Below are 216,805 nucleotides of genomic sequence, written 5' to 3'. Positions count from 1 at the left end.
AAGCGACTTTTTCAACAGAATTCTTACTAAAGCAGACAGACAAGGCGGCAATTGATCTCTGTTTGAATAGAACTCTTCACGATGGCCTTTCGACTGAGTGCTGACAGAGAGAAATCAATATCACGTTAAACTGCTCTGCCGATATACCAAGCGGCAGGATATGGCCTCTTCCTGTTGTCCGTATCCGGTCTGCAACAGCTCCCAGGTCGAAAGCCGCAGCATTCAGCCCCGCCCGCCATGTCACGCCCAGAGCGAAACACCATGTTTCAGGCCATATCGACGGAATAAGCCCATAATCCGGTTGCTGTGCCCGAATCAGCGCAGTCGCTTCCTCTTCACGATAACAGCCTGTGACATAGACATGGCCGGTTTCCATCAGGGCCGCGTCGTCGGGTGTGTGCCCGACAATCACGTATTCTATTGGACGCCCCTGCTCACGCGCCTCCCGTGCGGCAGCCAGCAGGACATCATAGCCTTTTTCCTTGCCGATCGCCCCGACCACGCAGACCCGGAAGCGCCCGGGCGTACGCGGCAGACCCATGATGGAGCCCTGAGAGGACGATGACGGAAAAAGTCGACAGTACTGCGCCAGCGACAGATCAGGACGGTCATCCTCAAGAGGAGCAATAACCGGCTCAAGCGCGGGGAAATGGCGGCGCATCCGCTGAGCCGTATCGTCGGAGGGAACGATCACCGACCGTGCCGCTTCCAGTTCCTTGGCCGACCGCAAGACATAATCGGCAACCGGCATGTCGTCATCCACACTCCGGCCCTGCGTCGTCACGCATGCCTCGCAGGTGGCGACATCCGGTTCGCCACAGTAACGACGTGTCCTGCCTACAAGAGAGATACGGGGGCAGAACCAGATATAATCATGCACATACACATCGTAGGGAACACCAAGCACGGACGCGATTTCCCGCATGGCCATGTGATGGCCGCTGGCATGGTGCCATTCGATATGATCGACAGGATCTGCCGTCAGCAGGCGAAGCAGGCGCGGCCATTCGGTCGGCAGACTGAAACGCAGATTCGGAAAGGAAGCGGACAGAATATCATCCTCGTCCACTCCGCCCTCAATGCGACAGCCCTTTTTGACCGGCCGGATCAACACGGCACGAACCCCCGCGGCTTTCAACATGGCCGCACGCTGACGCACTACCCGCTCGACACCGCCGCCATAATCATGCGTCACCATCAGCACGACCGGGCATGGCTCACCGGAAGAATTTTCCCGGGAATACAGACGCGCCGCCCGACGCCAGCGCAGAAGATCAATCTTCCGTCGCGTCTCGAATAACGGATCGGCAGCCACATGCTCGGCGATCAGCACGTTGTAATCGGGATACATCCGATTGAGCAGGGCCAGATTGCGCCGGAGCAGGCCGGTGCGGGTGGCTCCGAACGAGACCGACCCCACATGCGCAACATACGCTCCGGGAGCCGCGACATTCCGCCATCCCGCCTGAGAGGCGCGCAGGCAGAAATCATTTTCCTCACCATAGCCCTGCGCAAACAGATCGGCGCGCAACAGGCCTGTCTGTTCCAGACAGTTATGACGGATATAGAGGCAGAACCCGTGCCCCGTCGGAATATCGATGGCCACGCCCTTGTTGGCGGAGCGGGCCAGCTTCATCAAAATGGCCGTCTGGTCGAGCGTGGGTGTCGGGTTTGTCTCGACCACATTCGGATAGGACAGAATGGTCGCATCGTTCGACAGCGGCGTGACCGTGCCGATCTCAGGCGCACTCCAGGCAACCATCTGCAACTCTTCAAGCCAGTCACCGGCGACAAGCGTGTCGCTGTTCAGCAGCACGATATCACGGGCGCGAGCCTGACCGGACAGGGCCGCCTCCAGACCAAGATTGGCCGTCGCGACAAACCCAAGATTGACCGTATTGTCTTTCACGGCGACTCGTGGGTCTTTCGCAAAACCACGCAACATCAGCGCCATCTCCGGCTCCGGCGATGCATCATTGATGACCAGAACACGGGGGCTATTGCGGGATGCGGTCGGTAGCGACGCCAGCACGCTTTCAAGACAGGCCTTTGTGCCTGCCACGTCGCGATAGACCGGAATGACAATCAGCACGGCGGCACTGGAGCTTCGGGTTTTTGTCGAGGCCGGCGTCAAACGTGATTTCTTGCGAGAGGCCTGTTTTTTGCTTCTGGACGTTGAGGATACACGCCCCGGCTCGAGAGGGCTGCCTGTCAGATCCCGCCCCGTTTCATCAACAATTCGAATCGAGCCCGCAGGCAAATCTTCGCCTGACAGGGCAATCTGCCGAAAGCGGGACAAGGGAATGTCGGAGTTGGCGTCCGGTGAAAGCTCTTCCGCCGTAAACGTCATGATCTCACGGTCTGTAGAGGCTTCAAGAACCCGCAGCAAAGGAGCTCGATCCGGATTGGCCGGATGCCACACCCATCCGACAACACCCTCATCCGCCGCTTCAACCAGCCCTTCGACCCGCATGGCCACGGAAGGATAAAGCGGGCTGCCCGGAAGCGGATAACCATCCCACAGAACTTCCAGATGGTCCGTGCTCCAGAAATCATCCGGCGTGTCTGGATGCAGCAGGCCGATTTCGTCCCGCAGGATAGGACAGACCTCACCATCAACAAGGACAGTCAGTCGATCGGATACCGAAGAGAGCCGCTTTTTACGCCGGGCTGGACGGCGATCCGCATCAACCGCAAGCAGACGACTGATGTCACCGCCTACCCTGATCGCGCCCAGATCATCCAGCCCACACCAGCCGGGACAGCCCGCCGCCGCTATGATCCGATCAGCCAGAAGAGCCATGTCTTCTGTGCAGACATGACACGAAAGCGCCCGCTTCAATGCACCGACCGCCGCTTCCACCTGGCCTTGCCTGAGACAGGCGGCCGCGAGCATGCACCAGAGTCGGGCCACGTCATGGCGGGCTGTCAGTGTTTCAAGAAGAGCGATCGCTCCGGTGCCGTTTCCGCAGGCCTGTCGGACCACGGCGAGAAGCAGCATCACATTCGGACTGTCGGAGGTCATCCGGTGAGCACGCTCCAACCACCCGAGCGCGCCGACAGTATCCCCTGCCTTCCAGCAGGCTTCCCCATTATCGAATGAATTCTGGGCCTGCTCACAGGCCCATTTTTCCCAGTTTTCCCGGTCCTGCGGCGTTATGAGGCCCGCTATGGCCGAATCGTTGTCATCTGCAATCTCTGCGCTCAGAGCTTCCGCCACTGCCGTTCCGGAAGAGGATCGGGAGCGACCTCGGGCTGTCGAACGTCTGGCCAACGATCCCTAACCAACGGCCGGGTGAGAGTCTGCGGACTGGGCCTCCTCTGTGGAAGTGGCAGGTTTTTCAGCGCTGCTGTCCGCTTCCGGTTTCGCCTCCCGCAAGGGGAATTTCAGCTGCGCCATGTCCGCACTGGCCTGCGCCAGTCCGGCGGCCTCGGCCTTGCGATACCAGATCAGCCCTTCTTCCATGTCGGGCTCTCCGACAAGACCACGCGTCAGATAACGGCCCATCATCAACTGCGCCCCAACATGTCCGCGTTCAGCTGCCTGTCGGAACCATTCAAGAGCCTGCTGCCGGTCTTCAGGAACATCATGCCCACCGCCCAGCATGGCGCCCAGCGCAAACATGCTGTTGGCATTTCCCTGCTTCGCAGCACGTTCAAACATGACGAACGCTTCTGCATGATCCGCAGGACCACCCTCTCCCGCGACCAGAAGCTGCGCGTAATGATGTTCAGCGTCCACCATGCCTTCGACAGCCGCCTTGCGAATCCACTCGCGTCCCTCTTCGGGATTGGCAGGCACACCACGCCCGTCGATCAGCATCCGGCCGTACCAGTACTGGGCATTGATGATGCCATCGGCCGCCTTGCGCATCCAGTGCGCCGCCTGCTCCTCATCCCGTTCCGTGCCAACGCCCTCAGCGAGACAGACACCGAAATTGAAAGCTGCGATCAGATCACCCGAGTGGGCAGCCTTTTCATACAAGGCCTTGGTCGCCAGCCTGTCCTCGGCTGTGCCGCCCCCCATCAGAAGCAGATTGCCCAGATCGGCGGAGCTGGCGGTATCTCCCTTTTCAGAAGCATAGCGGAACCACTTCGCCGCCTCGTCCTCATCACGGGTAACACCTGCGCCCGTGAGATACAGCATCCCGAGTGCGCGGGCGGAAGCGGCATGACCGCCTTCCGCAGCGCGGCGATACCAGTTCGCGGCTTCGAGATAATTGGGGGATAGATCACCGCCTCGCGCATGGATGTCACCCAGCAGGGCGCAGGCTTCCGTGTCCCCGGCAAGAGCCGCCTTGCGCAGCCACGTCTCGCCTTTCGAGGGATTCTTTTCAATGCCGCGGCCTTCAAGAAGGGCCAGTCCATAACGGGCCTGCGCCGACCGGACATTATGGGCAGCTGCCTTGCCGTAGCACTCTGTGGCTGCAACCGGATCATGAGGTGCGCCCGCCCCCCGCTCATAGGCGATACCCATGAGATAAAGAGCCGAACCGACATCGGCATCGGCCGCAATCTTGAGATGCTCGATCGCCTTGGCGAGTTCCTCATCGGACCGGGCGGAATGCAGCCCTGCCAGACCCAGTCCGAGGTGCCCCTGCGGACTGCCACCCTTGGCCGCCCGCTCATACCAGACGAGGGATTCCTCAGGATTGCGCAGATCCTCCGGCCCCGCATTCAGCACATAGCCGTAGAGCGCCTGAGCATCCGGATTCTCGGCATCTGCCGCAAGTTTTGACCAATGCGCCGCCCGATGAAAGTTGGGCTGACCCGTCACATTCTGCGCGACATCCGTCAGATTGAAGGAATCGCTTTCGACGGCTTCCGGCAGACCAACCAGATACAGCGTCGCCAGCACGAACTGCGCCTCGATCCACTCGGCTTCCGCCGCCCTGCGGAGCCACCGGCCGCCCTCAACCAGGTCACGTGGAATACCGATGCCGTCGAGATAAAGACGGGCGAGACGGAACTGCGCCTCCGGCCTGCCGGTCTGGGCAGCGGCGCTGATTTCGGCAAAGCCCCCCGCGAAATCCTCGGCTTCAATAAGCTGGAGGCCGTACTGAAGCCGCTTCTCGGGTGAGCGACGGGTAAACAGGCGTGAAAGCAGACTCAAGAGCAGTCCTCCCCGGGCATGGCTGGATCGGCAGAATACCGCTGGATGATCATCATGTGTGACAGCCTGCGCAGACTGTCAGATAAGGCCGCTCCGGATAGACAGGCTCCGGTCGTGAGCGGTGAGACGACCGGAGCTAGACGATAAGAACTCTGTTTCCGTTATGGCTCTCTCATGCCGTCGGTGACCAGAGGCATAATGCTGTTGAGCAGGAACTGCATCACGGTGCGCTTGCCCACCTGAATGTCTGCTGTCACAGGCATACCCGGATGCGGATGGAAGAAGGACGGCACACCATGCAGTGTATAGCGATCCACACGCAGACGCACACGATAGTAGGCCTGCTGTGCAGCACTCGGGTCGGAAGACTGTGAAGCTGATCCACCGCCACCGCCGCCAGCACCGCCGCCGCCCTGCGCACTGAAGGAGTCCGCACTGATTTCACGCACGGTCGCTTCGGCCCCGCCATACTGGGCGAAGGGGAAGGTCGCGAATTTCAGGAGAGCCTTGTCGCCCAGCTGAACGAAGCCCGCTTCCGAACCGTTAAGATGCGCTTCAACTTCCAGACCACTGCCGACCGGCACCAGAGTCATGAGCTCATTACCGGTGGTAATGACCGACCCGATCGACAGTTTGGCGATTGTCAGGACGATGGAGTCCTCACCGGCCACCAGCGTCGTCATGCTCTTGCGCAGCTTGGCCTTGCGATAATTGCTTTCCGCCTCGGAGAGATGGCGCTGTCCATCACTGAGATCGTGATAGATCTGGGCTTTCCACGTCTCGATATAATTCTGCCGCTCGGAAACCAGCGCGCGAATCTTGCTGCGGGCGCTGGCGGCCTGCTGCTGCGCACCAATCTGCGACCGCTCATTCTCCATCAGGTCACTCTGCGCGCCCAATGTGGAAAGACGGCTGCCGACCTGATCCTGCTGCAAACGCAGACGCATGGTGTGAACATCGCGGGAGACCTTGGCCTTGGCGCCGAACATAGCCGCGTTGGCCAGAAAACCCTGAAGGTCACTGGTCTGCGAAGCAATCTGCTCCTGATAATTATTTACCTTCGCGTCGAACTCGGCCTTACGGCGCAGGAAGGTCGCCGCCTCCTGCGTTGTCGCCGGGTTGCTCGGATCAGGCACATAATCACGGCCCTCCGCTTCGGCACTCAGACGATCCACTTCGGCGGAATAGCTCTGGCTCAAAGCCAGCATGTTTTCGATATCGGCGTCACTGATGGTCGGGTCGAGATGGGAAAGCACCTGTCCTTTATGGACGAAGTCACCCTCATGCACGTCGATGCTGCGGATAATCGATGTTTCCAGCGGCTGGACCACAAGGGTCTGCTGGGTCGAAACGATCTTGCCCGGCGTCGTCACCACGCGGTTGAGCGGGAAGACGCTCATGACGACCACACTGGCGAGCGTAAGACCGCCGATCAGCCAAGTAATATACTGAGCGGTCGCCGTGGGCGGCATGTTGACCAGCGCAGCACTGGGCGAATGAAATTCAAGCAGCGCTGGCGGCAGATCATTCGGGGCAAATGGGTCAGTCGCTTCCGGAAGAAAGTCCGGGGATTTCTCTTCATCACCGGAAGCGGGCACAACGTCCTGTTGGGTCATCGGTCACTCTCCTTCCGCGATCAGCGGAGCATCGGCGGCGGCACTGGGACCAGGCCGCCCTTCCGTGTGGCGGTTCTGCTGCATCCAAAGCGTCCGGTAAATCGAGCAGCGCTCGAGAAGAATCTCATGGGGGGCAACATCAACCACGCGACCGCGATCCATGACCAGAATCATGTCACAGTTCACCAGCGAAGACAGACGGTGCGAGACGATCACCATCGTACGCCCCTTGCCGATCCGCTCCAGATTGGCGTTCACCAACGCCTCACTCTCGGGATCGAGCGCCGAGGTCGCCTCGTCGAGAATCATCAGCTTCGGATCACAGATCACGGCACGCGCAATAGCGAGACGCTGACGCTGACCACCGGAAATGTTGGTCGAGCCTTCTTCGATCCACGTATCATATCCCGCAGGCATACGCTCGATGAACTCTTCTGCACCAGCAAGGCGGGCGGCGCGCACGACGTCATCAATGGTGAGGCCGGGACGACCTGCCGTGATGTTGTCACGGATCGTGCCGCGGAACAGGAAGTTGTCCTGAAGCACCACACCAAACGAACGACGGAGATGGGTCAGATTGATTTCACGCAGATCGACGCCGTCCAGCTTCAGGTAACCGGTATAGGACCGGCTCACACCCTGAAGCAGTCGGGTGATGGTTGATTTACCAGATCCCGAACGGCCCACCAGCCCCAGCATCGTTCCGGCCGGAACCTCGAAGCTGACATCGTTCAGGGCCTTTGCCGTGGAGCCCGGATAAACGAAGTTCACATCAATGAAGGACAGGGCACCCTTGATGCGCGGGCGCATACCGGTGGTCAGGGCTTTGGTCTCTGTCGGCTGGTTCAGCACCGTGCCCGCTTCCGCGAGTGAGGCAGTCACCTCATTCAGGTCATCGAGCAGCTTGGCGAGATTCGTCAGCGGGGACGCGACACGTCCACCGAGCATCATGAAGGCGACCAGTGCACCCGCACCCACGGAGGCGGCATCCGTCAGCACGAGGTAAGCGCCGACAAGGATCACGCCACGGTTGATGAACATTTCCAGCGGCATACTGAGGCTGGTCGGCCAGTTGGACATTCGTCCGACATCCAGCTTGGCCTGCACCACGCCAGCCGTGCACTCATCCCACTCTTCCTTACGGGACGTCTCAAGGGCGAGCGTCTTGATGGTCCGGATACCGGCGACGGTTTCATACATCACACCGGAACGCTTCATTTCCGCCTTGATGAGCTTACCGATCTGGCGACCGACAGGCCCCATGAAGACAACGACCAGAAGGCCGATGAGGCCCGAAGCCGCGATCGTCATCCAGGCCAGTGTCGAGCTCAGATAGAACAGGAACGGCAGGATAACGACCAAGGTGAACATATCGAGGAAGGTCGACATGAGACGGCCGGTCATGAAGTCACGGACCTTGTAGATGGCCATGACACGACCGATGACATTACCGGCCTGCTCACGCTCGAAGAACTCGAGGGGCAAAGCCAGCAGACGGTTGAACAGATGTAGCGAGATCCGGGTGTCGATACGTGTCGTCAGAACAAGGGTCAGTTCGCGCCGACCGTAGGACAGCAGGACTTCATAAAAGGACAAAACCAGCACGATGGCGGTGATCGAGACCAGCGTCGCCATGGAGCGGTTGTTCACCACGCGGTCAATGACCTGCATGACGATGAGCGGCGGGAAGATCTGCAGGATACTGAGCGTCATCGAGGCGATGGCGATATCACGCAGCGACTTCTTCTCGCGCAGCACCATCTTGGCGAGCCACGCCGCATTGATCGGCGCGTCGGCTTCCGACTGGTCCTTCCGACGCTTGATCAGAAGGATGTCGCCCGTCCAGACCTGATTGAGCCGCATCTCGTCGACCGGCACGGGCGCAACGCCCTCCCCGGCCATCGGATCGCGCAGCCAGACGATACCGCGAGCGGCATCAGCATTCACCATCAGGGCGGCAGAGCCGTCACGGAACATCAGGACGATCGGCGGGGAGTTGCTCATCTTGACGAGATATCGCCACTTGATGTTCATCCCCTTCGCCACGGCGCCCTGATCGGTCAGCCAACGGACGAGGGTTGCCGGAGATGGGCTGCTTTCACCCGGCTCACCGGCAAAATCCCGCATATCCAGTTCGAGACCGTGAAAGCGGGCTGCGGCGATGGTGGCTTGCAACCGGATAATGGAAGGCGTCGGTCTGGGGATTGGGTGTGCCGTTCGCGTTATCGACTGAAGCCACAGATCGTCCTCTATAAAACGTGCCCGCGTTTCACTGTGCAGGAAACGCTGAACGGCCTCTACCACACAAAACGTGTGACCGCTGCCCTCGATATGCCGTGCGGATGATTTCCTGTCTCCCGGAAATTTTACTTCCGGAAATTAAATCGCATTGTTCCACAAAGTCATTGAGGCCGTATTACCGCAAGAAAGAATGATTTTTGGTTACCGTTCTACCTCAGTACTGAACATGTTTGCCAGCAACGGGCTGGCTTTCAGTTCTTCGGCGACAACATGCTGCTGTTCGGGAGAAACAACGAGAGCAATGTGGCGAAAGAATGTACAATGTCCTCGTGCACGCTCCTGAATGAGGGACAATAGTCGGTCAACCAGCACCGGTCGCCCCACGCAACAGAGGCATGAACTGTCATGGCGCAGCGTCTCTTCCGCTGTGGCCCCACTGACCATGACAGAAGCCGTCACAGGAGAAAACGCTGTTTTTTTGACCGATAGCCCAGAAAAAGGTGGGGTTGCAGGAGCAAGCTGCTCAATCTGCCCCCATCCGTCTTCGGACACTTTCTCTTCCGTCGTGTTCAGAAGAAAAGCCGTGCGACGGCGATCTCCTGTCCACAATGCTGATTCGGCAGGACTAATGATGGTCAGGGGAATCAAAGACGGATCATTCTGTAAGATATTAAAGTATAGCCTCTCAGATTAAGGTAAAGTATTCCGCTGTCCGTTTCAAACGCACTCAAACATCGGCTTGGACAGGACAATACGCTGTCCGATTTTTGTCACAGGCTGGAACCGGCCTGTCTCACCAGACGGTCGTTTCTCTGGACAGGACAGGCCCCCTCTGGAATAACCGCCGTCCTCTCCCGTCTCATACGGGTTGCATCCTCCGAATATCCGGTAGTCCATAAATGACCTCCTCAAGCTCTTCCCGTCCCCCGCTGCTCGAAGCCCTGCAGGAACAGGTGTTGCTGTGTGACGGCGGCATGGGTTCGCGTGTGCAGGCACTCGATCTCGAGACTGAGCGGGACTACTGGGGGCAGGAGAACTGCACCGAGATCCTGAACCTGTCGCGGCCGGAACTGGTGCGCGAGATCCATCGCGGCTACTTCGAGGCCGGGGCGGACATGGTGGAGACCAACAGCTTCGGCGGGTCGCCAATCACGCTGTCTGAGTTCGATCTTCAGAACCGCGCCCGCGAGATCAACCGTATTGCCGGAACGCTGGCGCGTGAGGCCGCTGACCAGTTCGATGACGGGCGTCATCGTTACGTGCTCGGCTCCATCGGCCCCGGCACCAAGCTGCCGTCTCTCGGCAACATCGATTACGACACGCTGGAAGCCGGTCTGGCCGAGCAGGGACGCGGGCTGATCGAGGGTGGCGTCGATGCCTTCCTGATCGAGACCTGCCAGGACACGCTCCAGATCAAGGCGGCCGTTAACGGCATGAAGATCGCCCGCGCCGAGATGGGCGTGAACACGCCGATCTTCGTGCAGGTCACAGTCGAGACCACCGGCACGCTGCTGGTCGGCCCGGACATTGCCGCCGCCGCGACGGTGGTGGAGAGCCTCGATGTCGATCTAATCGGCCTGAACTGCGCCACGGGTCCGCAGGAGATGGCCGAGCATGTCCGCTGGCTGTCCGAGAACTGGCCGCGTCTGATCTCCGTGCTGCCGAACGCCGGTCTGCCGGAACTGGTCAACGGCCAGACGCACTATCCGCTGAGCCCGGAAGAGATGGCGCTGTGGATGGAGCGCTTCATCATTGAGGACGGGCTGAACATGATCGGCGGCTGCTGTGGTACGTCCACGCCGCATATCGCCGCCCTCGACGCCATGCTTCGGAGCCGCGCGCCGTCCGGCAAGCATCGTCCCGCGCCGACGAAGCGCAACCCGACATGGGTGCCGTCCGTCGCCAGTCTCTACAGCCAGACGCCGCTGCGTCAGGAAAACGCCTATTTCTCCATCGGCGAGCGCTGCAACGCCAACGGATCGAAGAAGTGGCGCGAGCTTCAGGAAGCGCATGACTGGGATGGCTGTGTCGCCGTCGGGCGTGAGCAGGTTGCGGAAGGGTCGAACTCGCTGGATGTCTGCACGGCTTTCGTCGGACGTGACGAGAAGGCGGAGATGGACGAGGTCATCCGCCGCTTCACTTCCTCGGTGAACGCCCCGCTGGTGATCGACTCCACGGAAACGCCGGTCATCGAATCGGCGCTGAAGCTGCATGGCGGCAAGCCGATCATCAACTCGATCAACTTCGAGGATGGCGAGGTGATCGCCCACGACCGCATGAAGCTGGCCCGCAAGTTCGGTGCGGCGGTCGTGGCGCTGACCATCGATGAAGTTGGCATGGCGAAGACGGCGGAGGACAAGCTCCGCATCGCTTCGCGGCTGGTGGAATTCGCGTGTGACCAGTACGGTCTGCCGCAGTCGGATCTGCTGATCGACCCGCTGACCTTCACCATCGCGACGGGTGTTGAGGATGACCGCAAGCTGGGTCAGTGGACGTTGGAAGGCATCCGCATGATCCGGGAGAAGTTCCCGGACATCCAGATCATCCTCGGCCTGTCGAACATCTCTTTCGGTCTGAATCCGGCGGCACGCGCGGTGCTGAACTCGGTGTTCCTTGATCATGCCGTGAAGGCGGGCATGACGGGCGCGATCGTGCATGTGTCCAAGATCCGACCGCTGCACCTGATTCCCGCCGAGGAAGTGAAGGTCGCGGAGGATCTGATCTTCGACCGTCGCGGCGAGGACTATGATCCGCTCCAGAAGTTCCTGTCGCTCTTTGAGGGGCGGAAGGCGGCGGATGTTGCGAAGAAGGCGAAGGCCGAGACCGCGCCGGAGCGACTGAAGGATCGGATTGTCGATGGTGACCGCAAGGGGCTTGAGGCCGACCTTGAGGAAGCCATGAAGGAGATGCCGCCGATCGACATCATCAACAACGTGCTGCTGGACGGCATGAAAGTGGTGGGCGAACTGTTCGGCTCCGGCAAGATGCAGCTTCCGTTCGTGCTTCAGTCCGCCGAGACGATGAAGGCCGCTGTTGCGTGGCTTGAGCCGCATATGGAGCGTGTCGAAGGACAGGCGCGCGGCACGATCGTGCTGGCGACCGTGAAGGGCGACGTGCATGATATCGGCAAGAATCTCGTGGACATCATCCTGACCAACAACGGTTATCGGGTGGTCAATCTCGGCATCAAGGTGCCGGTGGCGGACATGATCGAATCCGCCCGAGCCGAGAAGGCCGATGCGATCGGCATGTCCGGGCTTCTGGTGAAGTCCACGGTCATCATGCGCGAGAATCTTCAGGAGATTGACCGACAGGGGATCGAGCTTCCGGTCATTCTCGGAGGCGCGGCGCTGACCCGCAACTATGTCGAGGATGACTGCGCCGCCGCCTATGGCACGCATGGTCGTGTGGCCTATGCCCGCGATGCGTTCGACGGTCTCTCGCTGATGGATGTGGTCGCGCAGGGCAAGTTCGACGATTACGCCGCCGCCATCGCCAAGCGGCGTGAGGGCAAGGCGAAGCGCGCCACGCCGCGCACGCCGGAAGCCGCCGAGGAGCGCGGGTTCGGGCCGGTGGATGTGGCCGCCGCGCAGGCGCGTCGTCATCGGATCACAAAGGATGAGCCGGTCATCAAGCCGCCGTTCTGGGGGCCGCGCGTGGTCGAGGCCGAGACCAACGCGGTGCTGCCGTTCCTCAATGAGCGCTCGCTCTATCAGTTCCAGTGGGGCTTCAAGAAGCAGGGCCGCACGCTGGAGGACTTCCTGAGCTGGGCGCGTCAGGAACTGCGTCCCGTGCTCCGCCGGATGTTGACGCTGTGCGAGGCGGAGGACATTCTCAAGCCGCGTGCTGCTTATGGTTACTGGAAGGCCGCCGGACAGGGGAACGACCTGATCCTGTTCGCAGAGGACGGGCAGACCGAAGTGGCCCGCTTCACTATGCCGCGTCAGCCGCGTGAGGACGGTGAGTGCATCGCCGATTTCGTGCGTGACGTGGATGACGCCGAGCGTGACGTCATCGGGTTGCAGGTGGTGACGGTCGGGCAGAAAGCCTCCGACATGGCCCGCGAGTGGTTCGAGGAAAACCGTTATCAGGACTACCTCTATCTGCACGGCCTGTCTGTCGAGGTAGCCGAGGCGATGGCGGAATACACGCACAAGCGCATCCGTGCCGAACTTGGCTTCTCCGGCGAGGATGACCGCGACATGGATAAACTCCTGTCGCAGGGTTATCGCGGCTCGCGCTATTCGTTCGGCTATCCTGCTTGCCCGCGTCTGGAAGATCAGGAACCGATCCTGAAGCTGCTGGATGCGGAGAAGATCGGTGTATCGCTGTCGGACGGCTATCAGCTGCATCCGGAGCAGTCGACTTCGGCGCTGGTTATTCTGAATCCGCGGGCGAAATACTTCACGGTGTGAGTGTTTCGTCCAGCTTTTTCCTGAAAGCTGCCGATAAACAGTAAAAGTTTTTGGGCGTCGCCTTTTTTCAAAAAGGCGATATTCTTCGAAGCTTTTTGAAAAAAGCTTCACCAAAAACTGTTCTGTGATTCACACGTGGCTTTTCCAATAAACGCGTATGTCATCAGAACATCATCGAACTGTCACTCTGCGTCACAAACGATGGAATTAAACCCGCTTCCGGAAATCACCTTTAACTATCAAGGTGATGAAATCGCTGCGGGTTTCTCATGTCGTTGCAAAAACTCTACTGTGCCGGGGTGCTGGCCGGTTCCGCCCTCCTCTGTTTCTCAACTGCGTCCATTCACGCGCAGACCCTGTTTCCTGAAGTAAAAGACAGGGATTTTCCTGCTTTCAACCACGCTTTCAAGGAGCCATCACATCCGGGTTTCTGGTCATCGCGTCTACGGGAAACACAGTCGACCTGCGGAGCTGACACGGTCAGGCGTTCCGGCAAGACGGTCACGGCTGATCTGACACTGGCCTATTCGCACAATCACATCTGGAATCCACAGGAAAACGCAAACGACCCAGTACGGCTGCGTTCCTATAACGGCTGCCTCGCCGCACCGACGATCGTGGTCTCACCCGGCGATGAACTAAAGATCAACCTTCAGAACAATCTTCCCGTTGATCCAGCCTCAGATTGCCCAAAAACACTGAACACACCGGCATGTTTCAACCGACAAAACCTGCATCTTCACGGCATGCACGTCTCTCCGGAAGGTCATGCCGACAATGTCATGCATACCGTGATGCCCGCTGGTGGCACATGGGATTATCGTTACGCGATCCCTGCAACACATGCAGCCGGCACATTCTGGTATCACGCGCACCAACACGGTGCGACGTCCATCGGCGTGGCGAGCGGTGAAGAAGGTGCGCTGATTGTTCGCGGACGTCGCCGCTATGCAGACCGTACCCGAAATGGCGGTGTCGTGGATATCGACACGATCCTTCATGATCGTTCCGGCATACCAATTGCCGAACGTATCATGCTGTTCGAGCAGATTCCGTATGGCTGCTTTAGTGATGCAACACACAGCACCCTGCTTCAGGACAGTGCAACCGGAGCCTGGACCTGCCCGAAAGGCGCAGAAGGCGGCGTCGAGAACTTCCGCAGCCAGTTTATCAGCAGTCGTAAAAATGCAGACGGCACCAGTCGGGATGCGTGGATACTCTCCGGACGCTATACTCTTGTAAACGGGGAGACGCAGCCTGTCCTGCATGTCAGAGCAGGCGAGGTTGAACGGTGGCGCATGATTGCCGGTGGCGTGCATGACACACTGAACATCCAGATTGTGAAAGCACGTTCCGGAGACAGCGAGAAACGCCTTCGACTTCCCCGTTACGCCCGACAGTCCAGTTCAGAAATGACCTGCGACGGAGAAACCGTGGGACAGTATGAAATCGCTGCGGACGGACTGACCCGTCAGAATATCTCTCACAAGGACATCAATTATCTCTATCCCGGCCAACGCAGCGATGCGCTGGTGACTTTCCGTCAGCCCGGCCTGTACTGCATCATCGATCAGGGCGGCGACACTTTAAACACGGTTATCCCTCGCAGATCTCGCCCGCAGGGCAAGTCTCCGTCCGTGATTGCCGCGGTATCCGTTGAGGATAACGACACGCCCCATGCGGAGCAGCAGAGCGAGACAACGCAGATTCATCGCCTGCTTCAGGAAGGATCAGAAGGACTACCTGCTTTTGTGCGGGCTCGCCTCGCCCGTTTCGATCTGTCCGATTTCGCCTATTTTCCGGAAGGCATGATGCCGGGGCAGGATCTTTCCGATCTCTCCATAACCCACCATCCCACGGCCTTCTTTGGCTCCCTGACGATGCCGCTTGTCTCCGGCGCCGTGCTGCCGCCGGGTCAGGCCATGCCGGACACGAGCATCAACGGCATGATCGGCCTTGTCCAGAATGAACTGGTGACGGTCGATGGCACCAGCGCGTTACCATTCAGCATGGACCCAACCCATATTTACCATGTACATCTTGGGGACGTGGATGAATGGCGGATTGGCGCTCGCACCATGGGAACCGGCACCGCCGCCGGGCAGCATGTCTTCCACATTCACGTCAATCCGGTGGAGATCATGGATATCATCGACGACAATACCGGTGAATCGATCTTCATGTCGGGTGGGCGTTGCAAGCTGAAATATCGCCTGAAGAATGACAGCGACACAGATGACGCAGATTACAGTCCGGAATTCTGCGATCAGTATCACGTCTTTCGGGATTCACTCTTTGTGAAACCCGGCTTCACAACAGTCGTGCGCACGCGCTACGAGGATTTTACCGGTGACGCGATGCTGCATTGCCACATTCTTGATCATGAGGATCAGGGCATGATGACTTATGTGTCGATTGATGGGGATCAGCAAAACCAGATGAGTTCCATGTCCGGGGCAGACATGTCCGCCATGGAGCATGAACACTCCGGAGCAATGTAAGAGCGCATCGAATCAGAAAGGACCGGCGCCAACCGGTCCTCCCCTGTTTTGCCTTGCGGGCCGCGACGATGGTGGTTTCGCATCCGCGTCTTTCACACCACAGGACCAGACGGTCCTGTGGTCATTCGGTCAGACGAAAAAGACTGACCGAATCCAGAAACTGCCTCCGCAAAAGCGAAGAAAAGAAAAACTCAGGTTCTGGCGCTCAGTTCCTCGGCAATCTCTTCCTCCAGCATGCTGTCCGTTGCTGTCGGAGCAAGCCCTCCCAGAGGCGGGCCTTTGAACCGTTTCTTCTCGACGAGGAACCATCCGGCCAGCAGCACGACGACAATACCCACCACGTAGCTGATCAGAATATCGTTTGGCGGCTGGATACCGATCCAGACCAGCATCAGCGACCCCAGAACCGTGATGACCGCGAACGGTGTGGACAGCGATCCCAGACGGAACGGCCCCGTCATCACATCACGCTTGCGCTGCGCCAGAATCCCCGCGCCGATCGGCATGGCGTAGGAGACATACAGGAAGATGGCGCAACCTGCCGCCAATGCCGCGAAGGCGGAAGAATAGAGCGTCACGGCGCAGGACAGGACCGCCACCAGCCAGATGGCCGGAACCGGCGTGCGGTAGGTCGGGCTGACATAGCGCCACAGCTTGGAGCCCGGCAGTCCGCCGTCACGACCGAAGGCGAACACCATGCGGGACGTGGAGGTCATGCCAGCCAGCGCGCAGAGATAGTTGGCGACGACAATCATCACATACATCAGACTACGCAGCCAGCTCGGCACGGGAAGCTGTGCAAGCAGGTTGAAGAACACATCGCCGCCCTGAGAGGCGGACGCTGTCGGATCAGGCATGGCGAGCACGAAGGAGCAGACCATGATGAAACCGAACAGACCTGAAATCAGAACGGCGTTGATCATGCCACGCGGCACGACATTACGTGCGTCGATCGTCTCTTCCGCCACATGAGCCGAGGCGTCAAAGCCTGTGATGGTATAGGCCGGAAGAATCAGCGACAGGCAGAACGCATAGATCAGGCTGTCGGAATGAGGGAAGACGTCGCCACCCGCAGCACCCGTGTTGTTCACGATGGTGAGCAGCCGCTCCCAGTGGAAACCCGGTGCGCAATACAGCATCATGACGGTCAGCAGCACGGCTGCGAACAGGATCAGATAACCGGAGAAATCCGTCAGGATTTTCGTGATCCTGATGCCGACATGATTGAACAGCGCCTGTGAGGCCGCAATCAGGGAAACACCCACGATCTGGTGCCCGTAGCCCCAGCCCGAGACATCCACACCGAAAATATTGCCCAAGATCAGCTGTGTGAACAGCGTGTAGGCGCCGACATTCACAGACGCCAGCACGAAGATCAGGCCAAGCAGGTTCACCCACGCCGTAGCCCAGCCCCAGCCGCGCCCCCCGAGGATGGACGACCAGTGATACAGACCGCCCGCAGTCGGATAGGCCGAGGCAATCTGCCCCATGGAACAGGCGACGATGGTGGCGAATATCGTTCCCACAATCCAGCCCACGGCGACGCCAAAGCCACCAAGCGATGAAAAACCAAGCTGGAAGGAAGTGATGCCGCCAGCAAGAATACAGATGATGGAAAAGGAAATGGCGAAGTTGGAGAAGCCTTTCATGCTTCGTGAAAGTTCCTGGGCATAACCCATGGAGGCGAGTACGCCAGCGTCCTCGTCACTATGGTTGTTGGTCTCCATTGAGAGATCCTCTGCTGTTCATGTCCCGGCATGCTGGCCGTCGTCGGGGCATGATGACCCTGATTACCGCATTATCATGACGATATCGCAATGATGCAATCAGCTTTTTGCACAGCGTTCGATCGCCTGCCGGGTCATGCAATCAAAGGCGTCCTGCCAGCGCCTTTCGGCTCCATTCGGACGGGGCGTGACCACACGCCAGCCAGCCTCGCTCGCCCGCGCTGGCTGAGTGGCCTCGTCATCCAGCCAGAAACGTCCCAGCCCCGCCGCCGTCACATCGACCTGCTCCGGCACATGCACTGTCGCATCCAGACAGTTCGCCAGAAACTGGATGAACCAGCGATTGCTGACCAAGCCACCATCAACAGAAATCCGTTTAGCAACCTGACCGGTTGCCGCAGCGAAAGTCTTCACAAGCTGAACGGAACGAAACGCGATGCCTTCCAGAACGGCGCGGGCCATGTCCGCCGGACGCGTATCCAGCCCAAGCCCAACCCAGCTGCCGCGCGCGTCTCTTTGCCACCATGGGCATCCAAGCCCCTGCAACGCCGGCAGAAAAAAAACACCCTTTTCCGCCGCCTGCGCCGCTTCGAGCGTTTTCTCATCCGCGCAGGAGAAACCCGGACCGAGACCTTCCACCCAGTTGACCGCCGCCCCCGCCGTCAGGATGCCGCCTTCCAGCGCGTAGACAGCAGACCGCCCTGCAAACCGCCATGCCACGGTGGGAAGCACGCCTCCCTCACCGCCTCCACATGATCCTTTGCCCCCCAGCGCCAATGCGAAAGCGCCAGTCCCGAACGTGATCTTCACATCACCGGGATGCTGAAGTCCGTGCCCATACAGGGCCGCCTGCTGATCCACGGCGCTGACCCGGACAGGGATATTCCGGTCACGCAGCAGCCCGAACGCGCCGACCGTGGGTCGGATGGACGGCAGACACTCTATGGGAACGTCAAACAGACGGCAGAGCGTCTCATCCCACTCACATGTCCGCAGATTCATAAGCGAAGTGCGCGAGGCCGTGGAGACGTCAGTGACGAAAACACCGCACAGACGATCGAGAAAGAAGGCGTCACTGGTGCCGAAACGCAGCCGTCCCTGCTCACGCAGAAGGCGGGCCTGCGGCACGTGATCCAGATACCAGCGCAGCCGGGAAGCCGAGAAATAGCAGTCCAGCGGCAGACCGGAACGCGCTTTGATTTCCGGCTCAAGCCCCTCTTCTTTCATGCGCGCTACAACATCAGCGGTCCGCGTATCCTGCCACACGATGGCGGGACCGATGGGCACGCCGGTTTCGGCATCCCACGCCACAACGGTCTCGCCCTGATTAGTCAGAGCCAGCGCATCAATCGGTCCGGCCTCGGCGATCAGCTCCTCAATGTGACGCAGGATCTCTTCCGCATCATGCTCGACCAGTCCCGGTGCCGGCAGGAACTGCTGGTGCGAACGTCGTCCCACCAGTTCCATCCGCCCGTCACTCCAGACCCGATAAGCCTTGGTGCCAGTCGTTCCCTGATCGATGGCGAGGCAGCTTTTCATTTTTCCACATCCAGCCGGAGTGTGGACACGCCCACCAGCATGGCGGCGGAGACAGCCAGTTCTACCCGTCGTTCAGGCAGGACGCTTACACGCCGACGCGCCACGGTGCGGCCGTGCTCATCCGAAAGACGAAGCACGCCTCGCTGCAGCATCTCCATCCTCGCATGCAGTACGATCCTGCCCCGTGGTGCGGCATAAAGACGCTGTGGCCAGACGCTGGCCACACCCTTTCCACATGCCACCGGCACTGCGGAACCAAGGTCCGGCAGTTTCCCCTCCAGCGCCCGCAGGATCATCCGCGCGGCGGCGCGGCCTTCCAGCGCGGCCTGACCGGAATGTTCCACCGCCCGCAGTACATTACCCGCAGCAAACACCTGCAGATCCTGCGTGCGGAAGGTGGAATCAATTGCCGGGCCACGCGTGCCCCTGTCCAAAGACAGACCGGATGTCCGGGCCAGAATGGCATCTGGCACGAATTTTCCTGTGAACACCACGCCATCGCAGGCCAGCGTCCGCTGCTCGCCATCCTGCTCGATTTCCACGCCTTCAACCCGCTCGCCACCAAGAATCGAGACCAGCCTGGTGCTCAGAAGAATGGGCGTGCCGTACACCATCGCCGCCAGAACATCTGCCGGACGCTGGGCGGTGATGTGTGCGTTTTCCTCGATCATGGCGACAGGGTTCACCTGCCCGTGCCGCGCCGTCATCAGGGCGGAAAACGACACCAGCTCACTGCCTATGATGACCGGATTCTGGAATGGGCGTATTCCCTTCATCACCATTTCCTGAAACGCGCCGGTTGTGGTCACGCCCCAGGGCCGCGTGCCGGAGACAAGCCGTGGCCCACGCGGAGTCTCCCGCGTGCCGGTCGCCAGCAGAATGGCGCGCGCGCACCATGTTTCCAGCCCGCGCTCCGTGGACACATGCGCAACCCCGCCGGGCTCGATGCCCGTTACGGTCGTATCGGTGAGGATCGGCACGCCTGCCGCCTCCGTCAGCGCTCGGGCGTAGCGCGGTCCTTTCCACAGCCGACCGAAGTCCAGCATGCCGAACCCCGGATGGCCGCAATAACGCGGCAGACCGCCCGGCTCACGCGTGCGCTCCAGCACGGCAATCCTCTCGACCCCCGCACGCTTTAGGACACGGGCCGCGCTGAGCCCAGCAGGCCCTGCGCCGACGATCAGCACATCATACATCGCGCCCATCTCCCCTCTGGTCCTCCCCGATCGGTGTGACCAGTCCCGGCAGATGCGCCTCCGCAAGTTCCATAACCCGACGCGTGCAGTAAAAACCCTGACAGCGACCCATCATGCAGCGTGTCCGCCGTCGCAGGCCACCAAGTGTTCCGGCCGGAAGCACCTCGTCCTTCAGCGCGATCTCGATTTCCTTCTCTGTGACACGCTCACAGTGGCAGGCGATTGGCCCGCGCTCCGGCTGCATCCATGGACGCGGCCGCTCCTCCACCAGATTGGGCATCTGCGGCAGAGCCACATCCTTCAGCGGCGCAGGGTCCGCGAAGTTGTCGCGATACAGCGTCACGACATGCTCGGCGATCCCCAGCGCGCCGGTCAGGCCGGTCGAACGGATACCGCCCACGGTGATCCAGCCTTCGGTTTTCAGGGCTTCGATCTGATAGTCACTGAACTGCGTGGCAGGGCGCAGGCCCGCATAGGTGGTCGTAACATCATGCTCGCGCAGGGCCGGGATGATCCGGAAAGCGGCTTTACGAAGCGCTTCAAGATTATCGTGGTCGACTGTCGGAAATTCGCGTGCCTGCTGCGGTTCTGCTGTCGGTCCGACAAGAACGTTTCCGAACACTGTGCGCGTGACGACCACGCCTTTCGTGAGAGCTGTCGGCACCGGCAGGATGATCGTGCGAAACAGATCATGAGCCGTCTTGTCGAAGACCACGAATTGCCCCTTACGGGGCGTGATTTGGAACGGCGAAGGTCGGGCAATGGCTTCGACCAGATCGCCATAATTCCCGGCGCAGTTGATGACCGTTCGGGCCTGAACGACTGGTTTGCCCGCGATGTCCAGATGCCAGACGCCATCCTGCCGCATGCCGCCTTCAACCAGTGCCCGCCGCAACAGCGTGCCGCCATTGAGGAGCGCCTGTCTCGCATAGGCCAAAGGTGCGGACCACGGGTCGATCAGATGCTCGCCTTCGACCAGCACTGCGCCACGCACATCGTGTGCCAGCGCGGGTTCCCGCTCCCTCGCCTCTCGTGCATCCAGAAGCCTCACTGTCACGCCGTTGCGTGCCGCCTTCTCGATGATTTTCGGAAACTGCGCGAGATCCTCGTCTGTCCACGCCACGACCATGGCGCCGGTTTTCACCACCGACAGGTTCATGTCGGCACAGATTTCACGATACAAGGCGTACCCCCGCCTCACGCAGGCCGCTTCCAGCGTGTCCGGCGTGGCGTCGAAACCGGTATGCAGAATGGCGCTGTTGGCCTTGCTCGCACCCTCCAGCAGATCGCCGCCCTTTTCCAGCAACACGGTGCGCGCGCCAGCCAGCACGCAGGCGCGGAAGATAGCGCAGCCGACGACACCTCCGCCGATGATCGCTATGTCATAAAGGCTGTCATCAGCCATTGTCTCCGTCATACATCTGTCCAGAAAAGCTGTGCGATCGTCATGCGTAGATTATGTTTCTCTACCGCAACAAGATCAAGGCTGGTTGAGCAGTGTCCGGGACAGCTTCCCTCAGCACCTTATCTGACAGGTGCTGCAAGGCAGAAAAATTTTCAGACTGAGGAACAGTCTGCCCTACTTTCGAGCATCGCTGTCAGAAAGCTGAAATATGACTGGAGCAGTGCGATCCAGCTCTGGAACAGGCTGGCTTTGACCAGAGAAATGGGACCGTCATGAAATCCGGTCCCATGCGGATTATTTCGCTTTTCGCGCCGCCGCGATGGCGGCCTTCAGGTCGGCTTCCGAAACCGCGCCCGGGATGACTGTCTTCTCGCCAATGATGAAGGTCGGTGTGCCATCGACACCGACCTTGCGGGCCAGCTCGAGGTTTTCGTTGAGCAGGCTGGTGACCTCTGCCCCCTTCATGTCCTTCTCAAGCGTCGCCACATCAAGACCCACTGATTTCGCGATGGAGCGGATACGGTCGATGGACGGCGGCTGGCTGTCCAGCATCAGGGCATGCTGGAACTTGAGGTAGGCGTTCTGACGAGCCGCGGCCAGCAGAGCCTGCGCTTCCAGCTGACTGTTCGGCCCCAGCACAGGGATTACCTTCTCGACGAAGCGAAGGTCAGGATCTTCGGCCACCAGTCGGTCGATCACCGGCAGCACCTTGCGGCAGTAAGGGCAGCGTGGATCGTAGAACTCAACGACCGTCACGGAGCCCTGCGGGTTGCCCAGCACGACATCCGTGGTGGTAGCGCTGAACTTGCCAGCATTTTCATGCACGGCCTTCAGGCTGGCGGCCTGCTGCGCCGCTTCACCCTGAGCGCGCATCGCCGCCACGGCGTCGGCAAGGATGGAAGGATCCTGTTTCAGGGCTTCGCGCACGATATCGACGATCTCTTTGCGCTGGGTAGGCGTAAAGCCGCTATCTGCACGGGCAGACAGGCTGCTGAACAGAGAGGTGGAGGCCAGCACGGCGAGCAATGCGGTGCGGACCCGGGAGCGTTGGTTGCGTATCATGCTCCAGAGTGTAGCGGAGAGGCGGGATAGTGTGAACGGTTGCCCTCGGGAGTACTTTTCGATGAGACTGGACGACACTGGATTCTGCTGATTGAATCTGCTTTGTTTATATCAAAGTTTTTCCGGTCCAAATTATGAATTTTCGATCTAATTTAAAAGTTTAAATATATAACAAAGATCTTTTTCAATATAGTTTTTTGTTTATCCTGCACATTCAGAAAAATCATTATTTTTTCGGGATTATTTTTACAGGAACCGCAGTGGAATTCACACGCTAAATACAACGAAAATAAAATATAAAATCAAATAGTAATTTAATGAATTATTTTTAACATTATAAGTATATTTGTAAAAATATTATACATTTAAGTAGATATAACGATCTATATTTGTAAAAAATATATTGAAAATCAGCCTCTGTTTCTTTAAAAGAGTCTGATGGAACGTTGAATGTACTTACAGGGAATTTCTCTGGTCCGTACGTTAACATCAATTGCGGCGTCAGTTCATACTCACGCCTGCGTCCAGGGGTTCAATACGGCTGCGCCCTTTAAACCCTGGCATTGAAAACTTCATAGGAGAAAGCGTTTTGTCAGGGACAGTCCCTCAGACATCGACGGAACCGCGTGGCATCGCCGCGCGTCTTGGTATCCCCCAACCTCTGCTGTTCGGTTTCATCGGCCTGCTGCTTTTCATGGTCGGTGATGGCGTGGAGGCAGGATATCTCGATACCTACATGCTTCACCACGGCCATACGCAGGGCGATGTGAACCTCATGTTCACCACCTACGGCGTGACCGTCATGATTTCGGCATGGCTGGCAGGTCCCCTTTCCGATCTGTATGGACCGCGCCGCACCATGTGGGCCGGACTTGTCATGTGGGCCGCTCTGGAAGTCGGTTTTCTGTCGCTGGGGCTCGGACCTGACAATCTGAACATGACGCTGCTGTTCTACACGCTGCGTGGCTTCGCCTACCCGCTGTTCGCCTACGGCTTCCTTGTGTGGATCGCCGCTGCGACACCAGCTCGTATGCTCGGCTCCGCTGCTGGCTGGTTCTGGTTCTCCTTCTCGGCTGGTCTCCCGACGCTTGGTTCCCAGTTCGCGCGTTACACCATCCCTTATATCGGAGAGCTGGCGACATTCTGGTGCTCGCTGGGTCTGGTCATTCTGGGTGGTTTGACCGCTCTGCTGTTCGTGCGTGAGCCCACAGGTTCCAAGTCCCTGCTGCCGGCAGGCGCAGACAAGAAGAAAGCCTTCTTCGGCTCGATCAGCATCACATGGCGCGAGCCCAAGACGCTGGCCGCTGGTGTCATCCGTACGATCAACACCTCGTCCGAATATGCGTTTCTGGCCATCATGCCAGCCTTCTTTGTCGATGAGCTGCATTTCTCGCAGGCCCAGTGGCTTGATCTGCTGTCCCTGATCTTCCTCGGCAACATCCTGTTCAACCTTGCCGCAGGCATGCTGGCTGACAAGCTCGGCCATCGCTTTGTCGTGGCTGTTGGTGGCTGTGTCGGCTGCTGCCTCACCATTCCGCTCTTCTACTATGTGCCGCTCTGGTTCCCGGGCAATTTCCCGCTCGCCGCGCTCGCTGGCTTCATCTATGGCGGTACCGTCGCAGCCTTCGTGCCGATGTCCGGCCTGATGCCGCTGATCTGCCCGAAAGAGAAAGCCGCTGCCCTGTCCATCCTCGGCCTTGGCGCAGGCGCCAGCACATGGGTTGGTCCGGCTGTTGTCGGGATCTGCGAATCCTGGTTCGGCATGGGTCTTGAAGGCGTGATCTGGAGCTTCTCCGGTCTGTATTTGGCCGCTGGCGCGTTGACGCTCTGCCTCCGCGTTTCACCGGAAGCCCGTCGTCATACCGAGATGCTGGAAAAGAAGCAGAGCCTTCGTGACCGCGAAGCCTATGCGATGGAACACGCCATCTGAACCGGCATGTTCAAAATGACTGACTGAGGGTACTCAAGACCATCAGTCAGCGCTGACATGGAAAACGGCATCGACCCCACGGGATCGATGCCGTTTTTTGTTCTGCAACACTTTCAAAACACTGACGGATGAAGCGGATGCTCCACCCATCAGAGCCTTGTAATCAGAATCTGTGGCGGCCCATCATGGGGTCTTCTTCCCGGAAATCAGGCCACATGTCCTCATGATGGTGATGGGATGACTGCGGACGATTGCCTGCATGACCGCCCCCCATCGCCGGATCGGAAATGGAATCCTCACCGGTTTCAATACGGCCAGCGATGCGACGCTTGAAGGATGCCGACGCACTGCATGTGATCGTGAAATCATACCAGTTGCCGTTATCCTCAACCGGCCAGCGCAGTTCGTTGGAACCGCCCGGCGCAACACGCACGCCATTCGGACCATCAACCCTGTAGGCTTCTGATTCCGCCATGAAGGAACAGGCGTGGCGACCGTGGTTGTGCAGCTTCACAACAATTTCAGCCCTGCCACGGGTTTTGTAGGAGACCTCGATTTCCGGATTACTGCCGTTGCTCAGCTCGGTGATATTGCCGATGAACTCGCGATGATAGCCATTGGGGCCGAGCACCCAGAGATTGTAGCTACCCTTGTCATCTGCCGTGGGTGTCCAGACACCGCTGAGTGACTTCTGGGCTTCCACCACATAACGACGCGGCACCAGATCAAGGTGATTGCGATCATAGACGTGGAAAACAGCGCCAGCGCCATCACAGCTTGTATTGGTAAATTGCAGCGTGACCGTGCCTCCGCTCACGTCAACCTGTGACGCGACATGCAGTTCGTAAGGAAGAGCACGAGACGGACGCGTGCCGGTTGCCTGCTTCGGCAGCGTGGAAGTCGTCGTGGCGGCCGGAACAGCAATCGCCGCTTCTGCCTTCTGGGCAACAGCCAGACTGTCCGCGTCATCCTTGGTGCTGCGACCAGACAGTGTCGGGATCGCCCGCTTGTTCGGATTTACGAAGTCAAAGCATGAGGTCAGATCACCGCAGATGGCACGACGATAATCGCTGATCTGGGGCTCCGTCACACCGAAACGCTTCTCAAGGAACATCAGTGTCGAAGTATGATCGAAGACCTGCGAATTCACAAAACCGCCGCGGCTCCAAGGGGAGATCGCCCACAGGGCGACGCGTGGGCCGGGTCCGTAAGGACGACCATCGATCGCTGGCTGGCTGGAGGTGGCGGGCGTGAAGTTATGATATTCCACCGCCATGGCGTCATCGCTGAGCGTGCTGCCACCAGCGAGGGTGCCGTCAGCGTTGTGGGATGGTGCTGACGGAGGCGGCAGATGATCAAAGAAGCCGTCGTTCTCATCGTAGTTCACGAGCAGAACGGTCTTGCTCCAGACTTCCGGATTGGATGTAAGGGCGTCGAGCACTTCCTGAATATACCAGCCACCCTGAGTAGGACAGGAAGGTGACGGATGCTCACTGTAGGCTGACGGCGGAATGATCCATGAGACTTCCGGCAGTGTTCCATTCTGGATATCATCACGGAACGTCTCAAGGAAACCATAAGGCATCGTGTTGCCAAAGCCCTTGGCGAGCGGGCTGAGCGCATCGTCAATGCTGGCATCGTAGAACGGACCCGCTGCTGTCACATCCTGAGTGATGTTTTCGGAAGCGACATACAAAGGACGTCTTTCGGCAGGCATTTTTTCGATGGCGGCGCGCCAGTGGCGGAAACCCATCATCTCGTTACAACCAAAATTATCGATCAGGCTCTGGTAAACCTTCCAGCTGACGCCAGCCGATTCCAGACGATCAGCATAGGTGGTCCATGTCCAGCCCGTCGTCGACGCACCGATATCGTTGCCACCGTTGAACTGATTGTTCAGGCCCGCCACTTCAACCCGGCTGCCATCAATGGGGCTGATGCCGTTCGGGCCGTTGGTGCCCGTCCAGTAGAACAGACGATTGGCGATTGTTCCCGTGTGCATACCGCAATGATAGGAATCGCAGATCGTGAAGGCGTCGGCCAGCGCACGATGAAACGGCACTTCCGATGTTTCGTAATAACCCATCGACAGCGGCGTCTTGGCCGTCGGCCAGGAGCTCATGCGTCCATTGTCCCACGCTGCCTGTGCGTCCGACCATGTATGCGGCGTCCCGCCGGCCCGCAGCGCGTTGCCCTTCGTCTCATCGAGATGATACGGAATCAGCGTGCTTGTGACACTGCTTTTCGTATAGTTCTGATAGAAGATGTTGGCGCCATTGGGAGTAGGAATAGGGAAGCGGTCACCATACCCACGCACACCTTTGAACGTGCCAAAGTAACTGTCGAAGGACCGGTTTTCCAGCATCAGCATCACGACGTGTTTTACGTCCTTGATGGTGCCCGTTCTGTTATGCGCATCAATGGCGAGCGCACGACGAATGGCAGGCGGAAAGGTGGAAAGGGTCGCCATGGCAGCAGCCGAGCCGAGCGAAGAGCGCAGGAAATTCCGCTTTGATATGTTGATTGTCATGATGGAAGAGGAACCTCGAGTCCGAGTAAAGCATCGCTGCTTGTTGAATCGACAGGAGCCACGGAAATAAATCATTCAAAAGAATGCAATAAAACTGTAAATATCTTGCCATACCTTGCTGAATTACCATTTCCTCAAGCCGTCCTGCGCGCCTTTTAGAAACTATTCCAAACAATACTCAACTTGTTTTTAATGACGTTTTAAGGACAAAGACAGTTAGTCCACGCAGAGTGTGTTTTATTTTATGGACAGTTTTATTGTCGATATTCTTTTGCTGAAAACAGTTCCATCTTACGATTTTTGAACTGCATCACCCAACAGAGCCACTATAGGCGCACCAGCATGTCGCGATGACACAATAGAGACGTAGCCAATATGTTGAGCTTCTCACCGGCAATTTATAATCCTGTGAGACTGACGCCGCCTTGCTACTACAGAAAATGACAAGATCAGTGATGCGCCCAGATACCACGGCAGATCATAGGCAAAAAGGAAACCGGGAAGGCCCTTTAATCTGCGCATTCAAAGCAGTTCTGTAAAATGCGTGATCCTAAAACACGTTGATAGAAACATACGATGGTGGACACGCATCCCGGATTGTCTCGATCAGTCCGGATGCCTCTCACGAAAACAGCAGTAGGACGCGTCATATCTGCCGTTTTCGCTTCCTTGCCCTGAACACTCTTATGCTGTCAGCCTATTATTTTACGTTTCTCACGCCAATTTCTACGTCCAGTCCGACCTCATTGAGACATTTCCACTTCCGGCGTCATCACCAGAGTCTGTGCGGCAATAAAATCAGGCTTTCCCGAGCCAAGCAGAGGAAGTTTGCGAACAACCCTGATTTCCGTCGGGATCATGATGTCCGCAGCGCCGATTTCCTTGGCCACTTTCACAAGTGCTGATCGTGCGGCGTCAGGCTGCTCGGTCAGAAGAATGACCCGCTCTCCCTTGCGCGGATCGGGCACAGCAACCACCACCGACAGCGCCTCTGGCCAGGCCCGCATGGCGAGGTCCTCGACCGCCGCGAGAGACACCATCTCGCCACCCGGTTTGGCGATCCGCGAGGCTCGCCCGACAATGGTGATGTGACCATCGGCTCCGACCGAAACAATGTCGCCCGTGTCATACTCCCCACCCTCAGGCGGCTGAAGGATGCCGGGCTGATCGGTCAGAAGGTAGCCCGCCATGATATTCGGTCCCGAGAGGATGAGCCGGCCAGCGTCGGGCATACCGTCCACAGTCTCCAGCATCGCCGTCATTCCCGGCACCAGTCGTCCCACCGTACCTGAACGACTGGACTCCGGCGTATTCAGCGCCACGACAGGCGAACATTCCGTCACGCCATACCCTTCGAAAATGCGTAGTCCGAACTGCTCCATCCAGAGCTCTCGCACGGACTGCTGCACACGCTCCGCCCCCGCGACCACCAGCCTGAGCGAACGGAAATCCGTCGGAGCGGCCTTGCGTGCATAGCCCCTGAGAAAGGTTGATGTGCCGAACAGGACAGTGGCGTTCCAGAAATAGGCGAGTTTCGGGATGACGGCATAATGCAGCGGCGAAGGATAAAGAAAGGTTGGGATGCCTGACAGAAGCGGCAGGAGGAAACTGCCGGTCAGTCCGAACGCGTGGAAAAGAGGTAACGTGCAAAGCACACGATCTGCCGGACTGAATCCGATACGCCCAGTCACCTGCGCAATGTTTGCAAGAATATTACGATGCGTCAGCACAACGCCCTTCGGTGTGCCTGATGAACCGGACGTAAAAAGAACCACTGCCGGATCATCCGCTTCACGCTGAATATGAGCCTTCGCTGGAGCAAGTCTAGCCCGCAAGACACCACGCAGTTTCTGCGCCAGCCCGATTGTTCCTCGTAAATCTTCAAGAAACAAGATGTCAGGCATTGGATTGAGCGCTTCAAGCACGGGGGCAAGCCGGGCTTTTTCAACGAACGTGCGGGATGTCACGATTGTGGTGATCCCGGCTGACAGCAGTGCTGCACGCAAACCCGCCGCACCCGCTGTCGCATTCAGCAGAGCGGGTGTAAAACCACGTGACCACAAACCGAACAGACAGACAGCCGTCGCATTGGACGTCGGCAGCAACAGCCCAACCGGACGGGCGGGGTCAAGACGAGTAGACAGCGCCTCTCCGAGAACCTCTGATGCAGTCAGAAGCTTTCTCCACGTCATTGCACCTGAAATCGGATCTTCAATGGCTAGACGTTGCATGCCGTAGGTTCTGGCCGCACGACCCGCCGCCTGCAGAATTGTCCCGTCGGCCGGTGTCGTCCGATAAACCGCCTCTTCCATCATATCGCGCAGCGCAGCAGTCAGGGCATTACGACGAGTCCGACCAAAGATGTCGTCTGTAACAGCAAGTTTACGAGGCGGGAAAAGCGTAATACGAATTTTGGGAAAACGGGCTTTCGGTGTCTGCGTGCGCGTAAGACGACTGAAACCGGTGCGCTCGGCACCCTGAATACGCACGGCGACTACCGGTGCATCAGCGCGATCTGCGATCGAGGCCGCTCCACTCTGAATACCCATCAGAGACCCTGTGACGGTGATACGCCCTTCTGGAAAGATAACCAGTGCAGCACCATGTTCCACAACCTGCGCCATCGTGCGGATTCCAAAGGGATTGCCACTTTCTACAGCAACCGTCGGCACGAAGTGCAGGAGCATCCTGACCCACCATAGTCTGGAAATGCGCACGTCAATTGCAAAAGTCGGTTTGCGGGGCGCGATGGCGACAATCAGCGCCGCATCAAGCCAACTGACATGGTTGGGCGTGATCACAGCCGGCTCGCCGGGGAGAGGATAATTTTCCTCTCCATGCACCTCCAACCGATAAACGACGCGAAAGAGACACCAGAGAAGCTCACCCGGCAGATTTCGCGTCAGGGTCCGGGCAAAAACAGGCGCGAGCAGAAGTGTGAGCGCACCGATCACAAAAAACGGGATGATTTCGCTGCCATGTGCGACGGATTCACCGTCGAGGCGCTGAGTGATGGACAGCATCAGGCTCGCAACGGTCATACCGATGGCGGCCAGCATGTTCATGCCAGCAACCACGCGCGCGCGATGTTGCGGATTGGCCCACGTCTGAACGGCGGTCTGGGTTGGCACGGCGATCAGACCTCCACCCAAGGCGACCAGAAAAAAGCACACCGGCACGATAGCAAACGGCAGACCGACTGGATGGGACAGGAAGAATCCCAACACGATCATCGCCAGCCCTGAGAGGGCCGCGCCGAACGAGACCGGCAACAGGATGGCGCGGCCGCCACAGAGAAAGGCTGCAAGAGCAGAACCGGAAGCAATTCCGACAGCAAAAAGTGCCAGAAACACGGCATTCCATGTCGGGGTCAGCTTCAGCACATCGCGTGTCACAGGAGACAGCAGCGACAGCATGGTCACACCCATGATCCAGAACCACGCGGCGGCCAATGCTGCATACCATGAGCGACGGTCCGCACGCAGTTCACGCAGCAGGGCCGCGCCCGAGGCCAGAATATTCCACTGCACGCGCAGATCCGGAACCGCCGCCGATGACGCAGGAATGGCCCGCGCACTCAGCCACGACACACAGGCCAGTCCGATGATGCAGAAACCCGCTTCTGTCGCACCGATCTTTCCGGTCAGCACCGTGCCAACAACAGAACCGATCAGGATGGCGGCGAAAACAGCCCCCTCAACCAGCGCATTGGCGACAGGCAGACGCTCGGCCTCGATCTGATCCGGAAGAATGCCGTATTTCACCGGCGCGAAAAGCGAGGCAACCACGCCGAACGCTGCCAGAGCACAGAGAACAACGGGGATATTCTCCGTCATCAGTCCGGCCGCTGCCAGAAAAGCTATGGGGATTTCGACCAGTTTCAGGATACGGATCAGTCGGGCCTTGTCCATCCGGTCCGCAAGCTCTCCCCCCAGACCGGACAGAAACGCGGCGGGCAGAACAAACGCCGCCGCCGCGAAAGCCACGATCCACGGCGCTCCACCCGCCACCGTCCAGAGAACGAGTGCCGCCAGGGCGTTACGCAGAAGCGTATCACCAAGCGACGAGGCAAACAGACTGATGAAAAGCGGAAGAAAGCGGCGTTCGGTCAGAAGAGAAGCGGTCATATACCGGCTCCGGAGAGAGTTGATCTGTTCATGAGTGGGTTAATGAACATTGTTCATTTTTGATATCACCCACCACAATCGCCGGCAACATATTTTTGAACAACGTTCATAAAAGACCCCGTCTCTTTTGCTGCAAACGCACCGTAAGCGCATCCGTTCCGCTCAAAACTGTTCCTTAGCCGCAACGGTGAACCTGCGCCGTTCAGGTGCAAACGCTTTGGAGCGATAGCAATGAAAAGAGTATCGAGGCCGGGAGCATCATATCCGCTTGACGGCCTATGATGGAGTGCACTCCTGTTTCCTCACCGCAAAACGGCCATGCGTGAATGAAACAAGGAGCATTACGCCCTACCCGGCAGATGTGTGACCCGCATTGAGAGCCTGTCCGGCGAAATACCCTGCCGAGACTGACATCATGCACAGCACCACAGACAATCCGATATTCAGAAGCGCCCGCTCAGGTGCGCCATTGCGCAGAAGATCCAGCGTCTGAAGGCTGAATGACGAGAAAGTGGTGTATCCTCCGCAGATCCCCACCATGAACACCAGTCGGGCCGTATCAGAGACCTGAAGACGCCCGCCACCTGCGGTCAGTGCGGCGAAAAAGGCGATGGCGAAGGAACCGGTCACATTGATCAGAATGGTTCCCCAGGGAAGAGCCTGACTCCAGCGCGTCGTAGCAAGTCCGACCCAGTATCTCAGCAGGGTTCCAGCGGCTCCGCCCAGCGCAATCAGGATCGTTGGCAGTATGGTTGTGGGCATATCCTGTTCTGTCTCCTGTCTGGAAAATTTGCTTCAGTGGTGGGTAAGAATGGGAAGTGTGTCGTGCGCAAGAATATCCCGCGTTGCACCGCCAAAAAGCCATTCGAGAAAATGCGAGTGGGTATAAGCCCCCATGATCAGAAGATCACCTCCTGCGGAGAGCGCCCGTTTCCTGATCTCCTCACCGACACCGGCAGGAAGAATGATAAAACGGTCTACAAAAACAGGAATGTTTGCAGAATGAAGCTCCTGAACGATATCAGGTATTTTCTCTTCATTCTCCCGCTCTTCACCAATAATGACCGTGATCTGGGACGCCTGCTCCAGCAGAAAACGTGCCTCAGCGATGAGTTGTTCCAGACTGGATGACGGATGCCACGCAATCACCGGATGAGTCGCCAAGGTCTGTCTGCACTGCAGGGGCGTGATGAGAACGGTCGCCCGTGCGTCATAAAGGACGCCGTCGAACGCCTGCCTCACATAATCAGGATCGTCGGCAAGAGGTCGTCCCAGAATTGTCAGATCAGCCTGCCCTGCCTGTTCAGCGGCAATCGTGCGTGGAACGCCGGACATTTCGCACCACTCAGCAGATTTCATAAGTTGTGAGGAAGCCAACCATTCTTCAAAAATCCCGTGCAGGGCAACGGAGCGGTCCGTTTCATCATGCTCGAAACGCTCCCGGTCATCGGCGCTGGGCATACCTTCATCCGGCGACTGAAACCTGGGATCAGCCGCCAGTCGCGGATGAAGAACCCTGATGGCAGGATCAGGAACTTTTTCAGACAGAAGCCTTACAGTTGCCAGTATGAAGGGCGCTGTCTCAGGGCGATCAAGAATGACGAGAATGTGCATGGCCACTTTCCCTGTGAATAAGAAAACCATCCGGACATACGATCATCTTCCGGGTCTGCATTTCAGAATACGGACCGGGTTTTCTTGAATGGAAGACACAACAACGCGCACCCTGTTCGGGCAGATCTTGTGCATGACGGTTTCTGGAAGAAAAACGACACATGATTCTGAACAGACTCCCCCCTCGGTGCTTTTTTAGCGAGGTAGGAATCATCAGCCCTGACGGCGGTTCGACTTCCAGGGAAGTCCGGCAGAATCCATTGCCTGATCGATCAAGTGTGCGGACATGACCGTATTTCGTCAAGCATGCTGTCTTTATGTGAACGAACGCGCACAACAGAACAAACGGACAGTGCCCCTAGAATTCGGGCAAGGCCCTAAAAAACCACACCCTCTTTACCTGAACACCACAAAAAAAAACCGCCCCAGAGAGGCGGTGTTCCCGATATCAACACATCGAAACGCTGAAAAATCAGTTATTCATTGCTTCAAAGAAGTCATTGTTCGACTTGCTGTATTTCAGCTTGTCGAGCAGGAACTCCATGGCGTCCATCGTGCCCATCGGCGCAAGGATACGACGCAGCACCCACATCTTGGAGAGCGTGGCGCGATCGACCAGCATCTCTTCCTTACGCGTGCCGCTCTTGGTGATGTCGATGGCCGGGAAGACGCGCTTGTCAGCCAGCTTGCGGTCAAGGATGAGTTCGGAGTTACCCGTTCCCTTGAACTCTTCGAAGATGACTTCGTCCATACGCGAGCCGGTGTCGATCAGTGCCGTTGCGATGATCGTCAGCGAGCCGCCTTCCTCGATGTTACGCGCAGCACCGAAGAAGCGCTTCGGACGCTGGAGCGCATTGGCGTCCACACCACCGGTCAGCACCTTGCCCGATGAAGGCACAACGGTGTTGTAGGCGCGAGCCAGACGGGTAATCGAGTCGAGCAGGATGACCACATCGCGCTTGTGCTCGACGAGGCGCTTGGCCTTCTCAAGCACCATCTCCGTGACCTGCACATGGCGCTGTGCGGGCTCATCGAAGGTGGACGCCACGACTTCACCCCGTACGGAGCGGGCCATGTCGGTGACTTCTTCCGGACGCTCGTCAATCAGCAGAACGATCAGGAAGACTTCCGGATGATTGGCGGAGATCGAGCTGGCGATGCTCTGAAGCATCACGGTCTTACCGGTGCGCGGCGGTGCAACGATTAGTGCGCGCTGGCCCATACCAATCGGTGCGACAAGATCGATGACGCGGGACGTAAAGTCGCGCTGCGTGCCTTTCTTGCCTTTGGTCGTGGGAGGCTCGACTTCGCCCTGCCCTTCGACTTCCATCTGCAGGCGGCGCTCAGGATAGAGCGGCGTCAGATTGTCGAAGTTGATGCGATGACGGACCGCTTCAGGCGGCTCGAAGTTGATCGTGTTGACCTTCAGCAGCGAGAAGTAACGCTCGCCATCACGTGGGGCGCGAATCTGGCCCTCGACCGTGTCGCCTGTACGCAGACCGAAGCGGCGCACCTGAAGTGGGGAAATATAGATGTCGTCCGGACCGGGTAGGTAATTGGCTTCCGGAGAGCGGAGATAGCCAAAACCGTCGGGCAGGATTTCAAGAGTGCCTTCGCCGTAAATCGCCTGGTCATTATCGGCCAGCGTCTTGAGAATGGCGAAAAGAAGCTCCTGCTTGCGGAGAGAGGAGGCATTCTCCACACCGAGTTCTTCGGCATAGGAAAGAAGATCGGCCGCAGATTTGGCCTTCAGTTCAGCGAGATGCATACAGAGTGCGCCTTGATGTGGCAGGCATAATACCGGGAGGGTCAAGGTTTTCGCAGACTTACGACCATTCGGCGTAGCCCCGGAACATCACGACGTTTATCGTGTCCGATGGCGAAATCCTGATTTTGAGGAACGCACCGGCAAGAAACTTGCCAGCGGTGGTTTTCGAGTAGACGCGTGTTTTTATTCTGTCAAGGGAATTGTTCTGACCCGCGTCATTTCTGCGGACGGACTGTGTGCCGTAGATTTTAACGCTGCCCGGAAGCCAGTTTTTGTTAACCAATACTGCCCCACCGACACATCAGGAGACAGCGCGTTCAACAACTGCGCATTCAGTGGAATGGGGGTCAGACGGGTTGTGATACTGCCGGACAGTGTCTCCGGTTCACACGCTCCGTTGAAGGTCATGACACGATCGGGAAAAACAACCCGGAAAGAGCAGGAGGCGCTGCGCTCAGGCGTGGCTGGCGAGAGACTCCCATAAAGCGTCCCCACTCTGATTGGACGCAGGGACTCATCAAGCTGACCGAACTCACCCGTGAAGGTGTGGGCGTCCGTGTAATGAAATCCGACCAGAAGACGTTTTGGCTCTCTGCCTGACAGACCACCATACTGCTGCGGTTCGGTTGTCATCCGGTCGAGAAGGACCGTCGCCTCTGGCGGCTTTTCCGACCCGGCGGCGAATGCTGGTGCGCAGACAAAACCGCAGAGAACAAGAGAAGAGAAGCAAAAGGAGCGCAGCATATCGAGGAGCCTCCGGCTCATCTATTGTCTGTCTTGAGCCAGCCAATCCGCCAGAACCAGAGAAGCGGCAGGATAACAGAAACAAGCATGGCGGCCAGTGAATACCAGTATCCGTAGGCCCAGTTTAACTCGGGAATATCCTTGAAGTTCATCCCGTAAATACCGGCAATCAGTGTCGGCGCGACACCGATGAAGCTGACCACTGTCAGGATCTTCATGCCGTCATTCTGCTCGATACTGATAAAACCCAGAGCCGCATCAAGCAGAAACTGAATCTTGTTGGAAAGCTGGGAGACAAAATCCGTCAGGGACGTGACGTCGCGACTGACCGTCGACAGACGAGCGGCAAGACCGTGCGGGAGCGTGTGCTTGCGGTTCTCGCTGATGAAGATCGAGATTCGGTCAAGACCAAGCAGACTGTCACGGATCAGCGAACTGAAATCCTCCGCATGTCCCACACGCCGCAGAATAGTGCGCTGCCAGGAGGCCAGCCGGGTGGTGCCCTTGGGGTCATATCCGGCGAACACATCCCGGGAGAGCTGATTCAGGTTTAGTCCCACATGCTCAAGCACGTCAGCCAGCCGATCCACAATACATTCGAGAATCATGACCAGACTGTCGTCGCTACTGAAACTGGTCTTGGATTCCGCAACCTGACGCGCCGCATTGTCGAAAGAGGCATAGTCGGAAAACCGGACTGTGACGAGCCAGTTGGGAGTCAGCACAAAACCGATGGGGGAAGAAGAGAGGTCCGCCTCCGTCCGCTGCACAAGCGGAAGCGACATATAGACGGCGTCATCGTCAGTATGCAGTCTGGAAGAGCTTTCAATCTCCTCCAGATCGCTCCGCTGCGGAATGATTTTGCCAGTCAGATGAGCCGCCAGATCACGCTCGGTATCTGTTGGATCCACCAGATCGAGCCAGACGGCGCCATGCGTATCCGACTCAGTCACGACGGCGCAGGCAGGTTGGCCGCTCCTGTGAGCCAGAAACATGAAAGCGCTCCTTTGGTTGATCCTGTCTTTGTGCGTTCTGGCAAAAAGCAGCGGCCGGAGCAAATATCCGGGCAGGTAAAGAGAGGAACAGTGACCGTCATCGCCTCTGCCGGGAGGACGGAAATCTGTCATATTGTGTCTGCCGCAACAGTTTCAGGACAAAGAAGCGGCTGCGGGAGATTGTTTATATCTTGTTGATATTGTTTATAAAAACCATCAAAGACTCCATCGCAGCCTTTCACGACAGGAGAGGATGAAGGTCGATGCTGTCATGGTTTGCAAAAATGTTTCGATGTTCGTCGACAGATGGTCTGTCTGCCCATTCCCACCAAAACGGATGCGGTTGTTCATAACTAAATCACTATCCGTTTTGGGAGACCTGAAGGAACTGCGCGTTCGAACCGATGGCTTTCCCGTGCTCTGCTTCACCCCACAAAGCGACCCCGCTTTGTAAAATAAATAGCTGAACAGATTTCGCTTCTGAAATCATGACACATGAAAGCCAGCCAGAAAATTGTCACAAAAACTACATATCCGCCACGAAGCGAGCGGCTAACCCGAAAGTCTGCCTGAATATTTACCACCGCGTCCCAGCAGTCCGTCAAAAAGACCTCGCAGCATCAGAGAACATCTGAGACGACGCTGATCGGCAAACAGGGAAAAGCCGAGAAGGAAAACCGGCACGCGCCTGATAAAATAAATCCGCCATGCAACATCAATATAGCGACGCTTGGCGACGAGTATCGAATTGCGAATGACGTAATAATCTCTCATCGGACTGTGAATGGTGATGTTCTTCCAGAGCATCTTCTGCCGTCCTGACCCAATCGTATGAGTCATGATGTTCCGGTTGTGCAGAAAATGCCGGAATCCTTGCGACTTTGCGCGCAATCCCCATTCAACATCGACCAGATCAATAAAAAGCCCTGCGTCCATCAGACCGGTGTGACGCAACGTGGAGACAGGAATCAGCGAACCGGAAGCGATAATGAAATCAGCTTCGGCAACAACAGATTTTCCTGCACTGGCTCGTGTCTGCCGCAAACGAAGCCCGTGGCTGCGCCAGATGCTACCGAGACAATCATCATGCGAATCACGGAAGAAATTTCCGACCGCGCCCACCCGTATGCCGCGTTCCTCAAGACTTTGGCATAGAGTGACCAGATTACGGGCGGTCCCAGCAGTCAGAATGGTATCCTGATCAAGGAGCAGGATATAGCGGGCCTCAGCGTCCATACCGTGCCTGATGCCTGCATTCTGAGCAGCGGCCAGTCCAATATTTTCGTGAAGAGCAACAAAGGAGAGGCCATGCTGTGCGGCCAGCGCCTGAACAGCATCCGCATTTCCTGAGCCGTTATCGATGATAACGCCGCCGTCGACCTGCCCCGTAAGCGCGGTCAATCCGGCATCCAGAAGCGGGATATCCGGATTGTACGTGACGATGACCGCCCAGATCTCACAGCTCATGAAGACTTCCGGATCATTTCCAGCTCCGGAGAACCAGACAAAAACCGGTCACTGTCAGGCTTTTTCAGTGACCGGCGTTAAACAACTAATAAAGCAGGATGTTTCAGGCCGGAGTCTGCGAAAACAGCGTATCCACCGTGCGCGTAACGCTCTGACGCCAGTCCGGCATCTTCACGCCGAACACGGTATTCAGCTTGCTGTTGTCCATACGTGAATCCGCAGGACGTTTGGCGGGTGTCGGCCAGTCTTCAGTGCGGATGGCCGCAACTTCCGGCATTTTCTGACCATGCCGCGCAGCGTTTTCCAGCGCCGCCACAGCCAGTTCGTGCCACGTGGCTTCGCCCGTTCCGCAGGCGTGATAGATCCCGGCATACTGATCTTTCCAGCCATCACGTTCGATAAGCGCAATGATGGACAGGATCGCAGCAGCCAGATCATCCGAGCTGGTCGGATTGCCGCGCTGATCGCCAACGACTTTCAGTGCCGGATTCTTTGCACCGGCATTGATCATCGTGCGAACGAAGTTCTTGCCGTGGGCAGAATAAACCCATGAAGTGCGCAGGATGATGGCTTTCGGATCAGCCGCCAGAACCTTCTGCTCACCCTCGGCCTTCGTGCGCCCATAGACCGTTTCCGGGGAAACCGGGTCACTCTCCAGATATGGAGAACCCTTGTCGCCAGAAAACACATAGTCCGTGGAAACATGAATGAAGGGAATGTTGCGCTTGGCGCAGGCTGCGGCCAGCAGAGCCGGTCCCGTGCAGTTGGCGGCTTCCGCACCGGCGACTTCCGTCTCGGCGAGGTCAACAGCCGTCCATGCAGCAGCGTTCACCACAGCAACAGGCTTGTGCGCGTCGAGCACGGCTTCGATGGTTTCCGGCTTGGCGAAATCGAACTCGGGGCGTCCCACGCGATCAATACGTGGACCACCAAGATTGGCCAGAGAGGTCGCGAGCTGTCCGTTACCACCCGTAACGAGGATCGGACCTTTGCTTGAGGTGTCGGTCATTTGTATTCGAACCACCCTTTGGCTGCGGAAAACTCGGGAGCTTCCAGATCCTTGTCGGACAGCACGGCTTCTTCCGGCTTGATGGGCCAGTCGATCGCCAGTTCCTTGCTGTTCCAGATCACCGCACGCTCAGACGCCTTGTCATACAGGCCAGTGCATTTGTACTGCACTTCCGCATTTTCCGTCAGAGTGCAGAAGCCGTGCAGGAAGCCGGGCGGAATCCAGAGCTGTGACCAGTTTTCCTCGGACAGCTCAGCGGCAACCCATTTGCCATAGGTCGGGGAGCCTGTGCGGGCGTCGATGGCGACATCCCAGATCGCGCCCTTGGTGCAGCGCACGAGCTTACCCTGTGCGTGCGGGTCGAGCTGACAGTGCAGACCACGCACGACGCCTTTCTGGCGCGACAGGCTCTGGTTATCCTGCACGAACGGAAGCGTGATCCCGGCATCCTTCATGCGGTCGATATTATAGGTTTCGGAGAAGAACCCGCGATTGTCAGAGAATCGCGGCGGGGTGACGAGAATGACGTCAGGGATAGCCAGACGCTCGACCTTCATAGACTCTACTCCATAAAAAACAGGCCATGACGGCCCCTTGCAACAGGTATGGTGCCGCAGCGGTGAACCCTTCCCCCCTGTCCGTCTGTCGGACAAGGGGGACATAGGAATTCAGTCTTACTGACCGTGGTCGGCCAGTTCCTTCAGCAGACGACCAAGTTCGGTCTTGCCCATTTTCGCTGCGTGGGTGCGAAGCTGGTCCGCATCGATATAGCCCATACGGAACGCCACTTCGCCCGGCGAGCCGACAAGCATGCCCTGACGTGCCTGAATGGTGTGGACGAACTGTCCGGCCTGCATGAGGCTTTCCGGCAGCCCGGCGTCCAGCCACGCACAGCCGCGACCCAGACGGTCGACCCGCAGCGTGCCTTCCTCAAGGTAGAAACGGTTGAGGTCGGTGATTTCCAGCTCGCCACGAGCGGACGGCTTCACCTTGCGGGCAAAGTCATACACGCGGTCATCGTAGAAATAGAGACCGGTGATCGCCCAGTTCGATTTCGGCTCGGCAGGCTTTTCCTCAACAGAAAGAGCCTTGCCGGTTTCATCAAAGCTGACCACGCCATAACGTTCCGGATCACGGACCTGATAGGCGAAGACGGTTGCACCTTTTTCAATCTTTCCGGCCTCCCGCAGCAGGGCGGACAGGTGATCGGCAAAGATCAGGTTATCACCGAGGACGAGAGCGCAGGGGCTGCCTTTCAGCCACTCACCCGCGATCAGGAAAGCCTGTGCGATGCCATCCGGAGTCGGCTGCTCACGATATTCGAAGCGAACGCCAAACTGCGAGCCGTCGCCGAGCAGACGTTTGAACTGCGGCAGATCGGCGGGCGTGGAAATGATCATGATATCCCGGATACCGGCGAGCATGAGCGTCGTCAGCGGGTAATAGATCATCGGTTTGTCGTAGACCGGCAGCAGCTGCTTGCTGGCGGCGAGTGTCATCGGATACAGGCGCGTGCCTGAACCTCCGGCCAACAGAATACCCTTCATGTTGGTCTCGACGGGTGGTGCTTTACTCATGATTATGCGCTTCCGGAGGGTTATTTCTTGGCCTGACCGAGACGTTCGCCGGTGTAACGACGCGAACGAATCGCTTCCCACCAGTCACGGTTGTCGAGATACCACTGGATGGTACGACGGATACCGGATTCGAAGTTGTGCTTCGCTTTCCAGCCCAGTTCGGTCTCCGCATGCGTCGGATCGATTTCGTATTTGAAATCGTGTCCGGGACGATCGGTGACGAAGCGGATGAGGCGTTCACGCGGTCCTGCCGGATCGGGGACGAGCTCATCCAGAACGGCGCAGATTGTTTTCACGACTTCAAGGTTCGTGCGCGGCTGACGGGCGCCAATGGCGTAGGTCTCGCCCGGCTTGCCGACTTCGACAGCCTTGACCAGCGCTTCCGCGTGATCTTCCACGAACAGCCAGTCACGAACGTTCTCGCCCTTGCCGTAAACCGGCAACTCCTTGCCCTCGATGGCGTTGATTGTCACCAACGGGATCAGCTTTTCCGGGAAGTGCCAAATGCCGTAATTGTTGGTCGTGTTGGTCACGAAGGTCGGCAGACCATAGGTGTGATACCAGGCGCGAACCAGATGATCAGACGACGCCTTGGAGGCGGAATACGGGCTGCGCGGATCGTAGGGTGTGGTCTCGGTGAACGGAGGATCATCCAGTTCCAGCGCACCAAAGACTTCGTCAGTGGAGATATGGTGGAAGCGGAAAGCCTTGCGGGCCGTCTCATCCAGCGTCTGCCAGTAACCACGCGCTGCTTCGAGCAGCGTATAGGTTCCGACCACGTTGGTCTGGATGAATACGCCGGGACCGTCGATGGAGCGGTCCACATGGCTTTCAGCAGCCAGATGCATGACAGCGTCGGGACGGAAGTCCTCGAACAGCTTCGCCAGCGCCGGGCCATCGGTAATGTTGACCTGAGCGAACTGATAGCGATCTGACGAAGCGACAGCCGCCACCGTTTCCGGTGACGCAGCGTAAGTCATGCAGTCCACATTGAGTACCGAATGTTCGGTAGCGCCGATAATATGGCGCACGACAGCGGACCCGATAAAGCCACATCCGCCAGTGAGAAGAATACGCATCAAATCATCCCGTTTCGAGTGCCTTACAGGGGCACTACAACCTATAGCGAAGGCTGGCCGGTACTGCCAGCACGACACGTCACGCATCTGTTACAACATACAATACGTCTGAGTATCGGATTAACCATAGTTATGGCACTCTTGATGTTCATTTAACGGCAACAGGATGCTCTCATATTGGCACGCTCGTCCGCCATCGCAGTATTTGATTTCCTTAAACGACCAGATCTTCGTTGTGTGGCGGAAGAAACGTGCGTCGAAATTGTGGCAGGAAATTGCACTTCCTTCTTCGAGATCAGCGGAAACACACCAGACCGAATGCGCCTCACCTTTCCGGACAGAACTCTCCGGACGGGACCGGCGTGGATCATCCGTCACGGCCTGGAACTGGCTCTTCTTTTTGAAGACATTCAGTGCAGGGAAGAAACGCAGCCTTCTGTCCCGCTCCTGCTGAAAGCCAGTTTTGCCGCAGCCCGAACAGCGGCGCTGTTCGAGGCTCTTGATGAAGGGGCAGGAAAAAGTGCTTCGCCTCCGACCTGGGTCAGTCTTATGGGGGGTGGCCAGCCGCCCTCCCCGGCCACTCTCATGGAAATATGGGAAACGCTGAAAACCTACCTCCCATCAGAGAAGACACGTTCTGCGACACCCTCTCTCCCACTTTTTGAATCACTTTACTCATGGCTGACCAAGACATGGCCCCTCATCGGACCGCTGGAAGTGCTGATGGCGGCCGGAGGGGACGCGCGACTCCAGCTTGATCCCCGCAATGGCCTCAACCATTACGGCTGTTCGCATCGGCCACGTCCCTGGGCCGCGACTTTCGCCTCATCCACAGCCTCCTCCGTTTCAGAACGCGGTTTTGCCGCAGCAGAGCAAGTCCGGATTCGGCTGCAACGGGCGTTGCTATACGATTGTAGCCATTCAATGCTTCTTGAAGCTGCCGGGAACGTGCGCCACAGGCTGGCGCAGTATTATGGCCTGCCCGATGGCCAGCGCGTCATCCTCGCGCCCTCCGGGACCGACTGCGAACTGGCCGCGCTGGCCATCGCGGAAATGAATCCGGCGCGAAAACCGGTCACCAATATTCTCATTGCGCCGGAAGAAACCGGACGAGGCGTTCCTCTGGCTGCGGCCGGTCGGCATTTTGCAGCCGATACGGCCCGCAGTCCGCATGTTCCGCGTGGTCAGTCCATCGAAGGCTTCGGGCCAATCGCTGAAGATGCCGTCGAGGACGTCCGCCTGCGGACTCCGGACGGAAGCGAAGTGGATGAAGCCATTCTGACGCAAGAATGCCGGGCCCATATGGAGCGGGCGATTCGGGCAGGTCGTCATGTGCTGCTGCATCAACTGGACCTGTCCAAGACTGGGCTTCTGGCTCCCAATGAAACGGTGCTGGAGACTTTCTCTCGTGAGTTTAGACAGGATTGCGACATTGTCGTGGATGCCTGTCAGGCCCGTCTGATGCCGTCACGGATCGGCGGCTGGATTCAGGCCGGACGCGCCGTGATGATCACAGGATCAAAATTCTTCACGGGACCGCCCTTCTGCGGCGCACTGTTGCTGCCTGAAGAATGGAGAACGCGTCTCGATCACGATCCTCTCCCTATCGGTCTGAAAGCCTATGCAGGCTGCGGCGAATGGCCTGAATGCAAGGCCACCCGAGGTCTCTCGGACGTGGTGAATCACGGCCTTATTCTGCGCTGGGCTGCAGCTCTGGCCGAAATGGAAGCGCTGACCAGTATTCCGTCGCTGGAAGTGCGCTGGCGTCTTGAGCGTTTCCTGTCCGGCGTCAGAGAAGCCATGGCGCAGTGTCCCGACGTGCTGCTGCTGGAGGCACCGATTCCCGTGCGGGCTTCCCTGCCGGACTCGTGGGATGACATGACCACTATCCTGAGTTTTCTGGCCCGTGCTCCGGGTCAGGGCGCAGCAGATGAGTTCATTCCGCTTGAGCTTGAAAAGGCCCGCCAGCTCTATCATTGGCTGAACGCTGACCTCAGACCTGTTTTCGGTCCTGATGAACTGGAGCGTGAAAGCGAAGTGGCTGGCCTGCTCTGTCACATCGGCCAGCCAGTCGGGGTGCCCAGCACGGCGCTGGGTGGTGAAAAGGCTGGCGCCCTGAGAATTTCAGCTGGAGCCCGCCTTGTATCCGGCGAGCCGATTCACGCCAATCTGAGCACGGAAGTCCGACTGGCGCGGGAAATTGCCGATGCCCGCATGATTCTCGCAAAAATTTCCCTGATTTGTCATCACTGGGAACGGATTGCGCGCTATGACCCGCTGCCGACCTACGCGCCCGCCACCCTGTCCGTTCCGGCTCCGGCGCGCAGCCTGTCACAACAGAATGGAGAAAAATGATGGCTTCAGCCGTCCTGGACGCATGCCCTGAAGAGCAGAAAAATCAGGGCAATTTTCTCGACGCGCCCCGGCTTGAAAAAGGCGTCACCCGCTTCTGGCTGATCCGTCACGCTCTCGTGGAACAGAATGCCCGCGCCATGATGTATGGCACGATGGATGTTCCGCTCTGCCCGGAAAGTCTCGTGGCGCAGCAGCCAATGTATGAGGCGCTGGCCCGACGCCTGCCTTCCGATGCGCTCTGGTTTGTAACACCCTTGTCCCGCACCCAGCGCACGGCGCAAGCCATCCAGAATGCGGGTTATGGCGAACGTCCCCTGACGGTCGAACCGGGGTTTCTTGAGCAGGAACTGGGCGAATGGCAGGGTCTGCCACACGCCGAATTCCCGAAAAAACTTGAGCATGAGCCTCACTATTTCTGGCCGCTTTCAGGCGAAGAACGTCCGCCGGGCGGAGAGAACATGGTCGATGTCTGCCAACGGGTCGGACATACGCTGAGCACACTTGCTGCGCATCATGCGAAACGGGACATGGTCGTTGTAAGTCATGGCGGGCCATCCGCGCGGCACTGGCGCATGCGCTGAAGATTGACGCGGATACAGCGCTGCATTTCTCGATTCAGAATCTTTCGCTGACGATTCTGGAATGTCACGACGGAGTCTGGAGAGTCGTGACGGCTAACGAACTTCCCGGAATCTGAGGATTTTTGCGGGTCTTCCGTTGCTGGTGTTTCGGTGCAGAAAATTTTGTGAAAAATCTGTGCTGAAGGGCTTGCACAGTGCGGAAACCTGCTTTAAATCACCGCTCATCGCAGACGAAGCGGGCGTAGCTCAGGGGTAGAGCACAACCTTGCCAAGGTTGGGGTCGTGGGTTCGAATCCCATCGCCCGCTCCAGATTTTCTCAGAAAAATCAAGCGGATACAAAAGGCCACCGCAAGGTGGCCTTTGTCATTTCCGGATGTGGTTTCACACGACAGCTTCATCAGTTAGCACACCTCGCTGAGGGCGCGCTGACTCTGAGCGATGGAGCGCACATGCTCTCACATCGCAGAGATCAACGGTCCGAACAGAAACCGCTGGAACTTGTTCTAAAAACTTCCGTCACCCAGCCAACAAAGCGACATCTGTCGATCGCGCGGATAAAGCAGCGAGGCATGACTGCGGGGTCTCTCACGTCAGTCCCCGCAATCAGACCAAGGCCCGTTTTCACTCCGGGGCTGTCAGATCCACGACACCAACGCGCCCGTCTTCCGTTCCGTATCCAAGAATGCAACCATCCGCACTGAAAGCCAGCGCCGTGACGGAGCCGCCTCCGGCGGAACAGACCGGCAGCACACGCTCGGACACCTGATCCATCATCAAAACCGTGCCGTCAGCGAACCCCGCTACGACAATGTCCTGCTGCGGATGGGTCGCCACCCGTGTGCACAGCACGCCCGGAATGCCCGGCAGCTCAGACGGTGGCTTGCCCATCGGACCACCATTGAAGAATGGCCACAGGATCACACTGTCCGCCCCGCTGGTCGCCAACCACTTACCGTTTCTGGTGAAGGCCAGCGACATCACCTTGGTCGGGTAGCCGCTCATGCGCATGTTGTGCCCATCCGACAGACGCCAGCCATGCAGATCATTTTCCTGCATGGACGTAATCAGCGCCTCGCCGCCGGGATGGATCGCAATGCCGATATGGCTACCTTTCCACTCATAGACTTTCGCTGCGCTGTCTTTCGAATTCACGAACCACAGGGACGCGCCATTGTAGTGGGAGGCAGCAATCCGCTTGCCTTTGGCGTCGAACACAATGCCGGAGACCGTCGAAGGGTGTTCCAGCGTGCGTAGAGCGGTCGTGCCATCCGCGTCACGAAGATGGACTTCCTTGCCAGAGACAAACGCGATGGTTCCCTTGCGACCGTCACTCCAGCAGGCGACATGCTCGATCCAGCGACGACTTTTCGCCAGTTCCTCGGAAGCAGCACCAACTGTCCGCTTCAGACGACAGTCTTCACCACCGGACAGAAAACCTGAACCCGTCACATCCGGGGAAAGACCCAGAACCGGCCCGTCATGCGCCTGAACGGTTGTCCACGTCGCCGTATCGCGGATCGTTGCACGAGGCGCGATCAGCAGATCACCCTCCCCTGTGGCGAATGCGAAATGGCTATTGTCGCGTGACGCGCAGCAGGCGGTGATATGCCCTTCGACAGTCTGTTCCGCTCCCCGTTCTCCAACAATTCCGGGGAGTGTCGTCTTGTCGCTCATCCTGACCTCTTCCATCAATTTCTATATGAAAAGGCCAATCAGGCCCGGCAGCTTTCAAAACCACGACGCAGCCGCGGACGGTTCAGGTTGCGACCAATAAACACCAGTCGGGATTCCTTCTTTTCACCGTCTTTCCACGGCCCGATGAAATCACCATCCGCCATCATGTGGACAGCCTGAAATGCATAACGGTCGTTATGACCAGCAAAGTTCAGAATCCCTTTTGAGCGCAGAATGTCCGCACCCTGCTCCTGCAACAGGGCGCTGATCCAGGCATGGAAGCGGGCCTCATCAATCGGTTCGCTCACGGAGAAGGACATGCTGGTCACGTCTTCTTCGTGGGAGTGCTCGGTGTTTTCCAGAAAGTCCGGCTCATATTCCAGCGCACGCTGAAGATCGAACCCGCCCTGATCAAGCACGTCCGTAAGCGGAACATTGCCGCGCACGGCAGGATGAATCTTCACATAGGCGTTGATCTGACGGATGTTCGCCTCGATTTCAGTAAGCTTCGCTTCATCCACAAGATCGGTCTTGTTGAGGATAATCACATCCGCAAAAGCGATCTGGTGCACGGCTTCCGGGCTTTCTTCCAGCGTCTGAAGCACGTTGTAGGCGTCTACCACGGTCACAACGGCGTCGAGACGGGTCTTGTCCCGCACTTCCTCATCCACAAAGAAGGTCTGCGCAACCGGAGCAGGGTCGGCCAGTCCGGTGGTCTCGACAATAATGCCGTCGAATTTCGTACGACGCTTCATCAGACTGCCAAGAATACGGATCAGATCGCCGCGCACCGTGCAGCAGATGCAGCCGTTGTTCATCTCGAACACTTCCTCATCGGCATCCACGACGAGATCGTTATCAACACCGAGCTCTCCGAACTCGTTGATGACGACGGCATATTTCCGGCCATGTTCCGCCGTGAGAATATGGTTGAGCAGCGTGGTCTTTCCCGCACCGAGAAAGCCCGTCAGCACCGTGACCGGCACCTGATTCTTCGATCTGTCCTGTGTTTCCGACATGATCTGCTCCTTCTCCTGCATGCGAACCGGCGTGTCTGTCCGCACCGTTATCATTCACTGTGGGGACATATAGGCACGCCGACCCGACAGGGCAAAGAGACCCTCTCATGAAGAATGCTCACCGCAAACCGTTTCTCTCAAACGCATCCAGAAGAATCAGCAAATGTTTCTGGGTGCCGCCTTTTTTCAAAAAGGCGGCTTTCTAAAACAGATTCCGCAGCACGCCGGGCAGCAGGATGGTCAGAGGACTGACAGAAAAATCCGGTTTGTCGATCTTGCCGTCCAGCGAGAATTTCACCGCCAGCAATCCGCCCCCTTTTTCCGGCGACAGGAGCTTGCCCAAAGCCGGTATCTCTCCGGGAATGGCGTTGATCGCGAAAGCGGGCACGATGGTGCCCGACAGATTGAGCGTCCCTTTGTCGAGATTGACCGGCCCTTCCAGCGTCGCTCCGAGCGCACCGTTTCCAGCCCGGCCATCGTGGATATGCATCACGCCATCCGCGAACGTCACCGGCATCTCGAAACGCGTCACCTCAAATCTGGAGGTATCCTTGGAGTTGAGCCAGCCATAAATCGACAGGCTTCTCGCCACGAGAAGCGCGCCCGGCGCATGCTGGATGGTGAAGGGAGACAGCTTCAGATGCCCCCGGAAGGGAGCCGTCGCCTTTGTATCGTCAAACCGGCCTTCAAACTGCGCGTGCCCTCCCACCACCATATCCGTGACGGCGAGACGACTCAGCAGCGCACCAAAATCAGGCACATTCACCGTCATCCGGCGACTGTCGCCAAGCGGCAGAATTTCCGCCTGCGCAGCTGTAGGCTCCGTAATGGAAACCTTCATCCTGTCCACACGCACGCCGTTATGGTCGATAAACGCCTTCACGCCTCCGAGCGTGCGGTCATGGCGGTAATAGAGCTGATCCGCCGTCACATCGATCAGCCAGGGACGTCCCGGAGGCCCCTGGATACGTCCGCTCGCCGCTTCCGGCACATGCAGGGTCGTCTCCTTCACAGGCGAAGCCGGTCTGTCTGGATCGCCTTCCACAAGCGGACTGAGATCGAGCGTCTTGGCCCGCACCTTCACGGAAACAGGTTTTGCAGGACGCGTGGGCATCGTCAGCAGGGCCGAGCCGGTTGAGCGTCCAATCTGAAAGGAGGGAATCACCAGTTCTGGCGACTGTCCCGTCGGCAGATGCGCCTCCCCGGTGATATTCAGATCAGGCCCCTTGGCCCGGATATCTGTCGCCGCAACGATATTGCTTCCATCCAGAAGCAAGTCGGCATGCACTGTCGCAGCGCGACCCGGCACCTTGTGCCAGAGCGGAATATGCACGCTGGCATTGAGCAGATCGAGATCAAGAGCCAGCCGGTCATCCGCCTCTTTTATGGCGGCATAATCCACCTTCATCTCGCCCCGCCCCGTCATGTAGTCCGCGACAGGAATTCCGGCGGCGACCAGATTGTCAGGCGTCAGATGCAGATTGGTCACGATATGATCGATCACCTGCCCTTTCGACGCCTGATCGAACAGAATGTCTCCCTTGACGTCTGCCGGAATGTGACTGAACGCGCCTTTGCCCACGAGCTTCATGCCATGCATGGTCACATCCGTGTCCAGCGTGCCGTCGCTTACACCTCTTCCCATTGCGACATGGTCAAGGCTGATGTGGTTCATGTGCGCGTGGCCATCGAGGGTCATATCGTCCGTCGAAACCTTGGCGACCAGTGGCAAGGTGAGTGTGAAACGCACCACCGCATAGCCCCGGGGATTTGTGAACGGCAGAGGGTGACGCGACAGCACATGCAGGCGGGGCTCGGACAGCAACGCCACATGATCACGCAGATCGCCCGCCAGCCCGACCATGATGGTGCCGGTCTGATCCTTCTGGTCGAGACCGCTGATGATCATGCCGCCGGGCAACGCGGTCAGGCGACCGCTTCCCGTCGTTCCGACGCTCTTCATCGTCCGGGTCGTGGGCTGCCAGCCATGTTTGAAAGACAGCGTCAGCGTGCTCAGACTGGTTGCGTCCAGATGCGCGTCCACATCATGCAAGGGCGCAATCGGCCGCAGCCAGTGAATGTCCATCCCTTCGCCATCGAGTCCGCCCGAGATACCGGTCACCGTCGATGAACCACCGGTATCATCCGAACCGATCTTCAGATGGACCTGCGTGTTCCTGACCGTGCCAGCCGTGATGTTACGCCCAACCCACCGCCGCGCACCCTTCGCAGCCAATGCGGGCCAGTATTTGCCGAGTTCCGTGAAGGGCACGGGGGTCATGGCAAGATTGACGCCACCGTTCATGAGACCGGCATTCTCGATATTTCCCCAGTCGACGGCTCCGTTGGCCGTCAGCAGAGGGGGCGGAAGCGGCTCGACAACCTTCGGTGGTGGCGCCTCTCTGACCGTGTCCTTGGCCCTGCTCTTTGAGGAAGTCGTTTTTTTAGCCTTGGTTTTTTTCGCAGCGCCTTTTTGAACGACCGGCATGCTGGCGGGGACAACAGCTTCCGGTGGCGGCGCAGTCACGCTGCCAGCCGGAGCGGGTGGCGCACGCAGCTGCACGGACAGGGCCTGCAAGTCCAGATGCGCCGGCCAGCCTGCTGCGGTCTGTTTCCCGAATATCATATGCAACACCGCATCGCCTTCGGCGGGATACAGCGTGGACCCGGCGGCATCGATCTCACCGGTGCCGAGAGTCACATTCACCAGCGCATCGCTCGGCAGCATGTACCATGCCCGCCCCGCCGAGGTCATCGTGATGTCTCCGGCCAGCCCCACGGGCACCCTGACGGTCGCCAGCCCGGGCGCGAAGCTGGCGAAACCGGACGGTGTCAGCGGGGCAAGCGCGATATGCCAGCGCAACGTCCCTTCCGGCGTCACTGCCCCCTGCGCGACCAGATGCGCCGTGACCGGAGCGCCACCATCCTCGCTCGCCGCACCGACCGTGACAGAACCCACCAGCCCATGACGGTGCTTCACCACGACCGGCGTCAGCGCAGCATCCAGAGGATCGACGGTCCATGTTCTGTGGTCATGGTCGTCCGTCAAAACCACATGCGTCCCGGCAAGCGTCAACCGCCGAAGGTGGCGAACGTCGATATCGGGAAAGCCGCCCTTGCCGCCGGACGATGCACCGGGAAGATCGAGATCGACATCACCCTGGGCGTCCCGTCGCAGGGCGATGTGTGCGCCGGTCACGCGGAAATCGGTGACGGAGAGACTCCCGTGAAACAGCGGGAAGGCGTCCAGCGCAATGGCCCCGGCGTCGATCCGGTCAGCCACTTTCCCGGTTGAATCGAGAATGGTCACGTCGCGGAGTTCCAGCAGCACTGGCGAGCCGAACCCGTCCCGCAGTCCGGTCCAGCGCAGGGAGGCATGGCCTATATCCAGACGTCCTCTGGCAGGCTGCCCCTTGCCGCCTCCGACAATCTTGACCGGCAGGACGAGCCTGAGCAGCGGGGAGATATTGACCGGCCCCACCATCATGGCCGCCATGAGACCACCTGCGGCCAGCAGCGACACGCCCACCAGAGCGGTGGCGGTCCACATCGCGCCCTTCAGGAAACGCCTGCCCATAGTGGGCTTTCGGGACGGCTTGGAAGGCTCTCCCTGATCGGGTGAAGGTCCTTCGCGCATCGTCTCGCTCTTCGCCTTGTCTTGAGCTTCGTCTTGACCGGACCCGTCCATCACCGCCACCCTGTCCGTCCGATCATTCCGTAAAGCTCATGTCGCGACGCACCTCTTCTTCCCAGACCCGTTCCCTGACGGACCGCAAGCCCCCAGAAAAAGGGGCAATGCGTCCAAACGATGGCATGCCGCAAGAGGTTCCGCCCTCCGCTGCCGCCAAATCCGCCGAACGCTCCGGAGGGGCAGGCTGGCGGGGACGCAGACGCACGGCCTCCTGGCCTGATCTTGCCTGGCCGAAGCCTGCCGACCCGGACGCGCTGGCGCGGTTTCTGGAAGACCTCGCCGAGCGCTGGCAGGAGGCCGGCCTCGACCCTGCCCTGCTGGAAACATCCGGTGTCCCGTGCCTGCTGGCGACTATAGGCGGCAACAGCCCGTATCTGACCGAACTCGCGTTGCGCAGTCCCGCCGACTTCGCAGCCCTGCTGCTTGAGGGGCCGGACCGTTTTGCCGAATCCATCTTCGCCGGAATCGACGCCCTGCCACCGGACGTCGATCATGACACGCTGGCCCGCGCCATGCGCGACGCCAAGAACCGGATCGCGCTCACCTGTGCGCTGGCGGACATCGGCGATTTCTGGTCGCTGGAAACCGTCACGCAGACTTTGTCGCGTCTGGCCGAAAGCACGCTGGACGCCGCCGTCAGACATCTGCTGCGCTCCGCATATGACAGGGGGCGGCTGTCCCTGAAAGATCCGACCCGCCCCACGCGCGGCAGTGGTTACGTCGTTCTGGCAATGGGGAAACTCGGAGCGCGGGAACTGAACTTCTCCTCGGACATCGACCTCGTCGTGCTGTTCGACGCGGACCTTCACGCGGACCCCGATACGGCCCGGCAGACTTTCATCCGCATGACTAGCGACCTTGTCCGCCTCATGGAAGCGCGTGACGCGAATGGCTACGTTTTCCGCACCGATCTGCGCCTGCGCCCCGATCCCTCCGCGACGCCCCTCGCCGTCTCGCTGCCAGCCGCCATCGCCTATTACGAAAGTCTTGGCCAGACATGGGAACGCGCCGCCATGACCAAGGCGCGGCCGGTGGCAGGAAACATTCGGCTTGGGCGTGAATTTCTGACGGCCATTCATCCCTTTGTATGGCGGCGTCATCTCGATTTCGCCCTGATCGACGACATTCACGTCATGAAGGCCAAGATCGACCAGCATCGCAAACCCGGTCGCTCCGGGCTGGCGAAGATGGCAGATTCGACGCTCACCAACCCGGAGGAAGGCGTTCACTGGCTGCTCGGCCATAACGTCAAGCTGGGCGAAGGCGGCATCCGCGAGATCGAGTTCGTCGCACAGGCGATGCAGCTTGTCTGGGGTGGGCGCACACCCAGCCTGCGCGATCCGACCACGCTCGGTGCGCTGCGCACGCTGACGCGCTCCGGCCATATGCCGCGCGAGGAAGCTGAAACCCTCGCCCGCGCCTATCGCCTGCTCCGGATTGTCGAGCATCGGGTGCAGATGCGCGCCGATCAGCAGACGCATCAGCTTCCGGACACGGAAGAGCGTTTCAACGCGCTGGCGATCTTTCTCGGCTATAGCAGCGCGGGCGACTTCGCGCTGGACCTGCTGCCGCAGATGCGTGCGGCGCGGCGCATCTTCGAGAAGCATTTCAGCACACCGACCCGCGAGATCCGCCCCGAAGAAGCGCTGCTCGACCTCGGCTCGGATGAACTGCCCGCCCGTCTCGGGGAGATTGGTTTTCCGCAGGATGACTGCGATGACGCCGCGACGATTCTCAGTCACTGGGCTGGTAACAGCCGCCGGGCGCTGCGCTCGGACCGCGCCCATGCACTGCTGCGCGGGCTGATGTCGGATCTGCTCGCCAGCTTCATCGCCCGGCGTGATCCGCTTACCTGTCTGCGTCACTTCGACACACTTCTCTCGCGGCAACGCGCCGGAGTGCAGTTGCTCTCCCTGCTGGAGCGTAATCCCGCGCTGATCGACCGGATCGCGGCGATTTTCGACGCCTCGCCTTTCCTCGCCAATCATCTGGCGGACAGTCCGTCCGCGCTGGAGGGTCTGCTGGAGCTTCAGGAGGAAGAAGAGGACAATCTTCCCCCCGCAGCCACCTTCGCGCCGGAACAGATTCGCCTGCTGGCGGCGGAAAAGCCTGATTCCGAGCTGCTGGTCACTCGGCTGCGCCCTGTCGTTCGCGCCGAGGAGTTCCGTTTATCCGTTGCCCGGCTGGAAGGGCGTCTGGACGAAGACACGGCGGCGCAGGAGCGCACAGACGTAGCGGATGCTGTCATGACGGCGCTACTCGACAGCGTGTTCCGGGCGCATCGGGCGCGTCATGGCAAGGTCGAAGGCGGCGGGATCGCGGTCATTGCACTGGGCAAGGCCGGATCGCGGGAAATGATGGCCGGGTCCGATCTCGACCTAATGATGATCTTTGATCACCCGGAGCATGTGACCGAAAGCACCGCGCTCCCCAAAGGGGGCGGTCGCACCCTGACTGTCTCGCAATATTATCTCCGGCTGGCGCACAGCTTTATCGGCGCTCTGACCGCGCCGGATTCCGAGGGACCGCTTTACCCGGTGGACATGCGCCTGCGCCCGTCGGGTGCGGCGGGGCCGGTGGCTGTGTCGCTCTCCGCTTTCCGTCGCTATCACGCGGAAGAGTCATGGACATGGGAACGCATGGCGCTGACACGGGCGCGACTTGTCACCACCACAGGGGAAAGCGGTGTCCGGACCCGTCTGAAAAAATCCCTGCGCGAAGACATTGAAACGGCGCTGTCGCCGGACGCCCGACGCACAGCGGAGAAAGTCAGGGAGGACGCTGCCGCCATGCGAAGCCGCCTCGCCCGTGACCTGCCTCCTTCCAGCCCGTGGGACGTCAAGCGGCGACCGGGCGGACTGATGGAGGTGGAGTTCATCGCTCAGGCGCTTCAGCTGACTTCGGACTCGGCCAAGGTCCGGTCTCCCGTGACCTCACAGGCCTTTGAACGGCTGGCCAAAGCGCGGCTGCTGTCGGCGGAACAGGCGGACATTCTGATTGAGGCTGATGAGCGGTGGAGAAGCCTGCAAAGTGTCCTGCGGTTGCTGTGCGGGCCGAAGCCGCCGGTTGATCCGGCGCAGGAGCTTCCCGCCGCCACGCTGGATCTTCTCTGCCGGACGATGGATGTGCCGGGAGTCTCGACCCTGCGGGAGGAAATCGAAGGGCTGGCGGACATCGTGCGCGGGTTGTTCACACAGTTGATCGGCCCTGTGACGGAGCCAAACTGACGCCACCGCCTCGGTGAATCAGGTTGCGGCCAAAAGCCCTCTGAGGCAGGCTTGCCGCATGAGCACAGATTCCATCAAGGTGGGCGACAAAGCCCCTGATTTCACTCTTGAAGCCAGCAAGGGCCGTACGGTTTCGAGCGCCGATCTTTCGGGCAAGCCGTATGTGCTCTACTTCTACCCGAAAGCGGATACGCCCGGCTGCACCACGCAGGCCTGTGGCATTCAGGAAGCGCTCCCTGCGCTTGGAAAGCTGGATCTCACGGTGATTGGCGTTAGCCCCGACCCTGTCGCAAAGATCGACAAGTTCGCGGACAAATATGGTCTGGAATTTCCTCTGGCCAGCGACCCTGAGCACAAGCTGGCCGACCAGTACGGCACATGGGTTGAAAAATCGATGTATGGGCGGACCTATTTCGGCATGGAGCGCAGCTCTTTCCTTATCGGTGCTGATGGCCGGATCAAGGCGCTGTGGCGCAAGGTGAAGCCGGCCGAACATGTCGCGCTGGTGGAAGCCGCGGCGAAGGATCTGCACAAATAAGGAAGGCCGCGCCATTACACGGTTTTCATGTCAGCGTGTGGCAATGGCAATGAATTCGCCCACAATTCGCCATGAAAACCCGTTTTCATGTGTCTCATAAAAGGACAACGAGCCTGGCTTTCGCCCCGCTCATGATCCGGGACACATGACATGAACAAGTATCTTCGCTCTCTCGTTGCTATCCCTGCCCTGATCGGCCTTGTCGGCGGATCCGTGGCGCTTCCAGCCTATGCACATGCCCAGCCCTGGGGTGGTGGTGGGCCTCGCGGTGGATGGGCCGGCGGCCCCCGCGGTGGTGGAGGCTGGGGCGGTGGTCCCGGCCGGGACTGGCATCATCACGGTGGTAGATGGGGTGAAGGCGCTCTCGCAGGTGGAATTATAGGCGGCATGGCGCTGGGTGCTGTCGCCGGAATGGCGATGGCGAACTCGCCGCCAGCGCGTGTGGTCTACGCGCCGCCTCCACCACCGCCGGTCTATGTCGCCCCGGCTCCGTACGCAGTCGTTCCTGCCGCACCGGTCTATGGTTCCTATTACGGCGGCTGGTGAGCGCATCCACACTCGACACGATTTCCGGCCCGAGGCTTTACAGCCCGGGCCTTTTTTATGTCTGGATGTAGAGAAATTTCATACGAGCCTGATAATGCAGGCATCGCTTCTATGAGAAACCGAAGTTCTTCAGATGTTGCTTACAATTTCAATCACAAGCGTCCCCACTTCGCTCCGTGAAAAATGTGGTTCTGCACTATCTCTGAGCCATAACTCTGAACATCAGTCATACCGGATCATTACTTGCGATTACACTGCCCGGGTTCGGCCAACCCCGCCCTCGCCGCCTTTAGATAAGCATCGATAGTGATAGAATGACGCAAGTAATAGTCTCTATAAGCTTCGGAAACACACGGGTGTAATCCTCGCATAAAAGCAAACGCATCGAATGACAGCAAGATGATGAGCAGGACTATTCGTTTCATCGTCACATGACCCAGTTGATTTGGCTATACCACAGGATAGTCGTGACAATATGGAGCATGGCTATAATCATCAGCGAAATCATGATGAACCGTTGAGAACGAGATAGCAGGGTGCAGGCAAGGAATTGTATGGCCAGTGGATTGCCAAAAACGTAGCGCTCGATTGAGGCAACGCCGGTTGAAGAAGCCAGAAACGCAGTCGAACCGACAAGAAAAGCATTGAGCACCCATTGGCGCGAACACATCTTCCATATCATTACGATAGCCAGCAGGGCGAATACACCAAACTGAATCTTGTTTAGGTGGCTAAACGCATGAATCATGTGGAAGAGGAAAAAACGGAACCTTTTATGCCAGGCAATCTCGACATGAGCAAAGGCGAAACCATCGCCGGTTACATGAAAGAGATATAACACAAAGAGCGATAGTCCGACGCCTCCCGCCGCTATCAGCAGAAGACTGTCAGATAAACGGTGTCGGGCCGTGTCGAGCGTAAACCTGGTGGTGCCAGCAGGCCCTCCAAGCAACCACCAGACCGAAAGACACACCGTCATCATGAAGCCGGTCGGGCGGGCAAGCGCCATCAGGGCGCAACTCAGAGCGGCCATCCCGATCCGCCCGCTGCGCAGCGCCACGATCGCCGCCATAAGCATAACGCCATACACGGCTTCGGAATACTGCACAGTATACCAGATATTAAAAGGATACAGCACGAAGAAGAGGACGAATAACAGTCTGTCCGCTCGAATACCGCGCAATTCAATGTCACGATAGCAAAGAAAAATAAGAAGTGGCCAGAGAACGATATTAATCAGCAAACCTGCCGATTGTGTACCGAGAGTAAAAAGATGCTGCAGCGCACCGACAAGAGAAGGATATAACGGAAAAAACGCCCAGTTTGCCTCAGCAAGTCGCTTCTCATCATAAAGCAGCGGAAGACGTGAATAACCATTTGAAACAATATCGCTATACCAGAAACAGTCCCACCGACAGGAAGCAGAAGCAAGGCCGCCCCAAGGCAAAGACAGCAACGCTGACAGCGACAGACCGGCACCGCAGGCTGCAAGAATGACAATGACAAAAACTTTAAGGCTACTGTTCGTCTTTTTCTGAAGATCCAGAAAGCTATCGCGCATCATGGTCACTGGTTTTCCCACGTCGCATTTTCAATGTGATAGCGTGGGCGTCTTTTCGTCTCCAGATAGATCTTCCCGATATATTCACCGATAATGCCAAGCGAGAGCATCTGCACGCCCCCCATGAAGAAGATGGCAATCGTGACGGATGTCCAGCCGGGAACCGTATGACCTGTTTCTTTGCCGACAAGAGCATAACAGATCGCCAGAATAGCAATGCTGGAGATCAGGATACCTGTGAAAGCGATAATCCGCAGAGGCGTTACGCTCAGAGAGGTAACTCCCTCCACTGCCAGACTGACCATGCGTGACAGGGGATATTTGGACTCACCGGCGGTACGTTCAAGGCGCGAATAGTAGACAGATGTAGATGGAAAACCGATAAGGGGAACCAGTCCGCGAAGAAAGAGATTCCGCTCTTCATATTCAAGAAGAGCGTCACACGCCCGACGATCCATCAAACGAAAATCGGCATGATTTGGAATCAGATTAACGCCCATAAACAGCATGAGCCGATAAAACATTTGGGCTGTTTCCCGCTTGAACAGCGTGTCCGTCTTTCGTTCACTCCGCACGCCGTACACAATGTCATAACCGTTCTGCCACGCAGCAATCATATCGCGGATGGCAAAAAGATCATCCTGAAGGTCTGCATCAATACTGACGACAACATCGAAATTGGTCACAGTAGAAAGACCTGCAACAAGAGCCGTCTGGTGACCCATATTCCGCGAAAGCTTCATTCCACGAACCTGTGGATCAGTCCGCGAAGCCTTTTCAATCAGACCCCATGTATCGTCCCGACTGCCATCATCCACGCAGAGCACGAAACTGTCAGGAGCGATGACCCCATCCCTTACGCAGTCAGAAAAAAATTCTGTCACACTTGCAAGCGTGCGCGGAAGCACTGCTTCTTCATTAAAGCAAGGCATCACAACGGCAAGGCAGGGCAAGGCACAACGCCGGGATCTTGTGTAGTTAACGGGTTTCATTTCTAGGTGTCATCTGGGTTATAATTACGCAATCGATGAGTATTTATCCTACAATCGCTCAGGAAGCCATATTCACCACAGAACATAATGATGTAATTTAAAAAACATATTTAAGTCTGGCGTTGAATTTATATCGGTATTTTTATATAAAATGGAAGAAATACCCCATTTTTACGTGCAGAAGTATTGAGATAGACGATAACGGGCAATCACCGAGTAATTTCCAGCCCAACCCTTCCTGACAAACTCTGCAAGACAGCACCTTGAAGCAACATCATCCCTCATTCACCGTCACCTCGAACCTGAGACGACAAAAAGGGATGGAATCAGGCAGTACGCAGCGTGTCAGAACCCGGATGACTGCGCTCGGCCCAATGAAGTAAAAAAGACCATTCCCCTTTTTCTATGGCACATAGAATCCATCAATATTTTCATAGACAGATTGCCTCTGAATCCTGAAATCATTGCCGATTTAAAAATGATGCATTTCAAAATCTCTTTTTTATAAAGAATGTTTTTTCAATATATTATATTTTCAAAAATTAAATGTTCACAAAACCATGATTTTGTCGTAATGTTGCTGCCGTGCAGAGGAATATATAGAACGAAAAACTAAAAAATATCTGAAGTGAAACAGGGTTTCATACTGCAATACTGTCTGCACGTTCCGAGAAGTAGGTGAAGGTATTCTGAAATACGGTCGCCACGGTATTTTACCAGATCCGACTTCAGGAGAGAACTTCGGCCACACAGGATTACAAAAGTGAGGCCGGACTGCTCACTGAGGGAACTTTTCCCCTCCGAAAAGTTTTTCCTCTTTCCAGCAATGTCATCATGGAGACCACACGCTTGACCACGACAAAAAGCACAGGGCCATCCCTGTCATCTGTCTTGAAATCGATCGAGATTTCACCAAATGCCGACAAGACCCTATGGATCGCAACCATCGTGGCCGCCATCTGCGGCGGCCTCTATGGATACGATACAGGCATCATTTCCGGTGCGCTTCTGCTGATCAAGCAGGACTTCCATCTTTCCATCACCCAGCAGGAATGGGTGGCGTCCGCCATTCTCGCTGGTGCGGCTGTCGGGGCCATCGGTTTCGGCTGGTCCTCCGAAAAATTCGGGCGCCGGGCTACCGTCATTTTTGTGACGGCGATCTTTGTCATGGGCTCAATCGCCTGCGCTCTCGCACCCAGCATAAACCTGCTGATTACAGCACGGTTTTTCCTTGGTCTGGCTGTCGGTGGTTCCACTCAGGTCGTGCCGACCTACATCTCCGAGCTCGCTCCTCCTGCAAGACGCGGCAATCTCGTCACACTATTCAACGTGGCGATCGGCGTCGGCATTCTGCTCGCCAACATTGCCGGATTGATGATGCGCGACGAGTGGGGCTGGCGTCCGATGGTGGCAGCCGCGGCAATCCCGGCGGCCTTTGTTTTCATCGTGATGTTCTTCCTGCCGAAGAGCCCGCGCTGGGCCGCCCGCAATGAGGGGCTGGATGTCGCAGCCGAACAGCTTGGACGCATCCGCAGCACGCGTGAGAGCGTCCAGAAGGAAGTTCGGGAAATTCACTCGAACATGCAGAAAATCGACACCACGGAGCGTGGCTGGAAAGGCCTGATGCTTCCTTGGGTGCGGCCTGCGGTCATCGCGGCGCTCGGTGTCGCCTTCTTCACACAGGCCGGCGGTCTGGAGATGATGATCTACTATACCCCGACCTTTCTGACTGATGCCGGTTTCGGCCCGCAGTGGTCGCTCTGGGCCAGTCTTGGTGTGGCGATCGTCTACTGCATCATGACCTTGCTGGGCTGCCTGTTCGTGGACCGGATTGGCCGTCGTCGCCTGATGCTGATCATGGGACCGGGCGCTGTGCTTAGCCTTGTTGGACTGGGTATCTGCTTCGCCATGCATCCGGCTCCCGGCAGCATCGGCAGCTTTGCTATTCTGGCCTTCCTGCTGCTGTTCATGCTGTTCAACTCCGGCGGCATTCAGGTTGTCGGCTGGCTGACGGGTGCTGAAATGTTCCCGCTCCCGATGCGTGGCGCTGCGACCAGTGCTCATGCGGCGGTCCTGTGGGGCAGCAATCTCGTTGTCACGGCCACCACGCTGGAACTGGTGCAGACCCTGACACTCGGCGGCACCATGTGGTTCTATGCGGCCGTCAATCTTGTCAGCGTGATGTTCGTCTTCCTGCTGGTTCCTGAAACGGCAGGCGCTTCGCTTGAAGATATTGAGACGACTCTTCGTCAGGGCACGTTCCGTCCCCGGATTGGCCACAGCCCGAAGATCATCGACAATCTCTGATCTCTTCTTTCCGGCCTGAGCCGGGAAAAAACAGAACCTTAGTTCTTTTCATGACGCTGCTTCGGCCAACCGCTGGAGCAGCGTTTTTTTGGCTCTGTGGCATCAGCGTAACGCCTTCGGCTTTATCGTTCATTTCGGACATTTTAGGTATTGTTATATTATAACATAACATCGTATGGAGGGCTGAAATCAGCCAGTACGGATGCTCAATGAATCGCCCTGTCCATCCCGTTACCTTTCTGCTCGTCGCCAGTCCGTTGCTGTTCTCCCGGCACGTTCTCACACCTGCCCATGCCGCTGAGACAGGAACGACCACAGCTACGCCAGTAACAGCACAGCCTTCAGCCAAAACAGAACCGGTCAAAGCGGTGACGGCGACCCGTGACGAGCACATCATCGTCACGGCGCATCTGGACAAGCAGCGCGCCAGCCTCCAGCCGTCAACGGGTGCGAGCGTCTATCACTTCACACGTGCGGATATCGAAAGAATCCCTGGCGGTGACAACGCGCCTCTGAATGGAGTTCTTCTGCAGGCTCCGGGCGTAGCGCAGGACAGTTATGGGCAGATTCATATTCGTGGTGATCATAACGAAGTGCAGTTCCGCCTTGATGGTATCGCACTTCCAGAAGGGCTGAGCGTCTTCGGGCAGACACTCATGACCCGCTTCGCGCATTCGATGTCCCTGACGACAGGTGCGTTGCCCAGCGAATACGGTTTTCTGCAGGCAGGCGTGATTGATATCACGACCAAGAACGGTACGTCTGACAGTGGAGGCAATGCTTCCATTTATGGGGGCGCCCGTGATTATTTCTTCCCATCCCTCCAGTATGGTGGCCACAATGGGAAATGGGATTACTTCGCGACCGCAGACTTTGTGCATAATCGCGTCGGCATCGAAAATCCTACACCGGATTTCAACGCGATCCATGATCTGAGCAATCAGTATCACTTCCTTGGACATCTGCGTTACACGGCTGACGAAAACACACGCATCAGCTTCATCGCCGGTGTATCAAACGCCCAGTATGAGCTTCCGAACAATCCCGGCCAGCAGAGGCAGTTTGCCAATCCGTCCTTCCTGAACAGCGCCCTTTCGCAGCAGGTTTACGGCAGCGTGGACAGCGCCTCCCTGCATGAGCAGCAGAAGGAAATCACTGATTTCGGGATGCTGTCCCTTCAGAAGGAAATGGGAAAAGTCAGCCTGCAGACTTCAGCGATCGCCCGGTACAGTTCTCTGGGATACTCACCTGACCCGCTCGGTGATCTTGTTTATAACGGCATTGCCCAGCACGCCCAGCGCTCTGTCTTTTCGTCCGGCAATCAGACTGATCTTACATGGCGCGCAGCCCCGAAGCACACAGTCAGATTTGGTTTTCAGGCTTATGTAGAAAGAACCATTTCAAAATCTGACGCTACTGTTTACACGCAGAGCGGCACAGATGAAGACGGCAACGCCGAATTCGATGGCCAGACACAGTCCATTCATGACGGAACAGGCCGCACTGGCTGGATCTACGGATTGTATGCACAGGATGAATGGCGTCCTTTCAAGAACCTGACCATCAATTACGGTCTGCGTTTTGACGGCGTGGATGAATACACACACTCCAAACAGGTCAGCCCGCGTATCAATATTGTCTGGACACCGTGGAGAGGCGGCACATTCCACGCAGGCTATTCCCGCTACTTCACGCCACCACCGTTTGAGCTGGTTGGTGGAACGCAGCTGGATAAATACGCCAACACATCCGGAACGCCGCCCAGCTTTCAGAACACGATGGTCAAGTCTGAGCGCGATCACTATTTCGACGCCGGTTTCGCACAGGAAATCCTGCCGCACTGGCACGCGTCTTTCGATGCCTATGTCAAACTGGCCCGCAACATGATCGACGAGGGGCAGTTCGGCTCTCCCATCATTCTGTCGGCGTTCAATTACAAGCGGGGTCAGGTCAACGGCTATGAAGTGACCACCGACTACTCGCACGGTCCCTTCACTGTTTACGGCAACTTCTCATGGTCACGCGCCATTGGAAAAAACATTGTTTCCGCCCAGTGGAATATGGAGCCCGATGACCTCGCCTATATCAGCAATCACTGGGTGCATGTGGATCATGACCAGCGCTGGACGGCGTCCGCCGGGGGTAGCTACACAGCATTCCGCAAGACCGATCATCCCACGCGCCTGTCCGCAACAATGGTTTATGGCAGTGGTCTTCGCGAAGATTCAGTGATCCCGAACGGAGCATCCGTGCCGCAGTATGTCACCTTCAACCTTGGCATTGTTCAGTCGTTCGACAACCTGTTCCATACGCCGTTCCTGAAACGGACCGAACTGCGGCTGGATGTGACCAACCTCTTCGATCGCCGCTACATGCTTCGCAGCGGCTCGGGCATCGGTGTCGGAGCGCCTCAATACGGACTGAGACGAACGATCCTGACAGGTATTTCGCAGAGGTTCTGAGAAAGAAGAAGGCAGGGCTCTATCACTTCACCAAAAATCATAAAGAAGTTTTTGGTGAAGCTTTTTTCAAAAAGCTTCAGAGAACGCCGCCTTTTTGAAAAAAGGCAGCACCCAAAAACTTTTATTATGAAATGGTTTCTGACTTTCTTCAGTGATAAGTGCGCAATAAGCCGACCAAACGACCCTGAATTTTCAGACGTTCAGCCGGAACAATCCGTGTTTCATAAGCTGAGTTGGCAGCTTCAAGGGCGACCGTGTTGCCCTTTTTACGTAGCCGCTTGAGCGTCACTTCCGCATCATCAATAAGCGCGACAACAATCTGACCGTTCTCGGCATTGTCTTCCCGACGGATGATGACCGTGTCACCGTCCAGGATGCCAGCCTCGATCATGGAATCACCGGCAACTTCCAGAGCGTAATGTTCGCCCTGCCCTAGAAGCGCCATCGGCACTTCCACCTGCTCACTGTGATCGTGCAGAGCTTCTATCGGCAGACCGGCGGCAATCCGCCCATAGAGCGGCAAGCTCATAGAAGCTGCCGCCTCCCCGGTCTTTACACCAGCAAGGCGCTGCGAAAAATCACCCTTGATGACATTCAGGGAATTGGGGGATGCTGTCGGTGACAATTGAGCGGGTTCTGGCAGACGCAACACTTCCAGCGCCCGCGCCCGATTATGCCGACGCTGGATAAAACCGCGTTCCTCGAGAGCCGAAATCAGACGGTGGATGCCGGACTTGGATTTCAGTCCCAGAGCATCCTTCATTTCATCGAAGGAAGGAGAGAATCCTGTCTGACCAAGATAGGAATCGATGAACAGCAGCAGTTCATGCTGTTTGCGTGTGAGCATCGCGTCCAGTCCTCTGCTAATGTCTCATCTGTATGCGGAATCTGGTTTGTTCTACATTGGTTCCCTTTTCCGGTCAATCCTGCATCCAGTTCTCTCCGTCACAAACGGGAGAAGCCGCTCTCCAGATCGGCAATCAGATCCGCAGCCTCATCCAGTCCTATCGCCAGCCGGAAGGCCGGTCCGTCGGGGAGCGCATTCGGCAGGGAGCGCGACACGCCCCCCGTGGTGGGCAGCACCAGACTTTCATAGCCGCCCCACGACGCTCCGATGCCGAAATGCCGGAGACCGTTGATCATCCGCTCCATCGCCGCTCTGTCATGATCGGATGTCAGGACAACGGTGAACAGCGGACCCGCTCCAGAGAAGTCGCGCTCCCAGAACTCATGCCCCGGGCAGTCGGAAAATGCGGGGAAAAGCACCTGCGCCACTTCGCCCCGATCCCGCAGCCAGCAAGCCACCTTCCACGCCGTACGCGCCTGCCGCGCCAGACGCACGCCCATGCTGCGCAGACCGCGCAAGGTAAGCCAGCAATCATCCGGTCCGGCAAGCTGCCCAAGCTGGATCGCAGCGTCGCGCAGCATATGCCAATCTTCCTCAGACCCGACGGTGATGGCGCCCAGAATGGCGTCCGAATGGCCGCCGGGATATTTGGTCAGCGCCTGAATCGACACATCGACACCGTGCGTGAACGGCATGAAAATCCCGAAGCCCCAGGTGTTGTCGAGCAGCACCCTCGCCCCTCCGTCATGCGCCACGCGGGCCAGCATGGGAACATCCTGCACCTCGAACGTGTGGCTGCCGGGACTTTCTGCGAACACAACCTGCGTATTCGGCTGCATGAGCTGGCGCAGCCCTTCCTCGGAAATCATCGGATCGTAATAGGTGGCTTCCACGCCAAACCGCCGCAGCATGGTGTCGGCGAACCGCCGCGTCGGTCCGTAGCAGGAATCTGGCAGCAGGCAGTGGCCGCCGGAACTGGTCCATGTCAGTAGCGCCGTCGTGCAGGCGGCGAGGCCCGAAGACACGATCTGTGTATCCCGTCCTTCCTCGATCGCCGCGATGGCCCGTTCCAGATCATGCTGAACGGCGGAGCCCATCGCGCCATAGATCGGCGTATGCTCGTACCGTTCCGCGCCGACACGCCGCATGGTGTCCAGATCAGGAAACAGCACAGTCGAGCCGCGGGAAACCGGCGCATTGACCAGCGTGCCGGTCCGCCGAAACGCCTCGTCATGCACATCGGGGCGTCCGATTTTCACCAGCCGGGCGTTCAGCCGGTCCCAGCCTGCTGCGACCCTGTCTTCACCTGTCATGATCAACTCTGCTCCCTGCCGGATGTCGCTTCTCCTTTTACGATAGGCGCATCAGATGTCGCCGCCCATTCCGCCCACGACCCGTCATAAAGAGAGACAGTCTCATACCCCGCAAGCACAGCGCCGACCACAATGACGGAAGCCGTCATGCCCGATCCGCAGGTAGCGATGAGCGGTGTCTGAAGGTTGGCTGCACCCGCTTTCTCGAAGCGTGCTTTCAGTGCGGCTTTCGGCAGAAAGTGTCTGTTTGCGGCCAGCAGTTCGCCAAAGGGAATATTTTGTGCTCCCGGCATATGTCCGGAGGAAAGTCCCGCCCGCGGCTCCGGTGCGGCTCCGGTGAAGCGGCCCGCTGAACGCGCATCGAGAATCACGTCATCCGCATCAGAAGCGCAGAGTGTGAGCATGTCCCCCAGTCCTTTGAGCAGACTGGTTGTCAGCCGGGGAATATACTGTGCGGAAACAATCGGCGAAGGCGCGCCCTGCTCAAGTTCGCCCTCCGCTGCACGCCATGCAGGCATCCCACCATCGAGAATGAACACGCGCTCATGGCCGAACAGACGCAATAGCCACCAGGCACGACAGGAAGAGGCGATGTTCCCCTGATCGTAGATAACAATCGTGCTGTCACGGGTCAGTCCGAGTTCTCCGGCCAGTCGCGCAAAACGTCCCGCGGCAGGAGCCATATGGGGAAGTGACTGTTCAGGATCGGAAAAAAGCTCGATGTCGAAACGGCGTGCGCCGGGCAGACGGGACGCCAGAAAATCCTCATCTGGATCGGTCTGTTCGCCCGGAAGTCTGGCTGTCGCATCAAGAAGGGTGACGTCGCCGGAGGCGAGCGCACTCTTTACCGTATCAACATCTATAAGAGGCTGTAACACAGGTTCGACTCCTCTCCGCTGCCTGCGGAGAGGAGGAGTGAATCACTGGATGGCGTGCTGTGCAAGCAGGGAACGGAGACGCTCTGCCGCTTCCTTGCCCTTGCAGGATTCCGCCCAGAGCACTTCGATCACCCGCTGGTGGGCGTTGACCGCTTCCGGAGCGCTGGTCACCAGCGACACACCGGTGGTGGCGGCCGGAGACATGTCGCAACGGAACGGGTTGATGGCCAGCATCATCCGCTCGCGTCCCCGCATCAGGATGCAGTTGGTCGTGCTTTCAACATCCGCGAGCAGACTGAATTGAAGACCGATCGGCTCGGCTTCGATCAGCTCGGCAATACGGCCGATTTCCATCGCGGCTACCTTGCGGGCCTCGATCCGCAACTCGTCGGACATGGGGATTGCCTCACCCACACCACGCTGAAGGAAGCGCTCGATCGACTGTTCGCTCAGCATGGTGATCATCGTCGGACGGCGGAGACGATAGCTCTCCCTCCGGGAGGCGAAGATCTCCTGATACTGTTCAATCAGCTGTTTGTTTTCCACCTGCTCCGCAATTGCACGGTTCAGGATGGAATCATATTCCGGCGAGGTTACCAGATAAGCCACCGGATCACTGATCTGGAGGATCTGGTCAGCTTCCTCCTCAACCTGTCGAACACGTTCGAAGAAGCTGAGGGGTCGGCTGTAATATTCCACGCCGATACTAAGAAGTGTGAGCGGCGAAACCTTGAGTAGCTCGGCCAGTCTCTGAACCGTGTCGAGTTTGATCACCTCGCCTTTCTCATACCTGTACAAAGCAGCACGAGAGACGCCGAGGCGAGCGGCGATTTCATCCGCCCTCATACCCGATTCAAGACGAAAAGCACGTAGCTGCTGCCCGATCTCGCTCAGACGCATAGTCACAGCAGCCATTCCAGTCATTCCTTGAGACACTGTTTCTGGGGAATATTATTCGTCAATAATACGTTAATCTTGCGGACTGTAAAGTGTCCACAATTTGCGATATCATAAAATTATGACGCTCGACGCAAGAATCAGACAATTTTAAGGCGCTTCTGGCGCAATTTTGAGCTCTCGCACGGGAGCCATCTCCTATTCGAGGCGTGACACGCACCGTATAATGTGTTTCCAAAATCCCTGCCTTTTCCCCACAGAAGAGACAGTGCGCGCAGGCGGTCCTGCGAATTCGTGGAATGAAACGCAGGATCGGGCGTCATGAACGCTGAACGACTCATCTCCGGGCTGCTGATACTCGGCGTGGCCTACGGTTGCGTAGTCGTCACAGCGCCCTTTCTGTCCGCTATTCTGTGGGCGGCCATTCTGACCTTTGTGACATGGCCCATCCTGCTCAGACTGAGGCGACACATGGGTCCGGCAGCAGCAGCCGTCTGCATGACCGTTCTCAGCACGATCTGCATTATGGTTCCCATCGCGGGCATCACCTCCAAGGTACTGGCTGATGCGCCACAGGTTCTGTCGGATCTGACCGACACATTTCTCCCCAATCTGCGTCTGCCGCCCGTTCCCGCATGGCTCAGCAAGCTGCCACTCGCCGGAACCGAAGCCACGCACGCCTGGGATAAGGTGGGCAAGGATCTCAGCCATATCGGACAGAGTCTGCGTCCCTATGCCGGCGATATCGCCCAATCCGTCCTGTCCGTCCTCATGCAACTGGCGAACGGCGGTCTGCATCTGGGGATGGCGCTGTTCATCGCCTTCTTCTTCTGGCTGAGCGGTGATTCACTGGCTCGCACGATCCGTCAGTTGATCAGTCGGGTCGCGGGGCGTCATGCCGACCGTATCCTGCGCATTGTCGGCGGGACCGTTCGGGGCACCGTATATGGCCTGCTGGGCACCGCCATTGTGCAGGGCGTGCTGACCGGCGTGGGCTTTTTCATCGTCCGCGTGCCCGAACCCGTTCTATTCGGCACGCTGGCCGCGTTTCTTTCCGTGCTGCCAATCGGCGCGCCGCTGGTCTGGGTACCCGCCGCAGTCTGGCTGGCCGTCTCGGATCATCTCTGGCGAGGTATCTTTCTGGCGCTGTACGGGATCATCCTGATCTCGGGCGCGGATCATATCATTCGCCCTATCTTCATCGCTCGCGGCGCACAACTTCCCTACCTGCTGACACTCATCGGCGTGATTGGCGGCGTTCTGGAGTTTGGAGGGTTGGGCATCTTTCTCGGCCCGGTCCTTCTTGCGGTCGGATATATCCTGATCGTTGAGTTCGCCGCTGGTCGTGTTGCTGACCTGCCACAAGACCGCAAGACATCGGAGACATGATGGCCGCCCCCAAGCTGAAACCCCTTCTCAAACGGATACGCCGTCGTCCCCGTCTGCGCGGCAGGATTGCAGCGACCACCACCCGACGGGGCGATGTCGATATCAGAATCATCAGCTGGAATCTGCTGCACAGTGTCGGAGCCAGCATTCAGGACGTCATGACGCTTCTGGAGAGAGAAAAGCCCGACCTTCTTCTGATGCAGGAAGCGACTCAGGAAATCGACCAGCTTCCCGATCTGATGGGAGGCTATTACGCACGCTCCCCTCTCCCCGGCCGGATTCATGGTGTCGCCTGCTGGAGTCGTATTCCCTTTTCCCGTGCGCCCCGCACCTGCGTGATACCGTCCGGCATGATCGTGCGACGCATCGCGCAGATCATCCGCCTGCCGTCGATCACTGTAGCCAATGTCCATCTGTCACATGGACAGATCATGAACCGGCGTCAGCTGCGGCGTCTTTCCGCCATCCTCCCGGCTCCCGCCGCCATTCTCGGAGATTTCAATCTGGTGGGACCCACACTGGTGCCCGGCTTCGCGGATGTCGGACCAAGGGCACCGACACATCGAATGGTCGATCTTGTCCCCATCCGCATCGACCGCTGCCTGATCCGGGGAGCGATCTGTGAAAGTGCCAGAGTTCTGCCAGTTTTCGCGTCCGATCACAGACCGATCATGGTCACGCTTCGACCGGGCGTTTCAGATTTTCACTCATTTGCCGAGACCGTGACGCTGTCAGAGTAATGCTCTGACACGCACGCCAAAGGCATGGGGGCTCTGTAATTAACAGATGTCCCCCAAGGCATTATCACGATTTAGAGAAACTGAATGAACAGGGCTTTGAAACAGCCCGCAGGGCCGTCGTCGCGTCCACCTGTTTCTTTTTGCAGCGCGTCCTGCGTTCCTGAACGAACGCGGCGCTCAAAATCAACAATATGATCACCGGGACAGGAAACGCCGGGATCAAAAAAATGCGCCAGCCGGATTTCCCTGCTGGCGCACAACCATACCCATAATTCTGACGGTCCTGAATGACCGCAAATACGGCTCCATCACGCTGCATGAAACAACGGAGAGGGAGCCGTATCCGGGATCAGAAGCGGTAAGCGATACCAGCCGACACAACGGTCGGGTCGAGAGATTCATGAGCGCGGATACGCACGGTCTCGGCCGGATCCTGTGCCCATGCATGCATACGCATGAAAATCTGCTTCACATCGGCATTGAAGAACCAGTTGCCGACGATCTGGTAGTCAAAGCCGACATTGACGGAAGGACCACCGGTAAAGCCGGAGTTCAGCTTCAGGCCATTCGCGCCGTGCATGTTGTGGAACCATGTCAGGTTGGCGCCCAGACCGACATACGGGTTGAAACGCTTGTGCGGACGGAAATGCCAGGCGACCGTCAGGGTCGGCGGCAGCACCCATGCGGAACCGACATCCGTCTTTGCGCCCAGTGCGCCGCCGTGACCGGCCACTTCATGACGCGTGCTGGTGGCGATCAGGTCCAGCGAAAGATTGTCGGTGAAGAAATATTCAAGGGTCAGCTCAGGCATCGCCTGATTGGTCGTGGAGATATGCGCACCCGGCAGACGCTGACCATTCAGGCTGACCTTGCTGTCACGATCCTGCGGCAGGACGCCGACACCGGACAGACGGACCATGAAGTCGCCTTTGCCAAGACCGATCTTCGTGCTGGCGCAGGTCTCAAAAATGCCACAACGGCCACTATGATTGACCGGAGCTGCGACCGGGGCAGCAACGGGTGCGTTGACATAGGCGGAAGCCCCGGCCGGAGGCGGCGGGGGAGCAGCAGCCGTCTGGGCGTGCGCCGTGCCGCAGAGAGCGCTGGCTGCCAGAAGCGTGGCGGCCAGAAAGGATCCGGTCTTCATCATGGGGCGTCACTCTTATCAAACTGTAATGTTCGCCGCTGAAACCATACCCCGAGTGTTAACGGCCTTAATCTGAATCAATTCGTCACAACTTCCAGAGAGGTGAGTTTTTTTTGCAACAGTAAGGCGATCTCTGCGGTCCTGAATGGATCAGGCCGCTTTTTGTCTGTCACCGAAAGCAGAAAGTCTGGGCGACACTCTATCTTCCGCATGTCCAGTAATCGGTTTCACACAAAACAAGAGTAGAGATGTCCGTTGTAAGAATGACGGCGGAGTATGCTCTTTCAAATATGAGAGCTCCGCATACAGGGGTCCCCACAACCCAACATTCCCTGTAACTCATTATAAAGGATTATTTTTCGTCTCTTGCGACAGAGGGATTCATCTGTTTCGCAATAGCAAGAGCAGGGAGAGCCTTCATTCAGACAGGATGACGGACACCATTTCTCTCCGGTCACAAAGCGTCATCCGGATAACGGTAAAAACACCCTGCTGCCGCAGTCTCCCACGAACCAGACAGACGCAGATTTTTCAGGCTGAGATATCGTGTCATTTTCACAATGATTTAAATCAAGCCTGTCACCCGCTCTCAGGGGGTGTGATCCGCTTTCATTCGCGCTAGAGAGGGAAGGCCAAGCTTGAGCTCATAAAATGCCGCATCCGGCCGGAGAGAAAGACACATTATGTCAGTATCTGCCCTGACAGCCGGAAACAGTCCGTCCCACCCCAAGCGAATCGTCATCGCTGGAATGGATGGCTGTCAGACCTGTTCTGTATGCGAAGTACGGGCGCATGGAATCTGCAGTGCGCTGAATGACGATGAACTGTCCCAGCTTGCACAGGCAGCGGTGCGCATGACCATCCCGCCCGGCCGACAGTTCATCGAGGAAGGCTCCCTTGCCGACGAGTTTTTCAACATCACCTCGGGCACGGTCAAACTCTTCAAATCACTCCCCGACGGACGCCGCCAGATTACGGGATTTGTGAGCATCGGCCATTTTCTCGGTCTTGCCGTGTCTGACCGTTACGCCTTTGGTGCCGAAGCCATTGATCAGGTCCGACTCTGCCGTTTCTCGCGTGAGCGGCTTGAAACCGTGATCGACGAATTCCCCCGTCTGGAACGCCGTCTCCGCAATGAAGCCGCGAACGAACTGGTTGCGGCTCAGGATCAGATGCTCCTTCTTGGACGCAAGACGGCCCGCGAAAGGGTTGCCAGCTTTCTTTATAGTCAGATCACCGAGCTCTATGGCGACGACATCCCGCAGAACGCCAAACTCCATTTCCCCATGACGCGAGCGGACATCGCCGATTTTCTGGGACTGACCGTGGAAACCGTAAGCCGGACGATCAGCGGCCTGCGACGGGAAGGTCTGATCGCCACGGGCGCCGGTCATGAGATCACCGTTCCCACACCGTCCCGCCTGCGGACCATCGCCAGCGGTGAGGAATAGCCTCCCACACAGGATACCGGGGCGTGGAACACTACCCAGCTGGCACTCATTACTGTTTTTGAGACAGCGTTTTAACCTGCCGTCGATTGCAATTCCTTGACGAGATCATCCAGCGCCTCGTCTTCCGGCGACATGCCTTTCAGGTTCGTCCAGTTCTGACGGGAAATTAGACCGTAGGCTTCATCGCAGCGTGTGGTGAAGAAGTCATAGGACATGCGACGCGGCCCACCCCATGTGTTGAGATAGAGCCAGTCGGAATCATAGCCGTGCAGCCACACGGCATGACCGCCCGCGATGCTGTTATCGGCGGTCGGGTCGATAACCCAGTCATTATTTCCAACACAGGCATACTGGGGAAGCGTCAGACCGATATACAGGCCACCCAGCATGGCGATGGCGCGATGAACGGACTGCGTATCTTTCGGATTGATATAGCCAAAGGCTGTCAGGTAATCGCGTGTCTGACCCGGCCTCTCGTAGCCTTCGCGACACCAGCGGGACAGGACTTCAACCTCGACCGCGCCCTGATCCGTTGACGGATCATTTTCAACATATCCGGATTCCGCGCTGTAGTTGGCGACAACCTCATCATCACTCAGGACAATCGGTGTGAGGGCTGAGCCGGTCCATGTCCGGATGGCGGATGCGACGGATACCTGCGTGCAGCAGCCGAGACGATCATTGCACCACATCGGCCAGTCAGCGTCCGCGGCCCAGTTCACCGAAGGCGGCGGCGTGGGAAGACGAAAGCTGAGAGGCGCGGAAAGACGGTAGGTTCGCGGGTCCAGACGAGCGGGCTTCTTGCCCAGTCTGCGCTGAGTCATGCTGTTGGGTTCTCCACTGTTGAGCATGTGGAGAACGATACGTGTCCCAGCCCTGGCGTGGGGCTGGGGGTCTTTGTTCATATGATCGGGAAAAAATGAAGAGGTTTCTGGTGAAGCTTTTTTCAAAAAGCTTAAGAGAACATCGCCTTTTTGAAAAAAGGCGACACCCAAAAACTTCTATCAGTTATCGGAACTGCTCAGCACACGCCCGGCAATCACCTCCAGCTTGCTCAGCAAGGCCGGCTCCCGACGCTCCGGCGCGGTGATCAGCGCATGTTCGAGCGCCCGATCACAACCGGCCGGGCAAAGACCACGCGGCTGACCCAGCGCCGGGATCATCGCTTTCACGAGCGAACGAGCATGATCGGCGTTCTGCTGCATGACGCGCACAACCGCATCGACCGTGACACTGTCATGATCCTGATGCCAGCAGTCATAATCAGTCACCATCGCAACCGTCGCGTAGCAGATCTCGGCTTCACGAGCGAGCTTGGCTTCCGGCATGTTGGTCATGCCGATCACCGCACAGCCCCAGCTGCGATACAGTTCACTCTCGGCCCGCGTGGAGAACTGCGGCCCTTCCATCACCAGATAGGTGCCCCCACGGGTGAAGGCGATGTTCAGCTCTTTCAGCTTCTCTTCCGCCACGTCGCCGATACGCGGGCAGACCGGATCAGCCACGGAAACATGCGCCACACAGCCCGTATCGAAGAAGCTCTTCTCACGGGCGAAACTGCGATCAATGAACTGATCCACAATCACGAAATGTCCGGGCGGCAGATTTTCGCGCAGGGAGCCGACAGCCGAGAGAGAGATGATGTCCGTTACACCGGCAATCTTCATCGCCGCGATATTGGCGCGATAGTTCAGGCGTGACGGCGGGATTGGATGGCCGCGGCCGTGACGAGGCAGAAACACGCAGCGGACGCCATTCAGTGTTCCAAACAGCAGTTCGTCAGACGGTGCGCCCCAGGGAGTGTCAACACGCCGCCATTCCTTGTTCTCAAGACCGGCGATGTCATACAGCCCCGATCCACCGATAATGCCGATAACCGGTTTGACCTCAGGCGCGGGACTATTCGACATTGGACCAGATTCTCCGTTTCAAGAAAAAAAGCAGAAGTGCGAGGCATAGCAGATAGACAAGCACCCGCACACCGGTGCGATGACGGGCGGCCAGATGCGGCTGGGCGACCCACGCCAGAAAGGTCGTGACGTCGCGTGCTTCCTGTTCAACCGTCGCGGATGTGCCTTCCGGATAATGGACCTCACCGCCCCGCAACGGCGGCTTCATGGCAATCATCCGCCCCGAAGCAAAACGGTTGTAAAACTGACCAGATGGCACAGCCATGCCCGCTGGGGCAGGCCCATAGCCGGTGAGCAGCGCATAAATCCTGTCCGGGCCACCGGGATATACGACAGTAAGCCGCGACTGGTCCGGAGGCACGACACCCTCTGGAACACCCGCCGGTTTTACGGGTGTCGGGAACGCATCATCCGGCAGACCATGACGATATTTCAGCGCCCCGGACAGATCCCGTCCATCCTGAATCTGGTAGCTGGATGCAATGGATTTCACCGCTTCAGCATCAAGCCCCATGCCTTCGAGGTCTCTGAACTGAACATGCTTCATGCCGTGACATGATGAGCAGACCTGTTCGTAAACCAGATATCCACGCTGCACGGTGGCAAGATCGAAATTGCCCAGCGGTCCTTCAAAACTCCAGTGTTGAGGTGACGCATGATCGTGATCGGGGCGTGTCTGCGCGAGCATGGGTGATGCACTGAAAAGTGCTGCTGCGATAACGGGAATAAAAAACGCCATTCTCACGACGCACTCTCCACAACCGCGCGCTCACGTCGGGACACAAATGGCAGAACGACAAGAAAATGGAAGAAGTAAAACACCGTCGCGCATCGTCCGATAATCAGCCAGCTTCCCTCCATGTGATGCTGTCCGGCCAAACCCAGCGCCACGAACGCGGCAACGAGCAGGATCATGGACAGGCGGATGAGCGGTCGTTGCCGCGCGGATCGCACGGGCGACTGATCGAGCCACGGCACAAGGAACAGCACCACCACAGCACCGACCGAAGCCACGAGACCGCCGAACTTGAACGGAATTGCCTGAAGCATTCCGAAAAAGGGCAGGAAATACCATTCCGGTTCGATATTGGTCGGTGTGTGCAATGGATTGGCAGGACGATAATTTGCTGATTCTGTCACAAGATCTGGAAACAGAAACATCACCGCAGTCAGCACGATGGCGAAAACCGCCACTCCGAAGGCGTCCTTGATCGCGAAATAAGGTGAGAAGGGCAGGCTTCCCTTCCGGTCTGGTTCAATCCCGCTCGGGTTTCCAGAACCTGCAACATGCACGCCCGCCACATGCAGACCGACCACCGCAACGATCGCAAACGCCAATGTAAAATGCAGCACGAAAAGATGGTGCAGCGTGCCGTCACCCGGCTGGCTTCCATCAAGAAACACACGCTCTGTAAACGGCCCGATCACGGGAATGGACGCCAGCGCCTTTCCGGCAATATCCGCGCCCCAGTAGGACATCTGCCCCCACGGCAGGACATACCCAGCAAAGGCGGTGATCATGGTCATCACCAGAAGCAGCAGACCGAGCAGCCACACCAGTTCACGCGGCTTCTTGTAGGAGCCATAATACAGGCCACGAAACAGATGCAGATAAAGTGCGCCGAGAAACAGGCTTGCGCCCGCCATATGCATGGACCGCATCAGCCAACCGGACGGGACGCGGCGCTCAATCGCCTCGATGGACGCGAACGCTCCTGCTACCGTCGGCGTGTAATTCATGACCAGCACGAGACCGGATAGCAGCATCAGCACGAGGACCGCTGACAGCATGGCCCCCACGGTCCAGAGCATGTTGGCCGAACGCGGCATCGGAAAATGGCGGAACTGGGTGGTGAGAAAACGCCTGACAGGCAGACGGCTGTCGAGCCAGTCCTGTTTGCTTCCGTCGTTCTCCCTGTCGCTGGACGACGAACCTGTCATGCGGCGTTCCCCTGCTTCCCTGCGCACACATCTAATTCAGTTGGCGCGACAGGTCCACGGAAGCTGGTATGTCGAAATCTGGCCGAAGGGACTTCGGGCCATCAGGTTACTGTCTCAAGCCACTACCGGAACTGTAATTCGCGGTGGTGAAACTGTGTTTCAGCACGACATCATTTCCGAAGACGACAGTAAGCGTCTTGTTTTTGTTGTTTGATCTTTCCCCAAGCATGCCCAGCCCTACAACATCCTGAGCGATTGAGAGGCCGTCTTCCCTGCCGGACGTAAAACTATAAACCCAGACTTCATAGCCGTTTTCGTAGGTTTTCTGTCCCGGCTCACCGTATATCTGACGCACCTGCGATGAAGTCGTCATACCATCATGAATATTCTGATTCACTTCCTGAATGGTCGTATGTTTTATGGAAGCATCACCCGTGGACGTGCAGGCGCTTGTACTGGCTATCACAGCCACAACGACAACGCTTCTGATGATCTTCATCCTGTGACCAGTCCTTTTAGCTATATATTCTCAGCTTACTCCATTGTGTTCCACCGATACAGATAGAGGCTCATCCTCGTGCGTTTCCGGCATGGCGAACAGGAAGAGGAAAAAGACAGCGGCCCCGCTCCCTGCCAGCGCCAGAAACGCCGGATTGAACCCATAAGCAGATGTCAGCTGACCTCCGACGAAATTCGAAAGCAAGGCTCCCACGGTGCCAACGGCAAGTCCCAAACCAATGAGAAAATTCCGCCGACCGCCCTTCTCCGCCAGATCCGACATGATGGCATAGAAGAGCACCAGAATAATGCCCGACGAGATACCATCCAGAATCTGGGCCAGACACATGACTGGCCAACTGGCGCTCCAGAAGACCAGCAGGTCACGCAATGGCTGCATCGCCAGCGCCATCAGAAAGAGCGGCTTGCGCCGACATGATCCGGCAGTCCGCCCAACCAGAAACGCGACCGGTACCATGGTCGCCTGCGCGACGATGATGCAGACGGCCGTCATGAAGGGCACATTGCCGAAGTGATAAGTGGCATGCCGTTCGATCATGAGCGGAACGGTTGCGCCATTCGCCAGATTGAACAACAGGAGGCAAATCAGGAAGATGAGCAACGGAGCATTGGTCAGCACACGGAGGGCCTTCCCCCCCTTTGCTATGGCTGATTTTGACTTATCCGATGAAGCTTCCTGTGCATCGGCACGGCCAGTCAGTCGCGCCACAAGCAGGAGGCTGATGCCTGCCAGCCCCCCGATGGCCCATAAAGGCGTGAGCGGTCCGGCCATCGTGCCCACAGCGCACATGAAACAGGCAACCAGTGCGTTGCCCATATGGTTGAACGACTCATTGCGTCCCATACGCGCCATATAACCGCGAGGCCCCGCAGTCTCGCGACTGATGGCCGCCAGCAATGGTGAGAACAGAGCGCCAGCACCACCGGCAAGGAAATGGACGCAGACAATCTCCCAGAAGCCGGGAAACAGGGCGGCGACCGAGACAGAGACGATTGTCACAAGGCAGCAGCTCGCCAGAATGAGCCTGCGCGAAGACAACCGGTCGAGCGCCCATCCCCCCAGCAGACGTGCAATCACCGCGCCCGCACCGCCCGACGCAATCGCCATGCCGATGTCGGATGACGGCCACCCATAGGCGGCGAGAAGGCCGGTCAGGAAAGCGCCGAGATTATACTGTACGTCCGCCAGCAGAAAGCTGATGCCATCCAGGGCGAGATTGTCCCGACGGCGGAGTGTGTCTGTCTCATGGCTGGTCATCGGTCCCCATCATCATTGTCTCTGGACCGCATCTGACGGCTCGATCTCAGCTTGGTCATCTATCGCGACAGCGCGCTGGCACGTCGCTGTGGCGGTCTGCCCCGAACAGCGAAAACAGAACCGCATCATGCTGTTCAGCGCTGCCTCTGATTTCCGTTAGAAATCAAGCCGACCAATAAAAGACAAAGGTTTTTGAGTGAAGTAGGTTCTCCGGATCCTGAAGATACGCGACGGAAAAACTGCCTTTAGTCTCTTGCCCTGATCGGCTCTGTCCCGTCCGAGGGATCATTCTGCCCGGCCAGCAAAGCGCATGCGCTCACCAGCCGAACGGTGCAAAGCAGGGTTATTGGGCCAGATAGCCACCATCAACCGGCAGCACGGCACCCGTGATGAACGAGGCTTCGTCGGAAGCCAGGAACAGGATAGCGTTGGCAATCTCAACCGGCTTACCCATCCGGCCCAACGGATGCATGGCCACCACTTTCTCAATGCCTTCCTTACCCATTTTTCCTACTGCTGGCGTGTCGATCGTGCCCGGCGCCACAGCGTTGACGCGCACACCCTTGTCAGCCAGATCGATGGCCAAGTGCTTGGTCAAACCCGAGGCGACGAATTTCGCGGGACCATACACCGCCTGTCCTTTCTGACCGGCAAAAGCGGAAATTGAGGACAGGCAGACAATCGCTCCCTTCCCGGCCTTCACCATTTCAGCCGCGGCGTATTTGCAACTGAGGAACATGCCGCGTCCGTCCACCGCCATCGTGTGGTCCCATAGATCGACGGTGGCCGACGCAAGATCAGCCTCAGGAATGATACCGGCATTGGCGACAAGAATATCAATCGCGCCAAAATGGGAGACAGCCTGATCCATCAGAGCCCGGACATCCGCTTCGTGACTGACATCCCCCACCACGCCGATGGCCTGTCCTCCACGGCCCGTTATGTCCGCGACGAGTGTGTCCAGCTTTTCCTTGTCGAGATCCGCCAGCACCAGTCGTGCGCCTTCGTTTGCAAAACGTTCCGCCGTTGCACTGCCTATGCCGCTCGCCGCACCGGTAATGACAGCAACCTTGTCCTGAATACGTCCAGAGGTCGAATGATCCGGACGTGTTTCATTTACGGACATTTTTATCTCCTGCAATGTGGAATGGGTCACGCCAGTTAACGAAAGATGCCCCCGTTAGGTTTCTTTTTCCGATGGATTTCCAGCAGCAGGCCCTCTGGAAAATCCATGCAAAACACATGAAAACCAGCGGTCAGTCCCTCAGACGCATGACGGCTTTGCCTCACCGGACCGGAACGAATCCCTGTGTCCTGCGTATGAAAAACAGCAGCAATTTTCCGGGTAGCCGCTGGCAATCATGTGCGAGTGGTTTTTTCCCACAGTGTCCCTGATGCAAAGCGGGGGACGAATGTCGCTTGTTCGGGCGGTAAACTTACGCCGTGTGATGGCGATGCCCAGCACGAAAGGAATGTCGATGACCGACGATAGCAGCAGCCGTAATCATGATTCCTCACGCCGTCAGCTCTTCAAGGCCGCAGGTATTGCAGCTGTGGCAGGCGCATCGACCTTCGGCCAGCGTGCGGCGGCAGCGGAGCCCAATGCGCCGGGCGGAACCGCCATCCCGCTTGCCGATCCCAGAAACCTGTTTCCTCATCCGCCCTTTAACGCACAGTCCCAACCCTGGCCCGGACTGGCTTCGAAAATGACGCCGCGTCCCGATCATGGGGAACAGAGCTATCGCGGCAATGGCCGCCTTGCCGGACGAAAAGCGCTGATTACTGGCGGAGATTCCGGTCTTGGGCGCGCCGCCGCGATTGCTTACGCACGGGAAGGAGCGGATGTCGCCATCAACTATCTGCCTGAGGAAGAAAGTGACGCGCGAGAAGTTCAGGCGCTGGTGCAACAGGCAGGCCGGAAGTTCGTCGGTCTCCCCGGCGATATTCGTAACGAGGCATTCTGCAAGGAACTCATCTCCAAGGCAGTAACGCAGCTTGGTGGTCTCGATATCTTCGTGAATTGCGCAGGCAGGCAGCATACGCATGATGATATTCTTGATGTTAGCACTGAAGATTTCGACTGGACTCTCAAGACCAATCTCTATGCGCTCTTCTGGCTGACCAAAGCTGCGATCCCACATATGCAGCCCGGTTCGTCCATTATCTTCACCTCATCGACAAACGCCTATAATCCGTCGACCAATATTCTCGATTATTCGATAACCAAAGCCGGGATCGCCAATTTTGCGAAAGGGTTGGCGAAGCAGCTCATCAAGCGCGGCATCCGGGTCAATGCCATCGCCCCCGGTCCGTTCTGGACAGCCCTACAGGTCAGTGGCGGCCAGACGACCGCAAATGTCGAGAAAATGGGCGGGGATGTACCAATGGGCCGTCCGGGCCAGCCGGTCGAGATTGCACCTGCTTACGTCCAACTGGCATCCACTGAGTCCAGCTACATGACGGGTCAGGTCATTGGCGTGAATGGCGGCGTCGGACTTCCGTAATCTCCGCCTACATTGATACTCAGTTTCGGGAAAATCTTTTATGACACAAGACAATCCCCATAACACCGGTGGTTCGTTGCATGATGTCGCGAGCCTTGCCGACCTCTCCACCACTACACCGTATCGCACGGAGGTCGAAGACAAGCCTGTGATTCTGCTTCGGCAGGAGAATGGACAAATCCGGGCTCTGGCTGGCGAATGCCCGCATAAGGGTGCTCCATTGGAGAAAGGTGTCGTGTGTGACAACCAACTGGTTTGTCCGTGGCACAAGGCAATCTTCTCGATTGAGGATGGGCGACTGCTTGAGCCTCTTTCACTCGACCCGCTCGCCGTCTATCCCACCGAAATCCGCGATGGACGTGTGTGGCTTTCCCTTACCACAGACCCGCTGCCAGCTGAAAAACCAAAAGAGCAGACTGAAACTGTGCTGATCATCGGCGCTGGCGCTGCGGGAGTAACAGCCGCTATTTCCCTGCGAGAATTCGGCTTTGCCGGATCGATCACCATGGTCGACAGTGAAACGTCAGCACCTTACGACCGCACGGCACTGACCAAGACCGTGCTGTCCGGCAAGGCCAAGGGCAATGCGCCTCCTCCCCTGCGTCCTGACAACTTCTGGACCGAGCATGATATTCATCGCGTCATGGGGAAAGTCGTGGCGTTTGATGCGGCGTCGCGTGCCGTTACGCTGGCTGACGGACAGACACTGACAGCCGATCACGTGCTGCTTGCTCCGGGTGCCACTCCCCGCAAGCTCGATATCCCCGGTGCCGATCTTCAAGGCGTCTTCACGATCCGGCAGGCCACCGATACGCAACAACTGCTTGAAGCCTGTCCATCGAATGGTCGGGTCGTGATCAGTGGTGGCAGCTTTATCGGTATGGAAGCCGCCGCCTCGCTGAAATCACGCGGTTTGCAGGTTACGGTCGTCGCTCCGGACGACACGCCGTTTGCAAAAAACTTTGGTCAGGAAATCGGAGTACGTCTCCGGCGTCTGCATGAAGAGAAAGGCGTGACCTATCTGGCCGGACGACGCATCGTTGGCGTGGAGGGAGACGAACGCGTCCACGGTGTCCGTCTTGACGATGGTACGCATCTGGACACCGATATCGTGCTTGTTGGCATCGGCGTACACCCTGCAACCAGTTTCGCGGCCAGTCTCGCAACTGACGATGGCGGCATTGATGTCGATGACAGCATGCGAACATCTGCTGCTGGCGTTTATGTCGCAGGAGATTGCGCACGCATCGCCCACGGCGACAGTCGTCTCCGGATTGAGCATTGGCGTTCGGCGCAGGTGCAGGGCCGTCAGGTTGCGCGCACGATCACGGGTCAGCCCGGACCAGCGCACTTCCTTCCCTGGTTCTGGACCCAGCAGTTCGACTGCAAGCTCGAATATGCAGGCTACCATGAACCGTTCGATGACGTGGCAATCGAAGGCGATCTGGAAACGTTCGATTTCGTAGCCCGCCTGATGCGAAAGGGGCGTTGCGTCGGTGTGGTTACGGCAGGACATCCGGATGTGACCGCCAAAGCCGTGCAGTCAGGAAGCCTGGACTGAGAAGCGTGTCAGCTTGTTTTGGCTGTGACATGATACAGGGTTGTTTCTCAGACTCACATATCTGAAAGCAGCATCATCGCCCGGTCGCAGGAGGAAACGTCTATGTCCATCCATGTCGGCGTCGCTGGCTGGTCGATCCCGACCGCGCTTTCCGATCGGTTTCCTTCGGTCGGCACGCATCTTGAGCGCTACGGGACACTTTTCTCAGCTGTTGAAATTAACAGCAGTTTTTACAGACCACATCGACGCACAACCTATGAGCGTTGGGCAGCGAGCGTCCCACCCGCATTCCGCTTTTCCGTCAAATTGCCCAAAGCGATTACGCATGAACGTCGTCTGGTCGATTGCGGAGCACTCATCGAACGCTTTGCAGGGGAAACGAGTGGTCTTGGCGAAAAACGAGGACCTATTCTGGTTCAACTGCCGCCAAGTTTCGCCTACCCCGGAAACGTGGCCGAACGTTTCCTTCAGGAGTTGAAAAGGGTGATCTCCAGTCCCATCGTTCTGGAACCGAGGCACGCCAGTTGGTTCCTGCCAGAAGTGGACCATATGCTGGAGACACTCCACGTCTCACGGGTCGCGGCTGATCCGGCCAAACCTCTGCTTGCAGCGCAACCGGGCGGCTGGAAAGGCCTCGCCTATTTCCGGTTGCATGGCTCACCTCGCATGTATGAGTCTCCTTATGGGGAAAAGGCCATTGAAACACAGGCGAAAGTCATTAATTCGCTCTCCGCGCTCGGCACCGATGTTTGGACAATCTACGATAATACGACTTATGGTGCCGCACCCGGGAACGCGCTTCAGCTTATGGACAGACTCGCTGAGCACACACACTGACCTCGCTCTCAACGCGAGCCAGCGCTGAATCTGCGAGCCGCACCAGCTGAAACTTGCCGCGCACGCATGACGTTGCGTGAAGGTGCTTTGTGCAAGCGATGTTAATCGGTGTTTTTGTAGTTATGGCGGAGAGAGAGGGATTCGAACCCTCGGTACGCTATTAACGCACACACGCTTTCCAAGCGTGCGCCTTAAGCCGCTCGGCCATCTCTCCAGCGCACGGAGCGTTTCATACCAGTATCTGTCCGAGACTCAAGGGGGAAAATGCGTTTCAGGCGATCCGGACTGATCGTGCCCGCTCAATGAACTGCTTCACAGTGGTCGGATCCTTGATTCCCGGCGCGCTTTCCACACCGGACGCCACATCCACCGCGGGCGCGTCACTCATGCGAACAGCCTGCGCGACATTCTCCGGCGTCAGTCCACCCGCAAGAATCCACGGTGCTGGTGCAGTCCATCCCGCCGTTACGTCCCACGGCAAGGTCAGCCCGTTCCCTCCGGGGCGGCTGGCGTCCTTAGGTGCACGGGATTCGATGACCAGACGCTGGACGTCGCACTGGACCGGCAGATCCGCACGACTGGACACAGGACAGGACAGCCAGATCTCCTTGCCGAACGTCTGGGCAAGCGAGAGTGCTCTCTCTGGCGAGGTATAAAGCTGGAGCACATCGAGCGGCACGGCATTGAGCACCTCCGTGACCTTGGCGTCCGTGGGTTCGACAAACAGCCCCACACAGACCGAACTGGTGCCACTGGTCCGTCGTGCAAGTTCAGCAGCCCGCACCGGCGTGACGTAACGGGGTGACTTCGCGAAGAAGTTCAGGCCGATCCAGTCCGCGCCGTATTCCAGACAGGCATCCAGCCCGCGCTCTTCGGTCAGCCCACAGATCTTGACGCCAACACTCATGCGCGGAGGAACCTTATGCCGAGAGTTCTGCCGCAATGGCGGCCGCAGCTGAGGCCGGGTCTGCTGCACCGGTGATCGGACGCCCGATAACAATCCAGTCAGCCCCAGCCGTGCGTGCTTCGGTGGGGGTCATGACGCGCTTCTGGTCACCCACAGCTGCGCCATGCGGCCGAATGCCAGGTGTCACCAGCACCGGTTTGTCGCCGAATTCTGCCCGTAACGCCGCCAGTTCATGGGCGGAACAGACCAGCCCGTCCGCGCCATTGCGAAGCGCCAGTTCGGCCAGACGGAGAACCTGCGCCTTTGCACCGTCCTTTATGCCCATCTCGGCAAGACCGTGATCGTCAAGGCTGGTCAGAACCGTGACCGCCAGCAGGATCGGCTTCTGGTCTTCCGGGAAGCTGTCATCGCAGGCCTTGCGGGCGGCTGCGACCATCGCGCTGCCACCACCTGCGTGGATGGTCAGCATGGCTGGCCGGATACGGCTCAGGCTGCCGATGGCGGCTCCCACCGTGTTCGGAATATCGTGCAGCTTCAGATCGAGAAACAGATCCCGTCCCGCTGCGACTCGTTCGACAGCATCGAAACCGGCAGCGTAGGCGAATTCCAGACCCAGCTTGATGGCGTCCGCATGCGGAGAGACGGCAGCAGCCCATGTCTCGGCCTGTGCAGGATCACGCGTATCAAGAGCGGCGATAAGCCGTGTGCGACGCTGTGCCATGCCTCAGACCGCCGAAGGGGATGGAGGTGCAATCGGGGTGATCGTCGTCGTGGTCGGCGGGATTGCGTTGGCTGTAGCTGCGAGACGCGCCTGCGTCTGCAAACGCTCAAGCTCCGCCGTCTGGCTGGCGACGGTTGCTTCCAGCTCCTTGTTGCGAGCCTCGGCCTTTCTGGCCCGACGGCGCTGACCCAGTTCACTGACCCAGACGCCAAACGCGCCGAGCAGCAGCCCGACAAAAGCGGTCAGAACGGCCAGAACACCCACAGAGGAGGACCAGCTATAGGTCAGGAACCACATCTGTGAGGGCTCCTGATTGCTCGCGGCAAACAGGATCAGCGCCAGAAGAAAGGGGACAAGAAGGATAAGACGAATCATGAAGCATTCGTAGCCTCAGCCGCTGCCGGGAGCAAGAAAAGCCGTGCTTTTTACTTTTATGACAAAGGCGTCTTTTGTTGTGACGCGCTGAAGGCCTGAAGCATGTCCTGCGCTGCGAAGGTCCACGGGGTTTCCCTGAAACCTGCCTCAACCCGCTTTGTCATCTCCGCAAGCGTATTGGCCTCGAACAGAAGCGGCCTGATCTTTTCCAGAGCATCATTGAGATTGTCCGGATCAAAATGCCCAGTCAGCCCCTGCCCTGCTTCCACCAGCGCTCCGCGATCGGAAGCCAGGCAGACCTTGCCGCGTATCAGACTTTCCGACACCGGCAGGCCCCAGCCTTCGTAAAAGGACGGCACGATCGTAAACAATGCGTTCCGGTAGAGCGTATCGATTTGCGCATCGGAAGGGCCCAGAATGAGCGTGATATGTCCATCGAGATAATTGCTGTTTTTGAGCTGTCCCATCAGGTCTTCGGCCAGCCATCCCGGCGAGCCGACAAGCACCAGATGGGGAATGTCCTCCGGCCTGTGCTCACTCAGCAGCCGTCGCCAGAGGCGGAAGAGGAGCACATGATTCTTGCGGACCTCAAGCGTCCCTACCGACAGAACATAAGGATGGCTTGTGACGGGCGGCGCGTCGTCTTTTTTCGGTTTGCCGGGTTTTATGGTGCCCATCCGGATCGGACGAGCGATTACACCGGGAAACTGGTGTTCAATATCGTTCCGGGTGGCTTGCGAGACTGAAAATACCTGATCGCACGCCGGCAGGGTGGAGGTCAGCCAGCGTCGGAAAACACGCGGCAGACCTGCTGGGCACCACTCGGGATAAAGCAGCGGAATGATGTCGTGTACCAGCAGTCCGAACTTTACGCCGTAATGGTGGCGGTAATGATTGATGAGCGTCCCATAATCGGGATGCGCCCACGGTGCGCCGAGCGCCAGAATGATATCGTGCGCAGCCGGTTGGAAAGGCTGCTGAGCCTTGATGTTGCTTTGCCGTCTGGCCTGCCTAAAGATGGAAATCCCTCCCCGCATCAGCGCAGGAAGGTCTCGCAAGGCTGCGCTCTGGTGGGCGGCAAACTGTCCCAACGGCACACGCACGGCGACGGGAAGCCGCAAGGCCATCCGCCTGATGAGGGAAGGAGCCGGAGTTTCTCTGAAGCTGCTGTGGCATATCTGTCCGGCACTTTGTCCGGACGACGCGGTAAGGCGTTCGTAGAGCGCCTCCACCTCTTCATTCGGCACAACGACAAACCGACGCCCGTCCAGACTGTGCCTCAGAAAACCGACCCGTTTCTGCATGTCGGGCAGACTGCGCATGGCGCGCTGGATCTCGAAAGCTACCCGCTGGATGCCACTGGGGCGTGTATTGGTGCGGCCATATTCGAACAGATCCTCGACATCGAACCAGACATGTCCGGGCAAGAGCTCTGAAGAAAGTGGCGAGGCTGGCATCGTCAGGGGTATTTCCGGCTTCTGGCAGGAAACTGATACTGGACCGATTGCGACGACACCAGAGCCTCATGGCCGGTTCCGCATCCCAGTGGCGGCTTACAGGGTTCATCCACCCGTTCAGACGCACTTCATCTGAACGGGTAAAACAGTGAACCGACTCAGCTGGCCTGCAGACCACGCGCGATGATGATCTGGGCTTCCGTCGGAGAAAGAGTCGTCTTCACTGTTGTGGACACACTGCTGATGACTGCTTCAAGGGCCGGCAGAAGAGTGGCCACAGCCTGAACCATGGTGTTGACTGAAGTCGGAAGCTGCGACTGAAATGCCTGAAGAATGGTTACGGCAGCTGAGGCGGCGCTTTCTGCCGTTTCAATCCAGTTCTGGGCGACAGTCAGTGTCACGGTGGATGCAGCCGCCGCCGCGACCTCGGCAGTAACGGTGCTGACCTGAGTGATCGCGGCGGTGATCTTCGCTGTATTCTCCGTACCGATGATACTGCTGACCGTGGTGGAGTTCACCATCTGGGTCAGACCGGATTCAATGCTGCTGATAATGGAGAGCACCTTGGTGACGTTGACGCTGTAGGTCGTGTTGCCGCCGGAAGACGTGACCGTGCAGGCGGTCAGAGAGGCCATGGCGCCTGCGCCACCAGCGAGCAGGCCGGCACGAAGCAGAGAGCGACGGGAAAGACTGGACATGAAATCTCCTGAAATAAAATGAAACAGATGAAAATTGGGGAGGTGCTTAATATAACCGGATCATAAGGCGCGGTTGCGCTGCGCACTCTACTTGTCCACAGGTCAGAGCGCAGAAGGATTTGCCGGATCTTTACCCATCAGCGGTAACCGAGCTTTTCTCCGCCGCATCCTGCCGATAAAGTTTGGCACCGCACCCGGTCAGGCCCGATGAAGGGCACCGATGAAAGGCTTGTGTACGTGAAGACTGCCCTGTCTCTTTTGACTCTGACAGCGTTCTGCCTTGCCACTCCTGCGATGGCGGACGAAACGCTGACGTCCGCGGCACAAAGCTCGGTCGCGAATGAACAGCTCCGCAAGGAAATGATCGTGCTGCAGTCAGATCCCGAACAGGCCAGTGAAGCATGCATCACCGCCATGAAGGAGCTTCACGACACGCAGGCGAAAATTTCCGCAGCCGAGGAAAGATCCAGTTCAGCCGATCTCACGGTCGCCAAGGACGTGCTCGAATCGGATTATGAAAACGCCATTGAGATGTGCGGCCCGGATGCACGTCGCCTCTGCACGGCTCAGGATCGGCCAGCCAAACTGGCGCAGGCCTGTGCAGCTCTGAAAAGCGAAACGGACTGAGTGGTTTGTCTGGACCGATTTCGGGTAAGTGATTGAGAGTATTTACGAAGTCGTCTTTCTGAAGCTTTTTGGAAAAGTTTTCCTATAATTTACAGAGTGCGCTTCGAGAGCGTTTTCAATCCGCGATGCTCATGTCGGCGCGCCGCCACCAGCACTGTTCCGCAGGTCTTGGCTCAGGAAGCATGGGCAAAGGATCACCGGAAAATTCTACCGTGTTGGTCGGCGTTTCCTGCAACGTGATGGTCGTGCAGCGCAGGACGCCTCCATCGGCAACCAGCATCGCGTCCAGCTTGGCTTTCAGCAGGCAGGCCATCATCTCGGTGGTCGGATCGCCCGGCGTTACAATGATCCGCTCGGCTCTCGCCGGTTCGTTGGCGCGGAACCATCCCAGCAGCGGATCATCCTCCGCCAGTTGCAGGGCGTGATCCAGCTGCTCATCGACAAACCTGTGCCAGCCACTTTTGGCCCGCTGAAACGAGACCGGCATATTGGCGACGCCATCAAGCGGGCTCAGACTGGTCGGCTCAAGACGCACGGTGACGAATTCATTGTGACCGTGCGGCAGGGCGCAGCTTTCACTTGCCCCATGAATCAGCCGGTGTCCCATCGAAAAACGCCGGGTGAAGATCAGATCAACCATGACTGTCATTCCCGCTGGTCCTGGACTCGCGTAGCGCCTCGTACGCCGTCCAGCCCGCCTTGCGTAACTCGCAGGCCGGGCAGACGCCACATCCATGCCCCCATGCATGAAGCGTGCCGCGTGTTCCGAGGTAGCAGCTGTGACTCTCATGATTGATCAGCGTCACCAGCGGTTCGCCGCCAAGCGATTCAGCCAGTTGCCACGTCTGCGCCTTGTCGATCCACATCAGCGGCGTGTGCAGCACGAAGCGCGAATCCATCCCCAGATTCAGGGCGACCTGAAGCGCCTTGATCGTATCGTCCCGGCAGTCGGGATAACCGGAATAGTCGGTTTCGCAGACACCGGTGACGATGTGACGCAGCCCACGCCGGTAAGCGAGCGCGGCGGCGAAACTCAGGAAAATCAGGTTGCGTCCGGGAACAAATGTGCTGGGCAGACCGCTTTCCGTCATCTGGATTTCAGTATCACGCGTCAGCGCCGTGTCCGACACCTTCCCCAGTGCGTCGAGTTCCAGCGTATGGTCCGGACCAAGCCGCTCTTTCCAGTCGTCTTGTAGCGCCGCCATACCGTCGCGCAGCGTATCGCGGCAGGTCAGTTCGACGGCGTGACGCTGGCCGTAATCGAATCCCAGTGTTTCCACGCGGGAAAACCGGTCGAGCGCCCAAGCAAGACAGGTCGCCGAATCCTGTCCGCCCGAAAACACCACAAGCGCGCCGTCTGTTGAGGAAGGCTGGAGAGACATGATCATGGAATCCCGATGAGCTTGTGGGTCTGAAGGGACAGGCGCCAGCGTGGATGGGCGAGGCAGTATCGGACTACAGCGTCCGTGTTGGCAACGCGATCAGGACCGTCCATCGGCTGAAGCCAGAATTGCCTGAAATCAAGAGCCGCCATGTCCGCTGGATCAAGTTCAGGCTGAGGATAGACCAGCTTCAGCTCATGACCACTCTTTTGAATCCATTCAGAGCCGGCTTTCGGACTGATGCAAAGCCAGTCAATGCCCTCGGGAGCGGCTATGGTACCGTTACTTTCCACGGCGATCATGAAGCCTTCTTGATGCACAGCGTCGATGAGCGCCTTATCAAGCTGAAGCAGCGGCTCTCCGCCAGTGAACACCACAAAACGCTGGTCATGCTCCGGAAGCGCCCAGGTTTCTGCGATGGCTCTGGCCAATGCCGCTGCATCCGCAAAGCGACCACCGCCCTCACCGTCCGTGCCGATAAAGTCGGTATCGCAGAAACGGCAGATTGCTTTCTCCCTGTCCACCTCCCGACCGGTCCAGAGATTGCAGCCGGAAAAACGACAGAAAACGGCGGGACGACCGGTCTGGCCACCCTCGCCCTGCAACGTATGGAAAAGTTCCTTAACGGCATAACTCATGCCGGGTCATGTCGGACAAGATGACGTGGATGGCAAGGGGTATCAGGTATTATGCGGCGAAAGCAGGATGACCGCAGTGCCAGCAAGACATAAAGCCACGCCGATATAGTCTGCCCGGTCAGGCTGCACGCCCTCCACGCTCCAGAGCCAGAAAAGCGCGACCGCAATATAGATGCCTCCGTAGGCGGCATAGGAACGGCCTGCAGCATTGGTGTTGATCAGCGTCAGCAGCCACGCAAATGCGACGAGAGAAGCGCATCCGGGAAGCAGCCAGAACGGTGATCGCCCCTCGCGAAGCCAGGCCCAGAATGAAAAACATCCTGCAATTTCAACGAAAGCTGCGAGTGTGTAGATGATCAGGGACATGGCGCTCTCAGGTTAGCAAAAGGTTAAATATATTCTTACGCAAGATGTTATAAGGACATTGTTAATGTTTCAAAACTATGCTCCCGCTTGCTGTAACGATTTTATGGCGTTTTCTTGATGAACTAATAACACAAAAAACACTGGATTAACGACCTATTATCTGTGTCCAGACCGCATGTTCTGATAGAAAAACTTCAACGAAGCGAACACAGAAACCTCAAATACTTAAAGGGACAAGTAAATGTCTGGGATGCGCGAACTTTCACTGTCTGAACTCAACACTGTTTCTGGTGGTTGCTGCTACCATCCCCAGCACTCCTGTGGCGGAGCAAGTCAGACTTCGCTCGCCGGTATGATCGGTGCCTATGCCGGTTACCTCGCTGGAATGTACAATGTTGGCGCTGACTATTTTAATCACGCATCCTGCTCCACCATTGCCAGCGCCTGGCAGAATGTCGGTAATGACATGAAGCTCGGCTACAGTATGGGATCCAGCATGTCTGTAAGCGGTGCCCTCAACCTTCTGCAGCAGACAGTTTCCTCCATCAGCTCCGCTGTCACAGTCAACAAGTGCGGCTGGGTCACCAGCGAAAACCTGATTTCATTCCCGGTTTCACCTGGCGGTTCAGCCCTCGGCTGATTGACCCAGTCATACTGTTCCCTGCGCCTCGCTTCCGGGCGCAGGGAACAGCTTTCTCAAATCCTGACCAAAACAAATTTCCGGACTGAAATCACCCGACGCAGTATCGCTGCCCTACCCAGCAACAGGCCCGAGACCTGCCGGATAAAGAATAGGCATTGATGCCTCTTCTGAAGCTGCGAAAAACAACAACGGCAGCACGCCACCAAGCTGCGACGCCATATCGAGATAATCCGTCATCCTGTCACGACAGGAAACCGATAGTGGCAACCGCAACAAAGCGGTCCTCTTCTACAGGCGATTGAGCCTTTCACCTGCGCATTCCGAACAATATGTTCTTAAAAACATCTGGTGTTCCGATAGCGTGACAAGTCTTGCCGCATCCCACCACAGTGCGCCGGGCCCTACCGATCCACATGCCCTAGATCGCGCTCCGGAGCGATCACATCCCGCACTTTCTTCTTCAGTTCCTTCGGGCCGGGAAAGCCGTCGTCCCGCACGCGCTCCCACACCAGAATATCGTTCACCCTGATCTCGAATTTCCCACCCGTATCAGGGCATAGCGCCACTTCCGAAAGGTCTGTGCCGAAGGTGGAGAGCAGTTCCTGCGCCATCCATGCCGAACGCAGAAGCCAGTTGCACTGCGTGCAGTAGCGGATCGAGACTCGGTGAGCAGTTTCGGTCATGCAGACACTTCCTTCTGAACAGGCAAGGCGGATGTTTTGCCCTCCCCCAGCAATACAGCGTAGAAAGTCCTGACCGGAGATACCACTCCCCTAATGCCTTTGGGGGCCAGAAGGACCATCTGCATGAAAGTCGCTCTCGGACAGTTCGCCGTCGCTCCGGAATGGAGCGCCAATCTCGCGCAATGCGTGTCGCTGATAGACAAGGCGGTGGCGGAAGGAGCAAAGCTTCTTATCCTTCCGGAGAGCATCATCGCGGCGGACATGAACGATCCCCGCATCACCGTGCGCACGGCGCAGCCGCTTGACGGTCCCTTCGTCACCGGCCTGATTGATGCGCTGACGGGCAAGGATCTCACCGTTATCTGCTGCATCGCCACGCCGGACGCATCCGGGCTGACGCATAACTGCCAGATCGTGCTCAAGGGATCCGGTCTGGTCGCCTGTTATCGCAAGCTGCATCTCTACGACGCCTTCAACATGAAGGAATCGAACGATTACATCCCCGGCACGGAACTGCCACCCATCGTTCAGGTGGGCGATATCAAGGTCGGGCTGATGACCTGTTACGACGTCCGCTTCCCGGAAGTGGCCCGCTCGCTTGCCGTGCGCGGCGCCGATCTGCTGACTGTGCCAGCCGCCTGGGTACGTGGCCCTGGCAAGGAATGGCACTGGGAGGTGATGGTCACCGCGCGGGCGCTGGAAAACACATGTTACCTGGCCGCCGTGGGGGAGTGCGGGCCGCGCAACATTGGGTGCAGCATGATGGTCGATCCGCTGGGTGTGGCGGTCGCCCGTGCTGGTATCGCGCCTGATCTGATCTTCGCCAATGTGGATCTTGAGCGCATCCGCGCGACCCGTGAGGTGCTGCCAGTGCTTGCAAATCGTCGATTCAAGGATCCCGAACTTGGGTAGAGTGGCGCGTAGATGTTTCTATCTTGTCCAAGATTCAATTGAGAGGAGTTCGTCTTTTTCTGAAGAAAAAGAAGCAAAAAGACTTTGATTTACAAGAGGGCAGTTTGGTCGGCAGCATTGTTCGCTGACACGAAAAAGTTTTTTGGTTCTTTTTTCAAAAAAGAACGGATCCCTTCTAATCCTGTCTTTTAGAAACAAACAACTTCTGAAACCGGAGCAACCATGGACACGCTGAACAAGACGAAAGACCTGATCCAGAGCCGGGATGACGGCTTCGTTCATGTTCAGGGCGCACGCGAACACAATCTGAAAAACATCAGTGTGGATCTACCACGAGACAGTCTTGTAGTGTTCACCGGCGTTTCCGGTTCCGGCAAGTCCTCGCTTGCATTTGGCACACTCTATGCCGAGGCGCAGCGCCGCTACCTTGAATCCGTCTCCCCCTATGCGCGCCGTCTGTTCCAGCAAATGCCCGTGCCGGACGTGGACAGTGTGGACGGCCTGCCGCCCGCCATCGCGCTCCAGCAGCAACGCGGCGGCAGTTCAGGACGTTCATCCGTCGGCAGCATCACGACGCTCTCCAACCTTCTGCGGATGCTCTACTCCCGCGCCGGAACCTATCCGGACGGCTTGGCACGTCTGGAGGCTGAATCCTTCTCGCCGAATACGCCGATGGGGGCCTGCAAACGCTGTCACGGGCTTGGCCGCATCCATGACGTGACAGAAGCGAGCATGGTACCGGATGATTCTCTCAGCATCCGCGACCGGGCCGTCGCATCATGGCCGACGGCGTGGCAGGGGCAGAATCTACGGGATATCCTCATCACCAAGGGCGTCGACGTTGATTGTCCATGGCGGGATCTACCGAAAAAGACACGCGACTGGATTCTCTTCACCGACGAAACGCCCACCTATCCGGTCTATCCCGGCTTTACGCATGAGCAGGTGCAGCGCGCTATCGCCCAAGGGCTGGAACCGGGCTATCAAGGCACATTCACTGGCGCACGGCGCTATATCCTCCAGACATTCGCCAACTCGCAGAGCGCCATGATGCGCAAACGGGTCGAGGCGTTCATGACCTCCACCGACTGCCCGGAATGTCATGGTCAGCGGCTGAACGCCGATGCGCTGCGTGTGACGTTTGGCGGCTACAACATCGCGGCCATGACGGCCCTGCCGCTGGAAACCATCGCTGCGACATTACGTGCATCTGTGGATGCGAACCCGGCCGAGGATGCGACCGCTATCGCTGCCGGACGCATTGTTGAGGACATGATCGCGCGTATTGGCGTACTGGAAGATCTTGGTTTGGGCTATCTCCAGATGGATCGTGGCGTGCAGACGCTCTCACCCGGAGAATATCAACGCCTGCGTCTTGGCACACAGATCCACTCCAATCTGTTCGGTGTGGTCTATGTGCTGGACGAGCCTTCGGCTGGTCTGCATCCCGCTGATACGCAGGCGCTTCTTGCGGCGCTCGAGCGTTTACGTAACGCCGGAAACTCCCTTTTTCTGGTCGAGCATAATCTCGATATCGTCCGTAACGCGGAGTGGATCGTGGATGTCGGTCCGCAAGCAGGCACACGCGGTGGCGAAGTGCTGTATTCCGGCCCGCTTGCGGGACTGAAAGACGTCGAAGGGTCCCGAACACGGGATTACGTGTTTGCCGCCACTTCGAAAGTGCGTCATACGCCACGCAAGCCATCCGGATGGCTGAAACTGGACGATATCAACTGGAACAATCTGAACGGTCTTTCGGCTTCATTCCCACTCGGCGTTTTCACGTCTGTCACCGGCGTATCCGGTTCGGGAAAATCCTCGCTAGTCAGTCAGGTTCTCACAACCATCGTCGCCAAGGCGCTTGGTCAGGCGTTACCGGAAACGGATGAGGAAGAGAACGCACTTGTCTCGTCGGCACATGCCGGTGAGCCAGAAGGGCGTATTGTGGGAGGGCTGGAAGTCATCAAACGTCTTGTGGTGATCGACCAGAAACCCATCGGCCGCACGCCACGATCAAACCTTGCGACTTATACAGGACTTTTCGACACGATCCGCAAGCTCTACGCCGGGACAGAGCTCGCGCGGAAACGCAAATACGATGCGGGTCATTTCTCGTTCAACCTTCCGAAAGGCCGTTGTCCAACCTGCGAAGGTGCCGGCTCGACCATGGTGGAGCTTCTGTTCCTGCCGAGCGTCTATGCGCCGTGTCCGGCTTGCCACGGTGCGCGCTACAAGCCGGAAATTCTGGAAGTAACCTATCGCGGAAAATCCATCGCTGAGGTTCTCGACATGAATGTCGATGCCGCCTGCGCATTCTTTGCCGAAGATGCCGGTCCAGCACAGGCGCTGACCACCCTTCAGCGTGGAGGGCTCGGACACCTCAAACTCGGCCAGCCCGCAACCGAACTTTCAGGAGGCGAAGCTCAGCGGATTAAACTGGCGACAGAACTGCAAAAGCAGCGCCGTGGTCATACACTTTACGTTCTTGATGAACCGACGACTGGCCTGCATCCATCGGACGCGGACCGATTGATGGATCATCTCCACGAACTGCTGGATGGCGGAAACACCGTGATTGTCGCTGAGCACGATATGCGTCTGGTGGCGCGGGGGGACTGGGTGATTGATATGGGACCAGGCGCAGGCAACAAGGGCGGTCATATCGTGGCGGAAGGAACACCGCACACGGTTGCGCATATGAAAGGGAGTGTCACAGCACCATTTCTGATGCGTTATACGGGATAGAAACTGATATATCGTGAAATAATCTGGAAGTGTATTTTCTCCACAATGCAGGTTTATTGTTTCCGAATGAGGAACATATCCTTGCATCAGCAACAGGAGAAATACCCGCCACTTCAGAAAAAACATTGTGATAATTTTTATCACAATGCACTGCAATCTACGTAATCATCTTCGCAGGCTTCATACCCAGAAACAGCGCCGGTCTCCACAGTCAAAATACATAACGTTTTCCCGAACGTTCTTGCAAAAAAGAAAAAGGGAGAAGCGGCTACCCACTTCTCCCTTTCTCCCGCCTCCATGAACAAAACAGGCTTACGTTTCCAGCACGGAAAAGCCATGCGTACCGTCACGCTCAAGCTGGGCGACGAGACCAAACTCCCAATCGAGATAGGCCTGCATGGCTTCACGGGCATTGTCAGTGCCCTCATAAGGCCGTTTGTAGATATCTACTGGCTCAGAAAGAGCATTTTCTTTGGACAGGCCCGCTTCAAGAGGGTGGCCAGCCGCTTTCCATGCCGCGGTCCCTCCATCCAGCACTTTTACTTCGATACCATTTTCTGCAAGACGCCGAGCCGCAATCTGTGCAGCAACACCATCAGGAGACGTCAGAACGATCTGCCGCGTAGCTGGCACATCAGGATGCGCAAACAGATCTGTCGGAATGATAAAGAAAGCACCGGGAACATGCCCCGCCCTGAATGTCCGGCTGGTGGCCAAATCAAGGATAAAAGGCGGATTGGATCCCGCACTCTGTGCCAGAAGATCTGCCGATGTGATCAAAGGCATGGCAGCAAGAGGCCGCGACAGAAGAACTGGTTGCGGACCAGTTTCCTGCTTCAGCCCTGTCCAGTCATCCAAAACATAGACATGCTTCCATCCAAGCTGACGCAGCCAGTGACCGGTCATGCGGGCGCGCACACCGTCCGTGTCAGTCAGCACGATCGTGCCATGACGCACACCGATCCATTCATCCGTTGCCTGCACCAGCTGACCTCCGGGAGCCGAACGAAACCCCTCCAGATGCCCGGCCTCATATTCCTCCGGCGAACGCACGTCGAGCCGATACAGTGAACGATCTGCCCGACTTTCCAATTCGCTAAGCAGAACCGGTGAAATGAACTCGACACCTGTTTTTTCAGCGAGTTCCTGCGCCCTCTGTCGCGCTTTTGCGTGATTCGCCTCCGTGAAATCCGGTGCCTTGCGACTAGCCTCATGATCCAATTCGAACCCGGCCAGCGTCCAGCCGATCGTGCCGTTGCGCAGGGCAAACACAGGGTTGGGAATTTCTGAATTGACCAGAGACTGCGTGCCAATGATCGAACGCGTGCGGCCAGCGCAGTTCACGATCACCGTGGTATCCAGTGACGGCGCAATATCGCGCACCCGCAGAGCGAGCTCTGCCCCAGGCACGGAACGACCGCCGGGAATGGATATCGTGTTGTATTCCACGAAGCGTCGTGCATCGAGAATGACAAGGTCATCACCTCGCGCGATGCGGGCATGTACCTCTTCAGCCGGTAGGGAAGGCGTATGACGGACATGCTCGACCAGTTCGCCAAACGCCTTGGACGGCACGTTCACGTCGATGAACAGTTCGCCTCCGGATGCACGCCAACCGTCCAGGCCACCCGTCAGAGCCGAAACATCCGTATAACCCAATTGCCTGAGCAACTCGACGGCAGAACGGACAAGTCCTTCACCATTGTCATACACCACGACCTGCACGGTCCGGCGGGGGATAAGGGCGGTGACCAGCTCTTCAATACGCCCCAACGGGAGATTGACCGCAAAAAGCGGGTGTCCCGCTGCAAAAAATGCTTCTTCACGCGCATCGAGAAGAGCAATTTCCTCACCGGCACGCAGTCGTTCACGGACGGTTTTCGAAGCAGTTTCCGCAATCGGTGCGTCAGAAGGGGAGAGCGCGTTCATGCTGCCTGCCTTTCGCGGGAACGATCCCACAGATTGGGTGTCTCTTCGCTGGAATAGCCCGAAATGAAGGTTTTCTCCGCGCCGGTTTCCGGATCGTAGGTGGCACGGGAAACGCCGCCGATATTGGCGCCATAGACATGAATGGAGATCGACGTTTCATCCTCCAGCGCATTGGCCACAAGATGATAATCATTGACGCCCGGAGCAAGAGTCGCGACTTCCCCCGGTTCGAGGAATGTGGTTTCCGTGGCGTGAAAATAGCCTCTTCCGTCACGCTCATACTGCGTTTCGCTTTCACGACCACGCAGCATGCCGATCACCCCCCACACCCGATGATCGTGCAGGGGCGTTTTCTGACCCGGTCCCCAGACGAAGCTGACGACTGAGAAACGCTCAAGCGGATCACAGTGGAGGAGATACTGGCTGTAGCGTTCCGGACTGGGCTGCGCGAACTCGTCAGGCAGCCAGTCGTCACGAGAGACCAACCTGCGGAGGAGCTTCGCTCCTTCCGTCTGAAGGGTCTGCGGATCATTGTCCGCATCGTGAAGTTTCGTAAAATCAACGATGAAATCACGCAGGGAAGAGATTGTGCTCATGACAAGCTCTCACGCCACGCGTGTAAGACGGCGGTTATCCTCTTCCGCCACCAGTTCACGCACCAGTGGGATCAAGTCACGACCGTATTCATACGCATCGAGCAACGGATCGAACCCGCGGATCAGGAAGGTGGAGATGCCAAGGCGGTAATAATCGATGAGCGCTTCAGCAACCTGCTGAGGTGTGCCGACAAGCGAAGTGGAGTTTCCCTTGGCTCCAGTCAGTTCCGCAATCCCGGTCCAGAGACGTTTGTCGAGACGCCTCCCCTGCGCCGCCGCAGCCAGAAGGCGACGCGATCCTTCATTGGGCACATCCTTATTCCGTACAAATCCAGTCGTTTCCTGAAGAGAACGGGCTTTTTCAAGAATACGATCGGCGCGCGCCCATGCCGCCTCTTCCGTTTCCGCGAGAATAGGCCGTAGTGAAAGCGAGAAGCGCGGTGAGCGACCGTGTTTTGCAGCAGCAGCCCGGACCCGTGAAACGGTTTCGGCCACCTGCTCATAGGTTTCGCCCCACAGAGCGTAAACATCGGCATGCTTGCCAGCGACTTCGATCGCTTCCGCCGAAGAACCGCCGAAGTAAACAGGAATGGATTCTTCATTGTAAGGATGGACAAGCGAATTGGCGCCGCGAACATCGTAGAACACGCCCTTGTAATCAAATGGCGTGGTCTGGCTCCACTCCTTCCGCACAATATCGAGATACTCACTGGTCCGGGCATAGCGCTGGGCTTTGGTCGTATGATCGCCGTCAGCCTGCAGCTCCAAATCACTACCGCCCGTGATGATATGCACCGCGACACGTCCCCGCGTGAGGTTGTCGAGCGTGGCAAGCTGACGCGCGACGATGGTCGGCGCATTGAAACCGGGACGATGAGCGATCAGAAGACCGAGATCCGGCGCAACAGACGCTGCGTGCTGGGCGATGAGAATGCTTTCGGGTGAATTGGAATGGAAGGCGACCAGAACACGGTCGAATCCGCCATTCTCATGAATCTTTACCGCGGTTTCGATATGTTTCGGATCAACCACCGGACCTGATGGAGGGATGATCTCGGAGTGATTGCGACTGCCGATGTAACCGATGAACTCGACGGACATGGTGGCCTCCTAATTAACTATTTTATTAAGTTGATATAAAAATTAACGCTTGAAAATAGATCAAAAGCAAGCAAGAAATGCTCAATACACACTTCATCTGTCGTAATATGGCCGAACCGGTCATTAAACGGAGATCGAGACCGGAGCCCATCATGTCCCAGTCCACCCGGCCTTCTTCTGGCGCTCCCGCCGATGCCCACCTTGGCGCTCCCCTGCCCCAGCGCATGGCGCGCAATGTTCCCAGCGAGCTTCTGCGATCGTTCGTGGCGATTGTGGAAGCCGGCTCCATGGCGCAGGCAACCGAGACAATTTTTCTGACGCAGTCCGCGCTCAGCCTGCAGATGAAACGTCTGGAAGACGTGCTTCAGCAGAAGCTTTTCCGTCGTGACGGACGCCGTCTGATCCTGACGCCCATCGGTGAGGAACTAGTGGGGTATGCGCGTCAGCTTCTCGCGCTCAACGACCGGATCATGCGCACACTCGGTCAGGACTCGGAGCCGGAACCGATAACAGTTGGCATGGTGCAGGATTTTGCCGACACGCTGCTTCCGGACGTGCTGGGGCAGTTTCGCCTTGCGCACCCCCGTTCCCGTCTTGTGATCCAGATCGGTGGATCGGCGGAACTTCTGGACATGTTCGACCGCTCGAGACTCGATCTGGTGCTGTGCCTTGGACAGCACGGCGACCGTTCCGGTGCGACATGGAAAGTGGTCGGACACGACCGGATGACATGGATTGGCGATCCAGCCATTGCCGAACTTTCCGAGGTGCCTCTTGTTCTTCTTGAGCCACCCTGCCGTTTTCGTGACGCCGCCCTGCGTGCCCTGACACAGGAAAAGCGGGATTACCGGCTGGTGCTGGAAACACCCAACCTTCCCGCTATGCGGGCCGGTGTGCGCGGCGGCCTTGGTGTGAGCTGCCGGACGCGCCGCTTCGCCACGGCTGAAGGGCTCCCCACGATCACGAGTGACGCTCTTCCGGCCATTCCCGAGATCGAGACCATTCTCGTGCGGCGCAATCATCTCGGGGATGCCGCGACCGATCTGGGGGATCTGTTGGCCGCAGCAGCAGGCGCTTGAATAATGTTCAAGGAACGGATGACAAGAACTCTTTATGAGACAGGCAAGTCTTCGCGGCAGGATCGGATCGTTCCGATATCTGCAACGAGGTTTTCTCATGACGTCATCCGCATCTGCCGCCCCGCTTCGCGCCAAGTTCCGGGAACTGGAAGGAGAGCGCGAGCGCACATGGGAGCCCGCGGCTCTGGCCGTGAACGTCAACCAGCGGGCCACACTGATCCGCGATCATGGCAAGGCAGCCTCTGTCGTGAAGACCGGAGACGTACTGCCACCGCTCACACTGTCTGCCGTGGATGGGAGTACGGTGTCACTGGATGATCTGGTGGCGAAAGGCCCAGCCGTTCTGGTGTTCTTCCGCTTTGCCGGATGTCCTGCCTGCAACATCGCTCTCCCTCATTATCGCGATACATTGTGGCCTGAACTGAAAGCATCCGGCATTCCTCTTCTGGCGATCTCACCCCAGCCGACAGCGCTGCTCTCCGAAATTGCCACGCGCCATGACCTGTCTTTCCCGGTCGCAACCGATACGGGGCTGCAACTGTCACGCGCACTGGGACTTACCTACACGTTTGATGAACCCTCCCGACAGAGCGCACTCGCAAAGGGCGGAAAAAGCGAGGCGCTGAACGGTCTTGAAGATACTTGGGAACTTCCTAAACCTGCCGTGATTGTCATCGGACCTGGGCGTGTCGTGCGCTTTGCCGACGTCTCCCCGGACTGGATGGACCGCACGGAGAGCGACTGTGTTCTGGCGGCGTTGGGGCTGAATAAAGGAAACGCCTCTCATGCAGCCTGACTGTGTTGTGGTCGATGGGCGGACTTCCGTCCCGGCTGAGCTGTTTCGGGAAGCCATGAGTCGTCTCGGCGCACCCGTGACGGTCGTGGCCACCGACGGTCCAGCCGGGCGTCAGGGCCTAACCGTCTCCGCCATGACAAGCGTGAGTGATACGCCGCCGACGGTGCTCGTCTGCCTCAATCGCAGCAACCGCTCTCATGAAGCATTTCAACGCAACGGCGTGGTCGGGATCAGCATTCTCGGTCGCGGTCATGACGATGTGGCGGGTGTTTTCGCCAGTTCACGCCGCGCACCCGAAGAGAAATTCGCTTCCGGTGTCTGGCGTGTGGGGAAAACCGGCGCGCCGCTTCTCGATGATGCGGCTGTAACACTGGATTGTGTGATTGAAGATATCCGCAGGTCAGGAACACATGACGTTCTGTTCTGCGCGGTCCGCGACATCGTGATCAGTGACACGATTGCCGCGGGTCTTGCGTGGTGCGGCCGCGCCTTCCACCATCTGCCTTTTTCGTCACAGGCGCCATTCCTGAAAGTTCAGGATACAGCCTGATGACAGCAGGCGACTTCCAGGGAGAAGTCGCCCCTTTTCTTACCGAGAAGAACGACGATCCAGCTGCGCCAGATCACGCACTGCGCCACGCGCCGCACTGGTCGTCAGGGCCGCATAAGCCTTGAGCGCCGTGGAAACCACGCGATTGCGCACAGGCTTCCATGCCTCGACACCCCGGTCGTCCATCTTCTGCCGGCGGGTTGAAAGCTCGGGGTCAGTCACGCTCGTTTTCAGCACGCGGTTCGGAATATCGATCTCGATGATGTCGCCATCCTCGATCAGACCGATCGCACCACCTTCCGCCGCTTCCGGGGAAATATGGCCGATGGACAGGCCAGAACTGCCGCCGGAGAAACGACCGTCGGTGATGAGCGCACAGGACTCAGCCAGCCCTTTCGACTTCAGGTAGGAGGTAGGGTAGAGCATTTCCTGCATGCCCGGACCACCCTTCGGTCCTTCGTAGCGGATCACCACCACGTCGCCTGCCTTGATGCGATCGCCAAGAATGGCGGACACGGCGGCGTCCTGACTCTCGAACACACGGGCCGGACCGGAGAAGGTCAGCAGACCTTCGGCCACACCGGCCGTCTTCACGATGGCGCCGTCTTCCGCGATGTTGCCATACAGCACGGCGAGACCGCCTTCCTTGCTGAACGCATGGTCGCCAGAACGGATCGCACCCTTTTCACGGTCAAGATCCAGTTCCTTGTAACGGCTGGCCTGCGAGAACGCCTGCGTGGTGCGAACACCTCCGGGAGCGGCCTTGTAGAAAGTGCGGGCTTCGTCGGTCGCCGTCTCGCCACCGATATCCCACTGCGCCAGTGCCTTGGCGACGCTCTTGGAGTGGACCATCGGAATATCACGGTGAAGCAGCTTCATGCGGTCGAGTTCGCCCATGATGGCCTGCACGCCACCGGCACGATGGACGTTTTCCATATGCACGTCAGCCTTGGAGGGCGCGACCTTGCAGAGGTTCGACACGCGGCGGGAAAGCCGGTCGATGTCGGCCATGGTGAATGGCACTTCGCCCTCATGAGCGGCGGCAAGAAGATGCAGCACCGTGTTGGTCGAACCACCCATGGCGATATCGACGGTCATGGCGTTCTCGAACGCTTCGAACGTGGCGATGGAGCGCGGCAGAACACTGCTGTCGCCCTGCTCGTAATAGCGCTTGGCCAGTTCGACGGCGAGCTTGCCTGCTTTCAGGAACAGTTCGCGACGGTCAGCATGTGTAGCGACGAGGCTGCCATTGCCCGGCAGGGACAGACCCAGCGCTTCGGTCAGGCAGTTCATCGAGTTGGCGGTGAACATGCCGGAGCAGGAGCCACAGGTCGGGCAGGCCGAGCGCTCGATGATGTCGGACTCTTCCTGCGTGACGCCCGGAGCGGCGGCGGCGACCATGGAGGACACCAGATCGACGGCCTTGTCGATCTCGCCGTCCTTCACATGACCGGCTTCCATCGGACCACCGGAGACGAACACCACTGGGATGTTCAGGCGCATGGCGGCCATCAGCATGCCCGGCGTGATCTTGTCGCAGTTACTGATGCAAACCAGCGCGTCGGCGCAGTGGGCGTTGACCATGTATTCCACGGCGTCGGCGATCAGCTCGCGCGAAGGCAGGCTGTAGAGCATGCCACCGTGACCCATGGCGATGCCGTCATCGACCGCGATGGTGTTGAACTCGCGCCCGATGCCGCCTGCTTCCGCGATGGCCTCGCAGACAAGCTGGCCGAGGTCTTTCAGGTGGACGTGACCGGGGACGAACTGGGTAAAGGAATTGGCGACGGCAATAATCGGCTTACCGAAATCCGCGTCCGTCATGCCCGTGGCGCGCCAGAGGCTGCGAGCGCCGGCCATGTTGCGGCCGTGGGTAGTGGTGCGGGAGCGGTAACCGGCCATACGACTGTTCTTTCCGATCTGAAACAGGGCGGGACACGACGAAAATGGTGTTCCACCTTCAACATGGGGCCGTATAGCGGGAAAAACAGGGTGAGTCAGCCGACGGATGGGAGATTCATCGGCTGTGCCCTGCTTCGCTCAGCAACGGCTCCCGAAAACACGCCTCAGGTGAACGATCAGACGGAAACGCCTCAGGCTGCGTGCCAGTTGCCACCCTTTTTGTAGGCCATATCCATGTCCTGAATGATGCTGTTGAATTCCGGCGCACGCAGGACCATCACACTGGGATCAAACGGTTTTCCGCTCTTGATGGCGGTATGCAGACGGCGGTTGAGCGCGCGGTTGAACACGCCCGGCCCGGTCTTGTAGGCGATATACAGATCCCGGAAGAGATAGCTGTTGCGATAAAGTGACAGCAGACAGTCCGCAAGGATCGGACTGTTCCGGCGGCTGCCGAAGAAGTCGTTATGGACGTAATAATTGTCCGTCACGAAGAAGACGTGGGATGGCTTCTGCGCGGCATAGTCTTCCAGTATTTCCGGGGCGACAATGCGGATATCGGCATCCAGCCACCAGCCGCCCAGTTCATGAATGACGTGGACCCGGAGGAAATCAGCCGCCTCGGCGGGATGACGCGCCTGCAGGAACAGGTCCCGCGCTTCCCGCCCATAGTGGTCATAGAGCCATTCGGCCCCTGACTCGCGATTGAACATCTGGACGTCAAACGCTTCCAGCCCCTCATGATAGGCGAGGTTCTCCGTAATCTCGGCAGGCGGATTCTGATCCCAGTACTGATAGATATGTGTCGGGATGATCTGCTCCGCGCTCGGACGTGCGGGTATTTTTGCTTTCGGCAGAACGGACAGCGCTGTCTCCAGATAGAGCACGTCTACTTCTTCGCCGGTGTGGAAAGCTTCGAAGCAGTTGCCCATCCGCTCCAGCGCGGCTTTGGGATCATGCTGACGCCATGCGATCTCGATCCCGAGGATGTAATCATAGATCGGCTGGGACAGCGCTTTCAGCTGCTCCAGTTCGTCTGCGGGAGGGCTCATCCCGGCCTTGAGCAGACACAGCAGGCGAGCCTGCAACAGGGAAGAGGCGAGCGGAAATTCGTTTGGATGCTTGGAGTGCAGATTGAAGGCGAGACCATAGAAATAGGCCGCTTCCTTCACCTGCTTGTGCATGTGCAGAATATTGGCTAGCGCAAAAGCATGCTCAACGGTCGCCGCGCCATGCTTATGGAAATAATTCATCGCCTGATGGTTATCGGCGAGATCTTCAAGAGTAAAATCCGAGGTTTTCTCTATGGGCAGGGTCAGGAATGTTTCGTTTTTTTCCGCATCAGTCGACATAATCAGGTCTTTTCCACCCTTGGCCCAAAACAGGCCCTATTCCCACACAGGATATTAGATAATCCGGGATATTCAACATTCTGATAACGACGTCCAGAGCCTTGCAGTGACCCACGCCATCCTGAAACCGGTTCAGCCTGCAGCGGCGATCTCCTTTGAAAGCGTGTCAACAAGCTGCCGTGCGGGCATCGGACGCACACGAGCCACGCCCGTCCCGGCCCAGAATGCACCGTATCCTGCCTCACCCTGAGCCCTGGCCGCAGCATCCAGCTGCTTTGCCGCATCATACGCATAAGGATAAGGCGGCACCACGGGACAATCCGCACGATCGGCCAGCGCCTGAAATTTCTGCCGCACCCCACGGGCCGGACGTCCTGAGATCGCCGTAATCATTTCGGTCCCCTCCCTTCCCCCATCCATCAGGGCGGTGCGGTAAGCAGGAGAGGCTGCACTTTCATCGCAGGCGACAAACGCCGTTCCCAGCTGTGCAGCTGTTGCGCCCGCATCCAGCATTTCCGCCACGTCACGACCGGTCATAAGGCCACCAGCTGCGACAAGAGGCAGGGCGGTCACCGATTTCAGTATGGTGAGAAGCGTCCTTGTATCGGCCTTTTCATCAGGAGCGACTGAATAGAAGATGCCGCGATGTCCTCCGGCCTCATATCCCTGCGCGATCAGGGAATCCATCCCTGCCCGCTCCGCCAGTTTGGCTTCCTGCACATTGGTCACGCTGGCAATCAGCATGATCCCTGCATCTTTGAGGGACTGAACAGCAGCCGCTCCGGGCAGACCGAAATGGAAGCTTACGCAGGCAGGACGTTCTTCAAGCAGCATGTCCAGCATGGCCGGACCATCCAGAAAGGACGCATAGATCTGCCGCAATGTTTCAGGGGGACGAGCACCAAAACGCTCGAATTCAGGCTTCAGCCAGTGAAGCCAGTCCGCCGCTTCCCTGGCGGGGAGCGGGACAGACTGGTGGCAGAAAACGTTCACGCCGAACGGGCGCGGCGTCAGCTGTCGTGTCTGCCGGATGGCGTCCCGAGCGGCAGAGACCGTCATCGCGCCGATTCCAAGATTCCCGAGCGCTCCAGCCTCGGAAACCGCCGCTGCAAGACGAGGCGTGGAGACCCCGGCCATCGGAGCCTGCACAACCGGAACCTCCAGACTCAGGCGTTGCATCAGCATGAGACACCTACGTCTGAAAGTTCAGCCGGTTGCCTCTGGCTGTCACTGGCGCGTCAGTAACATTTAGCCTCAGGCTGTGCCCGGGCCGAACTCCTCATCGTGGTCCACAAGTGGGATGGGGTAATCGCCCGTGAAGCAGGCGTCACAGTAGCGACGGCGCTCTGCATCGCGGCCTTCATGGCCCAAAGCCCGATAAAGACCATCAAGGGAGATAAAAGCGAGGCTATCCACGCCGATCAGTTCCGCCATCGTCGCGATGTCGTGCTGGGCCGCCAGCAGTTTGCTGCGCTCCGGCGTATCGATGCCGTAGAAGCAGGAATGCTTGGTTGGCGGCGAGGAAATCCGCATATGGACCTCCGTCGCACCGGCAGCCCGCACCATATCGACGATCTTGCGGGATGTGGTGCCACGCACGATGGAGTCGTCCACGAGAATGACGCGCTTTCCATCCAGCATCGGCTTGTTCGTCGAATGCTTCATGCGGACACCGAGATTACGGATCTGGTCCGTAGGCTCGATAAAGGTGCGTCCGACATAATGGTTGCGGATAATGCCGAGTTCGAAGGGAATGCCGCTTTCCTGAGCGAAGCCCATCGCTGACGGCACGCCCGAATCCGGCACCGGCACGACCACGTCAGCCTCGACTCCGCTTTCACGAGCCAGTTCGACGCCGATCTGCTTGCGGACGTTGTAGACAGGCATACCGTCCAGAACCGAATCCGGACGGGCAAAATAGATGTATTCGAACACGCAGAAGCCGGAGCGCTGGGCTGCAAACGGCTTGACCGAGCGCACACCGGTCTTGTCGATGACGACCATTTCGCCCGGCTCGACATCGCGCACGAACTCGGCGCCGACGATATCCAGACCACAGCTTTCCGAGGCGAACACCCAGCCGGATGCATCATTGGCCGCACCCGGCAGCTTGCCCAGAACCAGCGGACGCACGCCGAGCGGATCACGCACGCCCATCAGCGCATCCTGCGACAGCACAACCAGCGAGTAAGCTCCCTGCACCTGCTTCAGAGCGTCGATCAGGCGATCCTCGACCGTGGCATAGAGCGAGATAGCGATGAGATGGATGAAGACTTCCGTATCCGTGGTGGACTGGAACAGGCACCCGCGACGGATCAGCGCACGACGCAGGCCGTGAGCGTTGGTCAGGTTGCCATTATGAGCGACGGCAAGGCCGCCGAATTCGAACTCGGCGAACAAGGGCTGCACATTGCGCAGCAGGGTGTCGCCTGTCGTGGAGTAGCGGTTGTGTCCTACCGAGAACGCGCCCGGCAGTCCTGCCATGATGCGCGTGTCGTGAAAGACATCACCGACTAGACCAAGACCGCGATGGGAGGAAAATTTCTTTCCGTCGTAGCTGACAATGCCCGAGGCTTCCTGCCCGCGATGCTGAAGCGCATGCAGGCCAAGAGCGGTTATGGCCGCCGCATCCGCGACGTTCCATGCTCCGAAAACGGCACATTCTTCGTGGAACTTGTCATCCCCGTCCTGCCGGTCATCAGCCCATGGATGGGTTGTGACCGTCGTCTGCCGGAGAGAAAGCTGTTCGGACATCAGTTTTCATCCTTCCCCGATCACAGTCCACGCAGACCGATCACGTGGTGCGTCAGGGGTTCTCTGGGTAAGCCTCACCGGGTGCGTCGTCCGGTCCGCCGAGGTCATGGCCTGAGCCGGGCTCCTGCGCAAGGTCTGAAGGCACAAATCTCGACATGAACGGCGCCATATAGGACAGCGCAGTCGTTATCGCATTCGCCCCGGCTCCATCGCTCCGCTCGCCGGTCATGACCATATTCGTGGCGGTAGCCCAGTGAGTGGCCATATAAAGGGTCACAATGACTGTTCCGCCTCGCAGGACTCCGAACATGCCACCCAGAAGCTTGTCCAGCCCCGCGAGGGGAGAGATCCTAATAAGGTGAGCGAACAGGCTGGACACAAGGGCGCCGACAGCGAGTCCGCCAAAAAATATCACACCAAACCCGACCCCGTCTGCCAGTTCCGCCGGCTCCAGCGTCGGCAGCGCCCATGTGACAAATACATGCCGGTATTTCATCGCCGCAATGCCGGCCACACCCCAGGCAATGATCCCCAGCACCTCCCGCGTGAAACCTTTTCTCAGTCCGCTGACAACGGACAGGACCACAATCAGTTCCACCAGCAAGGCAGGCGCCGATGTCGGCGCATTGATGACTGTCTGCAGAGCCTCCCGCACCGCCGTCTGCACGGTCTCCCATGCCGGAATGTGCTCAGACACAAATGAAAGGGAGGCTGTCATCAGGCTACGCCCTGATCAGAGGGACCCACGCCACAAATCAGTCCCTTTCGGAATAATGGGGTGCTTATCCTCACAACACGGCCGCCTCTTCACATCCTCGCCCAAGGTCCTGGAGATGCCTAGCCGGAGATTTCTGAAGGCTCTCTTAAAATCGAAACAAATCATTACTCTGCGTTACAGTCACTGCCCGCCTCAGCCTGATGTCGCACAGGATTATGGCAGTTTGCTGGTCGCAACCCGCCACGGCCCCTTGCGTCGCCCCTTGTGAGGTCCCGAAGCATGACTCAGGCGCAGACACAACTCTCCCATTTCGATCCGACAGTGTAATTCTGTCCATACAGCATCAGGATCAAGGCCCTGATCAGCCCATATCGCAATCAGTCCCCGAACAAATCCGGCGCTGGTCCGAATCACCTCTTCCCTGTCGCCTTCAATGACCGCCGCAGTGCATTCAGCCATGACGAGGCCCAGTATACCGGCGAGATGTCGTGTCTCATTGTCATCCGACACCACACCCTCCCGTTCCGCCAATGCATCGAGCAAGGGAGCGAGAGTTTCGACGGCACCAGAAGAAGGAGTTGTCATGGGACCATCATGAAAAAAAATTGCGCTCCCCGTCAATCAGCCGAGAAGCACAATACTGACGTCATATCGTGACCCACGCCAGAAAGAGTCCTGTTTGTGAACGGAAACCACTCACAACATGGCCGGGCCCGTCTCTCTCGCCCTGGCGGCAGCGACAAGCGCGAGTGCCGTTTCGGTCCGGCGCTTCGTGCGGGCCAGCCATCCACGCCCCCATCGCCGGAAACCCGACCGCAGCTTGTATTCCCGTTCCTGCATGCCCGACAGAACCAGCACGAGCAGCAGCCCCATCGTCTGCTGACTTTCAAGAGCCCGCTTCACTTCAGGACCGATACCGCTGCTTGGCGGCAGCCCAAGACGTGCATGGAGAGTCGCCAGATTATCCGGATCAATTTGAGGCAGAAGATCAGAAGCGTTCATATGCGTTAGAACTGAAAGGGTCTGTGGACCGATGCAGCCATCCATCGTAACCCCCACCATTCTCTGCAGCAGGCGGGCGGATGCGGAAACTCCACAGTTCCATCCAAAATCGAACACCATGAGATCAAGGCCAGCAGGTAGAGCGGAACACACCAGCGGGTTCCAGAATCTGGAACGGGCTATGGCGTCAAACGTATCGAGATCCAGATTGCGCATATCATCCTGAGAAACAGGCTGAGGCTTCTTCCATGATGCCAGCATGGCTGCGGAGACGCCGTAATGACTGCCGATCAGGACGCCCTTGCGACTATTTTCATCAGGAAGCCAGTTTCCCAAATCCTTTGGATCCTCACTGTACCCACCTTCAGCCGTACGAACAAAATCCAGGCAGGCATCAAAATTCTGGCCAGTCAAAGTGACTCTCTCCGGTTTTCCTTAAATAAAATACCGGCTCAGATCTGAAGGCAGACCTTATGCACGGCCTGCAGAAAGTATCCGTCTCCACACAGAAAATGGGGTATCAGGGCAACTTCTTTTATCGGTTATATTTGAGATAAACCATTGACCTGTCTGTCTGGACAGAAAACGGCCAATCTCTTTCAGTTGACCTCCCCCAAACCTCATTTAAATAAATTCTCTTTCAAAACTCTCCCGAAAGATCAATTCCAGCAATAATGCTTCATATAAATACGATAAAAACCATCAGAAGAAGTATAGCAGATAAACTTTAAACCGAATCATCAGAAAGCTTCACAACGGATACTGACGCACAAGACTGCTCAGCTTTTCCCGCAACTCGGCATCCAGCGGAAACTTATATTTTCCATAATCCTGCGTGCCTTGAGCATGTTTCAGAATAAGATCATCATGCATCCGCCCCATACGACCATTTAGGTCACTGAGATAACGCGCCATCGCATCCGATCGATTATCTGGAAAAATCGTTCTGTAATCGTCAAAAAATGACACCTGCCGACTGATGATCTTACGAAGCGCGTGAAAATGATGAGCGGTCATTCTGTCTGCACGTAAACTATCAGAAAGCGTGTTGATCTGTTTTCGCAGATACTCTTCAAATGCTACGCCAGTCTCCACCTTCATACGGGACAACTCCCGTTCCATCATGCGCCAGTAAGGCGAGATGATCATGATGCGCAGGGCCAATGCATAAAGACGGGTCTTCAGGGAGTGGCCGTTGCGGAATGCATCCTGCACATGCCCCATCAATGTGGTCATGCTCTTGAACAGGATCGGACTTTGATGCCGCGTTGTGTAAAGCACGCAGGCAAAGCGCATATGTTTGAATTTTGCACGGATATGCTTGAATTTTACACGTTCTCTGGAATTGAGGTCAGCTGACAGAACAAGATGATCGACAAGAGCAGCCAGAGTCCGGCGATCAACCTGACGCGCCCAGAGCTCATGACTGATTTCAAAACAGTCCCTGACGACGTCATCCGTGAAAGAAGAAGGAATAGTCTCTGGCAGAGTGACGTGATCTTCCGCCACGTCATTAACCAGAACAGCCTCGAACAGCCTGTTCAACTGCTGGTCTGAAAACCGCGCCGTTGCTTCTTTAACCATAACCTCACTCACGAACCAAAAGAACCTTCCGGAAAATATGTAGTCCTCACAAGACTACATCACATCGCACCATTGCCGCATGAGGTTATGATACACATTGACCAGACCGAGAATGGCCGGATCATCATCCGGCAGTCGGGAACGCAGATCCATGATCTGCTGATCGAGCGTGAACAGAACCCGTCTCTGGCTTTCATCGCGCACCATGGACTGCGTCCAGAAAAATGAAGCCAGTCGACTGCCTTCTGTCACCGGTTCGACGGAATGCAGAACGGTCGTGTCGTAAACGATCATGTCACCAGCAGGGAGCTTGATTTCCCGGGTGCCGGATTCATCGTAGATGACCAGTTCCCCGCCCTCGTACTCCTCCGGATCATTGAGAAACAGGGTCGAGGACACATCCGTGCGGATGCGCATCCCTCCGGAACCGGGAATAGGCCTCACCGCATTATCCACATGCGCTCTAAACTCCATGCCCGGATCATAGCGATTGAACAAAGGAGGCACGACACGCAGTGGGATGACCGCACTGTTGAACAGCAGGTTGCGTCCCAACGCCCGCAACACCAGATCGGCCAGCGCACGATGTTCAGGATGATTGAGCGGCAGTTGCAGGTTGTTTTTTGCCTTGGCCGACTGCTGCCCCGCCGTCACCTTCCCGTCTTTCCAGTCCGCCGTATCCATGACAGCCCGACATCGCTGCAGTTCCTCAGCAGTCAGGACCTGGGGAATATGCAGAAGCATCAATCATATCCGTTTGATGGGGTCAGGCGCGTGAGAAACACGCTTCAGTTCTGTACCGGGACAATGTCAGATCAGAAGGTGGCGACAGCACTCTCGGGCATTCAGTTTCCCTATGATCTGGAAGAGCTCACGTCAGTCTGAAGTCAGCTCAGTCGCCTTCGCCCGGCGCCAATCGCTGGACACGCACGGCCTGTCCACCGGGATTATAGTAAATCACACTGTCACCACGCCTTTGGGCGTAACCATCCGGCTGGCCGTCCTTGGTCCAGAACATCAGACGATCGATATCGGGCTGTTCCACAACCTTGTCGCCGGGAGGACGATGAATATAGCTGTAGTCTTTCTTCACGCGGGTCGTGTTGAAGCGCGAGGCCAGAGCGTGCATGTCAGGCGCTGACGGCTTGTCATCATCAGGTGCGCCCTGCGCCAGCGCCCCCGTGGGCAGTCCCGACAGCATTCCACCAACCAGCGCCACCGCGCTGAACATACGCCACAGGGTTCCGCGCATTCGCCGTTCCTTCTGAACAACCCGATCCAACAAGTCGCTTGTCCCAATTTTCCACTACCTGCGCAAGGCGCACGGATCGAGGAGCCCTATGCATCGCTGCGACAAAAGATTTAAGGCGGCACCCCCAGCTGATCGCCTCTACCCACAATCAGTGCAGGTCGGGTTTCAGAAGATAGCTTTCAATCCCATCGAGAATCTGCGTCATCCAGTCCTGCCAATGCAGTCCCGGCGGCAACGTCTCGGTAAGGGACAAGCATGGAACGCCCGCCTTTTTTGCGACTTCCAGCAAATGTGAGGCGGAGGATGTTGCTGTCTGAGGATTATAGATCAGCAGCTTGATCTGGCCATTTTGCAGATCGTTCTCGAACTGCGCGACAACGGCAGGCGCCGGCTCGGCACCGTTTGTAACAGCGAGCAGAAAAGCGCTGTTTTCCGTGACCAGCCCCAGTTCCTCTGTCAGACGGCCCGGCAGGGGATCTGTCACGGCAATCGGAGTCTCGCGTATGCGCTGCCGCAGACGGACGATCCGCGTCTGCAAGCGGGCAAGATCGCTTTCAAAGGATGCCAGACCTCCCGACGAATCATCCAGCCGGAGCTGATGAGCGATGTCTCGCGCCACACGATCGACTATCACCGGGTCGAACCAGAAGTGTGGGTTTTCATCGTCCCGCCAGCCTGCAATCGATGCAATCCGGATCGTGGACTTGGAGTGGGCCATACGGTCCATCCACGAATCAAATCCGGCTCCGTTCAGAATGATCAGATCGGCCTGTTTCACCTTCAGCACCATCGCGGGAGAAGGCTCAAACCGGCGTGGATCAATGTCGGGCGAACTGAGGATGCTGTCCACAACGACCTTCGGCCCGCCGATCTGTGTGGCGATATCGCCCCAGACATTTTCGGCGGCAACGATACGCGTCACATCCGCGCTCTCCGCACGGGCCTGAGAAGCGCACAGGACACCAGAAGACAATGCGTCGAAACACAGTGCGAAAACGGCGGCAGAGAGCAGGGAGAAGCGCATGGCTCACTCCCCTAACGACAATATTATACTCCATCAATAGCGATTGCGTTGCAGCAGAAGCGGCTGCTTATCGAACGATCAGGAACCGTCCGGACATCATGAACCGGTGTGTGCCGGGAGTGTGAGTTTCTGTCTCTCGCTCTCTCCGATCATGTCCGCAAGGGTCCGATTATCCAGCACGGCAAAAAACGCTTCGAGCGCTTCATCGAGCGTATGACGCAGGAGGCAGTCCGGCATGAGCAGACAGGACGCACCGTTCCGCTCCCCCGGTGGCTGCATGCAGGATACCAGCGCGCAGTCATCTTCCGTAAACCGCACCACGTCACCAATCCGGATAGCGTCTGCCGATTGCCCCAGCCGCAGGCCACCGTTGCGGCCTCTGATGGTCTCGACAAAGCCACCCTGCCCAAGACGGTGGATGATCTTGATCATGTAGTTTTCCGAGAGACCGTAGCATTCGGCAATTTCTCGGATGGAGGATAGCCGGTCGGGATTGCTTGCCAGAAAGACCAGGGCACGCAGGGCATAGTCGGAATGTTGGGTAAGACGCATCCCTCACAATAAACCAGTCGAACCCTCCTTGTCAGCTTTTAGGGTGACCGGCTTTGACACCTTCATGCTGATCTGAATATAAAGGTTACCAACTCAGTCACCTTAACGGATATGTCCCATGGCCGCTCCTCTCGACGACAAGACCCGCTCCATCGTCAAAGCCTGCGTTCCGGCGCTCGAGGCGCATGGGCTGGATATCACGCAGGAAATGTACAAACGGCTGCTGGCTGATCCCGAGGTCCGCGACCTGTTCAACATGTCGCACCAGAAGGATGGTGAGCAGCCCAAGGCGCTGGCCCTCGCCGTGCTGGCCTATGCCCGCAATATCGACACGCTCGGCAATCTTGGCGGCATGGTCGAACGCATCACCCAGAAGCATGTCGGACTGAACATCTTGCCCGAGCATTATCCGCTTGTTGGCAAGGCGCTACTGGGCGCCATTGAGCATGTGCTGGGTGACGCCGCCACGCCGGAGATCATGGATGCCTGGGCCAAAGCATACTGGTTCCTCGCCGACATTCTGATTGGTCGTGAAAAGCTGATCTACGACGAGCATGAAGCAGCACCCGGCGGCTGGATCGGCTGGCGCTCTTTCCGTGTCCGCTCCGTGAAGCAGGAAAGCAGCATCATCCGCTCGTTCGAACTGGTGCCGACTGACGGCAAGCCTGTGATGAAACATCTGCCGGGCCAGTATCTGAGCTTCAAACTGGAGATTCCGGGACACGGCTCGCAGCGTCGCAATTACAGTATTTCTTCTGCACCTTCTTCCGATCACTATCGGATCAGCGTGCGGAAAGAAGAGGGGGGTGTCGTCTCCTCATGGTTCCACGATGCGGTGCCTGAAGGAACCGAGTTGCAGGTTTCAGCCCCTGCCGGTGATTTCGTTTATGACTCTGCCAATGAACAGAAAACGGTTTTTCTCAGCGCTGGCATCGGTCTGACTCCTTTTATCTCCGCAGTCGATGCGTTGTCTGCTGACGAGAAAAAGAACGTCCGCTTCATCCACGGAGCCCATGCTGCTGACACCAACGCTTTTGGTGCTGACATTCGCAAGCTGGCGGGTTCCGGAGTTTTGCAGGCAGACATCTTCTTCAGTGCAGGCCTGCCTTCCGACGTCGTTGAGACTCCCAGAATTCATTATCATGCAGGTCGTATCACGAAGGATTGGCTGACAACGCAGATTGACCCCGGTGCAGTCTACCGTCTCTGTGGCCCTGATGGCTTCATGCGCGATATGGTGGACACACTGAAAACGGCTGGCGTTCCGGTCGCCAATATTCGCTATGAGTTCTTTGGTTCAGCCGCCGATGCAGAGCTTCTTTCTGCCGTCTAAGCTAAAATTCCACATGCTGTTGCTCAGTCAGGCGGCACGGTTCTTTTTGCAAGATTTCCTTGATAAAAAGGAGGTTTTCTTGAAATCAGCCCTTAATGCTCCGTCCCTGTGACGGTAGTTGGGGTGCTGGTATTGAGAAGACGAGACTGAGCAGCTTCGGGTGATGTATCTTTTACGGAAGTCGTTGTTGTAGCAGCACTTTTTTTATCGGGCTGAGGCTCGACAAAGGCAGAAATCCAGCCTTTCGGACGTCTACCTGTTGCAACAGCACGCCTGACGCAGCCACGTACGACAGTCGCGCACACACCATCCGTGCCGATCAGCATATCGTTGTCACCGCTGTAATAAACGTCCTGCACTTTTCCATCGACAACACGAAAATCAGCCACACAACTTTTTCCGTCGCCACCGCCGATCCCATTGACGATATTCTGCAATGACTGCACCGGAATCAGCGTTGAATTTGCAGATGTTTCAATGTTTCGCCCACGCTGATATTCATAAATCGTTGTGTTATCATCAATTTTTTTGATTTTATCTGGTATGCCGGCACAGGCTTGTACATCTTTTTCATCCATGCCGATCATGCTTGATTGCGCTTTATGCGCCACACGGGAGGCATAATAGCCGCATCCGGACAGGGGGATGACAGAAAGCAGACACGCCAGAGAAGATACGCGACAGAAAGCGCCAGACCGAAGCAGCAAAAAACGTCTCTCAGACTATTATGGGAAGGATTACACCTGACAATATAGAGGATACAGAGGCATTTCAATGCATTTCCATAAAATGACAAAATCTATCAAATTACAGCGGCGTGCCATTAGCCATGAGAAGCCACAAGATCAGCGAGTTGCCCCTGCATTGCCGCAAGTGCGTCTTTGACACTCAATCTGACCTGCAAACCGCGTCCACCACCATTCATTAGAATATACGGCAGATCTGATGCTTCCTGTGCGAGGAAAGTCGGCACATTCCGGCGTCCGCCAAAGGGGCTAATCCCGCCAACCTTGTAACCGGTGATACGCTCAGCATCAGCAGGTTTCATGATTTTTGCGCTTTTACCACCACAGGCAGTCGCCAGTTTTTTCAGGCTCAACTCCTGCGCGACAGGGATAACCGCACAGATCGGCTTTCCATCCACTTCCGCCATCAGCGTCTTGAAAACCCGTTCGGCAGGCTCATTGACCGCCGCTGCCGCATGCACACCCAACTTGCCCACCGAAGGGTCATATTCATACTGAAGCATCTCAAATGGAATGCCGCTGCGCTTAAGGAAAGCGCTAGCCGGAGTTGTCTTGCTCATGAGCTTGTTACGCTACCTTGTAAAATTATAACCCCTGTCTTGCCCTCTTTAACCCGGAGCCTATGTCGAGACAAAACGATGTGGCAAATCCGGAATCAACAAAAAATCCCCCGAGCCTTTTCAGACTCAGGGGACGAAAACATTACAAAATTCTTATTCGACCGCAGCCACCTAAGGCCGAAGCTTTTATCAGGCGACTCGACGTGTTCCCCGAGGACGACGATTGCCGCCTCCTCCACCGCCGCCGCCATTGCCGTTACGACCACCGCCGCGGTTCGGACCACCGCGATTCTGGCCACCACCACGGCCGCGGCCACCACCCAGAACAGGCGGACGCTGTGTCGAATGTTCGGCCGCATCGGAATGATAAGGATGATCCCGAACAACAGGCACGCTTTTCCCGATCGTCCGCTCAATATCTTTCAGCCACGCCCGCTGCTCGGGATCGCAGAACGAGATAGCCCAACCTTCACGGCCGGCACGCGCCGTACGCCCGATGCGATGCACATAGCTTTCCGGGATATTGGGCAGGTCATAATTGAAAACGTGCGAGACTTCATCAACGTCAATACCGCGAGCTGCGATATCAGTGGCCACCAGAACCTTGACTGACCCGGAGCGGAATCCGCTCATCGCCCGTTCGCGTGCACCCTGAGACTTGTTGCCGTGAATCGCCTCAGCCGTAATCCCGTTTTTATTCAGGAATTCCGCAACCTTGTTCGCCTCGTGTTTCATCAGTGTGAACACAACAGCCCGAACAACCTTTGGTGATTCCAGCAGAAGAAGAAGCGCGTCTTTTTTCTGGTCGGGATCAACAAACATCACGACCTGACGGATGCGATCCACGGTGCTGGACGGAGGCGTTACCTCGACCTTGGCGGGATCACGCAGGAGACTGCCCGCCAGTTCCGTGATGCTGTTCGGCATAGTGGCCGAGAACAAAAGGGTCTGGCGATCACGCGGCAGGGCAGCGACAATGCGCTTGATATCGCGCACAAAGCCCATATCCAGCATCCGGTCTGCTTCATCCAGAACCAGAATTTCCAGATCACGCAGATCAATGAAACCCTGCCCCATGAGATCGAGCAGACGACCCGGCGCCGCCACCAGAACGTCCACGCCACGACGCATCGCTTCAACCTGACGACCCTGACCCACGCCACCGAAGATCACGGTGTGGGTCAGTTTCATGTGACGGGCGTAGGACTTGAAGCTTTCATCAATCTGGGAGGCCAGCTCTCGCGTGGGCGCCAGCACCAGAACGCGGGCGCCCTTCGGGGGGGCTGCATGACGGTGTGTCAGAAGATGCTGGAGAATAGGCAGCGCGAAAGCGGCTGTCTTGCCGGTTCCGGTCTGCGCAAGACCAAGCAGATCACGCCCTGCCAGAAGATAGGGAATGGATTGCGCCTGAATCGGCGTCGGCTCCGAATAGCCTTCTTCGGTAAGAGCCCGCAACAGGGGTTCGGCAAGCTGCAGGTCGGCAAACGTGGTCATTGAGCGAAGACACCTCTCGGAATACCACAGGGACAAAAACTTCACACAGCCTGTGTCTGATGACACAATCCGGCGTAACGAATTCCTGCTCCATCAACCGCTGATCCTGTAGCAGCCTTACCGGGAAGGCTACGGCCATTATTCCGCTGTTGCTGGAGAGTTAGGCGAACAATTTATATGAGACTGTTAGCACAGCTTGTTTTAACAAGTTGTTCACAGAAACTGTACGAGCCCTACATCATTTTTCGCTGAAGCTCAAGCCGAACAGCCCGTTTTCACACTTCGAAACACAGCATATTCACAGATTTCATTCATAGCAAAGGAAAATCCCGATGCCAGAAGAAAATACATGAACTTTTATCCATTACATCATGGAGGCCCGCTCCATCGCAACTCTCATTGCGCCATCAAGGGATGTTCCCTGACAGGATACAGTTTTGTCTCTGACAGTCTGAGGACACCAGGGCAAAAGCTCTACTGCGAGACCTCCTGTAAAAGCGACTTTCATTTCTGAAAATCCGTCTTTTTTCAAAAGAGTCTCTACAAGCGACGCAATATCCTGTCCAGCCTTTTCGAGAAGTTTTACAGCCGCTTCACATCCGTTTTTCGCAGTCTTCAAAACAATCGGCGCAAGAACGGCAAAATCAGCCGCTGACGCTCCAACGCTCCATGTCATGGGATCAGACCCCAACTCTTGCAGATGATGTCGAACTGCAATGAAAAGATCGCTTTCCTCTATCCGACCATCGGACGCCGCGAGCATGTGACGAACAGCCGCGAGACCGATCCTGGCACCACCGCCTTCATCGCTCTGTGGAAAACCCCACCCACCGACACGATGGTTACGATCTCCACAGATGGCATAGCCAACAGTGCCCGTACCTATGGCGACAATCGCACCATCCGCGCCGTTATGGGCTCCCAGACACGAGGTATAGGCATCCGTCCGAACATCAAAAATCGTTAAATATGGAAGAAGTGCTTTCAGTTTTTCCGGACGTCCTACGACTTCGGCACCCGCTGCACCCGCTGCCGCAATCCATTTCACTTCGCCATTATGCAGCACATCCTCGGGCAGGCCCGCTGCCTGTATCGCGTGGCGCAACGCGCCTTCCATGGATTTCGCTGCCTGCTCAACGGATGTTGCAATATTGGCAGGTCCACCGCGGCTTTCTGCCAGCACATCGCCAGAAGGGGTTGCAATACGCAGGACTGTTTTGGTCGCTCCCGCATCCATGGCGAGCAGAAGCTTTGACCGATCGGTCAACGTCCTTTGCCGAGACGGAAAAGCGCCTGCTCTCCAAAAAGATTTGCGAGACGGATGGATCGCCGCCAGGGCGCACGATCTCCCTCCTCATCAATGGCCATCCATTCATGCACGCGGTAACCGTCCTCGTCACACAACGCGAGAAAATCCCTGATTGTGCAAGGATGAATGTTTGGCGTAGCGTACCAGGGCGTGTGCCAGACAGCTGTATTCGGCATCCTGCCGCTGAGCAGCAGCTTCAGCCGCATCTCCCAGTGACCGAAATTCGGAAAAGAGACGATAGCATATCGTCCGATCCGAAGCATCTGACGCAGGACCTCGCGAGGCCGCTCAACAGCCTGTAGCGTGCGTTGCAGCACGACATAGTCAAAGCTGTTGTCGGGGTAATGCGCCAGATCGTGATCCGCATCCCCATGCACCACCGGCAGGCCATGCGCCACGGAGCGTGTGACCTCTCCCATATCGATCTCGATCCCGCGCGCATCACATCCCCGTGTGCGGAAAAGATGGTCGATCAGGGTGCCGTCACCGCTTCCGATATCCAGAACCCGCGTGCCGGGGGTGATCATCTTTGCAATCAGACGCTGGTCAAGACGCATGTCAGTGTCCTTTCGACGTCCGGCGAGAAAGACCCGCATGTTCGGCCGCGCCGCTCAGGAACCCCACGACCGTACGGTCGAAATCAGGCTCATCGAGAAGGAACGCGTCATGCCCCTTGTCACTCTCAATTTCAACGAATGACACATTCGCCGCGGCACGGGTCAGAGCCCGCACGATCACCCGTGACTGGGAGGTTGGGAAGAGCCAGTCCGAAGAGAAACAGACGACGCAGAAGCGGGTTCGGGTTTCCCGGAATGGCCCGGCGCAGTCGCCGTCATGTTCCATGCCCAGATCCATCCAGTCCATCGCCCGAGTGATGGTGAGATAGGAGTTGGCGTCAAAGCGGCGCACGAAGGTCGAGCCCTGATGACGCAGATAGGATTCGACCTCAAAAATCTCGCCAAATGTGGATAGCGCGCCGGGAGAAGCCCCGCCAGCAACCGGTTCGTCACACCGACGCACCCGTCGACCGAACTTTCGGGTCAGGGCTTCTTCGGAAAGATAGGTGATGTGCGCCATCATTCTTGCGACAGCCAGTCCGCGGGCCGGAATGGCCCCCGTTTCCCAGTAGCGTCCTCCATGCCAGTCGGGATCGGCGAAGATCGCCTGCCGGCTGACTTCATTGAACGCAATATTCTGGGCGGAATGGAAAGGCGCTGTTGCGATCGGCATCGCCGCGAAAACCATATCCGGATAAGTCGCCGCCCATTCAAGGACCTGCATCCCCCCCATCGAGCCGCCGATCACCGCAAAAAGCCTGTCGATCCCGAGCTGCTTTACGAGCAATCGTTGCGCCCGGACCATGTCGCGGATGGTGATGGGGGGAAAGTCTGTCCCCCACGGCTCTTCCCGGCTTATGCCATTTTCGCCCGTCACTGTGCGAAGGGAGCGCGGTCCTGTCGAACCCATGCAACCGCCGAGCACATTCGAACAGATGACGAAGAACTTGTCCGTATCAATCGGTTTGCCCGGCCCGACCATGCGTTCCCACCAACCGGGCTTTCCTGTCACCGGCTGGGTCTCGGCCACATACTGATCGCCCGTCAGGGCGTGACAGATGAGGATCGCATTGTTCCGTTCGGGCGACAGGGTGCCATAGGTCCGGTAGGCAATCTCCACCGGCGCGAGCACGGACCCGCAGTCGAGCGTCAACCCTTCCGGGAATACAGAGCGTGTGTGTTCAACCGTAGAAGGAATGACAGTCTGGTCCATAAACCGGGGCTTCCAAAGATTACCGCCACATAAAGGCCAAAATCATCCGGATCAAGAACGAGACAGAACGCCTCTTTCCAGAAAGGGTGTGCAGACTGCACGCAAAACGACATCGTCGACAAGCGTGCAGGAGCTTACACTCCTGTAACCACAGCCTTTTTGCCTCTCAAAACCGCCCATCAAAAAAGAATCGGCACTCTTTTGTGACATCACAAGGAAATGGACCGGGTAAGCCTCAGGGCTGTTCCTGCTCATGCTCACCCTGAGCAATCCGCTGCTCGACAGCTTGCCGCCACGGCGCATCCTTTGGAGCCGCATCCAGCGCCTGTCGATACAGCGCAAGACTGTCCGCACTGATATGTTTTTCAGCCCGGACCTGTTCTTCCGCCAGTTCGATGGCCAGATCCGGCTCAAAGTGCAGTTCCAGAGCCTTGCGCCACGCGTCCATGGCGGCCTGCTCATGTCCCCGGGACGCCTCCGCCTGACCGAGCAGAATGTAGCCCTGCCGCAGTTGTGGGTCGCTCATCGACATTTTCGACAAGGCGTCCTTGAGCTGGGCGATGACCTTGTTCGCCCGCATGTCACGCTGAGCCAGCGCTTCCAGACGAGGTTGCAGCGGCTGAGCCGGGAAACCCGGATGACCACCGGTCCAGTAGAGCGCTATCGCCGCCAGCGGGATCAGCGCCAGAGCCAGAATGATTTTCACAGGACCGGACCGGTCCACCATGCTCGCCGGAGCCCGGTCCGCCACCAGAATCCGCCGCTGGATCTCAAGCTGGGCGATGCCGTGTTCAGATGGCGCAATCATGCCGATATCCAGATCACGATCCAGCTCGACCAGCTGCGCTTCATGCAGCGCCAGCGCCGTGCTGCGTTCGTCCCGGGCGACAGCGCGACGCCACAGGGTGAAGCCCGCAGGCAGCAGGGTTATCGTGCTCAGAAGAGCAATGCTGAGCCAGATCATACGTCACGTCCGAGGCAAAGGGCAGAAGAGAAGTTACCGGTCATCGCCAAGCTCCCTGAGCCGTGCCTGTTCAGCAGCACTCAGCGGTGCGGGCGTCGTCGTGCGACGACGGAAAATCATCACCGCAGACACAATGCCGATCAGCAGGGCCAGAACCGGCATGCCCCAGAGCAGGAGTGTCGCAATCGTCACCGGTGGGCTGAGACGGATGAAGTTGCCGTACCGTGCCACCATCCAGTCGATGACCTGCTGGCTGTTCTCGCCCTTGGCGACATGCTCGCGCACTACCTTGCGAAGATCCCGCGCCAGACCGGCGCTGCTGTCTTCAATCGACTCGTTCTGACACACCAGACAACGGAGTTGCGCCCCGATCGCCTCGGCCTGTCGTTCCTGCTTTGGATCAGGCAGCATCTCGGACGGATCATCGACCGCCCATGCCATGACAGGTGCGGATAGGCAGACCAGCAGCAGAGCCGCTTTCAGCCTGAACGCTGTCTTTCCGCGGAACAGAGCCCTCATCCGCTCACAGCCTTTAGCGCATTCTTCAGGCTGTCACGCACCTCCGGGCTGTCGAGGCCGGCGGCGCTGTGCCAGACGATCATGCCGCCGGGCGCGATCAGGAAGCTTTCCGGCACGCCGGAAACACCCCAGTCGATGGCCACGCGTCCGTCACGGTCGCTGCCGATCCGGGCATAGGGATTGCCTGCGTGCTTCAGCAGACCCGCCGCATTCTCAGGCTTGTCCTTGTAGGCCACACCCCAGATCGGCAGCTGTTTCTGTAGCGCAAGAAGTGCTTCCATCTCGGCGATGCAGGGGATGCACCATGACGCGAAGAAGTTGATCAAAACCGGTTTTGTCAGCGTCTTCAGGTCCGCCGTCGCAAACCCCGTGCCGGGCGTCTGATCCGGCAGGGTGAAGTCCGGAACCGGACGTCCTGTCACGGGCGCGTTGATGTCGTGCGGATTGAACGAGCCGGTCTGCATCCCGGCCAGCATTTTCCAGAACGCCACGCCACAGATACCTGCCCCACCCAGCAGCGGAACGCCAAGGAGAAGGCGGCGACGCGTGACAGTATTCTGACCGTCAGGAGGAGTCTGTTCGCTGCTCATTCTGCTGCCACCACATCTGGGGCCGGAGCCCGTCTTGGAGCGCCCACGCGCATGCGACGATCGGACAGGGACAGCGCCCCACCCATCGCCATTATCAGCGCCCCGAACCACATCCACGGCGCCAGAGGGTTATAGTGAAGACGCAACACATAGGTCGGATTGCTGTCCGGTCCATGCTTGTCGCCAATCACACCGTACAGATCGGCCAGTCCATTGGTGTGGATCGACACTTCGGTCGTCGTCTGGTTCTGCGCGTTGAAGCTGCGCTTGGACGGGTGCATGACCGTCACCAGATGACCATTGTGGTGGATCTCGATGGTCGCCACCATAGCCATATAGTTCGGGCCCGGCACTGTCCGGACATCTGTAAGCGTCCATTCGTAGCCCGCCAGTTCTTCCTTCTGGCCGACATGCACCTCAACAATCTTGTGCTGGGCCTGCGACATGACTGCCAGCCCCAGCACGCTCACGCCGACACCGATATGCGCCAGCGCCGCGCCGAATGCGGAGCGTGGCAGGGACTTCGCCCGCTGGATGCTCTGCGAAAACGACACGCGGAACAGCGCCAGACGACCGGCAATGTCTGTCAGGCTGGAACCGATGATCCACACCGCCATCGTCGCGCACAGGATTGGCAGCACGCCCGAAAGCCCGATCACCGTCACGGCGAACGCGGCCAGTGTGGCCAGCGCCGCCACCCACAGGCGTCTGAGAACCGGCCAGAGCTGCGCACGTTTCCACGGCAGCATCGGCCCGAACCCCATGAAGGTGAACAGCGGGATGGCCAGAGGAATGGTGGCCGCGTCGAAGAAGGGCTTGCCGACCGAGATCGTCTTGCCGAACAGCAGCGACATGAACGGCGGATACATCGTGCCGGTCAGCACCACGGCGCAGATCGAGCACAGCAGGATGTTGTTCAACACCAGCGAGCCTTCCCGCGAGACCGGGGCGAACAGGCCGCCGCTGGTCAGAGACGGAGCGCGCCATGCGAACAGCGCCAGCGATCCGCCGATGACCAGTCCCAGCAGGGCGAGAATGAAGATGCCGCGCGCCGGATCCTGCGCGAAAGCGTGGACCGAATTGAGGATACCTGAACGCACGAGGAATGTGCCGGAGAGCGAGAAGGAGAAGGTGCCGATGGCCAGCAGAACGGTCCAGATCTTCAGCGCCTCGCGCTTCTCGACCACGATGGCGGAGTGCATCAGCGCCGTGCCGGACAGCCACGGAATCAGCGAGGCGTTCTCCACCGGGTCCCAGAACCAGTAACCGCCCCAGCCCAGCACATAATAGGACCACCATGACCCAAGCGCGATGCCGCAGGTCAGGAAGCACCATGCCGCCACGGCCCACGGGCGCACCCAGCGCCCCCATGCCGCATCGACACGTCCTTCCATCAGCGCGGCAATGGCGAAGGCGAACGGCACAGCGAATCCGACATAGCCGGTGTAGAGAATCGGCGGATGGAATGCGAGGCCAGGGTCCTGCAACAGCGGGTTCATGCCCTGTCCGTCGAGCGGCGCGGGCCAGACCCGGTCGAACGGATCGGACGTTGTCAGGCAGAACAGTTCGAACCCGGCGGCTACGCCACCCAGCACACCAATCACCCGCGCCCGCAGGGCGGACGGCAGATTGCGCCCGAACGCCGCCACCGCTGCACCGCAGATGCCAAGGATCAGCGCCCAGAGCAGGATGGACCCTTCATGATTCCCCCAGACACCGGTGATCTTGTAGAGCAGCGGCTTGGTCACCGAGCTGTTCTCAAGAATGTTGGCCACCGAGAAGTCGTTGGTCACCGCTGCATTCACAAGGCAAAGGAAAGAGGCGACCAGCGCGATGAGCTGCCCCAGCGCCAGACCGGGGGCGAGCGCCATCAGGCGACGGTCACGCCTGCGTGCGCCCAGCACCGGCAGGATAGCCTGCGCCAGCGCGAACACGCAGGCCAGCGCCAGCGCGAAACGACCAAGTTCGGGGCTCATACGGCCTCACTTCTCTTTTTGGATATATCGGGAATAGGGGCTCTGCCCCCTGGCCCCCGCCAAAGGCTCACCTTTGGAAACCGTGCATGAAATTGAATCGGGTAGAGGTTGCTTTTGGAGAACAGACAGAGAGAGGGCATCAGTTCTTTCCGGCCGCTGTATCCTTGCCGGTCATGGCGTTCCAGCTTGCTGCATCAGGTGGAGGCCCGAATTTCGGGTTCCATTTCCCCGATTTCTGCAACGCTTCCGCCACTTCCTTCGGCATGTAGGTCTCATCATGCTTGGCCAGCACTTCGGACGCCACGAAGGTCTTGTCAGGCTCCAGAGAGCCCACGGCCACCACGCTCTGCCCCTCGCGGAACAGGTCCGGCAGGATGCCCTCGAAGCGCACGGTCACCGCTGCCTGACCGTCCGTCACCTGAAACAGATTGATGGGCGTTTCGCCCTGACGCTCACGCTTCACCGATCCCGCCACCACCATGCCGCCAAGCCGGATCGTGCGATCCGCTGCGGGCGGATGGTCCACTACCTGAGAGGGAGCCATGAAAAGCTGGATATTGGAGGAAAAGGCCGAAAGCGTCAGGCCGGCGGCCGTGCCCAGTCCGGCGACACAGGCGATGACAAGCCAGAGACGGCGGGTCTTGCGTTTCATGCGCGTTGTCCTCCCTGTGTCCCACTCTGGGCCCGGCCACGGGCCGCTTCCAGCGAGGCCAGTTTCAACCGGTCACGCTTCAGGCGCAGTGCTGCGCCAACGGACAGGATGACGGCCAGACTGCCCGCCAGTCCGTAGGACGCCAGAATATAAGGCAGGTGGGTCATGCGGATGCTTCCCCGGATACAGCCCGACGCGGGCTTGAGAGCAGACTGCGGATACGGCTTTCCATCACACCGGCCCGGAGACGTGCAACAACAATCGCGGTAAACCCAAGCGTGAACCCCAGTGTGGAAATCAGCAGCGGCCAGAGCATGGTCTGGGACATGGTCGGCGCACCGGTCAGGGTAATGCTGGCGGGCTGATGCAGTGTGTTCCACCACTGCACGCTAAACTTGATGATCGGCAGATCCACGGCTCCGGCCAATGCCAGAATGGCCGCCGCACGATAGCCGCGCTGCTGGTCGTCGAAAGCGTGGATCAGGGCGATGTGCCCAAGATAGAGAAAGAACAGCACCAGCACGGAGGTCAGTCGGGCGTCCCACACCCACCATGTGCCCCACATCGGCTTGCCCCACAGGGAGCCGGTCGCCAGACAGGTCGCCGTCACGCAGGCGCCGACAGGTCCGATCTCGACGGCGGCGAGATCAGCGAGCGGGTGCTTCCAGACCAGAGACAGCACCGAGCAGACGGCCAGCGCGAAATAGCCGGAAGACGACAGCCAGGCGCAGGGAACATGTACATACATAATGCGCACGGAATCACCCTGCTGCCAGTCGGCGGGGGAGAAAAACAGCCCCCAGCCCAGCCCGATCAGCGTGATGATCACGGCGGACCATGTCAGCCACGGCTGGATCCTGTCGCCCAGACGCAGGAAGCGGCCGGGGTTGGCATAGCGGTGAAACAGGGCTCCGGCCCGCTCTGTCAGTGTCGGCGTCGCGCTCAAGGTCCGTCCGTTCATTGGCAGGGCGCATCATTACGCCCATGTGGGTAAACCATTCCTTATGGCGCACCGCCCGCGAGCACGGAAGACGGCACGCAATCAGGCCCTGATGATCATGCAGGGGGTCGTGCGGGCTGTCTTCCTACACTATCATGCTGATATTGGCACGGGGTGCCCGCTGCATGGGCGGCACTCCCTCATTTCAACCCGGAGCCTCCTATGCTGTTCGCCATCATCTGCACCGACAAACCCGGCCAGTTCGAAACCCGCTCGGCCACGCGGCCGGATCACCTCGCCTTTCTCAAGACCTATGTCGACCGCATCCAGTTCGCTGGCCCGATGATGGGACCGGACGGCAAGCCCTCCGGCAGCATCGTCATGCTGGAAGCCGCCGATAAGGCGGAAGCCGAAGGTTTCGCCGCCACTGACCCCTATGCAAAAGTCGGTCTATTCGAAAGCGTGGTCATCCGTCCGCTGCGCACGGTTTTCCGTGATGGAAAACTGGCCGAATGAGCCGCGGCTACTGGCTGGTCAAATCGGAACCCGACGCCTTCTCCTGGGATGAACAGGTCGCCAACGGCGTCGAGCCGTGGACCGGTGTGCGCAATCATCAGGCCAAGAAGAATCTCGCCGCCATGAAAAAAGGCGACCGCGCGTTCTTCTATCACTCCAATGTCGGACGTGAGATTGTCGGCGTGGTCGAGATCGTGAAGGAAGCCTATCCGGACCCGTCAGCCGAAAGCGGGTCATGGGTCTGTGTGGATGTGAAGACCGTCGGCCCCATGCCGCGCCCGGTGACGCTCGCAGAGATCAAGGCCTCCCCCGAACTGGCCGAACTCGCTCTGGTCCGGCAGTCCCGTCTTTCCGTCGTGCCTGTGTCGGAAGAACACTGGGGCATCCTGTGCGGGATGGGCGGCTGGTCAAGGAAATAGGCGGCTATCTTGCTGGAACGGTCTTTCAGGGCTTTGCCCCGAACCCCACAAAGGGACGCGGTCCCTTTGATCCCGGTTTGCTAAAACAAAAGGGGCTGTGATCCTTTCCGGGTGGAGAGCATGGAGGCGGATTGTTGGCCTTCACCCCTATCTGTGTCTCCAGAAGCAGGATCGCACAGCGCTCGTTCTATGTTCTGTGCCGGTAAAAGTTGCCTGACAGCGCCATAAACAGGCCTCTTAAGACTGCCGTCATTACGCTCATTATTGTAGCGAAGTCTGCATGAAGCAGCAGAACAGTCACAATACCGGGAAAGCAGCAGGAACACTCTCATTGTCATAAAGTGTAAAAAACACACTGTTATGGGAGTCACGCGCTTCGTTAAAAGCAGAGGCTGGTCTACTGTCTGCCGGTTTGTTCGCTGGCCCGGAACAAACGGTCACACAGGAAGCAGAATGACGATCGCTCGTAAATCCCGACTTTGCGCAGTGAGCCTGATACTTGCAGGTCTCTCCTCTCAGGCACAGGCCAACCAGACCGCAGCCCCTCCCTCAGTCGTCAGAATGACCATGAGCGATCGCGCCATGGTTGATGATCTTGAGCACCGCACCTTCCTCTGGTTCTGGGAGGCGGCCGACCCACAGACCGGACTGATCCCTGATCGCTACCCTTCCCCGCAGACCTTCGACAGCGTCGCGTCCATCGGGTTTGGCCTGACGGCCTACGGCATCGGGGCCGAGCGTCATTACATCACACGGGAGCAGGCGGCTGAACGGACTCTGACCACCCTGCGTTATCTGTCCCGCCTGCCGGAGAATGATTCAAAGGATCAATCCTCCGGATTTCACGGGTTTTTCTACCACTTTCTCGATCCGAAAACCGGACTGCGTCTGAACCCGGATATCGAACTGTCCAGCATCGATACGGCGCTTCTCATGCAGGGCATTCTGTTTTCGCAGAGTTTCTATGACCGGAACACGCCGCAGGAAACGGAAATCCGCAGTCTGGCAGACAGTCTTTACAAAAGGGTCGACTGGCAGTGGATGAAGCGCCCCGATAACCGCCTGAGCATGGGCTGGGGACCGGAGCATCAGTTCATCTCCAACTACTGGGAGGGCTATAGTGAAGGCATGATGGCCTACATTCTTGGGCTAGGTTCGCCCGAGCAGGATTATGCCCTGACCCCGGCCTCATGGAAGGCGTGGCTCAGCACCAATGACAAGCGCTGGGGCGAGTATTACGGCCAGACTTTTTTAAATTTTGCCCCGCTTTTCGGGCACCAGTACAGTCATGCCTGGATCGACTTCCGGGGTATTCAGGATGACTGGGTGCGTGGAAAAAGCGTTGATTATTTCGAGAACAGTCGTCGTGCGGCCTATGCCCAGCGCGCCTACGCCATGGCCAATCCGGGCGGATGGCACGATTACAGCGCGACTGTCTGGGGACTGACCGCCTCCGACGGCCCCGGTGAAATCACGCAGAAGGTGGACGGCAAGGATAAGCGTTTCATGTCGTATGTCGCTCGCGGAACAGGCCGCGATTATGTGCAGGATGACGGAACGATCGCACCGACTGCGGCTGTCGGCTCCATTGCCTTTGCGCCTGAAATCGTGCTTCCCGCCATACGCGAAATGAAAAGCCGCTATGGAAAACAGGTTTACGGCAAATACGGTTTTGTCGACGCCTTCAATCCCAGCTTTCAGGATGGCAAAACATTCTGGTCTGATCGTGAATATGTCGGAATCGATCAGGGGCCCATTCTGCTCATGATTGAAAACTGGCGCGACGGGTTTGTGTGGAATGTCATGAAGCGCAATCCGTATATCCGCACTGGTCTGCAGCGCGCCGGTTTTTCCGGTGGATGGCTGGAGACGAAAAACGCGCAGTCAGAATAACAGGTTTGCAGAGCGTCGTCTTTTTCGGAAAGGCGATGCTCTCTGAAGCTTTTTGTAAAAAGCTGTGTAAACGAGCTTCAGGGCCAGAGATAGACAAGTTTGATATAATAGGCGTTGCTTTCAGGTATGTTCCGTCCTTCCACAGAATGACTGTAGCGGGCCGTCAGGCTGAAATCCCTTGCAATGTTGAACATGATACCGGTTCCAAGCGCGACCTCCCGGCTATTGGAATCATCCAGATACCGGTCCGCCGTTCTGTCATAGGTGCCGGTCACATTCTGCCAATCAAACGCAAAAAACGGCTCAATGAGCTTGGTGGCTTTCCAGCTGAAACGCAGATTGCTGTAGAAAACCACACCCGGAGAATAGCTGTGTTCTCCAGTCTTGTGCTTCCCACCGCCCACAACCGTTCCGGCATCACCGTCGAAGCTGAAATGCTTCCATTCATAGTCAAAGATAAGACTGGAAATGTTCGACCAGTAACCCGGCGTCAACGCATCGCGCGTGCCGGAATTGGTCTGCATGAAGGTCTGAATACCGAACGTGCTGTGTGAATTCGGCTTGAACCACGCAGCCGGTCCCACAATCGTCGGACCAAGGCCGCCATAGTTGGTGCCGTTGGAAAGGTTGTAGCTTTCCGTCTGGATAAGCTCAAAAGCAAAGCCGACATGGGGAATGGCGTCAAACGTGCGGAAATGCACATATTTGGTCATGCCCGCCCAGGTATGGCTTCCTTCTCCCGGCTTACGCTGACCGCCGGAATTATAGTAGCTGCCGGCCGCATTGCCGTCGCCATACTGTACCAGAACATTGAAGGGCTTGAAATCGACCGGCAGGTCATACTCGTGCGGACCAATGATCCCGAGCGTGACATCCGAAGCCGCAGCCTTCCTTGCAGGGATAAAGCTGAGTGTCGATGCAAAGACACACAACACCATACGACGGTGCCATGCGGCCCTTTCTGTGAAGTGCATTGGTTTTATTCCGGAATAGCCGGGACTGCATGAGCCACGCGCTGCGACTCATACAGTCCCTGTTGAAACCAGTTCAGAAAACAGAAGGGAAGAGGGGCAGAAGGCGTCGGCTGTGCCGTTCCTTCTGCCCGTTCCAGCGCTTTTTACTTCGTAGCGCCATCAAGTGTGTAGGCGAGGATGTAATCGCCTGAGCGCGTCCCAAGACCACCATGACCACCGGCGGCGATCAGCACATACTGCTTGCCGTCGACTTCATAGCTCATGGGGGTCGCCTGACCGCCAGCCGGGAGACGATCCTTCCAGATCACCTTGCCTGTGGCGACGTCGAACGCACGCAGATAGTCGTCCGCTGTCGCGCCCATGAACAGCAGGCCGCCCTTGGTCACAATGTTTCCGCCGATGTTATACATGCCCGTGGGCAGCGGCAGATTGTTGTGCGTCCGGAAAGGACCCGTATCACGCGTCGTGCCGACAGGGTGCTGCCATACGATCTTCTTCGTTACGAGGTCGATCGCGGTCAGCGTACCCCAGATTGGTCCCTTGCAGGGGATCTGCAGCGGGTTCAGCCAGGGGTTGGTGTAGGCGACATACGGTGTACCGTAGTCAGGCGAGATGGCCAGAGCGTTGCCTTTCGCCGCAGGCTCGTTGCCTGCGCCCTGCCATTTCGGCAGCACGCCTTCCTGCTCAAGCTTGTTACGATGATCGAGCTTGATACGGAACGGCAGGTAGCTGGCGTTGGCGAACATCAGCTTGCGGGCCGGGTCGATGGTGATGCCCTGCCAGTCAACGACACCATAGAACGCCGGATAGACGATCGTGGTCTTGCCGACGTGCGGCGGCGTGAACTGGCCTTCATAGGCCGATTCACGATATTCGAGACGGCACAGCATCTGATCCAGCAGGGTTGCACCCCACATGTCGGACTCTTTGAGGTTCGCTGGCGTCAGGCTCGGCATGGCGGCCGGATAAGGCTGCGTCGGGCTGACGCGATCATCCGGAGCATGACCGGCTGTCGGAACAGGACGCTCCTCGACCGGATACCCCGGAACCGGCTGACCCGTACGACGATCAAGCACGAAGAACTCACCGCGCTTTGTGCTCTGCACCAGAGCCGGAACGGTCTGACCGTTTGCATCCGGCAGATCGACCATGGTCGGACCACTCGGAAGATCCATGTCCCACAGATCGTGATGGACCGTCTGATAGAGCCAGCGACGCTCACCCGTCACGATATCGAGGGCGACAGTCGCACTGGATGTTGCGTCATCGAACGGACGACGTGAACCGCCCCAGTTGTCCGGCGGAGCATTGCCCGTGCCGAAATAGACCAGACCAAGAGCAGGATCGGCCGTGTAGACGCCCCACGCATTCGGTGTGTCACGCGTAAGCATGTCACCCGGACCCGGCGTCCATGTCTCGGGGTTGTGGCCTGCATCCCATGCCCAGGCGATCTTGCCCGTGGTGGCGTCGAAGGCACGCACAGCGCCGGAAGGCTCGAAGTTGGCCTGATTGTCAAAGATCCAGCCACCCGTGATCAGACGGTTTTTCATGACCATCGGAGGCGAGGTGATGAAGTGGAAACCCAGCGGCACATTGCCCATGTATTCGCGCATGGAAATGAAGCCGTGATCACCGAAGTCATCACAGGGCTGACCATTCTCGGCATTGACCGCGACGATGCGGGCATCAGCCACCGGTGAGTAGATACGCTCACGGCAGGATGTCTGGATCTCGTCGGGAATGCGATAGTAGGAGACGCCACGGCAGGCGAGATAGACATTCGTGTCCAGATCGGCCTTGGCCGGCTTCGGATCGTACTTCCATTTGACCTTGCCGGTCTTGGCGTCCAGCGCCATCACCCAGCTATGCGGGGTGCATATATAAAGAGTGTCCTTCACCTTGATGGGGGTCAGTTCAAGGTTGAACTCGTGACCCGCATCCGGCCCGGCCACAACCGCTTCACCCGCCTGCTGCGTGTCGCCGGTTTCCGTGACCCATGCCCGTTTCAGATTACTGATATTGGCCGGTGTGATCTGATCCAGCGGGGTGTAACGCTGCCCTTGGGCATTACGGCCATAATAGTGCCAGTCACCGGCAGGAACACCGTCATGCATATCCGGCAGGCTCGCAGCCATGCGGTCAGCAGCCACCGTGCCGTTGATCGAATAGGAAGAGAAGCAGCTTGCAACCAGCGCAAGGCAGGAAACAGCCAGCGCCCCGAGGACTTCCCGCTTGTCGGTCATCCACGTTGAACCGGCGCGCCAGACGCCCGGGATCAGCAGCCAGACGCCAAGGCCAACAAGCGTCAGAAGGCGAACTTCAAGGCCCCAGATATCAAAGCCGACTTCAAACAGCGACCAGACAGTCGCCAGCAGCAGGAATGCCGCATACAGGCGCATTGCCGTCTGTGGCTTGCTCAGCCCCAGAACGGCTGCGGCAAGCATGACGAATCCTGCGAGCGCGTAAAACCACGAACCTCCAAGAAAAAGAAGCTTAATTCCTCCCAATAAAAGAAATAAACCTACAATTCCGAAAATAACAGAGGTTATGACTGACCATAACTTCATGCCACTTTTCTGCATTTCATCTTTCTTTCTTATGCAATCCCTGCGGATGTCAAAAAATTATTTTCGAACATGAAACAAAAGACTGCGCGGACAGATGAACGCATTCACTGCAACGGGCATTTTCAAAACAAGTTATTAAGGATGTGGATCACGAAGAATTGTTTTTTCGTGTCCAAAACTGTATCGGATATGATACAGTTTTGGACAGGCTGCTGATATGGCAAGCATCAGCAGCTTTTCCTTGGCCGTTGTTTATAAAAGCATAATTGCAGAACAGGAGGCGTTTTGGCACTTCATGACAGTGAGATGAATTTCATCTCATGCCTCTCCTACGGCCCTCTGTCATCTGGATAAAAAGGGGCCTCAGCCTTCTGACCGGACGTGCGCCTCGATATCGTGGAACTTCGAATAATCCACAGCCAGACCGCCGCTCGCACGTGTATGGATGATGTCCACAAAACGATGATTGTGCATAACCTTGTCGAACGCATAGGCCGTCCGGGCGAACACTGTCTGCCCCATGGCCTCATCCGTTCCGGTGACTGTCACGATGATCTCGGCCTCTTCCGCCTGTAATTCCTGCAACGAGCATTTGTGCAGCGGACTGGTCTCCGTAATGACATGCGCCAGAACGAAGGCAAAGCGCAGAACCGGCACATGCGCCTGCACCAGAGTGAGCGGCTCGAAGCGGCGCTCAAGATGACCGTCATGCGTGACAATCAGGCGTGACAGCGCAACTTCGACATCCACGGACAGAATCAGGCTGCGACGGCAGTTGGCGATCCGGATACACAGGGCGGACACCCCGTTTTCATCCGACACGACCGCCTTGTTACTGAAGATGATCCGGGCGCGGGGACGGGCGATACGGGCAAAGACGGCGCCTGCGGCAAGCGCATTGACCATCATGCCCAGCAGCACCTCGAACGAGACGATCACATTGGCGGCGACACCGCTCGGCACCATGCCGCCATAACCGACGGTCGACAGCGTCTGCACACTGAAAAAGAACAGGTCCAGAAAGGACAGGGGATGCGGGCCCGTCACTTCGCCGGGAACCAGCGCATACAGCACGGCGAACAGCAGGTTCACCACCACATAGGAAACGAACGCCCAGAAGGTGAAGGCCGTCCAGCTGGCTGTCAGGGCATGATGGTACATGTCTGACCAGAGCGCGTCATGCACACCGACACGCACCACATCGGCATGCTTCTTTTCGTCGAGAGCATGGGTCCGGAAACGGCGGATGGCCTCTTTTGTGGAGATATGTCTTTTCGTCTTCCCGGCGTTTTGTTCGGTGGACGATGAATGAGCCGCAGCGTCCTGACGCTCTCCCTCCTGCGGTTCCCGCGCTGCGGAGGAACGTTGTTCATTCAGTCGCCGCCAGATCCGCTTCATCACGCCCTCTTCAAGGATGAAAAGACACGGAAAACAGGCCGCGCTGCCCTTCTTCTCCCCATACCGGCATGACTGGCTTCCCGCTACCGAGGCTTGTGCATGGAACCCCCGCATTCCCCATTTGGCGAAAAACTTTCTATCCTCGGAAAAACCGGTTCCACACGACTGTCCGGACCGGTCCGCACATCAGACAGGGTAATGCGCGAATGACATCCAGCCGCACTCAATCCGCAGTCCGGGGCCGTATCGTCACCTTCCGGGATAATCCATTCAACGTCCCGCCATCCGAAGCCCTGCTGGTGGAAGAAGATGGGCTGGTCGTCATGGAAGGCGGCCTGATCACTCAGGTCGGCGCCTATACAACACTCCGTGACACGCTGAACGCAGACACCACCGTTGTCTCTTATGGCGACGCCCTGATCTCGGCGGGCTTCATCGACACGCATGTGCATTACCCGCAACTCCCGGTCATCGCATCGTGGGGGCAGCAGCTGCTGGAGTGGCTGGATCGGTACGTCTTTCCAGCGGAGGCCACCTTCTCCGATCCGCTGGTGGCGCGAGACACCGCCCGACGGTTCCTTGGCGAAATGCTGCGTGCCGGAACGACGACCGCCGCCGTTTACTGCACGGTGCACCCGCAATCCGTGGATGCGTTCTTCACCGAAGCTGAACGGATCGGCGCACGCATGATCGCGGGCAAGGTACTGATGGATCGCAACGCTCCCGAAAACCTCCGGGACTCGGTGAAAACGGGCTATGACGACTCGACGGCGCTTATCGGACGCTGGCACGGAAAGGAGCGGCTGTCCTACGCCGTCACGCCGCGATTTGCGATCACCAGCACGCCGGAACAGCTGGAAGCCGCCGGCCAGTTGCTCCGTGAGCATGATGGGCTCTTCATGCAGACGCATCTTTCCGAAAATCTGCACGAAATCGAAACCGTCGCCCGTCTGTTTCCCGAGCGTTCCTCCTATCTCGACGTCTATGATCATGCCGGTCTGGTCGGTCCCCGCAGCATCTTCGGGCATGGCGTGCATATCGGCGAAAAGGAGTTCTGCCGTTGCCATGAGAGTGCAGCAAGCCTGGCGCACTGCCCGACTTCGAATCTGTTTCTTGGCAGCGGGCTCTTCAAGCTTTTTGAAGCCCTGTCTCCAGAGCGCCCTGTCCGCGTGGGCCTTGGCACCGATGTCGGCGCGGGCACGTCCCTCTCTCAACTCAGGACGCTGGGCGAGGCCTACAAGGTTGCGCAACTGACGGGCCGCTCACTCCATCCCGCGCAGGCCTTCTGGCTGGCGACCGCAGGAGGGGCCCGCTCCCTGCATCTGGAAGACAGAATCGGAACGCTCGCGCCAGGCATGGAGGCGGACCTGTGCGTGCTCGATCCACACACCTTTCCCCTGCTCGATTACAGGACGTCACGCTGTGAAAGTGTCGAAGAGCTGCTTTTCACACTGATGACCCTCGGTGATGAGCGTTGCATTTCCGCCACATGGGTGGGTGGGGCGTGCGTTCATACACGCGAAAATGGCTCTTTATATGGCTAGAAACCGCAGAAAACCGTCAGTGCAACAAAACTGAAATACCTGTGTCATTCAAGCTTCACGCCGTTTTCCGTGAGCACAGATTAACAGGGCGTCATCCCACGGCTCCGGATCAAGAGAGAGATGACCCTGTCCTCCCGTTTCCTACTTCTTTCACTGACAGTACTGAGCGGAGCATCAGTCTTGTCGGTTTCCCATGCACAGGCTGCAACGTCCGACAGCGCAGAAGTTGCCGAGCTGCGCCGTGAAATGGCCGAGATGCGCCATGAGATGCTGAGCATGCGCTCCGAGCTGCGTCACCGGAACACGTTCCCGACCAACCATGATGGTCGTCCGGCTTCCGATCGTGGCGAGGCTCACTCATGGAAAAGCGCTCACGCAGCGGCTGCCCATACACCGAACGACTATAACGGTTCTCCGGAAGCCGGCATTGCGTTCAATCAGCCTGCGAAGATCAACTATCACGCCACAGGCGACGGTCGTCCGGCTTCTGATCGCGGCATCACCAGCTCGTGGGAAGATTTCAAGCGCGCTTCCGCCGACACGGAAGTGGTGCAGGTCGGCGGCATGAAGATCGGCTTCCCGAATGGTCGCCCGACGATCCAGTCCGAAGACGGCAAGTATGCCTTCTCGATCGGTCTCGCCTTCCATGAAGACTTCGGTGGCTTCATGGGCGTGAGCCCCAAGGCTGGCGAAGCCAAGGGCAAGTTCAATGGTTTCACGTCAAACGCCCGCCGTCTGCGTATTCCGTTCACCTTCCGCTACAAGGACTGGGTCGCAAACGTCACACCTGACTTCGGTGCGGGCAACAACGACGGCACCGTCGGTCTTTACGAAGCGAACCTGAACTACGCCGGTCTGCGCAACACCATCCTGACGGTCGGTTACTTCCAGCCGCGCGTGACGGAAGAAGATTCCGAGAGCTCGAACGAATTCGAGTTCATGGAACGTCCGGGCATCACCGATATCGTGCGTAACATCGCCGCCAGCGATGCGCGCTTCTCGATCGGTGGTCTGCATTATGAAAAGCGTTGGTGGATCGGCGCTTACTTCACCGGTCAGCAGTTCGGTGGACGTAACGCCAGCGGTTACTACGGCGGCGACGGCGCGGTCAGCGACAGCCAGACGGGCGGCACCTTCCGTGTCGCAGGTCGTCCTGTCGCCACCAAGGACTGGGATCTGCATCTCGGCATTTCCGCCATTTCGGCCTTCAAGCCGAACAATGGCACGCACGGTCGTTCCTTCACGCTCAGCCAGCGTCCTGAAGTCAATCTTGGTGAAGACAGCCTGCTTGGCACCGGCGCGATCACCAACGTGTCCCAGGTCTGGGCAGCCGGTCCTGAAGTTGGCCTTCGCTGGAAAAGCCTCGTTATCAAGAGTGAATACTACCACATCGGTGTAAACCGTTCGCACAACGCGTCCGGCCAGTCTCTCGGCAACCTGAACTTTGGCGGCTGGTATGTGGCTGCGAACTACACCCTGTTCGGCACGCCGCGTGCCTACAACTACAAGGAAGGCGCTTTCGCTGCTCCGGGTGTGAAAGAGAATCAGGAATTCAACCCTGCAACCGGTCACTGGGGTGCGCTTGAAATCACCGGCCGTTACAGTGAAACGGATCTCAACAGCCAGCCCAACTCCGCCACAGGTATCCGTGGTGGCAACCAGATCGTCTGGTCGGGTGGTCTGAACTGGTATCCGAACCGCCACTTCCGCGTGATGCTGGACTACAACCACTTTATCGACCAGCGGACCAAGAACGATGGTCTGGTCAATATCGCAGGCCGCAACGGAAACTCCGTCGCTGCCCGTGTGCAGGCCGCTTTCTGATCTGCAACGACAGGAAGGAGCGGGACATCTCCCGCTCCTTTTTATAGGTGTGATGCGGCCCGATTCCCTGAGCGTTCTGGCCGTCTGATCACAAACAAAAAGGCAGGGAGCTTTCACTCCCTGCCTTTTGTATTTTTATCGACTCAACTATCGAAGCGATCAGGCGACGGCGCGCGAACCATCCTGCTGTGCGGCCAGCTCCATGGCTGCGATGGCGGCGGCGGATGCATTGCGCTGTTTCAACGCCTCACGAAGGATGCAGACAACGCCTTTGACACAGTTGCCACACTGCGCCCGACATTTCCGGGCTGCATAGACTTCTACTGGTCGTGTCGCTCCTGCTTCCACCGCAGCGCTTACATCATGATCGGTCAGCCCGTTACAGGAGCAGATATACATCCACGTGCCTCATCGCGTTAACGTCCCAGCACGCTAGCAGATAATGAGAACGCCTCGCAATAACATTCGTGTCAATTCATCCCAAAAAATCACTTCAAGGCCAGATATGCATGCAGTCACGGGCCGGATGTCTGGGAAGGACCGTAGTTTCTTTCCGCCCTTAAAAATATTTCATCTTTGGTTTTTCCTTCCTCAGGCTGATATGTCACCCGCAACAGGTTCGAGGGAGGTGATGTGAGGGACGTTCCACACATTCTACAGGTCATGGCGGCACGCGGTCACGGCGGTGCCGAGCTGTATTCGACCGACGTCATGCTGGGTCTGCACAAAGCTGGCGTCCGGCAGACTGTGGTTCTTCATCCCGACAACCCACGCCTGAAAGAACTCGAGGACGCAGGTCTTGCGCTCGAAACCGAGGCCCTGAAGTCGCCGCTTGCCTTGTGGAGAAAGTGGCGCATGACGCAGCTTATCCGTCGCCTTGAGCCATCCATCATCCACTGCTGGATGCGTCGTGCTGCCGTCAGCATCCCGGCCAATGCGAGTCATCTTTCCGGTGACCGTCCCGTCATTGGCTGGTTCGGCAATTACCGTGACCTCAAGCCCTACGCTCACTGTACGCATCTTGTAGGCTGCACGCCCGACATCGCGGAACGGATGCGCGCCGACCCGGACTGGCATCCAGTCGATAACGCCACGGCGAAGAATCGCATCTTTTCCGCTCCCACCTTTTCCTCGGTCACGCCCGAGCCACCGCTGCCACGCTCGGAGCTCGACACACCACAGGATGCCCGCGTTCTGCTGACCCTCTCGCGCCTGCATGAGGCGAAGGGCCTCGAAACACTCATCTCGGCGATGCGGCAACTCCCGGACTGTTACCTCTGGATGGCCGGGGAAGGCCCATTGCGCGCCGCACTGGAAGAACAGGCGAAACAGGAAGGCGTGAGCGACCGGATTCGCTTTGCCGGATGGCGGACAGATCGCGGCGCTCTTCTGGCGGCGTCCGATATCTGCGTTCTGCCCTCACGCTATGAGCCTTTCGGGACCGTCATTCTGGACGCCTGGTCCACGAAGACACCTTTGGTGGCCTGTGCCGCCGCAGGTCCGCGCGCCTATATTCGCACCGGCGAAAACGGCATGCTGACTCCCATCGACGACCTTGCAGCCCTTGTCAGCGCCATCCGGTCCGTACTGGATGACAGCACTCTGAGAGACCGAATTGTCGCGGGAGGGCTTGCTGATTACGAACACGGCTTCACGCCGCAGGTCGTGATCAACCGTTGGCGGACAATCTACGACACCTGTCTGGCTTCTGTCTGAACCTGCTGGAAGGGTGGAACAGGACTGTTTTACGGAAGCGTATCCTGTGAGCGGGATAGTGATCCTGCAAAAGTCATCCGTTACATTCCGCAATTCTTATGAACGCAACGTCACAAAAACAATCTTGAGTTATATCTTAAAACATATATATCGTAAGACATGTTTAAAGAGCATAAATCCAAACATCGTTCCTCCCGCCATGCAGGAGGCGAACATTCCAAAGGTCGTCGCCAGTTCGGTGGTGGCTCCCGTCACGGTTTCGGCAGAGGCGATTTCCCTGCCGGACGCAAACTCAGCTCCGGTGAACTGCAATTGGTTCTTCTGGCGCTTCTGGAAATCCAGCCCGCGCACGGTTATGAGCTAATCCGTCTTCTTGAAGAAAAATCCGGTGGTTTTTACGCACCAAGCCCCGGCATGGTTTATCCTGCCCTCACCTATCTTGATGAGACCGGTCAGGTCACGGCGTCTCCGGAAGGCAACCGCAAACTCTATACGCTGACCGATGAAGGCAAGGCTCTTCTCGAAGCCAATCGCGAACAGGCTGAGACCATTCTCGAAACCCTGAAGCGGATCGGCAGTCGCATGGGTGAAGTGCGGGAAGCGTTTTCGGGCGTCGACGATGCAGATCCACGTGCTTCCGACGAATTTCACGAAGCCCGACATGCTTTCAAACAGGCCATGATGCGTCAGCGCGGCTGTGGCCCTGAAGAAAAGAAGCGCATCATCGAGATCCTCAAGCGCGCCACAGCAGAAATTCTCAACAAACCTGAGTAATCCAGACTTTTTCAATGGAGACGCGCATGAACTCCCTGTCCCGGACGCCACTGCGCGTCCGCCAACCCGTGCGTCTGCGTATGGCGCATGTCGCACGGATCGAACAACTTTCACCCCTGATGCGCCGCATCATTTTCACAGGCGATGACCTGCATGATTTCAGTTCGGCTGCCGCCGACGATCATGTCAAACTGTTCTTTCCACTCCCCGGACAGGACACGCCCGTCCTGCCGGACGTGGACACAGGCGGTCGTCCTGTGCGCTCCGCCTCACCAGCCGTGATCAAGCGTGACTATACACCACGCTTTTTCAATCCAGAGACAAATGAACTCGCCATCGAATTCGTCCTGCATGGCGACGGCCCTGCGGCAACATGGGCGGTTCAGGCCCAACCCGGCCAGACCCTCGGTATCGGTGGGCCGAAAGGCTCTTTCGTTGTTTCCGAAAATTACGCGCATTATCTGCTGATCGGCGATCAGACCGCGCTCCCCGCTATCGCCCGCCGACTGAAAGAAATGCCGGACGGCGCCAATGTTACGGCCATGATCGAGGTTGCGGATGCAAAGGAAGAACGTCCGCTGGCAAGCAAGGCCAATGCCAGCATTATCTGGCTACCTCGTAATGGCGTAGAAGCAGGAAAATCAACGGTTCTTCAGGAGGCTTTGAAAAGCTACTCCCTGCCGTCAGATGATCTGCATGCCTGGATCGGTGCTGAAATCGAAACAGCCCGCCAGCTCCGCACTCTGCTCATCGAAGAAAAAGGTATGACGCGAGACCACATTCGCGCAGCAGGTTACTGGCGGCTTGGCGCGACAGACGGCGGTGGGCGTGTGGAGGACTGAAGTCGAGGTCTACAGACCGCGATCCCGCTTGATGACATCCCACGCCGCATTGATGCTGGCGATTCTGACAACAGCGGCCTCAATTTCGGACGAAGAAGCACCGCGCGCCGAAAGTGCATCCGGGTGATTGGCACGCACCAGCGTCCTCCAGGTGGCCCGGATTTCTTCGTTCGATGCGTCTATGGAAACGCCCAACACCTGATAGGCGGCATTCTCGGCCATGGCCGGGCGTGAGCGTCCGCCTTCAGCCCGGCTCCAGGCACCAGCGCTCAGACCAAACGCCTTGTGCACGTTTTTCAGGAATCTGATTTCCGCCGGATGCAGAGCTTCGTCTTTTGCACAGTCAGCCCGCGCCACGAAAAAGAGCACACCCAGCAGATCCTCGAGCATGAGCTGATCATCACGGTAAGCCTGACCCAGCTCCCGGGCGAATCGCTCGTAATCATCCGTCCGCTGCCGGGCGAGATCGAACAGACGACCGACCTCCGGCTCATTTTCAGGCGGAATTCTCAAACGCGACTTGAAAGCGTTGATTTCCTTGCGATTTACCGGCGCATCGCATTTGGCCAGCTTGGCGCAAAGCAGAACGGTGCAGAGCGCGTAAAGCTGGTCTTTCTTGCCCGTTACCGCAGCAAGCTTGGCCGCGACAAAGGCCGCCGCACTGTTCGGGTCAGGTGCAGCACGGGCCGCCCAGCGATCACTCCACCCGCCCGTCGGCGGCTCCAGAAGAGACCCACGATCAGCCGCATGTCCAAGAGCTGCGCCCAGCACCGCTCCCATTCGTCCGCCAACCGCAAACCCTGCCACGGTTCCGAACAGTTTGCCCCAGATAGCCATGAGAAGACTCTAGCCTTACTTCAACGGCGACTAAAGCCCCCTTATGGTCAGGCCAGCTAGCCTCCCGCAACAAGGCCCGAAATTCCGCCAGTTCTCTCGCTTAGGACGTCGTTTCCGAAGGTCGATCAATGGCCGAATGAGCCAGACCGACCAGATCATTCGCAAGACCGGGCAGACCGGCCTGCCAGACAACATCCGCCAGTTGAAGCAGAGAATGGGAGATCAGCATAGGACTGGCCTCGGGGCAGTGCGGCAGACGTAGAATATTCCCTGACATGGAGGTCTCATCTGAGGTCTTGGGGTTTGAAGCGTTTTCTCTTCTGGCACGCGACGCTAGAAGTGCCGGGGTTTCTGAAGAGTTAATCAGACAAGAAATTGGAGCGTTCTTCATTTTGGTAAACTGCGCATTCCTGATTGGGCAGAGAGCGCCGTCCCAGACAGATTTTACCATTCTTCCTTATGGAATACGGTTTTTCTGCCAGTTTCATAAATCGGGAGACGACTGCGTGACTGTATCCTGTCCCAAAGACGAAACAGCATCTGATCTGGAGGCTTGCAATGCTGCAACACGCAAGGCCGATGCCAGAGGACGATTCGGGTCGCGTTTTCCGTCGATGCTCTCCACCAATTTGCCAATCGTCTGACCTTGCTGTTGCGCCATTTCATCCAGCACAGCCCAGAATTCCGGTTCCAGCGCCACACTGGTCCCATGCCCGGAAAGAATGAGACTGCGCTTGAGAAGATGGCGCGTCATGAGCTCGGCCTTGCCGACATCGGAGACGAGACTGTCTCCGCCAGCCGTTTCACAGCCCAGTCCGCAGCCTCCGCCACGACCGGATCAGCATCATCCCTCAACCGTTCCGCAATCGGCCCCATATCTTCGTCTCCTGAATTACCGATGGCGATGAGCACATTCCGCACGAAGCGGTTACGCCCGATCCGCTTCATCGGCGAGCCCGAAAACAGGGCGCGGAACCCGGCGTCATCCAGCACTGCCAACTCCGACAGGCGAGGCGCGATCAGATCCTCGCGCGCCTTCAGCTTCATCACCCGTGATTCCTCGGCAAAGCGGTTCCATGGACAGGCGGACAGGCAGTCATCGCAACCATAGATATGGTTTCCCATCGCCTCCCTGAATTCGTGAGGAATGGGACCTGCATGCTCGATGGTGAGATAGGAAATGCAGCGTCGGGCATCCAGCCGATAGGGCGCGGGGAAAGCGTTGGTGGGGCACACTTCGAGGCAGCGCGAACAGCTCCCACACTGTCCCGCCCGGTGCGGTGTCGGTGGCAGTTCGAGCGTCGTATAGATTTCACCCAGCAGCAGCCAGCTTCCATGATCTCGCGACACGAGGTTGGTGTGTTTCCCCTGCCAGCCTAGCCCGGCCTGTTCAGCCAGAGGCTTTTCCGGCACCGGCGCGGTATCGACAAAAACCTTCACCTCCGCCTCAAGCTGCGTCCGCCGCGTTTCCGCGACCAGATACTGCGCCAGATGCTTGAGCATCCCCTTGATGATGTCATGATAATCCCGGTTGCGGGCATAAACCGAGATATTGCCGCACACCTTGTCGGCAAGTGTCGCCAGCGGATCGCCTTCCGGCGCGTAGGACAGACCGAGGGAAATCACGCTGCGGGCTTCCGGCCATAACCCGTTGGGATGCGCACGGGCTTCCACCCGTTCGGCCATCCACGTCATCGTGCCGTGGTGTCCCTGCGCAATCATGTCCCGCAGGCGGTCTCCCGTCTCCGCACCGATGTCCGCATCGCAGATTCCAAAGGCATGAAAACCCAGTTCCCGTGCCTTGGTCTCCAGTCGCTCGACAAGCCTGTTCATCAATGTGGGAGAGGAGGACATCCCGGTTCGCTCTGTAATGGACTGGCTCTCCATAATGGAAATAAAAGTTTGAGGTGTCGTCTTATTTCAAAGAGACGCCGCTCCTGAAGCTTTTTGGAAAAAGCTTCACCAAAAACTTCTTTATGACTCATCAAGGACATTGCGGAATACGTCTTTGAAATAGGGCACTCGGCAGAACCTCCGCTCCACAGTCAGAAGCCGTATCCCCATGTTTCCAAGGGCAACACCTGCCCCGAAACACCCCCTCTTGCAATCACAGCCCGGATATCGCACCCCATAGACGCATTCTGCGCGTCCGCCACGGAACCGAGCCCATGCGCGCCAGCCAGTGGACCAGACCGGGGGACCCAACAGGACGCACTGACAGGATCAGGAGATATCCGGCTATGGATGAAACCACCGCCCCTTCCTCTGCCGACGCCCGGCATTACGAACCTCTGAAGCCGGAAGCGCAGCAGTGGTTTGAATCGCTGCGCGACCGGATCTGCGCCGCTTTCGAGAGCATCGAAACGGACGCCGCAGAGATGAACGCCCCCACGCTGCCGGGACGTTCCACGGCCCCCGGACGGTTCGAACGCACCGCATGGACCCGCGAAGCGGGAGACGACGCCCACACTGAAGGTGGCGGCGTGATGAGCGTCATGCGTGGACGCGTGTTCGAGAAGGTCGGCGTCAATGTCTCGGTCGTCTCAGGCGAGTTCAGCCCGGAGTTTCGCAAGTCGATTCCCGGCGCGTCCGAAGACCCACGTTTCTTTGCCACCGGCATCAGTCTGGTCGCCCATATGTGCAGTCCCGTGGTGCCCGCAGCCCATTTCAACACACGGATGATCGTCACGACACAGGGCTGGTTCGGCGGCGGTGGCGACATCACCCCAATGTTCCCGGAAAGCGAGGAAGCGCAGGACGACGCCGCCATCTTCCACGACAGCTTCCGGCAGGCCTGCGAAAAACACGATCCTGAATATTACCCGCGCTTCAAGGCCTGGTGCGACAAGTATTTCTACCTGCCGCATCGCCTCGAGCCACGCGGTCTGGGCGGCATCTTCTACGACCGTCTCCACAGCGGCGATCCGCTCATGGATTTCGCCTTTACAAAAGATGTGGGACTCGCCTTTCTAGAGGCCTTTCCGAACATCGTGCGGTCCCGCATGATGGAGCAATGGACACCCGAACAGCGCGAGCAGCAGCTGATCCGGCGTGGACGGTATGTGGAATTCAATCTGTTGCAGGACCGGGGCACACTCTTCGGGCTGAAGACCGGTGGCCACACAGAGGCGATCCTCATGAGCATGCCTCCCGAGGTGAAGTGGCCCTGATCCGTAAGGACATGATCGCCACAGAACGGCCTTAACTTTATAGTGGTAATATTCCTGAAAATATTACCCGGACCATCTTGCAAGGAGATCTCCGAGTTTTGTCAGAAAAAGACCTGCCATCCGATACCCGTTTTTCACGAGGCCTTCCGCGGCGCTATAACCGGCGGACCCTCCTGAAGGCGGCGCTCGGTCTCACGGCAGGTTCTGGCGCAGGCTCTTTTCTGACAACCCGCGCCTTCGCCCACAGCGCCGAGACCGACGGCCTGCTGCAGGCTGCCTCAGCCGCCATTCCGGCTCCGACAATCGGCACACCGGATCTGATTGTCGCCGGCAGTCCCGGCACCGGTCCGGCCCGCTGGGCACCCATTCTCGCACCATCCCTTGAAACGACGCTGCCGACCGACGGTCCGTTGAACCTGCGTAACGTGGTCGGGCAGGACGGAGTCACCGGCGCCAACCTCTTTGATGCACAAGCTTCGGGGGAAAATGCTCTCCTCGTTCCCGGCACAGCCATCCTTGCCGCGCTGTCCGGTGATTCCCGTGTCCATTTCGATTACCAGCGCTGGCTGCCGGTCGCGCTGGTCACCGGCTCTCCACTAGTTGTGGGACACGTCGATTTCCGCCGCTCCCTGCGGACTCTGCTCCAGAACCGGCCCGTACGCGTCGCCGTCACAACGCCTACGGGCGCTGAACTGCCAACGCTTCTCGCTATGGCCATCCTGTCGATGCGCGCCATTCCAGTCAGTGGGCTGGCAACACGAGATACCTCCATCGAGGCGCTGCAACGGGGTGAAGTGGATGTGGCGCAACTGTCGCCCGGCAGCGCCACGCCGGAACTGCTTGATGCCCTGAAAGCCAAGGGGTTTGTGCCGCTGTTTTCCCTGACGACGGACACCGGCGGAAGCCTTCCGGATTTTGCGGGCCGGTTTACCAGCCTGCGGGGCCATACGCCGGATCATCCACTTTTTCCCGCCTATCGGGCTGCGGCCCATGCAGCGTCCATTGAAGCCGCACTGGTGCTTCCCCTGCTCACACCGCCAGCAAATGCGGCGCTCTGGCGGCATGCGGCTCATCTGACCGCGAGCCTGCCCAGCGTTGATGAAGTCGCCCGGAGCAGCCACACGCGCCTCACGACAGAAGCTGATGTCCTGCCTTTTTATGCCGCGCTCTCTCCGCCACTCGCGAGCGTCCTCGCCTTTCGTCGGTGGTTGTCGGCGTCCTCCGTCTCTTGGCGCACCGGCTGACAAACCGGCTCCAGACTGTAACGCCGATCAGCCGCGCTGAAAGCCGTCCAGAAGGCGGCTAATTTCCCCAATATCCGTTTCGGCCAGAACGCGACGCGCCAGCAGACGACAGTCATTGTAACTGACATGGCGCACGATCTGCTTTACGCGCGGTACCATGGAAGCCGACATGGAGAAGGACCGGCACCCCAGACCGATCAGAAGCGGAATCAAACGAGGATTGCCCGCGATTTCTCCGCAAACCGACACAGGGCATCGCTCAAGGAAGGCGGCTGAAAAAACTTCGCCAATCATCCTCAGAACTGCCGGATGTAGCGGGTTGTAGAGAGCCAGCACATCCGAAGACGCCCGGTCCGCCGCAAGGGTATACATCGTCAGATCGTTTGAACCGATCGCCAGAAAATCGGCATATTGCGCGAGATGTCCCGCCGTCAGAGCGGCTGCCGGAGTTTCGACCATCACCCCCAGCGGCGGCAGGCTCTCACCGGTTTCAATGCCCTTGCGCTTCAGACGACGTGCAACCCGTTCGTAAATCTCACGGGCCGCGACAATTTCCGAAGCGACGGTGACCATCGGCAGCAGCACCCGCACCGGTCCCTTCGCTGCAGCCCGCAGAATGGCCGCAAACTGCGTCTCCAGCAGCTCAGGATACTCCAGCAGAAGCCGGATCCCCCGCACGCCCAGAGCCGGATTGATGGAATCACGCCCGACAATCCCGGCCCGAATAAGCGCCTCGCCCTGCTTCTCACCGCCCCAGTCCAGAACCCGAATAGTTGTGGGATCAGACCCCATGGTGGAGACGATGGCGGCGTAAATGTCGTACTGCGTGGCTTCATCGGGAAGCGTTTCGGCGTTGATGAACAGGAACTCGGTCCGCAGCAATCCGATCCCGGCGGCGCCAGACTGCGCGATCAGAGGCAGCTCGGCCGGAAGTTCCAGATTGGCCTGCAGACTGATCTTCTCACCACTGGCCATGCGCGACGACAGCCGCCGCATGCGTCCGAGTTCCTGCCGTTCCTGCGCATAGGCCGCGACCTGTTTGCGGGCCTGCCGTGTGGTGCGCGAGGACGGATCGATCGTGACGCTGCCTGAATAGCCGTCCACGACCAGCGTGGTTCCATCGGTCACATGATCAAACAGTCCTTCGACCGCCAGCACGGCAGGCACGCCAAGAGCCCTCAACATGATGGCTGTATGTCCCGTCGAGCCACCATCCTCGGTGACGACCGCCGCAACGCGCGCCGGATCGATCAGCGCCGCATCAGCGGGACGCAGCGTATGCGCCACCAGAATTGCGCCATTCGGCATGTTGGACAGGGAAAGAAAGGATTCCCGCATGAGATTGCGGATCACCCGGCGACCGATCTCACGAAACTCGCCAGCCCTGCGCTCCGCCGCCGCCGCATCCTCTCCGACGAGTTGCCGCTCGTCTCTGGACGCCAGCATCAGCTCAGCCAGTTCAGCCGTCGCCTCATACACAGCAGCTTCGGCCGTCATGCCGTCATCCAGCCGACTGACAACACCATTCTTCAGACGGGAAGGTCCCAGCATCCGCTGGTAGACTTCCAGCATCGGCCCGATCTCGACCTGCGTTTCTTCCGGGAGACGAGCGATACGGTTCTGAAGTTTTTTCAGCTGGCCAATGGACCGTTCAACTGCCTCACTGAACCGGGCATGTTCCTGCTCCCGTGTCAGATGGCTGATCCGGGCTTCCGGTTCCAGCGAGGGATCTTCGCCGACCACAAACGCAGGGCCGATGGCAAAACCCGCTCCGATCGGCTCGCCATGAAGAAGATGTTCACCGCCCGGCTCGTCCATCCCACTTCTGGCGAGGTCTTCTCCGCGACCGGAACTGCGGTGAGCGTTCATTTCATCCTCATCAGGCCTCATCTGGCCATACGAAAACGTCTGATCGGATCAGGGGATCCGTCAGATCATCGCCCGGCGCAGCACTTATGAACCACAATGAAAACCTGTTGCTCTAGCCGGCCGCAGCGGCTGCCTCAGTATCTTCCCCAAACCCGCTGGCGACAAGAGCGTCCAGCGCCTCAAGGGCTTCCTCAGCCTGCACGCCGATAGCCGACAGGGTGATCGTCGCGCCCACACCCGCTCCCAGCAGCATGAGCCCCATGATGGAACAGGCAGACACCACTTCGCTGCCGTAAGTGACAGTCACTTCGGCATTCCATTTCTCGGCTTCCGCAACAAACTTTGCCGAGGCGCGGGCATGCAGCCCCTTGGCGTTCACGATTGTGACCGTCCGGGTCAGCGTCATCTCCGAGGCTTCCATCAGCCGACCGCGACCTTCCGTTCAGGCATCAGCCTGACAGACTCCAGCGGCTCGGGACGGAGCTTGTCAGAGAGAGACGGGAAGATGTGAATCGGCTCGCCCGCAGCGCCCTCGGAGCATCGGCGCGCTCCATCGAGACATTGCAGAGGCAGATGAGAGGCGCGGCTGATATATTTATGGGCCGCCTGTTCAGCCGCTGTCGCACATTCTTCCAGCGTATGCAGATCACGCATCTGGGCCAGCTTGACCAGCATCGGGAGATTGGCTCCTCCCAGCACTTCGATCCGACCCGCTTCCATCATCGCGACGGCAAGATTGGACGGCGTGCTCCCGAACATGTCGGTCACAAGCATCACACCATCGCCGTCATCAACGCCGGCGACGCAGGCTTCCAGTTCCAGACGTCGCGCCAGCAGATCATCATCCGGCCCCACGCTGACGACTGCCAGTCTCTCCTGTGGTCCGACGACATGCTCCAGCGTGTCCCGCAGGGCCACACCCAGAGCACCCTGAGTGACGAGTACAATGCCGATCATGCGTTTCCCCGCACCATGGAATGTGACGCCGACGTTCTGTCGTCCGTATTCACGTTACTGTTGTCCACAACGGCGACGTCCACCAGCCGTTCCGCCAGATCCGTCTGAAGATCGGCCTTGTCATCAGCCGGCTTTCTGGCCCAGCGCCAGGCAGCGGAATCCGGCCCGGCGATCCCGAGCCGCGCCAGTTCCCGATGAACGACGGCCACCGGCCCTTCCCCACCCGGACTGTCGGAGATGTCCGCCAGTTTCCGGCCCAGCGCCTCGACCAGCGTGACGGAGCGATGACGCCCGCCCGAGCAGCCTACTGCGATGGTCGCGTATTTCTTGCCTTCCAGCACAAAGCGCGGAATGACCAGACGCAACATTCCAAGGATCTGGTTCAGAAACGGCTCATAGTCCGGATCGGCCTCGACATAGGCCGCGACCGGCCGATCGAGCCCTGTCTGGGGCGCCAGCGCCGGGTCGTAATGCGGATTTCTGAGAAAACGGGCGTCGAACACCATGTCCGCTTCCTGTGGCAGGCCGGCCGGAAAGGCGAATGACATCAACACAACTGTCAGTCCCTCATCCGGGCCGCTGTGCCACGTGCCGTAGCGTGTCTCGATCAGACGACGCAGTTCCGGGGCCGACAGGTCGGACGTATCAACGACCAGATCGGCACCGGCCCGGAGTTTTCCCGTCAGATCTCTTTCCGAGTCGATCCCCTCCTTGACGCTGCCATGCGGCGCGAGAGGATGTCGGCGGCGGGTCGCCGTGTAGCGACGCAGAAGCGTGGCTTCGTCAGCCGCGGCGTAGATCAGTTCGGCCCTGAGATGCGGGTTCATCCGCAGACGCGCCAAGGCTTCCAGCACCGTTGACGTGTCAAAATCCCGGGTCCGCGAATCCACACCGATCGCGATCGGGCGATTTCCTCGCGCCACGATCTCATCCAGCATGCCAAGAGGCGGATTATCGATCACTTCATGCCCAAGATCCTCCAGAATCCGGAGAATCGAGGATTTTCCTGCCCCCGACAGACCCGTGACAAGCAGGATCTGACGTAGAGGAACCTCATCGGCAGTCTGAGACGTCACCATTGAAATCCGACAAACACCCTAAATGGAGAACAAAACAACGCAGAATCGGCCTGCGACCACGCTTCCCGGACAGCGGCGTCATCGGGGACCGCCGCCTCATATCCCAACCGGAACACGCCTGGAGAATGATGGTCAACACAGCACCGTTCTCTGGCTCTCGGTAGACCATACCAGAAGCCGCCACCTCTCTGACACATTTTTGTCGCCCTCAGTCATCACGGACCAGCATGGCGCTCTGCGGCAGGAGAAAGGCTCGCCCCTCCAGACAGTCCAGCGCCATGTCGATCCGCTCCGGCGCGGAAGCCATCATGCCATCCAGCATCAGGACCGGCAGTCCCGTTTCTCCGTCAGTCAGCCCTTCTTCCGGCAACCGGGAAAACGCCTCTCCCTGCCGGATCAGCCTTACAGTCAGACGAGGCGTGACCTCCGGCACAAAGGAACGTCGCACGATCCCCCACCCACGAACCTCGACAAGTCCCCGCAACGTCGCAGGTGCCCGGACAAGACCATTTTCCATCTCGATCCGGTCATCCGCCACCAGATCATAACCGCGAGTCAGCAGCCGAAGCAGAAGGTCAGACTTCCCGGTGCCGGATGCCCCCAGAATCAGTACACCCTGCCCGCGTCGTGCGACGCATCCGCCGTGAAATCTTTGCACGCCATCACAGACAGTCATGGCGCTCCCATTCTGAAATCGTTACGATCCAATAGCGTTCCTCCAGAGAAACATCTTTGCTTTGCCGCTCTTTTCGGATTATGACAATTTTGTGTCGCCGATCTGTGTCATACGCAGATGAGACCCGACCATAAAGGACAACCGAAATGGAAGCAGCAACAGCCCTCATGCGGACCCGATATGATCGACCGGACAATGCTCCCGTAGACTCACTGTTGTGCCTCGATACTGTTCAGCCAAGCTACGAGAATTCTCACGAAGGAGTGCGTGTGCGCCATCTGCGCGGATTTGACTCCCGGACAGGCGATTTTCCGCCCCGTATCAGTGACCAGTGCCGACTGGCCTTCTCGGCAGGAGACGCCGCTCTCTCAACCCGCGGCGCGTCACTTCAGGACGTGGTGCGCGTGGTCTATCTCGTCAAGGATGCCAGCGAACTCTCATCCTGCGGCAGTTTCGCCAGCAATGCGTTGGGTGACAACCGCCCGGCAACCACCGTGCTCGTGGTTGAGAAATTCGATCGACCCGAAGTTGAAATCGAGCTGGAACTGATTGCCCGCATTCCCGAAGACGCTCTCGCAAGCTAAGTCTCAAAGCCAATAATCAGAAACGATATATTAACGATCCATTTCCTTTGGACGTGCTGCCCTGTATGAGGAGCGACATAGGGCTTGAGCCTCACCGGCCATGGGACGCGCCAGCACTTGCAGCCGGGTGACAGCGGAAAGCCTTCTTCCGTTTCCGAGGCCAGATTCCGCAGTGTCCTTTTCTCCCGACAATCCCGACATCCCCACTTCGGAAGACAAAAAGACAGGCTCGTCCGGTCTACAGGATGAACTGACACGGCTCCGCCTCCGGGCCATCGCGTTCGAGCAGTCGGAAGCCACAGTCGAGGCACTGCAACGCCAGATACAGGCCTATGAAAACAGCACGTTCTGGCGTCTCACCGGTCCTGCCCGGAAAGTCCTTGAACACTCCCCGCGCCTGAAGCACCTGCTGCGTGAGTCGGCCCGTTCCTGCCGAAATCTTGTGAATGGTCAGCTCCCAGATCGTCTGCGTCACTCCGGAGGTAGGCGCACGACAACGCCTCTCCGTGAAGAAGAGACCGCCGAGCCAGAGGTGCAGGCAGCCCGCCAGAGCAAACGTACTTCCCACCCAGTCAAAGAAGATCACACCCCTCTCCGCTTCCCGCGCCACGCTTTCCCGGTACTGAGCATTGTCATTCCGAGCTATGGGCAGGTTCCCGTCACGCTGCAATGCCTGCGCTCCATCATGCGCCATCCGCCGTCCTGCCCTTATGAAGTGATTGTCGCGGAAGATGCTTCCGGCGACCCGGCTGTTGCTGTCCTGCGTGCCATTGAAGGGCTGGTGCTGATCGAACGCAGCGAAAATCTGGGCTTTCTGAAGAACTGCAACGAAACGGCAAAAGCGGCGTCCGGCACATGGCTTCACCTGCTCAACAACGACACGGAAGTACTGCCCGGCACGTTTGACGCTCTTCTGTCCCGCCTGCAAACCGACGAGAGCATCGGTCTGACCGGCTCGAAGCTGCTCTACCCGGATGGGCGGTTACAGGAAGCGGGCGGCATCATCTGGAACGATGCGTCAGGCTGGAATTTCGGCCGCAACGATCCACATCCCGACCGGGCCGCCTACAGCTATCCCCGTGATGTGGATTACATTTCCGGCGCGTCGATCATGCTGCGTCGAGACCTATTCGACTCCCTCGGCGGCTTCGATGAAGCCTTTGCTCCCGCCTATTACGAGGATACGGACCTCGCTTTCCGTATCCGTGCCTCCGGACTGCGCGTGGTATTCGAACCAACCTCGGCGGTCATCCACCATGAAGGCGTCTCGCACGGAACGGACGAGACCAGCGGCGTCAAGGCGTATCAGGTCCGTAACCGACAACTGATGCTGGACCGATGGCGTGACGCGCTACAAGCGCAACACTTTCCGCCCGCAACGCACTTTCTGCGCGCCGCGTCCCATGCCCGGGACCGCAAGACCATTCTCATCATCGACCATTATGTGCCCGAGCCTGACCGCGACGCAGGTTCCCGCACGACCATGGACGTGATCCGCGCCCTCATGCACGCGGGATGGCTGGTGAAATTCTGGCCTGAAAACCGCCAGCGCAACCACTACTCTCCTGCGCTCGAACGTCTGGGCGTGGAGATCCTCGACGAAACGAATCCCTGTGATTTTCCCTCGTGGATTACAGAAAACGGCTCCGATCTCGACCATGTCATGATCATGCGTCCCACCATCGCCCGCGCCTTTCTGCCGGATGTGGTGCTCAACACCGACGCGTGCCGCTCCTATTACGGTCACGACATTCACTTCCTGCGGCTGGAACGCGAGGCAGAGGTGACAAAAGACCGACAGACCTGCGAGGATGCGCTCACCATGCGGCGGCTTGAGACATGGCTGTGGCCACAGTTTCATGCCGTGCTCTATCTGTCGCAATACGAAGCCAATCTCGTGCGCGAACTTGCGCCCAACGCGCAGCCTCATGCCATCGTGCCGTTCTGCTTCACTCCGGACCGCTCGGAACGCCCCGTTACGTCTGGCAAAACTATCCTGTTTGTCGGTGGGTTTGGTCACCCGCCCAATGTCGATGCCGCGCTCTGGCTGGTGCGGGAGATCATGCCGCTGGTGCGTCAGCGCGTGCCGGATGTGCGCCTGATCCTCGCCGGATCGAAACCCGCCGCCGAAGTCCGTGCGCTGGCCAGTTCGAATGTCACCGTCACAGGTTTTGTGTCGGATGAGGAACTGACGCGGCTCTACGCCACCTCACGCGTGGCCGCCGTACCTCTGCGTTTCGGCGCGGGTGTGAAGCACAAGGTTCTGGAAGCGCTGCATCAGGGACTGCCGCTCGTTACAACATCGGTTGGCGCGGAAGGTATTGCCGGATTGGGAGATGTGGCGGTCATAGCCGAGACGGCAGCTCTGTTTGCTGACGCGCTTCTGACGTTACTGAAAGATGATGTGCTGTGGCAAGCACGTTCGAGTGCCGGAAAGGAGCTGATTAGCGAAGGTTATTCGCCTGAGCGATTTGGCGAGGCATTGCTAGAAGTTCTACAGAAATAATACGAGATAATATATTTACAAATACTTTTGTTTACTCATGTGTTTTACAAAAACATAATGCATGGGATCATAGCTGAATTGATCTCAACTCAAAAATACTCGCAATAAAAATTTCATTTTTCATATAGGAAAGTTTAAGAAAAACTATCAAACCCACCAATAGGATTTCATCCTTTCATGTAAAAATTATAATAATTATCAGGATACATTTTATTTTCGCGAGAAGGGATGCCTCCTCTTACAATAGGAGTATTGCCTCAATGGAGAGAAAAACAGCAAATCATGCTAGCATATAAGGGATGAGTATCTTCAAAACCGATATCTGGCGCATCGGTGTTGTGCAGGCCGGATTTTCAGCTCTCTGCAGGGCTGGCTCCCTTGATCCATTTACCATCCGCTGGCTTCCCAATCCCGGTCCATACCGTTTTCTGGCGGACCCGTTCGGGATATGGCGAGACAACAGACTGCATATCTTTGTCGAACATTATGATTATCGCACGCGCAAAGGCGAAATCCATCTCCTGATTCTAAATCAGGAATTGGAAATCATCGAACAGGGAAAGGTTCTTTCCGAACCGTGGCACCTGTCCTATCCGTTTATCTTTGAAGCAGACGGTGAAATCTGGATGCTGCCCGAAGCCTGCCGCTCGGGGAAGCTTACTCTCTATCGGGCGCGCTGTTTCCCCTGGGAGTGGGAAGCCATTCCTGAATTTCGTTTTCCTCATGCCGCCATCGATGCCTCTCCGATTTTTATCGCAGGCGCATGGTGGATGTTTTACGCCCCTTCCTCTCCACATTCTGATCGTATGACAGCTCTGCGACTGGCACGATCGGATACGCTGCTCGGGAGCTGGAAGGATGTTTCCGTCCAGCCATTAAGACGAGGACCGGAAAGCAGCCGGATGGGCGGCACACCGCAGATCGTGGATGGACAGCTTATTCTTCCCATGCAGGACTGCACCGAGACCTATGGTGGGGCGATCCGCCTTTTGACGACCACAACTTCACCTGATCAATCGATGACTTTTCAGGAGAGTTTCCGGGTAACTGCGCCCAAGAGCGCACATCCGTTTACAGCGGGCCTGCATACAGTCTCGGCCGCAGGTGACGTCACGCTTATTGATACCAAGCGCATCCTGCGCAATGCACCCGCGCGTGCCGGGATCGATTTCCGTCATCATATCGGAAAATGGTGGGAAAAGAGGAAAGCACAGTGAGGATCGCCTACGTTATCAACTCGGTAGAAGGCGGCGGAGCGGCCCTGCCTGTACCCGCCGTAACCCGAGTCATGCGTGAACGCGGGCATCATGTTGAAATCTTCGCGCTCAGCCGTAGGGACGGACGCGCCATCGCCTCAATGGAACAGGATGGTTTGCGCGTGCACGTCCGGGATGGGGCTCCGGGGGATCATCTGGCCGCCTTTCTCTGGCTGATGCGACAGATGGAGGTATTTTCACCAACGGTGATCTGGACCTCCCTGACCCGCGCGACCCTGATGGGACAACTGCTCGGGGCCTATCGACGCTGCCCGGTGATCAGCTGGCAACATTCAGCCCGCCTCAAACCGGCCAATGCCAGAATGCTGCGTCTTTTGCGGTCCTGCATCTCTCTCTGGATCGCAGACTCCTGCTGTGTGGAAAAAATGACCCGGGAAACGCTGGGAGTTCCTGCCAAACAACTCACCTGCTGGCCGATTTTCCGTGCAGACGCCAATGTCCCTCTGGCGACGCCGTGGCAACCGGGCGAACCCGTGCGTATCGGTTCACTCGGACGCCTGCATCCGGTCAAGGGTTACGATATTCTGTGTCAGGCACTGACATTCCTGCGTCAAAAGAATGACCTGCCCCCTTTTGAAATCTCGATCGCGGGGGAAGGCGAAGAACGCGCCCATCTGGAAGGCCTGATCAAACGGGATAACCTGCCGGTCCGTCTGGCTGGCTACGTCGAGCATCCCAAAAACTTTCTGGCGACCCTGCACGCCTATGTGCAGCCCTCCTTCTGGGAAGGGCTGTGTCTGGCGGCGCATGAAGCGATGCTTGCTGGTCTGCCTGTCATCACTTCAGCGGTGGGAGAACTTCCCTTTACCATCACAGGAGAAATGGGAAGCGTGGTGCCACCCCGTGATCCACAGGCCTTGGCGAGTGCGCTTGAAAAATTGCTCCGCTCACCTGACAAACTGTCAGAATGGGGACAGAAGGGACGTCAGCGGGTGCTCGAACGATTTAGCGCCGAGCGTTTCGACGCCACGGGGCACGACATCGTAGAACGTGTGGAACAGATTGTTCAGGCACAACGCCTGAGATAATCCACCATGGCGTCAGCCGCTGCTGGAGCAGTGGGCTGATTGTCGGGCAGTTCGAATGTTTCAGAAAAATAGGCCGTCTGTCTGTCCCTGAACTGTGGATGGATCAGAAACGCATTGTCCAGCGTGTCGGAAAGTCGGTCAGGATCATTCAGCACTTCGCCCAACTGCCAGAAGCTGTAGTCACTGTTGTTTTCCCATCGTGCGTTATGAGCATTGAGAAAAACACAGGGGCGCGGACGGATCATGAATTCGGCCACCTGACTGCTGACATCTCCCAGATAGAGATCCGCCGCCATGGTATACGTCATGTCCACGCTGCGCGTACTGCCCGGATCGATCAGCAGATTTTCACAACCGGAAAAACGCTGCCGGAGCACCTCGCCACCCTCTCTGTTCCGGTCAAACAGACGGATATGCGGGGCAAAAATCAGATTGTAGCGATCCTGCTGTGCGAAAAAAGCAAGAATATTGTCACCAAACTTCTCCCATGATGACAGCCGGGAGGAGAAATGCGGATTATAGAGCACGACAGGTCTGGAGTTGTTGAAAAGCGGACGTGCCGCATGATTCATGCGCTGGACGATATCGAATTTCGCATAGGTGCCGCGATGATAACGACCGGGCGTGATCGCACCCTGCTGAAGAAGACGTTTTTCGATCTTCTTTCCCGACAGAACGATGAAGTCGAACAGGCGCGTATCTTTTGCAAAGCCGACGGCTCGGTCGCCTGCACCATGCCGCGTCCATGCCAGACGGGGTTTTCTGACTCCCATGCGCTTGAGATAGAGAGAGGTTCGCTCTGGCACGACAATGCCACTGAACTGAGAAAAATAGGAACGATTCATGGAAAGAACAGCGATTTTTTCGAGTGGTCCCGGTCCCTTTTCCTCTATCCTGCGTCGTAGACGGTGAGGCATCCGCAGCAACTCATACGAAACCTTGCTCTCCGGATAGAAACCGGCAAGCGTACGGGCGTAGTCCAGATGGCTTTCCGTCATGCAGGCTATCTGCACTTCAACATCCGGATTACGCGCCGCCACTTCCATTCCTATGGGAAGGGAATGCAGCGTCTGATGCGGCTGGGCTATGAACGGCAACACAACCTTCAGCATGTCTCACTGTTTTCATAAGGATTGAATCTGTGTTTGTCTTTTGTGACAACACACACGCGCAAACAATAGCATTCCGCGTCAGTTTTTTGAATGTTTTGTTTCAAAAACAGAGTGTTTCATTTCCATTATATTTTCATTGCACTGCGCTATCCTGAAATAAATGGTGTATCACGCCAACAGCAGGCGGCATGACGCAGGAGCACCCGCGCCCATGATGAATAATGCAGGCCAGATACAGAGCCTTGCCCATCTTTCTGACGTGCATCTCCCTCCAGAGGGTGTCCTGTCACCCAAGGCCTTGCTGGGGAAGCGCGCCCTGAGCGTGCTATCATGGAAACGCCGACGCTCCAGACTGCATACCCTCAAAACAGCGCAAGCCGTGATGAACGACATTGCCGCGTTTGCGCCGGACGCCATTGCCGACACGGGAGATCTTACAAATTTCGGTCTTCCGCAGGAATTTTCGCAGGCGGCAGAATGGCTTGAACAAATGCCAGCGCCAACAGTCGTGGTGCCGGGCAATCATGACGCCATGACTGCCCACTCCAGAAAGCAGGCGCTTGCCACATGGGACAGATGGACCGCTCCTCGTGCCGAGGATTTTCCCTTTATCCGGCGGATGGGCAATCTGACGCTGATCGGCGTGTGCAGTGCAGTCGCCAGTCCACCCCTCATGGCCTATGGGCGCGTGGATATTGAACAGGCAACGCGTCTGCGCAGAATTCTTGATGCCACCCGTGATGCTTGCCGGATCGTTCTGATCCATCATCCCGTAACACCGGACCTAGTACCATGGCGAAAATCCCTTCTGGGATGGAAACATGTCGCCAATGCACTAAAAGAAGCAGGGGCCGAACTCGTGCTGCACGGTCACTCTCATTGCGCCTCGATCCGCTTTATCCCCGAGACATCCATTCCGCTCATCGCCACACCGTCCGCATCCCTGATGTCGGACGAACCGGACAAAGCCGCTGGCTGGAACGCGTTTCGGGTTGTCGCTGAAGCCAATTACTGGCGCATCGAAATGACCCGCAGGCGCATGACCGAAACGGGTGAGTTCATCAGTGCCGGTCAGATTACCTGGTTGCGCCCTCGTGTGCCTGTGCCGAACACTCCCGCGGTCCCGGATGCTTTCGACACCCAATCAATGCCGGTCTATCAGCGTGCCGTAGGTGCATGACATGAGCGCCTCCCATAATCCCCTCATTCCTTCCGTTGCACACTTCATTTTTCAGGAACGGACAATCGTCTGGCAGCATGCGTTCGCCGTGGCGTCCGCCGCGCAGGCCGGTATGGAGCAGGTGATCGTTCATCATGTTGGCGCATTGCCTGCCGGACCTCAGACCGATTTCCTGCGGTCTCTGGAGCGTGTAGTGTTTCGTCGGCTCGACAAGACCTCTCTTCTGCGAGGCATCGAGGAAAAGACCGGAATTCAGGGCCTGTCACAGCTTTATACGCTGTCTTCGGATCAGGAGACCCGTAACTGCATTCTTAGCGCGGCGCTGATCTATGCGTATGGCGGTATCTTTCTGACATCTGAAACGCTCATGATCGCCCCGCTGCTTCATGAACGGACGGGATCAGTCTTTTTCGGATCACGACGAGTATCAGTTGCCGAACGCAGCCTTGCCTTGTCCGATGTCTTTCGGGCGGGCTTCATGAAACGGTTGCAAAATACCAGCTCAGAAAAACGACGTCCCCCATCAGCCTTCGCGCCTGTCTATCCGCTATTCGGGGCGATAGCCGGAGCACCTTTTCTGACGCAGTGGTTGCGGGCACTCGTCGCAAACCATAACTGTCAGGCGGAAACCGTCCTGCGCGAACTGCTGGAGAAAAACACGGACCCAAGCGTGATCGTGTATCCACCGGACACGATGTGCTCATTGTCGATGCGCTCGGCCCGCCAACTTTTCCGTCGCACAACTCCCGCCCGCCTCTCGACCCTCGTGCCAGCAGGCGCGCGGATGATTCACTGGAAAGCGTCTCCAGCAACACAGTCCCATCAAACCGAAATTTCTCCCGATCACGTCATGAACCATGCCTATTGCCAACCTTACAGCGCGCTGGTCTGGAAGCACGCACCGGCGGTCAAGAAAATTGTCTATCTCTGACCAGAACAGGAAAAAATACGGATGCTGTCATCCGTGAACAGCCTCTCCAACGCATCCATTCTTATCGTTGATACCGGTCGAAAAGGCGAAATGAGGCAGTGCGAGGCGCTGGCTAATGCCTGTGGCCTGCCTTGGCGATTCACCAAAAATGATCAGATTCCGCCTGATGAGCCGACACTAATCCTGTCTTTCGGCAGAGCTTTGAGACAGGCGTGGCGTCTGAAAGCAGCCTTCGGCGGTCGCCCTCTCATCATCCAGCTCGGGCGTCCGCGTCTGAAAGCACCATCGGAGCTGGATCTGATCCTGCTAATGCCACAGGACGACTACCCGGAAGGTCCACAGACGCTGCATCTGAACATGCCGCTGAACGGTGCGGACCTCTCACGGCCAGCAATTCCTGCCGATACCACACAGGGACCGGTTTCCGTGCTGCTGGGAGGACCGACCCGTCACTTCAGCTTCAGCGATAACGATGCGCAGGTGTTGCTGTCCCGCGCCGAGCGGCTGGCCGCGGCGACAGGCACGGCACTGCGCGTCGTGCCGGGACCGCGCACGCCGGATCATGTGATGCAAATTGTCGAGGAACGGTATCGCCAGACACCTGACCGCATCGACCGACGACCGCTCTCGACGGTTCTGGCAGAGAGCGGAAGACTGGTGGTGACAGCGGACAGCGCCTCCCTGATCGCCGACGCATGGCGAACCGGCAAACCGACCTGGCTGTATCCGCTCCCGGTCCGGCTTCCGCCTGTCCAGCGCCTGAAGATCATGGCCGACCGTATCACGCCGGAACTCCGCCATACGTTGATCCGGAGAGGCTGGCTTGCCGGTGGCACTGATTTTTCACGCTGGCATCGAGCGCTTGTCCAGCAGGGACTTGTACGACCTTTGACGGAACAGGGTCTGAAAAAACCAGATTGGCACATGCCGTTTCCAATACCGGATGAGGAATTACGAGCCTGCCGTGATCGGGTTATCGCGCTGATCGCTGATAGAAAACCTGCCTCCAGCCGTGCAGAAAGATGACGTCGTTACCATTGCAAGACCGGACCTGCGTTGTCACCGTCACCTATGGCGAACGCACGCATCTTCTTGCGGAAGTGTTGCGGGCAGCGTTCCGGTGCGGGGCAGCCTGCGCAGTCGTCGTGGACAACGGCACGCCCCGTTCAGCACAGAAGGCGCTTGCCTCGCTGCAGGATGAGTTCGGGACGGATGCCCTGCATGTCGTGCGGCTTGAGAAAAATGAAGGCTCTGCGGGCGGATTCCATGCCGGACTAGCCTATGCGGCGCGTCTCCACGATATGCGTTTCATCTGGGTTCTGGACGACGACAATGTGCCAGATGAGAACGCTCTCTCCGTTCTTCTCGACTGCTGGAAACGCCTCGGTGCGGACGAAAGCAACGCCATGATGAGCTTTCGCGTGGACAAGAGGCAGTATCGCAAGGTGCTGGATCGCAAAACCCTGCACTGGGTCGAGCCTGACGCGTTCTTCGATTTCAATCTGGCGCATCTGTGGAACGGTGGAAAACGGAAAGCCGCGATACGGGAAGGCTGTTTCGAACTTGGTGTCGCGGCCTATGGCGGCTTCTGGTTCGCCCGTTCGTGGCTCGACCGGATTGCCCTGCCCCCACAGCATTATCATCTCTATTTTGATGATTACGCCTTCTCACAGCAGATCCCGGCGGCTGGCGGCCATATCTGGCTCTGCCCCGACAGTCGTCTCCGTGACATCGACGAATCCTGGCGTGCGAACCGCAAGGCCATTCACCCCTGGTTGGACCCGAAGACCGAGGAGCGACGCGTCTTCTGCACAATCCGCAATCGGCTCTGGCTGGAGCGATCTCTGGCGACCTCGCCGATCCTGCATCGTCTCAATATGGCGCTGTATCTGCTGGTGAAGGTGATCGCGCCCAATCTGGGGACCATGCTGACACGAGCGGGTTCAGCGCCCGCCTTCCTGCGCCGGTTCAGACTGATCCATCGCGCCGTTCGGGCCGGCCTGTCCTGAGCGACCAAGCCGTCGGGAAAAGACCACCGCGCCGACAAGGCAGGACAGAAAGACGGCTGCGCTTGAGGCGAGTGTTGCCAGACAGGCACCAGTCAGATGGAAATAGCGGGTCAGCAGATAGAGTGCTGGGAAGTAGAGCAGTGTGACAAAGACACGCGTTCTGACGAGGAGCCGTAACTGGCCGGTCACGATCAGCAGCGGCTCCAGTGGGACGATCAACAGACTGAAAATCGCCGCCAGAAGCATCATCGTGATGTAGAACGATGTGTGCAGAACATGCACGTGCAGCAGGGCACGGAAGATATGCGATCCAGCCACAGCCGTCAGAAGAATCAGAAACGCCGAGATGGCGATGAGGATTCCGAAGATGGACAGGGTGACTTTACGGAGCCCCGTCCAATCCTGCCGGTCACGCATCTTCACGAGTTCAGGGTATAGAACTGGCGAAATCAGCTGCGCCGGCGTCACGATTCCGGAAGCAATCTGTCGGCACACGCGGAAAACCGCTGCTTCGGCAGTCCCGATCTGCTTGCCGACAATCAGTGTCGCGACATGCGTGGAGGCGGACGCCAGCGTCTGATTGAGGCTGACGCCGCGCGTGAAGGCCCACATACCCTCGCCTTTCCAGCGCCAGTGCCGGAACGCCTCGAAATAGCCGAAGGAGGCCCGCGTCCTGAGAATGGACAGGGCGAACGCCGTGTAAAGCCCGTAATCGAACAGCACGGCCGCCGCCCAGATCAGCAGGAACCAGCCCACGCCCAGATGCAGCGCATAGGCCAGCAGCACACCGCACATCTTGCCAAACGCCGTGAAACCGTCCGTGATCGGCACCAGTCGGAACTTCCCGGCCAGACGCAGCACACCGTGACACCATCCCGTGTACATGAAGGGCGCGACACAGGCGTATAGCAGAGCCAGTGTACGCTCGTGATGCGTCCAGCCTACGCTCGGGGCGTAGAGGATCACGACGACAAGGCTGAGCGCCAGAGCCACAAGAGCCGAGAGTCCGTCGAGGCGGATGCAGAAGGAGACAACCTGTCTGAAACGCCCCATCTCGCCATCGAAAAACGCATCACTCCCGAAGCGGATCAGCGTCTGCCATGTCTGGAGCCGTGAGAGGGTCGAGCCGGTCATGGCGAGGGAGTGAATCAGGATCAGCAGCCCGAAATCAGACAACCCCAGCGCGCGTACGGCAAACGCCATATAGACGAAGCTGCACAGCGCGGTCAGGACCCGACCGAGTGTCAACATGCTGACATTGCGGAAGATCGATTGGAAGGTGGAGCGGCTCCGGGTCATACGGGCTTTCTGATTGACTGACAGGGGCCGATACGTGCCCTTCCGGCTTTTGACATATCAAAAGCGATCGAAAAAACCTTGTTTCTACGGCACATCCTTAAATGGGAACGCTGTGCAGAGCTCTGACCGAGAAATGTTATGCAGGGCGAACAGTGTAATTTATCACCTTCCCTGAAGGTAAGGATGACAAAATGATTACCAAAGGTCCCATTAGATAAAGCACCTGTCCCCTCCCGGATCGGTCCGCAACGCTGGCACGCCAGTCATTTATCGTTTCGTGGCACGAAAGCGCGAAGCGGTCGCAAACACGGTTATCTCAGGGAAGAGTGATCGCCCTGTGGCCCCATGACAGACAGGAATATGAATATTTTGAGGCTTCATGCCGCGCATGAGGCAGAAACCCGTAATCTTCTGCATTTGCAAAATATACAAGGACCTGCCTTTTCTGTATGGTCCCGTCCGCCTGCCCCATCCGGCAGTCGGGGCGGATTGAGAATTATGACGGTTACCGGCGAGAATAATGTTTGATTTTGCCTGGTCGGAATTTGCGCTGATCGGCGTGGTGGCGCTTCTGGTCATCGGACCAAAAGACATGCCCGCCGCCATCCGCTCGGTTGCCAAAGTCGTCAAGAAAGCCCGCCGTCTGGCTGCGGATTTTCAGGGCCATGTGGACGAGATGGTCCGGGAAGCGGATCTTGGCGACGTGCGGGATCAGGTCCGCCAGCTTCGCTCACTTGATGTCCGCAGCCAGATCATGCGGACCATCGACAATGACGGCAGCCTGCGTCGGACACTCGATGATCCCACACTGAGAAGCCGCCCGTTTGACGACAGGCCAAAAGCCCTCCCCGCTGCTGACACGCCCGACCTGATTCCGCCTCCGGCACGAGAGAATGTCGGCGCCTCGCCTCTGGGCATAGAACCGCTCTCCTTTACAGGTAGCCCGCCGCAGAGCGAACCGGATCAGGCACCCGCCATGGTGCCGCCGGCCATCGCCCGACGCATCGCCTCCGCGTGGCCGCGGCTGCGCACGCCCTCCATTCTTCCCCCTTCACGGGTGCTGCATGGCAACAGACGGGTCGCTCCCTTCAGCGCGGCTCTTCCTGATACGTCAGTGAGCGCCGCACAGCCTTCACAAGACCAGACTTCTTCCCCCGACCAGCCGAGGAACGACCTGTCGTGACGACGACTGACAATCCGATTCACGACGAACCCATGCCGCTGCTCGAACATCTGATCGAGCTGCGTCGCCGTCTGATCTGGTCCGCCGTCACCTTCGCCATAGCCTTTGCGGTCTGCTACCATTACGCGCAGGACATCTACCTGTTCCTCGCCCGTCCGCTCGGCGACATCATGCGGCAGAAGGGCGAGCAGCCGCACCTGATCTACACGGCGCTGTATGAGGCGTTCTTCACCTATATCCGCGTGGCGGCATTTGGTGCGGCGTTCATTTCCTTCCCGATGATCTCCACGCAGCTCTGGATGTTCATCGCGCCCGGCCTGTATCGCTCGGAAAAACGCGCCTTCGCGCCGTTTCTGATCGCAACGCCAATCCTGTTCCTGATGGGCGCGGCGCTGGCCTACTATTTCATCTTTCCAATGGCGTGGAAGTTCTTCCTATCCTTCCAGACCAGCGGCGGTGCGGACGGTCTCCAGATCGAACTTCAGGCCAAGGTGTCCGAGTATCTGACGCTGGTGATGAAGCTGATCATGGCGTTCGGCATTGCGTTCGAGCTGCCCGTGGCGCTGACCCTGCTGGCGATGGTTGGCATTGTCACCTCCGACCAGCTCAGGAAATTCCGGCGTTATGCCATCGTCGGCGCGTTTGTCGCCGCCGCCATCCTGACACCGCCGGACGTGATCACCCAGACGGGCCTCGCGGTGCCGCTGGTTATCCTTTACGAAATTTCCATTATCTCGGCGCGACTTGTTGAGCCGAAAAAGCCCTCCGTAACGGAAGAGGGCGAGACTGAAGAGAAAGAGGTTTCCTGATGCACGACCTTCGCGCCCTGCGCGCCGATCCCGCCGGTTTTGACGCCGATCTGGCCCGTCGCGGTATGGAGCCTGTGTCGGAGAAGGTCATGACGCTCGACGAGGAGCGCCGCGCCGCCCAGACAGCCCTTCAGGAAAAGCAGACACGCCGCAACGCGCTGGCCAAGGAAATCGGCGTCCTCAAGCGCAACAAGGGCGACAGCGCTGTGCTTGAAGCAGAAGCCGTGCGTCTGCGTGAGGATATGGAAGCGCTGGAAATGCGCGCCCAGTCTCTCGACGCCGAGGTGAAGGCCGTTCTGGAAGTGCTGCCCAACCGTCTGGACGCCTCCGTGCCGCCGGGGCCGGACGAGACAGCCAACGTGCAGGTCAAGCAGTGGGGCGAGCCGAAGACGTTCTCCTTCACGCCGAAGCAGCATTTCGAACTCGGCGAGGCCATGCAGCAGAACGGCCAGCCGCAGATGGACTTCGCCACGGCCACCAAGCTGTCCGGCGCGCGCTTTGTGCTGCTGCGCGGTGGCGTCGCCCGTCTGGAGCGGGCGCTGGGGCAGTTCATGCTTGACCAGCATGTGAACGAACACGGCTATACCGAGACCCATGTGCCGGTGCTGGTCAATGAAGCCGCGATGTACGGCACGGACAAGCTGCCGAAATTCGCCGCTCAGTCCTTCCACACCGAAGACGATCGCTGGCTGGTGCCGACCGCCGAAGTGCCGCTGACGGCTTCAGTGATGGGTGACATCCTCGACGCAGCGCAGTTGCCGATCCGCATGACGGCGCTTTCGCTCTGCTTCCGTTCGGAAGCCGGGTCTGCCGGACGTGACGTGCGCGGTATGCTCCGGCAGCATCAGTTCGAGAAGGTGGAAATGGTCTCGGTCACAACGCCGGACGAGAGCGAGGCCGAGCATGAGCGCATGACGCTGTGCGCCGAGAAGATCCTTGAGCTTCTGGAGATCCCCTATCGTCGCATGCTGCTCTGCGCGGGTGACACCGGCTTTGGTGCGGCCAAGACCTTCGATCTGGAAGCGTGGATTCCGGGGCAGCAGGCATGGCGTGAGATTTCGTCCTGCTCAAACACAAAGGATTTTCAGGCACGCCGCATGAACGCCCGTTATCGTGCGCCGGATCAGAAAGCGCCGGTTTTCGTTCACACGCTGAACGGGTCAGGTCTTGCTGTCGGACGCACGCTGATTGCGGTTATGGAGAACTGGCAGAACGAGGATGGCAGCATCACCGTCCCACCAGTTCTGCGGCCTTACATGGGCGGGATTGAACGGCTGGTCTGAAGGGGGCTCTGGCCCTAACTCCGCCAAAGGCTCGCCTTTGGAAACCATTAAGTGGGGTCAAGGGGCCTGCGGTCCCTTGCGGGCACGGGCAGAGCCCGCATAAGGCGACCGTCCCATTACGCTTCCATAGCCCTGATCTTACGATGCAGCGTTGACCGGCTGATTCCCAGCAGCCGGGCCGCCGGGGCCACCTTGCCGCCGGACATGGCCAGAGCGCCTTCAATCACCGCCCGCTCGGCTTCCTGAAAATCCGGCACGCCGCGTCCGCGCGTGCCGAGGTCGAAACAGACATTGCAGTCAGCATCTCCCAGTTTCAGCATCTGGCGGGCGGCGAAAGTCGCACCCACGACAACACGCGATTCATCCAGAGCCACCATCGGCAGCGAGATGTCGTTGCTTTCACCCAGCAGAACGACGGTGTGGGAACCGTAGGCGTGCAGGAAACTCCGGCGCTCGATACGCCGGGCCGCATCCACCAGCACCGCTTCCATCATAATAGCGATGCGACCTTCCGGATCAGGACGTGTGGAACTGACGTTCAGGGCTCCGGCGACGCGTCCATCCGGTCCATAAAAAGGCACAGCAGAACAGGCCAGATAGCGCAGGCTGAGCAGCCAGTGCTGATCCATGTGCACCGTGACGGGCCTGTTTTCTACAAGGCAGGTGCCGATGCCATTGGTCCCCACCTGTTTTTCCGACCAGCTTGCGCCGGGCCACAGATGCCAGCGCCGATTTCCCTTTTCCTGTAGAGAATCACCCCGACGGGTAAGGATGATGCCGTTCGGGTCCGCAAGCAGCACGGTATAGTCCAACGTGGAGACAATGCCGTGCAGCCGGTCGACCTCCGGCTCAGTCGTCTTCATGAGCGGTCCCATACGGGCGCAGGCCTGTCTGAGTTCCGCCCCGCAAAGCAGTTCAATGCACCCCTCCCCCGTGGGAGGAATGGCGTAATGCGAGGCGCATCGCGTCCAGGAAGCCCGGAGCGCTGCGGGAATCATCGCCAGACGATCGGGAGTGACCAGTATGGTTTCGCTCATGGCCTTTACACTCCCTGCGGATGTTGCATTCCCGTTGAATTCTGTCGCGATAACGCGACAGTCTCTTTCTAACCTCGTCACGTACGTGTGACCAGCTTCAAAGCTCCCTTACCCGAAACGCTGCAACACCTCTTTGCTTGCATCCGGGCGGCACAAATAGACACACGCCGCAGCAAGAATAAATAAAAACGGGGAATATCATGCAGATTTCGAGAGATATCCTGACACGATCCTATCGTGCAATGCGTACGATTCGGGATTTCGAGGAACGACTGCATGTCGAATTCGCCACGGGAGAAATTCCGGGCTTTGTCCATCTCTACTGCGGAGAAGAAGCCTCTGGCGTGGGCGTCTGCGCCCATCTTTCCGACACGGACACCATCGCCAGCACGCATCGCGGACATGGCCACTGTATTGCAAAAGGCGTTGCCGTAGACGGGATGATGGCCGAAATCTATGGCCGCCAGACAGGCGTCTGTCGCGGCAAGGGTGGCTCCATGCATATCGCGGATCTGTCGCTCGGCATGCTGGGCGCCAACGGCATCGTGGGAGGCGGACCACCCCTGATCTGCGGCGCGGCGCTCTCTCATAAACTCCTGAAAGATAACGGTGTTGCCGTCGCTTTTTATGGAGACGGGGCCTCCAATGAAGGTAGCACACTGGAAAGCCTCAACCTTGCCACCGTATGGCAGCTTCCGGCGGTCTTTGTCGTGGAGGACAACGGGTACGGAGAGGCGACAGGCGCTTCCTATGCCTGTGCCGGAACCCAGAAAGACCGGGCCGCAGGCTTTGGCATGCCCTATTTCGAATGTGACGGCACCGATTTCTTCGCTGTTTACGAAACTGCTGGTGAAGCCATCGCCCATGCCCGCTCCGGCAAGGGACCGGCGATGCTGCATGTGCATCTTTCCCGCTGGTATGGCCACTTTGAAGGCGACGCCATGACCTACAGGGCAGAGGGAGAAGTTGCGAAAGAACGTGCCGAGCACGACTGCCTTGTCAATTTCAGAAAGCACGTCACGGAAATCAGCCTGCTTGAGGCCTCGGCGCTGGATGATATTGACGCGGCGGTGAAAAGCGAAATCGACGCAGCCGTTGCCGCTGCCAAGGTCGCCCCTCTTCCGGAAGAAGCTGATCTTATGAGGGACGTTTACGTCTCCTACTGATCTCTCTTGCACAATCAAGGATAATAAAAATGAGCAGGAAAAGCTTTCGTCAGGCCATCAATGAAGCTCTGCGGCAGGAGATGCGTCGCGATCCCCGCGTAATCCTCATGGGTGAGGATGTTGCAGGCGGACGCGGCGGCACATCCGGCGTGAAAGATGCTTGGGGTGGCGTTCTGGGTGTCACCAAGGGTCTGCTGACGGAATTTGGAGAAGACCGCGTTCTAGACACGCCCATCACCGAAGCCTCCTATATCGGAGCGGCGGCAGGAGCCGCGGCGACTGGTCTTCGCCCTGTTGCAGAATTGATGTTTGTTGATTTTGTCGGCTGCTGTCTTGATCAGATCATGAATCAGGCTGCCAAGTTCCGATACATGTTTGGTGGCAAGGCGCGCACGCCACTCGTCATCCGGGCTATGTATGGCGCGGGCTTCAACGCCGCCGCTCAGCACAGTCAGGCGCTCTATCCGCTTTTCACCCATATCCCGGGCCTGAAGGTAGTCGTGCCGTCTTCTCCCTATGAAGCAAAAGGCCTGCTCATCGAAGCCATCCGTGATGATGATCCTGTGATATTTCTTGAAAACAAGGTCATGTATGACGATGAGGAAGATGTGCCTGATGAGCCGTACACCATCCCGTTCGGTGAAGCCAACCTGACACGTGAGGGAGATGACGTCACGATTGTTGCTTTCGGACGCATGGTCAATCTCGCCAATCAGGCTGCGGACCGTCTGGAAAAGGATGGCATTTCCTGCACAGTCATCGATCCACGCACAACTTCACCACTGGATACAGGAACAATCCTCGACTGCGTGGCTGACACAGGTCGTCTTGTGATTGTTGATGAGTCCAGCCCACGCTGCAATCTGGCGACCGATGTCGCTGCGCTGGTCGCAGAAGAAGCGTTCGACGCGCTGAAAGCACCGATCCGGCGCGTTGTGCCTCCGCACACACCGGTTCCTTTCGCCACGGTTCTTGAAAATCTTTACATGCCCAGCGTGGAAAAAATTGAAGCTGCCGTTCGCTCTGTTGCGGCCTATCGCGTGAAAGAGGAGGCTTGATTTATGAGTGGCACCATCACACCGATCACCATGCCGAAATTTGGTCTGGCCATGACCGAAGGCAAGCTGGCGAGCTGGAGCCTTCCTGTTGGCAAGGAAGTCAAGGCGGGAGATGAAATCGCTGATATTGAGACAAGCAAGATTACAAACGGCTATGAAAGTCCTGCTGCAGGCATTCTCCGTCGGCAGGTCGCACCGGAAGGTGAAATGCTGCCTGTCGGCGCGCTGATTGGCGTTCTGGCGGATGCCGACGTTTCCGATGCCGAGATTGACGCCTTCATTCAGGATTTCAACGACAATTTCTCTTCAGGCGAAACGGAAGATAAAAACAGCGATACGACTGCGCGCAGGATAGTGGACGTTGGTGATCTCAAAATTTCTGTGCAGGAAAGTGGAAATAGAGAGACAGGAAGCTCCGTTCTTCTCATTCACGGTTTTGGAGGCGATGTCAGCAACTGGATGCTGACACAGTCGGCTCTGGCGTCCTCACATCACGTGATTGCTTTTGATCTTCCTGGACATGGTGAATCCACAAAACAGGTTGGCGACGGCACGCCATATGGATTTGCGAAAACTGTTGAAGAACTCGCCAGAGCGCTGGATTTGTCTGAAGCACATGTCGTCGGGCACTCTCTCGGCGGCGCAATAGCGCTGGAACTGGCGAAATCCGCCCCCAATCTGGTGAAAAGTCTGACCCTGATTGCGCCAGCCGGTCTGGGTCAGGACATCAACATGAATTTCATCAATGGCTTCATTGATGCAGACAGACGAAAAACCCTTGAACCTGTCCTGCAATATCTCGTGCATGACAAGAGTCTGATTTCCCGACAGATGGTGGAAGGGATTATCCGCTATAAACGGCTGGACGGTGTGGTCAGCGGCTTGAAAACCATTGCCTCTGCCAATTTCCCTGATGGAAAACAGGCTATTTCGCTCAGATCTGTTCTGGAAACATTTGATAAACCCGTCCAGATTCTGTGGGGAGAACAGGATGAGATTCTGTCTACAAAAGATGCTGATGGACTTCCTGCCACCATTGCTGTGACCCGTTTTCCCGAGACCGGCCATATGCCGCAACTCGAGCAGGCTGCCGCAGTGAATACAAAAATCAGCCAGTTCATCGAATAGCTGATCTTTCGCACGATGCGGTAATAGCTGCATCGTGCGTTTTCATGAGATTTCTCCCAAACCGGCTTTGTGTATCCGGCCTATTTTCGAAAGTTCTGTAAGTTCATAATTCCATGAAACTCTACAGAACACTCAAAAAATCACCCTTGAAAATCAAAGAAAAGTTTTGGTGAAGCTTTTTCATAAGTTTCAGAAGCCAGCCCTTTCTACAAACTCATCAGATCATTATTTTGCGTATACCACTCACAACAATGCGAGAGAGGTTTATCGCAACCATTCCCGCTAACGCCCGTTCTCCTCGTGACCACGTAACATTTCACTGGAGAATTTCATGGCGATCACCATCCCCCCCCAAAGTCAGGATCATCAACCCGGCGTTGAAGGCAAGATGAAGCCTTTGGCTGTCCATATTCGTTCCGATTACAAGGGTAGCGGGAAGCTGAACGGCAAAAAAGCGCTCATAACGGGCGGTGACAGCGGTATCGGACGGGCAGCGGCGCTGCATTTTGCGCGTGAAGGCGCTGATATCGCCATTGTTTATCTGGAAGAACATGAAGACGCCAAGGAAACGGCTCGGCTGATCGAGGCAGAAGGACGCAAGGTCGTTCTTATCCCCGGCGATGTCTCCTCCAGCACATTCTGTAATGAAGCCGTCGAGAAAACCGTTTCCCAACTGGGTGGTCTTGATGTCCTCGTCAACAATGCGGGCGTGCAGTATGTCAGCAATGACCTGACCGACATTACCGATGAGGTCTGGCTGCGGCACATGGATGTCAACATCAACGGTTATTTCTATATGACCCGTGCCGCCCTGAAGCACCTGAAAGCAGGCGCATCGATTATCTCCACATCTTCAATCAATGCCTTTGCTGGCAACAAGTCTTTAGTGGCCTATACCACCACCAAGGCTGCGGAAATGGGTTTCACAAGAGCGCTGGCTCTTCAGCTCGCAGAGAAAAAAATCCGCGTGAACGCCGTAGCACCGGGTCCGATCTGGACACCATTGCAACCCGCAAGCTGGGGTCCCGTCGATCCGCAGGCTGTCGCCGATATGGGCAAGAGCACACCGATGGGACGTATTGGCGAGCCAAGCGAGATGGGGCCAGCCTATGTCTATCTGGCCTCGGAAGATTCCTCTTACGTCACCGGCCAGACGCTCCACGTCAACGGGGGCATGATCATCAATGGCTGAAATGCTGCCTTCCCTGATGGTGCCAACATCAAGCTGGCTCCGTCGCTCCGTGCATCGCCGCTGGCTGGATCATCAGGGATTGCGGCTCCTCGATTTTTCAAAACCCTCCCGTATCAAAATCGGTTTCGGCCCGCTCGATGCGAGAGGAAATCTCGGTCCCGACGCTCAGGCCGACACCATTCTCACGGCCCGTATGACGCATTCCTATGCGATTGCCGCCATGCGGGGCGTGCCGGGATGCCTGCCTCTGGCCGAGCATGGTGTCGCGGCTCTCCGCGACGGACTGAAGGACAAGCTTCACGGCGGCTGGTTCGCTGGCCCTCCGGAAACCCTGAAAACTGCTCAGGAGAAACGAAAAGAAAACTATCTGCATGCCTTTGTCGCGCTGGCGGCTTCCTCGGCGCATGTCGCTGGTGTGGCTGGCGCCAGCGCGCTCCTCAAGGATGCTGCACATATCTGGGAAACCCATTTCTGGAGTGAGGAAGAGGGCGTCTTCCGGGAAAGCTTTGCCGCCGACTGGTCGGATGAAGAAAACTACCGCGGCGCAAACTCCAACATGCACTCAGTAGAAGCCTGCATGGCGCTGGCCGATGTGCTCGACGCCCCCGTCTGGCGGATCCGGGCGCTACGCTGCGCCGAACGCTTCATCCATCATTTCGCACGTGAAAACGGCTATGCAGTTCCGGAACATTTTGACCGGAGCTGGAAGCGCCTTGATGATTTTAACCGCGACAAACCAACGGATGACCTGCGTCCTTTCGGCATGACGCCGGGGCATTTCGTGGAATGGTCCCATCTTCTGCTCAAGCTGGAAGCAGCCCTGCTGCGTCAGGATGGGCATGCGCCTTACTGGCTGCTGACCGATGCGATCGGTCTGTTCAGCACCGGCATGAAAGCCGGCTGGTCACGCAGCGGGACAGGCGGCCTGCTTTATACTGTTGATTTCCAGCTTGAACCGGTCGTGCAGAACAAGCCGCACTGGTGTCAGGCTGAAGCACTGACTGCGGCAGCGGCCCTGCTGAAACGAACGGGTCATGCCCCCTATGAGACGTGGTATCGGAAAATATGGGATTTTATTGATCTGCACATGATCGATCGGAAGCTGGGTGGCTGGATTCAGGAACTGGATGCAGACAACCATCCCTCTGAAGTCGTGTATCCCGGCAAGGCCGATCTCTATCATGCCTGGCAGGCGACATTGAATCCGCTACTGCCGCTGTCACCCAGTTTTGCAACGGCCATTTCGGAGCTGGATGGTTGAGTATTGGCTTAACGGGCCGTAGCTCTCAGGGCTTTGCCCCGCACCCCACAAAGGGACATAGTCCCTTTGATCCCATTTTGTTAAAATAAATAAAGGGTAAAGGGATTTATGATCCCTTCCGGGTGCAGAGCAAAGCCCAGTTTATGCTCTTCAGTAAGGCAGCCAGTTCTTGTCGCCGCTTTCCTTGCAGGCCTTGTCACCAACACTCATGCGGGCGGCCTTCAACGTATTGCGCAACAGGCAGGCGATGGTCATCGGTCCCACGCCACCCGGAACCGGCGTGATGCGTCCGGCAATCGGCGCAACCTCGTCAAAGTCTACATCGCCGACCAGTCTGGTCTTGCCGCCTTCCGTGGGGATACGGGTGATTCCGACATCGATAACGGTCGCGCCGGGCTTCACCCAGTCCTTCTTCACCAGCCCTCTTTTGCCTGTCGCGACAACCAGAATATCCGCCGTGCGGGACATCGCCGCAGGATCAACCGTGTCGATGTGGCAGATGGAAACCGTGCAGCCCTCATTGAGCAGCAGCAGCGCCATCGGCTTGCCGACCAGATTGGACGCGCCAATGACGGTTGCGTTCAGTCCACGCAGATCTCCCAACTCGGATTTCAGCAGCATCAGACAGCCGAGCGGCGTGCACGGGATGATCCCCGGCAGCCCCGTCATCAGACGACCCGCATTGACCTCACCGAGACCATCGACGTCCTTGTTCGGCGCAATGGCGTTGGTGACGCAAAACGGGTCGATATGCTTCGGCAGCGGCAACTGCACGAGAATGCCGTGAATTTCCGGATCCTCATTCAGACGCTCAATCAGATGCAACAGAGATGCTTCCGACGTCGTCTCGGGCAACATGTGCATGAAGGAACGCATGCCCACGCGATGCGTCTCCAGCGCCTTGTTCCGCACATAGACTTCGCTCGCAGGGTCATTGCCGACCAGCACCACAGCCAGCCCCGGTGTCACACCATGCTTCTCATGAAAAGCCCGGACTTCGTCGGCCGTCCGCTGGCGCAGGTTTTTCGCGAAAGCCTTGCCGTCGATCAGACTTGCGCCTGCTCCGGCGTTTTCCGGGGAACCGCTGGCTGTTTCTGACGCTGTCTTTTCGGACATTGGGCTTGGCCTTCCATGGGTGCTAGAATGGGCAGGTCGTATCAAAAGGCAGGAGGCGACATGGAACAGACCGCTCAGACACCGCCGCTCAGTGACACGTTACCGGATGACGACACTGGGTCGCAGCGTATACGCACGAACTTCATGAGCGACAATGTGGGACCGGTCTGTCCCGAGATTCTGACCGCTATCACGGCTGCGAATACAGGCGATGCCCCGGCTCATGGCGATGACGCCTGGACCGCCCGCCTCGAAGCCCGCGTGTCCGAAGTCTTTGAAGCCGAAGCCCGGGTTTTCCCCGTCGCAACAGGCACGGCAGCCAACGGTCTCGCGCTCACGGCCCTGACTCCGCCCTGGGGCGCGGTCCTGTGCGATGAGAGTTCCCATATCTTTCGCCGGGAATGCGGTGCGCCGGAATTCTTCACCAGCGGGGCCAAGCTATGCCCGATTCCGTCGGCTGAAGGCCGGATGCATACCGACCTGCTGGGGCGTACTATTGCCGATCTTCAGGCCGGTGGACGACGTCTCAGCCGCCCGGCCGCTCTCTCCCTCTCACAAGCCACGGAATGGGGAACCGTCTATACGATCGAGCAGCTTGTCGAGTTGACTTCGCTTGCTCATGACGCGGGCATGGGCGTGCATATGGATGGTGCCCGTTTCGGCAATGCTCTGGCGCATCTGGGTTGCGCGCCAGCGGATGCGACTTGGCGTGCCGGTGTGGATATTCTCTCGCTCGGCGCGACCAAAAGCGGTGCCCTTGCCGCCGAAATGGTGGTGATCTTCAACACAACGCTGGCCGAAGACATGGAGCGCCGCATCAAGCGCGCCGGTCATCTCTGGTCCAAGCAGCGCTTCATCAGTGCACAGATTCTGGCATGGCTGGAGAATGATCTTTGGCTGCATAACGCCCGGCAGGCCAACGAAATGGCCGGTCGTCTTGCGCGAGGTCTCCTGCGTCACCCGGGCGCGACCCTACCGTTCGACACACAGGCGAACGAGGTTTTCGCCATCATGCCTGAACTGCTGGTGCAGGGGCTTGAGGCGGCCGGATATATCTTCCTTCGCAGGACTGCGCCTCCGGGTGTGGAAGGCACGCTGGTGCGCTTTGTCACGTCTTATGACACGCAGCCTGCTGATATCGATGCACTGCTTGAGGCGTTGGCGTCGATAGAGTAGTGGGCGCTCCATCGGCTGGAATGGAATCCGGCTGATGGAGCAGGGTGCGTCCTTGTCTGGCACAAAAGGTGCAAAACCTCCGTTTTCAAGGGAGTGTTTTATGGGGCGTGCAGCTTTCTGACTTGATAAAGCTTTTGGGTGTCGCCTTTTTTCAAAAAGGCGACATTCTCTGAAGCTTTTTGAAAAAAGCTTCACCAAAAACTTCTTGATGATTTACACAGGATTTTTCAGAAAAAGCTTTTTACCAGCTGTATCCTATGCTGGCCTGAGCATTTCGCCTCTCTCCGTAATAGCAATACTCGCCGTCAGTGCCATAAGCAAAGCAGTTCGAGATGTAGTGTTTGTCAAAAAGATTACGGACATTGGCTGACATTTTCCATCCATGGAGTGAGCTGGACAGATTGCCCAGATCGTAGGCCACGGAAGCATCGAAAAGCGCATATTGCGGAAGCCAGACACTACCGTACGTCGCTTCACCGCCATAGGCTTTGGCCGAATACCGCATTCCACCCCCAAAACCAAAACCCTTTAACTTTCCTTTTGGTATCGTGTAAAATGCGAATAGAGAAGCATTTCCCTTGCCCGACTGGATCAGTGGCTTTCCGGTTGAGTCATCATGCACCTTCTGGACGCTGACAGCTGCCGTGATCATGAGGTTTTTATAGGGCTGTGCATGTGCTTCAAACTCGAAACCATCTGAATGCACAAGACCGCTCTGAATATTATATCCTGTATTGGCCACAGAGACGAGAACATTGCTCTGTTCGATATGAAACCCGGCAGCCGTAAACAGAACTGAGGTCCCGGGAATCTGATATTTCACGCCTCCTTCAAGCTGCTTGCCCAGAGACGGACTGGCCTGACGTCTTGTAAGTCCTCCATCATTTGAGACACTTCCTGACTGAGGCTGAAAAGAAGTCGAATAGCTGATATAGGGCGCAAGACCGAAATCGAAATGATACAGACCGGATGCGCGCCATGTGATCTGGCCTGCGCTCTGACGGGTGTCTGTCTGGCCGATCCGCTCGATCTGGTCAGAACTATACCAGTCATGTCTGATACTTCCTGTCAGGATCAGACGCTTCCAGCGGATTTCATCCTGACCATAAGCGCCGATCTGGTGCGATCTTGTCACATAGTCCAGATATGGCGTCAGAGGAGCGATGTCCATGTGATAGTCTGGATGCAGCACATCCAGATCCGGCGCATCACCATAGGCTTCGTGATCGTTCGCCCGCTGCTGCATGTAATCAAAGCCGAACATCATCACATGACGCAACGGGCCTGTACGGACATGGCCCTTGAACTGGCTGTCGAAGGCGAGATTGTAAGTGTGCTCCTGCGTACCGTAGGCAGAACGTGACAGCATTTGACCGCTATTGCCATCGTCACTGTCGTAATAACCATTGTTATAGACACTGCGATAGATCGTGCGTATATCGTCGTAGCGGCCGCGCGTGCTGAAACTCCAGTCATCATTGAAGTTATGATTGAACATATAGGTCAGCGCGCCATGCCGCCGGTTGAATTTCTCCGAAGGCACATCGCCATCATAGAAATTGCGCGGCAGGTAACCGTAGGATGCCCGTTTGAGAGATCCGACCAACGGGACACCACCGTAAGATCCATTTTCAGGATCGTACTGATAATTACCTAACAGAGTCAGAGTGGTCGGGCCGTCCCCTCCAAACGTAAAGGACGGACTGATGCTGAAACGTCGGCTTCCTGTCCTGCTGAGTTGAGTGTGCTGCCCGTTCGCCGTGCCGTAAATACGGTACCGCACGAGGCCATCTTTCGTTGCGAAACCACCGACATCGGCATCGACACGATAGAGATCGAACATACCGCCGGTGGTGGTGACGCCTCCATAAAACCGCTGATTGGTCGGTAGCTTGCTGGACAATGCCGTGAGACCACCCGGACTGGACTGTCCATACAACGCCGAAGCAGGCCCTTTCAGAACCTCGACACGATCAAGACGGAACGTATCGGTCTGGGCAACAGCAAAACCTGTGGGGCTGTCCTGTAATTTCAGCCCATCAAGAAAGGTTGGCACCGTAAAGCCGCGCAAATCGTAGAGATCGTACCGTGTTCCTTCACCGCCACGGGTGTCGGCTGTCACACCGGCTGCATAACGTATGGCCTGATTGAGATTGAGCACGCCACGCGCATCCATTTCGTCGCGCGTGATGACAGTGACCGACTGCGCCGTCTCGACCAGAGGCGTATTCGTCTTGGTGGCGGAAGAGGCCACGGTTGCCGGTATGCGGCCACGCACCATGATCTTTTCAACGGTTGTTGCGCGTCTTGCCGCCGGACTGCTGGTCTTGCCCGTAGAGGACTGATTGACGGCTGCGGTTCCGGAAGATCGAGGCGCCTCCGTCGTTTTTTTCTCCTGCTCGGCGGCAAGAGCGGCATCACTCAGAACAAGCGAAAAAAGAGCCGAGTAAATGATCCTGTAGCGCTGCATGCCCCACTCATTTCGTAACCGGCCTCTGCTACATGAGGACGCGGCAGTCCGTGTTAATATTAAGAATAAGTCTTAATTGCGCACCTAACCACATTCGGAACCTGTAGCAACCGGCAAGGCTGCGGTTGGCCCGAACACGAGCAAATTCTGCCTGATCGCTGACGCCGGATCACCGAACAGGCTTTCGGATCAGTGTTCATCTGCTGGATTTTGGTCTGGAAACGAAGAACTACAGCCTCATGGTGGTGGAAACACCGCAGACATCAGACTTGTGAATCTGGCTCCGCATTGAAGCGCAGGGTACGGGGAGCAACACCGAAGGTCCGGTGGAACATGGTGCTGAAACTGCTGGCGTTGTCATACCCGAGATCGAAGGCGACCTTCGAGATCGGCTGACCCGCCGCAATACGGGACGCAGCCTCGATCACCCGTACCCGGCGCCGCCATGCCGCAAATCCCATACCCATTTGCTGCTGAAAGAGCCGGGTAAAGGTGCGTCGCGCCATACCTGTTTCGCGGGCCCAGTAATCAATGTCATGGCAATCACCAGGTTGCAGCATGATCGCCTCACACACACGGCGTAACCGAAGATCGGACGGCAGGAGCAGGCGTTCCGCGATCCGGGGGGCGCGTCTGATTTCGTCGACCAGCAGACGCGCGATGACCGACATCCGCTCATCCATGGTGAAATCGAAGCGCATGGAGATAATTTCATCGACCAGCCCCCTCACCAGAGTGGAAAGATCAAACATCTTGCAGGGCAGATCAGAACCGACGAAATCATCATCGACATACACGACCTGAAATATCAGGTCTGTCCGACAGTTGGCCTGATGCAGTGTGTTGGCGGGAATCCACATGGCCTGACCGGGACCAAGCACGAAACTTTTGTCCAGCGTGTTGATCGTCACACTTCCTGCCAGGAACACCGACAGTTGCGCCCGGTCATGAGCGTGGAGACCATCAACAAAACCACCGATATAGCTGTCAGAAAACCCCACGACAGGCGGTGGATGACAGGGCAGGTCCGCTGTCCGCTTCATGGTGCTACGTCTCCATCACCTTGCGTCATTCGTTTTGGCATGGAAAGTATCCATCAAAAGCTAAAATATCCGCTCTGTCTCCCGATTTCACGCAAACAGAATATCAGCCTGTTTGTGGGCTTTTTCCACTTCTCATCCTTATCACGGGTGAGAAGGAGAAACATCGGGACCGACCGTCAGTCTGCGCGAGAGGGGAACACTCCCATCGTCCATGACTGGAAGATCGACATGGCTTGCCAAAGGACCACCTACAGCGATGCGCTGGTAAGTCATGCGATAATCAGTTGGGCGAGCAAGAAAGATATTACGAACAAACCGCTGCGGATTGCGGTCATAGAGCGGGAACCAGCTCGACTGGATCTGCACGACAATCCTGTGACCGGGCTGAAAAGTATGGGAAACTTCTGGCAGTACGATCCGATAGGGCTGAAGCACACCTGATCGCAAAGGTTCTGGATGCTCCAGAGATTTCCGATATCGTCCTCGGAAAATATCCATTGCGACCGGCATGAGAGCGCCTGACACTCCCGGCTTTTGCCTGGAATCCACAGGATAGGCATCAATCAACTTCACCACCCAGTCGGAATCATTCCCGCTGGTTGAAGCTCCAAGATAAGCGACAGGCGCACCTTCAACTGTTACGGGATGGGTCAGTTCATCCGATGTGAAAGTCAGCACGTCATTACGCCCCATGACAAAGCGCTGATCAGCCGCCAGCCACGTTTCATCCGAAACGGCACCTCCTGCATCCGGCATGAAAGGAACCGGATGAGCGGGATCGGAGCGATATCCCAGCGTGTGCATTCGCTTCGGTCCGGCGGTAAAAGCCAGTTTATGCTCGGGAAGCAGATAAAGCGGACGGATCGTGGAGGCGGGAGGCCAATCCGGGAAAGCGAGCCATTGTCCAGCTCCAGACTGGAACGCCGTGACAGGTGCTACATCCATCGGCGCCCCCTTGAGGTAATGCGCGAGAAACGGCTTCAGCACCTCCTGACGCCACCATGCTGCGGTGTCCTGCCCCCATTGCAAAGCACCGATAGCACTTCCGTCTTCAAGAGCCTGTGCATGTCGCCACGGTCCAATCGTCAGGAACATGCTGTCGGCGCGCCTGCCCTGCGACCGAAGAGCTTTCCAGACGGCAAGCGCGCCATAGATATCCTCCTGATCCCACAAACCGTGAACCAGCATCAGGGGAACATGCAGAGAATGTGCAGAAAGAACACGATCAAGCGCTCTGGCCTGCCAGTAGGAATCATAGGCTGGATGAGTAAGGATTTCACGCCAGAAAACAACATCATCGATACCATGACGGTGTCCGAAATCCCCTGCGGATCCTTCATGCAGAAACGCACGCGCCTGCTCGCTGACGGAGGAAGGGAGCGAAATATCGGCATGTTTTCCATCCGCACCGATTTGTGGAATCAATAGCTGTCGAAAAGCACCATTATGAAACCAGTCGTCACCACGCCATCCATCGACCATCGGATTGACAGCTACGGCGACCTTCAACGCAGGATGCGCGTCAATCAGCCCCATCAGGGTGGTGAAGCCGTCATAAGAAGTGCCGATCAGCCCGACTTGACCATCCGCTTCGGCTACATGATGAACAAGCCAGTCGATCGTGTCGTAAGCGTCGGTGGATTCATCCGTCGAGGTATGATTGTCTGCCGTATGGGCCAGCGGCCCCGTGACAACAAACTCTCCGCCCGACCGGTTCTGGCCGCGAACATCCTGTAAAACCCGAATATAGGGACCGCCGACAAGCCGCCTTCCCCACCCGTCAAATGGGCTGGCCCCGCTCTGATCATCCATCTGATGGGTGATATCGTCGGCTCCGTAGATTGTTCTCGTGAGCAGGATCGGCAGATGAACGGCCTTGTGGGAAACCTCTTTGGGAAGCAGGATAACCGTATGCAGCCGGACCCCGTCTCGCATGGAAATATCGACGGCATAACGATGATCTTCCATCTCGGTTGTCTTCGGATGGTTGATCGATGACGTGCAGGCAGCGAGCAGCAGGGAAAAGACAACTGCTGTCATCGCCTGTCGGCCATTTCGACTGATTTCAGCTATGACTGATCGAAATCTGCAAAAGAGTTTCGTATCAGAACGAAGCGAGGATGGCTGGCTCAAAGGCACTACAGTCTGCGGATCATGTGTGAGTCCTGCGCAGGTTTTGTTTTCTCACGGTGAAGCCGTTTTCTCGAAAGCTTCTGAGCACATCGCCTTCCCGGAAAAGACGGCCCTGAAAAATTTTTCTCTGTCGAAAAGCATCACGTAACAACATCCTGAAATACTGGAAGGAATCCACAAACAGTAACGAACGTCAGAAACGAGCCAGACGCTCCGTTATGAGATCATAAGCGGCATCAACATCACACTTCCTGAGAAACAGAACGTTTTTCGGTAAATCGCTGATACCCCACCAGTCCACGACCGTCATACCCATTGTCAGCTCGCTGCCGGTCTCCACCCGCACATTAACCTGCCTTCCGCGATAGAGGTCCGGCTTGAGAAGCCAGAGCACAGTGTTCGGATCATGCAGCGGGCCGCCATCCGTACCGTATTTGTTGGCTTCAAAACGTTTCTCGAACCGCAACCAGTCAGCAACGACCGGACCGACGCGGTTGGGAATGGCCGCCAGACGCGCCATACGAGCGGCACTCGTGTGCAGAGTATGCGTCACGTCCAGCGGCAGCATGGTGATGGGAATGCCTGATTCCAGCACAATGGCGGCGGCATGGGGATCGACATAAATATTGAATTCTGCGCTGGGCGTAATATTGCCGACCTCTGAAAAAGCACCTGACATGGTGACAATCCGTCCGATCCGCGTTCGCAATGCGGGCTCACGTGACAGGGCCAGCGCAAGATTGGTCATGGGGCCGATGGCGCAGATCGTGATCGCCCCGACCGGGTTTTCCATGACGGAGCGGATGAGGAAATCGACTGCATGCTCGGAAGAAGCCATCGTCACCGGGTCAGGAAGGTCCGCTCCTTCAAAACCCGTCCGACCATGCACATGCGTAGCGTTGACGGGCGCACGCAGGAGCGGCCGTTCTGCTCCCCGACATACCGGAATATCAGGCCGACCGCCCAGTTCCATTGTCTTCAGGGCGTTGATGGTCGCCTGATCAACATCGACATTTCCCGAGACCGTGGTGACGCCAAGCAACTCGATCTCGGGACTGGCGAGCGCGAGGAGAATTGTCAGGGCGTCATCCTGTCCCGGATCTGTGTCGATGATGATTTTCAACGCTTGTTCTCCTCACATGACGAGCTTGATCGTGGACTTGCGTAATCGGTGCATTGCCAAGCTAGCCTCTGAAAGCGGTTTCGTCAGCAGTCCTCTGCATACGTCGTTTCTTCGAGATCTTCTGCGGCAGGAGAGAGAGACTCATCCGGTTTTCATGGTCGAGGTCATTCGCTGAATGATCCACTGGCCTCATCTTGTTCTTGATCGCAAGGGCCACCTTAACAGGTCATACATCATGCTTCTTGCCGCAATGAGAATAAGATCGTGCCAAGGGATACTCACCCAGAAACTGCCGAACAGGCTCTTACCATCTGCACGAATATGGACCTCCTATCCCCTTTATAAAAACCATGAAATTATCTTATGATTTTTGCATAAAGAACAATCACGCATAGACAATCAACATCCAAAAGGGCCACGCCAACTATTTATAGAATTCATCAACACACAAAAAACAATTACTCTCATTCTGCACTTTGCACATTTCATCCTCTCATCCGGCCCAATCATTCTCGCTTTCTTAACGATAGAGACGAAACAGAAATGATTTAACCAAAAAGTCACAATTTCGCGGCGTCAGATGCAATAGGGCTTCTCCGGCAAAACTACCCGACCTCAACCGCCGTTTCCGGAACGATGCCCTATGAGCGATGAAGTTTCTCTGGATGTGAACCAGACCTACACAAATGATGATGACCTGGTCACAAAGAAAACAACCGTAACGGCCACGCTTGATGAAATTTCCTTTCTGACCATCGCCAACAGCGGCACTCTGGAATCGACAACAAAACGAGGCATCGACACGTCAGGAGATGCCGCAGCCGATACAGTGCTGGTCATTCAGAACAGCGGCACAATCAGCGGCAGTGATGACGGCATCCGTGTCGATTCAGATCTTCCCGACGGCGCTCTGGCCCTGATCAATACCGGCACGATTGAATCGACGACCGATGGGCAGGCCGTCGATTTCAACTCGGTCGCCACAAACGACATCACCCTGATCTTCAATGTGGGTGACGGTGAAATCATCTCGACGGATGCGGACGCCCTGCGTCCCGGCAATAACGCTATCATCTTTAATACAGGCACGATCGACGCAGGCGGCGTTAATGGTGCCACGAAAAATGACGGGATCGACTTTCAGGATTACGGTGGCGTCGTCCTAAACAACGGCACGATCACCGGTGCCCGACACGCCATTACCAGCAGTGAAAACGCCATCGTCATCAACGGTGTCGCCGGCACCATTCTGGGTCGCGACGGTTCAGGTGTGGGATCTGACGGCGATGGCACAGTGTTCAATTACGGGACCATCACCGGGGCCTATGACGGATCCGGCACCGGAGACGGCGATGGTGTCGATATCGACGGCTACGCCACGATCACCAATTACGGAACCATTGAAGGGACCGGCGCAAGCGGCAATGGCAGCGACGGCCTCCCCAACGGAAGTGAAGGCGTATCGATCGGGGGCGGCGACATCCTGAATGCTGCCAACGCCGTCATCAGCGGCGCTAATAACGGTATTCTAGTCGATAACAGCAGTGAAGGTAATGCACCGTACGCCACAACCATCGTCAATGCGGGCACCATTCAAGGGTTGGATGGCTACGGCATCCACATCACCGATACATTCGGCGACACCATCACCAACGCCGGTTATATTTCCGGAACCACCTACGCCATCCTGCTCGGCTCGGGTGACGACACACTGAACATCCTGACAGGATCAGAGATTGACGGCACGGTGGATGGTGGAGCGGGCTCCAACACTGTCAATCTTGTCGGCACAGGCACCTTTAATGGGGCCGACAATTTCCAGACCATGACAGTTTCCGGGAACTGGGTTCTGACCGGCGATCAGTCCTACAGTCTGGTGGCGCTCAATACCGACGCCACATTGACACTGGAAGGCGCGGCCTTCTCCACGCAGACCATCGCCTTCTCTTCCAGCGGCACGCTGATCCTTGATGCCGCGGACTCATTTTCTGCCGCCGTCGTCAATATGAGCGCTAGTGATTACATCGATTTCTCTGCACTGACTTACAGCGCGGATGCGACCGTTCAGGCATCCGGCAACACTGTGACCGTCACCTCCGGGAGCACCACCTATACGCTAACAGTTTCTCTGGCCGACACCGTAAACCAGTTCGCACTGGCGGCAGATGAAGACGGCTCGCTGCTGCTCACGGCGGTTGTCTGCTTCCTGCCGGGCAGCCTTGTCGAAACGGAGACGGGCGCTGTAGCGGTCGAGAACCTTCAGCCCGGCATGATGGTTCCTACCTACGACAGCGGACACGCTCTCCTGAAGGAAATCATCTGGGTGGGCCGACAGGATGTGCGCGTGCAGGCCGACCTGCCCCCGGATATGGCTGGCTGCCCTGTGCGTATCCGAGCAGGCGCTCTGGCGGACAATGTGCCGTTCACCGACCTTCTGGTGACACCGGAACATTGCCTGTGGTTCGATGGTCGTTTCGTGCCGGTGCGGATGCTCGTCAATGGTCGCAGCATTGCCTATGACCGCACCATCCGTTCCTACACTTGCTATCACATTGAGACGCAGGATCATGCGGTCATCCGCGTCAACGGGCTGCTGACCGAGAGTTATCTGGACACGGGTAATCGCCGCAATTTTCGCCCTGTTACGGATGAACATGTCGTGGCCGCCTTCTCTGGCAAGTCCAAAAGCTGGGAAGAGGATGCCGCCGGGCAACTCTGTGTCGATCGCGCCTTTGTGGAACCGCTGTTTAACACGTTTGCCGAGCGCGCTGTCGCCACGGATGCTCATGAAGCGCCGACCCTCATTCATGATCCGGCACTGCGCCTTCTGCTGCCTGATGGCGCGTCGCTTGCTCCCGCTTCGACAACGGATGGCCGGTTTACGTTCCACCTTCCGACTACTGTTTCTCAGGTCAGCATTGTGTCACGGGCTTCGCGCCCCTGTGACGTCATTGGCCCTTTCATAGACGACCGCCGTTTTCTCGGTGTGCTCGTGGGAGAGATCACGCTTGAGGTCGGAGACCATTCACATTCCATCACAACCCATCTGACCAAAGAGGGTGAAGGATGGGACGTGCAGGAAACCGTTCCGATGCGCTGGACTCAGGGAGAAGCCACTCTGGACCTGCCGTTTTATGAAGCGGGTGAAGATGTGGTTCTGACACTCCAGCTTCATGCAGCTGGACCGTATCTTGAAGATATGGATATCGACCTGCGGCGGTGTGCGTAAAAACTTACTTCTGACGATCTCTGCTTCGAGTTTCGGAGATCGTCAGGCTTTGGTGAGTGGCATTGCCGCCCTTTGACTGGAGCAAAAAAAACAATATGAAACTTTTTGAAAAAAGCTTCACCAAAAACTCATTCAAATTCTTAAGTGGTTCCGCAAAGAGGCTTTCTTGATTGGTTCCTTGTCTGGCAAAGCAATTCCTTCCGGAGACAAGATGATATAACTTTCACCCTCATGGTTATATTTTCCCGCCTCCTCATAGTGCCTCTCTTGGCAATGGCTCTCTGGAGCGCTGTTCCGGGCAGCGCAAACGCAACGCCTTCGCCAGTCCTTGATGAAGCCGCCCTCAGCGCCCAGTCGGTTCTGACAAAGGTTGGAGCTGCACGCTTCACGGCACCGGATTTCCAGCCGGGCACTCTCCGTCACATGGTGTTGTTTCGTTTTCGTCCTGAAGTGACGACAGCCTTACGCAATGAAGTGACAAAGCGCTTTCTCGCCCTCGCCAGCCTGTCCCGCCGTCCGGACGGCAAGCCTGTCGTCGTGTCCATCGAGGCAGGCCCACAAAACAGTGGAGAGAACAGTGATCTTGGTCTGCAGGAAGGCTATCTGGTGACTTTCAAATCTGAAGGTGACCGGAATTTCTATGTCGGTCGTCCCATTGTCACGGATGCCCGCTATTTCGACGCCGCGCATGATGCATTCAAGACCTTTGCCGGGCCTTATCTCGAAAAAGTCGTAGTTTTTGACTTTCCTGTCAGTGCTGTGAACAGACCATAACAGCCTGTCCTGCGTCCGCGACTGTTATCAGAAACGCGGGTTCTATCCTTCCATGACAAGGGGAATGAGGAGTTTTGGCATCTCATCCCCCTTGCCCTTCATCTTCCTGCTTTTCCCCAAGTTAATCTAGCTCAGATAAAAGAAATTTCCGCTAATCCACCATAAATCGATCTGGCCATAGAGCTTTATACCCAATGTAAAAACAAGATGTTTTACAAAATACACCTTCCTTGAAATGTATCATAAAATGTCTGCCGCACATTGATGTTGACAATGATTCTCATTTTCGTAGAAGCCATTTTCTCTAAAATGTGAATGCGGAAAGAGTTTCATGCGGCAATCGCGATATCTGACACGCAGCGCCGTGCCCGTCGCCATCATGGCGTCGCTCGGATCAACTGCCTGGGCAACGCAACCAGTCGCAACCGTGGACGAGAAGAAGCCCACGAGCGGAAAAGTCAGCAAACCGGCACCCGGTCATGAAGTCATTGTCGTGACCGCCACCGGTCTGTCGCATGCCGCTGCCAGCACAAAAACGCGAACACCAATCATTGAATCGCCTCAGACAATCTCCATTGTGAGTCGCGAAGAAATCGAACTAAGAGCATCACCGACCGTTGCTGATGCTCTGGCCTATACAGCTGGCGTGCAAGCCGAACCCAGTGGTATCGACAGTCGTGTTGACGAGGTTTCAGTCCGGGGTTTCGGTGCAGGCGGATTTTCATCCAACAACAATTTTGTCGATGGCCTGCGTCTGCCTGCAGGAGGCCAGTGGACTCGCACCTCCTTCGATCCCTTTGCCCTTCAGCAGATCGAAGTCCTTAAAGGACCATCAGGCGCTCTGTATGGTCAGACTGCACCCGGCGGCATCATCAACCTGACCACCAAGAAACCCACCGAGACGAGTCACGGAGAGTTCTTTACTCAGACGGCGGGTTATACGGATCTCGCCAACTGGCAGGGACAGGCGGCCGGTGATGTTTCCGGCAAACTCAACAAGCAGGGAACTCTTTTGGGCCGCATGGTCGCTCTGGCCCGTTACGGCGGCACGCAGGTCAACAGCGTCATGAATGGTCGCTATTACGTCTCCCCCAGCCTGACCTGGAAATATGCCCCCGGCTCATCATGGACTCTTCTGGCGCAGTATCAGCGCGATGCAGGCGGCTCCACCTTTCAGTTCCTGCCCAAGACTGGCACCCTGACGCCGTCGAAGGGCCGGTATATCGCCAATGATGCCAATATCGGTGAACCTGACTGGGACAAATTCGATCGTACGCAGACGCTGGCAGGCTCGTTTCTTGAACATAAATTCAGTCGCTTCCTGACCGTGCGTAACAACACCCGCTATACCTACCTCGACAATCTTTATCGGGCGACTGTTCTGAGTGGTGACACACTCATAGCTTGCCCAAGCTCGGTTCGCGGATGTGTCGCGGGTGAAACCGTCAACCGTCGGGCCGTGGAAGGACGAGGCCGGTCTCAGGGCGTGGCAATGGACACGCAAGTTGAAGGGCATGTGAAAACTGGCCCAGTACAGCACACACTTCTTGCCGGAACTGATTATTTCTACACAAGCTGGGAAAGCTCCCGTGATCTGGTCTCATCCTCTCTCGTTCTGCCCATGCTGGATATCTTCAATCCATCATCCCGCGGGGTGAGTGGCTATTCAGCAGGCCTCAACCCACAGGTCTATAGCGCCACAAAATCCTACCAGAATGGCGTTTATTTTCAGGATCAGATGAAATTCGAGCGCCTGCGTGTCACAGTTGGTGGACGGCAGGACTGGGCGACTGATGACACGCTCAACATCCTGACACGTCAACGCTATGTCACGTCTTCCAACAAGTTCACATGGCGCGCAGGAGCGGTCTATCTGCTCGATTTCGGGCTGGCTCCTTATTTCAGCTACGCGACTTCTTTCCAGCCTCAGGTTTCTGATCCTTCAACCGCGCTGAATGGCAAGCCCTTCAAGCCGACCACGGGTGACCAGTATGAAGCTGGTCTCCGCTATCAGTACAAGAAAAGCATTTACGTCACTTTCGGTGCCTATCAGATCAAGCAGAAAAACATGACCACACCCGCACCGGACGGTGAAATGTGCGGAACGGCCACCTGTTACGTGCAGACCGGTGAAGGCCGAGTCAGAGGTCTGGAACTGGAGGGCCGCGCAAACCTGCCCTGGGATATGTCAGTCATTTTCACCGGCACCCGCAGCGATCCCAGAGTCATGAAGTCAAACACACTTGCGCAGATCGGCAATTATCTTCCACAGGCTCCCAAATGGATGGCCTCCCTGTTTGTCGATCAGCGTATTCGTCGTGGCACGTTCCGGGGAACTGGCGTTGGCGGCGGCGTGCGTTATACCGGACACAGCTACGGCGATACGAACAACACACTATCCATTCCCGGCTATACCGTCTTTGACATGTTTCTGCGTTATGATTTCGGACAAGCTCATCCACAGTATGACGGTTTGTCTTTCTCGGCCAACGTTCGCAATATTGCAAACAAGCGGTTTGTGGCGACCTGCACAGCCGTATCCGCCTGCTATTACGGACAAGGCAGAAGTCTGACGATGCGTCTGGAATATCGCTGGTGATACAGTCTGATCTTTTTCTTGCGCTTGGAAGTATCGCCGGGTTGTTCGCAAGTATCATGTTCTATTGCACATCCAGTCAGCAGAGACTTTTTACGCAGCGTCTGTCAGGCAGTATCGGCGTGGGAGGGGGAGCAGTCCTTACCCTGTGCACGGCAATCTGTTTTGCGCACATCATAAGTTTGATAACCGCTCTGTTCATGACTGTGGTTCTACTGATGTTATGGCTTTGCTTTCTGCCGGTTGGAATCTCCCTTGTGAAATCACGCGGTGAACAACGATGACACTCGACAACAGTGAGTGGAAAGGGAAACTCTCTGCTGGAATTATTCCGGGAGCCGGTCTGGCATTGGGAGGCATGGGCGTCGCAGGCCTGCTCTGTCACACAACAGGCAGTCCCATGACGCTCTCCGCCCAGGCTCTTCTGTGGTCAGCAACATTCGTATGGATCGTTTCTGTCTGTGCCTGTTTCCTGTTTTCCTCTGGTCGCAAGGCATGGACAGGACTGGGGACTAGTTGCGCTCTCGTTTGGCTGCTCTTTTTAATTCTGAAGAACGTGATTCGATGAAACTTCGTGAAGATATTGTCGCTGTCTATCGAGAAGTTCATAGCTGGGTCGGCATACTGGCGGCACTTTTTCTTTTTGTCGCGTTCTATGCTGGCGCAGTCAGCATGTTTGAACAAACATTGCAAAACTGGCTGACACCGGAAAGCCATTTACCTGCACCCCTATCTCTCGACCGTACACCCGAATTGATGGAAAAAGCCTTTGCCGCTTTTCCGGATGCACGCCGAAATTACACCATCGTCCTGACACCGGATAAAACCCAACCCGCCCGTCTGGTCTGGCCCCAGAATCCGAAAAGCCATGACCATGGGCCGGCTCATCTTGTCGCTGCTGCTCTCGATCCAAATGGAATACTGATTACGGAAAAGCGGCCACCTTCGGAAACGGCGCATTTCATTGATGTCCTGCACCAGCGTGTAGGTCTGCCTTTGCCAGAAGGCATCGCGATGCCTTTTATGGGCATAGTTGCACTGGCCTACGCTATTGCGCTGGTATCGGGTGTGATCGCTTTTCTGCCCGCACTGAAACGAACCCTCTTTGCTGTCAGACTTGAAGGCGGCAAACGCCGAGCGTGGCTCGATCTGCATAATATCTTTGGTTTTTTCTCGCTTCCCTTTCATGTGGTTATGGCGATCACATCGGTACTTTTTGCGTTTCATGAGCCGATTTATGCTGTGCAGAACATACTTTTTCATAACGATGTCCGTCAGATTCATCCCCAGCAGCATCCGTCTCCCGCACGAGAAGTTGCCCCACTTCTGACACCCACTGCTCTTGTCGCATCTCTCGCTCAACAGGCGCCGGGCTTTGTGCCGGATACGCTGAATTATGCTACCCGACCCGGCCCCGGAGGCGGAACGCTGATGCTTCGTGTTGCCGGACATGATACGCGTTTTGTGATGCGTGGTCCCAACGCCGGTTTTGCAGTCATGGATCCGGCAAGCGGTCGTATTCTTTCGACTGACTATTTACCCGGCCACCAGTCAGGCGGATTTGCAACAATCACTTCTTTCTTCAGTCTGCATTTTGGCAGCTATGGCGGATATCCTGTCCGCTGGGCTTATCTTGTTCTTGGATTTGGCGGAGCTTTTCTCTTTTATACCGGCAATCAGCTCTGGATCATGGCGCGACAACGACGTGAACGCGCCACCGGTCTTGTCACTGAAACACGCGGTTCCCGTATTCTTTCCTCACTGACAATAGGATGCACGACAGGCTGTATGGCCGGTATTGCAGCCATCATTGCTCTTGCTGCCGTCATCCCAAATCCAATGGCTTACATGCCGGTCGCCCTGACCTATTATGCGACATTCCTGTTCTGCACGTTGCTGGCTTTTATTCTGCCTTCACAGAGCAAAGCAGCAGTGCTTTTTTGTATTACGGCTCTCAGTCATATCGCCTTGGCGGTGGCGGCACTGATACGAGGCGCGAGCTTTGGCGACGACTCCTCATTCATCGTCGCAGCTCTGGCTTTCATTCTGGCTCTCATCTTTTTTATGGTGGCGAAGAAAAGAGGGTATTCAGCACTCACTTCATTCAAAAAAGCTCTGTAGATTTACAGAAGATTTTTTGAAAAAAGATTCGGGGGCATCGCCTTTTCGAAAAAAAGGCGATGCCTAAAAACTTTTACTGTTTGCCAACTTCCATTCTGGCTAAAGACAACTTTTATCCTGCCAGAAGAATGTTTTTTCTTCACGCAACTGGCGGAATGAGTGGCTGTGGCACCTCGTCTTCGCTCCAGTCCCCGGCCTGCCATTCAGCCCGCAGATGCTCCGCGTGAGCCGACAGCGTGCCGTCTACAATCGCCGCACGAATGCCGCGCATCAGCCGCTGATAGTAGGCAAGGTTGTGCCATGTCAGCAGCATCGGACCAAGGATTTCATCAGCGCGGAACAGATGATGCAGATAGGCGCGGGAATGGCGCGTGCAGGCAAGGCAGTCGCAGTGCGGTGACAGCGGCCGCGCGTCGAGCGCGAACCGGGCGTTACGCAGGTTGATGTGACCGCGTTCCGTATAGGCACGAGCTGTACGCCCGGCGCGGGTCGGCATCACACAGTCGAACATGTCCACGCCACGCATCACGCTGCCCAGTAGGTCGTCCGGTGTGCCGACACCCATCAGATAACGTGGCTTGTCATTCGGCATGAGCGGCGTTGTCACGTCGAGCGTGGAGAACATCAGCTCCTGCCCCTCGCCCACCGCAAGGCCACCGATGGCGTAGCCCTCGAACCCGATATCCGTCAGCGCCTTCACGCTTTCGGCGCGCAGTTCCGGCTCTGTCCCACCCTGCACGATGCCGAACTGGCCGTAACCTTCCCGCTGAATGAACGCCTCGCGGGACCGGGCGGCCCAGCGCATCGACATCCGCATGGAAGCAGCGATGGCCTCCGGTGCTGCGGGAAGAGCCGGACACTCGTCAAAACACATGGTGATGGTCGCATCGAGAGCGTGCTGGATATCGGTTGAGCGCTGTGGATCGAGACGATGTTTCGAGCCGTCGATATGCGACTGGAACGTCACACCGTCCTGATCGAGCTTGCGCAGTGCGCCAAGCGACATGACCTGAAATCCGCCGGAATCCGTCAGGATCGGGCCGGGCCAGTCCATGAATTTGTGCAGGCCACCAAGCTGTTTCACCCGCTCCGCACCGGGGCGCAGCATCAGGTGATAGGTGTTGCCCAGCACGATCCCGGCACCTGTCGAGCGCACGGCGTCCATGGTCATGGCCTTCACCGTGCCGGCCGTGCCGACAGGCATGAAGGTCGGTGTTTGTACCGGGCCGTGCGCCGTGTGCAGCGTGCCGGCACGGGCCTGCCCGTCAGTGGACTCGCAGATCCAGCGGAAAGTGCTGCTCATGATGTTCGACCTCTTGTCGTGACGTTACGAGGCTCTGCCCCATGCCCCGGCAGGAAGCCCGGCTTCCTGCACCTCGTTTTGCTAAAAATGGTTTCCAAAGGCGCGCCTTTGGTGGGGTGCGGGGCAAAGCCCTGATAGGGAAAGGTCTCTGCCTTTAACCAGCCAAAGGCGGTGCCTTTGGAAACCTCTTGCTGAATCATGATACTTCTGCACGCCTAAGCAGACAGGCATCACCGTAAGAATAGAAACGGTAGCCGTCGCGGACCGCGTGCTCATACGCCGCCTTCATCCGCTCCGTGCCCGCAAAGGCGCAGACCAGCATGAACAGCGTCGAGCGCGGCAGGTGAAAGTTGGTCATCAGCATATCCACGGCACGGAACTTGAAGCCGGGATGAATGAAGATCGACGTGTCACCATCGAATGGAATCACGCGACCATCCTCTGATACCGAGCTTTCCAGCAGTCGCAATGTGGTCGTGCCGACCGCAACAATCCGGCCGCCGCGTTCTTTCACAGCGTTGATCCGGTCTGCCGTTTCCTGCGTGATGATGCCACGCTCGGCGTGCATCCGGTGGCCGGACAGTGTCTCGGCCCGCACCGGCAGAAACGTGCCTGCGCCCACATGTAACGTCAGCGTCTCACGTCCAACACCAGCCCTGTCGATGTGACGCAATAAGTCGGGCGTGAAATGTAGTCCTGCCGTGGGGGCCGCAACCGCGCCACGATGCTCGGCGAAAATGGTGCGGTAGTCGCTCTGGTCCTCGGCAGTCGGACCTTGCGGACGGGCGATATAGGGAGGCAGCGCCAGCGCTCCGGCGGTCTGAAGGAACGCATCGAATGCGTCGCCTTCCGCACTGAAACGCAGCGTTGCGCCGCCCTGCCCGTCGAGCGTGGCCACCTCGGCCGTATCGTCCGTGCCGGGAAAGGTCAGCGTGTCGCCGAGCTTGAGGCGCTTGGCGTTGCGGATCAGTGTGCTCCACGTACCATCTGCCTGATGCTGGTCGAGCGTGACGCCGATTTTCGCTTCTCCGCGACGAGCGTGAAGCTGCGCCGGAATGACCGCCGTGTCATTCGCCACCAGCAAATCACCTGCCCGCAACAGACCCGGGAGATCGGACACATGCCGGTCGATAAACGGCTCCTTGGGATCGGCAGGAACATCCAGCAGGCGGGCGCTCTCACGCGGGCGCGCCGGGTGCTGTGCAATCGAGCTCTCGGGGAGATGAAAATCGAAATCGGCGGTGCGGTCGTCCATACGGCCAGCGTTTACGGAATTTGGCGGTTCTGTGCCAGTCATCATGAGAAAAATGATGCTGTTCCATGGGACGGCATCGTCCCTGAATGTTCAGCCAGTGGAGTGCGGCAGTGGAGCGCAGTCACAAGTTCTTCCAGCAATTTCTGAGAAACAATCCCATCTCGATTTTAATCGGACAGGCTTCAACAAGCTATCTGGAACGCTTCGAATCCAAGATTTCTCTTGTGCTTGTTCTTATTTTGTTCCAAACAGGAACAAACGCGAACAAATCCTTAACAAGACGTTTTTGCCAGATCGCTGCGATTTTCTCGCAGGGACGCCTTGATAAGAACAGATTACGGAACATATGCGGAACAGGGATAATTCCCCATGCCGCACATTGCGGGAAGGGTCAGGCTTGTGACAGACTCGTCAATCAGTGCGGTTTTTACACCTGACGAACCATCATTGTTCGCTCTCATGGGCGGAACAACAGGTGGAAACGGGTTTCGAGGAATGGACATGGACAAGACGAAGGCCCTTGAAGGGGCGCTGAGCCAGATTGAGCGTGCTTTCGGCAAAGGGTCGATCATGCGCCTCGGACAGCGTCCGAAAGAAGAAGCTGATGCGATCTCAACCGGGTCGCTCGGCCTTGATATCGCGCTTGGCATTGGCGGCATGCCGCGCGGTCGTATTGTCGAAATTTATGGGCCGGAAAGCTCAGGCAAGACGACGCTGGCGCTGCACATCATTGCCGAAGCCCAGAAAAAGGGTGGCACCTGCGCCTTTATTGACGCCGAGCACGCTCTGGACCCCGGTTACGCCCGCAAGCTGGGCGTGGATGTGGACAATCTGCTGATCAGTCAGCCGGATGCCGGTGAGCAGGCTCTGGAAATCGCGGACACGCTCGTTCGTTCCGGCGCTGTTGACGTGCTGGTGGTGGACAGTGTCGCCGCCCTTGTTCCGCGCGCAGAACTGGAAGGCGATATGGGCGACAGTCATGTCGGTCTTCATGCCCGTCTGATGAGTCAGGCGCTGCGTAAGTTGACCGGCACGGTTTCACGCTCCAACACACTGCTGGTGTTCCTGAACCAGATCCGTCTGAAGATCGGCGTGATGTTCGGCAATCCGGAGACGACGACAGGCGGTAACGCGCTGAAGTTTTACGCCTCCGTGCGTCTGGATATCCGTCGGATCGGGTCCATCAAGGACAAGGACGAGGTTGTCGGTAACCAGACCCGCGTGAAAGTAGTCAAGAACAAGATGGCCCCTCCGTTCCGGCAGGTGGAATTCGACATCATGTATGGCGAAGGCATCAGCAAGATGGGCGAGTTGATCGACCTTGGCGTGAAGGCTGGCGTGGTCGAGAAGTCGGGAGCATGGTTCTCCTATGACAGCCAGCGGGTTGGTCAGGGCCGTGAAAACGCCAAGAACTTCCTGCGCGAGCATCCGGAAATGGCGCATGCCATCGAGCATCGCGTCCGCGAGCAGGCCGGTGTGGTTGCCGAAGCCATGATGGATGGTCCGGACGAAGGCGAAGAGAACTAAGTTTTCGAGATGGTTTCCCCGGTGTCAGGAGAGTTTTCTGACACCGGGAATATCTTTTACAGCCTGATGCGGCTGGTTGGCAGAAAACACTAAAATTCTTTCTCCACAAAAGACTTTTCTTGTCTTCTACTTTTCCGAAAATCGTCTCCACTGCGATTAAATTCTTTTCAATATGATTGCCAAAAAGAGGCATTGGATCACTGCTGAGTCAAAGCGCGCTCAGACAGAACGATCCTTGTGTGTTAAATACCCCTGTCAGCTACAAGGCAGAGGTCTCATGGTCGCCGTTTCCGCACTTCGCATCGTTCCACCCGCAGGCCCATTGAATGGCCAGATCGAGTTGCCGGGATCGAAATCCATCACCAACCGCGCGCTTCTGCTTGCGGCTCTGGCTGACGGAGAAAGCCATCTGACCAGTGCCCTCAAAAGCGACGATACGCTGTATATGGCAGCCGCACTGCGCCTGATGGGTGTCAGTGTCGAAGAGCCGACAGAGACCAGCTTTGTCGTGAAGGGAAACGGCACCTTCGCAGCACCTTCCGAACCACTGTTTCTCGGTAACGCCGGAACCGCAGTCCGTTTTCTGACCGCCGCAGCACCTTACGTGAAAGGCAAGGTCGTTCTGGACGGCAACGCCCATATGCAGAAGCGTCCGATCGCGCCATTGATCACGGCCCTGTCCTCTCTGGGCGTCACCATTTCTGCCCCGACAGGCTGCCCTCCGGTCACAGTAGAGGGCACGGGACATCTTTCCGGCGGAAAGGTTACAATCGACGCAGGGCTTTCCAGCCAGTATATTTCCGCCATCCTGATGGCTGCGGGACGCGCCGATGCGCCGACCGATGTCGTACTGGAAGGAAGCAGCCTTGATGCCCGTGGCTATGTTGATCTTACTGTCGCGGCGATGAAAGCTTTTGGCGGCAAGGTTGAGCCGCAAGGAGAAATGAGCTGGCATGTCACGCCATCGCCTTACAAAGCGACTGACTTCCGGATTGAACCGGATGCCTCCGCCGCCACCTATCTCTGGGCTGCCGCTGCTCTGACCGGCGGAAAGATTGATGTGGGGCTGGCTCCGGAGTCCTTTTCCCAGCCTGATGCAAAAGCTTTCAACATGATCTCGCTTTTTCCGCACATGCCTGCGGAAATCGATGGGTCACAGATGCAGGATGCCGTCCCCACTCTGGCCGTGCTGGCAGCGTTCAACGCCACACCGGTGCGCTTCGTCGGTATCCGCAATCTGCGGGTCAAGGAATGCGACCGCATCTCTGCGCTTTCCACTGAACTCAACCGGATCAAGCCCGGTCTGGCACGGGAAGAGGGAGATGACCTGATTGTAAACAGTGATCCCGCCTTGGCAGCACAACTGCTTCCAGCGCGGATCGAAACCTATTCCGATCATCGTATCGCCATGGCGTTCGCACTGGCAGGCCTGAAGATCGACGGCATCACCATTCTGGACCCAGCCTGCGTGGGCAAGACCTATCCCGGATACTGGGATGCGCTGAGCAGCCTTGGTGTGTCTCTGATCAATGAGTGACACCAACTGATCTTCAGTTCTCCGTTGTCAGCACATTTCAGGGCTTTGCCCCGCCCCCCACAAAGGGACGCAGTCCCTTTGATCCCGATCTGTTGGAATAAAGGGTTGGGGACTCTTCAAGTATAGGGAAGAGCCCATTACCCGTCTGCTTTAACAGGTCTCGATCAAGGAAACCGGGTCGTTCCGCCAAAACATCTTTCACAATGTGGCTGCAGTCACCCTGTGAGCCGGAGAAGTCGTCGGAATGGTGAGACCCTCTCCACTGAGTGTGGTCGCCCTCCATCCGTTTTCCGTAACCTGATCCGCAATGGCAATGATGGGAGAGGGTGCGCAGAAAATCACCCGATCGCCTTTGTGGATCACGCTTGCCGGAGTGACGAGCAGCAGACTGCCCTGCCTGAAAGATGGCTCATAGACGGCGCTATCAAGCCGGATGGCGTAATCATGCGGTCCGGCGTCTGCAAACGGAGAACTGACTTCCGCCCATAAATGCGGGACAGGCAAATGGGCACGGTCAAACAGTTCAGCCGTCCCAAGACGGGAAAACTCAACAACCTTTATCCGTCCGGCAGTCGGTCTGCGTTCCTGATCGCCCTGTCCGTGTTTCACATCCCCATCGAGATAGCTGGCGAAATCGTGCCACGATATGCGGGCGGCCCGCAGCAACTCCAGCATGGTTTCCATCCGGGGCAGACGAACCCGCCCATCGGCCGTATGACGCTTTGACGGATTGAGCGCCGTAGGATCAAGTCCGGCAGCACGCGCCAGCCCGGAAGGTGTAAGCCCTTTCTCAAAGGCAAGCCGATCGATGGCGTCCCATATCTGCGCTGACCGATCAGTTCTCATGTCTGTTTCAGAACTTCGGAGCGATGGCGCGCCTCCCCATCCTGCGTGATGTGAAAGCGGTCATCTTCTCCAACACAGGCCAGCCCCTTGCGCGTCAGCCGCTCAAGGCAGGGCTCATCTTTCAGTCCGTGTGGCCGTCCATGTCTGCCGGAGAGACTGAGGCGATGCAGCGCCGACCGGCAGCAGGTTTCAAGGTAAGGTTCATTCCACATGGGCTGAATGTCCGTAATCCGACCGTATTGCGCAACAGCCAATCGGCCTGCAATGAGGCCCATGCATTCACTTCGGGTGGCATGACAGCCGTTCAGCCTGTATAGGAAGCCAGCTTTCCCTTTGAACAGGACGTCACATGAGCGCAGAATTTACAGACTACAAGGTCAAGGACATTTCCCTCGCAGAGTGGGGCCGCAAGGAAATCTCCCTGGCCGAGGACGAAATGCCCGGCCTGATGGCGCTGCGCGAAGAGTATGGCGCAAGCCAGCCGCTCAAGGGCGCCCGTATCGCTGGCTGCCTGCACATGACGATCCAGACCGCCGTGCTGATCGAGACGCTGACCGCTCTCGGCGCGACTGTCCGCTGGTCGTCCTGCAACATCTTCTCGACGCAGGATCACGCCGCCGCCGCCATTGCAGCCGCTGGTATCCCGGTCTTCGCCTGGAAAGGCCTGAACGACGAAGAGTTCGACTGGTGCATCGAGCAGACCATCAAGGGACCGGACGGCTGGACGCCGAACATGATCCTCGACGATGGTGGCGATCTCACCGTCATGATGCACGACAAGTTCCCTGAGTTGCTGAAAGACGTGCGCGGCCTGTCCGAAGAGACGACCACGGGTGTCCACCGTCTGTGGAAGATGCAGAAGGAAGGCACGCTCAAGGTTCCGGCGATCAACGTCAACGACAGCGTGACCAAGTCCAAGTTCGATAACCTGTATGGCTGCCGTGAGAGCCTCGTCGACGCGATCCGTCGTGGCACCGACGTTATGATGGCCGGCAAGGTTGCTGTCGTTGCCGGTTATGGCGACGTGGGCAAGGGTTCTGCTGCGTCCCTGCGTAACGCAGGTTGCCGCGTGCTCGTGACCGAAGTTGATCCGATCTGCGCCCTGCAGGCGGCGATGGAAGGCTACGAGGTCGTGACGATGGAAGACGCCGCCCCGCGTGGCGACATCTTCGTGACGGCAACGGGCAATGAAGGCGTGATCCGTCTCGAGCACATGCGCGAGATGAAGCACCGCGCCATCGTCTGCAACATCGGTCACTTTGACTCCGAGATCGAAGTCGGTGCGCTGCGCAACTTCAAGTGGGACAACATCAAGCCGCAGGTGGACGAGGTTATCCTCTCCAGCGGCAAGAGCCTGATCCTGCTGTCCGAAGGCCGTCTGGTGAACCTTGGCAACGCCACAGGTCATCCGTCCTTCGTGATGTCGGCCTCCTTCACCAACCAGACGCTCGCCCAGATCGAGCTGTGGACGGCGAAGCCCGGTCAGTATGAGGCGAAAGTCTACACGCTGCCCAAGAAGCTCGACGAAAAGGTTGCCGCCCTTCATTTGGCCAAAGTTGGCGCGCATCTTTCGAAACTAAGTCAGGCGCAGGCCAATTATATCGGTGTGCCGGTCAACGGTCCCTTCAAGCACGAAGAATACCGTTACTGATTGGCCTGAGAGGTCCCTTCCAGCAGGGTGGGACCTCTCACTACGTCATACGCAACCCAGAGAGGGAGTTCTCTCATGAGCATTTTCGGTAAGATCGTCTCCGCCATTTTCGGCCATGCCGAGGCAGCAACGCCTGCCGCAGCTGGATCGACAGCCCCAGCCGCCACGCCGGCTGCTGGTGCCGCCAGCGCTCCGGCAACTGCTGCTCCTGCTGCACCCGTCGATGTCGATGCGGTTCTGACGGCTCTGGCGGCGAAGTCCGGCCAGCAGCTGAACTGGAAAGAGTCGATCGTTGATCTGCTCAAGCTGCTCGGTCTGGACAGCTCGCTTGAAGCACGCAAGCAGCTGGCGACTGAGCTGAAATACACGGGCGACCAGAATGATTCGGCAACCATGAATGTGTGGCTGATCAAGGAAGTCCGTCAGAAGCTCGCTGAAAACGGTGGCAAGGTGCCTGCCGGTCTCTGATTTTTTCAGGGATGCGACTCGTTAAGAAGGAGGGCTTTGTGCCCTCCTTTTTTATTGGCGTCTGCTTATGTCCGTATGGAGGACTATAAGGGTTTCGCACTTACCCTTTGTAAAGGGACACAATCCTTAGCCGATTTGTCGAAGACGTAGGGTAAAAGGCTTTAGGGTCCTTCCAGATGTCTGGCCCAGGATCGTTCAGATCATCAATGATGTCCCAGTCCAGATACTTCATCGTTTATTTCAACAGAAAAATAGCAAACACCCCTAAAATTCTTCGAAGGGCGATATGAAAATAAATGCAATTTTAATTATTCTAAAAACTCTTCTGCATTGAATTAATAATTTATCAACACCTTGTTCCTTACTTTTGTGGTTGTTCAACCACAAGGAATTTTAACATTCCACCATGTCTGGATCCTGGAGTTTTCGTAACAGCCGAAACGGCAGCGTAAGTCTAATGGCCGCTCTCAGCACTTCTGTAGCGATCATAGGGGTTGCGGCGGCCATCAACATCGGAGCCGCCATTCAGGACAAAAAAACACTGCAGAACATAGCTGATGCAGCAGCCCTTCAGGCTGAAAAAACCGTTCAGGCAGCACAGACAAATACAAGCAGCACCATGAACCAGTCCGATGTTGCGGCCTTGGCCCAGACGACTGTTCAAAACTATGTGGCAGCGAATACGACGGGCTCCACACTACCTGACATTCAGGTGGGCTATACGGCTGAGTCCACCTATTCAGGAAACGTTTCCGTCACCCTTTCCAGAAAAACATCTTTGTTCATGGCAGGCTTTCTTCCCAATAGTGGAATTCCTGTCACTGCAACATCCACAGCCACCATGACGCTCGGCAATTCCTATATTCAGATTATATTTCTGGTGGATATTTCAAATTCCATGGGAATCGGCGGAACGCCTGCAGATATAAGCGCTCTTGAAAACAGTGCGGCCCAATGCGCATTCGCCTGCCATGATCCAAATGGCTATCGCGGATCCTGCACGCAGAAATCATCCTCATCCTATGGGTCTTTCGGGCTTCCACCGTGCAATACCCGGGTTACAGCACAGCAGGCCGGAATCAACCTCAAAATCGACTACGTCAATCAGGCCATTCAAACATTTATGGCGCAACTTGTTGAATATGCAAATAAAGATCAAAATCATATCACGACAAGCATTACAACTTACGGCACAACCATTCAGCAGCTACAGCCCTCTACGACTGATCTTGCCACAGCAAGTTCCGTCGCTTCCACAATCGATCTCGAAACAGCTGTCCCCATGCCCGTTCTTGGATACACAAGAACGAGTGACGCCCTGAATACCATTGCCAGCCAGCTCACAAACATTGGACAGGGCGCCAGTGAAAACAGTCAGAGAACCTATCTTGTTTTCATTTCTGATGGTGCGCAGGACATCAAAAGCAATGCCAACAGCTACCAGCATATAGTAACTGTAGATTATCAATCAGCCTGTACCCAACTGAAACAGATGGGTGTCACCCTTCTCTCTGTATGGGTACCCTACTATCCGATTTATGGATCTCAGCAGTACAACACCCTGATTGCTCCCCTGCCGACAACGGGAACAGGCTCCATGGAAGGCGCCATGCAATCCTGCGCCACAAGTTCTGATTATTACTTCGAGGCCGACGATGGCCCAGCCATTCAAAACGCGCTGAAATCTTCGCTTTCAAGCATCATCATCAGCAGCGGCCTGAGACTTATCAAATAGAACCCGGCATCACTGTATCGTTTTAAAAAAGGGCAGAACCTGATTATTCTGCCCTTTTCCGTTTGGCTGATCAGGAGGCTGTGCCGCCCACCGTCAGACCTGTCATTTTCAGCGTTGGCTGTCCCACTCCGACAGGAACGCCCTGCCCGGCCTTGCCACAGGTGCCAATCCCCGGATCAAGCGCCACATCAGAGCCAATCATGGAGATTGACGTCATCGCATCAGCGCCGTTGCCGATCAGGGTCGCCCCTTTAACCGGCGCCGTTACTTTCCCATCCTCGATCATGTAGGCCTCGGAGGCTGCAAACACGAATTTACCGGACGTGATGTCCACCTGACCGCCACCGAAATTCACGGCGTAAAGTCCGCGCTTCACTGAGCGGATCATGTCGTCCGTGCTCGCCTGTCCCGCCAGCATGAGCGTGTTGGTCATACGGGGCAGCGGCATATAACCGTAAGACTGGCGACGACCGTTCCCAGTCGGAGCAACGCCCATCAGACGGGCATTCAGGCGATCCTGAATGAAGCCTGTCAGGATACCATCCTCAATCATGACCGTCCGCCCCGAAGGCGTGCCCTCGTCATCGACAGTCAGACTGCCACGGCGATCGGGCAATGTGCCATCATCCACCACCGTCACACCGGGGCTGGCGACACGCTTTCCCATCAGATCCGAGAACATGGAGGTCTTCTTGCGGTTGAAATCGCCCTCCAGACCGTGACCGACCGCTTCATGCAGAAGAATGCCGGGCCAGCCGGACCCAAGAACGATTTCCATTTCACCGGCCGGAGCAGGCCGCGCATCCAGATTGATCAGGGCGGTCCGTAGCGCCTCATTCACACCATGTTGCCAGGCGCTTTCCTCCAGCAGTTTTGTCACACTGTAACGACCACCAAAGCCGTAGGAGCCACTTTCGCGACGGCCATCCTTCTCCACCACGACAGAGATGTTGAGGCGCACCAGCGGACGGATGTCGGCGACTCTCAGCCCGTCAGCCCGGATGATCTGCACCGCCTGCCACTCGGAGGCGATGGAGGCCATCACCTGCACGACCCGGCTGTCCTTGCCGCGTGCATAAGCGTCGATCTGACCGAGCAAAGCGGCGCGACGGGCAAAATCCGTCTCGTGTAGCGGATTGTTGTCGCTGTAAAGGCGCGTGTTGGTCGAACGCGGTGGGGGCGCCATGATGCCGGATCGGCCATTTCTTACGGCTGACACGGTCTCGGCAGCGCGCCTGAGAGACGAGGTGCTGATCTCGTCGGAATGGGCAAACCCGGTTTCTTCCCCCAGCACGCTGCGCAGACCAAAACCGCTGGACGTATCGAAAGAGGCCGAACGAATGACCCCGTCATCCAGCGCCAGCCCTTCACTTTCCCGGTATTCCAGAAAAAGCTCCCCGTCCTCCATGCCTTCCAGCGCATGGGCGGTCATGCTCTCAGCTTCGTCCCGACTCAGCAGGCCACCGGCGCGTTCGAAGAAAAGATGATCCGTGGCGGCAAGAGGTCCAAGCCCCGCGACCGAGGACTGCACGCTCTTTTCACCGGCAGATACAGCAACATTCCGGGTTGAGGCAGTGGACGACATGGGTAAGACTCCGGGGTAGAAAGTGGGAACATTCTGACGGGTGTTCACCATCACGATACACCCTTATGTCATAACCGGTTTCTTCCGGCCCGGAAAACCCGCAGAGGGTTATTGCGTCATTATCCTGCAAGGACACGGTCGCACGAAAGGATTTCTCTTGAGGCGTCACCATTTCTCCTTACTCGCATGTTCTCTGGCCTCCAGCCTTTTCGCCTCTTCCCTGCTGTCGTCATGGCCAGCTTCTGCGCAGACCACAGGGACCGGAGACCCGGCAATGACTTCCGATTTTCGTGATAAATCCCCCTTGCTGCCGCCCACCATCACCCTGCATCCTGCCATCACACCCCCGCCTCAGGCTCCAAGGCTCCCGTCCCAGCAGGATCTGCGTCCGCCTTCAATCGCTCTGGACGGATTGTTTTCCGACATCGGAAAGGCCCACATCTTTACGGACGCGAAAGCCGCAGCAGACGCCTATCCGAACCGGCCGCCGGAAGAGATTCTGGCCACATGGCGGGCGCAGAAGAATGACCCTGGCTTCGATCTGAAAACCTTTGTCGCTACCTATTTTACGATCCCAGCCATCACCTCCGCCGCCTATCAGCGCAAGCCGGGCGAAAACGTGCGGGATTACATCACCGGCATGTGGGATGTGCTGACAAGACAGCCGGACACTCCCGTTCCCTGGTCATCGCTTCTGCCGCTACCGGAAAAATACGTTGTGCCCGGAGGCCGTTTTACGGAACTCTATTACTGGGACACCTATTTCACGATGATCGGCCTGTATGAGGGCGGACGCATTGATCTGATGCGCTCCACCTACAGGGATCTGGCGTCGCTGATCGACCGCTACGGGCATATTCCGAACGGCAGCCGGACCTATTATCTCGGCCGTTCCCAGCCTGCTTTCTTCGCACTGATGACAGATCTTCTGGCAAGCCATGACGGCAACCGGACCTACATCAAGTATCTGCCGGAACTGCAACGCGAATACGAATACTGGACCGATGGAGAGACGAAGCTGGCGCCCGGTCATGCGTGGCGACACGCTGTCCGGCTGAAGGATGGCACCCTGCTGACCCGCCCATGGGATGATCTCGATACCCCACGTGACGAGAGCTATCCGCAGGATATCGCCACGGCTGCGTCAACCTCCCGTCCCTCTTCCGAGGTCTGGCGCAATTTGCGGGCCGGATCTGAAACAGGCTGGGATTTCTCGTCCCGCTGGCTGCAGGACCGCCACACGCTCTCCACCATTCACACAACAGATCTCATCACGATCGAGATGAGCTGCATGGTGGCGCATCTCGCGCAAACTCTTTCCCGCACCTACGAGCTTACAGGAAACAAACAGAAGGCCGCTTTCTATAAGGCAGATGCTGACCGCCGCATTGCCGCTATCCGTCGCGTGCTGTGGGATCCAAAAAGAGGGGCTTTCTACGATTACGACAGGAAAGCAGGGAAGTTGACCGATGTGCTGTCAACGGCGACGGCTGTGCCTCTATTCCTGCATATCGCCACAGACCAACAGGCGCATATTGTTGCAAAGACCATGAAGGAAAAACTTCTGAAACCCGGAGGGCTTGTCGCAACGGATGTCACCAGCGGACAGCAATGGGATTCCCCGAACGGCTGGGCTCCGCTCCAGTGGATGGCGATCAAGGGGCTCAACCTGTATGGCGAGGATGTTCTGGCGCAGGATATTGCGGAGCGCTGGATGAAGCGCGTCATAGGTACTTATGAAAAGAGCGGTGTGCTTCTGGAAAAATATGATGTCGTCAATCCAGAGATCAGTCCGACAGGAGGTGCTGGTGGCGGTGAATATCCGATGCAGATCGGTTTCGGATGGACCAATGGCACCCTGCTTGGGCTGATGAACCGTTATCCTCAGGTCGCCCAGCATATTCTGGGTCAATATCCGTATGCAGGACAGGCGTCCAAAAACGATTCCTCTCCGGGTAGCGGCCCAGCAGAAAATCCGCAGCCGATTCCTCTGACCACGAAACAGACGCTTTCATCCTCGTCCCACCGTGGAAACCCGGCTTCACATGAGGCTCAAAGAAATGAAAAAGGTCGGGAAAACCATTAGGTTTTCCTGACCTCTCATGCTGCATTCCGCCTGATTCACTTGTCAGAAAATCAGGCGGTCTGAAGAACTGTTGCTATTAGCTTCGGCCTTCAAAGAAGTCCTTCACACGCGAGAAGAAGCCCGCATGTTCGGGGCTGCTCTTCACATGCTCACCCGCTTCCTTTTCAAACTCTTCCAGAAGTTCTTTCTGACGTTTGGAAAGGTTCTGCGGGGTTTCAACGACAACCTGCACATACATGTCGCCCCGTGACGATGACCGCAGCACGGAGAAACCTTTGCCTCTCAGACGGAAATGCTCACCGCTCTGCGTTCCTGCGGGGATCTTCACACTGGCTCGGGTTCCGTCAACGACGGGCACTTCCACTTCAGTGCCCAGAGCAGCCTGCGCCATGCGCAGCGGAACACGGCAGTAAATGTTGGAACCGTCACGCTGGAACAGCTCACTGGCCTGAACGGCGATATGAACATACAGGTCTCCAGCAGGAGCCCCCTTGCCGCCAGACTGACCTTCACCGGACAATCTGATCCGCGTGCCATCCTCAACGCCAGCCGGGATCGCGATCTCCAGCGTACGCGGCTGTTCGACAGTTCCCACGCCGTGACAGGCCGGGCACGGGTCCTTGATGACGCGGCCTGCGCCGTGACAGCTCGGACAGGGGCGCTCGACCACAAAGAACCCCTGCTGGGCGCGGACCTTGCCCGCACCATGACAGCTCGGGCAAACCTCGACGCCAGCTTCCTTGTCCTTTGAGCCCGTGCCATCACAGGACTCGCACATGACGCGTGTCTTGATGGTGATGGATTTCTTGACGCCTGTGAACGCTTCCGCCAGCGTGATCTCGACCTGCGTCTGGATGTCGGCACCGGCGCTGCGTCCACCGCCGCCACGGCGACCGCCCATCATGTCGCCGAACATCTGCTCGAAGATGTCGCCCAGACCGCCGCCGCCAAAGCCGCCACCGAAATCGAACCCGCCCGGGCCACCGCCGCCACCTTCAAACGCTGCATGACCAAAACGGTCATAGGCTGCGCGCTTGTCGGCGTCTTTCAGAACATCATAGGCTTCGTTGATCTGCTTGAAGCGCTCTTCCGCAGACGCATCTCCGGCATTGCGATCCGGATGATATTTCATGGCCAGCTTGCGGTACGCTTTTTTCAGTTCGTCAGAGGAGACTTCTCGGGTGACTTCCAGAACAGCGTAATAATCAAGTTTCGTGGCCATTGATTTCCTCGTAAGCGGGCTCCCTCTCACATGCGTCACACAGGATGCCTGGAGGGTATAAAAAGATAACGCCCGCCCCAATGAATGGAGCGGGCGCCTTGAAGATTCGGCGTCTCTATCGTGCAGGGGAAACCGGTTTATCCGGTCACCCTGTCAGAACAGTTCCGCTCAGGCTTTCTTGTTGTCGTCGATTTCTTCAAAATCGGCATCAACCACCTTGTCGTCAGGCTTTGCGCCACCGGCAGCGGCACCTTCGGCACCAGCACCACCAGCCTGCTCAGCCTTGTAGACCGCTTCACCAATCTTCATCGCCGCCTGCGTCAGACGCTCGGATGCAGCCTTCACTGCCTCGGCATCTGTTCCTTCAAGAGCCGACTTGACTGCGGCGACAGCACTTTCTGCTTCGCTACGGTCAGCAGCCGGAACCTTGTCGCCTGCCTCGGACAGGGACTTCTCGACCTGATTGACCAGACCTTCTGCGTTGTTACGGGTTTCAACCGCTTCACGCTTGGCCTTGTCAGCCGTTGCGTTCGCTTCGGCATCCTTGACCATCTTGTCGATGTCGGCATCGGACAGACCACCAGAAGCCTGGATCTTGATCTGCTGCTCCTTGCCGGTCGCCTTGTCCTTGGCGGACACTGAGACGATACCGTTCGCATCAATGTCGAAGGTCACTTCGATCTGCGGTACGCCACGGGGAGCCGGAGCAATACCGGTCAGGTCGAAGTTGCCCAGCAGCTTGTTGTCAGCCGCCATCTCACGCTCGCCCTGATAGACCTTGATGGTCACGGCGTTCTGATTGTCTTCAGCCGTGGAGAAGGTCTGGCTCTTCTTCGTCGGGATCGTCGTGTTGCGGTCGATCAGACGGGTGAACACGCCACCCAGCGTTTCGATACCAAGCGACAGCGGCGTCACGTCGAGAAGCAGAACGTCCTTCACGTCACCCTTCAGGACCGCGCCCTGAATGGCCGCACCGATCGCCACGACTTCGTCGGGGTTCACGTTACGGGCAGGCTCCTTGCCGAAGAACTCCTTAACTGCCTCAATGACCTTCGGCATACGGGTCATACCGCCGACGAGGATGACTTCGTCGATCTGGGAACCGTTCAGGCCCGCATCCTTCAGAGCAGCCTTGCAAGGCTCCATCGTCCGGGTGATCAGATCGTCAACAAGGCTTTCCAGCTTCGCACGGGTCAGCTTCACCACGAGATGCTTCGGACCGGAAGCGTCGGCCGTGATGAACGGCAGGTTGATCTCGGTCTCCTTGGAGGATGACAGCTCGATCTTCGCCTTTTCAGCAGCTTCCTTCAGACGCTGCAGAGCCAGCTTGTCGGACTTCAGGTCGATGCCCTGATCGCGCTTGAACTCGCTGGCGAGGAAGTCGATGATCCGGTTGTCAAAGTCTTCACCACCAAGGAACGTGTCACCGTTGGTGGACTTCACTTCGATCACGCCATCGGAGATTTCGAGGATCGAGACGTCGAAGGTGCCGCCACCAAGGTCATAAACAGCGACCGTGCCACCATTCTTCTTCTCAAGGCCATAGGCCAGCGCAGCAGCTGTCGGCTCGTTGATGATACGAAGAACTTCAAGACCAGCAATACGGCCGGCGTCTTTCGTTGCCTGACGCTGGGCGTCATTGAAGTAGGCCGGAACCGTGATGACAGCCTGAGTGACTTTCTCACCGAGATAGGACTCGGCGGTTTCCTTCATCTTGCCAAGCACGAACGCAGCGATCTGGGATGGTGCGTAGCTCTTGCCGCGTGCCTCGACCCATGCATCGCCATTGTCACCCTTTACGATGGCGTAAGGGACGAGTTCCTTGTCCTTCTGAACGGTCGGATCGTCAAAACGACGACCAATCAGACGCTTCACGGCATACAGGGTGTTGGACGGGTTGGTGACAGCCTGACGCTTCGCGGCCTGTCCGACGAGCATTTCACCACCTTCGGTGAACGCCACCATCGACGGCGTCGTGCGTGCGCCTTCGCTGTTTTCGATAACCTTTGTTTCGTTACCCTCGCGGATGGCTACGCAGGAGTTGGTCGTACCAAGGTCAATACCGATAACTTTGCTCATATAACTCAATCCTCTTTCAGCGGTCGCATACGGCCCGAAGCACCGGATACGCCCCTTATTTCAATAGTCCTGCCATAAAATGGCGGCTGACTACATCATCTTTAAATCCGATGTAGGAGCCTCATGTCGGGCTTTCAAGAGTTGTTACTCCTGAAATACGACACATACGGACTCAATTCTTGGCAACAACAACCATGGCGGGTTTCAGCAGACGGCCATGCAGCGTCCATGTGGGCGTCCAGGCCTGAATGACGGTTCCCGTCTCATGATCAGGGCTTGGCTGCTCGGCCATGGCCTGATGATGATTGGCGTCAAAAGCCTGCCCGGAAGGATCGTTGCACACAACACCATGACGCTCGAGAATGGACAGGAACGACCGTTCCGTGCCTTCAATTCCTTCGCGCATCTTGGTGATGATGCTGTCTTCACCTTCAGTTTTCGGCGGAAGGCTGGCAAGGCCGCGCTTCAGGTTCTCAGCTGCTTCCACGACATCGCGTGCGAATTTCTGCACGGCATACTGACGTGCATCGTCGATCTCACGCTTGGTCCGCGCCCGAAGATTCTGCATCTCGGCTTCCGAGCGCATCCATTTGTCGTGCTCTTCAGCCAGTTGTGCTTCCAGTTCCTTGATCCGGTTGCTGGCTGCGCTCATCACCTCGTCAGACGAAGACGCCTGATCATCAGATGCCGCTTCTCCATGAACGGAGGAATGGTGCTCGTTGAGGTCAGTCGCCGCCTCATCCGCTGGCGATCCGGCCTCGTGGGTGTCTGTCATATTGGTCATAGGGTAAGAATTAGGCATCCTCGGAGCAATCGACAAGAAGGCAGACCGGACGAATTTTGTGCTCAGCCCACCGCCAAACGCATTCCTACCGCCTCCCTCGGCTTCAGGATGCATGCCGGGTGGTTAATTTTTGCTTTCATTATTTGCATTTGCCATCAGCATTAATCCCCTGAACCCTCTAAAAATAAATATAGTGACCGCCATCCCCCGGTAGCCCGTCATGTCAGACCCGGCTATTATCGACCCAGTTTGCGCTAGATAAAGCTACAGGACGGGTGCACCAGCGCCCCGGAGGGAATCGATTTCGTGACAGAAAAACAGACGATTGCGCTGGTTGATGATGATCGCAACATCCTGACCTCCGTCCAGATGACGCTGGAAGCCGAGGGATATGCGGTTCGTGCCTTTATTGACGGAGAGCAGGCTCTTCAGGATCTGACCAGTCGTCCGGTCGATCTGGCCGTTCTCGATATCAAGATGCCGCGCATGGACGGCATGGAACTTCTCCAGCGCCTCCGCGCCCGCTCCAACCTGCCGATCATTTTCCTCTCTTCCAAGGATGAGGAAGTCGACCAGTTGATGGGGCTGCGGCTGGGGGCTGACGACTACATCACGAAACCCTTTTCGCAACGACTTCTGATCGAGCGTATCCGTGCGCTTCTGCGCCGCAACGACGTCAATCGCGCCGAGGCTGCTGGCGAAATCACCAGCAACACTCTGGTCCGCGGCGACCTGACCCTCGACGAGGCCCGTCACCGGTGCCAGTGGAAAGGCACCGATGTGCCTCTGACCGTCACCGAGTTCCTGCTGGTCAAGGCGCTGGCCTCCCGTCCCGGTCTGGTCAAATCCCGTGACCAGCTGATCGACGCGGCTTACGGCGACAATATCTATGTGGATGACCGGACCATCGACAGCCACATCAAGCGCGTGCGGAAGAAATTCCGGCAGGTCGATGACGCCTTCAATCAGATCGAAACGCTGTACGGCATCGGCTACCGCTACAAGGAAGACTGATCCATGAGGCAGGCAGGGGAAGAGCGGTGACCACTCCACCGGAAGGCGAGCCTCACCGGAAAGTCACTCTTCCCGCAAGCCTGACCCATCTTTCGGGCGAAATCAGAAAACTGGCCCGGTCGAAGCCGGAACTCCCCGCATATATCCTGCGTGCCTTTGCCTTCTGTCGGCGGACAGTCCTGAGGGCGACCACCTTTCTGTCCCCCAGACAACGTGACGTCGACGCACCAAAACGGCTGATTTCACCGCTGATGCGCCGCATCCTGCTGGTCAACATCCTGCCCCTCGCCGTTTTCGGCATGACGCTGCTGTTCCTCAACCAGTTCCGCAACAGTCTGTTGGCTGGCGAAGTCGGCGCACTGCGGGAGCAGGCACGGATTTATGCAGGCGCTCTCGGTCAGAGTGCCGTCATCCAGAATCCGATCAGCCATTCACGTCGCAATCCGGCGCTTCCCGCCGAAGCCTATACGCTTGAACCGGGACTGACCCGTCCCCTCCTGCTGCGTCTTACGGAACCGAGTCCCAGAGCGGATGCCCGCGTTTATTCGCCGGACGGACAGCTGATTGCCGACAGTCATCAGGAAAAACTGGCGCATCATATCGCAAGCAACCCGCCGTTGCCGCCGGATGTGCAGGAAACGCCTCTTCAAAACGATGCAGCCGAACCTCCGCCCCACCCCGGCATCATGCGGTCCGTCATCGATTTTCTTGTCGGCGGGGTGGATGATGGGCCCTTGCGGGACGATGGTCATCCACACCCTCCCACCATCAGAGCGCCGAACGACCATTCCTTTGACGAGGTGGAAACGCCGCCCTATATCCGCCGCACACAAAACCACACGCTGGTCATCACCATCGCGGAACCCATCATCCACGATGGACAGACGGTCGGCATTCTACAGCTGACGCGTACCGGCGAGGCGATCGACACATCACTTTTCAAGATCCGGTCGTCCATCCTGTCACTTTTTCTGCTGGCCATGGCGATCATGGTGCTGCTCTCGTGGTACCTGTCACTGACCATCGCCCGCCCCCTGCTGCGGCTTGCCACGTCCGCGCACATCATGCGGGAAAGCTCGGGACGTTCAGGCACCGTGCCCAGCAGCCTTCTGGGTCGCAGCGATGAGATCGGCGATCTCGCGCGAGCGCTTCAGGACAGCACGCAGGCTCTATGGACACGCATGGATGCGATCGAGCGTTTCGCCGCCGATGTGTCTCACGAGATCAAGAACCCGCTGACGTCCATCCGTTCTGCCATTGAGACACTCCTCCGTATCGACGATGTGGAGCGTCAGCGGCGTCTTCTGACGATCATCGCAGAGGATGTCCGACGGCTTGATCGGCTGATTACCGATATCTCCGACGCCAGCCGGTTGGATGCTGAACTATCACGTGCACGCGCAACCCCTGTGGCCGTGGGGCCTCTGCTTTCTGTTCTCGCCGAGATTCATCAGGCCACCCGAAAGCCGGATCAGCCAGAAGTCATTGTAAGCGTCCATGATGATACGCCAGCGCACCCACTCCGGGCTCTGGCGGTCGAGGACAGGCTCGTGCAGGTTCTGCGCAATCTGATCGGCAACGCCATTTCCTTCTCGCCACCTAACGGTCGTATCTGGCTGGAAGCGCATGTAGCTGGCCCCTTCGTGGAGATGTCTGTTACTGACGAAGGACCGGGCATTCCTGCCTCGAAGCTCGATTCCGTCTTTGACCGCTTCTATTCCGAGCGTCCGAAATCAGAGCATTTCGGACAACATTCCGGTCTTGGCCTGTCCATCAGCCGACAGATCATTCAGGCGCTGAAAGGCACCATCAGGGCGGAAAACCGGATGGATACTGCCGGAAAAGTGCTGGGAGCCCGCTTTATCATCCATCTGCCACAGGCCGAGATCTCGACCAGCCGTGAACACGGTGGAGAGGTGATCAATCAAGCGAAGTCTGATCGTCGCCTACCCAGCCCAGCGGAGGCGAGAGCAACGGACGATGAAGAGTAACGGTTCTGTTGGCGCTTAACCGTATTCTGCTTGGATGGTTATTTATGGGGCTTTGCCCCATGCCCCACAAAGGGACGCTGACCCTTTGATCCCGATTGTTTTCTACAAGCCGTAAAACACAAAAAAGGGGCACTGAACCAATACTGTTCAGTGCCCCTTTCCGTGTCTTCAACCGCCCTGTTTCAGCGCGGTGCGAGGACCATAACCATCTGACGGTTTTCAAGCCTCGGCATCTGCTCGACCTTGGCTTCTTCTTCCATCTCGTTGCGGATACGCTCCAGAACCTTCACTCCGAGGTCCTGATGCGCCATCTCACGTCCACGGAAACGGAGCGTGACCTTGACCTTGTCACCATCGCCAATGAACGACTTCATGGAACGCATCTTAACCTGGTAGTCATTTTCGTCGATATTCGGACGAACCTTGACTTCCTTGATCTCGATGACCTTCTGCTTCTTCCGCGCTTCGTTGCGCTTCTTCTGCTGTTCATACTTGTACTTGCCGTAATCAAGTATCTTGCAGACCGGCGGCTCAGCGTTCGGGCTGATTTCCAGAAGATCCAGTCCGACGCCATAAGCACGGGCCAGAGCCTCACGCGTCGTCATCACGCCCTGCATTTCGCCTTCCTCATCAATCAGGCGGACCTGAGGAATGCGGATTTCTTCGTTTACGCGGGGCCCCTCACGATTAGGCGGGGTGGGAATGGGTGGTCTTGGTATGGTAAGCTCCTGTCAACGTGACGGCACAAAGCGCGGCAACCCCTCGGGGCTCCCGAATCCCTGCTAACATATAATCGCATTATGTGCGTACGGGAACCGTCAAGATCAAGTGATCTCACCTTATTTGATTTATACTCATCCTGATGAGGACTGATCATCACCGGACGCGACAACCCGGAGTAGCTTCAAAACCGTTCCGGTCTTTCTTTCTCCATTGGGAAATCCGGATTTCTCCTGACGACATCACTGGTCATCGCCGTCTCGGTCATCCTCAACAGGTCGTGTCCCCACGGATACCTGCATTTGCAGAACAACCGCCTTGCGCCTTACGGTCAACGGCAGAGTCGTTCCGGGTTTTGTGGCGGCAATGATACGAATCAGGGTGCGGGCGTTTTCAACATGCTCGGAGCCAACCGTAATGATGAAATCGTTCTTCCTGAGGCCAGCAAGCTGAGCCGCACCGCCCTTGTCAGCATCGACGACTCTCGCCCCGTCCTGCCCCTCTTCATCCTCAAGCGTCACACCCAGCCATCCGCGCTCGATATGGCCGCTGGTCCGCAAGGCTTCGACCACCGGGATCACAATTTCGGAGGGAATGGAGAAGCCGATCCCGACCGACCCACCTGTTGGCGAGACGATGGCAGTATTGATGGCGATCACCTCGCCCTGCATGTTGAAGGTCGGGCCGCCGGAATTACCCGGATTGATCGGCGCATCGAGTTGCAGGAAGTCATCGAACGGACTCGCGCCAATGTCGCGTCCACGCGCTGACACGATTCCTGCCGTAATGGATGACCCCAGACCAAACGGGTTACCCGCGGCCATGATCCAGTCACCCACCTGTACCTGCCGACTCTCGCCCCATTTCACATAGGGCAGAGGCGTCAGGCTCTCGACCTTGATGACCGCAATATCGGTCAGGTCATCCACACCCATGACCCGCGCCGGGAGTTCATGTCCATTGGCCAGTGACACCGTGATGTTCGACGCATCGCCAACGACGTGATTGTTGGTGACGATGATGCCCGACGGGTCGATGATGAAGCCGGACCCCGCGCCCAGCATCTCCTCGCCATGCCGCCGGAGACGTTCCCGGAAGCGGCGCTCAAGCGGCGTCCCCTTGACGTCCGGCAGGACGTGCAGACGTTTGCTGCTGGAAGGATTGATGTCCCGTGTCACAGCGATATTGACGACAGCAGGCCCAACCTTCTTGACGAGAGGCGCGAAGGTCAGCGGCCGCGCCACCCCGAGGACAGCCGCCATGTCGTTGCTGACAGGGGGAGCCGTCGGAGGAGATACACCGTCAGCATGGGCCGGAGTGTTGGCCTCGATCCCCTGCCCGGCCAACAGGCCTGCGGACAACAGAGAAAGGGCAAAACGGCTTCTGGCGGGCAGAGAAAGCCTGTCCCGACGCCAGCCAAGGCGCAGACGGGAAGGCCGAAAGCAGAATAGTCCGGTCATTATGCGTTCAGCATCTTCATCACACCCTGATGCGTTGAGATAAACGAAACGTGAATACAATCCTAAAGATACAGCACGACTGCTAATTTATGTCACACTGTGGCACGGATGCCGCGTCTTAGTGTCTTTTTCGTGGCTCGGGTGGGCTCGCCACCGCCGGGTTCTCCGGCCAGTCATGACGCGGATACCGCCCCCGCATGTCACGACGCATATCCAGCCACCCATTCGTCCAGAACGACGCCAGATCCGCCGTCAAAGCCTGTGGACGTCCAGCCGGCGATAGCAGAGCCAGACGCAGAGGCACCCGGCCTCCCGCCAGACGTGGCGTTTCCGTCGTGCCGTAGAAGGTCTGCGCCCGCGCCGCCGCGACAGGAACCGGCTCGGTATAGTCCACCTTTACCCGCCCCCCTTTCAGGGCGAGTTCAGTCGGCAGATCCCGGTCCAGAGCGACCAACTCTGCGTGCGGCAGACGGCTACGCAGGATCGCCAGCAGATCGAGCCCCTTTAGTGCGGCCAAGGTCGTCACACCATTCAGCCACGGCGACAGCCATTCTGCGACAGACGCTGAAAGCGCCTCATTCGACAGATCAGGAAGATCGGTTCGACCGAGTGTTTCCCGTGAAACAATGATACGGGCCTGAAACTGTCTGGCGGCCCCTGTCCATGTCAAAGCCGTATCGAGCGAACCAGCCACCTGCGCCAGCAGCAACTCCGAGGCATCCTCACACTTCACCGTTTCGGTTCGGTCCCGCAGGACCAGCGCTCCGACACGCAAACGACGTCGCGCGATGATCGAGCCCGTCGTCGAGTCGAGCGCTGTTTCCACCTGCTCAGTCGCCCGATCCAGCAGCGCCTGCGGGAGGTTGTTCGGATCAAGTGGCGCGGCCAGTCTGATTTCGGCGCTTTTCCGCAGGAACAGGGAGGCTACTGCCAGCAGTCTCCCCACCCCCAACCTGTCTGCCTTGCTGATGCGAGCGCTGCCTCCGCCTGACAGGCGATAACTCCCCGGCTCTCCTCGAGCCTGCGCGATGCGATCAGGGAACCCCGCCGCCACGAGCGCTGCAACATCTCCCACAGCGGGCGTCTGTGCACGCAGCCCGAGACGGCGTCTGAACTGCCCCGCCGCCTGTCTGATCCGCGCCAGAGCGCCCCGGTCCGCATCCGGATGATCGCCACCGGCAATGAGATCCAGACGAAGTGACAGATCAGCGGGCGGCACGGGCGGAGGCCCGCCGGAACGACCGCCCATTCTTGGGCGGAGAGGATCGCGTTCTTCCAGAAGCGCCGCTAGATCGGCAGCCAGCGCCGCTTCGGTCGGGTTGCGGGCGGCTACCATCATCGCCGCCAGACGCGGATGCGTACCGAGCGACGCCATTCTGCGCCCCAGTTCCGTCGGATGTCCGTCGTCGTTCACAGCGCCCAACTGGACCAGCAGTTCACGCGCCGCCGCGACTCCACCGGCGGGAGGCGTATCGGGGAAACGGAGAGCACTCTCACCACCCATGGCGTCTCCCCAGAGACTGGTGGCCAGCACGAAATCGGAAAGATCGGCGTCCAGAATTTCCGGACGATCATGTGGAGCAAGTCCGCGACCCGTTGCCTCCGTCCAGAGCCGGAGACTGAAACCGGGGGCTTCACGACCCGCACGGCCCGACCGCTGGGTGGCCGCCGCACGGGAGATGCGCATCGTTTCCAGCCGCGCCAGTCCAGCTCCGGGATCGAAACGCGGCGCACGCCGGAAGCCGCCGTCTATGACTATCCGCACGCCGGGCACGGTCAGCGACGTCTCAGCGATGGAGGTGGACAGGATCACGCGACGGCGACCATCCAGCTCGGGTGTCAGCACACGGGCCTGTTCGGCGGGGGGCAGTTCACCGTGCAGAGGCAGCACCAGAGCCGATACACCCTGCAATTCCGTCATGGCGCGTCTGATCTCGCCGGTTCCCGGCAGGAACACCAGAATATCGCCTTCATGCTCCGCCAGCATCTCGCGCACAGCGCGGGCGGCTTCCATCGGCAGGTCGCGCGGCGAGGTCAGGTCGCGCTTCGCATGGCGAATCTCGACGGGGAACTGACGCCCTTCGCTCTCCACGACCGGAGCCTGCATCAGATCGCGCAGCGTTGCCGTATCCGCCGTCGCCGACATGGCGAGCAGACGGAGATCGGGGCGCAGCGTCTGCTGAAGATCAAGGCAAAAAGCGAGCGCCAGATCGGCATCCAGAGACCGCTCGTGGATTTCGTCGAAGATCACGCAGGCCACATCGTCCAGTGTCGGATCGGACAGCAGGCGGCGCAGGAAGAGTCCTTCCGTCACGACCTCAATGCGGGTCGCGTCCGAGACCGCGCTTTCCAGCCGTGTGCGAAATCCGACCGTTTCTCCAGCCCGTTCACCCAGTAGCGACGCCATGCGCTGCGCCGCTGCCCGCGCCGCCAGCCGTCTGGGTTCGAGCATAATGATCCGCTCGCCCTCCCCGCGCCATGACGCCTCAAGCAGAGCCAGAGGAGCAAGTGTAGTTTTGCCCGCTCCCGGCGGGGCCACCAGCACGGCGTTGGGCTGTGCCTCCAGCGTCGCGGTCAGTGCTGGCAGGCAGGCTCTGACAGGGAGTTCCTCTCCCGGCGTGTTCAGCAGTGCGGCGATGATGGCGGTTCTGTCGTTCATGCTGCGGTTATGGCGGGAGGCGGAAGGCGGAGCAATCTCCGTGGATGGGATGTCTGTTTCATGAGGAGGTTTTGCGGCGGGTTTTCATTCGGCAGAACGCCGCTCCCCGCTATCGCCAGTTTGCTGTAAAGAGGTCCGTCCATCCCGTCACTGTCACAGGAGCGCGACCCTGCGCACTCTCCGCACCCTGTCCACCAGCTTCCTCGCGCTTGCCGGACTGCTCCTGTCCCTTCCCGCCCCTGCGGCTGAAAGTCCGGTGGTCACAAGCGAACGGGATACGGCCAGCCTTGTAACCGACACTGACAGGGTCGAGGCGGGGCATCCTTTCAAGGCCGGACTGCTTCTGCATCTGAAACACGGCTGGCACACCTACTGGAAAAATCCCGGCGACGCTGGCGAGCCGGTGAACCTGACCGTCACACTGTCCGGCAATCTCTCCGGCAAGGGCGACGCCATCGAATGGCCTGCGCCGGAACGTCTGCCGGAAGGCCCGCTGATGTCGTACGGCTATACCGGCAACGCTCTTTTGCCGGTCACAGTCACGCCGCAAACTGCCGACACGCAGGGTCAAACCGTGACCATAAGCGCTCATGCGGACTGGCTTGTGTGCGCGGCTGTCTGTGTTCCGGAACAGGCCGATTTTCACCTGGATCTGCCGACGGGACCAGCTACACCTTCTGCGCAGGCTCCGCTCTTCAGACACGCAGCGGAACAGCAGCCTCGTCCTTCCCCATTTCAGACAACCATCACGCCGGACGGCCTGCTGACCGTGCGGGGCGATGGCCTTTCCTCGCAGGCAGTCAAACAGGCATGGGTCATCCCGGACGTGGCCGGGCGCATTGATCAGGTCGTGCCACAACCCCTGACGGTCGATCAGGGACAGATGACGCTTCGTCTCAAGCCGGAGGAAGGATTTAATGGTGGAAAATCCTTTGCTGGTCTTCTGGAATTGCGGGATGGAGCCCATGAAAAAAGCATCCTGTCCTTCAGCGCCACCCCTGTTGCAGCAGCCGTCTCCCCTGCGCCCGAGACCGGCTGGCTGGCGCTCGTCGCCTTTGCCTTTCTTGGCGGCCTCATCCTGAACCTGATGCCCTGTGTCTTTCCGGTTCTGGCCATGAAGGCGCTGGCGATTTTACGTCTGCATGAAGACCGGAAGCACTTTCAAAGCGGTCTCGCCTACACAGCGGGCGTGCTGGCGATGTTCGGATTGCTGGGCGCTGTGATGCTGGTGGTACGTCATGCCGGGCTATCGGCCGGATGGGGATTCCAGTTCCAGTCGCCTGTGTTTGTTGCTGGAATCTGCTGGTTTCTATTTGCGGTCGGACTGGGGCAGCTTGGCCTATTTGAATTGCCCGTCATCAGCGCCGGTCAGTCCATTTTGACCCGACATCGCGGTCTTTCGGGGGATTTTCTGACCGGGTTGCTTGCCGTTCTTGTGGCGACTCCCTGCACAGCGCCCTTCATGGGAGCCGCCATCGCAGGCGCGCTCGCAGCACCTCCTCTGGCGGCGCTCGGTATTTTTCTGGCCATGGGCTTTGGACTGGCCAGTCCTTATCTGGCGCTTACCCTTGTTCCGAATGCGGGACGGTTTCTTCCCCGCCCCGGTCGCTGGATGGATATCTTCCGACAGATTCTGGCTTTTCCCATATTTGCAACCTGCGTCTGGCTGATCTGGGTTCTTGCTCAGGAGGGCGGCGGCAACCCGGTGGCGATCGGATGCGCCGGGCTTCTGGCTCTGGGTTTCAGCGGCTGGCTCATGAC

At 57.7% G+C, this 216,805-nt stretch carries 174 protein-coding genes, 2 tRNA genes, 1 pseudogene and 1 riboswitch; of the genes and pseudogenes, 66 read left to right on the top strand and 111 right to left on the bottom strand.

Annotation, left to right across the window (positions count from 1 at the left end; translation table 11 throughout):
• Positions 1-76: 76 nt before the first annotated feature.
• From B3759_RS10700 to B3759_RS10675, 6 genes are all read right to left on the bottom strand, one after another.
• Positions 77-3,220, bottom strand: coding sequence for a glycosyltransferase (locus B3759_RS10700; protein ID WP_291365898.1), 3,144 nt, complete (start codon positions 3,218-3,220; stop codon positions 77-79).
• Between the two features lie 60 nt (positions 3,221-3,280).
• A complete protein-coding gene (locus B3759_RS10695) occupies positions 3,281-5,113 on the bottom strand; it encodes a tetratricopeptide repeat protein (RefSeq protein ID WP_291365897.1) in 1,833 nt (610 codons plus the stop codon).
• A gap of 161 nt (positions 5,114-5,274) precedes the next feature.
• Positions 5,275-6,729: an HlyD family type I secretion periplasmic adaptor subunit gene (locus B3759_RS10690; RefSeq protein WP_291365896.1), complete on the bottom strand. Its 1,455-nt coding sequence runs from the start codon at positions 6,727-6,729 to the stop codon at positions 5,275-5,277.
• A 3-nt stretch (positions 6,730-6,732) separates the two neighbouring features.
• Positions 6,733-8,856 carry a peptidase domain-containing ABC transporter gene (locus B3759_RS10685; RefSeq protein WP_291365912.1) on the bottom strand — a complete coding sequence of 708 codons (2,124 nt, stop codon included), beginning with the start codon at positions 8,854-8,856 and terminating at the stop codon, positions 6,733-6,735.
• A 315-nt stretch (positions 8,857-9,171) separates the two neighbouring features.
• Positions 9,172-9,618, bottom strand: coding sequence for a hypothetical protein (locus B3759_RS10680; RefSeq protein ID WP_291365895.1), 447 nt, complete (start codon positions 9,616-9,618; stop codon positions 9,172-9,174).
• A 69-nt stretch (positions 9,619-9,687) separates the two neighbouring features.
• Positions 9,688-9,867: a hypothetical protein gene (locus tag B3759_RS10675; protein ID WP_291365894.1), complete on the bottom strand. Its 180-nt coding sequence runs from the start codon at positions 9,865-9,867 to the stop codon at positions 9,688-9,690.
• A gap of 2 nt (positions 9,868-9,869) precedes the next feature.
• On the opposite strand from B3759_RS10675, the gene metH reads away from it, so the two are divergent.
• Entirely contained in the window at positions 9,870-13,385 is a 3,516-nt protein-coding gene (gene metH, locus B3759_RS10670) for a methionine synthase (protein WP_291365893.1), read from the top strand.
• Positions 13,386-13,654: 269 nt separating this feature from the next.
• Entirely contained in the window at positions 13,655-15,886 is a 2,232-nt protein-coding gene (locus B3759_RS10665) for a multicopper oxidase family protein (protein WP_291365892.1), read from the top strand.
• A 191-nt stretch (positions 15,887-16,077) separates the two neighbouring features.
• Here B3759_RS10665 and B3759_RS10660 read toward each other — a convergent pair whose 3' ends face one another.
• From B3759_RS10660 to B3759_RS10640, 5 genes are all read right to left on the bottom strand, one after another.
• Positions 16,078-17,613 (bottom strand): amino acid permease, encoded by a 1,536-nt coding sequence (locus B3759_RS10660; RefSeq protein ID WP_173574347.1) that lies wholly within the window; start codon positions 17,611-17,613, stop codon positions 16,078-16,080.
• 99 nt (positions 17,614-17,712) lie between these two features.
• Complete coding sequence (locus tag B3759_RS10655; protein ID WP_291365891.1) at positions 17,713-19,152, bottom strand: FGGY family carbohydrate kinase; 1,440 nt, start codon at positions 19,150-19,152, stop codon at positions 17,713-17,715.
• On the bottom strand, positions 19,149-20,357 hold the full coding sequence (locus tag B3759_RS10650; protein ID WP_291365890.1) for an NAD(P)/FAD-dependent oxidoreductase: 1,209 nt from the start codon (positions 20,355-20,357) through the stop codon (positions 19,149-19,151). Before B3759_RS10650 ends, B3759_RS10655 begins: the two co-directional genes overlap by 4 nt.
• Positions 20,341-21,765, bottom strand: a complete 1,425-nt coding sequence (locus B3759_RS10645; RefSeq protein WP_291365889.1) for an NAD(P)/FAD-dependent oxidoreductase — start codon at positions 21,763-21,765, stop codon at positions 20,341-20,343. Before B3759_RS10645 ends, B3759_RS10650 begins: the two co-directional genes overlap by 17 nt.
• Positions 21,766-22,047: 282 nt before the next feature.
• The gene (locus B3759_RS10640; protein WP_291365888.1) at positions 22,048-22,815 is read right to left on the bottom strand and encodes a DsbA family protein; all 768 of its coding nucleotides are present in this window, start codon (positions 22,813-22,815) and stop codon (positions 22,048-22,050) included.
• Between the two features lie 589 nt (positions 22,816-23,404).
• On the opposite strand from B3759_RS10640, the gene B3759_RS10635 reads away from it, so the two are divergent.
• Positions 23,405-24,745 (top strand): MFS transporter, encoded by a 1,341-nt coding sequence (locus B3759_RS10635; protein ID WP_291365887.1) that lies wholly within the window; start codon positions 23,405-23,407, stop codon positions 24,743-24,745.
• 163 nt (positions 24,746-24,908) lie between these two features.
• On the opposite strand, the gene B3759_RS10630 is transcribed toward B3759_RS10635, so the two are convergent.
• From B3759_RS10630 to rfbB, 12 genes are all read right to left on the bottom strand, one after another.
• Positions 24,909-27,275 (bottom strand): phosphocholine-specific phospholipase C, encoded by a 2,367-nt coding sequence (locus B3759_RS10630; RefSeq protein ID WP_291365886.1) that lies wholly within the window; start codon positions 27,273-27,275, stop codon positions 24,909-24,911.
• A gap of 743 nt (positions 27,276-28,018) precedes the next feature.
• A complete protein-coding gene (locus tag B3759_RS10625) occupies positions 28,019-31,402 on the bottom strand; it encodes an MFS transporter (protein ID WP_291365885.1) in 3,384 nt (1,127 codons plus the stop codon).
• A 348-nt stretch (positions 31,403-31,750) separates the two neighbouring features.
• Positions 31,751-32,164, bottom strand: a complete 414-nt coding sequence (gene crcB, locus B3759_RS10620) for a fluoride efflux transporter CrcB (RefSeq protein ID WP_291365884.1) — start codon at positions 32,162-32,164, stop codon at positions 31,751-31,753.
• 33 nt (positions 32,165-32,197) lie between these two features.
• Positions 32,198-33,016 carry a universal stress protein gene (locus B3759_RS10615; RefSeq protein ID WP_291365883.1) on the bottom strand — a complete coding sequence of 273 codons (819 nt, stop codon included), beginning with the start codon at positions 33,014-33,016 and terminating at the stop codon, positions 32,198-32,200.
• Positions 33,017-33,213: 197 nt separating this feature from the next.
• A riboswitch (Fluoride riboswitch) is annotated at positions 33,214-33,290 on the bottom strand.
• Between the two features lie 198 nt (positions 33,291-33,488).
• On the bottom strand, positions 33,489-34,784 hold the full coding sequence (gene rho, locus B3759_RS10610) for a transcription termination factor Rho (protein ID WP_010667848.1): 1,296 nt from the start codon (positions 34,782-34,784) through the stop codon (positions 33,489-33,491).
• A 183-nt stretch (positions 34,785-34,967) separates the two neighbouring features.
• Positions 34,968-35,528: a hypothetical protein gene (locus B3759_RS10605; RefSeq protein ID WP_291365882.1), complete on the bottom strand. Its 561-nt coding sequence runs from the start codon at positions 35,526-35,528 to the stop codon at positions 34,968-34,970.
• A gap of 17 nt (positions 35,529-35,545) precedes the next feature.
• On the bottom strand, positions 35,546-36,523 hold the full coding sequence (locus B3759_RS10600; RefSeq protein WP_291365881.1) for a magnesium transporter CorA family protein: 978 nt from the start codon (positions 36,521-36,523) through the stop codon (positions 35,546-35,548).
• 552 nt (positions 36,524-37,075) lie between these two features.
• The gene (locus tag B3759_RS10595; RefSeq protein ID WP_291365880.1) at positions 37,076-37,990 is read right to left on the bottom strand and encodes a glycosyltransferase family 2 protein; all 915 of its coding nucleotides are present in this window, start codon (positions 37,988-37,990) and stop codon (positions 37,076-37,078) included.
• Between the two features lie 103 nt (positions 37,991-38,093).
• On the bottom strand, positions 38,094-38,999 hold the full coding sequence (gene rfbD / locus B3759_RS10590; RefSeq protein WP_291365879.1) for a dTDP-4-dehydrorhamnose reductase: 906 nt from the start codon (positions 38,997-38,999) through the stop codon (positions 38,094-38,096).
• Complete coding sequence (rfbC, locus tag B3759_RS10585) at positions 38,996-39,556, bottom strand: dTDP-4-dehydrorhamnose 3,5-epimerase (protein WP_010667842.1); 561 nt, start codon at positions 39,554-39,556, stop codon at positions 38,996-38,998. The genes rfbD and rfbC overlap by 4 nt, the downstream gene beginning before the upstream one ends.
• Positions 39,557-39,673: 117 nt before the next feature.
• On the bottom strand, positions 39,674-40,546 hold the full coding sequence (gene rfbA, locus B3759_RS10580) for a glucose-1-phosphate thymidylyltransferase RfbA (RefSeq protein WP_291365911.1): 873 nt from the start codon (positions 40,544-40,546) through the stop codon (positions 39,674-39,676).
• A 50-nt stretch (positions 40,547-40,596) separates the two neighbouring features.
• On the bottom strand, positions 40,597-41,655 hold the full coding sequence (gene rfbB / locus B3759_RS10575) for a dTDP-glucose 4,6-dehydratase (protein WP_291365878.1): 1,059 nt from the start codon (positions 41,653-41,655) through the stop codon (positions 40,597-40,599).
• Between the two features lie 318 nt (positions 41,656-41,973).
• On the opposite strand from rfbB, the gene B3759_RS10570 reads away from it, so the two are divergent.
• The 3 genes and pseudogenes from B3759_RS10570 (at position 41,974) to B3759_RS10560 (ending at position 44,901) form a co-directional block, all read left to right on the top strand.
• Entirely contained in the window at positions 41,974-44,010 is a 2,037-nt protein-coding gene (locus B3759_RS10570) for a hypothetical protein (RefSeq protein ID WP_291365877.1), read from the top strand.
• Positions 44,007-44,707 (top strand): annotated as a pseudogene (locus B3759_RS10565) (histidine phosphatase family protein). Before B3759_RS10570 ends, B3759_RS10565 begins: the two are co-directional and overlap by 4 nt.
• A 119-nt stretch (positions 44,708-44,826) precedes the next feature.
• Positions 44,827-44,901: transfer RNA gene (locus tag B3759_RS10560), tRNA-Gly, on the top strand.
• Between the two features lie 312 nt (positions 44,902-45,213).
• Here B3759_RS10560 and B3759_RS10555 read toward each other — a convergent pair.
• The 3 genes from B3759_RS10555 to B3759_RS10545 all read right to left on the bottom strand — a co-directional run bounded on the left by B3759_RS10555 (position 45,214) and on the right by B3759_RS10545 (position 50,922).
• Positions 45,214-46,266 (bottom strand): WD40 repeat domain-containing protein, encoded by a 1,053-nt coding sequence (locus B3759_RS10555; RefSeq protein ID WP_291365876.1) that lies wholly within the window; start codon positions 46,264-46,266, stop codon positions 45,214-45,216.
• Positions 46,267-46,304: 38 nt separating this feature from the next.
• Positions 46,305-47,285 carry a CobW family GTP-binding protein gene (locus tag B3759_RS10550; protein WP_291365875.1) on the bottom strand — a complete coding sequence of 327 codons (981 nt, stop codon included), beginning with the start codon at positions 47,283-47,285 and terminating at the stop codon, positions 46,305-46,307.
• Between the two features lie 202 nt (positions 47,286-47,487).
• On the bottom strand, positions 47,488-50,922 hold the full coding sequence (locus B3759_RS10545) for an AsmA-like C-terminal region-containing protein (RefSeq protein WP_291365874.1): 3,435 nt from the start codon (positions 50,920-50,922) through the stop codon (positions 47,488-47,490).
• 158 nt (positions 50,923-51,080) lie between these two features.
• Between B3759_RS10545 and B3759_RS10540 the strand changes: the two genes are divergently transcribed.
• From B3759_RS10540 to B3759_RS10530, 3 genes are all read left to right on the top strand, one after another.
• Positions 51,081-54,203, top strand: a complete 3,123-nt coding sequence (locus B3759_RS10540; protein WP_291365873.1) for a bifunctional [glutamine synthetase] adenylyltransferase/[glutamine synthetase]-adenylyl-L-tyrosine phosphorylase — start codon at positions 51,081-51,083, stop codon at positions 54,201-54,203.
• A 58-nt stretch (positions 54,204-54,261) separates the two neighbouring features.
• Complete coding sequence (gene bcp / locus B3759_RS10535) at positions 54,262-54,741, top strand: thioredoxin-dependent thiol peroxidase (RefSeq protein WP_291365872.1); 480 nt, start codon at positions 54,262-54,264, stop codon at positions 54,739-54,741.
• Between the two features lie 150 nt (positions 54,742-54,891).
• Positions 54,892-55,287: a hypothetical protein gene (locus B3759_RS10530; RefSeq protein WP_291365871.1), complete on the top strand. Its 396-nt coding sequence runs from the start codon at positions 54,892-54,894 to the stop codon at positions 55,285-55,287.
• 427 nt (positions 55,288-55,714) lie between these two features.
• Here B3759_RS10530 and B3759_RS10525 read toward each other — a convergent pair whose 3' ends face one another.
• Complete coding sequence (locus tag B3759_RS10525) at positions 55,715-56,851, bottom strand: hypothetical protein (RefSeq protein WP_291365870.1); 1,137 nt, start codon at positions 56,849-56,851, stop codon at positions 55,715-55,717.
• A gap of 2 nt (positions 56,852-56,853) precedes the next feature.
• Positions 56,854-57,840: a glycosyltransferase family 2 protein gene (locus tag B3759_RS10520; protein WP_291365869.1), complete on the bottom strand. Its 987-nt coding sequence runs from the start codon at positions 57,838-57,840 to the stop codon at positions 56,854-56,856.
• Between the two features lie 849 nt (positions 57,841-58,689).
• Between B3759_RS10520 and B3759_RS10515 the strand changes: the two genes are divergently transcribed.
• Both B3759_RS10515 and B3759_RS10510 read left to right on the top strand, forming a co-directional pair.
• On the top strand, positions 58,690-60,147 hold the full coding sequence (locus B3759_RS10515; protein ID WP_291365868.1) for a sugar porter family MFS transporter: 1,458 nt from the start codon (positions 58,690-58,692) through the stop codon (positions 60,145-60,147).
• Positions 60,148-60,356: 209 nt separating this feature from the next.
• Positions 60,357-62,609 (top strand): TonB-dependent receptor, encoded by a 2,253-nt coding sequence (locus B3759_RS10510; protein ID WP_291365867.1) that lies wholly within the window; start codon positions 60,357-60,359, stop codon positions 62,607-62,609.
• Positions 62,610-62,757: 148 nt separating this feature from the next.
• Here B3759_RS10510 and lexA read toward each other — a convergent pair whose 3' ends face one another.
• From lexA to B3759_RS10490, 4 genes are all read right to left on the bottom strand, one after another.
• Positions 62,758-63,456 (bottom strand): transcriptional repressor LexA, encoded by a 699-nt coding sequence (gene lexA, locus B3759_RS10505; RefSeq protein ID WP_291365866.1) that lies wholly within the window; start codon positions 63,454-63,456, stop codon positions 62,758-62,760.
• Between the two features lie 98 nt (positions 63,457-63,554).
• Entirely contained in the window at positions 63,555-64,769 is a 1,215-nt protein-coding gene (gene metC / locus B3759_RS10500) for a cystathionine beta-lyase (RefSeq protein WP_291365865.1), read from the bottom strand.
• A 2-nt stretch (positions 64,770-64,771) separates the two neighbouring features.
• On the bottom strand, positions 64,772-65,647 hold the full coding sequence (locus tag B3759_RS10495; RefSeq protein WP_291365864.1) for a sulfurtransferase: 876 nt from the start codon (positions 65,645-65,647) through the stop codon (positions 64,772-64,774).
• A 42-nt stretch (positions 65,648-65,689) separates the two neighbouring features.
• Entirely contained in the window at positions 65,690-66,562 is an 873-nt protein-coding gene (locus B3759_RS10490) for a helix-turn-helix domain-containing protein (RefSeq protein WP_291365863.1), read from the bottom strand.
• Positions 66,563-66,865: 303 nt separating this feature from the next.
• On the opposite strand from B3759_RS10490, the gene B3759_RS10485 reads away from it, so the two are divergent.
• Together B3759_RS10485 and B3759_RS10480 are read left to right on the top strand one after the other, a co-directional pair.
• Complete coding sequence (locus B3759_RS10485; protein ID WP_291365862.1) at positions 66,866-67,933, top strand: AI-2E family transporter; 1,068 nt, start codon at positions 66,866-66,868, stop codon at positions 67,931-67,933.
• Entirely contained in the window at positions 67,930-68,673 is a 744-nt protein-coding gene (locus tag B3759_RS10480) for an endonuclease/exonuclease/phosphatase family protein (RefSeq protein WP_291365861.1), read from the top strand. The genes B3759_RS10485 and B3759_RS10480 overlap by 4 nt, the downstream gene beginning before the upstream one ends.
• Before the next feature lie 349 nt (positions 68,674-69,022).
• On the opposite strand, the gene B3759_RS10475 is transcribed toward B3759_RS10480, so the two are convergent.
• Positions 69,023-69,823 carry an OmpW/AlkL family protein gene (locus tag B3759_RS10475; RefSeq protein ID WP_291365860.1) on the bottom strand — a complete coding sequence of 267 codons (801 nt, stop codon included), beginning with the start codon at positions 69,821-69,823 and terminating at the stop codon, positions 69,023-69,025.
• Positions 69,824-70,503: 680 nt separating this feature from the next.
• Here B3759_RS10475 and B3759_RS10470 point away from each other — a divergent pair.
• Positions 70,504-71,271: a Crp/Fnr family transcriptional regulator gene (locus B3759_RS10470; RefSeq protein WP_291365859.1), complete on the top strand. Its 768-nt coding sequence runs from the start codon at positions 70,504-70,506 to the stop codon at positions 71,269-71,271.
• 71 nt (positions 71,272-71,342) lie between these two features.
• On the opposite strand, the gene B3759_RS10465 is transcribed toward B3759_RS10470, so the two are convergent.
• The 7 genes from B3759_RS10465 to B3759_RS10435 form a co-directional block, all read right to left on the bottom strand.
• A complete protein-coding gene (locus B3759_RS10465; protein ID WP_291365858.1) occupies positions 71,343-72,095 on the bottom strand; it encodes a hypothetical protein in 753 nt (250 codons plus the stop codon).
• 180 nt (positions 72,096-72,275) lie between these two features.
• Positions 72,276-73,181: an S-methyl-5'-thioadenosine phosphorylase gene (locus B3759_RS10460; protein WP_291365857.1), complete on the bottom strand. Its 906-nt coding sequence runs from the start codon at positions 73,179-73,181 to the stop codon at positions 72,276-72,278.
• A complete protein-coding gene (locus B3759_RS10455) occupies positions 73,171-73,920 on the bottom strand; it encodes a cytochrome c1 (RefSeq protein ID WP_291365856.1) in 750 nt (249 codons plus the stop codon). The genes B3759_RS10460 and B3759_RS10455 overlap by 11 nt, the downstream gene beginning before the upstream one ends.
• Positions 73,921-73,922: 2 nt before the next feature.
• Complete coding sequence (locus tag B3759_RS10450; RefSeq protein WP_291365855.1) at positions 73,923-75,122, bottom strand: cytochrome b; 1,200 nt, start codon at positions 75,120-75,122, stop codon at positions 73,923-73,925.
• A gap of 106 nt (positions 75,123-75,228) precedes the next feature.
• Positions 75,229-75,621, bottom strand: coding sequence for a hypothetical protein (locus tag B3759_RS10445; RefSeq protein ID WP_291365854.1), 393 nt, complete (start codon positions 75,619-75,621; stop codon positions 75,229-75,231).
• A 30-nt stretch (positions 75,622-75,651) separates the two neighbouring features.
• Entirely contained in the window at positions 75,652-76,899 is a 1,248-nt protein-coding gene (locus B3759_RS10440) for an MFS transporter (RefSeq protein WP_291365853.1), read from the bottom strand.
• 343 nt (positions 76,900-77,242) lie between these two features.
• Complete coding sequence (locus B3759_RS10435; RefSeq protein WP_291365852.1) at positions 77,243-78,025, bottom strand: SDR family NAD(P)-dependent oxidoreductase; 783 nt, start codon at positions 78,023-78,025, stop codon at positions 77,243-77,245.
• Between the two features lie 352 nt (positions 78,026-78,377).
• Between B3759_RS10435 and B3759_RS10430 the strand changes: the two genes are divergently transcribed.
• The 3 genes from B3759_RS10430 to B3759_RS10420 all read left to right on the top strand — a co-directional run bounded on the left by B3759_RS10430 (position 78,378) and on the right by B3759_RS10420 (position 81,801).
• Complete coding sequence (locus tag B3759_RS10430; protein WP_291365851.1) at positions 78,378-79,403, top strand: SDR family oxidoreductase; 1,026 nt, start codon at positions 78,378-78,380, stop codon at positions 79,401-79,403.
• Positions 79,404-79,443: 40 nt separating this feature from the next.
• A complete protein-coding gene (locus B3759_RS10425) occupies positions 79,444-80,964 on the top strand; it encodes an FAD-dependent oxidoreductase (protein WP_291365850.1) in 1,521 nt (506 codons plus the stop codon).
• A gap of 102 nt (positions 80,965-81,066) precedes the next feature.
• Positions 81,067-81,801, top strand: a complete 735-nt coding sequence (locus B3759_RS10420; RefSeq protein WP_291365849.1) for a DUF72 domain-containing protein — start codon at positions 81,067-81,069, stop codon at positions 81,799-81,801.
• Between the two features lie 123 nt (positions 81,802-81,924).
• On the opposite strand, the gene B3759_RS10415 is transcribed toward B3759_RS10420, so the two are convergent.
• The 6 genes from B3759_RS10415 to B3759_RS10390 all read right to left on the bottom strand — a co-directional run bounded on the left by B3759_RS10415 (position 81,925) and on the right by B3759_RS10390 (position 85,959).
• Positions 81,925-82,015 (bottom strand) — tRNA-Ser (locus B3759_RS10415).
• Positions 82,016-82,072: 57 nt separating this feature from the next.
• Positions 82,073-82,708, bottom strand: coding sequence for a phosphoribosylanthranilate isomerase (locus B3759_RS10410; protein ID WP_291365848.1), 636 nt, complete (start codon positions 82,706-82,708; stop codon positions 82,073-82,075).
• 13 nt (positions 82,709-82,721) lie between these two features.
• Positions 82,722-83,429 carry an orotidine-5'-phosphate decarboxylase gene (gene pyrF, locus B3759_RS10405; protein ID WP_291365847.1) on the bottom strand — a complete coding sequence of 236 codons (708 nt, stop codon included), beginning with the start codon at positions 83,427-83,429 and terminating at the stop codon, positions 82,722-82,724.
• A gap of 3 nt (positions 83,430-83,432) precedes the next feature.
• Positions 83,433-83,804, bottom strand: a complete 372-nt coding sequence (locus B3759_RS10400; RefSeq protein WP_291365846.1) for a lipopolysaccharide assembly protein LapA domain-containing protein — start codon at positions 83,802-83,804, stop codon at positions 83,433-83,435.
• 56 nt (positions 83,805-83,860) lie between these two features.
• Positions 83,861-85,261 (bottom strand): glycosyltransferase, encoded by a 1,401-nt coding sequence (locus tag B3759_RS10395; protein ID WP_291365845.1) that lies wholly within the window; start codon positions 85,259-85,261, stop codon positions 83,861-83,863.
• Positions 85,262-85,419: 158 nt separating this feature from the next.
• Positions 85,420-85,959 (bottom strand): hypothetical protein, encoded by a 540-nt coding sequence (locus B3759_RS10390; protein ID WP_291365844.1) that lies wholly within the window; start codon positions 85,957-85,959, stop codon positions 85,420-85,422.
• Between the two features lie 207 nt (positions 85,960-86,166).
• On the opposite strand from B3759_RS10390, the gene B3759_RS10385 reads away from it, so the two are divergent.
• Positions 86,167-86,586, top strand: a complete 420-nt coding sequence (locus B3759_RS10385) for a hypothetical protein (protein WP_291365843.1) — start codon at positions 86,167-86,169, stop codon at positions 86,584-86,586.
• Between the two features lie 115 nt (positions 86,587-86,701).
• Here B3759_RS10385 and B3759_RS10380 read toward each other — a convergent pair whose 3' ends face one another.
• From B3759_RS10380 to B3759_RS10365, 4 genes are read right to left on the bottom strand one after another with little or no spacing between them, the layout of a single operon-like run.
• Positions 86,702-87,226 carry a 6-pyruvoyl trahydropterin synthase family protein gene (locus tag B3759_RS10380; RefSeq protein WP_291365910.1) on the bottom strand — a complete coding sequence of 175 codons (525 nt, stop codon included), beginning with the start codon at positions 87,224-87,226 and terminating at the stop codon, positions 86,702-86,704.
• The gene (gene queC / locus B3759_RS10375; RefSeq protein ID WP_408736475.1) at positions 87,219-87,974 is read right to left on the bottom strand and encodes a 7-cyano-7-deazaguanine synthase QueC; all 756 of its coding nucleotides are present in this window, start codon (positions 87,972-87,974) and stop codon (positions 87,219-87,221) included. Before queC ends, B3759_RS10380 begins: the two co-directional genes overlap by 8 nt.
• Complete coding sequence (queE, locus tag B3759_RS10370) at positions 87,971-88,606, bottom strand: 7-carboxy-7-deazaguanine synthase (protein WP_291365841.1); 636 nt, start codon at positions 88,604-88,606, stop codon at positions 87,971-87,973. Before queE ends, queC begins: the two co-directional genes overlap by 4 nt.
• Positions 88,607-88,648: 42 nt before the next feature.
• Positions 88,649-88,972, bottom strand: coding sequence for a YnfA family protein (locus B3759_RS10365; protein ID WP_291365840.1), 324 nt, complete (start codon positions 88,970-88,972; stop codon positions 88,649-88,651).
• A 241-nt stretch (positions 88,973-89,213) separates the two neighbouring features.
• On the opposite strand from B3759_RS10365, the gene B3759_RS10360 reads away from it, so the two are divergent.
• Positions 89,214-89,612: a hypothetical protein gene (locus B3759_RS10360; RefSeq protein WP_291365839.1), complete on the top strand. Its 399-nt coding sequence runs from the start codon at positions 89,214-89,216 to the stop codon at positions 89,610-89,612.
• A 404-nt stretch (positions 89,613-90,016) separates the two neighbouring features.
• On the opposite strand, the gene B3759_RS10355 is transcribed toward B3759_RS10360, so the two are convergent.
• A complete protein-coding gene (locus B3759_RS10355) occupies positions 90,017-90,298 on the bottom strand; it encodes a SelT/SelW/SelH family protein (protein WP_291365838.1) in 282 nt (93 codons plus the stop codon).
• A 123-nt stretch (positions 90,299-90,421) separates the two neighbouring features.
• Here B3759_RS10355 and B3759_RS10350 point away from each other — a divergent pair, with 123 nt between their 5' ends.
• Entirely contained in the window at positions 90,422-91,210 is a 789-nt protein-coding gene (locus B3759_RS10350) for a deaminated glutathione amidase (RefSeq protein ID WP_291365837.1), read from the top strand.
• Between the two features lie 222 nt (positions 91,211-91,432).
• Positions 91,433-93,955 (top strand): excinuclease ABC subunit UvrA, encoded by a 2,523-nt coding sequence (locus tag B3759_RS10345; RefSeq protein ID WP_291365836.1) that lies wholly within the window; start codon positions 91,433-91,435, stop codon positions 93,953-93,955.
• A gap of 312 nt (positions 93,956-94,267) precedes the next feature.
• On the opposite strand, the gene B3759_RS10340 is transcribed toward B3759_RS10345, so the two are convergent.
• From B3759_RS10340 to B3759_RS10330, 3 genes are read right to left on the bottom strand one after another with little or no spacing between them, the layout of a single operon-like run.
• Entirely contained in the window at positions 94,268-95,884 is a 1,617-nt protein-coding gene (locus B3759_RS10340; RefSeq protein ID WP_291365835.1) for a rhodanese-like domain-containing protein, read from the bottom strand.
• The gene (locus B3759_RS10335) at positions 95,881-96,480 is read right to left on the bottom strand and encodes a cysteine dioxygenase (protein ID WP_291365834.1); all 600 of its coding nucleotides are present in this window, start codon (positions 96,478-96,480) and stop codon (positions 95,881-95,883) included. The genes B3759_RS10340 and B3759_RS10335 overlap by 4 nt, the downstream gene beginning before the upstream one ends.
• Before the next feature lie 9 nt (positions 96,481-96,489).
• Complete coding sequence (locus B3759_RS10330) at positions 96,490-97,581, bottom strand: LLM class flavin-dependent oxidoreductase (RefSeq protein ID WP_291365833.1); 1,092 nt, start codon at positions 97,579-97,581, stop codon at positions 96,490-96,492.
• Between the two features lie 152 nt (positions 97,582-97,733).
• Here B3759_RS10330 and B3759_RS10325 point away from each other — a divergent pair, with 152 nt between their 5' ends.
• From B3759_RS10325 to B3759_RS10315, 3 genes are all read left to right on the top strand, one after another.
• Complete coding sequence (locus B3759_RS10325; protein WP_291365832.1) at positions 97,734-98,660, top strand: LysR substrate-binding domain-containing protein; 927 nt, start codon at positions 97,734-97,736, stop codon at positions 98,658-98,660.
• A gap of 97 nt (positions 98,661-98,757) precedes the next feature.
• Positions 98,758-99,456, top strand: coding sequence for a peroxiredoxin-like family protein (locus B3759_RS10320; protein WP_291365831.1), 699 nt, complete (start codon positions 98,758-98,760; stop codon positions 99,454-99,456).
• Complete coding sequence (locus B3759_RS10315) at positions 99,446-100,006, top strand: flavin reductase (RefSeq protein WP_291365830.1); 561 nt, start codon at positions 99,446-99,448, stop codon at positions 100,004-100,006. The genes B3759_RS10320 and B3759_RS10315 overlap by 11 nt, the downstream gene beginning before the upstream one ends.
• 39 nt (positions 100,007-100,045) lie before the next feature.
• Here B3759_RS10315 and ilvD read toward each other — a convergent pair whose 3' ends face one another.
• From ilvD to B3759_RS10255, 12 genes are all read right to left on the bottom strand, one after another.
• A complete protein-coding gene (ilvD, locus tag B3759_RS10310; RefSeq protein ID WP_291365829.1) occupies positions 100,046-101,908 on the bottom strand; it encodes a dihydroxy-acid dehydratase in 1,863 nt (620 codons plus the stop codon).
• A gap of 191 nt (positions 101,909-102,099) precedes the next feature.
• Positions 102,100-103,260, bottom strand: a complete 1,161-nt coding sequence (locus B3759_RS10305; RefSeq protein ID WP_291365828.1) for a hypothetical protein — start codon at positions 103,258-103,260, stop codon at positions 102,100-102,102.
• Positions 103,261-103,392: 132 nt separating this feature from the next.
• The gene (locus tag B3759_RS10300; protein ID WP_291365827.1) at positions 103,393-104,439 is read right to left on the bottom strand and encodes an NAD(P)H-dependent flavin oxidoreductase; all 1,047 of its coding nucleotides are present in this window, start codon (positions 104,437-104,439) and stop codon (positions 103,393-103,395) included.
• Between the two features lie 75 nt (positions 104,440-104,514).
• The gene (gene purF / locus B3759_RS10295) at positions 104,515-106,014 is read right to left on the bottom strand and encodes an amidophosphoribosyltransferase (RefSeq protein ID WP_291365826.1); all 1,500 of its coding nucleotides are present in this window, start codon (positions 106,012-106,014) and stop codon (positions 104,515-104,517) included.
• Between the two features lie 52 nt (positions 106,015-106,066).
• Positions 106,067-106,732: a CvpA family protein gene (locus B3759_RS10290; RefSeq protein WP_291365825.1), complete on the bottom strand. Its 666-nt coding sequence runs from the start codon at positions 106,730-106,732 to the stop codon at positions 106,067-106,069.
• Between the two features lie 213 nt (positions 106,733-106,945).
• The gene (locus tag B3759_RS10285; protein ID WP_291365824.1) at positions 106,946-107,317 is read right to left on the bottom strand and encodes a phosphoribosyl-ATP pyrophosphatase; all 372 of its coding nucleotides are present in this window, start codon (positions 107,315-107,317) and stop codon (positions 106,946-106,948) included.
• 111 nt (positions 107,318-107,428) lie between these two features.
• Positions 107,429-108,148, bottom strand: a complete 720-nt coding sequence (locus B3759_RS10280) for a glycoside hydrolase family 108 protein (RefSeq protein WP_291365823.1) — start codon at positions 108,146-108,148, stop codon at positions 107,429-107,431.
• Between the two features lie 336 nt (positions 108,149-108,484).
• On the bottom strand, positions 108,485-109,318 hold the full coding sequence (locus tag B3759_RS10275; RefSeq protein ID WP_291365822.1) for a hypothetical protein: 834 nt from the start codon (positions 109,316-109,318) through the stop codon (positions 108,485-108,487).
• A 54-nt stretch (positions 109,319-109,372) separates the two neighbouring features.
• The gene (locus B3759_RS10270; RefSeq protein WP_291365821.1) at positions 109,373-110,062 is read right to left on the bottom strand and encodes a Fe2+-dependent dioxygenase; all 690 of its coding nucleotides are present in this window, start codon (positions 110,060-110,062) and stop codon (positions 109,373-109,375) included.
• 148 nt (positions 110,063-110,210) lie between these two features.
• The gene (locus B3759_RS10265; RefSeq protein WP_291365820.1) at positions 110,211-110,570 is read right to left on the bottom strand and encodes a hypothetical protein; all 360 of its coding nucleotides are present in this window, start codon (positions 110,568-110,570) and stop codon (positions 110,211-110,213) included.
• Positions 110,571-110,718: 148 nt separating this feature from the next.
• Positions 110,719-111,594: a metal ABC transporter solute-binding protein, Zn/Mn family gene (locus B3759_RS10260; protein WP_291365819.1), complete on the bottom strand. Its 876-nt coding sequence runs from the start codon at positions 111,592-111,594 to the stop codon at positions 110,719-110,721.
• A 96-nt stretch (positions 111,595-111,690) separates the two neighbouring features.
• A complete protein-coding gene (locus tag B3759_RS10255) occupies positions 111,691-112,146 on the bottom strand; it encodes an Rrf2 family transcriptional regulator (protein WP_291365818.1) in 456 nt (151 codons plus the stop codon).
• Between the two features lie 118 nt (positions 112,147-112,264).
• Here B3759_RS10255 and hmpA point away from each other — a divergent pair, with 118 nt between their 5' ends.
• Positions 112,265-113,479: an NO-inducible flavohemoprotein gene (gene hmpA / locus B3759_RS10250; protein WP_291365817.1), complete on the top strand. Its 1,215-nt coding sequence runs from the start codon at positions 112,265-112,267 to the stop codon at positions 113,477-113,479.
• A 92-nt stretch (positions 113,480-113,571) separates the two neighbouring features.
• On the opposite strand, the gene B3759_RS10245 is transcribed toward hmpA, so the two are convergent.
• The 13 genes from B3759_RS10245 to B3759_RS10185 form a co-directional block, all read right to left on the bottom strand.
• Positions 113,572-114,066, bottom strand: a complete 495-nt coding sequence (locus B3759_RS10245; protein ID WP_291365816.1) for a hypothetical protein — start codon at positions 114,064-114,066, stop codon at positions 113,572-113,574.
• Between the two features lie 236 nt (positions 114,067-114,302).
• Complete coding sequence (gene ybaK, locus B3759_RS10240) at positions 114,303-114,785, bottom strand: Cys-tRNA(Pro) deacylase (RefSeq protein WP_291365815.1); 483 nt, start codon at positions 114,783-114,785, stop codon at positions 114,303-114,305.
• A gap of 189 nt (positions 114,786-114,974) precedes the next feature.
• Positions 114,975-116,279 (bottom strand): DEAD/DEAH box helicase, encoded by a 1,305-nt coding sequence (locus tag B3759_RS10235; RefSeq protein ID WP_291365814.1) that lies wholly within the window; start codon positions 116,277-116,279, stop codon positions 114,975-114,977.
• 364 nt (positions 116,280-116,643) lie between these two features.
• Entirely contained in the window at positions 116,644-117,546 is a 903-nt protein-coding gene (locus B3759_RS10230; protein WP_291365813.1) for a BadF/BadG/BcrA/BcrD ATPase family protein, read from the bottom strand.
• Complete coding sequence (gene metW / locus B3759_RS10225; protein ID WP_291365812.1) at positions 117,543-118,145, bottom strand: methionine biosynthesis protein MetW; 603 nt, start codon at positions 118,143-118,145, stop codon at positions 117,543-117,545. The genes B3759_RS10230 and metW overlap by 4 nt, the downstream gene beginning before the upstream one ends.
• Before the next feature lies 1 nt (position 118,146).
• The gene (gene metX, locus B3759_RS10220; RefSeq protein ID WP_291365811.1) at positions 118,147-119,358 is read right to left on the bottom strand and encodes a homoserine O-acetyltransferase MetX; all 1,212 of its coding nucleotides are present in this window, start codon (positions 119,356-119,358) and stop codon (positions 118,147-118,149) included.
• A gap of 235 nt (positions 119,359-119,593) precedes the next feature.
• Entirely contained in the window at positions 119,594-120,322 is a 729-nt protein-coding gene (gene ccmI / locus B3759_RS10215) for a c-type cytochrome biogenesis protein CcmI (RefSeq protein ID WP_291365810.1), read from the bottom strand.
• Between the two features lie 33 nt (positions 120,323-120,355).
• Entirely contained in the window at positions 120,356-120,841 is a 486-nt protein-coding gene (locus tag B3759_RS10210) for a cytochrome c-type biogenesis protein (protein WP_291365809.1), read from the bottom strand.
• Positions 120,838-121,431, bottom strand: a complete 594-nt coding sequence (locus tag B3759_RS10205) for a DsbE family thiol:disulfide interchange protein (RefSeq protein WP_291365808.1) — start codon at positions 121,429-121,431, stop codon at positions 120,838-120,840. The genes B3759_RS10210 and B3759_RS10205 overlap by 4 nt, the downstream gene beginning before the upstream one ends.
• On the bottom strand, positions 121,428-123,407 hold the full coding sequence (locus B3759_RS10200) for a heme lyase CcmF/NrfE family subunit (protein ID WP_291365807.1): 1,980 nt from the start codon (positions 123,405-123,407) through the stop codon (positions 121,428-121,430). The genes B3759_RS10205 and B3759_RS10200 overlap by 4 nt, the downstream gene beginning before the upstream one ends.
• A 139-nt stretch (positions 123,408-123,546) precedes the next feature.
• Complete coding sequence (gene ccmE / locus B3759_RS10195; RefSeq protein ID WP_099347365.1) at positions 123,547-124,059, bottom strand: cytochrome c maturation protein CcmE; 513 nt, start codon at positions 124,057-124,059, stop codon at positions 123,547-123,549.
• The gene (locus B3759_RS10190) at positions 124,056-124,226 is read right to left on the bottom strand and encodes a hypothetical protein (RefSeq protein ID WP_180952740.1); all 171 of its coding nucleotides are present in this window, start codon (positions 124,224-124,226) and stop codon (positions 124,056-124,058) included. The genes ccmE and B3759_RS10190 overlap by 4 nt, the downstream gene beginning before the upstream one ends.
• Positions 124,223-125,005: a heme ABC transporter permease gene (locus B3759_RS10185; RefSeq protein WP_291365806.1), complete on the bottom strand. Its 783-nt coding sequence runs from the start codon at positions 125,003-125,005 to the stop codon at positions 124,223-124,225. Before B3759_RS10185 ends, B3759_RS10190 begins: the two co-directional genes overlap by 4 nt.
• Positions 125,006-125,221: 216 nt before the next feature.
• Between B3759_RS10185 and B3759_RS10180 the strand changes: the two genes are divergently transcribed.
• From B3759_RS10180 to B3759_RS10170, 3 genes are all read left to right on the top strand, one after another.
• Positions 125,222-125,515 carry a YciI family protein gene (locus B3759_RS10180; protein ID WP_291365805.1) on the top strand — a complete coding sequence of 98 codons (294 nt, stop codon included), beginning with the start codon at positions 125,222-125,224 and terminating at the stop codon, positions 125,513-125,515.
• Positions 125,512-125,934 carry an EVE domain-containing protein gene (locus B3759_RS10175; RefSeq protein WP_291365804.1) on the top strand — a complete coding sequence of 141 codons (423 nt, stop codon included), beginning with the start codon at positions 125,512-125,514 and terminating at the stop codon, positions 125,932-125,934. The genes B3759_RS10180 and B3759_RS10175 overlap by 4 nt, the downstream gene beginning before the upstream one ends.
• A gap of 453 nt (positions 125,935-126,387) precedes the next feature.
• Positions 126,388-127,827, top strand: coding sequence for a glucoamylase family protein (locus B3759_RS10170; protein WP_291365803.1), 1,440 nt, complete (start codon positions 126,388-126,390; stop codon positions 127,825-127,827).
• Between the two features lie 77 nt (positions 127,828-127,904).
• On the opposite strand, the gene B3759_RS10165 is transcribed toward B3759_RS10170, so the two are convergent.
• The 3 genes from B3759_RS10165 to B3759_RS10155 all read right to left on the bottom strand — a co-directional run bounded on the left by B3759_RS10165 (position 127,905) and on the right by B3759_RS10155 (position 132,766).
• A complete protein-coding gene (locus B3759_RS10165) occupies positions 127,905-128,765 on the bottom strand; it encodes a transporter (RefSeq protein ID WP_291365909.1) in 861 nt (286 codons plus the stop codon).
• Between the two features lie 179 nt (positions 128,766-128,944).
• The gene (locus tag B3759_RS10160; RefSeq protein WP_291365802.1) at positions 128,945-131,383 is read right to left on the bottom strand and encodes a membrane-bound PQQ-dependent dehydrogenase, glucose/quinate/shikimate family; all 2,439 of its coding nucleotides are present in this window, start codon (positions 131,381-131,383) and stop codon (positions 128,945-128,947) included.
• 348 nt (positions 131,384-131,731) lie between these two features.
• The gene (locus tag B3759_RS10155; RefSeq protein WP_291365801.1) at positions 131,732-132,766 is read right to left on the bottom strand and encodes an ion channel; all 1,035 of its coding nucleotides are present in this window, start codon (positions 132,764-132,766) and stop codon (positions 131,732-131,734) included.
• Positions 132,767-132,972: 206 nt separating this feature from the next.
• Here B3759_RS10155 and guaD point away from each other — a divergent pair, with 206 nt between their 5' ends.
• Both guaD and B3759_RS10145 read left to right on the top strand, forming a co-directional pair.
• Positions 132,973-134,310: a guanine deaminase gene (gene guaD, locus B3759_RS10150; RefSeq protein WP_291365800.1), complete on the top strand. Its 1,338-nt coding sequence runs from the start codon at positions 132,973-132,975 to the stop codon at positions 134,308-134,310.
• Between the two features lie 120 nt (positions 134,311-134,430).
• Positions 134,431-136,134, top strand: coding sequence for an OprO/OprP family phosphate-selective porin (locus tag B3759_RS10145; RefSeq protein WP_291365799.1), 1,704 nt, complete (start codon positions 134,431-134,433; stop codon positions 136,132-136,134).
• 159 nt (positions 136,135-136,293) lie between these two features.
• Here the strand turns inward: B3759_RS10145 and B3759_RS10140 are convergent, their stop codons facing one another.
• A complete protein-coding gene (locus B3759_RS10140) occupies positions 136,294-136,533 on the bottom strand; it encodes a (2Fe-2S)-binding protein (protein ID WP_291365798.1) in 240 nt (79 codons plus the stop codon).
• 264 nt (positions 136,534-136,797) lie between these two features.
• On the opposite strand from B3759_RS10140, the gene B3759_RS10135 reads away from it, so the two are divergent.
• From B3759_RS10135 to B3759_RS10125, 3 genes are all read left to right on the top strand, one after another.
• Positions 136,798-137,850 carry a glycosyltransferase gene (locus tag B3759_RS10135; protein WP_408736478.1) on the top strand — a complete coding sequence of 351 codons (1,053 nt, stop codon included), beginning with the start codon at positions 136,798-136,800 and terminating at the stop codon, positions 137,848-137,850.
• Between the two features lie 159 nt (positions 137,851-138,009).
• Complete coding sequence (locus B3759_RS10130) at positions 138,010-138,624, top strand: PadR family transcriptional regulator (protein ID WP_291365796.1); 615 nt, start codon at positions 138,010-138,012, stop codon at positions 138,622-138,624.
• A 26-nt stretch (positions 138,625-138,650) separates the two neighbouring features.
• Positions 138,651-139,466, top strand: coding sequence for a siderophore-interacting protein (locus B3759_RS10125; RefSeq protein ID WP_291365795.1), 816 nt, complete (start codon positions 138,651-138,653; stop codon positions 139,464-139,466).
• Positions 139,467-139,475: 9 nt separating this feature from the next.
• On the opposite strand, the gene B3759_RS10120 is transcribed toward B3759_RS10125, so the two are convergent.
• The 4 genes from B3759_RS10120 to queG all read right to left on the bottom strand — a co-directional run bounded on the left by B3759_RS10120 (position 139,476) and on the right by queG (position 142,157).
• Positions 139,476-140,303: a TerB family tellurite resistance protein gene (locus B3759_RS10120; RefSeq protein ID WP_291365794.1), complete on the bottom strand. Its 828-nt coding sequence runs from the start codon at positions 140,301-140,303 to the stop codon at positions 139,476-139,478.
• A gap of 100 nt (positions 140,304-140,403) precedes the next feature.
• Positions 140,404-140,580 (bottom strand): hypothetical protein, encoded by a 177-nt coding sequence (locus tag B3759_RS10115; protein WP_010668685.1) that lies wholly within the window; start codon positions 140,578-140,580, stop codon positions 140,404-140,406.
• A gap of 207 nt (positions 140,581-140,787) precedes the next feature.
• Positions 140,788-141,057 (bottom strand): ribbon-helix-helix domain-containing protein, encoded by a 270-nt coding sequence (locus B3759_RS10110; RefSeq protein ID WP_291365793.1) that lies wholly within the window; start codon positions 141,055-141,057, stop codon positions 140,788-140,790.
• Entirely contained in the window at positions 141,054-142,157 is a 1,104-nt protein-coding gene (gene queG, locus B3759_RS10105; RefSeq protein WP_291365792.1) for a tRNA epoxyqueuosine(34) reductase QueG, read from the bottom strand. Before queG ends, B3759_RS10110 begins: the two co-directional genes overlap by 4 nt.
• 386 nt (positions 142,158-142,543) lie before the next feature.
• Here queG and hemF point away from each other — a divergent pair, with 386 nt between their 5' ends.
• Both hemF and B3759_RS10095 read left to right on the top strand, forming a co-directional pair.
• Positions 142,544-143,473: an oxygen-dependent coproporphyrinogen oxidase gene (gene hemF, locus B3759_RS10100; RefSeq protein WP_291365791.1), complete on the top strand. Its 930-nt coding sequence runs from the start codon at positions 142,544-142,546 to the stop codon at positions 143,471-143,473.
• Between the two features lie 98 nt (positions 143,474-143,571).
• Positions 143,572-144,717 (top strand): hypothetical protein, encoded by a 1,146-nt coding sequence (locus tag B3759_RS10095; RefSeq protein ID WP_291365790.1) that lies wholly within the window; start codon positions 143,572-143,574, stop codon positions 144,715-144,717.
• Positions 144,718-144,744: 27 nt separating this feature from the next.
• Here B3759_RS10095 and ptsP read toward each other — a convergent pair whose 3' ends face one another.
• The 5 genes from ptsP to B3759_RS10070 form a co-directional block, all read right to left on the bottom strand.
• Positions 144,745-146,586, bottom strand: a complete 1,842-nt coding sequence (ptsP, locus tag B3759_RS10090) for a phosphoenolpyruvate--protein phosphotransferase (RefSeq protein WP_291365789.1) — start codon at positions 146,584-146,586, stop codon at positions 144,745-144,747.
• Positions 146,587-146,698: 112 nt separating this feature from the next.
• Complete coding sequence (locus B3759_RS10085) at positions 146,699-147,007, bottom strand: HPr family phosphocarrier protein (RefSeq protein WP_291365788.1); 309 nt, start codon at positions 147,005-147,007, stop codon at positions 146,699-146,701.
• Complete coding sequence (locus B3759_RS10080) at positions 147,007-147,543, bottom strand: PTS sugar transporter subunit IIA (protein WP_291365787.1); 537 nt, start codon at positions 147,541-147,543, stop codon at positions 147,007-147,009. The genes B3759_RS10085 and B3759_RS10080 overlap by 1 nt, the downstream gene beginning before the upstream one ends.
• The gene (gene rapZ / locus B3759_RS10075; RefSeq protein ID WP_291365786.1) at positions 147,540-148,622 is read right to left on the bottom strand and encodes an RNase adapter RapZ; all 1,083 of its coding nucleotides are present in this window, start codon (positions 148,620-148,622) and stop codon (positions 147,540-147,542) included. The genes B3759_RS10080 and rapZ overlap by 4 nt, the downstream gene beginning before the upstream one ends.
• 208 nt (positions 148,623-148,830) lie before the next feature.
• The gene (locus B3759_RS10070) at positions 148,831-149,298 is read right to left on the bottom strand and encodes an HPr kinase/phosphorylase (protein WP_291365785.1); all 468 of its coding nucleotides are present in this window, start codon (positions 149,296-149,298) and stop codon (positions 148,831-148,833) included.
• A gap of 146 nt (positions 149,299-149,444) precedes the next feature.
• Here B3759_RS10070 and B3759_RS10065 point away from each other — a divergent pair, with 146 nt between their 5' ends.
• From B3759_RS10065 to B3759_RS10050, 4 genes are all read left to right on the top strand, one after another.
• Positions 149,445-149,882 (top strand): Rid family hydrolase, encoded by a 438-nt coding sequence (locus B3759_RS10065; RefSeq protein ID WP_291365784.1) that lies wholly within the window; start codon positions 149,445-149,447, stop codon positions 149,880-149,882.
• Positions 149,883-150,054: 172 nt separating this feature from the next.
• Complete coding sequence (locus B3759_RS10060; protein WP_291365783.1) at positions 150,055-152,388, top strand: glycosyltransferase; 2,334 nt, start codon at positions 150,055-150,057, stop codon at positions 152,386-152,388.
• A 299-nt stretch (positions 152,389-152,687) separates the two neighbouring features.
• Positions 152,688-153,605 (top strand): glucosamine inositolphosphorylceramide transferase family protein, encoded by a 918-nt coding sequence (locus tag B3759_RS10055; protein WP_291365782.1) that lies wholly within the window; start codon positions 152,688-152,690, stop codon positions 153,603-153,605.
• Positions 153,578-154,693 (top strand): glycosyltransferase, encoded by a 1,116-nt coding sequence (locus B3759_RS10050; RefSeq protein ID WP_291365781.1) that lies wholly within the window; start codon positions 153,578-153,580, stop codon positions 154,691-154,693. Before B3759_RS10055 ends, B3759_RS10050 begins: the two co-directional genes overlap by 28 nt.
• Here B3759_RS10050 and B3759_RS10045 read toward each other — a convergent pair.
• Positions 154,672-155,805 (bottom strand): sensor domain-containing protein, encoded by a 1,134-nt coding sequence (locus B3759_RS10045; RefSeq protein ID WP_291365780.1) that lies wholly within the window; start codon positions 155,803-155,805, stop codon positions 154,672-154,674. The two genes, B3759_RS10050 and B3759_RS10045, sit on opposite strands and share 22 nt — an antisense overlap.
• Positions 155,806-156,016: 211 nt before the next feature.
• Between B3759_RS10045 and B3759_RS10040 the strand changes: the two genes are divergently transcribed.
• Genes B3759_RS10040 through B3759_RS10025 form a run of 4 tightly spaced genes read left to right on the top strand, consistent with a single transcriptional unit; the run spans position 156,017 to position 159,925 of the window.
• Positions 156,017-156,985: a metallophosphoesterase family protein gene (locus B3759_RS10040; protein WP_291365779.1), complete on the top strand. Its 969-nt coding sequence runs from the start codon at positions 156,017-156,019 to the stop codon at positions 156,983-156,985.
• A gap of 1 nt (position 156,986) precedes the next feature.
• Positions 156,987-157,916, top strand: a complete 930-nt coding sequence (locus B3759_RS10035) for a hypothetical protein (RefSeq protein ID WP_291365778.1) — start codon at positions 156,987-156,989, stop codon at positions 157,914-157,916.
• Positions 157,917-157,937: 21 nt separating this feature from the next.
• Entirely contained in the window at positions 157,938-158,942 is a 1,005-nt protein-coding gene (locus B3759_RS10030) for an ELM1/GtrOC1 family putative glycosyltransferase (protein WP_291365777.1), read from the top strand.
• On the top strand, positions 158,939-159,925 hold the full coding sequence (locus tag B3759_RS10025; RefSeq protein ID WP_291365776.1) for a glycosyltransferase: 987 nt from the start codon (positions 158,939-158,941) through the stop codon (positions 159,923-159,925). Before B3759_RS10030 ends, B3759_RS10025 begins: the two co-directional genes overlap by 4 nt.
• On the opposite strand, the gene B3759_RS10020 is transcribed toward B3759_RS10025, so the two are convergent.
• Positions 159,860-161,224 carry a lipopolysaccharide biosynthesis protein gene (locus B3759_RS10020; protein WP_291365775.1) on the bottom strand — a complete coding sequence of 455 codons (1,365 nt, stop codon included), beginning with the start codon at positions 161,222-161,224 and terminating at the stop codon, positions 159,860-159,862. The genes B3759_RS10025 and B3759_RS10020 overlap by 66 nt on opposite strands.
• A gap of 520 nt (positions 161,225-161,744) precedes the next feature.
• On the opposite strand from B3759_RS10020, the gene tatB reads away from it, so the two are divergent.
• The 3 genes from tatB to serS are packed head-to-tail and all read left to right on the top strand — an operon-like array spanning position 161,745 to position 164,499.
• Entirely contained in the window at positions 161,745-162,407 is a 663-nt protein-coding gene (gene tatB / locus B3759_RS10015) for a Sec-independent protein translocase protein TatB (protein ID WP_291365774.1), read from the top strand.
• 32 nt (positions 162,408-162,439) lie between these two features.
• Positions 162,440-163,216, top strand: coding sequence for a twin-arginine translocase subunit TatC (gene tatC, locus B3759_RS10010; protein ID WP_048874172.1), 777 nt, complete (start codon positions 162,440-162,442; stop codon positions 163,214-163,216).
• Positions 163,216-164,499 carry a serine--tRNA ligase gene (gene serS, locus B3759_RS10005; RefSeq protein WP_291365773.1) on the top strand — a complete coding sequence of 428 codons (1,284 nt, stop codon included), beginning with the start codon at positions 163,216-163,218 and terminating at the stop codon, positions 164,497-164,499. Before tatC ends, serS begins: the two co-directional genes overlap by 1 nt.
• Positions 164,500-164,615: 116 nt before the next feature.
• Here the strand turns inward: serS and B3759_RS10000 are convergent, their stop codons facing one another.
• A complete protein-coding gene (locus B3759_RS10000) occupies positions 164,616-165,536 on the bottom strand; it encodes a helix-turn-helix domain-containing protein (RefSeq protein WP_291365772.1) in 921 nt (306 codons plus the stop codon).
• Between the two features lie 200 nt (positions 165,537-165,736).
• Between B3759_RS10000 and B3759_RS09995 the strand changes: the two genes are divergently transcribed.
• From B3759_RS09995 to B3759_RS09975, 5 genes are all read left to right on the top strand, one after another.
• A complete protein-coding gene (locus tag B3759_RS09995) occupies positions 165,737-166,702 on the top strand; it encodes a thiamine pyrophosphate-dependent dehydrogenase E1 component subunit alpha (RefSeq protein ID WP_291365771.1) in 966 nt (321 codons plus the stop codon).
• 29 nt (positions 166,703-166,731) lie between these two features.
• A complete protein-coding gene (locus B3759_RS09990; protein ID WP_173573206.1) occupies positions 166,732-167,760 on the top strand; it encodes an alpha-ketoacid dehydrogenase subunit beta in 1,029 nt (342 codons plus the stop codon).
• A gap of 3 nt (positions 167,761-167,763) precedes the next feature.
• Complete coding sequence (locus B3759_RS09985; RefSeq protein WP_291365770.1) at positions 167,764-168,888, top strand: acetoin dehydrogenase dihydrolipoyllysine-residue acetyltransferase subunit; 1,125 nt, start codon at positions 167,764-167,766, stop codon at positions 168,886-168,888.
• A gap of 331 nt (positions 168,889-169,219) precedes the next feature.
• On the top strand, positions 169,220-170,080 hold the full coding sequence (locus tag B3759_RS09980) for a glucose 1-dehydrogenase (protein ID WP_291365769.1): 861 nt from the start codon (positions 169,220-169,222) through the stop codon (positions 170,078-170,080).
• A complete protein-coding gene (locus tag B3759_RS09975) occupies positions 170,073-171,341 on the top strand; it encodes an AGE family epimerase/isomerase (RefSeq protein ID WP_291365768.1) in 1,269 nt (422 codons plus the stop codon). The genes B3759_RS09980 and B3759_RS09975 overlap by 8 nt, the downstream gene beginning before the upstream one ends.
• Before the next feature lie 150 nt (positions 171,342-171,491).
• Here the strand turns inward: B3759_RS09975 and folD are convergent, their stop codons facing one another.
• Positions 171,492-172,457, bottom strand: coding sequence for a bifunctional methylenetetrahydrofolate dehydrogenase/methenyltetrahydrofolate cyclohydrolase FolD (gene folD / locus B3759_RS09970; protein WP_291365767.1), 966 nt, complete (start codon positions 172,455-172,457; stop codon positions 171,492-171,494).
• 60 nt (positions 172,458-172,517) lie between these two features.
• Between folD and B3759_RS09965 the strand changes: the two genes are divergently transcribed.
• Positions 172,518-173,633: a threonine aldolase family protein gene (locus B3759_RS09965; protein WP_291365766.1), complete on the top strand. Its 1,116-nt coding sequence runs from the start codon at positions 172,518-172,520 to the stop codon at positions 173,631-173,633.
• A 241-nt stretch (positions 173,634-173,874) separates the two neighbouring features.
• Here the strand turns inward: B3759_RS09965 and B3759_RS09960 are convergent, their stop codons facing one another.
• The 4 genes from B3759_RS09960 to B3759_RS09945 form a co-directional block, all read right to left on the bottom strand.
• Entirely contained in the window at positions 173,875-176,103 is a 2,229-nt protein-coding gene (locus tag B3759_RS09960; RefSeq protein WP_291365765.1) for a TonB-dependent siderophore receptor, read from the bottom strand.
• 263 nt (positions 176,104-176,366) lie between these two features.
• Positions 176,367-177,146: an AraC family transcriptional regulator gene (locus B3759_RS09955; protein WP_291365764.1), complete on the bottom strand. Its 780-nt coding sequence runs from the start codon at positions 177,144-177,146 to the stop codon at positions 176,367-176,369.
• A 141-nt stretch (positions 177,147-177,287) separates the two neighbouring features.
• Complete coding sequence (locus tag B3759_RS09950; protein ID WP_291365763.1) at positions 177,288-179,186, bottom strand: CocE/NonD family hydrolase; 1,899 nt, start codon at positions 179,184-179,186, stop codon at positions 177,288-177,290.
• A gap of 286 nt (positions 179,187-179,472) precedes the next feature.
• A complete protein-coding gene (locus B3759_RS09945) occupies positions 179,473-180,402 on the bottom strand; it encodes a nucleoside hydrolase (RefSeq protein ID WP_291365762.1) in 930 nt (309 codons plus the stop codon).
• 643 nt (positions 180,403-181,045) lie between these two features.
• Between B3759_RS09945 and B3759_RS09940 the strand changes: the two genes are divergently transcribed.
• From B3759_RS09940 to B3759_RS09920, 5 genes are all read left to right on the top strand, one after another.
• Entirely contained in the window at positions 181,046-183,631 is a 2,586-nt protein-coding gene (locus tag B3759_RS09940; RefSeq protein ID WP_291365761.1) for a Hint domain-containing protein, read from the top strand.
• A gap of 273 nt (positions 183,632-183,904) precedes the next feature.
• Complete coding sequence (locus B3759_RS09935) at positions 183,905-184,405, top strand: Dabb family protein (RefSeq protein WP_291365908.1); 501 nt, start codon at positions 183,905-183,907, stop codon at positions 184,403-184,405.
• 331 nt (positions 184,406-184,736) lie between these two features.
• Positions 184,737-187,004, top strand: a complete 2,268-nt coding sequence (locus B3759_RS09930; RefSeq protein WP_291365760.1) for a TonB-dependent siderophore receptor — start codon at positions 184,737-184,739, stop codon at positions 187,002-187,004.
• 277 nt (positions 187,005-187,281) lie between these two features.
• Entirely contained in the window at positions 187,282-187,569 is a 288-nt protein-coding gene (locus B3759_RS09925; protein WP_291365759.1) for a hypothetical protein, read from the top strand.
• Positions 187,566-189,122: a PepSY-associated TM helix domain-containing protein gene (locus tag B3759_RS09920; RefSeq protein ID WP_291365758.1), complete on the top strand. Its 1,557-nt coding sequence runs from the start codon at positions 187,566-187,568 to the stop codon at positions 189,120-189,122. Before B3759_RS09925 ends, B3759_RS09920 begins: the two co-directional genes overlap by 4 nt.
• Positions 189,123-189,261: 139 nt before the next feature.
• On the opposite strand, the gene tgt is transcribed toward B3759_RS09920, so the two are convergent.
• Together tgt and queA are read right to left on the bottom strand one after the other, a co-directional pair.
• Entirely contained in the window at positions 189,262-190,425 is a 1,164-nt protein-coding gene (tgt, locus tag B3759_RS09915) for a tRNA guanosine(34) transglycosylase Tgt (RefSeq protein ID WP_291365757.1), read from the bottom strand.
• Between the two features lie 196 nt (positions 190,426-190,621).
• On the bottom strand, positions 190,622-191,680 hold the full coding sequence (gene queA / locus B3759_RS09910) for a tRNA preQ1(34) S-adenosylmethionine ribosyltransferase-isomerase QueA (RefSeq protein WP_291365907.1): 1,059 nt from the start codon (positions 191,678-191,680) through the stop codon (positions 190,622-190,624).
• Between the two features lie 501 nt (positions 191,681-192,181).
• Between queA and recA the strand changes: the two genes are divergently transcribed.
• A complete protein-coding gene (gene recA / locus B3759_RS09905) occupies positions 192,182-193,207 on the top strand; it encodes a recombinase RecA (protein ID WP_173573189.1) in 1,026 nt (341 codons plus the stop codon).
• A gap of 277 nt (positions 193,208-193,484) precedes the next feature.
• Positions 193,485-194,744 (top strand): 3-phosphoshikimate 1-carboxyvinyltransferase, encoded by a 1,260-nt coding sequence (locus B3759_RS09900; RefSeq protein WP_291365756.1) that lies wholly within the window; start codon positions 193,485-193,487, stop codon positions 194,742-194,744.
• A 198-nt stretch (positions 194,745-194,942) separates the two neighbouring features.
• On the opposite strand, the gene B3759_RS09895 is transcribed toward B3759_RS09900, so the two are convergent.
• Together B3759_RS09895 and B3759_RS09890 are read right to left on the bottom strand one after the other, a co-directional pair.
• Complete coding sequence (locus B3759_RS09895; RefSeq protein ID WP_291365755.1) at positions 194,943-195,590, bottom strand: helix-turn-helix transcriptional regulator; 648 nt, start codon at positions 195,588-195,590, stop codon at positions 194,943-194,945.
• Positions 195,587-195,802 carry a hypothetical protein gene (locus tag B3759_RS09890; protein WP_291365906.1) on the bottom strand — a complete coding sequence of 72 codons (216 nt, stop codon included), beginning with the start codon at positions 195,800-195,802 and terminating at the stop codon, positions 195,587-195,589. The genes B3759_RS09895 and B3759_RS09890 overlap by 4 nt, the downstream gene beginning before the upstream one ends.
• Before the next feature lie 137 nt (positions 195,803-195,939).
• Here B3759_RS09890 and ahcY point away from each other — a divergent pair, with 137 nt between their 5' ends.
• The 3 genes from ahcY to B3759_RS09875 all read left to right on the top strand — a co-directional run bounded on the left by ahcY (position 195,940) and on the right by B3759_RS09875 (position 199,444).
• Positions 195,940-197,241: an adenosylhomocysteinase gene (gene ahcY / locus B3759_RS09885; RefSeq protein WP_291365754.1), complete on the top strand. Its 1,302-nt coding sequence runs from the start codon at positions 195,940-195,942 to the stop codon at positions 197,239-197,241.
• A 75-nt stretch (positions 197,242-197,316) separates the two neighbouring features.
• Positions 197,317-197,709, top strand: a complete 393-nt coding sequence (locus B3759_RS09880; RefSeq protein WP_291365753.1) for a DUF3597 domain-containing protein — start codon at positions 197,317-197,319, stop codon at positions 197,707-197,709.
• Positions 197,710-198,115: 406 nt separating this feature from the next.
• Positions 198,116-199,444, top strand: coding sequence for a pilus assembly protein TadG-related protein (locus B3759_RS09875; RefSeq protein ID WP_291365752.1), 1,329 nt, complete (start codon positions 198,116-198,118; stop codon positions 199,442-199,444).
• Between the two features lie 70 nt (positions 199,445-199,514).
• Here the strand turns inward: B3759_RS09875 and tldD are convergent, their stop codons facing one another.
• The gene (tldD, locus tag B3759_RS09870; RefSeq protein WP_291365751.1) at positions 199,515-201,029 is read right to left on the bottom strand and encodes a metalloprotease TldD; all 1,515 of its coding nucleotides are present in this window, start codon (positions 201,027-201,029) and stop codon (positions 199,515-199,517) included.
• A gap of 274 nt (positions 201,030-201,303) precedes the next feature.
• Between tldD and treF the strand changes: the two genes are divergently transcribed.
• Entirely contained in the window at positions 201,304-203,115 is a 1,812-nt protein-coding gene (gene treF, locus B3759_RS09865) for an alpha,alpha-trehalase TreF (protein WP_291365750.1), read from the top strand.
• A 76-nt stretch (positions 203,116-203,191) separates the two neighbouring features.
• On the opposite strand, the gene dnaJ is transcribed toward treF, so the two are convergent.
• From dnaJ to B3759_RS09850, 3 genes are all read right to left on the bottom strand, one after another.
• Positions 203,192-204,337 carry a molecular chaperone DnaJ gene (dnaJ, locus tag B3759_RS09860; protein WP_010669006.1) on the bottom strand — a complete coding sequence of 382 codons (1,146 nt, stop codon included), beginning with the start codon at positions 204,335-204,337 and terminating at the stop codon, positions 203,192-203,194.
• Positions 204,338-204,505: 168 nt separating this feature from the next.
• Positions 204,506-206,416: a molecular chaperone DnaK gene (gene dnaK / locus B3759_RS09855; RefSeq protein WP_291365749.1), complete on the bottom strand. Its 1,911-nt coding sequence runs from the start codon at positions 206,414-206,416 to the stop codon at positions 204,506-204,508.
• A gap of 172 nt (positions 206,417-206,588) precedes the next feature.
• Positions 206,589-207,200 carry a nucleotide exchange factor GrpE gene (locus tag B3759_RS09850; RefSeq protein WP_291365748.1) on the bottom strand — a complete coding sequence of 204 codons (612 nt, stop codon included), beginning with the start codon at positions 207,198-207,200 and terminating at the stop codon, positions 206,589-206,591.
• 306 nt (positions 207,201-207,506) lie between these two features.
• On the opposite strand from B3759_RS09850, the gene B3759_RS09845 reads away from it, so the two are divergent.
• Positions 207,507-208,214 carry a response regulator transcription factor gene (locus B3759_RS09845; RefSeq protein WP_291365747.1) on the top strand — a complete coding sequence of 236 codons (708 nt, stop codon included), beginning with the start codon at positions 207,507-207,509 and terminating at the stop codon, positions 208,212-208,214.
• 179 nt (positions 208,215-208,393) lie between these two features.
• Entirely contained in the window at positions 208,394-210,205 is a 1,812-nt protein-coding gene (locus B3759_RS09840) for an ATP-binding protein (RefSeq protein WP_291365905.1), read from the top strand.
• A 182-nt stretch (positions 210,206-210,387) separates the two neighbouring features.
• On the opposite strand, the gene infC is transcribed toward B3759_RS09840, so the two are convergent.
• From infC to hrpB, 3 genes are all read right to left on the bottom strand, one after another.
• Positions 210,388-210,909: a translation initiation factor IF-3 gene (infC, locus tag B3759_RS09835; protein WP_026200089.1), complete on the bottom strand. Its 522-nt coding sequence runs from the start codon at positions 210,907-210,909 to the stop codon at positions 210,388-210,390.
• A 258-nt stretch (positions 210,910-211,167) separates the two neighbouring features.
• Positions 211,168-212,385, bottom strand: coding sequence for a S1C family serine protease (locus tag B3759_RS09830; RefSeq protein ID WP_291365746.1), 1,218 nt, complete (start codon positions 212,383-212,385; stop codon positions 211,168-211,170).
• A 118-nt stretch (positions 212,386-212,503) separates the two neighbouring features.
• Entirely contained in the window at positions 212,504-215,044 is a 2,541-nt protein-coding gene (gene hrpB, locus B3759_RS09825) for an ATP-dependent helicase HrpB (RefSeq protein WP_291365745.1), read from the bottom strand.
• A 256-nt stretch (positions 215,045-215,300) separates the two neighbouring features.
• Between hrpB and B3759_RS09820 the strand changes: the two genes are divergently transcribed.
• Positions 215,301-216,805: protein-disulfide reductase DsbD domain-containing protein (locus B3759_RS09820; protein ID WP_291365744.1), on the top strand; the 1,505-nt coding region annotated here is incomplete at its 3' end.

Source organism: Acetobacter sp. UBA5411 (genome assembly GCF_002409645.1).
In the GTDB taxonomy this organism is placed as follows: Bacteria; Pseudomonadota; Alphaproteobacteria; order Acetobacterales; family Acetobacteraceae; genus Acetobacter.
The sequence above is the reverse complement of the archived record's forward strand: the minus strand, read 5'-3'. Positions and strand labels throughout refer to the sequence as shown.

Bases quoted from the DNA above. Each gene is read 5' to 3' on its own strand.
- B3759_RS10690 (WP_291365896.1), bottom strand. From the start codon at position 6,729: ATGACCCAACAGGACGTTGTGCCCGCTTCCGGTGATGAAGAGAAATCC.
- B3759_RS10685 (WP_291365912.1), bottom strand. From the start codon at position 8,856: ATGCGGGATTTTGCCGGTGAGCCGGGTGAAAGCAGCCCATCTCCGGCA.
- B3759_RS10675 (WP_291365894.1), bottom strand. From the start codon at position 9,867: ATGGACTACCGGATATTCGGAGGATGCAACCCGTATGAGACGGGAGAG.
- metH (WP_291365893.1), top strand. From the start codon at position 9,870: ATGACCTCCTCAAGCTCTTCCCGTCCCCCGCTGCTCGAAGCCCTGCAG.
- B3759_RS10665 (WP_291365892.1), top strand. From the start codon at position 13,655: ATGTCGTTGCAAAAACTCTACTGTGCCGGGGTGCTGGCCGGTTCCGCC.
- B3759_RS10660 (WP_173574347.1), bottom strand. From the start codon at position 17,613: ATGGAGACCAACAACCATAGTGACGAGGACGCTGGCGTACTCGCCTCC.
- B3759_RS10655 (WP_291365891.1), bottom strand. From the start codon at position 19,152: ATGAAAAGCTGCCTCGCCATCGATCAGGGAACGACTGGCACCAAGGCT.
- B3759_RS10650 (WP_291365890.1), bottom strand. From the start codon at position 20,357: ATGGGCGCGATGTATGATGTGCTGATCGTCGGCGCAGGGCCTGCTGGG.
- B3759_RS10645 (WP_291365889.1), bottom strand. From the start codon at position 21,765: ATGACGGAGACAATGGCTGATGACAGCCTTTATGACATAGCGATCATC.
- B3759_RS10640 (WP_291365888.1), bottom strand. From the start codon at position 22,815: ATGATACGCAACCAACGCTCCCGGGTCCGCACCGCATTGCTCGCCGTG.
- B3759_RS10630 (WP_291365886.1), bottom strand. From the start codon at position 27,275: ATGACAATCAACATATCAAAGCGGAATTTCCTGCGCTCTTCGCTCGGC.
- B3759_RS10625 (WP_291365885.1), bottom strand. From the start codon at position 31,402: ATGACCGCTTCTCTTCTGACCGAACGCCGCTTTCTTCCGCTTTTCATC.
- crcB (WP_291365884.1), bottom strand. From the start codon at position 32,164: ATGCCCACAACCATACTGCCAACGATCCTGATTGCGCTGGGCGGAGCC.
- B3759_RS10615 (WP_291365883.1), bottom strand. From the start codon at position 33,016: ATGCACATTCTCGTCATTCTTGATCGCCCTGAGACAGCGCCCTTCATA.
- rho (WP_010667848.1), bottom strand. From the start codon at position 34,784: ATGCATCTCGCTGAACTGAAGGCCAAATCTGCGGCCGATCTTCTTTCC.
- B3759_RS10605 (WP_291365882.1), bottom strand. From the start codon at position 35,528: ATGCTGCGCTCCTTTTGCTTCTCTTCTCTTGTTCTCTGCGGTTTTGTC.
- B3759_RS10600 (WP_291365881.1), bottom strand. From the start codon at position 36,523: ATGTTTCTGGCTCACAGGAGCGGCCAACCTGCCTGCGCCGTCGTGACT.
- B3759_RS10595 (WP_291365880.1), bottom strand. From the start codon at position 37,990: ATGAGCTGTGAGATCTGGGCGGTCATCGTCACGTACAATCCGGATATC.
- rfbD (WP_291365879.1), bottom strand. From the start codon at position 38,999: ATGACCGACACCTCAAGCAAAGGTCCGATCCTCGTTACGGGTGGTAAC.
- rfbC (WP_010667842.1), bottom strand. From the start codon at position 39,556: ATGAAGGTCGAGCGTCTGGCTATCCCTGACGTCATTCTCGTCACCCCG.
- rfbA (WP_291365911.1), bottom strand. From the start codon at position 40,546: ATGAAGGGTATTCTGTTGGCCGGAGGTTCAGGCACGCGCCTGTATCCG.
- rfbB (WP_291365878.1), bottom strand. From the start codon at position 41,655: ATGCGTATTCTTCTCACTGGCGGATGTGGCTTTATCGGGTCCGCTGTC.
- B3759_RS10570 (WP_291365877.1), top strand. From the start codon at position 41,974: ATGCGCCTCACCTTTCCGGACAGAACTCTCCGGACGGGACCGGCGTGG.
- B3759_RS10555 (WP_291365876.1), bottom strand. From the start codon at position 46,266: ATGAGCGACAAGACGACACTCCCCGGAATTGTTGGAGAACGGGGAGCG.
- B3759_RS10550 (WP_291365875.1), bottom strand. From the start codon at position 47,285: ATGTCGGAAACACAGGACAGATCGAAGAATCAGGTGCCGGTCACGGTG.
- B3759_RS10545 (WP_291365874.1), bottom strand. From the start codon at position 50,922: ATGCGCGAAGGACCTTCACCCGATCAGGGAGAGCCTTCCAAGCCGTCC.
- B3759_RS10540 (WP_291365873.1), top strand. From the start codon at position 51,081: ATGCGTCCAAACGATGGCATGCCGCAAGAGGTTCCGCCCTCCGCTGCC.
- bcp (WP_291365872.1), top strand. From the start codon at position 54,262: ATGAGCACAGATTCCATCAAGGTGGGCGACAAAGCCCCTGATTTCACT.
- B3759_RS10530 (WP_291365871.1), top strand. From the start codon at position 54,892: ATGAACAAGTATCTTCGCTCTCTCGTTGCTATCCCTGCCCTGATCGGC.
- B3759_RS10525 (WP_291365870.1), bottom strand. From the start codon at position 56,851: ATGATGCGCGATAGCTTTCTGGATCTTCAGAAAAAGACGAACAGTAGC.
- B3759_RS10520 (WP_291365869.1), bottom strand. From the start codon at position 57,840: ATGAAACCCGTTAACTACACAAGATCCCGGCGTTGTGCCTTGCCCTGC.
- B3759_RS10510 (WP_291365867.1), top strand. From the start codon at position 60,357: ATGAATCGCCCTGTCCATCCCGTTACCTTTCTGCTCGTCGCCAGTCCG.
- lexA (WP_291365866.1), bottom strand. From the start codon at position 63,456: ATGCTCACACGCAAACAGCATGAACTGCTGCTGTTCATCGATTCCTAT.
- metC (WP_291365865.1), bottom strand. From the start codon at position 64,769: ATGACAGGTGAAGACAGGGTCGCAGCAGGCTGGGACCGGCTGAACGCC.
- B3759_RS10490 (WP_291365863.1), bottom strand. From the start codon at position 66,562: ATGGCTGCTGTGACTATGCGTCTGAGCGAGATCGGGCAGCAGCTACGT.
- B3759_RS10485 (WP_291365862.1), top strand. From the start codon at position 66,866: ATGAACGCTGAACGACTCATCTCCGGGCTGCTGATACTCGGCGTGGCC.
- B3759_RS10480 (WP_291365861.1), top strand. From the start codon at position 67,930: ATGATGGCCGCCCCCAAGCTGAAACCCCTTCTCAAACGGATACGCCGT.
- B3759_RS10475 (WP_291365860.1), bottom strand. From the start codon at position 69,823: ATGATGAAGACCGGATCCTTTCTGGCCGCCACGCTTCTGGCAGCCAGC.
- B3759_RS10470 (WP_291365859.1), top strand. From the start codon at position 70,504: ATGTCAGTATCTGCCCTGACAGCCGGAAACAGTCCGTCCCACCCCAAG.
- B3759_RS10465 (WP_291365858.1), bottom strand. From the start codon at position 72,095: ATGACTCAGCGCAGACTGGGCAAGAAGCCCGCTCGTCTGGACCCGCGA.
- B3759_RS10460 (WP_291365857.1), bottom strand. From the start codon at position 73,181: ATGTCGAATAGTCCCGCGCCTGAGGTCAAACCGGTTATCGGCATTATC.
- B3759_RS10455 (WP_291365856.1), bottom strand. From the start codon at position 73,920: ATGGCGTTTTTTATTCCCGTTATCGCAGCAGCACTTTTCAGTGCATCA.
- B3759_RS10450 (WP_291365855.1), bottom strand. From the start codon at position 75,122: ATGACAGGTTCGTCGTCCAGCGACAGGGAGAACGACGGAAGCAAACAG.
- B3759_RS10445 (WP_291365854.1), bottom strand. From the start codon at position 75,621: ATGAAGATCATCAGAAGCGTTGTCGTTGTGGCTGTGATAGCCAGTACA.
- B3759_RS10440 (WP_291365853.1), bottom strand. From the start codon at position 76,899: ATGACCAGCCATGAGACAGACACACTCCGCCGTCGGGACAATCTCGCC.
- B3759_RS10435 (WP_291365852.1), bottom strand. From the start codon at position 78,025: ATGTCCGTAAATGAAACACGTCCGGATCATTCGACCTCTGGACGTATT.
- B3759_RS10430 (WP_291365851.1), top strand. From the start codon at position 78,378: ATGACCGACGATAGCAGCAGCCGTAATCATGATTCCTCACGCCGTCAG.
- B3759_RS10425 (WP_291365850.1), top strand. From the start codon at position 79,444: ATGACACAAGACAATCCCCATAACACCGGTGGTTCGTTGCATGATGTC.
- B3759_RS10420 (WP_291365849.1), top strand. From the start codon at position 81,067: ATGTCCATCCATGTCGGCGTCGCTGGCTGGTCGATCCCGACCGCGCTT.
- B3759_RS10410 (WP_291365848.1), bottom strand. From the start codon at position 82,708: ATGAGTGTTGGCGTCAAGATCTGTGGGCTGACCGAAGAGCGCGGGCTG.
- pyrF (WP_291365847.1), bottom strand. From the start codon at position 83,429: ATGGCACAGCGTCGCACACGGCTTATCGCCGCTCTTGATACGCGTGAT.
- B3759_RS10400 (WP_291365846.1), bottom strand. From the start codon at position 83,804: ATGATTCGTCTTATCCTTCTTGTCCCCTTTCTTCTGGCGCTGATCCTG.
- B3759_RS10395 (WP_291365845.1), bottom strand. From the start codon at position 85,261: ATGCCAGCCTCGCCACTTTCTTCAGAGCTCTTGCCCGGACATGTCTGG.
- B3759_RS10390 (WP_291365844.1), bottom strand. From the start codon at position 85,959: ATGTCCAGTCTTTCCCGTCGCTCTCTGCTTCGTGCCGGCCTGCTCGCT.
- B3759_RS10385 (WP_291365843.1), top strand. From the start codon at position 86,167: ATGAAGGGCACCGATGAAAGGCTTGTGTACGTGAAGACTGCCCTGTCT.
- B3759_RS10380 (WP_291365910.1), bottom strand. From the start codon at position 87,226: ATGGTTGATCTGATCTTCACCCGGCGTTTTTCGATGGGACACCGGCTG.
- queC (WP_408736475.1), bottom strand. From the start codon at position 87,974: ATGATCATGTCTCTCCAGCCTTCCTCAACAGACGGCGCGCTTGTGGTG.
- queE (WP_291365841.1), bottom strand. From the start codon at position 88,606: ATGAGTTATGCCGTTAAGGAACTTTTCCATACGTTGCAGGGCGAGGGT.
- B3759_RS10365 (WP_291365840.1), bottom strand. From the start codon at position 88,972: ATGTCCCTGATCATCTACACACTCGCAGCTTTCGTTGAAATTGCAGGA.
- B3759_RS10360 (WP_291365839.1), top strand. From the start codon at position 89,214: ATGTCTGGGATGCGCGAACTTTCACTGTCTGAACTCAACACTGTTTCT.
- B3759_RS10355 (WP_291365838.1), bottom strand. From the start codon at position 90,298: ATGACCGAAACTGCTCACCGAGTCTCGATCCGCTACTGCACGCAGTGC.
- B3759_RS10350 (WP_291365837.1), top strand. From the start codon at position 90,422: ATGAAAGTCGCTCTCGGACAGTTCGCCGTCGCTCCGGAATGGAGCGCC.
- B3759_RS10345 (WP_291365836.1), top strand. From the start codon at position 91,433: ATGGACACGCTGAACAAGACGAAAGACCTGATCCAGAGCCGGGATGAC.
- B3759_RS10340 (WP_291365835.1), bottom strand. From the start codon at position 95,884: ATGAACGCGCTCTCCCCTTCTGACGCACCGATTGCGGAAACTGCTTCG.
- B3759_RS10335 (WP_291365834.1), bottom strand. From the start codon at position 96,480: ATGAGCACAATCTCTTCCCTGCGTGATTTCATCGTTGATTTTACGAAA.
- B3759_RS10330 (WP_291365833.1), bottom strand. From the start codon at position 97,581: ATGTCCGTCGAGTTCATCGGTTACATCGGCAGTCGCAATCACTCCGAG.
- B3759_RS10325 (WP_291365832.1), top strand. From the start codon at position 97,734: ATGTCCCAGTCCACCCGGCCTTCTTCTGGCGCTCCCGCCGATGCCCAC.
- B3759_RS10320 (WP_291365831.1), top strand. From the start codon at position 98,758: ATGACGTCATCCGCATCTGCCGCCCCGCTTCGCGCCAAGTTCCGGGAA.
- B3759_RS10315 (WP_291365830.1), top strand. From the start codon at position 99,446: ATGCAGCCTGACTGTGTTGTGGTCGATGGGCGGACTTCCGTCCCGGCT.
- ilvD (WP_291365829.1), bottom strand. From the start codon at position 101,908: ATGGCCGGTTACCGCTCCCGCACCACTACCCACGGCCGCAACATGGCC.
- B3759_RS10305 (WP_291365828.1), bottom strand. From the start codon at position 103,260: ATGTCGACTGATGCGGAAAAAAACGAAACATTCCTGACCCTGCCCATA.
- B3759_RS10300 (WP_291365827.1), bottom strand. From the start codon at position 104,439: ATGCAACGCCTGAGTCTGGAGGTTCCGGTTGTGCAGGCTCCGATGGCC.
- purF (WP_291365826.1), bottom strand. From the start codon at position 106,014: ATGTCCGAACAGCTTTCTCTCCGGCAGACGACGGTCACAACCCATCCA.
- B3759_RS10290 (WP_291365825.1), bottom strand. From the start codon at position 106,732: ATGACAGCCTCCCTTTCATTTGTGTCTGAGCACATTCCGGCATGGGAG.
- B3759_RS10285 (WP_291365824.1), bottom strand. From the start codon at position 107,317: ATGACAACTCCTTCTTCTGGTGCCGTCGAAACTCTCGCTCCCTTGCTC.
- B3759_RS10275 (WP_291365822.1), bottom strand. From the start codon at position 109,318: ATGGTTAAAGAAGCAACGGCGCGGTTTTCAGACCAGCAGTTGAACAGG.
- B3759_RS10270 (WP_291365821.1), bottom strand. From the start codon at position 110,062: ATGCTTCTGCATATTCCCCAGGTCCTGACTGCTGAGGAACTGCAGCGA.
- B3759_RS10265 (WP_291365820.1), bottom strand. From the start codon at position 110,570: ATGCGCGGAACCCTGTGGCGTATGTTCAGCGCGGTGGCGCTGGTTGGT.
- B3759_RS10260 (WP_291365819.1), bottom strand. From the start codon at position 111,594: ATGCGCTTCTCCCTGCTCTCTGCCGCCGTTTTCGCACTGTGTTTCGAC.
- B3759_RS10255 (WP_291365818.1), bottom strand. From the start codon at position 112,146: ATGCGTCTTACCCAACATTCCGACTATGCCCTGCGTGCCCTGGTCTTT.
- hmpA (WP_291365817.1), top strand. From the start codon at position 112,265: ATGGCCGCTCCTCTCGACGACAAGACCCGCTCCATCGTCAAAGCCTGC.
- B3759_RS10245 (WP_291365816.1), bottom strand. From the start codon at position 114,066: ATGATCGGCATGGATGAAAAAGATGTACAAGCCTGTGCCGGCATACCA.
- ybaK (WP_291365815.1), bottom strand. From the start codon at position 114,785: ATGAGCAAGACAACTCCGGCTAGCGCTTTCCTTAAGCGCAGCGGCATT.
- B3759_RS10235 (WP_291365814.1), bottom strand. From the start codon at position 116,279: ATGACCACGTTTGCCGACCTGCAGCTTGCCGAACCCCTGTTGCGGGCT.
- metW (WP_291365812.1), bottom strand. From the start codon at position 118,145: ATGCGTCTTGACCAGCGTCTGATTGCAAAGATGATCACCCCCGGCACG.
- metX (WP_291365811.1), bottom strand. From the start codon at position 119,358: ATGGACCAGACTGTCATTCCTTCTACGGTTGAACACACACGCTCTGTA.
- ccmI (WP_291365810.1), bottom strand. From the start codon at position 120,322: ATGATCTGGCTCAGCATTGCTCTTCTGAGCACGATAACCCTGCTGCCT.
- B3759_RS10210 (WP_291365809.1), bottom strand. From the start codon at position 120,841: ATGAGGGCTCTGTTCCGCGGAAAGACAGCGTTCAGGCTGAAAGCGGCT.
- B3759_RS10205 (WP_291365808.1), bottom strand. From the start codon at position 121,431: ATGAGCAGCGAACAGACTCCTCCTGACGGTCAGAATACTGTCACGCGT.
- B3759_RS10200 (WP_291365807.1), bottom strand. From the start codon at position 123,407: ATGAGCCCCGAACTTGGTCGTTTCGCGCTGGCGCTGGCCTGCGTGTTC.
- ccmE (WP_099347365.1), bottom strand. From the start codon at position 124,059: ATGAAACGCAAGACCCGCCGTCTCTGGCTTGTCATCGCCTGTGTCGCC.
- B3759_RS10190 (WP_180952740.1), bottom strand. From the start codon at position 124,226: ATGACCCACCTGCCTTATATTCTGGCGTCCTACGGACTGGCGGGCAGT.
- B3759_RS10180 (WP_291365805.1), top strand. From the start codon at position 125,222: ATGCTGTTCGCCATCATCTGCACCGACAAACCCGGCCAGTTCGAAACC.
- B3759_RS10175 (WP_291365804.1), top strand. From the start codon at position 125,512: ATGAGCCGCGGCTACTGGCTGGTCAAATCGGAACCCGACGCCTTCTCC.
- B3759_RS10170 (WP_291365803.1), top strand. From the start codon at position 126,388: ATGACGATCGCTCGTAAATCCCGACTTTGCGCAGTGAGCCTGATACTT.
- B3759_RS10165 (WP_291365909.1), bottom strand. From the start codon at position 128,765: ATGGTGTTGTGTGTCTTTGCATCGACACTCAGCTTTATCCCTGCAAGG.
- B3759_RS10160 (WP_291365802.1), bottom strand. From the start codon at position 131,383: ATGCAGAAAAGTGGCATGAAGTTATGGTCAGTCATAACCTCTGTTATT.
- B3759_RS10155 (WP_291365801.1), bottom strand. From the start codon at position 132,766: ATGAAGCGGATCTGGCGGCGACTGAATGAACAACGTTCCTCCGCAGCG.
- guaD (WP_291365800.1), top strand. From the start codon at position 132,973: ATGACATCCAGCCGCACTCAATCCGCAGTCCGGGGCCGTATCGTCACC.
- B3759_RS10145 (WP_291365799.1), top strand. From the start codon at position 134,431: ATGACCCTGTCCTCCCGTTTCCTACTTCTTTCACTGACAGTACTGAGC.
- B3759_RS10140 (WP_291365798.1), bottom strand. From the start codon at position 136,533: ATGTATATCTGCTCCTGTAACGGGCTGACCGATCATGATGTAAGCGCT.
- B3759_RS10135 (WP_408736478.1), top strand. From the start codon at position 136,798: ATGGCGGCACGCGGTCACGGCGGTGCCGAGCTGTATTCGACCGACGTC.
- B3759_RS10130 (WP_291365796.1), top strand. From the start codon at position 138,010: ATGTTTAAAGAGCATAAATCCAAACATCGTTCCTCCCGCCATGCAGGA.
- B3759_RS10125 (WP_291365795.1), top strand. From the start codon at position 138,651: ATGAACTCCCTGTCCCGGACGCCACTGCGCGTCCGCCAACCCGTGCGT.
- B3759_RS10120 (WP_291365794.1), bottom strand. From the start codon at position 140,303: ATGGCTATCTGGGGCAAACTGTTCGGAACCGTGGCAGGGTTTGCGGTT.
- B3759_RS10115 (WP_010668685.1), bottom strand. From the start codon at position 140,580: ATGTCAGGGAATATTCTACGTCTGCCGCACTGCCCCGAGGCCAGTCCT.
- B3759_RS10110 (WP_291365793.1), bottom strand. From the start codon at position 141,057: ATGACGCGCCATCTTCTCAAGCGCAGTCTCATTCTTTCCGGGCATGGG.
- queG (WP_291365792.1), bottom strand. From the start codon at position 142,157: ATGTCCTCCTCTCCCACATTGATGAACAGGCTTGTCGAGCGACTGGAG.
- hemF (WP_291365791.1), top strand. From the start codon at position 142,544: ATGGATGAAACCACCGCCCCTTCCTCTGCCGACGCCCGGCATTACGAA.
- ptsP (WP_291365789.1), bottom strand. From the start codon at position 146,586: ATGAACGCTCACCGCAGTTCCGGTCGCGGAGAAGACCTCGCCAGAAGT.
- B3759_RS10085 (WP_291365788.1), bottom strand. From the start codon at position 147,007: ATGGAAGCCTCGGAGATGACGCTGACCCGGACGGTCACAATCGTGAAC.
- B3759_RS10080 (WP_291365787.1), bottom strand. From the start codon at position 147,543: ATGATCGGCATTGTACTCGTCACTCAGGGTGCTCTGGGTGTGGCCCTG.
- rapZ (WP_291365786.1), bottom strand. From the start codon at position 148,622: ATGGTGACGTCTCAGACTGCCGATGAGGTTCCTCTACGTCAGATCCTG.
- B3759_RS10070 (WP_291365785.1), bottom strand. From the start codon at position 149,298: ATGACTGTCTGTGATGGCGTGCAAAGATTTCACGGCGGATGCGTCGCA.
- B3759_RS10065 (WP_291365784.1), top strand. From the start codon at position 149,445: ATGGAAGCAGCAACAGCCCTCATGCGGACCCGATATGATCGACCGGAC.
- B3759_RS10055 (WP_291365782.1), top strand. From the start codon at position 152,688: ATGAGTATCTTCAAAACCGATATCTGGCGCATCGGTGTTGTGCAGGCC.
- B3759_RS10050 (WP_291365781.1), top strand. From the start codon at position 153,578: ATGGTGGGAAAAGAGGAAAGCACAGTGAGGATCGCCTACGTTATCAAC.
- B3759_RS10045 (WP_291365780.1), bottom strand. From the start codon at position 155,805: ATGCTGAAGGTTGTGTTGCCGTTCATAGCCCAGCCGCATCAGACGCTG.
- B3759_RS10040 (WP_291365779.1), top strand. From the start codon at position 156,017: ATGATGAATAATGCAGGCCAGATACAGAGCCTTGCCCATCTTTCTGAC.
- B3759_RS10035 (WP_291365778.1), top strand. From the start codon at position 156,987: ATGAGCGCCTCCCATAATCCCCTCATTCCTTCCGTTGCACACTTCATT.
- B3759_RS10030 (WP_291365777.1), top strand. From the start codon at position 157,938: ATGCTGTCATCCGTGAACAGCCTCTCCAACGCATCCATTCTTATCGTT.
- B3759_RS10025 (WP_291365776.1), top strand. From the start codon at position 158,939: ATGACGTCGTTACCATTGCAAGACCGGACCTGCGTTGTCACCGTCACC.
- B3759_RS10020 (WP_291365775.1), bottom strand. From the start codon at position 161,224: ATGACCCGGAGCCGCTCCACCTTCCAATCGATCTTCCGCAATGTCAGC.
- tatB (WP_291365774.1), top strand. From the start codon at position 161,745: ATGTTTGATTTTGCCTGGTCGGAATTTGCGCTGATCGGCGTGGTGGCG.
- tatC (WP_048874172.1), top strand. From the start codon at position 162,440: ATGCCGCTGCTCGAACATCTGATCGAGCTGCGTCGCCGTCTGATCTGG.
- serS (WP_291365773.1), top strand. From the start codon at position 163,216: ATGCACGACCTTCGCGCCCTGCGCGCCGATCCCGCCGGTTTTGACGCC.
- B3759_RS10000 (WP_291365772.1), bottom strand. From the start codon at position 165,536: ATGAGCGAAACCATACTGGTCACTCCCGATCGTCTGGCGATGATTCCC.
- B3759_RS09995 (WP_291365771.1), top strand. From the start codon at position 165,737: ATGCAGATTTCGAGAGATATCCTGACACGATCCTATCGTGCAATGCGT.
- B3759_RS09990 (WP_173573206.1), top strand. From the start codon at position 166,732: ATGAGCAGGAAAAGCTTTCGTCAGGCCATCAATGAAGCTCTGCGGCAG.
- B3759_RS09985 (WP_291365770.1), top strand. From the start codon at position 167,764: ATGAGTGGCACCATCACACCGATCACCATGCCGAAATTTGGTCTGGCC.
- B3759_RS09980 (WP_291365769.1), top strand. From the start codon at position 169,220: ATGGCGATCACCATCCCCCCCCAAAGTCAGGATCATCAACCCGGCGTT.
- B3759_RS09975 (WP_291365768.1), top strand. From the start codon at position 170,073: ATGGCTGAAATGCTGCCTTCCCTGATGGTGCCAACATCAAGCTGGCTC.
- folD (WP_291365767.1), bottom strand. From the start codon at position 172,457: ATGTCCGAAAAGACAGCGTCAGAAACAGCCAGCGGTTCCCCGGAAAAC.
- B3759_RS09965 (WP_291365766.1), top strand. From the start codon at position 172,518: ATGGAACAGACCGCTCAGACACCGCCGCTCAGTGACACGTTACCGGAT.
- B3759_RS09960 (WP_291365765.1), bottom strand. From the start codon at position 176,103: ATGCAGCGCTACAGGATCATTTACTCGGCTCTTTTTTCGCTTGTTCTG.
- B3759_RS09955 (WP_291365764.1), bottom strand. From the start codon at position 177,146: ATGAAGCGGACAGCGGACCTGCCCTGTCATCCACCGCCTGTCGTGGGG.
- B3759_RS09950 (WP_291365763.1), bottom strand. From the start codon at position 179,186: ATGACAGCAGTTGTCTTTTCCCTGCTGCTCGCTGCCTGCACGTCATCG.
- B3759_RS09940 (WP_291365761.1), top strand. From the start codon at position 181,046: ATGAGCGATGAAGTTTCTCTGGATGTGAACCAGACCTACACAAATGAT.
- B3759_RS09935 (WP_291365908.1), top strand. From the start codon at position 183,905: ATGGCTCTCTGGAGCGCTGTTCCGGGCAGCGCAAACGCAACGCCTTCG.
- B3759_RS09930 (WP_291365760.1), top strand. From the start codon at position 184,737: ATGCGGCAATCGCGATATCTGACACGCAGCGCCGTGCCCGTCGCCATC.
- B3759_RS09925 (WP_291365759.1), top strand. From the start codon at position 187,282: ATGACACTCGACAACAGTGAGTGGAAAGGGAAACTCTCTGCTGGAATT.
- B3759_RS09920 (WP_291365758.1), top strand. From the start codon at position 187,566: ATGAAACTTCGTGAAGATATTGTCGCTGTCTATCGAGAAGTTCATAGC.
- tgt (WP_291365757.1), bottom strand. From the start codon at position 190,425: ATGAGCAGCACTTTCCGCTGGATCTGCGAGTCCACTGACGGGCAGGCC.
- queA (WP_291365907.1), bottom strand. From the start codon at position 191,680: ATGGACGACCGCACCGCCGATTTCGATTTTCATCTCCCCGAGAGCTCG.
- recA (WP_173573189.1), top strand. From the start codon at position 192,182: ATGGACAAGACGAAGGCCCTTGAAGGGGCGCTGAGCCAGATTGAGCGT.
- B3759_RS09900 (WP_291365756.1), top strand. From the start codon at position 193,485: ATGGTCGCCGTTTCCGCACTTCGCATCGTTCCACCCGCAGGCCCATTG.
- B3759_RS09895 (WP_291365755.1), bottom strand. From the start codon at position 195,590: ATGAGAACTGATCGGTCAGCGCAGATATGGGACGCCATCGATCGGCTT.
- B3759_RS09890 (WP_291365906.1), bottom strand. From the start codon at position 195,802: ATGTGGAATGAACCTTACCTTGAAACCTGCTGCCGGTCGGCGCTGCAT.
- ahcY (WP_291365754.1), top strand. From the start codon at position 195,940: ATGAGCGCAGAATTTACAGACTACAAGGTCAAGGACATTTCCCTCGCA.
- B3759_RS09880 (WP_291365753.1), top strand. From the start codon at position 197,317: ATGAGCATTTTCGGTAAGATCGTCTCCGCCATTTTCGGCCATGCCGAG.
- B3759_RS09875 (WP_291365752.1), top strand. From the start codon at position 198,116: ATGTCTGGATCCTGGAGTTTTCGTAACAGCCGAAACGGCAGCGTAAGT.
- tldD (WP_291365751.1), bottom strand. From the start codon at position 201,029: ATGTCGTCCACTGCCTCAACCCGGAATGTTGCTGTATCTGCCGGTGAA.
- treF (WP_291365750.1), top strand. From the start codon at position 201,304: ATGACTTCCGATTTTCGTGATAAATCCCCCTTGCTGCCGCCCACCATC.
- dnaJ (WP_010669006.1), bottom strand. From the start codon at position 204,337: ATGGCCACGAAACTTGATTATTACGCTGTTCTGGAAGTCACCCGAGAA.
- dnaK (WP_291365749.1), bottom strand. From the start codon at position 206,416: ATGAGCAAAGTTATCGGTATTGACCTTGGTACGACCAACTCCTGCGTA.
- B3759_RS09850 (WP_291365748.1), bottom strand. From the start codon at position 207,200: ATGACCAATATGACAGACACCCACGAGGCCGGATCGCCAGCGGATGAG.
- B3759_RS09830 (WP_291365746.1), bottom strand. From the start codon at position 212,385: ATGACCGGACTATTCTGCTTTCGGCCTTCCCGTCTGCGCCTTGGCTGG.
- hrpB (WP_291365745.1), bottom strand. From the start codon at position 215,044: ATGAACGACAGAACCGCCATCATCGCCGCACTGCTGAACACGCCGGGA.